This window comes from Micromonospora sp. WMMD730 (assembly GCF_049178955.1).
Lineage (GTDB): Bacteria > Actinomycetota > Actinomycetes > Mycobacteriales > Micromonosporaceae > Micromonospora > Micromonospora wenchangensis.
Map to the genome: position 1 here is coordinate 4176168 of NZ_JBMHML010000002.1, position 230686 is coordinate 4406853.

139 protein-coding genes and 4 pseudogenes (2 of these 143 only partly in view) are annotated in these 230686 nt (G+C 71.8%); 66 read left to right on the top strand and 77 right to left on the bottom strand.

Going from position 1 to position 230686, the window contains the following annotated elements:
• Nucleotides 1–232, bottom strand: partial view of an NAD(P)-dependent alcohol dehydrogenase gene (locus tag ACN265_RS18195; protein ID WP_421408659.1) — the start only. The gene continues 818 nt to the left of window position 1, outside the view; only the first 232 of its 1050 coding nucleotides appear in the window; the start codon lies at nt 230–232; the stop codon falls past the left edge of the window.
• Between the two features lie 96 nt (nt 233–328).
• On the opposite strand from ACN265_RS18195, the gene ACN265_RS18200 reads away from it, so the two are divergent.
• Nucleotides 329–925, top strand: coding sequence for a TetR family transcriptional regulator (locus tag ACN265_RS18200; protein ID WP_363658200.1), 597 nt, complete (start codon nt 329–331; stop codon nt 923–925).
• A gap of 23 nt (nt 926–948) precedes the next feature.
• Here the strand turns inward: ACN265_RS18200 and ACN265_RS18205 are convergent, their stop codons facing one another.
• Entirely contained in the window at nt 949–1593 is a 645-nt protein-coding gene (locus tag ACN265_RS18205; protein ID WP_421408660.1) for an O-methyltransferase, read from the bottom strand.
• A gap of 108 nt (nt 1594–1701) precedes the next feature.
• Here ACN265_RS18205 and ACN265_RS18210 point away from each other — a divergent pair, with 108 nt between their 5' ends.
• Nucleotides 1702–2319 carry a TetR/AcrR family transcriptional regulator gene (locus tag ACN265_RS18210; protein WP_421408661.1) on the top strand — a complete coding sequence of 206 codons (618 nt, stop codon included), beginning with the start codon at nt 1702–1704 and terminating at the stop codon, nt 2317–2319.
• Between the two features lie 466 nt (nt 2320–2785).
• Nucleotides 2786–4054 (top strand): prolyl oligopeptidase family serine peptidase, encoded by a 1269-nt coding sequence (locus tag ACN265_RS18215; protein ID WP_421408662.1) that lies wholly within the window; start codon nt 2786–2788, stop codon nt 4052–4054.
• 58 nt (nt 4055–4112) lie between these two features.
• On the opposite strand, the gene ACN265_RS18220 is transcribed toward ACN265_RS18215, so the two are convergent.
• Nucleotides 4113–5051: a LysR substrate-binding domain-containing protein gene (locus ACN265_RS18220; protein WP_421408663.1), complete on the bottom strand. Its 939-nt coding sequence runs from the start codon at nt 5049–5051 to the stop codon at nt 4113–4115.
• A 109-nt stretch (nt 5052–5160) separates the two neighbouring features.
• Here ACN265_RS18220 and ACN265_RS18225 point away from each other — a divergent pair, with 109 nt between their 5' ends.
• The gene (locus ACN265_RS18225; RefSeq protein ID WP_421408664.1) at nt 5161–6078 is read left to right on the top strand and encodes an NAD(P)H-binding protein; all 918 of its coding nucleotides are present in this window, start codon (nt 5161–5163) and stop codon (nt 6076–6078) included.
• Nucleotides 6068–6433 carry a darcynin family protein gene (locus ACN265_RS18230; protein ID WP_421408665.1) on the top strand — a complete coding sequence of 122 codons (366 nt, stop codon included), beginning with the start codon at nt 6068–6070 and terminating at the stop codon, nt 6431–6433. Before ACN265_RS18225 ends, ACN265_RS18230 begins: the two co-directional genes overlap by 11 nt.
• Before the next feature lie 84 nt (nt 6434–6517).
• On the opposite strand, the gene ACN265_RS18235 is transcribed toward ACN265_RS18230, so the two are convergent.
• The 11 genes from ACN265_RS18235 to ACN265_RS18285 all read right to left on the bottom strand — a co-directional run bounded on the left by ACN265_RS18235 (nt 6518) and on the right by ACN265_RS18285 (nt 19288).
• Nucleotides 6518–7462 carry an aldo/keto reductase gene (locus tag ACN265_RS18235; RefSeq protein WP_421408666.1) on the bottom strand — a complete coding sequence of 315 codons (945 nt, stop codon included), beginning with the start codon at nt 7460–7462 and terminating at the stop codon, nt 6518–6520.
• 79 nt (nt 7463–7541) lie between these two features.
• Nucleotides 7542–8102 (bottom strand): GNAT family N-acetyltransferase, encoded by a 561-nt coding sequence (locus ACN265_RS18240; protein ID WP_421408667.1) that lies wholly within the window; start codon nt 8100–8102, stop codon nt 7542–7544.
• Between the two features lie 11 nt (nt 8103–8113).
• Nucleotides 8114–10489 carry an ATP-binding cassette domain-containing protein gene (locus ACN265_RS18245; protein WP_421408668.1) on the bottom strand — a complete coding sequence of 792 codons (2376 nt, stop codon included), beginning with the start codon at nt 10487–10489 and terminating at the stop codon, nt 8114–8116.
• Nucleotides 10486–11430, bottom strand: a complete 945-nt coding sequence (locus ACN265_RS18250) for an ABC transporter permease (protein ID WP_377681810.1) — start codon at nt 11428–11430, stop codon at nt 10486–10488. The genes ACN265_RS18245 and ACN265_RS18250 overlap by 4 nt, the downstream gene beginning before the upstream one ends.
• Nucleotides 11427–12992, bottom strand: coding sequence for an ABC transporter substrate-binding protein (locus tag ACN265_RS18255; protein ID WP_421408669.1), 1566 nt, complete (start codon nt 12990–12992; stop codon nt 11427–11429). Before ACN265_RS18255 ends, ACN265_RS18250 begins: the two co-directional genes overlap by 4 nt.
• 58 nt (nt 12993–13050) lie before the next feature.
• On the bottom strand, nt 13051–13854 hold the full coding sequence (locus ACN265_RS18260; RefSeq protein ID WP_421408670.1) for a class I SAM-dependent methyltransferase: 804 nt from the start codon (nt 13852–13854) through the stop codon (nt 13051–13053).
• The gene (locus ACN265_RS18265; protein WP_421408671.1) at nt 13851–15092 is read right to left on the bottom strand and encodes an MFS transporter; all 1242 of its coding nucleotides are present in this window, start codon (nt 15090–15092) and stop codon (nt 13851–13853) included. Before ACN265_RS18265 ends, ACN265_RS18260 begins: the two co-directional genes overlap by 4 nt.
• Complete coding sequence (locus ACN265_RS18270) at nt 15089–16111, bottom strand: enolase C-terminal domain-like protein (RefSeq protein WP_421408672.1); 1023 nt, start codon at nt 16109–16111, stop codon at nt 15089–15091. Before ACN265_RS18270 ends, ACN265_RS18265 begins: the two co-directional genes overlap by 4 nt.
• Entirely contained in the window at nt 16108–17184 is a 1077-nt protein-coding gene (locus ACN265_RS18275; protein ID WP_421408673.1) for a PLP-dependent cysteine synthase family protein, read from the bottom strand. The genes ACN265_RS18270 and ACN265_RS18275 overlap by 4 nt, the downstream gene beginning before the upstream one ends.
• On the bottom strand, nt 17178–18017 hold the full coding sequence (locus tag ACN265_RS18280) for a Rossmann-like domain-containing protein (RefSeq protein ID WP_421408674.1): 840 nt from the start codon (nt 18015–18017) through the stop codon (nt 17178–17180). Before ACN265_RS18280 ends, ACN265_RS18275 begins: the two co-directional genes overlap by 7 nt.
• A complete protein-coding gene (locus ACN265_RS18285) occupies nt 18014–19288 on the bottom strand; it encodes an ATP-grasp domain-containing protein (protein ID WP_421408675.1) in 1275 nt (424 codons plus the stop codon). The genes ACN265_RS18280 and ACN265_RS18285 overlap by 4 nt, the downstream gene beginning before the upstream one ends.
• A 273-nt stretch (nt 19289–19561) precedes the next feature.
• Between ACN265_RS18285 and ACN265_RS18290 the strand changes: the two genes are divergently transcribed.
• Nucleotides 19562–22201, top strand: a complete 2640-nt coding sequence (locus tag ACN265_RS18290; protein ID WP_421408676.1) for an IPT/TIG domain-containing protein — start codon at nt 19562–19564, stop codon at nt 22199–22201.
• A 94-nt stretch (nt 22202–22295) separates the two neighbouring features.
• Here ACN265_RS18290 and ACN265_RS18295 read toward each other — a convergent pair whose 3' ends face one another.
• The 10 genes from ACN265_RS18295 to ACN265_RS18340 all read right to left on the bottom strand — a co-directional run bounded on the left by ACN265_RS18295 (nt 22296) and on the right by ACN265_RS18340 (nt 31931).
• Complete coding sequence (locus tag ACN265_RS18295; RefSeq protein ID WP_421408677.1) at nt 22296–23021, bottom strand: glycosyltransferase; 726 nt, start codon at nt 23019–23021, stop codon at nt 22296–22298.
• Nucleotides 23022–23026: 5 nt separating this feature from the next.
• Nucleotides 23027–23653: a class I SAM-dependent DNA methyltransferase gene (locus ACN265_RS18300; RefSeq protein ID WP_420115919.1), complete on the bottom strand. Its 627-nt coding sequence runs from the start codon at nt 23651–23653 to the stop codon at nt 23027–23029.
• Nucleotides 23650–24387: a PIG-L deacetylase family protein gene (locus ACN265_RS18305; RefSeq protein ID WP_421408678.1), complete on the bottom strand. Its 738-nt coding sequence runs from the start codon at nt 24385–24387 to the stop codon at nt 23650–23652. Before ACN265_RS18305 ends, ACN265_RS18300 begins: the two co-directional genes overlap by 4 nt.
• Nucleotides 24381–25343: an acyl-CoA dehydrogenase family protein gene (locus ACN265_RS18310; RefSeq protein ID WP_421408679.1), complete on the bottom strand. Its 963-nt coding sequence runs from the start codon at nt 25341–25343 to the stop codon at nt 24381–24383. Before ACN265_RS18310 ends, ACN265_RS18305 begins: the two co-directional genes overlap by 7 nt.
• A 263-nt stretch (nt 25344–25606) precedes the next feature.
• The gene (locus tag ACN265_RS18315; protein WP_421408680.1) at nt 25607–26470 is read right to left on the bottom strand and encodes a phytanoyl-CoA dioxygenase family protein; all 864 of its coding nucleotides are present in this window, start codon (nt 26468–26470) and stop codon (nt 25607–25609) included.
• Between the two features lie 161 nt (nt 26471–26631).
• Nucleotides 26632–27822 (bottom strand): methionine adenosyltransferase, encoded by a 1191-nt coding sequence (metK, locus tag ACN265_RS18320; RefSeq protein WP_421408681.1) that lies wholly within the window; start codon nt 27820–27822, stop codon nt 26632–26634.
• Nucleotides 27823–28053: 231 nt separating this feature from the next.
• Nucleotides 28054–29415 (bottom strand): crotonyl-CoA carboxylase/reductase, encoded by a 1362-nt coding sequence (gene ccrA, locus ACN265_RS18325; RefSeq protein ID WP_420115647.1) that lies wholly within the window; start codon nt 29413–29415, stop codon nt 28054–28056.
• A 61-nt stretch (nt 29416–29476) separates the two neighbouring features.
• Entirely contained in the window at nt 29477–29869 is a 393-nt protein-coding gene (locus ACN265_RS18330; protein WP_204925154.1) for a DUF3037 domain-containing protein, read from the bottom strand.
• Entirely contained in the window at nt 29866–30648 is a 783-nt protein-coding gene (locus ACN265_RS18335; RefSeq protein WP_421408682.1) for a HipA family kinase, read from the bottom strand. The genes ACN265_RS18330 and ACN265_RS18335 overlap by 4 nt, the downstream gene beginning before the upstream one ends.
• Before the next feature lie 41 nt (nt 30649–30689).
• Complete coding sequence (locus ACN265_RS18340; RefSeq protein WP_421408683.1) at nt 30690–31931, bottom strand: cytochrome P450 family protein; 1242 nt, start codon at nt 31929–31931, stop codon at nt 30690–30692.
• Between the two features lie 124 nt (nt 31932–32055).
• Between ACN265_RS18340 and ACN265_RS18345 the strand changes: the two genes are divergently transcribed.
• Together ACN265_RS18345 and ACN265_RS18350 are read left to right on the top strand one after the other, a co-directional pair.
• Entirely contained in the window at nt 32056–32727 is a 672-nt protein-coding gene (locus ACN265_RS18345) for a TetR/AcrR family transcriptional regulator (protein WP_421408684.1), read from the top strand.
• A gap of 147 nt (nt 32728–32874) precedes the next feature.
• On the top strand, nt 32875–34446 hold the full coding sequence (locus tag ACN265_RS18350) for an MFS transporter (protein WP_420115645.1): 1572 nt from the start codon (nt 32875–32877) through the stop codon (nt 34444–34446).
• 101 nt (nt 34447–34547) lie between these two features.
• Here the strand turns inward: ACN265_RS18350 and ACN265_RS18355 are convergent, their stop codons facing one another.
• The 15 genes and pseudogenes from ACN265_RS18355 to ACN265_RS18425 all read right to left on the bottom strand — a co-directional run bounded on the left by ACN265_RS18355 (nt 34548) and on the right by ACN265_RS18425 (nt 106446).
• On the bottom strand, nt 34548–35885 hold the full coding sequence (locus ACN265_RS18355) for an acyltransferase domain-containing protein (RefSeq protein WP_421408685.1): 1338 nt from the start codon (nt 35883–35885) through the stop codon (nt 34548–34550).
• Nucleotides 35886–35894: 9 nt separating this feature from the next.
• Nucleotides 35895–36851 carry a class I SAM-dependent methyltransferase gene (locus ACN265_RS18360; RefSeq protein ID WP_421408686.1) on the bottom strand — a complete coding sequence of 319 codons (957 nt, stop codon included), beginning with the start codon at nt 36849–36851 and terminating at the stop codon, nt 35895–35897.
• Nucleotides 36852–36882: 31 nt separating this feature from the next.
• Nucleotides 36883–37302: an aspartate 1-decarboxylase gene (gene panD / locus ACN265_RS18365; protein WP_204925161.1), complete on the bottom strand. Its 420-nt coding sequence runs from the start codon at nt 37300–37302 to the stop codon at nt 36883–36885.
• A gap of 14 nt (nt 37303–37316) precedes the next feature.
• The gene (locus ACN265_RS18370; RefSeq protein WP_357927381.1) at nt 37317–38480 is read right to left on the bottom strand and encodes a cytochrome P450; all 1164 of its coding nucleotides are present in this window, start codon (nt 38478–38480) and stop codon (nt 37317–37319) included.
• A 53-nt stretch (nt 38481–38533) separates the two neighbouring features.
• Nucleotides 38534–41770 (bottom strand): ACP S-malonyltransferase, encoded by a 3237-nt coding sequence (gene fabD / locus ACN265_RS18375; protein WP_421408687.1) that lies wholly within the window; start codon nt 41768–41770, stop codon nt 38534–38536.
• 2 nt (nt 41771–41772) lie between these two features.
• On the bottom strand, nt 41773–42774 hold the full coding sequence (locus tag ACN265_RS18380; protein ID WP_204925164.1) for a methyltransferase: 1002 nt from the start codon (nt 42772–42774) through the stop codon (nt 41773–41775).
• 20 nt (nt 42775–42794) lie between these two features.
• A complete protein-coding gene (locus ACN265_RS18385; RefSeq protein ID WP_421408688.1) occupies nt 42795–45881 on the bottom strand; it encodes a non-ribosomal peptide synthetase in 3087 nt (1028 codons plus the stop codon).
• Entirely contained in the window at nt 45878–46726 is an 849-nt protein-coding gene (locus ACN265_RS18390; RefSeq protein ID WP_421408689.1) for a hypothetical protein, read from the bottom strand. The genes ACN265_RS18385 and ACN265_RS18390 overlap by 4 nt, the downstream gene beginning before the upstream one ends.
• Before the next feature lie 208 nt (nt 46727–46934).
• Nucleotides 46935–55538: pseudogene (locus tag ACN265_RS18395) on the bottom strand (SDR family NAD(P)-dependent oxidoreductase); the annotation flags it as partial.
• Between the two features lie 38 nt (nt 55539–55576).
• A complete protein-coding gene (locus tag ACN265_RS18400) occupies nt 55577–62446 on the bottom strand; it encodes an SDR family NAD(P)-dependent oxidoreductase (RefSeq protein ID WP_421408690.1) in 6870 nt (2289 codons plus the stop codon).
• 20 nt (nt 62447–62466) lie between these two features.
• Nucleotides 62467–81510 (bottom strand): L-histidine N(alpha)-methyltransferase, encoded by a 19044-nt coding sequence (locus ACN265_RS18405; protein ID WP_421408691.1) that lies wholly within the window; start codon nt 81508–81510, stop codon nt 62467–62469.
• Nucleotides 81510–86093 carry an amino acid adenylation domain-containing protein gene (locus ACN265_RS18410; RefSeq protein WP_421408692.1) on the bottom strand — a complete coding sequence of 1528 codons (4584 nt, stop codon included), beginning with the start codon at nt 86091–86093 and terminating at the stop codon, nt 81510–81512. Before ACN265_RS18410 ends, ACN265_RS18405 begins: the two co-directional genes overlap by 1 nt.
• Complete coding sequence (locus ACN265_RS18415; RefSeq protein ID WP_421408693.1) at nt 86090–104941, bottom strand: SDR family NAD(P)-dependent oxidoreductase; 18852 nt, start codon at nt 104939–104941, stop codon at nt 86090–86092. Before ACN265_RS18415 ends, ACN265_RS18410 begins: the two co-directional genes overlap by 4 nt.
• A gap of 590 nt (nt 104942–105531) precedes the next feature.
• A complete protein-coding gene (locus tag ACN265_RS18420; protein ID WP_421408694.1) occupies nt 105532–106086 on the bottom strand; it encodes a DUF2087 domain-containing protein in 555 nt (184 codons plus the stop codon).
• A 30-nt stretch (nt 106087–106116) separates the two neighbouring features.
• Complete coding sequence (locus ACN265_RS18425) at nt 106117–106446, bottom strand: DUF6204 family protein (RefSeq protein ID WP_357927358.1); 330 nt, start codon at nt 106444–106446, stop codon at nt 106117–106119.
• Between the two features lie 322 nt (nt 106447–106768).
• Between ACN265_RS18425 and ACN265_RS18430 the strand changes: the two genes are divergently transcribed.
• Nucleotides 106769–108025, top strand: coding sequence for an MFS transporter (locus ACN265_RS18430; RefSeq protein ID WP_421408695.1), 1257 nt, complete (start codon nt 106769–106771; stop codon nt 108023–108025).
• Between the two features lie 41 nt (nt 108026–108066).
• Here the strand turns inward: ACN265_RS18430 and ACN265_RS18435 are convergent, their stop codons facing one another.
• Together ACN265_RS18435 and ACN265_RS18440 are read right to left on the bottom strand one after the other, a co-directional pair.
• The gene (locus tag ACN265_RS18435) at nt 108067–108900 is read right to left on the bottom strand and encodes a class I SAM-dependent methyltransferase (protein WP_421408696.1); all 834 of its coding nucleotides are present in this window, start codon (nt 108898–108900) and stop codon (nt 108067–108069) included.
• A 122-nt stretch (nt 108901–109022) separates the two neighbouring features.
• Complete coding sequence (locus ACN265_RS18440; protein ID WP_421408697.1) at nt 109023–110006, bottom strand: helix-turn-helix domain-containing protein; 984 nt, start codon at nt 110004–110006, stop codon at nt 109023–109025.
• Between the two features lie 224 nt (nt 110007–110230).
• Between ACN265_RS18440 and ACN265_RS18445 the strand changes: the two genes are divergently transcribed.
• The 13 genes from ACN265_RS18445 to ACN265_RS18505 all read left to right on the top strand — a co-directional run bounded on the left by ACN265_RS18445 (nt 110231) and on the right by ACN265_RS18505 (nt 129455).
• Nucleotides 110231–112087 carry a RiPP maturation radical SAM C-methyltransferase gene (locus ACN265_RS18445; protein ID WP_421408698.1) on the top strand — a complete coding sequence of 619 codons (1857 nt, stop codon included), beginning with the start codon at nt 110231–110233 and terminating at the stop codon, nt 112085–112087.
• A 49-nt stretch (nt 112088–112136) separates the two neighbouring features.
• A complete protein-coding gene (botA, locus tag ACN265_RS18450; RefSeq protein WP_204925177.1) occupies nt 112137–112277 on the top strand; it encodes a bottromycin family RiPP peptide in 141 nt (46 codons plus the stop codon).
• Nucleotides 112278–112371: 94 nt separating this feature from the next.
• Nucleotides 112372–113505: a hypothetical protein gene (locus ACN265_RS18455; RefSeq protein WP_421408699.1), complete on the top strand. Its 1134-nt coding sequence runs from the start codon at nt 112372–112374 to the stop codon at nt 113503–113505.
• Nucleotides 113438–114766: a YcaO-like family protein gene (locus ACN265_RS18460; protein WP_421408700.1), complete on the top strand. Its 1329-nt coding sequence runs from the start codon at nt 113438–113440 to the stop codon at nt 114764–114766. The genes ACN265_RS18455 and ACN265_RS18460 overlap by 68 nt, the downstream gene beginning before the upstream one ends.
• Nucleotides 114763–116664, top strand: a complete 1902-nt coding sequence (locus ACN265_RS18465; RefSeq protein WP_421408701.1) for a RiPP maturation radical SAM C-methyltransferase — start codon at nt 114763–114765, stop codon at nt 116662–116664. The genes ACN265_RS18460 and ACN265_RS18465 overlap by 4 nt, the downstream gene beginning before the upstream one ends.
• On the top strand, nt 116651–117454 hold the full coding sequence (locus tag ACN265_RS18470) for an alpha/beta fold hydrolase (protein WP_421408702.1): 804 nt from the start codon (nt 116651–116653) through the stop codon (nt 117452–117454). Before ACN265_RS18465 ends, ACN265_RS18470 begins: the two co-directional genes overlap by 14 nt.
• Nucleotides 117451–118851 carry a hypothetical protein gene (locus ACN265_RS18475; protein ID WP_421408703.1) on the top strand — a complete coding sequence of 467 codons (1401 nt, stop codon included), beginning with the start codon at nt 117451–117453 and terminating at the stop codon, nt 118849–118851. The genes ACN265_RS18470 and ACN265_RS18475 overlap by 4 nt, the downstream gene beginning before the upstream one ends.
• On the top strand, nt 118841–120034 hold the full coding sequence (locus tag ACN265_RS18480; protein WP_420117891.1) for a cytochrome P450: 1194 nt from the start codon (nt 118841–118843) through the stop codon (nt 120032–120034). The genes ACN265_RS18475 and ACN265_RS18480 overlap by 11 nt, the downstream gene beginning before the upstream one ends.
• Before the next feature lie 7 nt (nt 120035–120041).
• Nucleotides 120042–121985 (top strand): RiPP maturation radical SAM C-methyltransferase, encoded by a 1944-nt coding sequence (locus ACN265_RS18485; RefSeq protein ID WP_421408704.1) that lies wholly within the window; start codon nt 120042–120044, stop codon nt 121983–121985.
• A gap of 133 nt (nt 121986–122118) precedes the next feature.
• Complete coding sequence (locus ACN265_RS18490; RefSeq protein ID WP_204925185.1) at nt 122119–122673, top strand: DUF2087 domain-containing protein; 555 nt, start codon at nt 122119–122121, stop codon at nt 122671–122673.
• 12 nt (nt 122674–122685) lie between these two features.
• The gene (locus tag ACN265_RS18495) at nt 122686–124086 is read left to right on the top strand and encodes a leucyl aminopeptidase family protein (protein ID WP_421408705.1); all 1401 of its coding nucleotides are present in this window, start codon (nt 122686–122688) and stop codon (nt 124084–124086) included.
• Between the two features lie 154 nt (nt 124087–124240).
• Nucleotides 124241–127219, top strand: coding sequence for a PQQ-dependent sugar dehydrogenase (locus ACN265_RS18500; RefSeq protein WP_421408706.1), 2979 nt, complete (start codon nt 124241–124243; stop codon nt 127217–127219).
• A 64-nt stretch (nt 127220–127283) separates the two neighbouring features.
• The gene (locus ACN265_RS18505; RefSeq protein ID WP_421408707.1) at nt 127284–129455 is read left to right on the top strand and encodes a ThuA domain-containing protein; all 2172 of its coding nucleotides are present in this window, start codon (nt 127284–127286) and stop codon (nt 129453–129455) included.
• Nucleotides 129456–129561: 106 nt separating this feature from the next.
• Here ACN265_RS18505 and ACN265_RS18510 read toward each other — a convergent pair whose 3' ends face one another.
• The 3 genes from ACN265_RS18510 to ACN265_RS18520 form a co-directional block, all read right to left on the bottom strand.
• Entirely contained in the window at nt 129562–130119 is a 558-nt protein-coding gene (locus tag ACN265_RS18510; RefSeq protein ID WP_421408708.1) for a hypothetical protein, read from the bottom strand.
• On the bottom strand, nt 130077–131153 hold the full coding sequence (locus ACN265_RS18515; protein ID WP_421408709.1) for an MFS transporter: 1077 nt from the start codon (nt 131151–131153) through the stop codon (nt 130077–130079). The genes ACN265_RS18510 and ACN265_RS18515 overlap by 43 nt, the downstream gene beginning before the upstream one ends.
• Nucleotides 131154–131233: 80 nt before the next feature.
• Nucleotides 131234–131872 carry a class I SAM-dependent methyltransferase gene (locus tag ACN265_RS18520; RefSeq protein WP_421408710.1) on the bottom strand — a complete coding sequence of 213 codons (639 nt, stop codon included), beginning with the start codon at nt 131870–131872 and terminating at the stop codon, nt 131234–131236.
• Between the two features lie 140 nt (nt 131873–132012).
• Here ACN265_RS18520 and ACN265_RS18525 point away from each other — a divergent pair, with 140 nt between their 5' ends.
• The 6 genes from ACN265_RS18525 (at nt 132013) to ACN265_RS18550 (ending at nt 136602) form a co-directional block, all read left to right on the top strand.
• Nucleotides 132013–132609, top strand: coding sequence for a helix-turn-helix domain-containing protein (locus ACN265_RS18525; protein ID WP_420115754.1), 597 nt, complete (start codon nt 132013–132015; stop codon nt 132607–132609).
• 128 nt (nt 132610–132737) lie between these two features.
• A complete protein-coding gene (locus ACN265_RS18530) occupies nt 132738–133571 on the top strand; it encodes a CPBP family intramembrane glutamic endopeptidase (protein ID WP_421408711.1) in 834 nt (277 codons plus the stop codon).
• Nucleotides 133571–134728, top strand: a complete 1158-nt coding sequence (locus ACN265_RS18535) for a sensor histidine kinase (RefSeq protein WP_421408712.1) — start codon at nt 133571–133573, stop codon at nt 134726–134728. Before ACN265_RS18530 ends, ACN265_RS18535 begins: the two co-directional genes overlap by 1 nt.
• A complete protein-coding gene (locus ACN265_RS18540) occupies nt 134725–135384 on the top strand; it encodes a response regulator (protein WP_421408713.1) in 660 nt (219 codons plus the stop codon). Before ACN265_RS18535 ends, ACN265_RS18540 begins: the two co-directional genes overlap by 4 nt.
• Before the next feature lie 88 nt (nt 135385–135472).
• Nucleotides 135473–136201: a hypothetical protein gene (locus ACN265_RS18545; RefSeq protein ID WP_420115758.1), complete on the top strand. Its 729-nt coding sequence runs from the start codon at nt 135473–135475 to the stop codon at nt 136199–136201.
• Nucleotides 136198–136602 (top strand): GntR family transcriptional regulator, encoded by a 405-nt coding sequence (locus tag ACN265_RS18550; protein WP_204925193.1) that lies wholly within the window; start codon nt 136198–136200, stop codon nt 136600–136602. Before ACN265_RS18545 ends, ACN265_RS18550 begins: the two co-directional genes overlap by 4 nt.
• Nucleotides 136603–136665: 63 nt before the next feature.
• Here ACN265_RS18550 and ACN265_RS18555 read toward each other — a convergent pair whose 3' ends face one another.
• The 3 genes from ACN265_RS18555 to ACN265_RS18565 are packed head-to-tail and all read right to left on the bottom strand — an operon-like array spanning nt 136666 to nt 141723.
• Nucleotides 136666–137892, bottom strand: a complete 1227-nt coding sequence (locus ACN265_RS18555; RefSeq protein WP_420116190.1) for an MFS transporter — start codon at nt 137890–137892, stop codon at nt 136666–136668.
• 1 nt (nt 137893) lies between these two features.
• Entirely contained in the window at nt 137894–139255 is a 1362-nt protein-coding gene (locus ACN265_RS18560; protein ID WP_421408714.1) for a condensation domain-containing protein, read from the bottom strand.
• A 5-nt stretch (nt 139256–139260) separates the two neighbouring features.
• Nucleotides 139261–141723: a tetratricopeptide repeat protein gene (locus ACN265_RS18565; protein ID WP_421408715.1), complete on the bottom strand. Its 2463-nt coding sequence runs from the start codon at nt 141721–141723 to the stop codon at nt 139261–139263.
• 355 nt (nt 141724–142078) lie between these two features.
• Here ACN265_RS18565 and ACN265_RS18570 point away from each other — a divergent pair, with 355 nt between their 5' ends.
• The gene (locus tag ACN265_RS18570) at nt 142079–142432 is read left to right on the top strand and encodes a hypothetical protein (protein WP_421408716.1); all 354 of its coding nucleotides are present in this window, start codon (nt 142079–142081) and stop codon (nt 142430–142432) included.
• Between the two features lie 373 nt (nt 142433–142805).
• On the opposite strand, the gene ACN265_RS18575 is transcribed toward ACN265_RS18570, so the two are convergent.
• The 4 genes from ACN265_RS18575 to ACN265_RS18590 are packed head-to-tail and all read right to left on the bottom strand — an operon-like array spanning nt 142806 to nt 148224.
• Nucleotides 142806–144629: a carbamoyltransferase gene (locus tag ACN265_RS18575; protein ID WP_421408717.1), complete on the bottom strand. Its 1824-nt coding sequence runs from the start codon at nt 144627–144629 to the stop codon at nt 142806–142808.
• A 27-nt stretch (nt 144630–144656) separates the two neighbouring features.
• On the bottom strand, nt 144657–145535 hold the full coding sequence (locus ACN265_RS18580; protein ID WP_204925200.1) for an ABC transporter permease: 879 nt from the start codon (nt 145533–145535) through the stop codon (nt 144657–144659).
• Nucleotides 145532–146428, bottom strand: coding sequence for an ABC transporter ATP-binding protein (locus ACN265_RS18585; RefSeq protein ID WP_357927309.1), 897 nt, complete (start codon nt 146426–146428; stop codon nt 145532–145534). The genes ACN265_RS18580 and ACN265_RS18585 overlap by 4 nt, the downstream gene beginning before the upstream one ends.
• The gene (locus ACN265_RS18590) at nt 146425–148224 is read right to left on the bottom strand and encodes a condensation domain-containing protein (protein WP_421408718.1); all 1800 of its coding nucleotides are present in this window, start codon (nt 148222–148224) and stop codon (nt 146425–146427) included. Before ACN265_RS18590 ends, ACN265_RS18585 begins: the two co-directional genes overlap by 4 nt.
• 369 nt (nt 148225–148593) lie before the next feature.
• Here ACN265_RS18590 and ACN265_RS18595 point away from each other — a divergent pair, with 369 nt between their 5' ends.
• The 8 genes from ACN265_RS18595 (at nt 148594) to ACN265_RS18630 (ending at nt 156024) form a co-directional block, all read left to right on the top strand.
• Complete coding sequence (locus tag ACN265_RS18595) at nt 148594–149766, top strand: 3-oxoacyl-[acyl-carrier-protein] synthase III C-terminal domain-containing protein (RefSeq protein WP_421408719.1); 1173 nt, start codon at nt 148594–148596, stop codon at nt 149764–149766.
• A gap of 9 nt (nt 149767–149775) precedes the next feature.
• On the top strand, nt 149776–151164 hold the full coding sequence (locus ACN265_RS18600; protein ID WP_421408720.1) for a hypothetical protein: 1389 nt from the start codon (nt 149776–149778) through the stop codon (nt 151162–151164).
• The gene (locus ACN265_RS18605; protein ID WP_421408721.1) at nt 151161–152468 is read left to right on the top strand and encodes a diaminopimelate decarboxylase; all 1308 of its coding nucleotides are present in this window, start codon (nt 151161–151163) and stop codon (nt 152466–152468) included. Before ACN265_RS18600 ends, ACN265_RS18605 begins: the two co-directional genes overlap by 4 nt.
• 137 nt (nt 152469–152605) lie before the next feature.
• The gene (locus ACN265_RS18610; protein ID WP_204925205.1) at nt 152606–152863 is read left to right on the top strand and encodes an acyl carrier protein; all 258 of its coding nucleotides are present in this window, start codon (nt 152606–152608) and stop codon (nt 152861–152863) included.
• A gap of 12 nt (nt 152864–152875) precedes the next feature.
• Nucleotides 152876–153787, top strand: a complete 912-nt coding sequence (locus ACN265_RS18615; protein ID WP_421408722.1) for a hypothetical protein — start codon at nt 152876–152878, stop codon at nt 153785–153787.
• Nucleotides 153784–154461, top strand: a complete 678-nt coding sequence (locus ACN265_RS18620) for a hypothetical protein (RefSeq protein WP_420116201.1) — start codon at nt 153784–153786, stop codon at nt 154459–154461. Before ACN265_RS18615 ends, ACN265_RS18620 begins: the two co-directional genes overlap by 4 nt.
• Entirely contained in the window at nt 154454–155656 is a 1203-nt protein-coding gene (locus ACN265_RS18625; RefSeq protein WP_420116202.1) for an acyl-CoA dehydrogenase family protein, read from the top strand. The genes ACN265_RS18620 and ACN265_RS18625 overlap by 8 nt, the downstream gene beginning before the upstream one ends.
• On the top strand, nt 155656–156024 hold the full coding sequence (locus tag ACN265_RS18630) for a holo-ACP synthase (protein ID WP_204925209.1): 369 nt from the start codon (nt 155656–155658) through the stop codon (nt 156022–156024). Before ACN265_RS18625 ends, ACN265_RS18630 begins: the two co-directional genes overlap by 1 nt.
• Before the next feature lie 10 nt (nt 156025–156034).
• On the opposite strand, the gene ACN265_RS18635 is transcribed toward ACN265_RS18630, so the two are convergent.
• A complete protein-coding gene (locus ACN265_RS18635) occupies nt 156035–159232 on the bottom strand; it encodes a helix-turn-helix transcriptional regulator (RefSeq protein ID WP_421408723.1) in 3198 nt (1065 codons plus the stop codon).
• A 387-nt stretch (nt 159233–159619) separates the two neighbouring features.
• Here ACN265_RS18635 and ACN265_RS18640 point away from each other — a divergent pair, with 387 nt between their 5' ends.
• From ACN265_RS18640 to ACN265_RS18650, 3 genes are all read left to right on the top strand, one after another.
• Nucleotides 159620–159880 carry a hypothetical protein gene (locus ACN265_RS18640; protein ID WP_204925212.1) on the top strand — a complete coding sequence of 87 codons (261 nt, stop codon included), beginning with the start codon at nt 159620–159622 and terminating at the stop codon, nt 159878–159880.
• Nucleotides 159881–160103: 223 nt separating this feature from the next.
• Nucleotides 160104–166172 (top strand): beta-ketoacyl synthase N-terminal-like domain-containing protein, encoded by a 6069-nt coding sequence (locus ACN265_RS18645; RefSeq protein ID WP_421408724.1) that lies wholly within the window; start codon nt 160104–160106, stop codon nt 166170–166172.
• Entirely contained in the window at nt 166169–167722 is a 1554-nt protein-coding gene (locus tag ACN265_RS18650) for an acyl-CoA carboxylase subunit beta (protein WP_421408725.1), read from the top strand. Before ACN265_RS18645 ends, ACN265_RS18650 begins: the two co-directional genes overlap by 4 nt.
• A gap of 71 nt (nt 167723–167793) precedes the next feature.
• Here the strand turns inward: ACN265_RS18650 and ACN265_RS18655 are convergent, their stop codons facing one another.
• Together ACN265_RS18655 and ACN265_RS18660 are read right to left on the bottom strand one after the other, a co-directional pair.
• Nucleotides 167794–168438 (bottom strand): Dps family protein, encoded by a 645-nt coding sequence (locus ACN265_RS18655; RefSeq protein ID WP_421408726.1) that lies wholly within the window; start codon nt 168436–168438, stop codon nt 167794–167796.
• A gap of 205 nt (nt 168439–168643) precedes the next feature.
• Nucleotides 168644–169450, bottom strand: a complete 807-nt coding sequence (locus ACN265_RS18660; protein WP_421408727.1) for a rod shape-determining protein — start codon at nt 169448–169450, stop codon at nt 168644–168646.
• A gap of 583 nt (nt 169451–170033) precedes the next feature.
• On the opposite strand from ACN265_RS18660, the gene ACN265_RS18665 reads away from it, so the two are divergent.
• On the top strand, nt 170034–170786 hold the full coding sequence (locus ACN265_RS18665; RefSeq protein WP_421411525.1) for a rod shape-determining protein: 753 nt from the start codon (nt 170034–170036) through the stop codon (nt 170784–170786).
• A 71-nt stretch (nt 170787–170857) separates the two neighbouring features.
• Nucleotides 170858–171124: a potassium transporter TrkA gene (locus ACN265_RS18670; protein WP_421408728.1), complete on the top strand. Its 267-nt coding sequence runs from the start codon at nt 170858–170860 to the stop codon at nt 171122–171124.
• Nucleotides 171125–171198: 74 nt separating this feature from the next.
• Here ACN265_RS18670 and ACN265_RS18675 read toward each other — a convergent pair whose 3' ends face one another.
• The 3 genes and pseudogenes from ACN265_RS18675 to ACN265_RS18685 all read right to left on the bottom strand — a co-directional run bounded on the left by ACN265_RS18675 (nt 171199) and on the right by ACN265_RS18685 (nt 173377).
• Nucleotides 171199–171528 (bottom strand): TraR/DksA family transcriptional regulator, encoded by a 330-nt coding sequence (locus ACN265_RS18675; RefSeq protein ID WP_420116105.1) that lies wholly within the window; start codon nt 171526–171528, stop codon nt 171199–171201.
• A 176-nt stretch (nt 171529–171704) separates the two neighbouring features.
• A pseudogene (locus tag ACN265_RS18680) lies at nt 171705–172990 on the bottom strand (NAD(P)/FAD-dependent oxidoreductase).
• Between the two features lie 132 nt (nt 172991–173122).
• Nucleotides 173123–173377 carry a hypothetical protein gene (locus ACN265_RS18685; RefSeq protein WP_421408729.1) on the bottom strand — a complete coding sequence of 85 codons (255 nt, stop codon included), beginning with the start codon at nt 173375–173377 and terminating at the stop codon, nt 173123–173125.
• 217 nt (nt 173378–173594) lie between these two features.
• On the opposite strand from ACN265_RS18685, the gene ACN265_RS18690 reads away from it, so the two are divergent.
• Nucleotides 173595–174836 (top strand): PucR family transcriptional regulator, encoded by a 1242-nt coding sequence (locus tag ACN265_RS18690; RefSeq protein ID WP_307826165.1) that lies wholly within the window; start codon nt 173595–173597, stop codon nt 174834–174836.
• Between the two features lie 179 nt (nt 174837–175015).
• On the opposite strand, the gene ACN265_RS18695 is transcribed toward ACN265_RS18690, so the two are convergent.
• Both ACN265_RS18695 and ACN265_RS18700 read right to left on the bottom strand, forming a co-directional pair.
• On the bottom strand, nt 175016–175267 hold the full coding sequence (locus ACN265_RS18695; RefSeq protein ID WP_421411739.1) for a hypothetical protein: 252 nt from the start codon (nt 175265–175267) through the stop codon (nt 175016–175018).
• A 209-nt stretch (nt 175268–175476) separates the two neighbouring features.
• Nucleotides 175477–175575, bottom strand: a pseudogene (locus ACN265_RS18700) (transposase); the annotation flags it as partial.
• Between the two features lie 610 nt (nt 175576–176185).
• Between ACN265_RS18700 and ACN265_RS18705 the strand changes: the two are divergent.
• The 3 genes from ACN265_RS18705 to ACN265_RS18715 all read left to right on the top strand — a co-directional run bounded on the left by ACN265_RS18705 (nt 176186) and on the right by ACN265_RS18715 (nt 181108).
• On the top strand, nt 176186–177970 hold the full coding sequence (locus tag ACN265_RS18705) for a M3 family metallopeptidase (RefSeq protein WP_421408730.1): 1785 nt from the start codon (nt 176186–176188) through the stop codon (nt 177968–177970).
• Nucleotides 177971–178202: 232 nt separating this feature from the next.
• Nucleotides 178203–179345: a HesA/MoeB/ThiF family protein gene (locus tag ACN265_RS18710; protein WP_421408731.1), complete on the top strand. Its 1143-nt coding sequence runs from the start codon at nt 178203–178205 to the stop codon at nt 179343–179345.
• Between the two features lie 467 nt (nt 179346–179812).
• Nucleotides 179813–181108, top strand: coding sequence for an MFS transporter (locus ACN265_RS18715; protein WP_421408732.1), 1296 nt, complete (start codon nt 179813–179815; stop codon nt 181106–181108).
• Between the two features lie 133 nt (nt 181109–181241).
• Here ACN265_RS18715 and ACN265_RS18720 read toward each other — a convergent pair whose 3' ends face one another.
• Nucleotides 181242–182021, bottom strand: a complete 780-nt coding sequence (locus ACN265_RS18720; protein ID WP_421408733.1) for an isocitrate lyase/PEP mutase family protein — start codon at nt 182019–182021, stop codon at nt 181242–181244.
• A 732-nt stretch (nt 182022–182753) separates the two neighbouring features.
• On the opposite strand from ACN265_RS18720, the gene ACN265_RS18725 reads away from it, so the two are divergent.
• Genes ACN265_RS18725 through ACN265_RS18735 form a run of 3 tightly spaced genes read left to right on the top strand, consistent with a single transcriptional unit; the run spans nt 182754 to nt 187568 of the window.
• Entirely contained in the window at nt 182754–183221 is a 468-nt protein-coding gene (locus tag ACN265_RS18725; protein WP_421408734.1) for a hypothetical protein, read from the top strand.
• A 10-nt stretch (nt 183222–183231) separates the two neighbouring features.
• The gene (locus tag ACN265_RS18730) at nt 183232–183597 is read left to right on the top strand and encodes a CU044_2847 family protein (RefSeq protein WP_204925230.1); all 366 of its coding nucleotides are present in this window, start codon (nt 183232–183234) and stop codon (nt 183595–183597) included.
• Nucleotides 183594–187568 (top strand): trypsin-like peptidase domain-containing protein, encoded by a 3975-nt coding sequence (locus tag ACN265_RS18735; protein ID WP_421408735.1) that lies wholly within the window; start codon nt 183594–183596, stop codon nt 187566–187568. The genes ACN265_RS18730 and ACN265_RS18735 overlap by 4 nt, the downstream gene beginning before the upstream one ends.
• A 469-nt stretch (nt 187569–188037) precedes the next feature.
• Here the strand turns inward: ACN265_RS18735 and ACN265_RS18740 are convergent, their stop codons facing one another.
• A complete protein-coding gene (locus tag ACN265_RS18740) occupies nt 188038–188658 on the bottom strand; it encodes a peptidase inhibitor family I36 protein (RefSeq protein ID WP_421408736.1) in 621 nt (206 codons plus the stop codon).
• 451 nt (nt 188659–189109) lie between these two features.
• Complete coding sequence (locus ACN265_RS18745) at nt 189110–189970, bottom strand: SDR family oxidoreductase (protein ID WP_420116094.1); 861 nt, start codon at nt 189968–189970, stop codon at nt 189110–189112.
• Nucleotides 189971–190149: 179 nt separating this feature from the next.
• Between ACN265_RS18745 and ACN265_RS18750 the strand changes: the two genes are divergently transcribed.
• Complete coding sequence (locus ACN265_RS18750) at nt 190150–191037, top strand: helix-turn-helix transcriptional regulator (RefSeq protein WP_421408737.1); 888 nt, start codon at nt 190150–190152, stop codon at nt 191035–191037.
• Between the two features lie 133 nt (nt 191038–191170).
• Complete coding sequence (locus ACN265_RS18755; RefSeq protein ID WP_421408738.1) at nt 191171–191359, top strand: LLM class flavin-dependent oxidoreductase; 189 nt, start codon at nt 191171–191173, stop codon at nt 191357–191359.
• A gap of 550 nt (nt 191360–191909) precedes the next feature.
• On the opposite strand, the pseudogene ACN265_RS18760 reads toward ACN265_RS18755, so the two are convergent.
• Both ACN265_RS18760 and ACN265_RS18765 read right to left on the bottom strand, forming a co-directional pair.
• Nucleotides 191910–192218: pseudogene (locus ACN265_RS18760) on the bottom strand (TauD/TfdA family dioxygenase); the annotation flags it as partial.
• A 354-nt stretch (nt 192219–192572) separates the two neighbouring features.
• Nucleotides 192573–195215, bottom strand: coding sequence for an RICIN domain-containing protein (locus ACN265_RS18765; protein ID WP_421408739.1), 2643 nt, complete (start codon nt 195213–195215; stop codon nt 192573–192575).
• Nucleotides 195216–195851: 636 nt separating this feature from the next.
• Here ACN265_RS18765 and ACN265_RS18770 point away from each other — a divergent pair.
• Nucleotides 195852–196976 carry a LacI family DNA-binding transcriptional regulator gene (locus ACN265_RS18770; RefSeq protein ID WP_421408740.1) on the top strand — a complete coding sequence of 375 codons (1125 nt, stop codon included), beginning with the start codon at nt 195852–195854 and terminating at the stop codon, nt 196974–196976.
• 560 nt (nt 196977–197536) lie between these two features.
• Here ACN265_RS18770 and ACN265_RS18775 read toward each other — a convergent pair.
• The 4 genes from ACN265_RS18775 to ACN265_RS18790 all read right to left on the bottom strand — a co-directional run bounded on the left by ACN265_RS18775 (nt 197537) and on the right by ACN265_RS18790 (nt 202309).
• Nucleotides 197537–198823: a ricin-type beta-trefoil lectin domain protein gene (locus ACN265_RS18775; RefSeq protein WP_421411527.1), complete on the bottom strand. Its 1287-nt coding sequence runs from the start codon at nt 198821–198823 to the stop codon at nt 197537–197539.
• 538 nt (nt 198824–199361) lie between these two features.
• Nucleotides 199362–200042: a hypothetical protein gene (locus tag ACN265_RS18780; RefSeq protein ID WP_421408741.1), complete on the bottom strand. Its 681-nt coding sequence runs from the start codon at nt 200040–200042 to the stop codon at nt 199362–199364.
• Between the two features lie 2 nt (nt 200043–200044).
• Entirely contained in the window at nt 200045–200641 is a 597-nt protein-coding gene (locus ACN265_RS18785; protein WP_421408742.1) for a hypothetical protein, read from the bottom strand.
• A gap of 1038 nt (nt 200642–201679) precedes the next feature.
• Nucleotides 201680–202309, bottom strand: coding sequence for a TetR/AcrR family transcriptional regulator (locus ACN265_RS18790; RefSeq protein WP_421408743.1), 630 nt, complete (start codon nt 202307–202309; stop codon nt 201680–201682).
• A gap of 168 nt (nt 202310–202477) precedes the next feature.
• On the opposite strand from ACN265_RS18790, the gene ACN265_RS18795 reads away from it, so the two are divergent.
• Both ACN265_RS18795 and ACN265_RS18800 read left to right on the top strand, forming a co-directional pair.
• Nucleotides 202478–204631, top strand: coding sequence for a 2Fe-2S iron-sulfur cluster-binding protein (locus ACN265_RS18795; protein ID WP_421408744.1), 2154 nt, complete (start codon nt 202478–202480; stop codon nt 204629–204631).
• On the top strand, nt 204618–205091 hold the full coding sequence (locus tag ACN265_RS18800; RefSeq protein WP_421408745.1) for a hypothetical protein: 474 nt from the start codon (nt 204618–204620) through the stop codon (nt 205089–205091). Before ACN265_RS18795 ends, ACN265_RS18800 begins: the two co-directional genes overlap by 14 nt.
• A gap of 83 nt (nt 205092–205174) precedes the next feature.
• Here ACN265_RS18800 and ACN265_RS18805 read toward each other — a convergent pair whose 3' ends face one another.
• From ACN265_RS18805 to ACN265_RS18815, 3 genes are all read right to left on the bottom strand, one after another.
• Nucleotides 205175–205795 (bottom strand): hypothetical protein, encoded by a 621-nt coding sequence (locus tag ACN265_RS18805; protein ID WP_421408746.1) that lies wholly within the window; start codon nt 205793–205795, stop codon nt 205175–205177.
• A gap of 106 nt (nt 205796–205901) precedes the next feature.
• Nucleotides 205902–206183: a winged helix-turn-helix transcriptional regulator gene (locus ACN265_RS18810; RefSeq protein WP_204925237.1), complete on the bottom strand. Its 282-nt coding sequence runs from the start codon at nt 206181–206183 to the stop codon at nt 205902–205904.
• Nucleotides 206180–206584: a VOC family protein gene (locus ACN265_RS18815; RefSeq protein WP_145919122.1), complete on the bottom strand. Its 405-nt coding sequence runs from the start codon at nt 206582–206584 to the stop codon at nt 206180–206182. Before ACN265_RS18815 ends, ACN265_RS18810 begins: the two co-directional genes overlap by 4 nt.
• A 607-nt stretch (nt 206585–207191) precedes the next feature.
• Between ACN265_RS18815 and ACN265_RS18820 the strand changes: the two genes are divergently transcribed.
• Nucleotides 207192–208451 (top strand): hypothetical protein, encoded by a 1260-nt coding sequence (locus tag ACN265_RS18820; protein ID WP_421408747.1) that lies wholly within the window; start codon nt 207192–207194, stop codon nt 208449–208451.
• 119 nt (nt 208452–208570) lie between these two features.
• Here ACN265_RS18820 and ACN265_RS18825 read toward each other — a convergent pair whose 3' ends face one another.
• The gene (locus tag ACN265_RS18825; protein WP_421408748.1) at nt 208571–209059 is read right to left on the bottom strand and encodes a hypothetical protein; all 489 of its coding nucleotides are present in this window, start codon (nt 209057–209059) and stop codon (nt 208571–208573) included.
• 178 nt (nt 209060–209237) lie between these two features.
• On the opposite strand from ACN265_RS18825, the gene ACN265_RS18830 reads away from it, so the two are divergent.
• Nucleotides 209238–210104, top strand: coding sequence for an SDR family NAD(P)-dependent oxidoreductase (locus ACN265_RS18830; RefSeq protein WP_421408749.1), 867 nt, complete (start codon nt 209238–209240; stop codon nt 210102–210104).
• A gap of 27 nt (nt 210105–210131) precedes the next feature.
• Nucleotides 210132–210731: a TetR/AcrR family transcriptional regulator gene (locus ACN265_RS18835; RefSeq protein ID WP_421408750.1), complete on the top strand. Its 600-nt coding sequence runs from the start codon at nt 210132–210134 to the stop codon at nt 210729–210731.
• A 277-nt stretch (nt 210732–211008) separates the two neighbouring features.
• Here ACN265_RS18835 and ACN265_RS18840 read toward each other — a convergent pair whose 3' ends face one another.
• The 3 genes from ACN265_RS18840 to ACN265_RS18850 form a co-directional block, all read right to left on the bottom strand.
• Nucleotides 211009–212904, bottom strand: a complete 1896-nt coding sequence (locus ACN265_RS18840; protein ID WP_421408751.1) for an FG-GAP-like repeat-containing protein — start codon at nt 212902–212904, stop codon at nt 211009–211011.
• Between the two features lie 882 nt (nt 212905–213786).
• Nucleotides 213787–214797 carry a methyltransferase gene (locus ACN265_RS18845; RefSeq protein ID WP_421408752.1) on the bottom strand — a complete coding sequence of 337 codons (1011 nt, stop codon included), beginning with the start codon at nt 214795–214797 and terminating at the stop codon, nt 213787–213789.
• 9 nt (nt 214798–214806) lie between these two features.
• A complete protein-coding gene (locus ACN265_RS18850; RefSeq protein WP_421408753.1) occupies nt 214807–215313 on the bottom strand; it encodes a phenolic acid decarboxylase in 507 nt (168 codons plus the stop codon).
• Nucleotides 215314–215665: 352 nt separating this feature from the next.
• Here ACN265_RS18850 and ACN265_RS18855 point away from each other — a divergent pair, with 352 nt between their 5' ends.
• The 7 genes from ACN265_RS18855 (at nt 215666) to ACN265_RS18885 (ending at nt 225666) form a co-directional block, all read left to right on the top strand.
• Complete coding sequence (locus ACN265_RS18855) at nt 215666–218812, top strand: amino acid adenylation domain-containing protein (protein ID WP_421408754.1); 3147 nt, start codon at nt 215666–215668, stop codon at nt 218810–218812.
• A 184-nt stretch (nt 218813–218996) separates the two neighbouring features.
• Nucleotides 218997–219659, top strand: coding sequence for a hypothetical protein (locus tag ACN265_RS18860; RefSeq protein WP_421408755.1), 663 nt, complete (start codon nt 218997–218999; stop codon nt 219657–219659).
• 20 nt (nt 219660–219679) lie between these two features.
• Nucleotides 219680–220960: a protoporphyrinogen/coproporphyrinogen oxidase gene (locus tag ACN265_RS18865; RefSeq protein WP_421408756.1), complete on the top strand. Its 1281-nt coding sequence runs from the start codon at nt 219680–219682 to the stop codon at nt 220958–220960.
• Nucleotides 220957–221724: a HisA/HisF-related TIM barrel protein gene (locus ACN265_RS18870; RefSeq protein ID WP_421408757.1), complete on the top strand. Its 768-nt coding sequence runs from the start codon at nt 220957–220959 to the stop codon at nt 221722–221724. The genes ACN265_RS18865 and ACN265_RS18870 overlap by 4 nt, the downstream gene beginning before the upstream one ends.
• Nucleotides 221725–221754: 30 nt before the next feature.
• Nucleotides 221755–222726 carry a zinc-dependent alcohol dehydrogenase family protein gene (locus ACN265_RS18875; protein ID WP_421408758.1) on the top strand — a complete coding sequence of 324 codons (972 nt, stop codon included), beginning with the start codon at nt 221755–221757 and terminating at the stop codon, nt 222724–222726.
• Between the two features lie 205 nt (nt 222727–222931).
• The gene (locus tag ACN265_RS18880; RefSeq protein ID WP_421408759.1) at nt 222932–224164 is read left to right on the top strand and encodes a helix-turn-helix domain-containing protein; all 1233 of its coding nucleotides are present in this window, start codon (nt 222932–222934) and stop codon (nt 224162–224164) included.
• Nucleotides 224165–224730: 566 nt separating this feature from the next.
• Nucleotides 224731–225666, top strand: coding sequence for an NYN domain-containing protein (locus tag ACN265_RS18885; RefSeq protein WP_421408760.1), 936 nt, complete (start codon nt 224731–224733; stop codon nt 225664–225666).
• Between the two features lie 327 nt (nt 225667–225993).
• Here ACN265_RS18885 and ACN265_RS18890 read toward each other — a convergent pair whose 3' ends face one another.
• Both ACN265_RS18890 and ACN265_RS18895 read right to left on the bottom strand, forming a co-directional pair.
• Nucleotides 225994–226701 carry a VOC family protein gene (locus ACN265_RS18890; RefSeq protein ID WP_421408761.1) on the bottom strand — a complete coding sequence of 236 codons (708 nt, stop codon included), beginning with the start codon at nt 226699–226701 and terminating at the stop codon, nt 225994–225996.
• A 26-nt stretch (nt 226702–226727) separates the two neighbouring features.
• The gene (locus ACN265_RS18895; RefSeq protein WP_421408762.1) at nt 226728–228515 is read right to left on the bottom strand and encodes a putative bifunctional diguanylate cyclase/phosphodiesterase; all 1788 of its coding nucleotides are present in this window, start codon (nt 228513–228515) and stop codon (nt 226728–226730) included.
• A 690-nt stretch (nt 228516–229205) separates the two neighbouring features.
• On the opposite strand from ACN265_RS18895, the gene ACN265_RS18900 reads away from it, so the two are divergent.
• Together ACN265_RS18900 and ACN265_RS18905 are read left to right on the top strand one after the other, a co-directional pair.
• Nucleotides 229206–230135: an LnmK family bifunctional acyltransferase/decarboxylase gene (locus ACN265_RS18900; protein ID WP_421408763.1), complete on the top strand. Its 930-nt coding sequence runs from the start codon at nt 229206–229208 to the stop codon at nt 230133–230135.
• A 40-nt stretch (nt 230136–230175) separates the two neighbouring features.
• On the top strand, nt 230176–230686 hold the 5' end (the start) of the coding sequence (locus ACN265_RS18905) for a cytochrome P450 (protein ID WP_421408764.1). 2471 nt of this gene lie beyond the right edge of the window; the window shows 511 of its 2982 coding nt (coding positions 1–511); it begins with the start codon at nt 230176–230178; its stop codon lies off the right edge, out of view.

A 230686-nucleotide genomic window follows, 5' to 3' on the forward strand; every position in this document is an offset into this window, starting at 1 on the left:
CCGCCGCCCCGGCGGCGGTGACCGTGCCGGTGAACTCGTGACCGGGCACGATGCCGGCGGCGTTCTTGTAGTGCGGCATCATGCCGTTGAGCAGGTGCAGGTCGCTGTGGCAGACGCCGCAGTAGTCGACGCGGACCGCGACGTCGTCGCTGCGCAGGTCCCGCCGCTCGAACGTCGCCCGCCGCAGGCCGACGGTGCCGTCCACGCTCTGCCATCCGATGGTCGTCCGCACCGGGACTCCTTTCAAACAAACTGTTCGGTATTTTCTGAACCTAGCCGGTGGCCGGACTGAAAGCAACCGACTCGTCTGTTTGTTAGAGTTGGTCACATGTCCTCTGGTCCCGTGACCGCCAAAGGCGCAGCTACCAGCCGCCGCATCCTGGACGCCGCCGCCGCCGAGTTCGCCGAGCGAGGCATCGCCGGAGCCCGCATCGACCGGATCACGGCCGCGGCACGCACGAACAAGGCCCAGGTGTACGGCTACTTCGGCAACAAGGACGGCCTGTTCGACGCCGTCATCGCCGACCGCGCCGACCAGCTCATGAGCGCGGTCGCGTTCGACGCGGAGGACCTGCCCGGATCGGCGGTGGCGATGTACGACGCGAACCTGCGCGACCCCCGACTGGTCCGGCTGCTGACCTGGCTACGCCTGGAGCGGCAGCCCACCGGCAGCCTGGGCCGGGCCGTCGACCACGAGCCGAAGCTGGCGGCGATCGCCCGGGCGCAGGCCGCCGGCCGGGTGCGCCCGGGCGATCCCTTCGACCTGTTCACCCTGGTCCTGAGCATGGCGTTCTCATGGTCGGCGGCCAGCATCGGCTACGCCGCGACCGCCGACGAACCCGACGAGGACCACGAGCGGCGGCGCAGGCTCCTGGCCGCGTGCGTCCGGGACGCGATCTCACCGGGCACCGCGCCGCCGGACTGACCCCGGCCACCCCGGTCCCCTGGTCAGCGGCCCGTCCAGCAGCTGAGTTCCATGCCGTCCTCGACCGGGAAGTCGACGCTGACGTAGCCGTTGCCCGGGTCGCGGACGTAGGCGACGTAGTCGCTCATCGACTCGAACGTGGAGTCGTCGCCGACAACCAGGGCACCCGGGGCGAGCCGCGCCTCGAGCAGACGCAGGACGGGCAGGCACATCTCCTTCCAGCCGTCGAGCAGCGCCAGGCCGATCGGGCCGCCGACCGTGCCGAGGGTGGTCAGCGCGTCGCCCTCGAGCACGGTCACGACGTCGCTCAATCCGGCCTCCTCCAGGTTGGCGCGGGCCGCCTTCACCTTGGTCGCGCTGAGCTCGGTCGTCGTGACGTGCCCGACCCCGTTGTCGCGCACGGCTGCGGCGAGGTGGAGCGTCGAGATCCCGTACGCGGTGCCGAACTCGACCACCGTCTGCGGTCGGACCGCGCGGACCAGGGCGTAGAGCAGGTCACCGCCCCGGGCCGAGATCGGCATGTAGACGTCTTCGAGCAGATCGGCACGTTCCCGGGCGGTGGCCGTGGGTGCGGGCCGACCCGGCGAGCGCTCGTCGTCGCGCTCGGCCTCGGTGAACAGCCGGTCGATCAGGTCGCGGACCGCCGGGTCGTGCAGTGTCGTCGTCATGGAAGGTAGGTTAGACGCAACGTTGCGTCTAGGGAAGACGTGGGTCTTGTAGCGTCTCGGAAGACGTGGATCACGCGGGAGAGACACCTCACGGGAAAGGAGCGCCCGATGCACCGCGGCAACCGGCACGGCCGCAGCGAGGCGGCCCGCGAGGCCGTGCTCCAGGCGGCGGACGACCTCGTCGCCGAGATCGGCTACGCCAAGGTCACCATCGAGGGCATCGCCGCCCGGGCCGGCGTCGCCAAGCAGACGATCTACCGGTGGTGGCGCTCCAAGACCGACATCCTGGTCGACGCGTTCACCGCCGACAGCGCCCAGGAACTCACCCTGCCCGACACCGGCGCCTTCCGCACCGACCTGCGCGCCCACCTCGATGAGCTGGTCCGCTTCCTGGAGGTGTCCGACTCGGGCGCGGTGTTCCGGGCCCTGGCCGGTCAGGCCCAGCACGACCCCGAACTGGCCACCCGGCTACGTGCGGAGGTTCTGCCACGGCTGCGCGCCCGCGACCGCGTGCCGTTCGACCGGGCGGCCAGCCGGGGCGAACTGCCCGCCGACGCGGACGTCGACCTGCTCGTCGACCAGGTGGTCGGGCCGATCCACTTCCGGGTGCTCGTGACGGGCGAACCCGTGACACCCGCGCTGCTGGACGCGCTGGTCACCCTGGCGGCCCAGCAGCAGCCCGACGCGTCGCCCCGCCCGCGACAGCCGGGCGGGGCGGCCAACTAGATCCGGGTCGGGGCCGGCCGCCCGCCGGCCTGCCGGTGGGTGTCCTGGCCTGTCCCCCGCCCCAGGCACCGGTGGGCCACGACGACGTCGTCCAGGGCGGGAACTCCCCCGCACACGGCCGTCACGCGCATCGTCCCCAGGCGTGCCCTACGGATGCGACCCCACCGCCCTCGATCACCGGGGTCGGTCGCCCGACCTGACCTGTCGCAGCGGAGGCGGGGCTGACCGGCATCCGCGGAGCGCGCGGGCACAACCCGCGCCTCGGGCCGCCCATGCCGCTGACGGCCACCTGCACCCACAGGATCGACGCCGGGCCGGGTGCCCGGTGCGGGCCGGCAGGTGCTCGCGGACGTGCCGCTGCGGACGGAGTGAGTGGTGGAGGCGCCGCACACCGGTTGCCAGCGGATCTCCCCGACGCTAGGTTGACCCTCTATCGACAGATGTCTACGTAGTTGTCGGGGGTCGCATGTCCGCGTCGGTCACTCGCCGCACCGTCCTGGCCGGTGGCGCCGGCGCCGCCATCGGCCTCGCGCTGCCCGGCCCCGCCGCCCACGCCGCCAAGGGCCACCACCTGACCAGTGTCAGCTTCACCCTCGACGCGACGACGCTGGACGGCGGCGAACAGGTCACCTCGGTCACTCTCGACACCCGCCGGCTCGGGCCGATCGACCCCGCCGGGCTGCACCCCGACACGTTCACCGTGCATGCCAGGGCCACCAGCCCGATCCCCGTCGCTCCGGGCGACCTGATCTTCAGCGAGTACGACCTGGACCGTACGGTGACCGCAGCCCGGCTCGACCGGCACGGGAACATCGTGCTCGACCTGAGCCACGGCGAGGGTCAACTCGGCGGGGGCACCCTCGGCTACATCCTGAGCAAGGGGCGCAACGTCCGGCTGGACCTCGTCTACACCATCACCCAGAACACCCCGCTCGTGCGGCGTCACGGCCCACCCGTCACCATCACCGGCTTCGTTCAGGGGCGGCTGTCGAACCCCGAGGTGGACGCCTTCAGCCACCACGTCTCGGGGTCGGGCATGAAGTACCGGTTGTACTCCCCGGAGCGTTCACCGGGTCGGGGCCGGCGACCGCTGATCCTCTGGCTGCACGGCGCCGGCGAGGGCGCCTCCCTGCCCGACGGCTACTACGACAACGAGACCACGCTGCGCGCCAACCGGGGCGCGTTGGGCTTCGCCACCCCGCAGGCCCAACGGATCTTCGCCGGCGCGTACGTCGTGGCCCCGCAGAGCACCTCCTACTGGATGGAGGACGGTCCCCGGTTCGCCCCGCTGATCCGCGACATCGTCGACGACCTCGTCCGTCGTGAGCACGTCGACCCCGACCGGATCCACGTGGTCGGCTGCAGCAACGGCGGCTACATGTCCCTGAAGATGACAGTCGCCTACCCCGACCTGTTCGCCGCGTCGGTGCCGATCTGCGGCGTCGTCGAGCCGCTCGGTGGCGAGGGTCCGCCGCTGGTCACCGACGCGGAGCTGGCGGCGATCGACACCCCGACCTGGCTGGTCACCTCGCGTGACGACGACACCGTGCCACCGGAGACCAACACGGTCCACGCCCACGACCTCATCCCGGGCTCACTGATCACCCTGTACGACCACGTCGTCTGGAACGGCTACCGGTTCCCCGGCCACTTCTCCTGGATCTACGTGGCCCGCAACGACCCGAGCGTCGACGGCACCCACCTCTGGCAGTGGATGTCCCGCCGCCGCCGGTGATCGGCCGCGTCCGCGCCCGCCGACAGCGCGGGCACGTACGCGGCCTGATGCCCAGGTCCTATTCCTCCCGGTCGGGACGGAACACGTGACGCACGGCGGCACGCAGCCACTGGTGGGCACCGTCGACGCTGTGCCGCGGGTGCCAGGCCATGCCGATCGTCAGCGGTGGCAGCGGCAGCGGAATGTCCAACAGGCGCAGCCCCAGCGTGTGCGCCGCGTCGCTGAGCCGTGACGAAGGTTCACCCGGTAGTGCGGTCGGCACCAGGCAGACCACGTCCTCGGCTGCGGCCAGCATCATCGCGGCCAGGTGTCCGGGCAGGACGGCGCCGACCCGCCGGCTGAGCCCCTGCGCGGCCAGGGCCGTGTCCAGCGGTCCGCTGAAGCGTCCGCGACGGCTGACCGCCACGTGCTCGGCCGCCGCGAGCCGGGCGGCCGTCAGGGTTCCCTCGGTGAGTGGGTGCCCGGCCCTGACACCGGCCGCCATCCGCAGGGTGACGAGTTCTTCGACGTAGGTCTCCGGGTCGACGTGGTCGATGGCCCCGATTTCCAGGTCGATCCGTCCGTCACGAAGCGCGGGGCCCGCCTCCCACTCCTCGGCCAGTACCCGCAGCGAGACGCCCGGTGCCCGCTGTCGGGCGAACCGGAGCAGCCCGGGCGCGACTGCGGCACCGACCAGGTCCGCGGCCTGGACGGTGAAGGTGCGCCGCAGTGCCGCGGGATCGATTCCGCCGCTCGGGGCGAGCAACGCCTCCAGCCGGCGTACCACCGCGGCGGCCTCGTCGCGCAGCGCCTCGGCGCGCGGCGTGGGCACCATCCGCTGTCCGGCCCGGACCAGTAGTGGATCTCGGAGAACCCGGCGCAACCGGGCCAGGGTACGGCTCATCGCCGCGGGGGAGGTCTGCAGCCGCGCGGCGGCGCGGGTGACGCTCTGCTCGGTCAGTAGGGCGTCGAGAGCGATGGCGAGGTTGGCATCGAGGCTCGGGGGTGGGCTGCTCACCGTAGTTATTCCACTTCAGGCAATGATCGGATGCTGAAGTTCCCATTGTGGCAATGCGGTGCCCGTCCGCACGATGAGTGGGTCCTGCCGATCCGACAATCGAGGTTTCATGATCGTGATTACCGGCCCCACCGGGAACATCGGGCGGCACCTGCTGTCGCTGCTGATCGAGGCCGCTCCCACAGGCCGCGAGGAGTTGCGTGTCGTCGTCCGGGATCCGGCCCGGCTACCCGAAGACGTCCGTGAACGGGTCGAGGTGGTCGTCGGCTCGCACGGCGACGCCGCGACCGTCGAACGTGCCTTCGCCGGGGCGGACGCCGTGTTCTGGCTGGTGCCCCCGGACGCCTCCGTCACGCCCGACGAGGCCTACAGCGGCTTCACCCGCCCGGCCGCGCGTGCTTTCGCCGCCCACGGCGTCGGCCACGTCGTCGGCGTCTCGGCGCTCGGCCGTGGCACCCCGCAGGCCGCCCGGGCCGGGCTGGTCACCGCCTCCCTGGCCATGGACGACCTGATCGCCGGCTCCGGCGTCGCCTACCGTGCCCTGGCCTGCCCGTCTTTCTACGAGAACCTGCTGGAGGAGGTCGACGCGATCCGCGCCGACGGCGTCTTCACCGACACCGTCACCGCGAACCGTCCGGCCCCCATGGTCGCCGTCGCCGACATCGCCGCCGCCGCGGCCGCCCTGCTGCTGGACCGCTCCTGGACCGGCGTGGGCACCGTCCCGGTGCTCGGCCCGCACGACCTCTCCCCCGACGACCTGGCCCGCATCATGACCGAGGAACTGGGCCGTCCGGTCCGCTACCGGCGTCAGTCGCTCGACGAACTGCGCTCCACCATGCTCGGCTACGGCCTCAACGAGGCATTCGTCGAGGCCATGGTCGACATGAAACGCGCCAAGGACGAGGGCCTGGACTCGGGCGTCGACCGCTCACCGCAGGCCGGGCCGACCACCGCGTTCGCGCAGTGGTGCGCCCGCACGCTCCGGCCCGCCGTCCTCACCACGCCGGGGGCCGCCGATGTCCGCTGACCGAACCGAGCCGCCGGTCACCGCTTTCATGCTGGTCAAAACCACCCCCGAGTGGCTGGCGATGACCGTGGACGAACGCGTCCAAGCCTTCACCACCCACGTTCTCCCCGTCATCGAGGCCCGCACCCGCGGTGTCCGCTCCCGCTTCTACGACACGGAGTTCTACTCGGCGCGGGTCACCGACATCTGGGTCTGGGAGGCGGACGACCACGACGCCTACCGCCTGCTGATCGACGCCTTGCGCGAGACCCCCTTCTGGGACCGCTACTTCGAGGTCGTCGACCTGCTCGTGGGCACCGAGAACGGCTACGCCCACACCTACGGCCTGACGCCGCTGGCCACCGTCACCACCTGAGGCGCCGCCGAGCCGGTGCCGCCGTCGGGCGACGGCGGCACCGGCTCGGCGGACGACGATCCACCCGATACCCCCCGTTGCTGTTCAGCGGGCGGCCGCCAGCCGGGCCAGCTGGCCGTCGCCCAGCGGCACGTCCACCGCGCCGACGGCCTCCTCGAGCTGCGCGAGGCTGCTCACGCCGACGATGGGCCGGATGCCCTGCCGCAGCAGCCAGGCGAGCACCACCTGGTTGCGCGTCGCTCCCGTCTCGACGGTGATCTCGTCGAGCACACCGAGGACCCGGCTCGTCCCCGGGTGGTCGTACGCCTCGGGGAGGGGCTTGTCGGGGCGCACGTAACCACCGTTGATCAACGGGGTGTAGGCCCACACGTCCAGGCCCTCGGTGTGCGCGTAGTCGAGGTCGTCGGCGGCGAGAAGTTTGTGACCCTGGTCGGGCAACGCGGCACCGGGTCGGGGTTGCGCCAGCGAGTGCCGCAGTTGCAGCGCCGACCACTGGGCCACCCCCTGGTTGCGGGCCAGGGCACGGGCCTGCTCGACGCGCCACGAGGCGTGGTTGGCCGCCCCCACCCGGCGCACGGTCCCCCTGCTGACGAGCGCGCCGAAGGCGGCGACGGTCTCGGCGAGCGGCACGGTGCGGTCCTCGCCGTGTGCCCACAGCAGGTCGACCGTGTCGACGCCCAGCCGGGACAGGCTGCCGGCGACACCTGCCTCGACCGCCCCGGACGACAGTCCCTCGGCGGACTCGGGCCAGCGGTGCGCCACCAGCGGGTCGTACCGGACCTTCGTCGCGATCCGCACCCGGGCCCGCCCGTCCGGCCGGGCCCGCAGCCACGCCCCGATCACCCGCTCGCTCGCCCCGCCGAGACCGGTCGGGTCGGACCAGAACGCGTAACAGTTGGCCGTGTCGAGCCACTCCCCGCCCAGCTCCACGAACCTGTCCAGCAGCGCGAACGCGCGGTCCCGGTCCACGGTCGTGCCGTAGTTCATCGTCCCCAGCACCAGCCGGGCCGCTCCCCTGTCGCCTGCCATGGCGTCGACCTGCCACCTGGAGCGCGCTCCAGGTCAAGCCGTCCGCGACGGATCCGGTACGCCCGGGTACGACGGGCGGCTACCGGTGGCGGCCGGGCAGCGGGATCTCGAAGTGGACGGTCTGGCAGGTGGCGTCGTGGCCGTCACGCGCGTCGTGGACCGGCGTCGCCAGGCTCCGCCAGAACGGTTCGGCACCGGCGACGCGGGTGTCGGTGTGTAGGTAGAGCGCACGGTAGCGGGGTTGCCGGGTGACGAAGTCGACGGCGAGGCCGACCAGTGCCCGGGCGAGACCGCACCGTCGGTGTCCGGGCCGCACGTAGACCCGGAACAGCTGCGCGGTGGTGTCGTCGGGATAGCGCTCGGCGAGGAACCGTGGGTGGGGTGGGCTCTTGGGCGCGGCGGCGCGTACCGCGGTGGTGCCCACGACCTCGTCGCCCTTGGTCGCGACGAACAGGGCGTGCCGGTCGGGTGTGAGGTAGGTGCCGTCGAGGTCGATGACGTCGGCGTGCCATTCGGGCCGGTAGCCGAAGCCGAAGTCGCGGTAGAAGGTGTCCAGCATGACGCTGCGCGCCCCGTCGACGTGCCGGGGGCCGGCGATCTGGACCTCGTACGGGCCGATGCGCTGTCGGTGGTGCGGCATGGTTCCTCCGGTCACGGATGGGTGGGTGCGGTGTCGTCCGCCGGGTGGGTGTGCAGCAGGGCGCGGGTCAGCGGGTGCTGCGCGTGGTGGAGCAGATCCTCGGCAAGGCCGTGGTCGACGACGGTTCCGTCGTCGAGAACGACGATGTGATCGGCGAGGTGCGCGACCACGTCCCGGTCGTGGCTGATCACCACGACGGTCAGCCGGAGGCTGTGCCGCAGTTCGTCGAGGAGGGTCAGGATGCCGTGCTGGGTGAGCCGGTCGAGCCCGGCGGTCGTCTCGTCGCAGATGAGCACCCGGGGTCGGCTGGCCAGGGCCCGGGCGAGTGCGGCGCGGTGCAGTTCGCCGCCGGAGAGCCGGTCGGGGCGTCGGGTGACCGTGGGTTCGGTGAGGCCCACCCGGGCGAGCAGGTCCAGGGCGGTGCGGCGGGCCTGCTCCGGTGGGGCGTCGCGGAGGCGTCGCGCGGGGGCGGCCGTCTGGTCGAGGACGCTCCGGTGGGGGTCGAAGCTGGCGCGGGCGTCCTGGAACACGTACTGGATGGCGGCGAGTTCGTCGGGGCGGCGACGGTCCAGGTGCCCGGCGAGGGGTTGCCCGTCGAGGGTCACCAGCCCGGTGCGGGTGGGGTGCAGGCCGGCGAGGCAGCGGGCGAGGGTGGTCTTGCCGCTGCCGGAGCGGCCGACCACGGCCAGGCACCGCCCGGCGGGGACGGTCAGGGTGACGTCGTGGAGCACGTCACGTCGTCGGCCGCCGTCGCGGTGGGCGGCGCTCAGACCGGCGACGTGCAGCAGCGGACGGTCCTGCCGGGTCGCCGTCGACGGCGGGTGCGGTGGCGCGGCGAGCAGGTCCCGGGCGTGCCGGTGTCGGGGGGTGGCGAGGACGTCGGCGGCGGTGCCGTACTCGACGGCGGCTCCCCGGTGCAGCACGAGAATCTGGTCGGCGACGGCGCGCACGAGGTGCAGGTCGTGGCTGAGCAGGAGCACGGCGATGCCATCGCGGGCGAGGGTGGTGAGTTCCCGGGCGACGTCGGTGCGGGTGAGGGCGTCCTGCCCGGTGGTGGGTTCGTCGGCGATGAGCAGGACGGCGTGGGCGAGCAGGGCGTGGGCGATGACGAGGCGTTGCTGCTGACCGCCGGAGAGCTGGTGCGGGAAACGGCGTAGGAACCGGCGGTCGGTGGGCAGGCTGACCCGGTCGAGGACGGCGGTCACGGCGCGTCGGCGGGCGCTGCGGCCGGTGCCGGGCGTGTGGTGCCGGGCGATCTCGTCGAGCACGGCACCGATGCGGCGTACCGGGTGCAGTGCGGCACCGGGTTGCTGGGGGACGTAGCCGACGCTGCCGGGCGGTGGCGGGGTGCGGGTGGTGACGGGCGCGCCGGCCAGGGTGACGGTGCCGGTGTGGGCGACGTCGCCGAGCAGGGCCCGGCCGGTGGTGGTCTTGCCGCTGCCGGAGGTGCCGACGACGGCGAGGATCTTCCCGGCGGGCAGGGCGAAGGAGACGTCGTCGACCAGGCGGGTGTCGCCGCTGGTGACGGTCAGGTCCCGTACCTCAAGGAGGGTGCCGGGTGTCGGCGGGCGGGGGGCGGTCGTGGGGGGTGCGGGCCGGGGCGGGAGGTCGGTGCGGCGGCTGACCAGCATCTGATCAGTGGCCAGGTTGAGGCCGACGGCCAGACAGATGAGCAGGGCGGCGGGGACGGCGACGGCCCAGGGTTGCAGGAACAGTCCGGCGCGGTTGCGGTCCACCATGACCGCCCAGTCGGCGGCGTCGGGTGCCACGCCGATGCCCAGGAAGCTGGCGGTGGCCACCAGGTACGTCGCGCCGACGAACCGGACGCCGGCGTCGGCGAGCAGGACCCGGCGGATGCCGGTGGCGACATAGCCGGGGCCACGTCGCCACCAGGTCTCGCGGTACAGGCGCATCGCCTCCATGGCCGGCCCGTGGGCCAGCGGCAGCGCGGTTGCCCGGGTGATCCGGGTGATCTCCGGCAGCCCGATCAGCGCGACGATCCCGACCAGGGTGAGCGGTCCGGGCGGTGCGGTGGCGGCCAGCAGGATCAGCAGCAGCAGTGACGGCACGGCCAGCGCCAGGTCCAGTGGGCGCATGAGCAGTTCGTCGACCCACCGGCGGCGGGTCGACGCGGCCAGCAACCCGAGGGGCACCCCGACGAGGTACGCCAGCAGCGTCGCGGCGACGGCGACGGCGACCACGGACCGGCCGCCGAGCAGGATCTGCTGGCCGACGTCGCGGCCGACGAAGTCGGTGCCCAGCGGCCCGTCGTCGGTGAACGGGAACGTGCGGCCGGCCGGCTCACCGGAAAGGAGCGGCCCGCCCACGGCCAGGCCGAGCGGCACGCTGAGCAGCGCCGCCACGGTCAGGGTGCGCAGCCGCCTCATCGGCCCACCGGGGTACGCGGGGCGAGGCGGAACGCCACCAGGTCGGCGGCCAGGTTCACCAGCACCGTGGTGACGGCGACGAGGACGCACAGTGCCTGCACGGTGGGCACGTCGCGGCTGGACACGGCGTCGACCAGGGCGGTGCCGAGTCCGGGGATGACGAACACCGCCTCGACGACGATGACCCCGCCGAGTAGCCAGTCGGTGGTGCGGGCGAGTTGCTGCACGACCGGTGCCAGGGCGTCGGGCAGGGCGTGGCGCAGCCAGAGCCGGCCGCCGGTGATGCCGAGGCGGCGGGCGTGGCGGAGGTGCTCGGCGCGTAGCGCGTCGAGCAGGCCGGCGCGGGTGAGTCGGCTGATGGTGCAGACCGGTCGGGCGAGCAGCACGAGCAGGGGCAGTACGAGCACCGACGGCTGGGCGAGCAGGTCGGCGCCGAACGCGGTGGGTGGCAGCCAGCCGAGGCGGACGCCGAACACGGCGACGAGCAGGATCGCCAGGGCGAACTCCGGCACCGCGTACAGGGCGACCGACACCGCGGACACCGTCCGGTCCAGTGGTCCCCCCTCCCGGCGGGCCGCCAACATGCCCAGGGCGACGGCGAGCGGTACGAGCACGAGCAGGGTCACCGCCGCCAGCAGCAGGGTGACGCCTGCGCTGTCGGCGAGCCGGTCGACGATCGGCCGTCCCGAGATCAGTGACACGCCGAGGTCGCCGTGGAGCAGGTCGGTCAGCCAGTCGAGGTAGCGCTGCCAGGCCGGCCGGTCGAGGTCCAGCTGTTGCCGGACGGCCGCGATCCGGGCCGGGTCGGGCTGGTCGCCGGCGATCACCACGGCGGCGTCACCGGGCAGCGCCTCGGTGAGCACGAACACGATGGTGGTGATCCCGGCGACCTGCCCGAGGCCGAGCAGCAGCCGCCCTGCGGCGTAGCGGGGCAGGCTCACCCCAGCCAGACCTTGTCGAAGCGGGCCCAGTCGAGGGTGTTGGCCGGTGCCTGGGCGGACACGCCACCGACGCGGGGTGCGGTGGCGACGAGGAAGTCGGCGAAACCCCAGATCAGGAAGCCGCCCTCGGCGTGCAGGACGCGTTGCATGTCGCCGTACGCCTGCCGGCGGGTGGCCTCGTCGGTGCTGGAGACGGCCCGGGTGTAGAGGGCGTCGAAGTCGGGGCGGGTCCACCGGGTCGCGTTGGTGGTGGAGCTGGTCAGCAGCCGCTGGGAGATGTGCGTCTCGATGGGCATGGCGCCGGAGCGGTACGAGGCCAGCACTCCGGTGTCGAGGATGTCCTTCCAGTAGGTGTCCTTGTTGCCCAGCGCGGTGTCGATGACCAGGCCGGCCTGTCTGGCCTGGTCGGTGAAGATGCTGGCGGCCTCGACGAAGCCGCTGGCCACCGAGGCGGTGTCGAGGCGTATCCGCAGGCCCCGGGCGTCGGCCTTGTCGATCAGGAAGCGGGCCCGGTCGGGGTCGTGGGTGCGTTGGGGGATGTCGTCGGCGTAGTGCTGGTAGCCCTTGCCGAACAGGTCGTTGCCGATCTGCCCGGATCCGGCGAGGACGGTGTCGACGAGCTGTCGGCGGTCGGTGAGCAGGAACATGGCCTCGCGGAGGTCCCGGTTGTCGAACGGCGGCCGGTCGACCTTCATGGCGAACGACTGCATGGTGCTGTTCGGCATCCGGGTGACGGTCAGCCGGGTGCTGCCGGCGTGGGTGCGGGCGGTGGTGGGGGTGATGTCGTGGGCGTACTCCACCTGCCCGGCGAGCAGGGCGTTGACCCGGGCCGACTCCTCGTTGCTGATCAGGTATTCCAGCTCGTCGAGGTGGGCTGCACCCTCCCAGTAGTCGTCGTAGCGTTTGAGCAGCAGTGACCGGCCGGGCTGCCAGGAGTCGAAGGTGAACGGCCCGGATCCGACGGGCCGGGTGAATCTGTCGGTGCCCTCGGGGACGATGTACGCGCCGAACGCGGCCAGGGCGTTGGGGAACTCGGCGAAGGGGCGGGTGAGGGCCAGTTCCACGGTCCGGTCGTCGATGGCGCGGCTGCGGCGCAGGTCGAGCAGGCCGAGGCTGGCCCTGGCCCGGTAGGCCTTCTTCGGGTCGGTGATCCTGGCGTAGCTGTACAGCACGTCGGCGGCGCGGACCGGCCGCCCGTCGTGGAACGTCGCCTCCCGCAGGGTGATCCGCCAGCGGGTGAGGTCGCTGTCGGGTTCCCAGCGTTCGGCGAGGCGCGGCCGGATAGAGACGTCGGGGCCGTAGTCGGCGAGCTTGTCGAACATCGCCTTGGCCCGGGACGCCTCGTTGAACAGGTTGGCCAGGTGCGGGTCCAGCGTCTCGTTGACGCCGCCGCCAGCGAACGCCGCCCGCAGCCGGCCGCCGCGCCGGGGTCGCCCGGCGGCGGGGGTGCTCGGGTCGTCGCCCCCACCGCAGCCGGCCAGCAGGGCGGCGGAGACGGCGGCGGCACCGCCGAGCAGGCCGCGACGGGTCACCCTCGACGCGTCCGCAGACGAACTATCCATCATGAATGTCCTTTCCGATAAGGCGGTGGGTCACGCCGCAGCGCTGCGGCGAGCGGAGTCAGACCGCGTCGGCGCGTCGACGCGCGACCAGGTGCAGGCGGTCACCGGATAGCGCGGGCGACAACGCGGCGCTCGGATGCCAGGGCGGGTCGGTGCGGGGACCGGGGGCGTCGAACAGGGCCACCACGTCGAACCCGGTGGTGTCGAGCAGGTACCGCAGCTCGGCGGGGAACAGCAGCCGCCAGGCCGAGGTCTGCACCAGCGGTTGCGGGCAGGCCGGCCAGGTCCAGACCCGTTCGCGGCGCAGCAGCTGCCCACCGTGGTCGATCCACAGCCGCGTGCCGGACGTGTACGGGACGCCGCGCCAGGTCACCGTGCGGGTACGGGTGCCGTCGAGGAGTTCGGTGTTGCCGAGGAAGAACGCCCCGTTGCGCATCTCGGCCAGCAGCAGCCCACCGGGGCGCAGGTGCCGGTGGCAGCAGCGCAGGAACGCGGTCAGGTCGGCGTTGGTGTGGCAGTACAGCAGCGCACTGTCCAGACAGGTGACCACGTCGACGGGGCCGGCCAGGTCGAAGTCCCGCAGGTCGGCGTGGACGAACCGGACGCCGGGGTGGCGACGCCGCGCGTAGGTCAGCATCGGCACCGACGTGTCCAACCCGACGGCGGCGTAGCCGAGGGTGGCGAGGTGCCCGACGTCGCGGCCGGTGCCGCATCCGACGTCGAGCAGCCGGGGCGCGACGTCGGTGCGGTCGGCGAACCGGCGTACGACGTCGTCGACGAACCGGGCGGCACGGTGACCCGGGTCGGGGAACTGCTGTTCGTACAGTTCCGGGTTGTCGGTGAGGAGGTTCCCGTCGCTCATGACACCCCCACCGGGGCCGGCGGGGGCACGGGCGTGCGGGGGCCGTCGAGGCGCAGCAGGCACACCGCGCCCGCCGAGGCCACCCCGACGGTGGCGGTGAGCAGCCACGCCGCCGGCGGCACCCCGGTTGCCGTGGCGGTGCCCACCGCCGCGCCGACGGCGGCGGTGCAGCCGGCGGCGAGGACCCCGGACACCAGGTAGAACAGGCCGAAGTAGGTACCGGTCAGCCGGGGGCCGGCGAAGGCGGGGATCAACTCCAGCACGAACGGCTGGGCGATCATCACCCCCAGGGTGAGCAGCACGGCCGCGGCCAGCACCGGCACCAGCCGCAGCGCCGGCGACGACGACTCCACACGCAGCAGCGGCAGCAGGAATCCGGCCCCCATGACCGCCATCCCGACGGTGATGCTCGCCCCACGGCGCCAGTGGCCCTGCAGCCAGCCGGTCAGCGGCAGTTGCAGGGTGAGCGTCACGACGGTGGAGACGACGAACAGCACGGCGACCGCCACCGGCTGCCCGGTGACGTGCGCCGCCTGCACCGGCAGGATCAGGTACAGCTGGGTCTGCAACGCGAACATGCCGGCCAGCGCGACGCTGAAGGCCAGGAACCGGCGGTCGGCGAGGCCGGTACGCCAGTCCTGCCAGAGCGTCGCCCCGGCGGAGGTGGCCGGGGTGGCGGGCAGCCAGACCGCCTGCGCCACGGTGAGTGCGGCGAACAGCCCGGCGGCGGTCAGCGCGGCGGCCCGGAAGTCGACCAGCAGCAGCGCCGAGCCGAGCAGCGGCCCGAGCAGCGCGCCGGCACTGGCGAAGACGGTGAACAGGGCGAACGCCTCGGCCCGCCGGTCGGCGGCGGCCTGCGCCACGTAGCTGCGTACGGCCGGGTTGAACAGTGCCCCGGCCAGTCCGGACAGGATCGACGCGGCCAGCAGCACCGGCAGTGCCGTGCCGAGGGCGAACAACCCGAAGCCGACGGCGCGCAGGACACAACCGGCGATGATGACACCTCGGGCGCCCAGCCGGTCGGCGACGGAGCCACCCAGCAGGAACAGGCCCTGCTGGCTGAGGTTGCGCACGCCGAGCACGATGCCGATCACGGCGGCGGAGAGGCCGACGTCGTCGGCCAGGTAGCCGGCGAGGTAGGGCAGCAGCAGGTAGAAACCGACGTTGACCCCGAACTGGTTGACCACCAGCAGCCGGATCGGCAGCGGGAAGCTGCGCAGGGTGGACCACGTGTTCATCGGGCCGCCCGCACGCCGAGACCGGGTGCCCCGCTCACCCGCAGGACGCCGTCGTGACCGCCGATGCCGGTCCATGGATCGTCGGCGAGCAGCAGGTGCCCGTCCAGGTCGACCCAGCGGGCGTCGCCGGTGAGGTGCACCGCCGGTGCGATGCCCAGCGAGCTGGCGACCAGGCAGCCCAGCATGAGGTCCATGCCGTGGGCCCGGGCCGTGGCGGCGATCTGCCGGGCGGCGTGGATGCCGCCGCACCTGGCCAGCTTGACGTTGATGCCGGCCACCGTGCCGACGAGGGCGCCGACGTGCGCCGCCGTGGCCGCGTCCTCGTCGGCGATGACCGGCACGTCGGTGCGCGCGCTGATCCAGCCGAGCAGCTGCGGGGTGCCGGGCGCGATGGGCTGCTCGACGGCGTCGATGTCGTACGGGCGTAGCGTGTCGAGCAACCGCACGGTCTGCTCGGGGGTCCACGCGCCGTTGGGGTCGAGCAGGAGCCGTGCCTGCGGCAGTGCGGCGCGGACGGCGGCGACCCGGGCCACGTCGGCGGGGTCTCCACACTTGACCTTGACCAGTCGGAAGCCGCGTCGGGCCAGGTCCCGCGCGGTGGCCCCGGCGTGGCCGGGCGCGACGAGACCGATGGTGTGGGCCGTGGCCGCCGGGGTCGGGGCGGGACGGCCGAGCCACCGGTGCACCGGCTGTGCGGCCCTGCGGCCCAGCAGGTCGTGGACGGCGGCGTCCAGGGCCGCCAGCACACCGGTGGGTAGCTGCGTGGCGAGTGCCGGTAACTCCGCGAGCAGCACCTCGGGTTCGCCGCAGTCGCGCACCCGGTGCCGCAGCCCGGGCAGCAGCCCGAGGATGGCGGCCAGGTCCAGTCCGTAGTAGACGCTGGTCACCACCTCGCCGTGGCCGGTCACGCCGTCGTGGGACAGGTCGAGTTGGACGGCGTCACGGCCCGGCATCGTCGCCCGGGAGATCCGCAGCGGTTCCCGCAGCCGCAGCGGGTAGCTGCGCCAGTCGAGCCTCATGCCGGCACCGCCAGGCGGCGCAGCGGGTCGAGGACGGTCCGGCAGCGACTCCACCGGGTCACCTCGACGACATCCGGGTACGGGATCTCGATCGGATGGTCCGGAGCCGGGGCGAACAGCCCGTGGCGGGCGCAGTAGGCGTCGTCGAAGATCGAGTCGAGGTAGCGGTGCGGGCCGTCCGGGAAGATCGTCACCACCCGGGCACCGGGCTGCATCCGGCAGATCCACGCGGCGACCCGGGCGACGGCCCCGGTGCTCCAGCCGCCGGTGACGAACGCCGCCCGGGCCAACCGGCGGCAGGTGTCCACCGCCTCCACCGGGCCGATCCAGTGCACCTCGTCGAAGGCCGCGTAGTCGACGTTGCGGGGGAAGATGCTGCTGCCCAACCCGCGCATCAGCCGGGGCCGCGCGGGCTGTCCGAAGATCGTCGAGCCGACGGTGTCGACCCCGACCAGCCGCATCCCCGGCCAGTACCGGCGCAACGCCCGGCCCAGACCGGCACTGTGCCCACCGGTGCCGACGCTGCACACCAGCACGTCCACGGCCTCGACCTGGCCTGTCAACTCCTCGGCGAGGCTGCGGTAACCGGCGGCGTTGTCCGGGTTGTGGTACTGGTCGGGCCAGTAGGCGTCGGGGATACGGGACAGCACCTCGCGCAACCGGTCCAGGCGGGCCTGCTGCCAACCACCGACCGGGTGCGGCTGCGCCACCACCTCCACCGTCGCCCCGTGGGCCGCCAGCAGCGCGCGCATCGGCCGTTCGATCTCCCGGTCCACCACGAGGACGACCGGGTGGCCCAGGGCCTGCCCGGCGAACGCGAGACCGAGCCCCAGCGTGCCGCTGGTCGACTCCACCACGGTGCCGCCCGGCCGCAGGTCACCGCGCCGCCGGGCGGCCCGCAACATCGCCACCGCGGCCCGCGCCTTCATGCCCCCCGGGCTCAGGTACTCCACCTTGGCGTGGAACCCGCCGTGCGGGTGCGGCAGCGGGGTGTCGACGAACGCCACCGGGGAGCGTCCCAGCAGGCCCAGCAGGTGCGGCGCGTGGGCGGCGGGCACGGAGGCGGTCAGCACGGCGACCCGGTCCCGGCACGGTAGCGGTAGACCGTCGTCGCTGCGCCGTCGAGCCAGAAGAACGGGTACGGCTCGGCGGACACGCCACTCAACCCCGCGCCGAGGAAACACGGCAGGACGGCGCTGCCGGTCTGGGCGAAGGCCACCATCGGCTTGCCGGTGGTACGGGCGTGCCGCAGCAGCGGCGCGAACGTGTCGTTGCCCAGGGTCATCCCGGACACCAGCAGCGCGTCGCAGCGTTCCAGCAGCACGGCGGCGTCCGGCAGGCACGTCTCCCCCCACTCCGTGCTCCCGCCGGCCCGGTCGCACGGCAGGTAGCCGACGCCCCGGTCCCGCAACTGCGCCAGCAGGGAGTTCACCACCCCGACGACCAGGACCTGCTGCCCCGGCACCACCGGCAGCAGGTCCACCACGGCGGCGGCCCGGGCGGTCGACTTGGCAAGCGACGTCCCGGCCGGGATGGTTACCCTGTCGCAGGCGGCCTGCGGGTGCGGTCGGACCGTGGCGAGGTAGGCGTCCAGGGCCGCGACGCGCACCGCCGACGCCGGGTGGGTGAGCAGTTCGGCGACGCTGCGACCGACGCAGTCGTGGGCGACCTCGTCGGTCGGCTCGTCGGGTTCCGTCGCGCACGAACCGACGGCGGCGTCCACCCGCAGGCTCAGCACCTGGTTGCGGTAGCCACGGGCCCGCCCGGCATGCCGGGCACCCTGTCGGGTGGTGAACGCGACGGTGACCTGCGCGGTGGCCGGGTCGGGGCCGAAGCGGCCCGCTCGGACCGCGTCGATCAGGTCCGGCACCGACGTGACCGGCCCACCGGTGTCCACCGGGGTCACGCGTGGGCTCCGGCCAGCTCGTCGACGTACCGGACGCCGAGCCCGGCGACCAGTGCGTCGGCCCGGACCCGGGCGCCGGGGCCCGTGGTGTCCACCGTCATGACGTGACCGAGGTAGTTGTTGTTGCTCACCGCGTCGCCGGTGCGGTGCCCGGCGGGCTTCACCGCCCAGTCGACCACGTCGGGAGCGGCAGCCAGCGCGGTCACCCCGTCGATCCCGGCGATGGTGCCGGCGCGGGGCGGGAGCAGGAACGCGATGGCGGCGCTACGGACACCGGTGTCGGCCACCGTGACCCCCGGCTGCTCACCCACGGCCAGCCGGGCGTACACCATGGGCAGGTCGACCCCGGTCGCCCGTCGCACCAGTTCGGTGATCTGGTTGCCCGCCGGGCGGGGGTTGATCTCCACCACCCGTGGCCCGGCGGCCGTCAGTCGCAGCTCGGTGTGCGCCACCCCCCGGTCGAACCCGACCGCGGCGAGGGCGGCGACGGCCATGTCGCCGACCGCGCCGGCCGTCGCGGCGTCGAGCGCGGCGGGGAACATGTGCCCCGTCTCCACGAACCACGGCGCACCGGCGAGGCTCTTGTCCGTCACACCGAGCACCGTCGTCTCCCCGTCGACGGTGACGGTCTCGACGCTGACCTCCGGCCCGGCCAACACCTCCTCCAGCAGCACCAGCGGTGAACGCTGCTGCCCCCGGGCGTTGACCGGGAACTCGCCGAGGGCGTCGAACGCCTCGCGTAGCTGGTCCCGGTCGGCCACCAGCCGGACGAACATCCCGGCGCACAGGTCGACCGGTTTGACGACCAGCGGGAAACCCAGGGCGCGGGCGGCGGCCTCGGTGCCCGCCCAGTCCCCGGTGACGGCGAACGCCGGGCCGGGCAGGCCGGCCGCCTGCATCCGCTGCCGCGCCAGGTCCTTGCGGTAGGCGCACTCGACGGCTTCCGGCCGGGCGCCCGGCAGGCCCAGGTCCGCGGAGAGCCGGGCCACGGTGGCGAGGTAGTAGTCGCAGGACGTGACGACGCCGTCGAACCGCAGCACCTCGTGCAGCTTCCGTACGTGCGGCAGCAGCCGTTCCGGATCGTTGGTCTCGGCGGTGATCACGTGGTCGGCGTCGAGCAGCGGATGCGTCCCGGTGCCGCCGCCCTGGCGCAGGTAGTGGTGCAGGTTCCTGGTCAGGAACGTGAACCGATGTCCTGCCTCCCGGATCGCCCGGGGCAGCAGGCTGCTCATCGCACCGACCCAGCTCTCGACCAGCAACACATGACCCACCGCGCACTCCCGACGCTCGACGACTCCGGACCAGCAGACGATAATGGTTTCCATTAGTAATAGCCAGCGACACGCCCGGGGACGTTCACCTGTGGAGTCGATCAACCCTGGAGCGCCGGGAACAGCGGGCGGACGCCATCGCGCGGACGCCGGCCACCACCCACAGCCACCCAAGGCCCGAAATGCGTAACTTGCCCTATTTGTTCTCGTTCACTCGTTGACGGCTGCCGCCACATCACGCAGGCCCGTCATCCATCTGAACGGGGGAAATTGGTGAGGACCGTCCTGCGAAGAACCACGAGCGCCGCCACGGCGCTACTGGTCACCAGCCTGGCAACCCTGACCCTGGGTACGCCGGCACTGGCGGCACCGGGCGACGCGAGCGCCCGCGGCGTCGTCGTCGACCTCTCGGCCGAGGTGGCCGGGATAGCCGTGATCAGCGCCGACGCGACCGTCGGCACCGCCACCGCGCCCGCCGGCGGGGGCACCGACACCGAGACGCTGCTGGCGATCTCGGTACCGGGGGCGGTCGGTGTGACCGCCAGCGGCACCGTCGAGGAGGTCACCGCCACCCGGGCGGCCGACGGATCGTCGGCGTCCTCCAGCGTCAACGGCCTCAACCTGACCGTGCTCGGCATCGACGTGCTGGACGCCGCCGAGGCCACCGCCACCGCGGTCTGTCCGCAGGTCGGCGCGACCAGCGCGGACACCACGCTCGTCGGGCTGGAGTTGTTCGGCTCGGCGGTGACGCTGACGGCGAACACCCCCGCCGTCGTGGGCAGCGCGGCGGTGGTGGTGCCGGGGCTGCTGGACGCGAGCCTGAACGCCTCGTTGACCCGGGTCGAGACGACCACCGCCACCGACGCCACCGCGATCACGGTGCGGGCCGTGCTGACCCTGTCGGGCAGCATCCTCGGCGTCCCGACCACCATTCCCGTCGGCACCGTCATCGTGGCCGAGGCGCTCTGCGAGCGTCCGCCGGCGGCACCGACCACCGCGACGATCAGCCCCGACGAGGGCCCGCAGTCAGGCGGCCAGACCGTGACGATCACCGGCACGGGCTTCATCCCGGGTGGCACCACGGTCACCTTCGACGGGGTGCCCGCGACCGACGTCACGGTCGCGCCGGGCGGCACCTCCCTGACGGCGGTCACCCCGCCCGGCGCGGTCGGACCCGCCGAGGTCGTGGTCGGCACGGTGAACGGCACCGCCGCACCGCTGGGCTACACGTACCTCGCCGACGGCAGCGCGGCCACGATCACCGGCCTCACGCCGACCTCCGGGCCGACCGTCGGCGGCACCACGGTGACGATCACCGGCACCGGCTTCACCGGGGCGGCCGGCGTGGACTTCGACGGACTGCCCGGCACCGGGTTCACCGTCAACCCCGCAGGCACCACGATCACCGTGGTGACGCCGCCGAACCCGGCGGGGCCGGCCCTGGTCGAGCTGGTCTTCCCGGCCGGTCGGGTGACCGCGCCGACGTTCACCTACCTCGGGCCGACGATCACCTCGATCGTCCCGGACACCGGGCCGACCGCCGGCGGCACCACGGTGACCATCACCGGCACCGGCTTCACCGGAGCGACCGGAGTGACCTTCGGCGACACCCCGGGCACCAACGTCACGGTCAACCCGGGCGGCACCTCGCTGACCGTGGTCACTCCGCCCGGCCAGGTCGGACCGGTGGACGTCACCGTGCTCCTGCCGGGCGCGGACGCGACCGCGCCGGACGGATTCACCTACGTGGCCGCACCGCCGACCGTCGCGTCGATCACGCCGAACACCGGTCCCCAGTCGGGCGGACAGACGGTGACGATCACCGGCACCGGCTTCGTGCCCGGTGACACGACAGTCACCTTCGACGGGGTGCCGGCCACCAACGTCACGGTCGCCCCGGGCGGCACCTCCCTGACGGCGGTCACCCCGCCCGGCGCGGTCGGACCGGCCGTCGTGCTGGTCACCACCGGCGGCGGTACGGCGGCACCGCTGGGCTACACCTACCTCGCCGACGGCAGCGCCGCGACCGTGACCGGGCTGACCCCGACGAGCGGCCCGACCTCGGGTGGCACCACGGTCACCATCACCGGGACCGGGTTCACCGGCGCCACCGGCGTGACCTTCGACGGGGTGCCCGGCACCGGGTTCACCGTCAACCCGGCAGGCACCACGATCACCGTGGTGACCCCGCCGAACACGGCCGGGCCGGCGGACGTCCGACTGGTGTTCCCCGCGGGCACCGCCACCGCGCCGGTCTTCACGTACGTCGCACCGACGATCACCTCCATCGTGCCGGGCACCGGACCGACCACCGGCGGCACCACGGTGACCATCACCGGCACCGGTCTCACCGGCGCCACCGGCGTGAGCTTCGGCAACACACCCGGCACCAACCTGGTCGTGAACCCGGGCGGCACCTCGCTGACCGTGGTCACCCCGCCCGGCCAGGTCGGACCGGTGGACGTCACCGTCCTGCTGCCCGGTGACGACGTCACCGCACCGGACGGGTTCACCTACGAACCCGTCCCGCCGCGCATCGACACCGTCACCCCCGGACAGGGGCCGACAGGTGGCGGCACGACAGTGACGGTCGGTGGCTCCGGGTTCGTACCGGGCGGCACCACGGTCACCATCTGCGGCACCACCATCCCGGCCGACCAGGTCACCGTGTCGCCGGACGGTCGCTCGCTGACCTTCCGCACACCGCCCTGCGCGGCAGGTGACACCACGATCGTGGTGAGCACCGCAGGCGGCACCTCCAACGGATCCACCTTCCGCTACGTCGGTGGGATCCTGCCGGTGACCGGTGACGCCGTCGCCGCGCCGCTGACCGTCGGGGTGCTGCTCGCACTGCTCGGCGTCGCCCTCGTCGTGCTGACCCGCCGCCGGCACCGCGCCGGCCGCACCGGCTGACCGGACGCTCCCGGCCAGGGTCCGACCGGACCCTGGCCGGGAGTCGCCCTTTCCGGTACGCGCGCTTCGCGCGCCGCCGGGGCAGGGCGGTTCGTCACGCCACGGTGCATCCGCCGCACGGCGTCCGCTCGGGCTGCACCGTCGAGGGGGCCGTCGGCCGGTCTTCGAGGGCGTCGAGGTAGCCGGCGAAGCCGTGCGGGGCCCGACCGTGGCGGCGGGCACTGGTGCGTACCGCACAGCCGGCGTCGGTGACGACCCGCATGGCCTGCCGCCGACCGCGTTCGACGAGGTCGTGGTCCTCACCGTGGCGCAGGTCGGCGAAGCCGCCCAGCCGCTCGTACGCGGTGGCGGCGCAGCCCAGGTTCGCGCCGTGGACGTGCCGGTGGCCGGTGCCGGTCAGCCCCTGCCGGTACCGGGCCTCGTACCGGTCACGGACCTGGATGGCGCGGGGTGCCCAGTCGGTGACCCGTACCGTCCCGACCAGCAGGTCGGTGCCGGCGCGGGCGTGACGCAGCTGCCAGCCGCCCCACCGCCGGGGCACCCGGCTGTCCGCGTCGGTGGTGGCGAGCCACAACCCCTGTGGGCCGTGGCGCAGCGCGTACGCCATGCCGGCGGCCCGGGCCCGGCCGACGTTGCGGGCCCGCACCGTCAGCACGACGACGCCGGGGCGTTCGGCGACGGCGGCCGTGGCGTCGCGGCAGTCGTCGGCCACCACGATCACCTCCGAGGGCACCGGCAGGTGCCGCAGCGCGTCGAGGACGGAGGTCAGACAGCCGGGCAGCAACGTTTGCTCGTCGTGGGCGGGCACCACGACCGCCATCCGGTTCACCACAGGCCGTCGGCCTGGGCGACGGACCTGGCCGGCGGCGGCACCCGCAGGAACACGTCGAGCAGGAAGTCGGCCTCCTCGTGCCGTGCCGTCCGCGTCAGGGCGTCCACGCCGGCGAGCAGCCGGTGCACGTCGTCGCCGCTGCGGGCGTGCTCGGCCACCGGCGGCCGCCAGTGCACGGCCACCAGCGTGCCGCCGGGTTCGAGCGAGTCGACCGTACGGGCCACCAGCAGATCCAACCCGGCGTCGTCGAAGTAGTAGCCCAGCTCGGAGAGCACGATCAGGTCGAACCGGTCGTCCGCCACGGCCGGCCACTCGTCGGGGACCCGCATCCGTTGCACCCGGACGTGTGGCTGCTCCGCCAGCCGCCGGCGGGCGCTCGCCACCGGCGCGGCGGCGATGTCGACCGCCAGCAGCCGGTCGCACCGCGGGGCGAGGCGGCGGGTGAGCATCCCGGTCGAACACCCCGGCTCGAATGCCGACCGGTACCGCCGGCGCGGCAGGCAGGCCACCGTCATCTCGTGCTTACGCTGGTCGTACCAGCGGGTTTCGAAACTCCACGGGTCCTCCGCGCCGGCGTACATGTCGTCGAAGTAGCCGGCCGGGGTGCCGCCTGGGGTCATGTCAGGAACACCGTTTCGTAGGGACGTGCGAAGCGGGCGAGGACGTTCGGGGGAAGGATCGCGGCGTCGGCGGGTGCCGGCCCCAGTGGCAGCACCTGGCTACGGAAGGCGTCGATCGCGGTCAGCTTGGCCGACCTGGCCGCCCCGGTCAGGTCGACCCGGCGCGCGCGGTGCCACGGCACGTCGGGATGGTCCGGTCGGGCCCAGTGCCACGTCCACACCGGGAACTCCACCAGCGTCGCGCCCGTACGCCGGCAGGCGGTCGCCGCCGCCCGCCCCACCGCCTCGTGGTCCGGGTGTCCGTCGCCGCGCCACGTCGTGACGCACCACCGTCCCGGCACCAGCCGGCCGGTCAACGCCTCGGCGAGCGCCGGCTCGTCGACACCGCCGTCGGGATGCCCGAGATGGTCGATGGCGGTGGGGGCGACCCCGAGCAGTCCGCAGGCCGTGACCGTCTCGGCGCGCCGGATCGCGGCCAGCGCCGCCCGCGAGTGGACCGTGGATTCCGGATGCGAGGCTTCGCCGTCGGTGACGACCGCGATCTCGACGTCGCCGGCGAGCATCGCGACCAGGCCACCCACCCCGAGCACCTCGTCATCGGGGTGCGGGGCGACCACCAGTGGCGGCGCCGCCCGCACCCGGTCGTCCAGCGCCAGTACGGGCCAGCCGGCCGGTGCCGGCCACGCACGCCAGCTGCTCTCGTCGGTGCCCGCGTCGACGATCGGCCTCACCATCCGGGGTCCCCGACCGCCGCCACCAGCTCACCGAGGTGGGCCAGGTCCGCCTCCGCGTGGCTCTGCCGCAGGTACACCGTCAGGTCGGCGACCCGGCGGGCATGGTGGGCGTCCTGGCACAGCGGGCCCGCCCCCAGCGCCCGACCGACCCGGTCGACCACCGTGGTGGCGGCCGCCTCGACGGTGGCGCGAACCTGGTGGGCCAACCGGTCCGCGTCCCCGGTGGGGTTCGCGTCGATCTCGTCGGCGGCGGCGAACAGGACACTGCGGGCGGCGGTCAGGGCCGCGTCGACCGCGCCGAGGTGCGCCAGGGCGTGCGGGCCGAGACGGCGGTGCCGCGCCGCGCTGTACAGGGTGTCGGCGACCCCGACCGCCCCGCCGTACCAGCACGCCGCCACCCCCAGCCCGCCGTGCCAGAAACCCGGCCGCGCCGTGTAGCTGCCCGGCCCGCCCACCGCGACGGCGGTCACGCCGTCGAAGCTGACGGTACGGCTGTCGCTGGCGGCCATACCGACGGCCGGCCAGGTGTCGGGTAATGCGGTGACCCCGGCGGCGTCGACCTCGACGGCGAACAGCCGGATGCCGTCGTCGGTGGTCGCGGTGACCAGGGCGCGGGCGAGCAGACCCGCCCCGGAGCACCAGGGCCGGTCACCGGTCAGCCGCCACCGGTCGCCGTCCCGGGTCGCCGTGACCGACGCCGGCACGGCCGCCCAGACACCCCACGGCTCACGGCACCACCCGGGGTCGACCGGCACACCGAGTTCGGCGAGGATCGCCAGGGCGTCGGCGTGCCCCTCGCCCAGCCGGGCCAGGGGCAGGTCGGCGCGGCCGAGTTCGACGAACCGCAGGAAGCGGTCACGGGTGCGGCCGCCGCCGGGCAACGGCAGGTCGAGCAGTCCGGCGAGCACGGCCGACCGGAACGCCGTACCGGGGTCGTCGCCGCCGGGGGTCACCATGGGGTGCCCGACGCCCGGGGCGGTCTCCCGGACCGCACCGGGTGCCGCCCGGCCCGGCTCGACCCGCCGTCGACCACGGGCACCGTCTCCGGACGGTCGAGCGTCATCGGGGCACCTCCGTACGGGCGATGTGCGGCCCGTACGGGTCGCCGCCGGAAAGTGCCCCTCTCCCCCGAGGTGAAACATGGTGCGGCCGACGGGCCCGACCCGTCACGATGCTCGCGGCTGTCCGGAGCGGCGGCCATGGTCAGTGCTGTGGTGGATCAGGCCCGGGGAGCACCTCCACCAGCGCGCTCGGCGAGCAGGGTGTGCGGGTCGCGGGATTCGTACCAGCCGAGGAACGGGGGACACACGTCGTAGCCGAGCAGGCGTTGCAACTCTTCGGGGTACTCGCGGACCATCTCCATCGGCACCGCGAGGTACTGGTTCTCCTCCTGGCGCATGTTGCCGGCGATGTAGGACAGCGTCAGCCCGGTGCGCGGCTGCGTGGAGGTGTTCTGCCCACCGCCGTGGTAGAGACCGCCGAGCCAGATCAGCGCCGACCCGGCCGGCATCTCGGCCGGCACCGCCTCGTCGCGGCGCGGCGCCCGCTCGTCGTCCCAGCGGTGACTGCCCGGGATCGCCATCGTCGCGCCGTTCTCCGCGGTGAAGTCACTCATCGCGACCATCACCTGGGCCCGGGTCGTCGGTGCAGGGTAGGGCCGCAGGTGTGAGGTGTCGTCGCGGTGCAGACACTGCCCCCCCTCGTCCGGCCAGATCTGGATCACCTGGGTAGCGCTGACCTGGATGTTGGGGCTGATGCTCACCTGCTCACCGCCGAACCACACCGGCACCGGCCGCTGGATGAGCCGTCGCGCGGCACCCAGGAACAGCGGGTGCAGCGCGACGGCGGCCATGTGCCGGCTGCGGGCGAACAACGACGACATCCGCTTGGTCTTATGGCCTGAGAAGTCGTTGTCGCCGTAGCCGGACTCCTCCAGCGCGGGCCCGAGATCGTCCCAGAGCGCCTGCCGGGTCCCGGCGTCCAGGAACTCCTCGACGATGACGGCGCCGTCGTGGTCGAGCAGGGCACAGACCCGGTCGATGTCGGCGTCGGGATGGACCGTGACGATGGCGTTGTCAGTCATTTCTCTTCCTCTCGGTGCGGGAACGGCTCGACGGTCCCTGAGCCCGACGGGTGGTGTGCCGGGGTCGTGTCGGCCCGCGCCGAAGGTCGACTGTTGTCCGTCCGAGCCGGGTCGTCTCAGCGGACCAGCCCGGCGCGGAGCGCGGCGGCGGGGTCGGCACCTCAGGCCGCGATGGCCTTGAGGCTCTGGGCCCGGTCGGTGTTCTCCCAGGTCAGCTCCGGCAGCTCCCGGCCGAAGTGCCCGTAGGCCGCGGTCTGCCGGTAGATCGGACGCAACAGATCCAGATCCCGGATGATCGCAGCCGGCCGCAGGTCGAACACCTCACCCACAGCCCGCTCGATCCGCTCCACCGGCACGTTCTCCGTGCCGAACGTCTCGATGAACAGACTCACCGGGTGGGCCTTGCCGATCGCGTACGCCACCTGCGCCTCACACCGCTCCGCGAGACCGGCGGCGACCACGTTCTTCGCCACCCACCGCATCGCATACGCCGCCGAACGGTCGACCTTCGACGGATCCTTACCCGAGAACGCACCACCACCGTGCCGGGCATACCCACCGTACGTGTCCACGATGATCTTCCGACCGGTCAGACCGGCGTCACCCATCGGACCACCGATCTCGAACCGGCCGGTCGGGTTGACCAGCAGCCGGTAGTCGTCGGTGTCCAGGCCCAGGCTCTCCAACTCCGGGGCGATGACGTGATCCCGCACGTCCGGGGTCAGCAGCGAGTCCAGGGAGATGTCGGCGGCGTGCTGGCTGGACACCACAACCGTGTTCAGCCGTACCGGACGCAACCCCTCGTACTCGATGGTCACCTGCGTCTTACCGTCAGGCCGCAGGTACGGAATCGTGCCGTCCTTCCGCACCGCCGACAACCGCTGAGCCAACCGATGCGCCAACGCGATCGGCAACGGCATCAACTCGGGCGTCTCAGAACAGGCGAAACCGAACATCATGCCCTGGTCGCCGGCGCCCTGCGCGTCCAACGCGCTCTCCGACGCACCCGTCCGCAACTCGAAGGCATTGTCGACACCCTGCGCGATGTCCGGCGACTGCGCACCGATGGAGACACTGACGCCACAGGAAGCGCCGTCGAAGCCCTTCTTCGACGAGTCGTAGCCGATACCCAGGATCGTCTCGCGGACGATCGTCGGGATGTCAGCGTACGCCTTGGTCGACACTTCGCCGGCGACGTGGACCTGACCGGTGGTGATCAGGGTTTCGACCGCCACCCGACTGTGCGGATCCTGCGTCAGCAGGGCATCGAGGATCCCGTCACTGATCTGGTCGGCGATCTTGTCCGGGTGGCCTTCCGTGACCGACTCGGAGGTGAACAGGCGGCGTGCCATGGGTAGTCCTTCCGTCGATGAGGGCATGACGTCGAACCGGCCTTCCACCTCGACCGATCGTGGGGGCGGACGGCTGACCCGGTGATCCCGCTCCGCTGCGGGAACGGTCGAGCGGGCCTCCGGACGACATGTCGCTGTCGCACCCGCAGGTCGGTGCGGCACGCGGGTGCCTGTGGGCGGTCGGCTGACCGGCGTCGCCCCGCTGACGGCCGGATCAGCGGGGGCTGGTGGTCAGCGGGGGCTGGTGGTCGGCCGGTCAGCCCGCCGGAACCGGTTGATCGCGTCGAGATGCTGCTCGCGCATCGCCGTGTCGCGGACGCCGAGACCCTCGTGCGGTGCCAGCGCCAGCACGCCGACCTTGCCGAGGTGCCGGTTGCGGTACACGTCGTCGACCGCCTGTCCGGCGTCTGCCAGGGCGTACGTCTTGGACAGCGTGGGGTGGATCCGACCCTTGGCGATGAGACGGTTGACCTCCCACGCCTCGCGGTAGTTGGCGAAGTGCGATCCGACGATTCGCTTGAGCGACATCCACAGGTAACGGTTGTCGTACTCGTGGCGGTAGCCGGAGGTGGAAGCGCAGGTCACGATGGTGCCTCCCTTGCGGGTGACGTACACCGAGGCACCGAAGGTGTCCCGCCCGGGATGCTCGAACACGATGTCGGGATCCTCCCCGCCGGTCAGTTCCCGGATCCGCCGTCCGAACCGTTTCCACTCCCCGGGGTCCTGGGTGTACTCGTCCTTCCAGAACGTGAAGGCCTCGTCGGTGCGGTCGATCACCGCGTCAGCACCCATCGCCCGGCAGATGGCGGCCTTGGTCGGGCTGGACACCACACAGATCGGCTTCGCCCCTCCGGCCAACGCGAGCTGGGTGGCGAACGCGCCCACCCCGCCGGAGGCACCCCAGATGAGCACATTGTCACCCTGCTTCATCTGGGCGCCGTTGCGGGAGACCAACTGCCGGTACGCCGTCGAGGAGACCAGACCGGGAGTCCCCGCCTCCTCCCATGTCAGGTGCGCCGGCTTGGGCATCAACTGGTTCGCCTTGACCAGTGCCAACTGGGCGAGACCCCCGAAGTTGGTCTCGTAGCCCCAGATCCGCTGATCCGGGTCGAGCATGGTGTCGTTGTGTCCCTCGGGTGCCTCCAGCTCGGCCGACAGACAGTGCGCCACGACTTCGTCGCCGGGCTTCCAGGCGTAGACCCCTGGCCCGGTACGCAGCACCACTCCGGACAGGTCGGAACCGATCACGTGGTAGGGCAGGTCATGGCGGCGGGCCAGCGGTGAGCGTCGGCCATACCGGGCCAGGAAGGTGAAACTGGGCATCGGATCGAACAACGACGACCACACGGTGTTGTAGTTGATCGAGCTGGCCATGACCGCCACCAACGCCTCGCCGGGCCCGACCTCGGGGACCGCCACGTCGTCGAGGTGCACGGCCCGGCGCGGCTCGCGGGCCTCGGCGGCGACCCCTGCGAACATCTCGACCTCGTCGGCGTGCAGGGTGACCGCGCGGTAGTGCTCCGGAACGGGCAGGGCCGCGAAGTCCTCCGGTCGGGTGTCCGGGTCGAGAACGGCGCTGATGATGTCTTCCATCGGTGCTCCTCGGGTAACGCGACTGAGGAAAGGAGGTGGCTGCGGCCCGCTGCCTCGCCGTTCAGTGCACGAGCCGTCCCATCAGGCGCTTGAGTTCGGCCGCCGGGTCGGTGGTGAGCCCGCCGTGGACGGCACTGGTCTGGATCACCGTGCTGCGCGGCGCGGTCAGCCAGCCGAACCGCGCCCCCCGGGTGCCGGCTCCCGCCCGACCGGCGGCGGGATCACCGGCGCAGATCGCACGGATGGCGTCGAGGGCCGCGGCGACCATGTCGACGTCGATGTCCGGATCCAGCATCCGTAGCCGGTCGGCGTCGACATGAATGGCGGCACCGAGGAAGTCCGCGCCGGGACAGTAGAGCAACGCTCCGACGTTGACCTGCTCACCGCGGTCGACACGGGGCACGGCGCGCAACAGCGCGTAGTCGAAGCTGAGGATGGACGCCTTGGCGGTCATGCATCGACCCCCGGCCACCAGGCACCCACGCGGGTACGCCGGGCGAGGAGGTAGTCGACGTAGCGCTGTCGCAGCTCGGGCGGGTCCGCGTCCTCGGGAACGGAGTTCATGCCCAACAGGAAGCCGTCCGGGACCATGGCGACGACCTCGGTCAGCAGGTCCTCGGTCACCGCCTCGGCCAGCTCGGCGTCCAGCTTGGCCAGCGTCGCGGGACCCAACGAGGCGACCAGATCGGCCAGCACGTGCTGGGACAGGTCGTAGCGGCGCTCGGCCCAGGTGGCGACGGTCGGCCAGGAGTGGTGGAACAGCAGCGCGGCTCCGTGGTCGATGGCCCAGAGCTGGCGGTGCCAGATGATCAGGTTGGGGTTGGACCAGGTGCGGTCCACGTTGGCGGTGAGGGCGTCCAGCCAGTAGATCCTGGCCGCCTCCTCGGCCGGGGGCTGCCAGCCGACCCCGTCGAAACCGACCGAGCCGGGTAGGAAGTCCATGCCCAGGTTCACCCCGGCGCTGGCCCGCAGAAGTTCCTGGATCTCCTGATCGGGATCGCGGCGCGCCATCTCCGGGTCGATGTCGATGGTGACGAGCTCGGGGACGCGGATGCCGAGCCGGCGGCCGAGTTCGCCGACGACGATCTCGGCGACCAGGGCGGCACTGCCCTGGCCCGCGCCACGGAACTTGACGACGTACACGCCGTCGTTGTCCGCCTCCACCACCCCGGGCAGGGATCCACCCTCACGCAGGGCGGTCAGATACTGCGTTGCTACTACTGTGGGTAACACTTTTCATCCTACTGATCGTTGTCGGTCTTGGAGAACGGTGATCACACGAGCCGTACGGGCAGGCGTGACACGGCCTTGAGGAATCGCGGACCCACCTCGTCGGGGTCGCCGGTCAGGCGGACACCGGGAAAGCGCGCGAACAACTTGTTGAGCGCGATCTCGGTCTCCGCGGTGGCCAACGACGCCCCCGGGCAGAAGTGGTCGCCGGCAGCGAAGCTGAGCTGCGGATTGTCGACCCGGGTGACGTCCAGGGTGCGTGGATCGGTGAACCGCTGCGGGTCGTTGTTGGCGGCGCCCACCACGAGCTGGATCTGGCCGCCCTCGGGGATGGTCACCCCGTCGACCTCGATCGGCTCCACGGCGAAGCGTGGCAGGGCCATCTTGATCGGGCCGGCGTAGCGCATCAACTCCCGCACCGCCTGGACGGTGTTCTCCGGCTGCGACCTGACCAGTTCGAGCTGATCGGGATGGACCAGCAGGTGGAACAGGCTCAGCGAGATCGAGTGCCGGACGGTGTCGAGGCCGGCCTGCACCAGCACCAGCACCAGGGCGACCAGTTCGACCTCGTCGAGCTTCTCGGTCTCGTCGCTCGCCTTGACCAGATCGGAGATCAGGTCGTCGCCGGGTTGGGCCCGCCGCGCGCCGATCAACCTGATGACCGTGTCGACCATGCCGCGCAGCGCGGGCGGCAGCATCACCGGGTCGGGCCGGACGAAGGTGGTGAACGCCTCGGTCCACCGCAGCCACCTGTCGCGGTACTCGTCGTCGACACCGAGCAGCTCACAGATGATCGTCGTGGAGATCGGATGGGCGTACTCGGCGACGAGGTCGACCTCCCCGGCGGCATCCATCTGGTCGAGCAGGTCGTCGACCAGCCGCTCGATCCGAGGGCGCAGGGTCCTGACCCGCCGCGCCGAGAAGGCCCGGTCGATCAGCGACCGCACCCGCCGGTGGTCCTCCGGCACCATCGTCATGATCGTGGAGTCGAAGTACTTGAGTAGTTCCTCGGGCACACCCCGGCGGCGCATGCTGTCGAGATGGACGCCCTCCGGGGGATGGTTGCTGACCCGACGATCGGTGAAGAGGCTGCGGACCGCGTCGTAGCGGGTGACGACGTAGACCTCGTTACCGTCGGAGAACCGGCCCGGACACACCGGCCGGGGGGCGCTCAGCCAGCGCTCCCCGGCGTCCCGGTCGGTTACGAAGTTCACGTTGGACAGGTCGAACTCGACGTCCGTCCAGTCGAATGCTCCGGTCACCAGCATCCCCATTCGATTGCTCACGACGTTGACCCGAGTGTCGGTGCGCCGCCGACGTTCGCTGCGACACGCCCCGGGGTGGGTTATGCGGCATTCGGATACAACACTGTATCAGAATACGGTACCGTATCTGAGTCTCACGAGGAGGTTGATCATCAGCAAACGACTCACCCGCCAGCAGAGCCGGGAAATCACCCGCCAGGAGCTGCTGCAGGCGGCAGCCGAGCTGTTCGCCGAGTTCGGTGTCAACGGCACCTCGGTCGAGCAGATCGTCGAACGCGCCGGGTACACCCGGGGTGCCTTCTACGGCAACTTCGACGGCAAACAACAGTTGGTCCTGGCCCTGTTGGAGCAGCGCACCGAACGCGAACTGCAGGAGGTGCAGGCGCTGAGCAGCAAGGCCGGGTCGTTCGAGGAGACGATCGAGCACCTGCGTGGCTGGCACCGGGAACGGGACAAGAACTTCGCGAGCTGGCTGGCGCTGCGCACCGAACTGTGGCTCTACGCGAGGCGCGATCCGCAGGTGCTGTCCCTGATGGCCGACCGCGAACGACGGTCCCACGAAGCCATGGCCCAGGCGCTCGCGCGGGGCTTCGCCGCCCGGTCGGTCACGCCACCCGCGCCGGTGGAGCTGTTGGCGCTGATCGTGCACGCGTTGGACGACGGGCTGTCCATCCAGCGCGTGCTGCTGGCCGGCGACAGCCCGGCCGGAGACGTCATGGACGTCGTGGAGCTGCTGATGCGGTCGTGGACCGCGCTCGCCCGTACCGGCACGTCCGAGGCGGACGGCGCGTCCGCTGCGAACCCGACCGCCCCCTAAACCATCGCCGGTGTCCGCTACCGGCGACGAACCGCAAGAACTGGAGCACATCTCATGAGCCAGGAAGTGGAGCCGGCGCCCGCAGGGGCCATCGGATCTCCCGTCGCAGCCGCCGACGGCCCACATCCCCACCGTTGGCTGGCGCTGATGGTCCTGCTCGTCGCGACCTTCATGGACCTGCTCGACGTCAACATCGTCACCGTGGCGATCCCGAGCATCCAGGAGGATCTCGGCGCTTCGGCGGCCGCCGTACAGGCCCTGACAGTCGGCTACACGCTGTGCTTCGCCGTCGTCCTGATCACCGGAGGGCGGCTCGGCGACATCTTCGGCCGCAAGCGGATGTTCCTGACCGGGGTTGCCGGCTTCGTCCTGGCCTCCGCCCTGTGCGCCTTCGCCCCCACCTCCGAGGTCCTGGTCGGTGCCCGGGTGCTGCAGGGCATCGCCGCCGCGGTCATGGTCCCCCAGGTCCTGGCGATCATCCACGTCACCTTCCCGCCGCAGGAGATCGGCCGGGTCGTCAGCCTGTACGCCAGCATGATCGGCCTGGCCATCGTCGCCGGGCCGCTGCTGGGTGGGCTGCTCATCTCGTGGAACCCGGCCGACCTGGGCTGGCGCACCATCTTCGTGGTCAACCTTCCGATCGGCGCGGCCGCCCTGGTCGCCGGCTGGATGTGGATGCGTGAGTCGCGGTCGCCGCGCGCCAACCGGCTGGACCTCGTCGGCATGGTGCTGGTGATCGCCGGTCTGCTGCTGTTGCTGCTGCCGCTGCTGCGCGGTCGTGAGCTCGGCTGGCCCGTCTGGAGCATCGTCTCGCTGGTCGCCTCCGTGCCCGTCCTCGCGGTGTTCGTGCTCTACGAGCGCTACAAGACCGCCAAGGACGGATCGCCGCTGGTGGCCCTCTCGCTGTTCAAGATCCGGACCTTCGGCGCCGGCGTCGGCACCCAGCTGCTGTTCAGCTGCATCCCGGCCGGGTTCTTCCTCAGCTGGACGCTCTACCTTCAGGGTGGCCTCGGCTGGTCGGCGCTGCACACCGGCCTCACGGCGATTCCGTTCTCGCTGGGCGTCCCGATCGCCGGTAACCTCGCCGTCCGTAAGCTGTTCCCCCGCTACGGCCGCAACTGCCTGTTCGCCGGGGCGCTGCTGATGCTGGTCGGGCTCCTGCTGTACGCGCGGATCGCCCAACTGGCCGGCGAGACGATCACCTCGTGGCACGCCGTCGTTCCCATGCTGCTGCTCGGTTCCGGAATGGGCATGTTGCTCGCCCCGCTGACCGGCATGATCCTGACCGAGGTCGAGCCACGGGAGGCCGGGTCGGCGTCCGGTCTGATCAACGCTGCCGGTCAGCTCGGTGCCGCCCTCGGTGTGGCGATCATCGGCGGCATCTTCTTCTCGGCTCTCGCCACCAACGCGGGGACGCAGGCGGACCGGGTGCTTCCGGAGGTCCCGGCCGTCGCGTCGCAGCAGACGGCCATCCGCACCTGCGCCACCGAGGCGCTCGGTCAGGCCGACATCACCGCCGTACCGCAGAGCTGCCGCACGCTGGCCGGCGGCGACCCCGGTCAGCAGGCCGCGATCGGGAGCACCCTGGCCGACATCAAGACCCGGACGTTCATCGCGACGTTCAGCGAAGCCCTCTACTGGGCGTCCGCCGGACTTGCCGCGGTGATCTGTCTGCTCTTCCTGCTGCCCCGGCGACCGCGGCGGCTGGGGATGTCCTGAGGACCCCCGCGCCTGCGACATCCGGGCCTCTGATCGCCGGGTCCTGTCCCGTACCACGGGTCGGGCACCCAGCGGCTGGTGTCCCCCGTCGGGTCCGGCCGTCATCGTGAACCTGCCCGCGCCGGCGCGGGCCGGGGAAGCCGGACCGCGTCCAGGACCGCCTCCTGGTACGGGGTGAGCCCCGGTGCCGGCGGGGCGAGTGCCGGCCAGTGCACGTCGTGACCACACGCGTAGAGCGTGCCGAGCGACGACAGCACGGCATTGCGCTCGGCCCGCCGGCGGCCGGAGGGCAGCAGTTCGGCCGTCCGCCCCGCGCTCTCCAGCGTCTGCCTCAGGCTGCTGATCAGCACCGGGTGGGTGCTGATCTCGACGAAGACATCGTGACCGTCCTCGGCCAGCCGGGTGACGGTCGCGGCGAACCGGACCGGCTCCCGCAGGTTCCGCATCCAGTACGCCGGTCCGAGCGCGGTGCCGGGCACGGGTGCGCCCGTCACCGTCGAGTACACCGGCACCCGTGACGCCACCGGACGCAGCGGGCGCAGCGCGGCGGCCAGGTCGTCGCGGAGTTCGTCGACGTAGTGGCTGTGCGAGGCGACCGTGCCCCGCACCATCCGGCAGTAGACGTCACGCCGGTCGAGGTCCTCGATCAGCGCGGTCAGGGACCCGGTGTCCCCGGCCAGCACCGTCGAGCGGGGGCTGTTCTCCCCGGCGACGCAGATGCGCCCCCCGCTGGCGTCGGCCAGCGCGTGCGCGGCCTCCGGCGACAGTTCCGTGGTGGCCAGGGCACCCCGACCGGTGATCCGGCGCAGCAGGGAGCTGCGGCGGCAGGCGATCAGCAGGGCGTCGTCGAGGGTGAGCGCGCCGGCTGCGTACCCCGCGGAGATCTCGCCCATGCTGTGGCCGACCACCGCGGCCGGTTCCACGTGCCAGCTGCGCCACAGGGCGACGAGGGCGACCTGCAACGACACCATCGTCGGTTGCAGCACGTCGATCTCGCCGAGCCGGGACGTCGCCGGGTCGGCCCGCAACTGCTCGGTCACCGAGAAACCGGCCAGCGTACGCACCCGCTCCTCGCAGCGCAGCAGCGCCGCGCGGAAGACCGGCTCGGTGGCCAGCAACTCCAGGCCCATCCCGTCCCACTGCGCGCCCTGTCCGGCGAAGACGAACACCGGGCCCGGCCCTCGCCGCAGCGGCTGCGCCGCCGGGCGGTCCGCCCCTGCGGCCGACAGCTCGGCCAGGCCGGCCGCGAGGCTGTCGTAGGAGTCGGCGACGAGCGTGGCCCGGTGCGGCAGGCCGGCTGTCCCGGTCGCCGCGTCGTGGCAGTACCGGTCCAGCGGGGGCAGGTTCCGGCCGCCCCGGATCCGGTCGGCATGCCCGCGGATCGCGGCGAGCAGGCCGTCCCCGGTCTCGGCGGCGACGGCGAACAAGTGGGTGGTCACGTCTCCCCCTCACACCCGGACGGCGACCTGGTGCCGGTAGCTCTCCATGGGCAGGCCGCTCATCCACGGCACGACGCCCACCCGGCTGAGCGCCCTGATCGACGCCGGTGGCCGGTAGCCTGCGAACATGCCGCCGAACATCAGGATCTGACTGTGCGTGGCGATCGTCCGCACCAACGGGTTCATCCGCTGACGGTCCAGCGTCCGGCGGAAGCGGCTGCCCGGGGTCATCCGTCGGCGGACCGCGGCCCGGACCGCAGCGGAGACGTCGTGATCGGTGACCCACGTCAGCTGGGGCAGTTCCGCGGTGATCCGCCGCATCGTCTGCAGCCGCTGGCGGGTGAACACGTCGATGTGCGACAGGGCCCCGCCCGGACGCAGCACCCGTGCGACCTCGCGCAGGAACCGCTCGAGGTCGGGGTAGGTGTGGGAGCTCTCGATGTTGATCAGGACGTCCACCGAGGAGTCCTCGAACGGCAGGTCCTCGGCGTCACCCTGGACGAAGCGCAGGCTGTCGCCGCGCGCCAGGGTCGCGTTGGCCCGGGCGACCGCCCTCGGTGACAGGTCCAGGCCGGTCATCCGGGTGTCGGGAACGAGCCGGGACAGGAAGTTGAGCCCCTCCCCCGCCCCGCAGCCGACCTCCAGGAGCGTCTGCCCGGCGCACCCGTCCAGGCCGTCCGGGAGGTCGCGCAGGGCCAGGTAGTAGAGCTGCTCGCTGAAGCCGTCCGTGCCGAACTCGGCGAACCCGGGCAGCCGGGCCTCGATCTCGGCGGCCAGGTCGGGATCGCACATGCCCCAGTTCCACAGTTCGCCCCGGCCCGAGAGGGTGGCCGCCATGTCGTAGATCGAGGAGCTGGCCGACTTCATGGCGGCGGCCTGCGTCCCCGCCCGCCGGCCGTCGGTCTCGTCGAGGTTGATGTCGGCGAGACCGGTGGTGAACGAGGTCATCACGTCGGGTCGGTTCATCGCGGTCTCCGAGTTCGCCGGGTCGGTACGGTCACGCATTGACGGTGTCGCCACGCATCAGGTCGTCGACGCCGGCAGGCACCTCGGCCGGATCGGACCCGATGTTCCGGGGGCGGTTGGCACCGTCGACGAAGACCACCGTCGGCCGGTACGAGCGGGCCTGCTCGTCGGCCATCGCCGCGTAGGAGATGATGATGACCAGGTCACCGGGGCTGATCAGCCGGGCGGCGGCGCCGTTGATGCCGACCACGCCGCTGTCGGTGGGCCCTTCGATGACGTAGGTGCTGAGCCGGGCGCCGTTGTCGACGTCCACGACGTCGACCTTCTCGCCGGGCAGCAGGTTCGCGGCAGCCATCAGGGTGGAGTCGAGGGTGAGCGAGCCGACGTAGTGCAGGTCCGACTGCGTCACCGTGGCGCGGTGGATCTTTGACTTGAGCATCTCTCGGTACATCGGGTGGTCTCCGTTCACCATGTCACCGGCAGCTCGTGCACGCCGTAGATGATCATCTCCGGACTGGTGCGGACCTGGTCCGCGGGTACCGCCAGGCGCAGCCCCGGCAACCGCCGGGCCAGCGACTCGAATGCGACGCGCAGTTCGAGCCGCGCCAGTTGCTGCCCGACGCACTGGTGGATGCCGTGGCCGAACGCGAGGTGCGGCACCGGCGTCCGGGTGATGTCGAGGCGGTCCGGGTCGTCGCAGAGCGCCGGATCCCGGTTCGCCGCGGCCAGCGACAGCGACACCGCGTCGCCGGCGGTCAGCCGGTGCCCGTCGAACTCCAGGTCGGTGCCGGCCGCCCGGATCGACCCGGCGTGCACGATCGTCAGATAGCGCAACAGCTCCTCGACCGCGTTGGCGGCCAGGCCCGGGTCCGCAGCCAGCGCCGCGTACTGGCCGGGGTGCTCCAGCAGGGCGAACGTGCCCAGCCCGAGCATGTTCCTGCTGGTGTCGTAGCCGGCGACGAGAAGCACACTGCCGACGGTCGCCAGTTCCTCGTCGGTGAACTCGCCGTCGGTGACGAGCGTGCCGAGCAGATCGTCGGCGGGCTCGACCCGCTTGGCACGGACCAGGCCCGCCAACAGCCCACCGATCTCCTGCCAGCCGGCGATGGCCTCCGCCGCGCTGGAGTGGACGGTGAACAGCGCCTTGATCCCCCGCACGAACACCTCACGCTGGTCGACCGGGACGCCGAGCAGCTCGCAGATCGCCAGCGCGGCCACCGGCTCGGCGAACGCGCCGACCAGGTCGGCCGGACCGCCCGCCCCGATCATGTCGTCGAGGTACCGCTCGACGTGTTCGACCAGCCGTGGTTCCAGGGTGCGGGTGCGTCGGGCCGAGAACCAGGCGGTCAACCGACGCCGGAAGCGGGTGTGGTCCGGCGGGTCCATCGCCGTGAACATCCCCGGCGCCACCTCGGTCCGGTCCCCGGCCATCGGCAGCGGGATGGGCGAGCGCAGCAGGTCACCGCGCGAGCTCATGCCCTTGTCGGCCAGGAGCCGGCGGACCTGGTCGTAGCCGGTGACCAGCCAGCCGAGATGGCCGTCCGGGAACTCCATCCGGGCCACCGGTTGCTCCCGGCGCAGCTCGGCGAGTTCGGGCGCGGGGTCGAAGGGGCATGTGCCACGTGCCATGGGCAGACCCTCGACGACACGAACGGTCTCGGACACGACGTTCTCCTTACTCTCTAGATGCCGGCCGACCCGACGATCTCGGCGGCTTCGGTCATGAGCCGGTCGGCCAACTCGTCGACGTGCCGGTCGCGCCAGTCGGCGTGCGGGGTGCCGCGCAGCCAGTGGTTGCATGCGCCCAGCGCGGGCCCGCAGGCCACCTGGTAGTCCGCGGTCCGGGCGGGGGTGCCCTCGATCGCCCAGCGCTGTGCCTGGGCGCAGTACCAGCGGAAGACCAGGGCCATCCGGCGCTTGGGGTCGGTGGCCGGACCGCCGGAGGCGGCGAGGCGCGACGCCAGTTCCTCGAAGCCGGCACCGAAGTAGTCCCGCTCCACCCGGGACCGGACCGGTGCGGGCACCGCGTCCCAGGAGTCGTAGGTGCGCCAGAGGTCGTACAGCTTGCCGGCACGCACGTGGAAGAGCACGCCCTTGCGCATCACCCGGGCCCGGCCGCCGAGTTCGAACAGCCCGCCGTAGGGAGCGTATGCGGTGTCGTGCACGTCCAGCTCCGGCAGCAGATCCTTGGTGGAGGCGGCGAGTCCGCTCTCGGCGGTACACAGGTTGATCGAGCCGGTGAGGACGAACTCGGCACCGAGCACGAACGCCGCCGCGGCCGACTCCGGGGAGCCGATGCCACCGCCACCCCCGACCCGTACGGCGGACGCGACCCCGCCGAGCTGGGTGCGCAGGCGGCGCACCGAGGGCAGCAGTGCGGTCAGTGCGCCCTGGTCGGTGTAGTCGGCCCCGTCGCCGATCGCGCAGATGTCGTCGGCCAGGGCGATCCGTTCGCCGGCCGCGGCCTCCTCGGCAGTGAGCAGGCCCTCGTCCAGCAGCCGTCGCACCAGGGACGGCGGCGGCGGCGCGAAGAACAGGCGGGCGGTGTCCAGACGGGTCACCTTGGCCAGCAGCCTGCGCGGGGCGTGCACGTTGCCGTCCGGCAGGATCCTGGCGCCGGTCAGCCGATGGCGCACCAGCGGGGCGGTCACCTCGACGTACGTGGCCGCCTCGACGAAGCGGACGTCCTCGCGCACCAGCAGGCCGACCAGCTCCACCTCGGCGCCCGGGTCGAACGGATCGTAGGTGAGGTTGACCCCGAACGGCGCACCGCGCCCGGCGGCGGCCCGGATGCCGTCGATCGCGGCCGCGACATCCGGGACCGGCAGTCCGGCCGCCCCGAAGTAGCCCAGCAGGCCGGAGCGGGCCAGCCGGGAGACCAGCTCGACGGAGCTGACGCCGTGGTACATGCCGCCGGCGGCGTAGGCGTGCCGGACGCCGTACGCCTGCCGGAACGCCGCCGAGCCCAGCTCCGCGCGCCGCGGCGCGGTCGGGGCCGGCGCGGTGACCGCGACGGTCCGCGCCGGCTCAGGTAGCAGCGGGTCGGCCTCCTCGCGGATCCGGGCGATGAGCTTGGTCAGCACCTGCCCCGGGCCGAGTTCGCGGACGCGGAACTCACCCCGGCCCATGAGCAGCCGGATGCTGTCGGTCCAGCGCACCGGCGACACGATCTGGCGACGCAGCGTGGCGGCCACCGCACCGGTCCCGTACGGCCGGGCGTCGACGTTGCTGATCACCGGGATCTTGGGGGCGGCGAAGGTCGTCGCGTCCAGCAGGCGTCCGAACTCCTGCGCCGCGGGCGTCATGTAGCGGCTGTGGAACGGGGCGCTGACGTTGAGCGGGGCACAGCGGGCGCCCTTCTCCTTGAACAGCGCCACCGCACGGGCGACCGCGTCGGCCGGACCCGCGACGACCGTCTGGGTCGGCGCGTTGTAGTTGGCGATGTCGACGTCGGACAGTTCGTGAGCGCGGAGCACCTCCAGGACCAGGTCGGCGTCGACGGCCGAGACCGCCGCCATCGTGCCGCCCGTGACCTGCCCCATCAGCCGGCCACGTTCGGCGACCAGGCGCAGTCCGGTCTCGAAGTCGTAGACGCCCGCGGCGAACAGGGCGGCGAACTCGCCGAGGCTGTGGCCGAGCAGGTAGTCGGGCAGGCGACCGCCCTCCTGCAGGACGGCCAGCCAGGTGAGGGCTTCGACCACGTACAGCGCGGGTTGGGTGTACCGGGTGTCGCGCAGGTTGCGGTCCGGGTCCTTGAGGCACAGCTCCCGCAGGGAGTACCCCAGGACGGCGTCGGCCCGGTCGACCAGGTCCGGAAACCGGTCGAACACGTCGCGGCCCATCCCCCGGGCCTGGGCGCCCTGGCCGGGAAAGACGTAGACGTCGAAGCCGTCGCCGGGGTCGGCGGGGCCGGCGACGGGGGTCGCGTCGGTCACGGTGGTCACCTCGCTTCGTCGGGCCGGTGCGGCGACCAGGGGACGGGTGTCGAGCACCGCCCGGTACAGCACCTCGTCGCGGGCGTACGGGGAGAGCAGGGGCAGCACCCGGGAGCGGCTGCCCACCGGCAGTCGTGCCCGCACCAGGTTGGCCATCGACCCGGACGGACCCAGATCCAGGAAGAGCAGGTCATCGCGCGCCAGCAGGGGTTTGAGGGCCCGCGACAGGTTGAACGGCTCGCGCAGCACCTGCCAGAAGTGCTCCGGGTCGGGGCGGCGTACCTCGGTGCCGGTCGTCCCGGAGATCAGCGGAATCGTCGCGGGCCGCAGGGCGAGCCCGCCCACCAGTTTCGTGAACGTGTCGCGCACCCCGTCGATCAGCGGTGAGTGGAACGGGAACAGCACCGGCAGCCGCTGGCAGAGCACCCCGGAGGCGTTCAGGTGGCGTTCGATGCCGTCGAGCCGGTCGGCGGTGCCGGCCAGTACGAAGTTGTCCGGCGCGTTGATCGCGGCCAGGTAGGCACCGGCCAGCGCCGGATCGCGCGCCACGAGCCCGGCGTCGGCGAGGACCGCCAGCATGCCACCGCGCGGGCACTCCGCCTCGAACAGCTCCACCTGGTCGAGCAGCGAGCGCAGGCAGTCCGCGGGGTCCAACATGCCGGCGACGGCGGCGGCGACCACCTCACCCAGGCTGGCGCCGAGGACCGCCGCCGGCTCGAACCCGTGGGCACGCAGCATGCTGGCCAGCGCGTACTCCACCATGAAGATGGCCGGTTGGGTGAGGGCGAACCGGGTCATCGGCCGCTCCGCGCCCTGTCCGTCGCTGTGGATGCCCGCGACGACGGAGTCGCCACGGACGTCACGCACGACCGCGTCCAGGGAGTCCAGCGCGTCCCGGAAGATCGGATCGGCGCCGTAGAGCCACCGGCCCATCCCGTGGTACTGGGAGCCCTGGCCCGCGAAGAGGAAGACCGGTGTGAGCATGGTCAGGCGGGCCGCAGCGAGGTCTCGAGCAACTTGTGGCCGGTGGGCAGCGGGGTGACCGACTCGACGGTCAGACCCGCCTCGGTCAGCGCCCGACGCAGTTCCTCCTCGTCCAACCCGAGGGTGCCCTCGTCGCAGGCGACCGCCTGGAACACCGCACGCCAGCCGTCCAGGTCGGTCTCCACCAGCGGCTCCACGACCAGTAGCCGGGCACCGGGTGGGCTGCCGGCCAGGGCGGTCGCCACGGTGCGCAGGATCCGGACGCAGTTGTCGTACGTCCAGTCGTGCAGCACGTTCTTGAGCACGTACCTGTCGGCACCGGCGGGGACCTCGGTGAAGAAGTCGCTGGGGGCGAAGGTGATCCGGTCGATGACCGTCTTGTCGGTCACCCGGGCGAGGGTCGCCGGGCCGCGTGCGCAGACGCTCGGCCGGTCGACGACGGTGCCCTGCATGACGGGGTTGGCGGTGAGCAGCCCGGGCAGCAGGCCGCCGCTGCCGCCACCGACGTCGACGATCGAGGTGACCCCGCTGAAGTCGTGTACGGCGACCAGGCACGCCGCGATCGGTCCGGCCAGGTCGACCATGCCCCTGTCGAACAGGTCGGCGTCGTCCGGGTGGGTCTCCAGGTACTCGTACAGGGACTCCCCGAAGACCTCCTTGAAGCCGGATCGGCCGGTCTTCACCGTGTGCATCAGGCCCGCGAACGCGTCGTCGTACAGCTCGGCGGAGAGGATGACGAAGTGCCGCAGGGTGTACGGGTGGTCGGCGCGCAGCATCTCGTGCCCCTCAGCGAGCCGGAACTCGTCCCCGGTGTGCACGACCACGCCCGGCACCGTGAGCATCTGCAGGAGCCGGTAGAGCACCTGCGGATCGGTGTCGGTACGTCGCGCCAGCTCGGCTGCGGTCATCGCGCCGTCGCCCAGGATGTCCGGGATCTCCAGGCGGATGAAGACCGCCAGCGCGCGGGCGAACCAGCCGCTGATCGCCAGTTTCAGGATCTCCATGGATGTCCCCTTCCGGTCGCTCAGGTGAGTCCGCGCAGCCGGTCGGCCAGCACGGCGGGGGTCGGGTTCTCGAACACGTCGGTCAGGGCGAGCCGGACACCGGTCTCGTCCCTGATCCGCTGCGCCAGCGCGGCGGCGAGCAGCGAGTGACCGCCGTTGGTGAAGAAGTGCGCATCGGCGTCCAGGTCCGACCGGCCGAGCAGCTCGGCGAAGAGCGCGACCAGGGTCGTGGTGAGCCGGTCGCCGGTGGCAGGGCTCCCACCCGGTGCGGCACCGCCCGGCCCCGCCGGCTCCCGGACGGCGAGGTCCGCCAATGCCAGGTAGTCGACCTTGTCGCTGCCGGTCCGCGGGAACGCCTCCACCGCGAGGAACCGGTGCGGCACCACCGACCGCGGCAACCGCCCACGGGCGTACTCCCAGAGCTCGTCGACGGCCTCCGGCCGACCGGGGACCCGGACGAACGCGGCCAGGCTGCCGTCGGCGCCGGGATTCCCGACGACGACCACGGCGGCCGCCTCGACGTCCGGATGATCGGTGAGGACGCCCTCGATCTCGCCCAACTCGATCCGGTTGCCACGCAGCTTCACCTGCCGGTCCATCCGGCCGAACAGGTCGATCCGGCCGTCGGGCCGCCAGCGCGCCACGTCGCCGGAGCGGTAGAAGCGGCCGTACCCGGGATGCACGCCGAAACGCTCGGCGGTCAGATCGGGGCGTCCGTGGTAGCCGGCGGCGACGCCGACCCCGGCGACGCACAGCTCGCCGCGCAGACCGACCGGCAGCGGCTCCCCGTCCGGGCCCGCGACGAAGATGCGGGTGTTGGCGACCGGCGCCCCGACGTCCACCCGGGGCCCCGGGTCCGCCGGTACCCGGCCGGCGGTCGCCCAGATCGTGCTCTCGGTCGGGCCGTAGACGTTCCACAGCCGGGCACCTGCCGTGATCAGGGTGGCTGCCAGCCCCGGCAGCAGCGGCTCGCCCCCACTGAGCAGCGTCCGTCCGGAAACGAGGTCGGTGATCTGGTCGACGACCAGTCGCCAGGTGGTCGGGGTCGCCTGGAGGAAGCCGATGTCGTGCGTCCGCACCGCCGCCGCCAGCAGGCTGCCGTCGGTGCGGGCCTCGTCGGGCAGCACGACCGTGTGCCCGCCGTGCAGCAGCGGCATCATCAACTCCAGCGACGAGGTGTCGAAGCTGTACGTGCTGAGCCAGCCGGTCGGCCGTTGCGATCCGGCGACGCCGAAGCGCACCGCGTAGTCGGTGATGTGGTTGACCAGGCTCCGATGGGTGATCGGGATGCCCTTCGGCCGGCCCGTGGAACCGGACGTGTAGATCACGTAGGCCAGGGCGGACGGTCGCGCCACGGCGGCGGCGGTGGTGGTGTCGACCCGGACCGTCGGGGCGGCGCCGACGTCGGGCACCGCAACCGTCCGCCGGTCGCCGGGCGGGGCGAGCCCCGCTCCGGTCACCACCACCCGCGCTCCGGCGTCGTCGAGCTGGTAGGCGATCCGTTCCGCCGGGTGGTGCGGGTCCAGGGGGAGGTACGCCGCGCCGGCGAGCCAGGTGCCGAACACGGCGGCGGCCAGCGTCGCGCCCCGGGGCACGAGCAACGCGACGATGTCGCCGGGGCGGACGCCGGCCGCTGTCAGCCGCTCGGCGGTGTGCACGGCGGCGGACCACAGGTGTCCGTAGCTGACCAGCCGGTCGCCGTCGCGGATCGCCGGGGCGGCCGGGTCGGCGGCGGCGCGCCCGGCGAATCCGGCGAGCACCGACGTCAGCTCGACCGGGCGGTCGGTCGCGTTGGCTGCTCCGATGATCGCGTGGTCCTGCGGCGACCAGATCGACAGCGACCCGATCGGCGCGTCGAGGTCGTCGCCGACGGCGACCAGCAGCGCGTCGTAGCGGCGGACGATCAGCTCGACGTCCGCACGGTCGAGGACTCCGGTGTAGAACGCCGCGCGCACGGTCGCGCTGTCCCGGTCGGACGTCACGAAGAACTCCAGGTCGAACTGGCTGAACCCGTTCTCGACCACGACCAGTTCGGCGGCGGCGCCGGCCACGGTGAAGCGGCGCTGCCCGGCGGCGAACGGCACGTAGTTGAACACGTGCCGGAACAGCACGTTGCGCCAGCCGGAACCGTCGCGGTCGACCACGTCGAGCAGTTCGTCGGCGGGCATGTCCAGGTGGGCCATCGCCTCCATGAAGACCCGGCGGGCACGACCGGCGAGTTCCCGGAAACCGATGGTGCGTTCGGTCAGCAGGCGCAGGGTGAGCAGGTTGCTGTGGTAGCCGACCGCACCGGCCGCCTCCCGGCTGCGGGCGTTGACCGGTGATCCGATGGTCAGGTCGGGGCCGGCGCCGTGCCCGGCCAGCAGCACCGCGTACGCGGTGAGCAGGACGACCGACTCGGGGGCGCGCAGCTCGCGTTGCAACCGCCGGACCACCGCGTGCGCCTCGGGCGACAGGGTGTGGGTGACCTCGTCACCCTGGAGCGTGGTGGTCGACGGTGCCGGCTTCTCGCACCCCAGTTCCAGACCGGACGAGCGGAAACCGCTCATGGTGTCGCGCCAGAACTTCTCGCTCTGCTCGGACGGCGCGGGCTCGTGCCAGACGGGCACCTCGCCGGGGTCGGGGTCCCGGCCGGCCAGCACCGCCTCGTAGAACTCGACGAGCTGTGCCCGCAGGATGGCGGTGGACGTCACGTCGGCGACGGCGTGGTGCAGGGCAAGGCACAGGACGTCGTCCTCGGGGCCGTGCAGCAGCAGGGCGCGCAGGAGCGGGCTGCCGTCGGCGTGGAACGGGCGGGCCACGAAGGCGGTCAGTGTGCCGCGCTCGTCGGCGGGCCGGCTGACCCGCTCCGGTGTGATCCTGAGGCTGGGCAGGACCGTCCTGGTCAGAGCGGCGTCGGTGCGGTGGAAGACCGTGCGCAGCGCCTCGTACCGGCGGGGTAGGAGGTCCAGCGCGGCCGTCAGGGCAGCCGGGTCGAGACGGCCGACGACGCGGAAGGCCAACGACAGGTTGTTCGCGCCGCTGCCGGGCACGAGATCGTCGAGCAGCCAGAGGGCGGTCTCCTTGCGGGAGGCGCGGACGGGTGGGTCCGGGGCTACGGCCCTCACCGGCCGGCCCGCGATCCGGCGGCCAGGAGGCCGGCCACTGTCGCGGCGACCTCCGGGGTGCGCAGCAGGTCGCGGTGTTCCACCGCGAACCGGACCTCGTCGGCGATCCCGATGGGGGCCGCCCCGGCGGTGGCGCGCATCCGGTTGAGCCCGCTGGTCGGGGTCGCCGAGGTGATGACGGTGGCACGGGACCAGCCGGGACGGGGATCCAGCCCCGCGGCGACGCCGAGATAGGTCATGAACGATCCGACCAGTGCCACCAGCTCGGCGGCGTAGTCCTCGTCGAGGCCGGCGCGGCGTAGCGCCGTGGAGCCGACCGGCTCGAAGACCGCGTACAGTTCGGCGGCGAACTCGGCAGGTGTGCTCCCGGGGCGTGCCGCCAGCCGCTGCGCCGCGTCGGCCAGTTCGCTGACCTCCGCCGGGGTCAACACCGCCGTCATGTTGCCGACGACCCGGCCGAACTGCAGGTGGACGGTGGGCACGTCGACCAGCTCGGGATCGAAGACCACCACCTGCGGCGCGGTGGGTTGCCGGGCGGCGATCCGCTCGGCCAGGACGCCGGCGAAGACCGATCCGGCGCAGTAGCCCAGGATCGCCCGGACGGTGCGCCCACTGCGGGTGACCTCGGTCAGCCAGGGGGCTAGGTACTCGTCCTGGTCGACACCGGAGGTGGGGACGCGGACGGGGGCGACGGTCTGCCACAGGGCGCAGTCCAGGCCCAGGTGCGGCGTCAGGTCGGCGAACCCGCCTTCGTTGCGGCCCGTCACCGGGAAGTCGGTGGCCAGCACGACGTCGGCGTCCGGTGCTGCGTCGAGCACCACGTTCCACACGGCAGGGCTTGGCATCTGACAGTTCTCCTGATCAACTAAAGTCAATACCTAATTATTTGTTGACGCATCGACGGAGGCTGCTTTCCGGCGAGACTATTCCACTTTCCCTCACGCTGTCTACCCGAATGCAGAAGTCATTGGACAAGCGATACTTGGGCGCGTTTCAGCAGGCGAGGATCCCTTGGACCACGCTGGAAAAGTTGATTTCGGTATCAACCAGCGGCTATTTTTCCTCACTCAGTCGAGCGACCACCACATCGGCGAGCACCTGCGGTGTGTGGCATTCGTAGAGCACGTCCGCCGCCCATTCCAGACCGGTCAACGCGACCAGGTGGTCGCGCAGTTCCAGCGCGGTGACCGACGACAGCCCCAGGTCGAAGAACTCGTCACCGGCGTCGATCTCGGAGGCGGAGTCGTGCCCGAGTACGGCCGCCGTCAGTTTCCGCACCCCCGCCAGGACCTCGGCGTTCCACCGGTCACGGGGCAACCGCGTCAATGCCGCCCGCAGCTCGCCGGACGGAGCGGGATCCTCCGGCGCGACGGCGGCCGGTACGGAGCCGGACGGCACGCAGCCGACGGACGGCTCCACCGCGACCGCCGGCCCGGTCGGTTCGTCGTCGGCGTACTCGCCGACGAACACCCCCTCGGGCCGGATCCGGGTCACCGGGTACCGCTGCGCGATGACCGCGCACAGCCGGCCCCTGGCCAGGGCGTCCACCTCCGGTGGAAGGTCGACGACATGGTCGGCGACCGGGAGCGAGGCGTCCCGGGTGAGCGCCCACGACGGCACCCCGGGCACCGCGACCGGCTCGGCGCCGGGCAGGGCGATCACCAGATCCGGCCGCCCGGTGACGTCGACCGTCACCCGGGCGCCGTGTCGGGCCAGCGCGCCGGCGAGGGCATCGGTCAGGTCCGGGTCACCGCCGGGCGGTGGCACCAGTGCGACGGTCCCGTCCAGCACCGGCGGTGCGACGTCCGGCACCAGCCGCCACCGCAGCGGCCGCCGGACCGCATCGGGCCGCAACCGGGCCACGGCCGCGAGAACCTGCTGCGGTGTCTCGTCGCCACGCAGGCCCAGCAGGCCGAGGGCGACCTGCGGATCCCCGGACCCGAGCGCAGCCCAGAGGGCATCCGCGCCGGGGCGGCGCACGGTGACCGGGACGGACGTCGGCATCGGCTCGGGCCAGAACCGGCGCGCCTGGAACGGGTACCGCGGCAGCGGGCAGCGCCGGGGCTCACGGCCCGCGTACACGGCCGGCCAGTCGACGTGGAGGCCCTGCGTGTGGAGGGTGCCGACGGCCGCGAGGGCGGCGTGGACCGCTGGCCGGTCCCGTCGGGCCAGCGCGACCGAGGACACCGTCGCCTCCGGCAGACAGGCGTGGACGGCCGGAGCCAGCACCGTGTCCGGTCCCAGTTCCAGGAACGCGGTGCCACCCGCCCGCTGCGCCTCGTGCACCGCGTCGACGAAGCGCACGGCGCCGCGAAGCTGGTCCACCCAGTAGGCCGGCGAGATCAGCTTCTCCTCGGTCCGTACCGTGGAGACGATCGGAATCCGGGGCTGCTGGAATCCGAGTGTCTCGGCGACCGCCCGGAACCCGGCGAGCGCCGGTTCCACCCGGGCCGAGTGGAACGCGACCGCGACCCGGAGACGCCGGTGGCGGTGTCCACGGTCGGACAGCGTCCCGGCGACCTCCAGCACCGCGTCCTCGTCCCCGGAGAGCACGACCGCGTCCGGGCCGTTGACCGCGGCGATCGACACCCGGTCCCCGTACCCGGCCAGCAGCGGCAGGACCTGCGCCTCGGCGGCGCGGACGGACACCATCGCGCCGCCGGCCGGCAGGCCGGCCAGGGCCCGCCCCCGGGTCGTGACCAGCGTGGCGGCGTCACCGAGCGCGAGCATGCCCGCCACGTACGCCGCGGACAGTTCACCGATCGAGTGGCCGATCAGCAGGTCGGGTCGCAGCCCCCACGAGGTGACGAGGCGGAACTGGGCCACCTGGAGGGCGAACAGGGCGGGCTGCGTGTACTCCGTGCGGTCGATCAGGTCACCGTCGCCGAACACCACCTCGTGCAGCGGCGTGTCCAGCGTGAAGTGTGCGCTCACCTCGTCGAAGGCGCGGGCGTACTCGGGGAACGTCTCGTACAGCCCGCGGCCCATCCCCCGCAGTTGGCTGCCCTGGCCGGTGAACACCAGGACCAGCCGCTGCCGCGTGGCGGTGGCCCGCAGCACGCCCCGGCCGGTCCGCCCCGAGGCGAGCACGGCCAGCCCGGCTCGCAGCCGCGTCTCGTCCCCGCCGGTGACCATCGCCCGATGCCGGTGGGTGGCACGGGTGGTGGCCAGTGAGTACGCCACCGACGCCGGATCCGTGGCGGTGGCCGCCAGCCGGGCCGCCTGTTCCCGCAGCGCACCCTCGGACCGCGCCGACAGCAGCCACGGCACCCCGTCGAGGACCGGCCGTTCCCCGTCCGGCTCCGGCTCCGGCGGTGCCTCCTCGATCACCACGTGGGCGTTGGTGCCGCTGATGCCGAACGACGACACGCCCATGCGTCGCGGCACCTCGTGACGCGGCCAGGGCTGCGCCGCAGTCAGCAGCGCCACGTTCCCGGCTGACCAGTCCACGTGCCGGGACGGCTCGTCGACGTGCAGGCTGCGCGGCAGCAGGCCGTGCCGCAGCGCCAACACCGCCTTGATCACCCCGGCCACACCGGCTGCCGCCTGGGTGTGTCCGAGGTTGGACTTGATCGAGCCGAGCCACAGCGGCCGGGGGCGCTCGGCGCCGTACACCGCGAGCACCGCCTGCGCCTCGATCGGATCGCCGAGTGCCGTGCCCGTGCCGTGCGCCTCCACCGCGCCGACGTCGCACGGGCGCAGCCCGGCGGCGTTCAGCGCCGCCCGGATCACCCGCTCCTGGGCCGGCCCGTTCGGCGCGGTGAGCCCGTTGCTCGCCCCGTCGGAGTTGACCGCGCTACCGCGCAGCACCGCCAGCACCCGGTGGCCCTGCTCGCGGGCCCGCGACAGCCGCTCGACCAGGACCACACCGACGCCCTCGCCCAGGCCGGTCCCGTCGGCGGCCGCGGCGAACGGCTTGCACCGGCCGTCCGCGGCGAGCCCGCGCTGGCGGCTGAACTCCACGAACACCGCGGGCGTGGCCAGCACGGTCACCCCGCCGGCGAACGCGAGGTCACACTCCCCCGCCCGGATCGCCTGCGCGGCCAGGTGCAACGCCACCAGCGACGACGAGCAGGCGGTGTCCACGGTGACCGCCGGGCCCTCCAACCCGAAGGTGTACGCGATCCGTCCGGACAGCACGCCCCCACCGACGCCCGGGGCGAGGAACCCCTCAGCGGAGCCGCCCTCCAGCAACCGTCCGTAGTCCTGGTACATGGCGCCCATGAACACGCCGGTTCGGCTGCCGCGCAGGACGCCCGGGTCGATGCCGGCGTCCTCGCAGGTCTCCCAGACGGTCTCCAACAGCAGCCGCTGCTGGGGATCCATCGCCACGGCCTCCCGTGGCGACACCCCGAAGAAGGCGGCGTCGAACTCGCCGACACCCGGCAGGAAACCACCCGACCGGGCGTACGAGGTGCCGGGAGCGTCCGGGTCCGGATCGTGCAGGTCGGTGAGCGGCCAGCCGCGATCGTCGGGGAACGGCACGATCGCATCCCGTCCGGTGACCAGCAGGTCCCACAGGTCTTCCGGGCCACGGACGCCGCCGGGCAACCGGCAGCCGACGCCGACCAGCACCACCGGATCGTCCCCGGTCCCGGCGGCGGCGACGGTCCCGACGGTGACCGGTTGATCCGCGCCGGCCAGGCGTTCGTCGAGGTGCCGGGCCAGCGCGGCCGGGTTGGGATGGTCGAACGCGAGCGTGGCGGGCAGCCGCAGCCCGGTCGCGCCGGCGAGCCGGTTGCGCAGTTGGACCGCGCTGAGCGAGCCCAACCCCACCGCCTTGAACGCCCCGTCCGGGTCGATCGCGTCGGGGGAGGCGTGCCCCAGCACGGCGGCGGCGTGCGCGAGCACGAGGTCGAGCAGCATCCGGTGCCGGTCGGCCGGGGCCCTGCCAGCGAGTCGGCCCGCCAGCTCGGAGGCGACGGCACCGCCACGTGCGGCCAACCGCCGCACCGGCACCCCGGCGAGGTCCCGCAGCACCGGCGGCACGGCGTCGCCGGTGGCCCGCAGTGCGGGCAGGTCGAGTCGGACCGCAACGAGCACCGGCACGGCGGCGGTGAGGGCGGCGTCCAACGCCGCCAGCGCGGCTTCGCGGGGCAGCGGCAGGAACCCCGAGCGACGGAACCGCGACATGTCGGCCTGACCGGTCATCGCACTCTCGTCGGCCCACATGCCCCAGGCCACCGAGACGCCGGGGAGCCCGGCGGCCCGGCGGACCCGGGCCAGCGCGTCCAGGGCGGCGTTGGCCGCACCGTAGTTGGCCTGGCCGAGCCCGCCGAACACGCCCACCGCGGAGGAGAACAGGATCAGCCGGGCCTGCGGAAGCAGTTCGTGCAGGAGCCAGGCCGCGTCGACCTTCGGACGTAGCACCCGGGCGAGCCGTTCCGGCGTCAGGTCCGTCACCAGGCCGTCGTCAAGCAGACCGGCGGCATGCACCACCGTGGTGACGGCGGTCGTGCCGAGCAGTGCTGTCAGCTCCGCCCGGTCCGCGACGTCGCAGGCGACCACCGCGACCCGGGCACCGCCCGCGCTCAGCTCCGCGGCGAGGGCGGCCGCCTGCGGCGCCTGGGGGCCGCGTCGGCTCGCCAGCACCAGGTCACGGACGCCGCGCTCGTGCACCAGGTGCCGGGCGACGATGCCGCCGAGCGTGCCCGAGGCACCGGTCACCAGGACGGTGCCCAGGTCACCGGGGGGTTCACCCGTCGGTGACACCCGGACCAGTCGTAACTCCCGCGCGGCGCCGGCAGCGAGGCCCAGTTGCGGCTCGTCCGCAGCCAGCGCGGCCGGCACCGCCGCGATGGTGGCGTCGTCGCCGTCGGCGAGATCGAGCACCGCCAGGCGGTCCGGATGCTCCAGCTGCGCGCAGCGCACCAGCGCCGCCGCCGCGGCCTCGCCGGGATCGTCGAGCACCCGCCGGGTGACCATGACGAGGGTGGAGGTGGCCCCGCGCTCGTCGGCGAGCCACTCCTGCACCACGGCGAGAGCCCGCTCGGCGGCTTCGGCGGGTGGGCCGGTCGGGGCAGGCACGAGCACGAACCGGGCAGCCTCGTCACTCGGCGTAACGCGCAGCAGCCGCGCCAGGGCGGGATCACGGACCGTGTACCCGACGGCGGATCCGTCCGGCAGCGGGCGGGGTGTCCACTGCGGAAGCAGCAGGTCGCCGTGATCGGTCCGGCCGAGCGCGCCGTCCGGAAGCGGGCTGAGCAGTAGGGACCGTACCGACGCGACGGGTGTCCCCGACGGGTCGGTCAGCTCGATACGCACGGCACCGTCCCCGGTGCCCGTGAGGGTGGCGCGGACGGTGTCGGCACCTGTCGCGTGCACCCGGATCCCGGTCCACTCGAACGGCAGCGCGGGCCCATCCTGCGTCCCGGCCCCGAAGTCCCCGAGCGCCACCGGGTGCAGGCAGGCGTCCAGCAGGGCGGGATGGATGCCGAATCCACCCGGCTCGACGCCGGGCAGGGCGACCTCGGCGTACAGGTGCGCGTGGTCGCGCCACAGCGCCCGGACGCCCCGGAACAGCGGCCCGTACCGGAGCCCGGCACTGGCCAACCGGTCGTAGAGGTGCTCCACGTCGAGCTGCTCGGCGTCCGCCGGGGGCCAGGCCGTCGCCGTCGGCGGCGGCAGCTCACCGCCCGCGGTGAGCACGGCGGTGGCGTGCAGCGTCCAGCCGCCGGTGCCGACCCGACCGTACACGGTCAGCTCCCGCGCGCCGTCCGCACCGGGTTCACCGGTCTCGATCCGGAGCCGGACCTCGGCGTCCTCGGGCACCACGACGGGAACGAGCAGGGTCAGTTGCGCGATCACCGGGCAACCGGCCTCGTCGCCGGCCCGGGACACCATGTCCACCACGGCCGCGCCGGGGAGCACGACACGGCCCTGGACGGTGTGGTCGGCCAGCCACGGATGGGTGGCAACCGACAGCCGGCCGGTGAGCACGATCCGGTCGGCACCGGACACGGCGGCCCGCAGGACGGGATGCTCGACGGCGTCCAGGCCGAGCGCGCCCGGGTCTGCGCCGCCGGCCGGCAGCCAGTACCGCTCGGTCACGAAGGCGGTGGTGGGCAGCTCGACCGCCCGGGTGCCGGGCCACACCACCGACCAGTCCGGCCGGACGCCCTGCACGTGCAGCTGGGCCAACGCCCGGACCATCTGCTCCGGTCCGCCCTCGTCGCGCCGCAACGTGTGCAGGACGGCGACGTCGGCGTCGAGCGCGTCCACCGTCTCCTGGGCACCGGTCGACACCACCGGGTGCGGGCTGACCTCCAGCAGGGTGGTGCAGCCGTGGCGGGCGAGCGCGGTGACCGCCTCGTCGAAGCGGACCGGCTCGCGCAGGTTGCGGTACCAGTAGTCGGCGTCGAGCGGGTCGTCGTCGATCCACCGGCCCTCGACGCTGGAGAAGAAGGGCACGACGGGCCGGGTCGGGGTCACCGGGGCCAGGGCGTCGCGGACCTTGTCCCTCACCCGTTCCACGTGCGCGCTGTGGGAGGCGTAGTCCACGTCCACCCGGCGGGCCCGCACGTCCTCGGCCTCCAGCTCGGCGAGCAGTTCGTCGAGCGCGTCACCGTCACCGGAGACCACGACCGAGGAAGTGCCGTTGACCGCGGCCAGCGACAGCCGCCCGGTCCAGGCGCGCAGGCGCTCGCGCATCTGCCCGGCGGACAACGCCACCGACATCATGCCGCCGAGACCGGACAGCTCCGTCAGTGCCCGGCTGCGCAGTGCCACCACCCGGGCGGCGTCCGGCAGGGTCAGTGCCCCGGCGACGTATGCGGCGGCGATCTCACCCTGGCTGTGGCCGGCGACCGCGGCCGGTGTCACGCCCACCGAACGCCACACCTCGGCCAGCGCCACCATCATCGCGAACAGCACCGGCTGCACGATGTCGACCCGGTCGTAGTCCTGCTCGCCGCGCAGCACGGCGGTCAGGTCGAAGTCGACGTACGGCGCGAGAGCGGCCTCGCACTCGGCGATCTGCCTGCGGAAGACCGTGTTGCCCGCCAGCAGTCGCACCGCCATCTGCCGCCACTGCGATCCCTGACCGGGGAAGAGGAACGCCACCGGACCGGGTGCCCCGGTGACGCCCTCCACCACGTCCGGCGACGGCCGTCCTGCGGCGACGGCGGCGAGACCGGCGAGCAGTTCGTCGCGGTCGGCACCGCACACCACGGCCCGGTGTTCCCGTCCCGCCCGCGTGGTGACCAGCGACGACGCGACGTCCCAGGGGTCCAGGTCGGGTCGGGTACCCAGATGAGCGGCCAGTCCCGCGGCCTGGGCGCGCAGACCCGCCGGGGTGCAGCCGGACACGGCCCAGGCGTAGGGCCATCGCGCACCGGGATCGGCCACCGGTGCCGGGGCGGCAGCCGGGGGCTCCTCAAGGATGACGTGCGCGTTGGTGCCGCTGACACCGAAGGACGAGACGGCCGCGCGGCGCGGTTCGTCGCCGGCCGGCCACGGGACCGGCTCGGTCAGCAGCTCGACGGCACCGGCCGACCAGTCCACGTACGGCGTGGGTCGGTCCAGGTGCAGCGTGCGCGGCAGCACCCCGTGCCGCATGGCCATGACCATCTTGATGATCCCGGCGACGCCGGCCGCAGCCTGGGTGTGCCCGAGGTTGGACTTGATCGAGCCCAGCCGCAGGGGGACGGGGCGTTCCCGGCCGTAGACGGCGAGCACCGCCTGCGCCTCGACCGGGTCGCCCAGCGGGGTGCCGGTGCCGTGCGCCTCGACGACCGCCACCTGGGCCGGGGTGAGACCGGCGTCGACCAGGGCTTCCTGGATCACCCGGCGCTGGGCGGGGCCGTTCGGGGCGGTCAGTCCGTTGCTGGCCCCGTCCGAGTTGACGGCGAGGCCACGGATCGTCGCGTGGATCCACCGGCGGGCCGCCCTCGCCGCGGAGTGCCGTTCCAGCACCAGCACGCCGACGCCCTCGGACCAGGCGGTGCCGTCGGCCGCCGCCGCGAACGGCTTGCACCGCCCGTCCGGGGCGAGCCCGCGCTGCCGGCTGAACTCGACGAACGCGTCAGGCGTGGCCATCACGGTTACGCCGCCGACCAGCGCCATGTCGCATTCGCCGCGTTGCAGGGCCCGGACCGCCTGGTGCAGTGCGACAAGCGACGACGAGCATGCGGTGTCCACGGTGACGGCCGGCCCGCGCAGGCCGAGCTGGTAGGCGACCCGCCCCGACACGACGCTGCCGCCGCCCTGGGCGCCGTGGTAGTCGTGGTGCATGGCCCCGACGTACACCCCGGTACGGGTGTCGCGCAGCGTCACCGGGTCGATGCCGGCCCGTTCCACCGCCTCCCACGAGGTCTGCAGGATCAGCCGCTGCTGGGGATCGGTGTAGGCCGCCTCCTTCGGGGAGATTCCGAAGAAGGCGGCGTCGAAGGCCGCGGCGTCGTGCAGGAATCCGCCGTCGCGGACCGTGGAGGTGCCCGGGTGGTCGGGGTCGGGGTGGTAGAGGGCGTCCACGTCCCAGCCACGGTCGCGGGGGAACCCGGTGATGCCGTCGCGGCCCTCGGCGACCATGGACCACAGGTCCTCCGGTGAGTCGACACCGCCGGGGTAGTGGCAGGCCATGCCGACGATGGCGACCGGCTCGGCGGTCCTGTTCTCCGCCGCGCGCAGCCGCTGGCGGGTGACCTGCAGTTCCGCGGTGACGCGGCGCAGGTAGTCCCGGAGCTTGTCCTCGGTGGTCATCGGTCCTCCTGACCCGCAACGGGGCTGCCGAGCTCGGCGTCGATCATGGCGAACACCTCGTCGTCCGTCGCGGCGGCGAACACGTCCAGCGGGGCGGCGCCGGGGGCAGGGGTGAGGGCGGTGAGCAGGTCCCGTACCCGCTGTACCACCCGGGTACGGGACACGTCGTCGGTGGCCGCCGCCCCGGTCAGGCCGACGGCGACGCGGTCGAAGTCGGCGAAGAGGGTCGGCAGTTCATCGGCCCCGGTGGCGTCGCCGAAGCGGCCGGCGAGGTGCTCCACCAGGTCACCGGGGGTGGGGTGGTCGAAGACGAGGGTGGCCTCCAGGGCCAGTCCGAGCGCCGCGCCGAGGCGGTTGCGGAACTCCACCGAGCTCAACGAGTCGAATCCGAGTTCCTGGAAGGAGCGTTCCGGATCGACCGCGCCGGCTCCGGCGTACCCGAGCACGGCGGCGGCCTCACCGCGGACCAGGCCGGCGAGGCGGGCCCGTCGCACGGCCGGGCTCAGTTCGGCCAGGCCCGGCCCGCGCAGACCGGGATCGACCGTACCTGCCGGCGCGTCGGTCAGCAGGCCACGCAACATCGGGGGTACGACCGCTGAGGCCCGGGTGTGCAGCCGCAGCGCGACCACGTCCGGTTGCGTGCCGGCCAGGGCGGTGTCCAGCAGGTGCAGTCCGGCGTCGACCGTCAGCCGGTCGAGGCCCGCGCGGGCGAGCCGGTCCCGATCGGCGGTCATGCCGTCGTCGAGGTCCCAGGGGCCCCAGGCCACCGAGACCACCCGTCCGCCCTCAGCGACCCGGTGCCGGGCCAGCGCGTCGAGGTACGCGTTGGCTGCCGCGTAGTTGCCCTGGCCGGGTCCGCCGAGCACACCTGCCACCGAGGAGAAGAACACCGTCTCGGCGTCCGGCAGCAGCTCGGTCAGCCGGTCGGCGCCGGTGGCCTTGGCCCGCCACACGTTCTCCAGTCGGGTGGCGTCCAGCGCGGTCACCACGCCGTCGTCGAGCACCCCGGCGGCGTGCACCACCGTGCTGACCGTGCGACCGGCCAGCAGCGCGGTCAGCGCCGCGCGGTCGCCGACGTCGCAGGCGGCGGCCTCGACGCGGGCGTCCAGGCCGGAGAGTCCGGCGGGGACCAGGCCACCGCGGCTGACCAGCAGCACGTCGGTGACCCCGTGCCGGGCGACCAGGTGACGCACCACGGGGACGGCGAGGCCACCGCTGCCGCCGGTGACGAGCAGCGTGCCCCGCTCGCGCGGTGGCACCGGCCCGGTCACGGGGACGCGGACCAGCCGGGGCGTCAGTACCCGACCGTCCCCGACCGCGAGTTGCGGCTCGTCCGTGGCCAGCGCCCGCAGCAGGGCGTCCGGGGTACCCGCCCCGTCGAGCTCGACGAGGCTGAACCGGCCCGGATGCTCCGACTGCGCCGAACGCAGCAGTCCCCACGCGGCGGCCGTCGTCGGGTCCGGGTCGGTGGCGACGAAGACCAGCCGCGCGGCACCGAACCGGTCGTGTTCGAGCCAGTGCCGTGCCTGGGCGAGCACCTCCCGGGTCACCACGAGCGCGGCGTCCGCCGACGATCCGGCCCCGGCGACGGGCGCGATCACCACCTCGGGGACCTCGGACAGTTGCGCCAGGGTGTCGGCGCGGGTCACTGTCACACCGGCCGCGGTGAGCGACGCGCCGACGCCGGGGCGGTCGGGGCCCACGACGGCACACCGGCCGGGCGGGCCGGCAGGCGGAAGATCATCGAGGGGCACCCAGTCGACGCGGTACAGCGGGCTGTCCGGGGCCCCGGACGGCCGCAGGGTCACCGCGTCCACCGAGGCGAGGAGCCCGCCGGTGGCGTCGGTGAGCCGCACCGCGACGGTGCCCGCCCGGACCGGGGTGACGCAGGCGCGCGCGATGACCGCCCCGGTCGTGGCGACCCTGACCGAGGACCAGGCGAACGGCAGGTACGCCCGCTCGTCGGGGACGAATCCGCCCAGGGCCACCGTGTGCAGCGCGGCGTCGAGCAGGACCGGGTGCAGGGCGTACGGGCCGGCGTCGCCGCCGGGCACGCAGACGTCCGCGTACACCGCGTCGCCGGCCCGCCAGGCGCGCAGCAGGCCCCGGAAGGCGGGACCGTAGCCGGGCAGCCGGTCGTAGAAGCCGCCGAGGTCGACCTCCTCGGCGTCGCCGGGCAGCGGTGGCGGCTCGGTCGCGGCGGTGTCGACGGGGGCGAGCACGCCTGTCGCATGCCGGATCCAGGTCGGCTCCCCGACGGCACGGGCGTGAACCTCGAAGGCGCGCCGCCCGTCGTCGTCGGGCAGGGCCACGGTGAGCCGCACGTCGGTGTCGCCGAACGGCAGCGGCGTCTCGAGCACCAACTCGGCGACCACCGGCCGGCCGAGCCGGTCGCCGGCCCGCAGGGCCAGGTCGACGAAGAACGTGCCGGGGACCAGCGTGGTCCCGTCGACGGTGTGGTCGACCAGCCAGGCGTGATCGTCCTGGGAGACCCTGGCCAGCAGGACGTGACCGTCGGGCAGCTCCACCAGGTCGGGCAGCTCCAGCGGGGCGGGCCGGGACCGGCCCGGACCGCCGCCGGTGGCGACCCAGTGCCGGTCCCGGGCGAACGGGTAGCCGGGCAGGGAAAGCCGGCGTGGGCGGGCGGGCAGCGGCGGGGTGATCTCGGCCCCGGTCACCCACGCGGCGGCGAGTGCCGCCAGGTCGTCCCCCGCCGCCGTACCGGCCGCCCCCCGCCGGCGACCCCGATGACAGCCGTCACCGGTACGCAGCGCCGCCACGAGTTCGGCGGTGGTCGTGGCCACGACGGCGAGCCGCTCGTCGAAGTGCTCGCGCCCGGCCCACAACGTGTACGCCAGCGCGCCCGGATCCACGGCGACGGTTGCCGTGGCCAGGGCGGCCGTGAGGCCGGCGGCGGTGGTCTCCCCGTCGATCGCCGGGCAGGTCCCGAACACCTGCTCGACACGGTGGGCGAGATCGGTCAGTCGCGGAAAGTCCAGTCCCAACTCCACGAACGGCTCGTCCGGTAGCGCCGTCGGTGCACCGGCCCGGGCCAGCAACGCGCTCACCGTCGCGGCCACGTCCCCACCGGTGTTCTCCAGGTGGTGCACGAGCCGGCCGACGGTCTCGTCGAGGCGGACGGTGTCCCGGGCGGACACCACGAACAGGCGCGGCGCAGCCGGTTCCGGTACGGCAGGCGGTGCGGGCCACTCGGCGAGGACGACGTGCGCGTTGGCCCCGCCCGCACCGAACGAGCTGATCGCTGCGGCCCGGTGCCCGTGCGCACGGCCCGGCCAGGGCGCCCGCTCGCGCTGCACCCGGAACCGGGAGGTCTCCCACCGCACCGCGCTGCTCGGCGGGTCGGCGTGCAGCGAGGGCACCAGTTCCCGGTGGCGCAACTGGAGCACGACCTTGGTGAGCGCCGCGATGCCGGCGGCCGACTCCAGATGCCCGATGTTCGACTTGACCGATCCGAGCGGCCATGGTCCACGGCCGGCCCCGATCCGGTCGAACGCCTGCTCCAGCGCGGCCACCTCGATCGGGTCGCCGAGGCTGGTGCCGGTGCCGTGCGCCTCCAGGTAGCCCAGGTCGTCGGGGTCCACCGCGGCGTGTCGGATCGAGGCGGCGATCAGGGCCGCCTGGGACGCCGGGTTCGGCACGGAGAAGCCGGCGGTACGGCCGCCGTGGTTCACCGCGGTCCCCCGGATGACCGCGTGCACGTGGTCACCGTCGCGCACCGCGTCCCGCAGCGGGCGCAGCAGCACCACGCCGACCCCTTCGCCGGGCACGTAGCCGTCCCCGTCCTCGCCGAAGGCGCGGCAACGCCCGTCGCTGGACAGGAAGGAGGACTGGCTCAGCAACAGGTACTTGTTCGGGTGCACGGCCAGGTTGACGCCGCCGGCCAGGGCCGCCTCGCACTCCCCCCGGCGGATGGCTTCGACGGCCAGGTGCAACGTGGTGAGTGAGGACGAGCACATGCTGTCCAGGGCGATGCTGGGGCCGCGCAGGTCCAGGAAGTACGACACCCGGTTGGCGATCGACGCGCTGAACGACGAGGGCACCGGTTCGGGCGCCGCGTCGACGCCGTACAGCTGGTACTGGTTGTACATCACACCGGCGAACACGCCCACGGACCGGCCGCGCCAGGCCGACGGCGCATGACCGGCCTCCTCGAACGCGTGCCACGACTCCTGCAGGAACAGCCGCTCCTGCGGGTCGAGCACGGCCGCCTCCTTCGGCGAGACGTGGAAGAACCCGGCGTCGAACTCGTCGACGCCATCGAGGAATCCGCCCCACTTGCCGTACGACCTGCCGGGCGTCCGCCGGTCCTCGGAGTAGATCGCCGAGTGGTCCCACCGGTCCGCGGGCACCGTCGTGACGCAGTCGCGGCCGTCGCGCAGGTTCACCCAGAACTCGTCCAGGTCGCGGGCCATCGGGTAGCGGCCGCTGATCCCCACGACGGCCACCGCGTCGTCGCCGTCGGGGGCCGCGTCGTCGCCGTCGGGGGCCGCGTCGTCGCCGTCGGGGGCCGGTCCGGCCGTCACCGCTGCCGGGGTGTCGGCCGTGGCATCGTGCGGCGTGAACGCGGCGGCTATCCGGGTCGCGTCCCCGGTCAGGACCACGACGTGGGAGCGGCCGCTGCCCACCGCCCGTAGCAGCACGTCGACCGCGAGCGGGGCGTCCATCGCCCGCAGCCCCATCCGGCGCAGCCCGGCGGCGTCGACCGGCATGCCGCCCTCCGCCCAGGCCGGCCACCCCACCGACACGATGTCGCGGCGACTGCCGGCGAACAGGTCCAGGAAGGCGTTCGCGCACGCGTAGTCGGCCTGACCGGGATTGCCCCAGGTGCCGGCGGTGGAGGAACACAGCACCAGGAAGTCCAGGGTGAGGTGCCGGGTGGCCGCCTCGACGTGACGCGCGCCGTCGACCTTCGGGGCGAGCACCGCACGGACGTCCTCGGCCCGTTTGCCCGTCAGGAGCCCGTCGCGCAGCACCCCGGCGGCGTGCACGACCCCGTGCAGGGCACCGAAGCGGTCGACGGCGGCGCGCACCGCCCGGTGCACATCATCCGCCCTGGTCACATCCATCACGACGGTGAGCACCTCGGCGCCGAGAGCGGTCAGCTCGCCGACCACGGACGGGTCCGCACCCGTGCGTCCGCCGAGCACGAGCCGCGCCCGGACCGACCGGGCCAGGTGCCGGGCCAGGGCGAGGCCCACCCCGCCGAGACCTCCGGTGATCAGGTAGACGCCGTGCTGGCGCAGCGAGCCGCCGCCCTGCGGCTCCGGCATCGTGCAGACGACGCGGACCTGCCGCGTGGCGTCGACGTACCGCACCTCCACGTCGGGCAGTCCGGCCGCGAGTTCGGCCAGCGCGTCGGACCGGTGCGGCGAACGGACCACCGCGGCCCGGGTGCCCGGCCTCTCCCGCAGCAGGGTCCGGAACAGGCCGGTGACCGCCGCTACGGGCGCGTCGTCGTCCTCGACGTGGCAGACCAGCCGCAGGGCGTCCCGGCCGGCGTCGGACGCGGCCCTGAGGAACTCGGTCAGGGCGACCGCCTCACCGGTGAGGTCCGACGGGTCGACGGGCTGCCACACCACCCCGGTGGCGGAGGTGGGTCCGATCGCGTCCGGCCACCGGGCCCGGGTGTGCGCCCCGATGGTGACCACCCGGGCCGGAGGCGGTCCGGGCGGCAGCGGAGCCGGACGCCAGACCGACTCGAACCACACCGTCTCGGCCGGGACCGGGATCTCGGCGGCCGGTGCCGTGGGCGGCGCGGACACCGCCGCGAACCCCCGCAGATGGTCGGCCAGCAGAGCGAACGTGTTGTGTTCGAACAGCAGGGTCGGGGAGAAGTCGACACCGAACGTCTGCTCCAGGTCGGCCGCGATGCCCAGCAACGCCGAGGAGTCCATGCCGAGCTCGTAGAACCCGGCCGTCTCGTCGAAGTCCGGGCGACCGAGCCTCGCCTCGATCAGCTCCCGGACGATCCGCCCGGTGTCCGGTACGGCCGGAGGGCGCGCGTCGAGACGGGTGATGGCCGCCGTGTCGCGGATCCGCTTGGACGTCAGCCCGTGCAACCATGCCACAACGGTCCCGTCCTCGGCATGGAACTCCAGGTCGCAGGTGGTGAGGTCCCCATCCGGGCCGGCCGGACGCGGCGGGGTGGCGTGCACCAGGGTCCGGGCGCCCAGCGGGCCCCTGGCCCGGACCGATTCGATCAGCATCGGCACGTACGGGCGTGCCTCGGCACCCGGCGGGGCGGTGGCGAACCGGGTGGGCAGCAGGGTCGAGGAGTCGAGCGCGGCGGGGTGCAGGTGGAAGTACCCGGCGTAGCCGGCGGCCGGTGGGCTCAGCGACAGTTCGGCGAGCAGTTCGTCCGGTCCGACGTACAGGGTGCCGAGGGCGCGCATGAACTCGCCGTGTTCGATGCCGGTGGCGCGGGCCGTGGCGTACAGCTCGGTCATGTCGACGGTCTGCCGCGCCGTGGCCCGCAGTGCGGGCAGGTCCCGCCGCCGTCGCGGGAACGGCAGGCCCAGGTGCAGCTGACAGTCCAGCACCGGTTCGCTGTCCCCGTGGGGGCGACGCGTCCCGGTGACCGACACCCGGAAGTGACCGTCGCCGCGGGCGAAACGCACCGTCAGTTCCGTGTCGAAGTCCGGGCCGGCGGCGACCGGGTTGCGGAACAACACTCGGCGCAGCTCGACGCCGTCCGGGTCGACGCCGCGCGCCCGCACCACCCGGAAGATGATGTCGAGGAAGGACACTCCGGGCACGATCCGGGTGCCGTGGATGCGGTGGTCGCGCACCACGGGATCGCTGCTGCGGATGACGACGATGCAGGCCAGACCATCCAAGGAGTCCACCGGACCTTCTCCCCCGCGCACTAGAACTGGATCTCGAAGAACGGCGCGAGCGACTCCGGGCCGTGGTCGTTCCCGTGGCCGTTGGCCGACGTGGGCACCGGTCCGTCGAACCAGAACCGGCGTCGCCGGTACCGCGGTGGCTCCAGCGGTTCACGCACCCGGGCCTGGCTGTGCGGCGCCTGGCGCACCACCACGTGGGCGTTGGTGCCGCCGAAGCCGAACGAGCTGACCCCGGCCCGGCGCACGCCGTCGCGTCCGGTCCAGTCGCGCAGCTCGCGGACCGGGAACAGTGGTGACCTGTCGAACTCGAAGCGCCGGTTGAGCGTCGCGCAGTGCAGGGTGGGCGGCAGCTGCCCGTGGTGCACGGACAGGACCGTCTTGATCAGGCCGGCGATCCCGGCGGCGCTGAGCGTATGCCCGATGTTGGTCTTCACGCTCCCCACGCCGCAGAACCCGACCTCGTCCGTGGCGCCGCGCAATACCTCGGTCAACGCCTTCAACTCCATCGGATCGCCGATCATGGTGCCGGTGCCGTGCGCCTCGACGTAGCCGAGCAGCGCCGGGGACACGCCGGCGACGGCGAGCGCGGACTCGATGACCTCGCGCTGCGCCCGGGGGTTCGGTGTGGTGATGCCCATGGTGCGGCCGTCGTTGTTGACGGCGCTGCCCTCGATGACCGCGTACACCCGGTCGCCGTCGCGGATCGCGTCCTCGACCCGCTTGAGCAGCAGGACGCCCACGCCCTCACCGAGGACGATGCCGTCGGCGCGCTCGTCGAAGGTGTGGCACCGGCCGGTGGGTGACAGCGCCCCGGCACCGCTCATGCCGACGAACGGCACCTCGTCGAGCAGGATCTCGACGCCGCCGGCGAGTGCCGTGTCGGTTTCGCCGGCCCGCAGGCTCTGCACGGCGAGGTGCACCGCGACCAGCCCGGAGGAGCAGGCGCTGTCGACGACCATGGCCGGACCGTGCACGTCCAGGTAGTGCGAGAGATGCGCGGCGATGAAGTTCTGCGCCATGCCGCTGATCGAATGGGTGGTCGCGGCCGTGTGGTGGGCGCCGAAGTTCGCCACCCGGGCACCGGCGAAGACCCCCACCCGGCGGCCGGCCACGTCGGCGGGTGTCAGGCCCGCGTCGGCCATGCACTCGGCTCCGGCCTCCAGGAACTGCCGCACCAGCGGATCGACGTGGGCGGCGCCGGCCGGGTCGAGGCGGAAGAACTCCGGGTCGAAGTCCTCGATGGCGTCCAGGAACCCGCCCCACTTACTGACGGTTCTGCCGGGCTGCTGAACCGGGTGCCAGAAGCGGTCCACGTCCCAGCGGGACGGCGGCACCTCGGTCACCGAGTCCACCCCGCCGACCAGGTTGCGCCAGAAGGTGGCGTGGTCGGGGGCGCCGGGGAAGTGTGCGGCGATGCCCACCACGGCGATCCCCCGCACCTGCGGCGTCCTCGGGGCCGGTTGCGTCCCGCGCTCCGGTTGCGTTCCGCGCCCCGGTTGCGGCCCGTGCCCCGGTTGCGTCCCGCGCTCCGGTTGCGGCTCCGTGGGCACCGGCTCCTCCGGCGGTACGCCGGTCAGGGCGGTGCTCAGCTGGGCGATGGTGGGGTTCTCCAGCAGCACCGACGGCTCGACGACCACCTGGAGGTCGCGCTCCAGGGCGGCGAGCAGTTGGGCGATCATGATGGAGTCCACGCCGAGGTCGGCGAAATCGGCGTCGGGCGGGATCTGCGCGGCGTCCAGGCGCAACGTCGCCGCGAAGACCTCGGTGAGCCGTCGTACCCCGTGGTCGCCGGAGCGGATCCCGTGCCCCGCCGGCAGCACCTGGACGGCAGCGGCGGCCGGCGCGGACGGGGTCGCGGCCGCAGACGGGGTGACCTCCAGGAGGGAACGCGCGGCGAACCGGGAGGCGTCCACGACGCACGGCAGTACGACCGGGTCGGGTCCGGCCAGCGCCGCGTCCAGCAGCGCCAGGCCGTCCCGCGGGGCCAGCGCCAGCAGCCCTCGGGCGCGGTAGGTCGGGGTGTCCACCTCCGGCATGCCGGCCGCCTGCCAGCTCGGCCACTGCACCGACCGGAAGACCGGAACACCCGTGCCGGTGGCGGTCCGGTACTCGGCCACCCGGTCCAGCACCGAGTTGGCCAGCGCGTAGTCGCTCATCCCGACCGCCAGGGTGGGCACCTGGCCGGCGACCGACGAGTACAGCACCACGAAGCGCAGCGGGTCGTCCGCGCACGCGTCGAGCACCGCCTGCAGGCCTGTCGTCTTCGGTTCCAGCACCGCGCGCATGTCGGCGGTGCGCTTGCCGATGAACGCGGGGTCGGTCATCACCCCCAGCCCGGCACAGTGCACGAGGCCGGCGATCGGACCCCACTGCCGCCGCACCCGGTCGAGCACCTGCCCGACGCGCTCCAGCGGGGTGCTCTCGATCATCAGGTGCACCCCGGGGCGCTCCAGCGCGGTGAGGTCGCGGAGCCGGGCGGCCAGGTCCGGATCGGTGTCCGCGGCGGCGATCAGGGCCGCCCAGGTCTCCCGGGCGGGCAGTGGCGACTGCCCGAGCAGCACCAGCCGGTCCGCGCCCCGCGCGAGGAGTTCCGCAGCCAGCAGCCGGCCGAGCGCACCGGTTCCGCCAGTGATCACCACCGGTTGACCGGCCAGCGTGGCCGACCACCGGGCCGGTGCCGGAGAGGCGTCCACTGGCCGCAGCACCGGTGTGTACCGGAGGCCGTCGCGCACGCACGCCTCGGTGACCCGATCGGTCGCCGCCAGCTCCGCGGCGGCCACGTCACGCACCACCTCCGGGTCCGTGACATCGACGTCGACGGTACGGGCGGACACGGCGGGGTACTCGGCGGTGAGCATCCGGACCAGACCGGCGAACGCTGCTCCCCGCAGCGTCGGGTTCTCGACGCCGAAGGTCACCAGCCCCCGCGTCAGGTGCAGGTAGGCCAGTCCGGTGGTCCGGTTCGCCGCGACCAGCTCCCGGGCCAGCACGATGCGTGCCCAGTCGACGTGCACCTCGGCCACCGCGACCGCGGACAGGTCGACGAGGTCCACCACGACCGTTGCCCGGCCGATCGCGGTGGCGGCCCGTAGGCCGGTCTCCTCGGTGGTGTCGTCCAGCCGGACCACCCGCGCGGTCTCCCCGAACGCCGCCAGCGCGAGCGCCTCGGTCTCGGCACCGACCAGGACCACCGGTGCGTCCGGTGCCGACGCGGACGGCAGCGACGCCGGCTCCCACGCCTTGACCAGCAGCCGCCGGGAATCCTCCGACGCCGGGTCGGACCCGGTGGGAAGCCAGTGCCGTTCCCGCGCGAACGGGTACGTCGGCATCGAGGTGAGGGCAGGTCGATCGGTGCGCAGCGCGGCCCAGTCGATGGCCGCGCCGTCCTGCCACAACCGCGCGATCCGGTCGAGCCGCCCCTCGCGGGCCAGCCGCCGCAGATAGCTGACGCCCTCCGGCTCGGTGAGCCAGTCGTGGTCGCCGGCGACGGTGCCCGCCGCGAGGTCGCCGGCCAGGAACGCGGCGAGCAGGTCCCGCAACTGCGCCACGGACGTGCAGACCAAGGCCAGACGCACCGCCATCGGGACCCGGCCCACCTGCGAGGTGTGGGCCAGCGACGACAGGGCGGGCTGCTGGTCCCCCAGGAACGTCCAGGTCGCTCTGGCGTACCGGTGCAGGGCGGCCTCGTCGCGTGCCGACAGCAGGAACACCTCCGGTCCGGTGTCCGGCGGTGCCGGCGCGGGCGTGGGTGGCTCCTCCAGCACGACGTGGGCATTGACCCCGCCGAAGCCGAACGAGCTGACTCCGGCGCGCAGCGGCACGCAGGTGCCGTCGGCGTCGCGCGGCTCCCACCGGCGGGTCTGCCGGACCGGCTCGAACGGCGTGCCGGTCAGCTCGATCAGCGGGTTGAGCCGGGAGAGATGCAGCGTCGGCGGAAGCTGTCGGTGCCGCATCGCCAGCACCACCTTGATCACGCCCGCGATGCCCGCGGCGGGTTCCAGGTGCCCGATGTTGCTCTTGACCGTGCCGATGCCGCAGGTGACCGGGGGCCCGACGGCAAGCGTCCGGTGGGCCCGGACCAGGCCGTCGATCTCGACGGGGTCACCGAGTGCGGTGCCGGTGCCGTGCAGCTCGACGTAGGACACCGTCTCGATCGGCACGTCCGCGTCCCGGTACGCCTCGACCAGCAGATCCGCCTGTGCGAGGGGGTTCGGTGAGGTGAGTGACGAGGCGCGGCCACCGTGGTTGACCGCGCTGCCGCGGATGACCGCGTGCACCCGGTCGCCGTCGGCGAGGGCCCGGGACAGCGTCTTGAGGACGACGACACCGACACCCTCCCCCTTGACGTAGCCGTCGGCCCGCTCGTCGAGCGTCTTGCACCGGCCGTCGGGCGCGAGCACCCCGAGCTGGTTGCCGGCGACGACGGTCTGCGGGGACAGCACGAGGCTCACCCCACCGGCGATGGCCAGGTCGCTCTCCCCCGCGCGCAACGACCGGACGGCGCGGTGCAGGGCGACCAGCGAGCTGGAGCAGGCGGTGTCGATGCTCTCGCTCGGGCCCCGCAGGTCGAGCAGGTACGAGATGCGGTTGGCCAGCATGGTGCGGGCCAGTCCGGTGCCGGCGTGCGCGTTGACGTGCTCGCCGTTGAGCACCATCGACTCGTAGTCGGTGAACTGCACCCCGGCGAAGACGCACACCCGGCCACCCGCGAGCCGGTCCGGGCGACATCCCGCGTCCTCCAGCGCAGCCCACGTCTGCTCCAGGAACAGGCGGTGCTGCGGGTCGATGACCTGTGCCTCGGCCGGTGAGATGCGGAAGAACAGCGGGTCGAACAGGTCCACGTCGGTCAGGAAGCCACCCCAGCGGGCGGTGCCGCCGAAGCGACGGGCGACCTCCCGCCAGTCCCACCGGTCGGCGGGCGTCTCGGTGATCAGGTCCCGGCCGGCCGCGAGGTGCTGCCAGAAGGATTCCAGGTCGTCGGCGCCGGGCAGCCGCCCGGCGAGGCCGATGATCGCGACCGGCTCGTGGTCGGCCGGTGCCGAGGCGGCGGTCCCGGATACGGGTGCGGGTGCGACGACCGGCTCGGGTGCGACCGGCCCGGATACGACCGACTCGGGTACGACCGGCTCGACGGTCGGGGTCGCGGGTAGCTCGGCCGCGAGGTGCGCGGCGAGTTTCGTGATGGTGTTGGCGGCGAACAGCGTCGTGGTCGGCACGGCCACGTCGTAGCGGACGGCCAGCGCCGCGGCCAGGTTCTGCAGGCCGAAGGAGTCCAGGCCGTACTCGCCGAAGCCGGCCTCCGGGTCGAGTGTGGACGGGGCGATCCCGAGGATCTCGCCGACCAACCCGCGGACCTGCCCGACCAGCTCCGGCCCGGGAGCGACGTACGGCCCGGAAGCGACATCCGGCCCGGAAGCGACGTACGGCCCGGAAGCGACGTCCGGCCCGGGAGCGATGTCCGGTCCCGGTGCGGCGTCCGGCCCTGGGGCGGCGGGAGCGGCGAGCGGGCCGGACGACGGCACCGGGCAGCCGTCCTCACGCAGGCGCATCCCGGCCACCAGTTCCCGCATCGCGGCCGGCTCACCGGGCAGGACGGCCACCTGGTCACGGTCGAGGCGCAGCACCAGGTCGAGCACCTGCCCGCCCTCTGCCGCCTCCAGGTAGCGGAAGCCGGTGGCGGCCAGGTAGCGGCGCTCGTCCCCGGCGTCCACGTGCATGCCGCCGGCACGCCACATCGGCCAGTCCACCGATACGGTACGACCACGTCGGCGTCCGGCTCGGCGCTCCCGTTCCCGCGCGGTGGCGAGCCCGTCGAGGTACCGGGCACCGACTGCGTAGTCCAGGAGACCGTAGTCACCGAGCTGCCCGGCCAGCGACGAGTAGAGCACGAACACGTCCAGCGGTTGGTCGCGGGTAACCTCGTCGAGAACCACGGTCCCGGTGAGCCGGGCCCGCAGGTGCGCACGGAACTCGTCGAGGCTCTTGCCGGGCAGCGGGGTGCGCGACACGGTGCCGGCCAGGTGGAAGACCCCGTCGAGGGGGCCCCAGGTGGCGGTCACCTCCGCCACGACACGGGCCATGGCGGCGCGGTCGTCGACGGCCGCCTGGTGGTACGCGACGTCGCCGTGGGCACGCAGCTCCGCCAGTGCTCCGTTCCGCTCGGCGGCCGGCGAGCGGCCGGTCAGCGCGACCCGGGCGCCGCGCGACAGCAGCGTCCGGGTCAGCAGCACGCCGAGGCCGCCCAGGCCGCCGGTGATCAGGTAGACGCCACCGTCGCGCAGCGGCGAGGGCAGGACCGGCTCAGCGGGGATCTCGCTGAGCACCCGGACCGTGCGGCCGGTCGCCGACACCCGAACGGCCGGACCCGACAGCCGGTGCGCGGCGATCTCGGCGAGTAGTTCGTCGGTACCGGTGGGGCCCTCGACCCGTACGACGCTGACGTTCGTTCCCGGCAGCGCGGCCCGCAACGACACGTCGAACCCGCCCCACGCCTCGGCGTGGGGGCCCTCCGGCACCAGCACCTGGATGCGGGCCGGGGCGCGGGTGCCGTGGGCCGTCAGCTCCTTGACGATCCGGAACATCGCCTCGATCCCCAGGTCGTCGCGGCCGGGTGTGAGCAGCGGCCACTGGTGCACGATCCGGGTCGGTGGGTCGGCGAGCAGCCGGGCGTAGTCGTCCTGCTCGCCGGGCCGGATGGTGACCACCGTGCCCTCGTCGCGGTACTCGGTGCCCGCCACGACGTGCACCGCGCCCGGCACCGGCAGGTCACCCAGGACCAACACCCGGCCCGGGTGCTCCCCGGGCGCCGGGACCGGCTCGTCCCGCCAGGTCGCCGTGAAGTAGCTGATCGGCGGGGCCGTCGTGCCGTCGGTGAACCAGTGCCGTTCCCGCGCGAACGGGTACGTCGGCAGGGACCGCCGACGGGGCCGGTCCACCCACCGGCGACGCCAGTCCACCCGCGCGCCCCGTACCCAGGCGGCAGCCGTCTCGTCGTCGCCGTGGCCGTCGTACGGGTCACCGCCTGCGCCCCGCTCGACCCGCCCGGTGTGCAGACCGGTGGTGTCACCGGCGAGGAATCGACGCAGCGTGGTGACGGCGTGCTCGGCGGAGTCCGTGACGAACGCCAGCCGCTGGGCGTACGCCCCACGCCCCACCTGCAGGGTGTACGCGGTACCCGCCAGGTCGTGCGCCCACCGGTCCGGCCGGTCGGCGAAGGCACGTGCGTACGCCCGCAGCCGGTCGCCGTCCCTGGCGGACAGGACGAACACCACCGGTCCCGCCGGCGGGTGCGGCTGCGCGCTCGGGTACTCCTCGAGCACGACGTGGGCGTTGGCTCCGCCGTACCCGAAGGCGCTCACCCCGGCGCGGCGTGGCACTGCCGGCGCGGGCGGCGGCCACTCCCGCAGCCCCGTCGCCAACTCGAACGGGGTGCCCTGCAGACCCAGGTGCGGGTTCTGCCGCGGCCCGTGCGGGTCGCCGGTGATCCGGCCGTGCCGCAGCGACAGCAGGACCCGCAGCACGGCGGCGATCCCCGCCGCCGGTTCGAGATGGCCGATGGTGTTCTTCAGCGCCCCGAGGGCGCAGTGCGGCCGGGCCGACGCCTCGTGGCCCCAGTCGCGGTAGAGGTCGGCGAACGCCTCGCGCAACCCGTTGGTCTCGGCGGGGTCACCGATGACGGTGCCGGTGCCGTGCGTCTCCAGGTATCCGATCGTCTGCGGGTCGACCGCCGCCTCCCGGTGCGCCTGTCGGATCACCTCGGCCTGGGCGCGCGGGTTGGGTGCGGTCAACGAGTTGGCCCGGCCGCCGTGGTTCACCGCGCTGCCACGTAGCACCGCCAGGATGGGATTGCCGTCGGCCCGGGCCCGGCTGAGCCGGGTGAGTACCACGACGCCGACCCCCTCGCCGCGTACGTAGCCGGCCGCGTCGGCGTCGAACGCCCGACCGACACCGTCCGGGCTGAGCATCCCGGCGCGTTCCAGCGAGGCGAACGTGACCGGAGACAGCATCAGGCTGACACCGGCGACGATGACGGTGCCGCACCGTCCCAGGCGCAGCGCCTCCGCCGCCCGGTGCAGCGCGACGAGCGAACTGGAACAGGCGGTGTCCACCGGTTCACTGGGACCGTGCAGGTCGAGCTGGTAGGAGATGCGGTTGGCCAGCATCGACGGGGCGAGACCGGTCGACGAGTAGGCGTCGGTGGCGGTACCGGAACGCTGGATCAGCTCGGCGTATTCGGAGGAACCGACGCCCACGAAGAGCCCGGTGTCGGTGCCGGCCAGGTCGCCGGGGTCGATGCCGGCGTCCTCCAGCGCAGCCCACACCGTACGCATCAGCAACCGCTGCCGCGGGTCCATCCAGCGGGCCTCCCGGGGGGAGATGCCGAAGAACAGCGGGTCGAACCGGTCGACGTCGGCGATGAAACCGGCCCGGGTCACTCGGGTGTGTTCCGGGTGGCCGGCGGGATCGCCGTGGTGCTCCCGCACGTCCCACCGGTCGGCCGGCACGTCGGAGAAGAGGTCCCCGCCACGTTCCAGGTTGGCCCAGAACTCGTCCAGATCGGCGGAGCCCGGCAGCACCCCGGCCATGCCGACGATCACCACCGGATCGTCCGTCCCGGGCGGACCGGACGGATCCGGTGCCGCACCCGGGTCGTCGCGGGTGAGCCACTCGGCCAGGGCCTTGGCGGTCGGGGTGGCCAGCAGCTGGTCCGGGCCGACCGGCACCCCGAACGCGGCGGCGACGTCACCGGCCAGCCTCAGCAGCGCCAACGAGTCGAGCCCGTGATCGTGGAACGACGCATCCGGGTCGAGGTCGGTCACCGGATAGCCGCTGATTCCGCTGACCAGTCGCAGCACGGTGTCCAGCGCGGGGCGGCGCGGGCCGGTCGGCCGGCCCGGCACCGGCGTGGCGACCGTCGGCGCGGCGGAGCGGATCCAGCAGCGGACCCGCTCGAACGGGTACCCGGGCAGCGACAGCGGCTCCGGTCCGCGGCCGGGCGTCCCCCGCCAGTCGATCACCTCGCCGGCCACCCAGCGGCGTGCGACGTCGCGCGGGTCCGGGTCCGGCGCGACCGGGGGGCCGGGCTCCGCGGTGACCACCCCGGTCCAGCCCGACGACCGCCCGGCGAGGAAGGAGTCGAGCTGGTCGATCAGCTCGTCGGGCCGACGGGCGACCACGGCGAGCCGGTGTGCCATCGCCTCGCGCCCGGTCTGGAGCGTGTAGGCCAGCCGGTCGAGGTCGAGGTCCGCGGCGGCCGGCAGGGCCGCGGCAAGCTGACGCAGGGTCGATCCGCTGTGCACGGCCCCGACGTTCAGGGTGCTGTCCCGCCCGGCCAGCCGCATGATCACGGCGGGGTCCAGGCCGAGTTCGTCGAGCGGCTCGTCGACGGCGGTGACCGGCACCCCGGCGGCCGAGGCGATCTCGGACAGGCCGGGTCCGGCCGCCCCGCCGCGCAACCGGTCCAGCATCCGCTCGACGACGCGGCGCAGCGCCTGCGCGTCGCGCGCCGAGAACGGGAAGACGGCCGGCACCGGTACGACGCCGGAGGGTGATCCGGCCCGGTACTGCTCGACCAGGACGTGCGCGTTGGAGCCACCGGCGCCGAAGGCGCTGACCCCGGCACGCAGTGGCTGCGGGCCGGTCCACGGTGCCACCTCGCGCTGCACGCGGAACGGGACGCCCGCCCAGTCGACGGCCGGGTTGAGGTCCTCGGCGTGCAGTGACGGCGCGAGTTCCCCCGCCCGCATCTGCAGCAGCACCTTCGTCAGACCCGCGATGCCCGCCGCGGACTCCAGGTGACCGACGGACGACTTCACCGAGCCGATGGCGATCGATGCGGCGGGGGCGTCGCCGAACACCGGGGTCAGGCCGGCGATCTCGGCGGGATCGCCCAGCGCCGTGCCGGTGCCGTGCGCCTCCACGTACGACACGGTGGCCGGGTCGACACCGGCGGCCCGCAGGGCGCTCGTGACGACCTCGCTCTGGGCGCCCGGGCTGGGTACGGCGTACCCGCCGGTCTTGCCGCCGTGGTTGACGGCGCTGCCGAGGATGACCCCGAGGATGCGGTCACCGTCGCGTTCGGCGGCGGCCAGCGGCTTGAGCAGGACCGCGCCGACGCCCTCACCGGGGACCATGCCGTCGCCGCCGGCCGCGAAGCTGCGGCACCGCCCGATGTCGCCGGTGAACCCGCCGGCCGCGAGTTGCCGGTACTTGCGCGGATGCGGGGTGAGGTTCACGCCGCCCACCAGCGCGTAGTCCGCGTTCCCGGCGGCCAGTGCCGTACAGGCGAGATGGATGGCGGTCAGGGACGACGAGCACATGGTGTCGACGGCCAGGCTCGGGCCGTGCAGGTCGAGGACGTACGACACCCGGTTGGCGATCGACGCGTAGCCCATTCCCCCGGCCAGCCCGCGCTCGTCCTCCAGGAGCTGGTAGTGGCCGTACATGACGCCGACGTAGACGCCCACCCGGCTGCCCCGGAGCCGGCCGTGCGGATATCCGGCGTCCTCCAGGGTGTGCCAGGCGGTCTGCAGGAACAGTCTCTCCTGCGGGTCGGTCAGTTCCGCCTCACGCATCGACATCTGGAAGAACCGCGGGTCGAACTCGTCGATGTGGTCGAGGAAGCCACCCCACCGGCTGACCGGTCTGCCGTCCACCTCGGAGACCGCCGACGGATCCCAGCGGTCGGCCGGTACCTCGCGGACGCAGTCCCGGCCGGCCCGCAGGTTGGCCCAGAACGTGTCGACGTCGTCGGCGAGCGGGTACCGGCCGGCCATGCCGATCACGGCGATCCGGGTGTCCGTCGTCGGCGTCGGCCGCTCGGCGGGCTCGACCGTCGCCGCCGGCACGGACGGTGCCGACGGACCGACCACCGGCACGGGCGGGGGTTCGGCGGGCAGCAGGCCCCTGACGCTCTGCGGGTACCGCTCGACCAGGTGGTCGGCGACCTCGCGGATGGTCGGGTGCTCGAACAGCAGGGTGGCCGGCAGGTCCCCCATCCGTTCGGCGAGCAGGTCGGCGATGCGGGGCACGGTCAACGAGTCGACCCCGAAGTTCTCGTACGTCTCGTCCAGCCACAGCCGGTCGCGGGGCACCTGGAGGACCTGGACGAACGCGTCCTTGACGTACTCGCGGGCTGCCTCGACGAGCCGCTGCGCGTCGCCGGGGCGCGGCGGCGACCCGGCTGTCGCCTCGCGGTCGGGCTCGGCCAGCGGCTGCGCGGCGGCGGGGCTCGGCTGCGACACCGCCGGCACGGGTGTCGCCGCAGCCGGGCCGGTCGCCGGGGCCGGGCCGGTGGCCGCGACGACGACGTGCTGGGTGAGCGCCCGGTCGGCGGGGAGGGCCCGGCTGCGGGCGAACCCGGCCAGCTCGAGCGCGGTGCGCCAGCCAGCCCCGGACAGCAGGGGGGATCCGGGCAGGCGCAGGCCGGTGTCGCGGTGCAGCCACCAGCCGTCGAGCAGGCCGAAGGTGAGCGTCGTGGTGACGGCGTTGCTGCTGGCCTCGTTGAGCACCAGGTGTCCGCCTGGTTTGAGCAGCGCCGCGACCGCGCGCAGGGTGTGCAGCAGGTCCGGGGTGGCGTGCAGGACGTTGGCCGCCACCACGAGATCCGCCTCGCCGGGCGGGAATCCCTGCGCGGCCGGGTCGCCGGAGATGTCGAGTCGTTGGAAGCGCACCGTCGGGTAGCGCTCGGCGAACCGCTGCCGGCCGTGTTGCAGGAACGCGGGCGAGATGTCGGTGTACACGTAGGTCAGATCCCTGCCGGTGGCGGTCAGGGCGGGCAGCAGGCTCGCGGTGGTGCCACCGGTCCCGGCCCCGATCTCGACGACCGTGACCGGTCCGCCCAGCCGGCCGATCCGGTCCAGCGCCGCGGCCACCACGAGTTCGTTGGCACGGTCGACGACGGGGCTGCCCCGGTAGGCGTCCTCCACCAACGCCGTGGACCCGCCGGGGAACATCACCTCGGTGGCGCGCACGCTGCCCCTCAGCACCCCGAACAGGTCGCGCATGCAGGGCCTCAGCAGGCGGTCGATGCGGTTCAGTGCCGGCTGGCGCGCGCAGAGTGCGATCAGCTCGTTCTCCGGGTCCACCGGGGCCGACCGGTTCGTGGGGACCAGCGCGGTGCCGTCGTCGTGCAGGAAGCCGGCCGCGGTGAGCACCCGCAGCAGTTCGGCGAAGAGCCGGGACTGCCCGTCGGCGATCCGCAGCCGTCGCTGGACGTCGACGGCGGTCCACCGCTCGTTGTCGCTGCGGAACACGCCCTCGTTGCGGAACAGCTCCCACAGCCAGCCGGTCACGATTCCGTCCAGCGACGCCTGGTCGGCGTCGGTCAACAGCGGCGCGACCGGTGCCAGGGCAGCCGCCGATGGCGCCAGTTCGTCGTCGCCGGCCGGGTCTCCGGGCAGCTCGACCCCGGCGGCGGTCAGCACACCGGCGTCCGCCTTGATCACCACGACCTGCCGGTCGGTACGACCCAGCACGTCGTGCACCGCCGCCATGCCCTCCGCCGGGGTGATCGACCGGATTCCGGTCCGGGCCAGTCGCTCCCGGTACCGTTCGTCCGCGACGATGCCCACGGTGCCCCAGTAACCCCAGTTGATGACGGCCGAACGGGCGGGCAGGACGCCGTCGAGGTGCTGGGCGAACGCGTCCTCGAACGTCGATCCGGCGGCGTAGTTGGCCTGCCCGGCGCTGCCCGACAGCGCCACCGCGGAGGAGAAGAACAGCACGAAGTCGAGCCCGGCGGCGGTTCCGATGGCGTGGTGCAGGGCCACCGAGGTCCGCGTCTTGGCGTCGAGAACGGTCCGGAAGGTCTCCTCGGTCATCGTGGCGACGATCTGGTCACGCAGCACGATGGTGGCGTGCACGACCCCGTGCAACGCGCCGTGCCGGGTCCGGACAGCCGTGACCACGTCGGCGAGTGCCGCCGGGTCGGTGGCGTCGGCCCTGCGGTACGACACCAGCTCGCCGGCCGGGTCCAGGCGGCGCAGTCGTTCCCGGCGTCCGTCGTCCAGCTCGCTGCGGCCGACCAGCACCACCCTCGCCCGGTAGCCGCGTACCAGCCATTCGGTGAGCTCCAGGCCGATGCCTCCGGCGCCGCCGAGGATCAGGTAGACGCCCCCGTGGCGGATCGCCTCGCGGGGCGCAGCGGCGGTGACGGGGACCAGGCTCCGCCGGTGCAGGACACCGGCGCGCAGGGCGTACGGGCCGCCGGCGGGCACGTCGAGGACGTCGGCGGACAGGGGATCGGTCGACGAGCGGTCGACCACCGCCACCCGCCAGCGCGGGTGTTCCCGGGCCAGGGAGAGGGCCAGTCCGTGCAGGCTCGCCGCGTAGGGGTTGCCGACCGGTTCCGGGCCGGTGCTCAGGGCGTCCTCGGTGACCACGGTGAGCCGTACCGGTGCGCCCGACCGCTGTAACGCCTTGGCGACGCGGAACAGGGCCAGGACGCCGTGCTCCTGCGCGCGGTCGAGGGCGGCGAGGTCGTCGGTGCGGCCGGCGGCTGGGCCGGAGAGCACGACCACGTGGCCCGGCCGTCCGGCCGGCACGACGGAGCCGTCGGCGCCGATGTCGGTGACCGCGCCGCCGAGCCGGGCGGCGAGGACGGCGGCGAGCGGCGCGGCGGCGGGAGGACCGATCACCCAGGTGTCCGCGTCGTCCACGGTCAGGGGCTCGGCCGGAGTCGGGGACCAGCGGGGTACGTACATCAGGTCGTCCACCGCCGGCCCGGCCACGGCGGACCCGGCACGGGACGTCCGCGCCCCGGGAGCCGGGCGCAGGGCCAGGTCACGCAGTCGAACGCAGACGCCGCCGGCCCGGTCGGTCAGGGTCAGGTCGTACCGGTCCGGGCCGACGGCACGGACGTGGGCGTACACCTGGTCCGGTAGGGGCGCGAAAACCTCGGCGGCGGCGAGCGCGAACGGCACCATCGCCGGCCCGTCGGTGGGGTCCCGCAGCACCGCGAACGTGTGCAGTGCACCGTCGAGCAGGGCGGGCGGCAGCGCGCAGCCGGCGAACGGGGCGGCCTCGGTGGGCAGGCGCAGGCTGGCCAGCGCCTCCCCGGTGCCCGACACGATCCATTCGACGGCTCGCAGGGCGGGGCCGTAGACCAGGCCGGCAGCGGCGAGGTCGGCGTAGACGGCCGCTCCGTCGTGCCGGTGCGGCAGGGCCGTCCGGATCCGCTCGACCGCGACGGGCTCCGGCACGACGCCGGTCAGTGTCTCGACGCCCCCCTCGGCCACCAGGTCACCGGCGTCGTCGAGCAGGGAGAAGACCAGGCCGGTGCCGTCGCTGCGCAGCCGGGTCGCGAGGCAGCGGGTGGCATCGGCGACCACGAAGGGGCGCAGCCAGCGGACATCGCGCAGGCGGACCGGCACCGGGTGGCCGACGGTCGCGGCGGCCGCCCGGGCCATCTCCAGGACCGCCGCGGCGGGAAGCAGGCGCATGTCGCCGACGCGGTGTCCGTCGATCAGCGGATGCCCGGGTGGGAACGTGGTTCGGTAGGTCAGCCCGGTCATGCTGCCGGCCGGATCGATCGCGCCCAGCAGCGGGTGCGTGGCCGGGCCGGCCGTCGGCGGCGCCCAGGTCTGCTCGGTGATCCAGCAGCGCAGTTCCTCGAACGGGTATCCGGGCAGCGGCAGCCGCCGACCGGTGCCGCCCCAGTCGACTGTCGCGCCGGCGGTCCAGGCCGCCGCCAGGTCCGGAAGGTCCGTGCCGGCCGGAACGACGGCGCGGGAGGCGTTGCGGCCACGGACGCTACCCGTCCACACGCCGTCTCCGGTGCCCGCGCGCAGCCGGTCGACCAGTTCGTCCGCCGTCGAGGCGAGCACCACCATGCGGTCGGCCCATGCCTCGCGCCCCTGTTGCAGGGTGTACGCCACGTCGGCGAGCCGGTCGGCGGGACCGTCGGCCACGGCGTCGGCGAGCCGCCCGGCCAGCAGGCGCAGGCTTTCCGGCGTACGGGCCGACAGCGGGAAGAGCCGGGGGCGCGGCGCGACGGCCGCAGAGGGCTCGGCGAGGTGTTCCTCGACCACCAGGTGGGCGTTGGCTCCGCCCGCGCCGAACGAGCTGATGCCGGCGCGGCGTGGCCGCCCATCCGGGCGGGGCCAGGGGGCCACCTCGGTCTGCACCCGCAGCGGCGTGGAGGCGAAGTCGATGTTCGGGTTCACCGGGTCCGCGTGCAACGACGGTACGAGTTCCCCGTGCCGGATCTGCAGGAGCACCTTGCAGAGTCCGGCCATCCCGGAGGCCGACTCGAGATGGCCGATGTTGGATTTCACCGAGCCGATCGGCAGGCTGTCCCGGGGCAGGCCGGAGGCGTCCAGAGCGCGGGCCAGCGCCCGGATCTCCACCGGGTCGCCGAGGGCGGTACCGGTGCCGTGCGCCTCCAGGTAACCGAGCGAGGCTGCCGTGACCCCGGCCTCGGTCAGCGCCCGCTCCACGAGGTCGCTCTGGGCGACCGGGTTGGGCACGGTGAAACCGTTGGTCCTGCCGCCGTGGTTGACGGAGGTGCCGAGGATGACGCCGTGGATGTGGTCGCCGTCCCGGATGGCGGCCGACAGCGGTCTGAGCAGCACCACGCCCACGCCCTCGCCGGGCACGTAGCCGTCACCGTCCGCACCGAAGCTGCGGCACCGGCCGTCGCTGGAGGTGAAGCCGCCCTGGCCGAGGAACCGGTACTTGTAGGGGTGGACGTGCAGGTTGACACCCCCGGCGAAGGCCATCTCGGTCTCACCGGAGCGCAGGTCGCGGACGGCGAGGTGAATGGCGGTCAGCGAGGAGGAGCACATGGTGTCCACCCCGAGGCTGGGACCGGTCAGGCCCAGGGTGTACGAGACGCGGTTGGCGATGGACGCGTGCGACGACGCGCCGATCCGGCCGTCGGCGGCCTCGTGGAGCTGGTAGAGGCCGTACATGGCGCCGGCGTAGACCCCGACGCGGCGGCCCCGCAGGCCGGCCCGGGTGTGCCCGGCGTTCTCCATGGCGTGCCAGGCGGTCTGGAGGAACAGCCGCTCCTGGGGGTCGATGATCTCCGCCTCTCGCGGGGAGATGCCGAAGAAGAGCGGGTCGAAGCGGTCGATGCCCCGCAGGAAGCTGCCCCACCGGCTGTACCGGGCCGCCCGGTCCGCCGGGGTGGCCTGGTCGTAGTCACGCCAGTCCCAGCGGTCCGCCGGGATCTCGGTGATCAGGTCGCGGCCGGCCCGCAGGTTCGCCCAGAACTCGTCGAGGGTGTCGGATTCGGCGAACCTGGCCGCGACGCCGACGATCGCGATCGGCTCCGGCTGCGTGGATCCGGGCCCGGCGGGGTCGGGTTCCGGGGCCGCCACCACGGCCGGGACCACCGGCGGCTCCGGTGCCTGGTGTGTCGTCGGGACGAGTTCGGTCAGGCGGGTGCCGTGCTGATCGGCGAACCAGCCGGCGAGGCCGCGCAGGTCCTGGTATTCGAAGAAGAGGGTCTTCGGCAGCGATCCGAAGTGGTCCTCGAGCCGCCGGGTCAGGTCCATGATCAGCAGCGAGTCGATGCCGTACTGCTCGAACGCGGTGTCCGCGTCGATGTCCTCCGGCGGGTAGTCGAAGACCTCGGCCAGCACGCCCCGCAGGAATTCCTCGGCGACCGCGGTGACCGCAGCGGTGGCGTCGGCCGGCGTCGCCGCCGGGGCCGGTGCCGCTGCCGGCGCGTCGAGCAGCTGCCGGATGCGGTCCAGCTCCCCGTGCGCGACCAGCACGTGGTCACCGTCGTGGCCCAACGCCCTGTCCCAGGCGGCCAGGGCGGCCGCGGTCGGCAGTGGACGCAACCCGGAGCGGCGGACGATGCGGTCCTGCGTGGCGTCGTCGGCGTCCATCCGGATCCCGCCGTCGGCCCACAGCGACCACAGCACGCTGAGGCTGCGACCGGGGCGGTCGCTGTCGCGTCGCCAGGCGGTGAACGCGTCGAGGAAGCGGTTGGCGTAGGCGTAGTCGGCCTGTCCCGGGCTGCCCGCCCCGGACATCGAGGAGAAGCAGACGAAGAAGTCGAGCGGGTCCGTGGCCGTCGCCCGGTCCAGGGCGAGCGTGCCGTGGACCTTGGGCCCCAGCACCGCGGCGATCTCCTCGTCGGTCTTGCGCAGGAGGAACGAGTCACGGGTGACGCCGGCCAGGTGCAGCACCCCCCGCAACGGCCCGAACGTCTCACGGACCCGCGCGACCAGCCGCTCGGCCGCACCCGGCGCGGCCAGGTCGCAGGACAGGTAGTGCACGTCGATCCCGGCGGCACGCAGGACGCTCAGGTCGGCGTCGGCGGACCGCCCGGTCAGCACGTACCGCGCCGATGGCCCCAGGTGGGTGACCAGGTGTCGGCCGATCACACCGGCGCCGCCGGTGACCAGCACCGTCCCGTGCGGCGTCAGCGGCGTCGGGGCGGGTGCCGGGACGATCGGCTCCCACCGGGCCACCTGCCGGCCGCCGGCGGCGTACCGGACCCGGAACTCGTGTTCGGCGGCGGCCTCCCCGGCGGCGACCGCCCGCAGGTCGGCGTCGTCGGTGCTGATCACCGCGACCCGGAAGTCCGGATGCTCGTTGGCGATGCTGCGCGCCATGCCGTCCAGGGCCAGCAGGCGGGCGTCGGTGGCCGCACCGGACGGTCGGAACACGTGCAGCACCCGGACCGGCCGTCGGCTCGGCTGCGCGGCCCAGGCCCGGAAGAGCCGGATCAGGCCGGGTAGCGGGTCGTCGTCGCCGAGGCGGACCACCACCAGCGGGTCGGGGCTCGGGAAGGGGCTGTCCGAGCCGGGGTCCAGCACCACGGTGCGCCCCGCCGGGACAGCGGGGCGCACCGGGGCGTCCCGCCACCGTTGGGCCAGCAGGTGGGTGGCCACCGCGTCGGCCTGGTCCCTGACCGCGCGGGTGACGACACCGTGCAGCCGGACGGCGACGCGGCCGTCGGCGGCGGCGAGGGCGATGTCGTGTCCTGTACCGGTGGCGACGGCGTGGACGTACCCGTGCTCCGGCAGCGGCCCGAGGATCTCCACCCGGTCGATGGAGAAGGGCAGCTCGCGCGGGCGCGGGGCGGACGGGTCGGCGGCGGTCCAGAGCGCCGCCTGCAGCATCGCGTCCAGCAGGGAGGGGTGCAGGGTGAAGTCCTCGAACGGCAGGTCGGCGGCGTCCGGCACGCCGACCTCGGCCAGCGCCTCGCCGGGGGTGAAACGGATCCCGCGTAACCCGCGCAGGCTCGGTCCGTATCCGCCGCCGAGCGCGGTGAAGACCGCGTAGCAGTCGTCCGCCGAGGCGGTGCGGGGCAGGCGGGCACGCACCGCGGTCAGGTCGAGGCGGGCCGCCGTCGCGACGTCGTCGAAGCGCAGGGTCCCCGTCGAGCACAGCTCCCCGTCCCGGGTGCCGTCGACGCGGCGCAGCTCGTAGGCGACGCCGTCGGGGGCGGGCACCAGTCGCACCCGTATCCGGACCGGCTCGCTGGTGAGCACCACCGGTCGGGCCCAGATGACGTTCTCGACGCCCGTCGCGGTGCCGTGCCCGGCCCGGGTGGCGGCGTCGACGGCGAATTCGAGGGCGACGACGGCGGGCAGGATGCGCACCTGGCCCAGGGCGTGGTCGCGCAGGTAGAACTCGTCGCCGGTGAGGGTCCGCTCGGCCGGGTCGGCGGCGAGGGTGGCCGGCGGGTCGATCCAGTACCGGTGGGTGACCGGCGGCGGCTGCGGTAGTGACAGCCGGGCCGGCCGCCGGCCCGTGGGTTGTGGCCGGGCGATCGCGGCACCCGCGACCCACAGCCTGGCAGCCTCGTGCAGGTCGCCGGTCACGACCGGCTCACCGGTGGTGCGCGTGGCCGTGCCGGTGACGGTCCCCGTGCCGTCGCGGAGCCGTTCGGTCAGCTCCGCGACGCTGGTCACCACCACGGCGAGCCGTTCCGCCAGCTCCTCCCGGCCCGTCCACAGGGTGTTCTCGATCCGGTCGAGCGTCGTCTGCGGGTGCGCCTGCAACCATGCCACCAGCTCGGTCCGGTACCGGTCGAGCTGTTCGCGGCCGGCGGCCGACAGGACGATCAGCCGGGCGGCGCGGTCCTCGGTGCTGTTGCCCATCACTGCCTCTCCGCTTCCGCCACCACGACGTGTACGTTGCTGCCGCCCATGCCGAAGGAGCTGACGCCGGCGCGTGCCGGTACGCCCTCCGCCGGTTCCCAGGGCTGTGTCTCGGCCTGGAGCCGGAACGGGCTGCCGGTCAGATCGATCATCGGGTTGGGGGTGCGCAGGCCGACCAGGCCGGGCATCAGCCGGTGTCGCATGCTCAGCAGCACCTTCACCACTCCGGCGACACCCGCGGCGGCCTCGAGGTGGCCGATGTTGGCCTTCACCGAGCCGAGCCCGGTGCGCCCCGGCACGACCGGCAGTCCCCAGTCGCGGTACAGCTGCGCGAACGCCTCCCGCAGCGCGTCGACCTCGATCGGATCGCCGAGCGGTGTCCCGGTGCCGTGCGCCTCGACGTAGCCGATCGTGTCGGGTGGCACCGCCGCCGCCCGGTGCGCCGCGATCAGAACGTCGCGCTGAGCCTGCGGGTTGGGCACGGTCAGGGAGTGGGTGTGGCCGCCGTGGTTCTCGGCCGAACCGATCAGCACGGCGTGCACCGGATCACCGTCGGCCACCGCCCGGTCCAGCAGTTTGAGCGCCAGCAGCACCACGCCCTCGCCCCGGCCGTAGCCGTCCGCGCGCTCGTCGAAGGTCTTGCACCGGCCGTCGGGGCTGAGCATGCCGGCCCGGCGTAGGCCGGTGAACCCGTACGGGGACAGCAGCAGGTTCGCGCCGCCGGCCAGGGCCAGCTCGCAGTCGCCGAGGTGCAGGGCACGGGCCGCGCGGTGGATCGCCACCAGGGAGCTGGAGCAGGCGGTGTCGTAGACCGCGCTGGGGCCGCGCAGGTCGTACACGTACGAGATGCGGTTGGCGGCGATCGAGGCGACGTTGCCGATCAGGAAGTGGTCACCCATGTCCGGCGATCCGGGGGGCAGCAGGCTCAGGTAGTCGGCGCCGCTGAGACCGACGAAGACCCCGGTGCGGCTCCCGGCCAGCGCCGCGGGCCGAAGCCCGGCGTCGAGCAGCGCCTCGTCGGCGGCGTGCAGCAGGAGCCGGTGCTGCGGATCCATCTGACCCGCCTCGCGCGGCGAGATCCGGAACCGCGCCGCGTCGAAGGCGTCGACGTCCCGCACGAACGATCCGCGGAACCGTTCCGGGAACAGCCGCGCGGAGAAGCCGCGCCCCACCGGGTAGGGCTCGGTGAGGTCCCGGCCCTCGGCGAGGTGCGTCCAGAACTCGCGCAGCGACCCGGAGGCCGGTAACCGGCCGCCGACGCCGACGATCGCCACCGGCGGATAGCCGGTGCGCGGCGGCGGTGCGTCGGATCCGGCGACCCGGACCGGCGGTGCCGCCGCCGGCCGGGCGTCGGGTCCACTGTCCGTGACCGCTGCCGGGTGGGTGACGCCCAGGTGCGCCGCGAGGGAGGTGAGGACGGGGTGGGCGTAGAAGAGCGTGGGGCTGACCGGGACGCCGAAGCGGACGCGGACCGCCATCGCCAGGCGGGTGAAACCGACCGAGTCGAAGCCGGCCTCGCCGAGCGGCCGGTCCACCGGGATCTCGTCCGGGTCGACGGCGGCCACTCCCGCGGCCAGCTCCCGCAGGGTGGCCAGCAGCCGGCCGCTGTCGTCCGGCCGGGGTGCCCGTGGCGTCTGCGGGTGGCCGAGGTCACGGATCAGCTCGTCGAGCGGGGCGGTGGCGAGCCGGACGGTGTCGACCTTGGCGTTCGGGGTCATCGGCAGCCGGAGCAGCGGCACGGTCCGGGACGGGATCATGTACGCCGGCAGCCACTCCCCGATCCGCGTGACGACCGTCGCGGCAGCCTCGGGTTCGGCGACGACGAAGGCGACCAGGCGCGGCTGCTCGTCGCGCAGGACCACGCCCACCTCGGCGGTCACGCCGGTACGACGGATCGCCGCCTCGATCTCCCCGAGCTCGATGCGGTGGCCACGTAGCTTGATCTGCCGGTCGGCCCGGCCCAACAGCAGCATCTCGCCGTTGTCGGTCCACCGGCCCAGGTCCCCGGTGCGGTAGTGGCGCTGCCCGTCCCGCACGACGAAACGCTCGGCGGTCAGCTCGGGACGGCCCCGGTAGCCCCGGGCGACGCCGTCCCCGCCGATCAGCAGTTCCCCGGTGGCCCCGAACGGGACCGGGTCACCGTCCGGGCCGGCGAGGTGGAACGTCGTGTTCGCGATCGGGGTGCCGACCGTGATCGGCCGGTCGCGGCGTACCCGCAGCACCGAGGACCAGATCGTGGTCTCGGTCGGGCCGTACATGTTCCACAGTTCGCCGGCCCGGTCCAGCAGCTCCGCCGCCAGTTCGGCGTTCAGCGCCTCCCCGCCGCACAGCAGCCGGGGCACCCGGCCGCGCCAGCCGGCGGCCAGCAGCATCTGCCAGGTGGCCGGGGTCGCCTGGACGATCGTCGCGCCACTGTCGTCGAGCAGACGGGCGAGCGCGAAGCCGTCGCGGGTGACCTCCGCCGGTGCGAGGTGGACGGTGGCGCCCCGGGTGAGCGGCAGCAGCAGTTCCAGGCCGGCGATGTCGAACCCGGCCGTGGTGACGGCCAGCAGCACGTCGTCGTCGGCGCAGCCGGGCTGCCCGGCCATCGCGGTGAGGAAGTTGACCAGGTTGCCGTGGGTGACCTCGACGCCCTTGGGCTGCCCGGTGGAGCCGGAGGTGTACAGCACGTACGCGAGGTCGTCGTCGCGGCAGGCGACCACCGGGCCGGGGGCCGCGGTGGCGGTGCCGTCGAGCGGAATCCGGGTGCCCGGTGCCGTGGCGGGCAGGCGGTCGGCGTACGCGGGGTCGACCAGGACCGCGGCGAGGCCGGCGTCGGTGCAGATGTGGGCGAGGCGGGCGGGTGGGAAGTCCGGGTCGAGCGGCACGTAGGCGGCACCGACGGTGTGCGCCGCCAGCATCGCCGCGATCATCGCGGCCCGCCGGCCGGACAGCACGCCGACCAGGTCGCCACGGGTCACCCCGGCGGCACCGAGGGTTCGCGCCAGGGCGTGCACCCGCCCGGCCAGTTCGCCGAAGCCGGTCGTACCGTCGGCGTCGATCACCGCGACCCGCTCCGGGGCCGACGCCGCGCGGGCCAGCACGAGATCGGCCACGCTCACGTCGTGGGGCCGCCCGACCCGGGTGGCGTTGGCCCGCTCGACGAGGGCGTGCTCCTGCGCGGTGGTGAGGGCGAGGTCACCGATCCGCTGCCCCGGGTCGGCGGTGACGGCCTCGAGCAGCAGCCGGAAGTGCTCGGCCAGCCGCTCGGCCGTGGTGCGGTCGAACAGCTCACGGTCGTACTTGAAGTACACCAGCGCCGCCGGTCCGCGCACCACGACCTCGACGACCAGCGGGTTCTCGCCCTCCTGGGTCAGTTCGAGGGCGTCTCGGAAGACGGTCTGCCCGGCGGCCATGTCCTGGTCGCCGCCGACACCCTGCTGGAGGTAGAAGCCGATGTCGAAGGAGACCGCGGTGCCGGATTCGCGGCGCAGGTCGCCGACCACGGCGGCGAACGGGTAGTCGCTGTGCTCCTCGGCCTGCGCCATGTGGTCGTGCACGGCGGTCATCAGCTCGGCGAAGCTGCGCCGTGGGTCGCAGTCCACCCGCACCACCACCGGGTTGATCAGGTAGCCCACGGTGCGGTCGAACCGCTCGGAGATCCGACCGTCGGTCGGCACCATGACGCTGACGTCACGGTGGCCGGAGTGCCGGTGCAGCAGCACGCTGAGGGCACCCAGCAGCACGCTGAACGGGGTGAGCCCGGCCGCGCCGGCGGTGCGGCGGACGGCCGCCCAGCTGGCCTGCGGCAGGCGGAACTGCACCATCGCGCCGGTGTCCCCGGTGGCCGGCCCGGTCCGCCGCCGGTCGGTGATCGCGTCGAGGACGGGACCGCTGGATGCGCCGGCCAGTCGGTCGAGCCACCAGCGGCGGTGCGTTCCGGCGGCCGGCCCGTCGAGCAGTTCCTGCTGCCGGCGGACGAACTCGCGGTAGGTGGCGGCCGGTTCGACAGGTGGCAGGACGCCCGGGCCGGCAAGCGCGTCGTGGCAGGCGACGATGTCGCGCAGCACCAGGTGGCTGGAGATCCCGTCGGTGATCATGTGGTGGAACACCAGGAGCAGCAGGGTCCGGTCCCCGGGCGCCGCGATCAACCACATCCGGTGCAGTGGGTCGTGTTCCAGGTCGAACGGGGTGTGCACCAGACGTCGGACCCGGGCGGCGAACTCCCCGTCGGTGACGTGCCCCAGGTCGAGCCGCACCACCTCGACCGGCCGCTCGACGATCTCCTGCACCGGTGTGCCCCCGTCCAGGCGGACGGCGATCCGCAGCCCCGGCTGCCGCTGCACCGCGGCGACCAGGGCCCGGGTGAGCACCCCGGGGTCGACCCCGTCACCCAGCCACAGCCCCAGCGGGAGGTTGTACGAGGTGGTGCCGGGCCGGCTGGCGTGGATCGCCCAGAGTGCCGCCTGACCGCGGCTCAACGGGTACGGCCCGGCCGTCTCCGGTCCCGGACCGGTCAGGCCGCGCAACAGCGACTCGGCGACGTCGTCCGGCAGCTCACCGGCGGCGACGGCGGCGAGGATGTCCCGCAGTGCCGGGCTCATCGGCCGTTTCCCCACCGCAGGTCGGCCAGCGCGTCGTCGACCTTGACCGATCCGTCGCGCAGCCCGGCCAGCAGGGCGCCGATCCCGTTGCCCGGGGCGGGTGCCGGCGCGACGGCCGCGGGCAACGGCCCGTACGTCTCGTGCATCGTCCTGGCCAGGGCACGGACGGTCTGCCCGACGTTGAACAGACGGGTCGGTACGTCGACACCGTAGGTGGCCCCGAGGCGGCGGCTGAGGCGACGCAGGCCCAGCGAGTCCACGCCGACGTCGGAGAGCACCCGGTCGGGCGACAGCCGGTCCGGGTCCATGCCCAGGTGCGCGGCGAGCAGGTCGCGGACGTGGTCGCGCACCGCCGCCTCCGGGTCGCCGCCGGTGCCGGTCGCCGCCGGTACGGGGGCCACGGCGGTCGCCGGTGCCGGGTCCGGCGGCACCGCCTCCGGCACCGCGTCGGTGACCTGGGCCGGGTCGGCTGCGACGAGTCCGGTCGCCGCGGCCTGCACCCGGTCGAACCGTGGTCCGGGCGTGATCCAGTAGCTCTGCCGAGCGAAGGCGGAGGTGGGTGCGGCGATCCGCCGGACGGGCTCCCCCGGCCACAGGTCGGTCCAGTCGATCGCGACGCCGTCCACCCACAGCCGGGCGATCTTGTCGAGCTTCCCGGCCGTCATCACGGCGCGCAGGTACTGCCGTCCCTCGGGACCGTCCAGCAGCAACGCGGTGCCGGTCCCCCGGCCGTCGCCCACGCTGACGCCGTCGTCGCTCGTCCCGGCCAGCCACCCGGTCAGGCGTCGCACCAGGGCGGTGGTGTCGTCCGCGACCACGGCGAGCCGTTCGGCGAAGACCTCCCGGCCGGTCTGCAACGTGTAGGCCAGGGCTGCCGGGTCCACGTCGGTGGCGTCCCGCACCCAGCGGACCAGGTGTTCGGCGTACCCGCGCAGCCGCTCGGCGTCCCGGGCCGACAGCACGAACAGGTACGGTCCGGGCCGACCGGCACCGGGGTGGACACGGAACTCCTCCAGGACCAGGTGCGTGTTGACGCCGCCGAGCCCGAACGAGCTCAGTCCGGCGCGCAGCGGAACCTCCGCGCCGTCCGGGTCGACGGCCGGCCGCCACGGCTCGTTGCCGCGCAGCACGTGCAGTGGACTGCCGTCGAGCCGCAGGTGCGGGTTGAGCGTCTCCAGGTGTGGATTGCCGGGTAGTTCCCGGTGCCGCATGGCGAGCAGCACCTTGATGAGACCGGTCACCCCGGCGGCCGCCTCCAGGTGACCGGTGTTGCTCTTCACCGCGCCCAGCGCGACCCGATGTCCCCCGCCGTCGATCCCACGATCGGCGTAGAGCTGGCGGAAGGCGGTCTTGAGCCCCTCGATCTCGACCGGATCGCCCAGCTCGGTGCCGGTCCCGTGGGTCTCGACGTAGGTCACCGTGCGCGGGTCGGTCCCGGCCCGACGGTGCGCGGCGACGATGCAGGCGGCCTGGGCCGCCGGGTTCGGCGCGGTGAGCGAGTTGCTGCGCCCGCCGTGGTTGATCGCGCTACCGAGCAGCACACCGTGGATGACGTTGCCGTCGGCGAGGGCGGCGCTGAGTCGTTTGAGCACCACGATGCCGGCGCCCTCGGCGCGGGCGATGCCGTTGGCGCGGGCGTCGAAGGCCCGGCAGCGGCCGTCGGGGCTGAGCATGTCGGCCTGGCTCATGTCCACGAACAGCGTCGGCGACGCGATCACGTTGACGCCGCCGGCCAGCGCCACCGTGCACTCCCCGCTGCGGATCGCCTCCGCCGCGTGGTGCACGGCGACCAGCGACGACGAGCAGGCGGTGTCGATCGTCTCGGACGGGCCGTGCAGGTCCAGCAGGTACGACACCCGGTTGGACAGGATCGCGTGCGCCCGGCCGACGGTCTGGTACCCGTCGAGCGGCACCGCCAGGGCGTGCTGGAGTTCGAAGTAGTCGTAGGTGCTGCTGCCGACGAACACGCCGGTGTCGGAGCCGGCGAGGTCGCTGGGGCGGATGCCGGCGTCCTCGATCGCCGTCCAGGCCGCCTCGAGGACGAGACGATGCTGCGGGTCCATCGCGGTCGCCTCGGTGGGTGAGACACCGAAGAACTCGGCGTCGAACAGGTCCACCCGGCGCAGGAAGCCGCCCCAACGGGCGGTGGTGCGGAACTCGCCCGGCTCGGGGGTGCCGTGGATGCGCCGCCAGTCCCAGCGGTCCGGCGGAATCTCGGTGACCAGGTCGTCGCCGGCGACGAGGTGGGCCCAGAACTCGTCCAGGTCGTCGGAGCCGGGCAGCATGCCGGCCATTCCGACGATCGCCACCCCGTCCGCTGCGGTCGGCTGCGGGTCCGGGGCGGGCCCGGTCAGCACGGCCGGACCGGCGATCCGGGGGGCCACGCTGACCGCAGCGGCCGGGGTCGGCGCGGCCGGGGTCGGGGGACGGTGGTGGCGGGCCAACTCCGCCCCGTACTCGTCGAGGATCTTCGCCACCAGCTCCCTGGCGGTGGACACCCCGAAGAACGCCGCGGGGGTCGCGTCCAGGCCCCATCGCACGTTCACCTGGTGACTGAGCCTGGTGTACATGATGGAGTCGAAGCCGAACCGGTTGAGCTGGTCGTCCTCGCCCAGTTCGGCCACGCTGAGCCCGGCCACCGCACGCACCATGGCCAGCAGCTCGGTGGCCACCGTCTCCCGCCAGGGCTCCGGGGCCCAGACGGCGGGTGTCTGGCCCGTCGTCTCCACGCCGATCCCGTTCAGGGCGCTCTCGGTGCCCGACATGACCACCACCTGAATCTCCGACCGGTCGAGCACGCCGGCCAGCACCTCGATGCCCGTACCGGGCGGGAGCGGATGGAAACCTGCCGCGGCCAACCGGCCCCGGTGCCGCTCGGTGAGCATCGAGCCCGACCACGGTCCCCAGTTCAGGACCCGGACGGGGTACGGCAGCCGGGCGGCGAGCGCGTGGCCGATGGCGTCCTGGGCGGTGCAGGCGGCGGCGTAGGTGGCCTGGCCCGGATTGCCGAGGAACGACTGGAGCGAGGAGAAGATCGCGAAGAAGTCCAACCGGCGGTCACCGATCGCCTCGGCCACGGCCAGCGTGGTCCGGGTCTTCGCGATGAGCCCTTCGACGAACCAGTCCTCGTCCAGCGCGGCGAGCGACCGGTCACGTGCCACCGTGGTCGCGTGCACGACCCCGTGGACCACGCCGAGCCGGTCGAACACCGCCCGCATCCGGTCGGCGTCGCGGGCGTCCGCCTGCTGGAAATCCACAAGGGTCCCGGTCGGGTCGAGGGCGCTGATCCGGGCTGCCCGGTCGCCCGTAGGGCGGGTCCGTCCGACCAGAACCACCCGGGCGTGGTGGCTGCGGACCAGGTGTTCGGCCACGTCCAGGCCGACATCCCCGGCCCCGCCGACCAGCACGTACGTCCCGCCGTCGCGGAACACGGGACGGGTACCGACGTCGTGCAGCGGTTGGAGCACCCGCCGGTACCAGCGGCCCGAACGCAACGCGTAGTCGCCGGGCGTGGCGGCCGCGACCAGCGTCGCGTCGCCGGGGCCGACGTCGATCGCGCTGACCCGCCACCGCTCGCACTCGCGGCGGGTCGATTTCACGAGCCCGTGCGCGGCCGCCGCGACCGGGTCGACGACCGGTCCGTCCACCGCGGCAGCGGCCCGGGTGACCACGGTCAGCGTGAGGTCGCCCGCGCCACCGGGCCGGGTCTGCAGGTGCCGGATCACCCGGAACAGGTGCAGGACGGCCGGCTCGCCGCCGGTGACGACCGCGTGCACCACGGCGGGTGTGGGCAGCGAGTCCAGCGACGCGGAGGTGACCCGGTGCACGTCGGCGGCCGGGTAGTCGCCGTCGCCGAGCAACCAGACGGTCCCGGTCGCCGGCAGGTGGGTTCCCATGTCCGCGATCTGCCGCCAGCGCGGTGCATAGCTGACCGCCGGTTCACCGGGCCCGGCAACCGCCTCCGGCCGGGGGTCGGTCCAACATCGACGTCGCTCGAACGGGTAGGTGGGTAGCGGGATCAGGGTGCCGCCGGTGTCCGGCCAGTCGATGTCGGCGCCGGCCGTCCACCGGTCGGCCGCCGTGACGCCGTCGGGGTGGGCCAGCGCGGCGTGGGCGGTGCCGTCGATCGCCGCGGTCAGGGCCGCGACGAGCGTCGCCCGGTCCCCGGCGGTCACCGCCAGCCGCACGGTCATGGCGTCCCGGCCGTGCTGCAGCGTGTACGCCACGTCCGCCAGGTCGACGTCGGTGTCCACGGCGGCACGCAGCGCCAGCGCGTAGCGGTGCAGCGCCTGCGCGGTGCGGGCCGACAGTGGGAACACCCACGGGCCGGTCGACGCCGCCGGGACGGCCGGGGCTGCCGGCTCCTCCACCACGACGTGGGCGTTGACCCCGCCGTACCCGAAGGAGCTGACCCCGGCGCGGCGTCGGCCGCCCGGCGGCCGGTGCCACGGCGTCGCCTCGCGGATCAGCTGGAACGGGCCGCCGTCCAGCCGCAGGTGCGGGTTCGGTTCGCCGAGCCCGGCCACCGGCGGCAGGACGCCGTGCCGCATCGCCAGCAGGACCTTGAGCAGTCCGGCCACGCCTGCGGCGGACTCCAGATGGCCGATGTTCGCCTTGACCGCGCCGAGTGCGCAGAACGGGTCGTCGGGCAGCGGCCGGCCGTGGCGGCGTGCCAGCTCGTCGAAGGCCATCCGCAGCCCGTTGACCTCGACCGGGTCGCCCAGCTCGGTGCCGGTGCCGTGGGTCTCCAGATATCCCACGGTGGCCGGATCGACGTCCGCCTCCGTGTAGGCGCGCACGATCATCGCGGCCTGTCCGGCCGGGTTGGGCGCGGTCAGCGACCGGGCCCGACCGCCGTGGTTGACCGCCGAGCCCAGCAGCAGCCCGCGGATCAGGTGCCGACCCGCCGCGCCGGCCCGGGTGAGCACGACCAGGCCCAGCCCCTCACCCCGGACGAAACCGTCGGCCCGGGCGTCGAACGCCTGGCAGCGCCCGGACGGGCTGAGCATGCCGGTGCGGCTGAGCAGCACATGGTTGTGCGGCGACAGGATCAGGTTGACGCCTCCGGCCACCGCGACGTCACACTCCCCGGCACGCAGCGCCGCGGCGGCACGGTGGATCGCCACCAGGGAACTCGAACAGCCGGTGTTGACGGGCTCGCTCGGGCCGCGCAGATCCAGCAGGTAGGACACCCGGTTGACCAGGATGGAGTGTGCGGTCGCGGTGGCGGCGTACGCGTCGACGGGCCGGCCCGAGCTGCGGCGGATCTCGTCGTAGTCGCTGGATCCGACGCCGACGAACAGCCCGACCGGTCGACCGGCGAGGGTGCCCGGCGGCAACCCGGCGTCCTCCAGCGCGCTCCACACCCCCTCCAGCAGCAGGCGCTGCTGGGGGTCCATGCCGTCGGCCTCCTCCGGCGAGATGCCGAAGAACAGCGGGTCGAACCGGTCGACGTCGCCGATGAAGCCGCCGCGCCGGGCGTGTACGCCGTCGGGCAGGGACCGCCAGTCCCACCGGTCCGCGGGCACGTCGCCGACCAGATCGGCACCGGCCACGATGTTGTTCCAGAAGGCGTCCAGGTCGGGGCTGCCGGGCAGTCGCGCGGCCAGGCCGATCACCGCGATGTGGTCGTCGGCTCCGGTCCGCCGCGCGGGCTCCGGCCGCCTTTCGGCCCGCGCCGTCTCCGGTACGGCCTGCGGGTACCGGTCGCGCAGCAGTGCGGCGTGGTCCCGCCCCAGCCGGGCGACCAGTGCGCGCAGGGTGGCGGTCTCGTAGAACAGGGCGGGCGTGACGTCGAAGCCGAAGGTGTCGTTGAGCCGCCCGGCGAGCAGGCTGTAGCTGACCGAGTCGAACCCGTAGTCCCCGATCTCGGTGTCCAGGTCGAGATCCTCGACGGGGATTCCGGAGGCCGCCGCGGTGAGCGCCAGCAGTTCGGCGGTGAACGGGGCGTCGTCGGGTGCCGGGGCCTGTGCCGCGACCTGCCCGGGTGCCGGTGCCGGTTCGTCGACGGGTGCCGCGGCGGCGGCCACGATGACGTGCTGGAAGTTCCGGGAGGTCGTTGCCTCCCCGGGCACCGCCCGGACCCGGGCGTAGCCGGCTGCGCTGAGCACCGCGTCCCAGCCCGATACGCTCAGCAGCGGCGACCCGGGCAGTCGCAGCCGGGTGTCGGTGTGTGCCCACCAGCCGTCGAACAGTCCGTAGGTGACGGTGGCGGCCAGGGTGACCGTGGTCAGCTCGTTGAGCAGCAGTTGCCCGTCGGGGCGCAGCACGGCGCGCAGGTGCCGTGCCGCGCGGCTCACGTCCGAGGTGGCGTGCAGGACGTTCGCCCCGACCACGAGATCGAACCCGGCTGCGGGGAACCCCTGGGCGACCAGGTCGAGGTCGAGATCCAGCCGCTTGAACCGCACGAACGGGTACCGTCCGCCGAACTCGCGGCGACCGTGCGCCAGGAAGGCCACCGACAGGTCGGTGTACCAGTACTCCAGGTGCTCGCCGTGGGCGGCCAGGGCATGCAGCAGACCGGCGGTGGTGCCACCGGTGCCCGAGCCGACCTCCAGGATCCGGATCCGGTCGTCGGGGCGCAGCCGTCCCCGGCGGTGGTCGACGTGTTCCAGCAGCCGTGCGGTGAGCAGGTCGTTGTACAGGTCGCTGATCGGGTTCCCCCGGTAGATCTGTTCCATGGCGGTGGTGCCCGAGGCGGGGAACAGCAGGTCGGTGGCGAGCAGCTCGCCGCGGAGCAGCTCCGGGTAGTGGTCGAGACAGCGACGCAGCAACTCGACGAAGACCGCGGAGTCGGGGTTCGCGGCGGCCAGCTCGTCGAGGCGCGCGCCGTGGCCGCCGGCCAGAGCGTCGGTGAGCGCCGCCGGTTCGGGTCGGAGCCGACCCTCGTGGACGGTGAGCACACCGCCGTCGGCGAGCATGGTCAGCAGGGTGTGCAGCAGGCGCTCGTAGCGGGCGGCGACACCCACCCGGCGGGCGACCTCGGCCGCGTCCGGGTCGGGTCCGCGCCAGGCGTGCATCTCGTGCAGCAGGGCCAGCAGCGCGCTGCGGGCGATGGCGGTCAGCTGCCCGTCGACGGTGTGGAAGTCGTCGACGACCGTCCGTTCGGTGTCGGTCAATCCGTCGGTGGCGACCACGACCGTTGTCGTCCCTTCGCTGGCGGTCATCCGCTCCCGTAACGCGGCGGTGCCGGGCACCACCACGAGTTGGGGGGCCGGTCGGCGCAACGCCTCGGTCAGCGTGCCGAAACCGGTTTCGGCGGTGATGGAGTGGAAACCGGCGGCGGTCAACTCGGCGCGGTGCCGGTCGGTGGCGACCGAACCGACCGTCCCCCAGAAGCCCCAGTTGATGGCCCGGACCGGGTACGGCAGACGCCCGTCGAGGGCGTGCGCGTAGGCGTCCAGGAAGGTGGAGCCGGCAGCGTAGTTGCCCAGGCCGGGCTCGCCGAGGAAGGACTGGGCGGAGGAGAAGAAGAGCAGGAAGTCGAGTTCCCGCGCGCCGATGGCGTCGATCAGGGCGGCGGCGACGCCGGACTTGGCGCCCAGGCTCTCGACGAGATCGTCGTCGGTGAGGTCGCGGACCAGCCGGGAGCGCTGGACCATCGCGGCGTGCATGATCCCGTGCACCGTGCCGGCCCGTTCCAGCACCACGGCGAGCTGCCCGACGTCACGGGCGTCGGCGCGCAGGTAGCGGATCCCGTGCTCGGCCGCGAGGTCGGGTCGCTCCCGGCGGCCGACCAGCACCACCTCCGCGCCCCGGTCCGCCACGAGTTTCCGGGCGAGGGCCAGGCCGATCCCGCCGCCACCACCGACGATCAGGTAGCGGCCGCCGCGGCGCAGCAGATCGGGACCGCGCGGGGTGGGAGCCGGGCGCAGTGTCAGCCGGTGCGGGGTCGCCCCGGTGTAGGCGACCCGGGTGCCGCGTCGCACCGGGGCGAGCAGGCCGGCGGACACGTGGGCCGGGTCGACGTCGACAGCCGCGACCGACCAGCCCGGATGTTCGTTCTCCAGCACCCGGGTGAGGCCGAGGACCCCGGCCACGTAGGGGTCGGTGAGCTGCCGTCCGGGCGGGGCGGCGGCGCCGACGGTGACCACGACCCAGTGCAGCTCGGGCAGGTGCGCCCAGCGACGGGCGTAGGCGGCCAGCGCGCGTACCCCGGCCGCCTCGCCGTCGGCGACCCGCGTGGTCTCGGTGCCTACGGTGGGCGCCGACCCGGTGAGCAGGTAGATCACTGCCGGGTCGCCGGTGACGCTGCCGCCGAGTTCGACGAGCTGCGCGCCGGGATGCCTGGCGGCCAGGCCGGTCGCCAGTCTCTCGCGTCCGGGCGCGTAGAGCACCAGAACCGGCCCGTGCGTGGGCACCGGCTCGGGGTTGGCGCACACCTGCCACGACGGAACGTCGGCGTCGCACGGCACCGGTTCCCGGTGTCGTGCCGCCTCATCTGCCCCGGCAGCACGGGTCGCGTCGACGGCACCGGTCGCGTCACCGGCAGGGATCGCGTCGACGGCACGGGTCGCGTCGGTGTCCGTCCCGACCCAGCACCGCACCCGGGCGAACGGGTAGCCGGGCAGGGCGACCTTGCGTGCCCGCCGTTCGCGGTGCAGCGCCCGCCAGTCCGGGGCGGCACCGGTCACCCAGGCCGCGGCCAGGGTGTCCGGGTCGGTCGACGCGGGCGCGGTGGCCGGCGTCGTGGCGCGGCCCCGGTGGACACGCGACTCGTCACCGGTCAGGAAGGCCCGCAGCGCCGCCCGCAACTCCTCGACGTCGGTGGCCACCACGGCCAGCCGCTCGACCATCGCGTCGCGCCCCACCTGGGTGGTGTAGGCGACGTCCGCGAGCGAGGTGCCGCCGCCCAGTGCCCGGGCCACGGCGGCCAGGCTGGACTGGGCGTCCATCCGGGGCACCCGTCCGTCGCTGCGGGCGGCCACCGCCTGCATGAGCCGGCGCAGATCGTCCGCGTCCATACCCAGGTCCTCGAAGGAGGCGTCCGGGTCGGCGTCGCTGAGCCCGGCCGCGTCGGCGAGTTCCGTCAGCCGGTCCCCGGCGGGCAGTTCGGTGTACCGCTCGGCGAGCAGGCGCAGGGCCTGCGGGGTACGTGCGGACAGCAGCACCACCTGCGGCCCGGTCCCTGTTTCCGGGGCGGGTTGCGGGTACTCCTCGACGATGACGTGGGCGTTGCTGCCCCCGGCGCCGAACGCGCTGATCCCGGCCCGCCGGGGCAGGCCACCCGGGCTGTGCCACCGTTCGGTCTGCTGTTGGACGCTGAGCGGTGAGTGCTCCCAGTCGATCGCCTCGTTCGCCGGGCGCGCGTGCAGCGAGGGCACCAGGGTGCGGTGCCGCAGTTGCAGCAGCACCTTGGTGAACGCGGCGATCCCGGCGGCGGATTCCAGGTGGCCGATGCCCGACTTCACCGAGCCGAGTCGGGTGGTCCCGGTGTCGAAGACCTGGCTGAGGGCGGAGATCTCCACGGGATCGCCGAGGGCGGTGCCGGTGCCGTGCGCCTCGAGGTAGCTCACCGTGGCCGGGTCGACCCCGGCGCGGCGTAACGCCTGCCTGAGCACGTCGGCCTGTGCCGACGGGTTCGGGACGAAGAATCCGCTGGCGCGTCCGCCGTGGTTGACCGCGCTGCCCTTGATCACCGCGAGCACCCGGTCCCCGTCCGCCACGGCGTCCGCGAGGGGTTTCAGGACGACGACACCGACGCCCTCACCCGGGACGTACCCGTCGCCGCCGGCGCCGAAGGCCCGGCACCGTCCGTCCGACGAGACGAACCCGACCTGGCTCAGGTGCAGGTACTTGTACGGGTGGACGATCAGGTTCACCCCGCCGGCCAGCGCCAGCCCGCTCTCCCCGCAGCGGAGGCTCTCGCAGGCCAGGTGCAGCGCCGTCAGCGAGGACGAGCACATGGTGTCCACCGCGAGGCTGGGGCCGCGCGCGTCGAGGAAGTAGGAGACCCGGTTGGCGACCGACGACGCGAACGACGTCGGTAGCACCGGTAGTCGGTCCTCGGCGCCGAGGCCGAGCATCTGGTACTGGGTGAACATGACACCGGCGAACACGCCAACGGGTCGGCCGGCGACGGCCGTGCGGGTGATCCCGGCATCCTCCAACGCGTGCCACGCCACCTGCAGGAACAGCCGCTCCTGCGGGTCCATGCCCTCGGCCTCGCGCGGCGTGATCCGGAAGAACGCGGGGTCGAACTCGTCGATCCCGTCGAGGAATCCACCCCACTTGCTGTACGAACGCCCGGGGGCCGGCTCCGGGGCGAAGAAGCCGTCCAGCCGCCAGCGCTGCTGCGGGATCTCGGTGACGCAGTCGCGTCCGTCGAGCAGGTTCGCCCAGAACCGGTCGAGGTCGGCAGCCATCGGGTAGCGGCCCGCCACGCCGATCACGGCGATGTCCCGGTCGGACGACCCGGATCCGCGCACGGTGGCCCGGTCAGGTTCCCCGGACGTCGACGGGCGGGAGGCACGCAGGCCGTCCGTGGGTGGTGCCGCGGTCGTGACCGCCGAGGGGGTGGCGGGCTCGCGCAGGCCCAGTGCCCGACGGGCCTGGTCGGGTCGGCCGTGCAGCACGATGATCTCGGTGCCCCGGTGGTCCCGGATCGCGTCGAGGACCGCGAGACCCGTCTCGGTCGGCAGGGGCGTCTGCCCCTGGTGGCGGAACACCGCCTCGGTGGCCGGGTCGGTGCGCATGCCCCCGTCCGCCCACAGCGGCCAGGCGACGGAGGTGAGCCCGTGCTCGCGTGCGTAGGCGTCGACGAAGGCGTTCGCCGCCGCGTAGTCCGCCTGCCCGATGTTGCCCGCCACCCCGGTCACCGAGGAGAACGCGACGAAGAAGTCGAGGTCGAGGTGCCGGGTCGCCTCGTGCAACAGCACGGTGCCGCGCACCTTCGGTGCCAGCACCGCCGACAGGTCGTCCGGGGACTTCCCCGCGAGCAGGCCGTCGCGCAGGACACCCGCGGCGTGCACCACCCCGTCGAGCCGGCCGTGCCGGGCGATGATCCCGTCGACCAGCCGCCGCACGTCGGTGGCCACGGTGACGTCGGCGCGGACGAACTCGGCGGCCGGCGACTCCCGCGCCGGGTTACGCCCGGCGAGCACCACGGTGGCGCCCCGCGACGTGAGGGACGTGGCGAGCGCCCGGCCGAGGCCACCGGCCCCACCGGTGATCAGGTAGACGCCACCTGGCCGCAGCGGCTGCCCGTCGCCGGGGGTCACGTCCCGGTAGCGGCGTACGAACCGGCCGGCCTCGTGCCGTACCCAGGTCTCACCGTGATCGGCCAGTTCGGCGAGCACGGCCTGCGGGTCGGGGTCGCCCACGCACTCCACCACGGTCACCGTGAGGCGCGGTTGTTCGAGTCGGATGGTGCGGGCCATTCCCGCCACCGCCGCGGCCACCAGGGGCTGCGCCACGTGCACGACGGGCACCGGGGCGGCCAGCAACACCTGGGCGATCGCCAGCATCTCGCGGCACGCGGTCTCCACCGCCGCCGGGAGATCGTCGCCGGCCGGCGGCCCGACGTGCACGACCGCCCCGGGGGCGGTGGGGAGGCTGGCCAGCAGGGCTTGCAGGTCGGTCCGGTCACCGGGGCGGAGTTCGTACTCGCGGTCGCCGCACCGCCGGAAGGCCGGGCCGCGCCGGACGACGATCTGGTCGGGCCGCAGCGGGGCATCGCCGATGACGACCAGCGGTCCGATCGACGGCACGTCCGGCCGGACCGCGCCGCACCACTCGCCGGTCACGCACGCGGTGGTGTCCGGGGCGTCGTCGCGCGGTGCCGGTGTCGTGCCGCCCGGCGGAGCGGCCGGGACGAGGCCGGCCAGGTGCTCCGCGACCGCGTCGACGGTGGGGTATTCGAACAGCAACGTCGGATAGAGCGCGATGCCCCACCGCTGTTCGAAGGAACGGACCAGCGACAGCAGGTGCGTCGATTCCAGGCCGAGGTCGTAGAAGCCGCAGTCGGTCTCGACGTGCAGGTCCGGGTCGCCGGCAGCCTGCCGGACCATGGCGATGATCTCAGCGTGCAGCGAGCCGTCCGTTCCGGACGCGGCGGTGGTCACGGGAGGTGCCGGCGCGGCCGCCGGGGTGGTGAGCCGGGTGATCGCCTCGGTGGACCGGACCCGCTTGAAGACCAGGTCGCTGAAGCGGGCGGACAGCACGCCCGATCCGTCGTACAGATCGATGGCGGCCCTGACGATGTCGGCGGCCGGTCCCGCCGGGGCGAGCCGGACCGCGACGGTGCACCCGTCACCGAGGGGTCGGGTCGCCCGGAACTCCCCGATGTGCAGCGGGATCAGGGGCCGTGCGTCGGCGTCGGCACCGGCGAAGGCCAGCGCGTACGCCTGCATGGTGGACCCGTCGAGCAGCGCGGGGTGCAGCATGAAGTCGTCCACCGTGGCCCGTGCCGCGGTGCCGAGCGCGAGCTGCGCCACCACCGTGTCCGCCTCGACCCGCAGCGTGCCGTGGCAGCGCATGAAGGCACGGTGTTCGATTCCGACGGACCTGCCGGTCGCGTAGACCTCGCCGACGTCGCGCGGCGTGGTGGTTCCCGCCGGTGGTGCCGACCCGGTCAGGGCCGGCAGGCCCGTACGGACGGTGGCCCGGAGGTGGGTGGTGGTGTCGTCGGCCGGGACACCATCCGCGACCCGCCGGCTGGTGGCGGTGACCCGCACGACCTCGCCGTCCGGTTCCAGCGCGACCGTGACCTCCCGGTCGACGTCCCCACCAGTGGTCAGCGGGCTGACGAAGAGGACGTCGCTGAGCCCGACACCGCCCGGCTCGATGCCGCACTCGTCGAGCAGGCGGTACACGATGTCGAGGAAGGTCACCCCGGGCAGGGTGCGCACCCCGTGGACCCGGTGGTCGTCGACGATCGGATGGTTCCCGGTCACCCGCAGACGGCAGCTGACGGCCGGAAGGTCCACCCGGTGGCCTGCCGGTGGGTACGGCTCGACGCGGGGGGTCGGTTCGTGCGTGGCGGTGACGGGCGTGACGGTCAGGTCCAGTCGCGCCGGTCGAAGCGGTGTCGCGACGGGGTGGGCCGGGCCCGTCCGGGTGGCGGTGTCGCGGGGCCAGAACCGACGACGCCGGTACGTGGGCGGCGCGAGCGGAGCCCGACCGGTCCCTTCGGGTGCGCCGGGGCCGAGCACGACGTGGGCGTTGGTGCCGCCGAATCCGAACGCGCTGACCGCGACGCGGCTGCCGGCGGGCAACTGCGTCGTCGTGCGCGCCGGGAAGAACGGCGACTCGGCGAACGCGAACCGTGGATTGGGCCGCGCGCAGTGCAGGGTCGGGGCGATCAGCCCGTACCGGAGCGTCTGCACGGCCTTGATGAATCCGGCGATTCCTGCCGCGCTGAGCAGGTGGCCCATCGAACTCTTGACGCTGCCGATGCCGCAGTAGGCCCGGTCGTCGGTGTGTCGCCGGTAGACGGCGGTCAGCGCCTGCAACTCGATCGGGTCACCGATCATGGTGCCCGTGCCGTGCGCCTCGACGTACCCGATGGTGCGCGCGTCGATCCCGCCGCGGGCCAGCACCTCGGTGATCAGGGCCCGTTGGGCAGGACCGCTGGGGGTGGTGTGGCCCATCGTGCGCCCGTCGTTGTTGACGCCTGAGGATTCGATGACCGCCAGGACCCGGTCGCCGTCACGTTGCGCGTCGTCGAGCCGCTTGAGCAGCACCAGCCCGGCGCCCTCGCCCGGAACGAACCCGTCGGCGGACTCGTCGAAGGTGCGGCACCGTCCGGTCGGCGACAGCGCGCTGCCGGCGCTGAGCATGAGGTACGGCTCCTCGTCGAGCAGCAGGTCGACACCGCCGGCCAGGGCCAGCTCGGACTCGCCCAGCAGCAGGCTCTGCACCGCCAGGTGCACGCTGACCAGCGCCGAGGAGCACGCGCTGTCGACCACGAGATTCGGGCCGGTCAGGTCGAGAAAGTGCGACACGTGCGCCGCGATGTAGTTCTGGTTGATCCCGACGATGGACTCGCGGGTCAGCGGGCGCAGGTAGGTGCGGTGGTTGCCGGTCCGGCTGCCGACGAAGACGCCGACCCGGCGGCCGTGCAGTTCCTCGTCGGTGTATCCGGCGTCGCGGACACACTCGACGGCGACCTCCAGCGTCTTGCGCACCAGCGGGTCGAGTTGCCGCGCCGTCTCGTCGTCGAAGCCGAAGTAGGCCGGGTCGAACAGGGCTGCGTCGTCGAGGAAGCCGCCCCACCGGCTCTGGCTGAGCCCTGGGCCGCCACCCGGCCGATAGAGTGCCGTGACATCCCACCGGTCCGGCGGCACGTCGCCGACCATGTCCCGCCCGGCGAGCAGTGCCTGCCACAGTTGTCCCGGGTCGGCGGCACCGGGCAGCCGGCAACCCATCCCGATCACCGCGATCCGCACCGGCGCGCCGGGTGGGACGGGCGTGGGTGCGGACACCACGGCCGGAGGGGCCGCCGGGGGGCGCGTGCTGCGGGTGGTGAGGGCCCGGGCGAGCCCGGCCAGCGTCGGATGTTCCTGGAGCAGGCTGGGGTCCACGGCGTCGCGGACCGCCACCTCGAGGTCGCGGACCAGTTCGGCCATCAGCAGCGAGTCCACGCCCAGGTCGACGAGGTTCGTTTCGGGTCGCAGAAGGGAGCGTTCGGTGCGGGTCGTCCGGGCCACCACGTCGAGCAGCCAGTCGATGTCGTCCGGCCTCGGTGCGTCCCCCGGGTCGAGGACCGGTGCCGGCTGCGGCGGGGCGGCGGGGCGGGGCGCGCGGAGGAACTCGTCGGCCGGTACGCCCGCACGACGGGTCAGGCAGGGCAACAGGACCGGCTCGTCCGGTACCCGCACCGCCAGGTCGAACAGGCGTAGCGCCTCCGCCTCGTCCAGGTCGGGAATGCCGAGGTCGCTCCCGGCACTGGTGTGCCGCTCCCCCATTCCGATGCCCCGCCAGAGCGGGAACCGCAGCGACCGGACCAGGCACCGGGGTTCGTCGGCGTGCGCCTCGGCGAAGTCGTCGAGGACGCCGTTGGCGGCGGCGTAGTCGAGGTGCCCCCCGGCCAGTCGGGGAGACGAGGCGGCGATCGACGAGAACAGCACCAGCAGCCGCGGCAGCCGGCCACCGAGCGCCGCCCAGAGTGTCTCCACGGCGAGTTTCGGCCGGAGCACGTCGGCTGTCTCATCCCGGGTCCGGGTCAGGAACGACTGTGGTGCGTGCATCACCCCCGCGCAGTGGATGACCGTCGTGAGGTCGCCTGCGGTGCCCCGTACCCGGTTCATCAGTCGACGTAGCGATGTCACGTCGTCCAGCGGATGGGTGTGGACGGAGAGCGTCACGCCCCGGTCGGTGAGCGCCAGCAGTTGGGTCAGGCGGGCGCGCAGCAGCGGATCGGTCGACCCGGCGGCGGCGAGGGACACCCAACGGCTGCGGACGGGCAGCGGGGAGCGACCGATCAGGACGAGGTGTCGTGCGCCCCGATCGGCCAGGTGGGCGGCGAGGCGCAGGCCGATCGCGCCGGTGCCTCCGGTGATCAGGACGGCACCCTCGTCCAGGTTGGTCAGCGGGTCGGGGTCGGTGGGTCGGGCGAATCCGACCACGCGGCGCTGCCGGCGGGATCCGAGGTACCGGATCTCGGTCTCGCGGTCGTCGGCCGCACGCTCGGCCGCGACGGCGGTGGCCAGGTCGTTCCGGTCGCCGTCGACCCGGACGGTGCGGGAGACGACCATGGGCAGCTCTCCGGAGAGGGCACGGTAGAAGCCGGCCAGCACCGACCGGTGGGCGCCGCTGACGTGCAGGCAGCGCAGTCCGGTACGCGGAAGCCGGCCGAGCACCTCACGCAGCAGCTCGATCCGCTCGCCGACCAGCGCGCCCGGCTCGCTCCAGTCGACCAGGTCGGCGACCCCGGTCAGGCCGTCCACGGCGGGCAACGGGTCACCGGGCCGGTGTGCGACGGCGTCGTCGCCGAACAGGGCCGGTGCCAGGTCCGGGTCCGTCGTGACGACCAGGAGGCGGCCCTGCGGGGCGACCGTGGGCGGTGGCGCGTCCCGCCAGAGCGCGGTCAGGAACTCGGGCGTCGCGGTGGGCGCGGCCCAGTGCTGGTCCCGGCGGAACGGGTAGGTCGGTAAGGAGACCACGGGTGCGGCGGGCACCGGGCCTTCGACCGGGGCGTCACCGGCGGGCGGCTCGGCGTCGAGGACGGCGGCGAGTCCGTCCGCCAGCTCGCCGAGGTCAGCCGCCGTGACGGCGACCCGGCAGGGCAGCGCGGCACGCCCGGTGCGCATCGTCCGGGCGATCGAGGCCAACGGGGGCGCCTGGGGCGACCGGATCACGTTCAGCAGCGCGGCGACCGCTTCCCGCAGGGCCTGCGGGGTTCGGGCCGACACCGGCACCGTCACCCGGCCGGTGGGCGGCGCGTCGGCGGTGGGCGGTGCCTCCTCCAGGACCACGTGGGCGTTCGTACCGCCCATCCCGAACGAGCTGACCCCGGCCCGGCGGGGGCCGCCGCCGGGCGGGGGCTCCCAGGCGGCGCGGTGCACCTGGAGGCGTAGTGGCGATCCGGCCAGGTCGATCATCCGGTTGGTCCGGCGGACGTTGCGGGTGGCGGGAAGGGTCCGGTGGTGCATCGCCAGGATGACCTTGATCATTCCGGCGATGCCGGCGGCGGCCTCCAGGTGACCGATGTTGGTCTTGACGGAGCCGATCCCGCAGTGCGGTAGCTGCGGCATCGGCTGCGGGCTGCGCGCGTACAACCGGCGGAAGGCCGTCACCATGGCCGAGACCTCGATCGGGTCGCCCAGCCGGGTGCCGGTGCCGTGTGCCTCCAGGTAGCCGACGGTCGTAGGGTCGACGCCGGCCATGGTGTACGCGCTGACCAGCAGGTCGGCCTGGGCGTCCGGGTTGGGCGCGGTGAACGACTGGGCCTGGCCGCCGTGGTTGACCGCGACCTCGCGGATCACCGCGTGCACCCGGTCCCCGTCGGCCAGTGCCCGGTCGAGGGGCTTGAGCAGCAGCGCACACGCCCCCTCGCCGCGGACGTAGCCGTCGGCGGCGTCGTCGAACGTGTGGCACCGCCCCCGTGGGCTCAGTACACCGGCCCGCTGGTACGCGGCATGCCGTCCCGGGTCGCACAGCACGTTCACCCCACCGGCGAAGGCCTGGTCGCAGACGCCGGCCCGCAGCGCCGCGACGGCGTTGGCGACCGCGATCAGCGACGACGAGCAGAGCGTGTCCACCGCGACGCTCGGGCCGCGCAGACCCAGGGCGTAGGAGACACGGTTGGCCACCAGCGACGGTGAGACCGCCACACTCAGGTGCGGCTCGTCGCGCCCGGCGTGTTCGGCCAGGACGGCGGCGTAGTCGGAGTGGCACACGCCGGTGTAGACGCCGGTCCGGCTGCCCGCGAGCGTGGTGGGGTCCTGTCCGGCGTCCTCGGCCGTCGCCCAGGTCACCTCGAGCATGAGCCGTTGCTGCGGGTCCATGAGCGCGGCCTCACGGGGGCTGACGGCGAAGAACTCGTGGTCGAAGCGGCGGATGTCGTCGAGCAGCGCCGCCCGCCCCACCAGTCCGGGATGGGCGGCGGTGTCCCAGCGGTCGGTCGGGATGTCGCGGATCGCGTCCTCGTCCCGGCCGAGCAGGTCCCACAGCTCCGCGACGCTCGCCGCACCGGGGAAGCGCCCTGCCATGCCGATCACCGCGATCGGGGCGGTGCTCTGCGGCTGCGGCACGGTCGTGACGGCGGCGATCGGCTCCGGGTCGCGGTCCTCGCCGCGGATCACCCGCGCCATGGCGGCGACGGTGAATGCCTGGAACATGGCGCTGGGATCGATCCGCAGACCGTGCTCGCCCTCAGCCAGCGCCACGACCTCGGCCAGCGCGACACTGTCCAGGCCGTACCGGCGTAGGTCGTCGTCGGCGGCCAGGGTGCCGGCGGGCCGGTCCAACGCCCGTTCGAGCAGGGGCAGCAGCAGCGCGTCCAGGTTGGTCGTCTCGGGGCCGGTGTCCGCCGGCAGGGCGGCGGGACCGGTGGCGGCGACGTGGTCGCCCCAGAGGCTGCCGAACACGCTGCCACCGCGCAGCACCTTCACGGTCTCGATCCGGGCCAGCGGCCTGCCGTCCCGCTCACGTAGCAGGGTCGAGGCCAGCACCGCCCGGTGGCCGCGTTCGAGCCGAAGGTCGTCGAGCCGGTACCGCACCGCGTCCTCGGCCCCGCAGTTCGCCAGGTACACGATGTCGCGGCTGACGGTGGCGGCGGCCGTGGCCCACTCGCCGCCGGGTGCCAGCGAGTGCAGGTACCGGCGCTCGCCGTGGTCGTTGATGTGCGGGTACGACGCGAAGTAGAGCAGGCCGAGGGCGTTGACGTCCACGACCGGATTGAGTTCGTAACGCTCGGTGTGCAGGCCGGATCCACCCGGCTCCCGCCCACCGTGCGTCTGGAAGTCGTGCAGAAAGTCGAGCTGGTCGGCGGTCGGCTCGCGCACCGGCAGGCAGCCGGGCACCTGTGGCACGCCGGGGACCAGCCAGTTGCGGTCCGAACGGCGGACGAAGACGGTGAGCAACCGGACGTCGACGTGCGCCGTCCCGGTGGTGAAGCGGATGTCGGACAGGAAACGGCGGTCGTCCAGCCTGGTCAGTTGGCCGGTCATCTCGCCCTCGTCCAGCTCGGCGAACGAGGCGAAGGAGGCGCTCGCGGTGTGCCGGACCCGGACGAAGGCGGGGAGCAGTCGTGTGCCGTCGGAGTCGGCGAGCTTGGTCACCGAGGTGCCGAAGTGCTCGCCGATCAGGGACCAGTGCAGGTCGCCGCACTCGCGTAACAGCCAGTTCTCGGAGAGACCGCCGGTGGCGAGCGTCGGCAGGCCCAGGATGACGTGTCGGGCCGTCATGACGGGGTGCCGGGAAGCCGGTGGCTCGGAAGCTGTGGCCAGCCGTACGGCTGCCCGCTAGATCCGCCTCTCTCGTGAAATAGACGTCCAGAAGTGGCCAGAGCGCGGCTCAAAAGATCACCCCGTGTCATCGACTGCTCTCGGAACGTAGCCCATGGGGCACCGTCCGTCGATAGATGCACGTGATTACTTGGCAGCCCGCCCGCCACGACCCGGGGCCGTCCCGGGTCACCCCGACCCCGCCGATCCCCCAGTACAGGCCGGGGTTCGCCGCACCCGCAACAGCGGGACCGAACATCAAGCCCAGAGATCGTTAAGTACTGTTATTGCGATATAAGTCACACTAGACAACCCCGGCTGGGCATGACCACCGGGCCCGTGAAACAACCGGTCGATCCGTCCCACCAAGCGGACAGGGTGCGCTCACGTTCCGGGAAAGCCCCCGCCGTAGCAGGGCTGCGGCGGGACGGGGAGTGCCGAACGACGACCACGTCCGCTCGCCGCCCGGTGGACACCGTCATCCCACCGGGCGGCGCCGGTCCGCTCCCTCCCGGGCATCCGGGGCGGTGTGGACCGGGTGACGTCGAGCGTCACCGGGTTACCGGCTCCTCTTCGGACACGACCAGCACGTACCAGCCGGCCGACCGGTTCAGCAGTCCGGCGTCGACGAGGAGGCGCCGGAGGGTGACCGCGTCGAGCACGCCCTCGGTGCACCACGACCGCAGGCGGTCGGTCACGACCCGCTCGTCGTACCGCTCGTCGGGGGCGAAGCTCTGCCCCGCCACGTGCCGCAGCACCGTCCGCCGGGCATCGTCCTCCTCCGGCAGCCGGACGACGACGTTGCCCCGGACGAAGCCGCGCAACCCCGGATCCGGCTGATCGGCGACGGCCCGCTCCTCCTGCCGTCGGGCCGCCGTCGCCGCCGCCCCGGCAAGGGTCTCCCCCGCCAACGCGAGCCGCCCGGGGCCGTCCATCCGGAGCAACCCGGCCCGCAGGAGCTGTCCGATCGCCGGGGCCGCCTGCTGCCCCGTGAGCCCGGTGGCGGCCAGGATCTCGGTCGAGGTGGCCGCGCCGAGGGTGACGGCGGCGAAGACCTGACGTACGGCGGAGTCGGCGAGCAGCAGTGCAAGCTCTTCAGGGGTCATCGAATTCCCTCCCGGGTGCCGGCCGGCACCTCAGCGGCCCCGGCGACGGAGCATGTCGTCGAGATCGCTGGAGACGGAGTTCAGCTCCGTGCAGTCCGCACCCAACTCCCGTACGGCGGCGGCGGCCGACCGCTCCGCCTTGCCGAAGATCGCGGCCTCACCGTCGTCGGGAGCACCCGAGACCAGACACCGGAAGGTGAACGTGCGCAGTGACCGCTCGTAGGTCACCGTGCCCTCCGACGTGAAGCGGGCGGAGAAGAGGTCGTGGTCGTCGGCCCGGGCGAGCAGCGCGGCGCGTTGCCCGTCGGTGAGCGGGGCGAACTTGCCACGGACGATGACCTTGTAGGTGTTGCTGCTCATGACTGCGGATCTCCCCATCAGAGGGTGGGCCGGTCGACCGGTCGACCGGAGCCGGCCGGCAGGGACGAACGGGGCGCGGACGGTTCCGCCGGTGCCCGGCGGCGGCTCCACCGGACCAGCGGCCCGTCCGGGGACAGGCGGTCGACCGGCCGGGTTCGCGTCCCGCCGACCATGCCGGGAGTGCGGGCGCTCCGGCCCCGGATACAGCACCATATCCTAATACGGTGCTGTATCTGAAAGCCCGATGTTACCTCCTGGCAAATCGTGATCTTTCGCGATTTCGGCTGTCGCCGGCGGCCCCACGTCCCGCAAAATTGGCCAGGTGTTGATTCGGTACCTCCTCTCCCACGCCCTGTCCCTGCTGGGCAACTCCATGGCCGCGATCGCCCTGCCCTGGCTCGTGCTGGTACGCACCGGGGACCCGGCGGCAGCCGGGGTGATCGCGGCGGTGAGCGCACTGCCCATGCTGCTCGCCGCGGTGGCCGGCGGGCTGGTCATCGACCGCTTCGGTCGCCGCCGGACGTCGATCTGGGCCGACCTCGCCTCGGCGGTGGCGGTGGCCGCGCTCCCTGTCGTCGACCAGGTCACGGGGCTCACCGTCGGCTGGTTCGTGGTGCTCGGGGTCGCGGGCGCGCTGCTCGACGTGCCGGGCATGACGGCGCGCGAATCCCTGGTGCCGGACGTCGCGACGGCGGCGGGGGTCGGCCTGGAACGGCTGGCGGGCCTGCGCGAGGGGATCAACGGCGTGGTCCTGGTCGTCGGCCCGGCCGCCGCCGGCGGCCTGCTCATCCTCTTCGACCCCACCACGGTCCTCTGGGTCACCGCGGCGTGTTCGGCGGCGGCGGCCCTGACCACGTTCACCCTCCCGGCCCGGCTGGGTCGAGGTTCGGGTGAGGCGGGCGGCGGGATCCGGACCGAGTTGCTCAAGGGCTTCCGGATCCTCGGCGGCGACCGGGTGCTCGCCGCGATGACCTTCGTGGTGACGATCAGCGTCCTCGTGCTGGCCCCGCTCCAGAACCTCCTGCTCCCCGTGTACCTCGTCGGCCGCGACTCGCCCGGCGGCTTCGGTCTGATGGTGGCCTTCCTCGCCGTGGGGGGCATCGGTGGGTCGATCGTGTACTCGATCGCCGGGGCGGGCCTGTCCCGGCGTACGGTTTTCGTCGTCGCACAACTGCTCACCGCGGCGGGTACCGTGGGTCTGGCCCTGCTACCACCGGTCCCCGTGCTGCTCGCCGCCGCCGCGCTGGCCGGCTTCGGCGCAGGGCCCATGCAGGCCCTGGCCCTGGTGTTGGTCACCGAACGCATCCCGGAGCGCTACCGGGGCCGGGTCCTGGGCCTCCAGAACGCCGCCACGACCACGGCGGTTCCGGTCGGTACGCTGGTCGCCGGCCTGCTGATCAGTGGCATCGGCCTGCGCGAGACGGGTGTCCTGCTCGCCGTGGCCTGGGGGGTGGTCGCCGCCTTCGCCCTGCTGGTGCCGGCGCTGCGCCGGCTGGAACCGCCGGGCGACGCACGGCAGACGGCGGACCCTGCCGTCGACCGGGAACCGACGGTGGAGAGCGCGTCGTCGGTCGACTGACGCGCGCTGCCGGCCCCGGGCAGGGGCCGGCAGTTCGCCGGTCAGGGGAAGGCGAAGCGCGAGAGGTGTCCGACGCCACGCGAGACCGGCAGCTTCGCCAGCACCTTGGTGTCGAGCAGCAGTCGCAGCCGCAGGCCCAGAGGCAGCCGTCGGTGGTCGTCCGGGTCGGCGGTGTCGTACGCCCTGACCGACTCGACCAACCGCAGGCCCGGGACGTCCTGCGGCACCTCGCGCGGGTCGTCGATGCCCCAGCGCATCTGCGCGCCGGTCTGTCGCATCACCGGTAACGGCCCGCTCAGGCGCACGGTGGCCCGGGAGTACGAGTCGAAGGCGATCTCGCCGCCGAGTGGGAACCGGGCCACGATGGTGCGCAGCATCCGCGGGCCGTCCTCGGCGCCGAGGTACATGGCCAGCCCTTCACCGAGCACCAGCACCGGCCGGTCGGTCGGGATCTCCGTCAGCCAGCTCTCCTCGACCACCGAGGCGCCGAGGGTTCGGCAGCCCGGACGCGCGGGATAGAGCTCGTCCCGCAGGGCGATGACCTCGGGTTGGTCGATGTCGAACCACCGCACCCCGGGACCGGGGGCGAGCCGTTGCGCCCGCCCGTCGAGGCCACAGCCCAGATGCAGCACGGTGGCCTCGGGGTGGGCGTCGAGGAACCGCCGGGTCCAGCGGTCGAAGAACCGCGTGCGGAGGGCGATACCGACAGCGGTCGCCGGTTGGATCTGCAACTTCGCGAAGTCGTAGTCCAGCCTGTCGAGGATCCCGGCGGCGGTGTGGTCACCGAGCATCGGGTGCGGTGAGCGGGCGTCGACGGCCCGCGCGCAGAGGGTGGCGAGCGTCGTCTCCGCCGCTCCGGTCAGCGATACCTTCATTCCACAGCCCCAGTCGGGTGGACGCGGGTCCCATGGCACGGGTGGACGGTGCGGCGGGGGGCCGGCAGTGGCGGCGCACCCGGTGTGGATCTCCGGCCGCAGGTCGATGCTATCGATGCCGGCTACGGCAGGCAAGGCGGCGCTGACTTTCCGTCACCGCCCTCCGTCCTGTGTGGATCCGTTCGCCATATCCGACCGGCCTGGTGGGGCCCTCCGACACACCGGCGGACCAGGAGCCTGAGTTCCGCGGTGCCGGGATGGTCGCGGACACCCGGTGCGGTCAGCCACCGGTCGGCCAGGACCGGCCACGGGGCGCACGGGGGGATGACCTGGTGACGGAAGCGTCGGCGTCGGGCCAGCCAGCGGGCCACCGCCCGCGCCTCCGCCCCGGGGCAGTCGGCGCGGAGCACGTGCAGCGTCCCGTCCGGCACCGCCGCCTCCACCTCGGCCAGGAACGGGATCAGCCGCCGGGTCGGGCCCGACGCACCGCCCGCCGGGCCCGGCCCGGCGACGCTGTGCAGCGTCGGCGGGGCCGTCGCTGCGGCCGGGGCGGCGACGCCCGTGGCGTCGGGATGATCCACGGAGAGCACGAGGGTGCTGTCCCGACCCGCCAGGTGTACGCCGACCACGCCCCGTACGGCGGCCACGAACCCCGGATCGGTCACCAGCCGCCACGCGCGCACCCGGTCCGCCCCCAGGCCGCACTCGCGCCAGATGCGCGAGACCGTGGTCTGCGAGACACCCGTGGCGGCCGCCAGTGCGCGGGTGGTCCAGCGGTCGCCGGTGGGCGGCGGCAGGTCGAGGGTGGCGACCACCACCCGGTGTACGAGGTCGGCGCCGATCGTGCGCGGGGCACCCCGGCGTGGCTCGTCGGCGAGGCCGGCGAGCCGGTGGACGGCGAACCGGTTGCGCCACTTGCGGACGGTCTCCCGGCAGACCCCGAGTCGTTGGGCCACCTCGGCGGTGGTGTCCCCGGTGGCGCAGGCGAGGACGATGCGGGCGCGTAGCGCGAACGCGGATGTCCCGGCCGGAGTCCGGGCCAACTGCTCCAGCGCGATGCGCTCTTCGGTGGAAATGTGGTGGTCGTCGTCGGCGACAAAGGTCATGGAAGATCCCGCCAACGAACTTGAAACTCATCGGCTGAATCTCCGCACGTCGAACGTGGTTCTGGGGATGAATGATCACCGAAAGGGACTTGACGGACGCGCTGCGTAGTAGTGAACATGAGTCCAGAATGACACATCGATCGAGGTGGTGATCGGTCATCAAACCACGCAGAGTCTCACTTGTATCAATGCCGTGGAACAGCGCGACACGACCGTCCATTCAGGTGGGAATTCTACGTTCGGTGGCCGAGGCCGAGGGCTGGCAGGTCGACTCCCATTACGCCTACCTCGACTTCTATTCAATGGCTCCGCAGATTCTCGGGCTCTCCGACGACGACTGGGCCCAGGCGTACGAACTCATCGCCGAGCGGCTCTACCATCTGTCGGTCGGCGACTGGATCTTCAGCCGACGCGGTGCCGCGCCCGAGGAGCGGGCGGCCTACGTCGACCTGCTGCGTTCCAAGCGGGTCGACGAGACCAGCATCGGGGTGATCGACGCGCTGCGGGCGGTGGCCGACCGGCACGTCGCCGCCACGACCGAACGGCTGCTCGCCGCCGAGCCGCAGGTCATCGGGTTCACCAGCATGTTCAGCCAGAACGGTGCGACCCTGGCGGTGGCCGAACGACTCCGCGAGGCGGGCTACACCGGGACGATCGTGTTGGGCGGCAGCAACTGCGAGGGCTCGATGGGCCGCGCCCTGCTGGCCAACTTCCCGGCCCTGGACGCCGTGGTCGACGGGCCGGGCGAGGAGGCGCTCGCCGCCCTGCTCGCCCAGGTGGCGGCAGATCAGCCGGTGCGCTCGGCGGGCCGGCTGGTGGCGCGTGGGGAGGGGACCGCCCAGGTCGCCGAACTGGTCCCCGCCGACCGGTTGACCGTTCCCATGCCCAACTACGACGGATTCTTCGAGCAGTTGTCGACGGCCGGTCTCGACCGGCTGGAACCGGATGTTTCATTGCCGGTGGAATTCTCACGCGGCTGCTGGTGGGGTGCCAAGACACACTGCACCTTCTGTGGCCTGAACGGGGCCACGATGCGCTACCGCAGCAAGCACCCCGACTCGGTGGCCGGCGAACTCCGACACCTGATGGACCAGTACGGCGTGCTCGACTTCTTCGCGGTGGACAACATTCTCGACCTCGGCTATCTGGATACCGCCCTACCGGCGGTCGAAGAACTGCGGTCGGACCATTCCCTGTTCTTCGAGGTGAAGGCCAACATGGAGTGGGCGGACATCCGCCGGATGCGTCGGGCCGGGGTGCGTTCGGTGCAGCCGGGCATCGAGAGCCTGAGCACCGAGGGGCTGCGGGCACTGCGCAAGGGTGCCACCGCATTCCTGAACGTCCGGTTCCTGCTCGGCTGTGCCGAGTACGGGGTGCGGGCGGACTGGAACATTCTCACCGGTTATCCCGGGGAAGCCCCGGCGTCCATTCTGGCCCAGATCGATCTGGTCGCCTCCCTGTCACACCTGGTACCTCCGCACGTCACCCTGATCCGCTTCGACCGCTTCAGTCCCTACGTGGAGTCCCCGGCCGAGTACGGGCTCACGTTGACCAAACCGTTCCCCGGCTACCGCTTCGCCTACCCGGCGCTGTCCGAGTCGGACCTGTGGAACATCGCCTACCACTTCGAGGGTGAGTTCACCGACGACCCCCGCAACGTCGAGTTGCGCCGCCGGTTGGCCGCACGCATCCGACTCTGGCGCAGCCGTCACGGGGAGGCGTCCTTCACCTACCGGCTCGGCTTCGCCAACGTCGTGCTCGACGACCGGCGGCCCGGCCTGCCACCGCAGCGGGTCACCCTGAACGGGGACGCGGCCCGACTGTTCCGTGCGGTGATCGGGGGCACCCGGTTCCGGGATCTCCAGGCCCAGGGGTGGGACGGGCCACGCTGGGACGCCGCGCTCGCTCTGCTGCAGTCCTGGCAGCGGCGGCGCTGGGTGTTCATCGAGGGCACCAAGGTGATCGCCCTGGCGGTGCGCTGGCGACCCTCGGCCTACCGCACCCCGCCGGCCAAGGGCACGCCGAAGCGAGTCCGGACCCAGGTCCCGCTCACCCTCTCCAGCCCCGCCACGCGTCGCTGACGTGGTGGCGGTGGACCACCGTCCGTACGACGCCCAGAAGGGAGGAAACATGGGACCGGTTGTCGTGTTCGACTGCATGACCGCAGATTTCCTGAACGACGACCCCAACAACGCCGAGCTGAGCGAGCTGGAACTGCACGAGCTCGAGACGTGGGGGGCCTGGTCGGACGAGGCCGAGCCGACCACGTGAGTCGGCCGGCGTGAGCCGCCCAGCGGACGCGTCCTGACCTGACCGGCGGGACGCGACCAGTCGACGGGCGAGCGGGTCCGGGAGGAGGGTGATGATGACCGTGACAGCGGTGGTGACGTGCATGTTGCGCAGGGTCGAGTACCAGGCGTTCCCTGCGGAGCAGACGATCACCGTCCGGTGTACGGCCGTCGCCGACACGGCGGTGGCCCAAGGCTACGGCACTGCCGTCACCGAGGCCGTCGCACGGCGTAAGGCACTGTCCGAAGCCGTCGAGCGCATGCTCGCGTGTACTCCCTTCGCCCTGCTCGCCCGCCCGTCGACCAGCCGGGCCACCGCAGCCGACGCGCGGTCCGGCCCCGACGGTGCGCGTACGGTCCCACCGGGATGCCGGCTGCGCCGCTACCGGGCGCTCGACGGTGGATCGGACCTGGCGGTCCCGCTCTTCTGGTCCGCGCCGTGGGTGGCGGGCACGGAGTTGGCCGAGGGGACCCTCACCCCGCCCGTGGCGCGGCTGTCCAGCACGATCGGCTGGGCGGTGGCGCCGACGCCCGCCGCGGCGCTGCGGGGGGCGGTGCTGGAACTGACCGAACTCCTCGACCACGGCGCCTTCCTCTACCGGTCACTCGCCGTCGCCCCGGCCGGCCGCTCCGGTACGGCGGCGACTGACCGGGCCGAGGTGGAGACGATCCCCCTCTCCTTCGTCGGTGGTACCCCGGTGGTGCTGGTCGTGGCCCGGGCCGGCCGGCGGATGCCCGCGACGGGTCTGGGCGCGGCGCAGACCGTCGCCGCCGCCACCGAGCGCGCTCTGCTGGAACTGGCGCAGGCCGACACCATGTGGCGGGCCAACGAGACGGCGGTACCGGCCGAGCGGTACTTCCTGCGTCGCTTCGAACGCTGGCCCCTGCTGCTGCGGTGCGCCACCCTCGACTTCGAACCGGTCCCGGCCCCCGTCCCCGGCCGGGCTCCCGAAGCACCCGAGCGGGAGTTGGCGGCCGCCGGTGTGCGGGTCTGGGCCGACACCGGGGAGCTGGAGGTCAGCGCGCCCGAACTACCGACCACCCGGCTGCACTTCGCGCACGCCGTCTCCCGACCACAGCCGCTCCTGGGCCTCGTCCGCGCGGGCGTTCCCGTCTTCGACATGGGAGAAGTGAGGAAGATCCTTGACGACCGAGTACGCAGACAACGACCTCTTGACCGCCGTCCTGCAGGGCGGGGCACAACGCGATGACGTCCCACCGGAACGGGAGACGCCCATCGGCACCGCCCTCACCGCCGTGCGCGACTGGCTGACCGCCGAGCGGCTCACACCCGACATCCGCAGGTACGGCCCGGACACCGCACCCACCTACGAGGTACGCCTGCACGACGCCGACGGCGTGCTCTGTTCCCGCAGCTCCGGCAAGGGCCTCGGCCACCGGAGCCTGGCGAGCGCCCTGTTCGAGAGCGCCGAGCACTACCACCTGGACTGGCGGCGCGACGCGGGCGCCGGCTGGAGTGGCTTCATGTCCGGCCGGGCGGTGGCCGAGCAACCCACCGCGCGCCGTTCGGCGCTGCTGCGGCGGCTGGGTGGGATCATGCCGGACGCCTCGGTCTTCACCCGCGACTACGTTCCGGTCGCCACCGCCCTCGGGCAGGACGGCGGCAGCTCCCACCGCCAGCCGGTGTTCCTCCGTGACGGGGGCTACCAGAACTGGCCGCATCCGCAGGACGACGGGGCCTTCCGTCCGCTGTGGCACTACACCTCGAGCGCCGGCTACGCCGCCGGTACCACTCTCCACGAGGCGTTGGTCCATGCGATCAACGAGGTCATCGAGCGGGACGCGTGGTCCTGTCAACTCGCCCGCAGCTACTTCGGCATGGGTGAGCCCGGCCTGGTGGTGGTCGATCCGGCGACGCTCACGACGGAGCTGCGGGCCCTGGCCGACGACGTGGAGGAGCTGACCGGCGCGCCGATCCTCATCGTGTCGATCGCCTGCGACACCGGGGTGCCCGCCTACGTGGTCTGCGACGGCAGCGCCGACGAGGTGATCCGTCTCATCGGCAGCGGCGCCTCGCCGGTGCGCGCCTACGCCGTCCAACGCGCGTTGCTGGAGTATCTCCAGGTACGCACCATGTTCCAGCACGGGCCGGTGAACGCCGACACCGAGGCGGGGCAGATCACCTCCGCACTGGCCCGCTATCCCCGGCACCTGGCCGCCGCCCGCTTCGACGTCCGCACGTTGCCCCGACGCACCGTGCCCTTCCGTCCCGAGGACGGGTTGCCCGTCGAGGCCACGCCCGAGCAGCTGCTCCGCCATCTGGTCGATCAGCTGGCCGCGGTCGGGGTGCACGCCTACCACCGGGTGCTCACCCGACCCGGGTCCATCACCGTGGTCGACGTGGTGGCCCCGGGGCTCGAACTGCTGGACAAGGCACGTGCGGGTTACCCGGTGCTGCCGACCGGTCGGCTCGGTGCGGCGATGGCCGGGCAGGGAGGCGCGCGGCCATGAGACTCGTCCTCGTCGCGCCCCCGTGGAACAGCCTCTACCGGCCGTCCATCCAGGTCGCCTCGCTGATCGCGTTGGCCGCCAGGTCCGGGGGTGGTCCCGTGACCGCCGAGTACATCTACCTGGACTGGTTCGAGTTCGCCGTCAAGGAGCTGGACTGCGAGCCGGCACGGTTCGCCGCCGTCTACGACACCATCGGCGAGGAACTCTACGGCCTCGGCGTGGGTGACTGGATCTTCGGGCGCGGCCTGCCCGCGGCGCGCGACGAGGACGAGGAGGCCGCCCGTGCCGAGTACGCCGGGTTCCTACGCGCCCGCGGTGTTTCCGCCGAGTTGGTGGACCTCGTGCTGGCGATGCGCGCCAGCGCGCCCCGGTTCGTCGCCGACACCGCCGACCGGCTCCTGGACACCGGTGCCCAGGGGTTCGGATTCACCACCTCGTTCAGCCAACTGGTGCCCGCCCTGGCGGTCGGCCGCGCCATCAAGGACCGGGCCCCCGACCGGCTGGTCTTCCTCGGCGGTGCCAACTGCGACCGGCCGATGGGTGAGGCGGTCATGCGCGCCTACCCGTTCGTGGACCTGGTCGTGCAGGGTGAGGGGGAGGCCGCGGTCGCCGCGCTGTGCGCGGCCGAGGACCCGACCGTGCCGATCTCGGCGCCGGGGGTGGTGACCCGCGCCGGCACCCGGCTGGTGGTCAGCACGCCGGTGGTGCAGTCGGTCGACGCCGTGCCGGTGCCCCGCTACGACGACTACTTCCGCCGGCTGGCGGAGCTTCCCTGCAGCGAGCTGATCCGTCCCCACGTGGCGCTGCCGTTCCAGATGTCGCGCGGCTGCTGGTGGGGCGAGAAGATGCACTGCACGTTCTGTGGCGAGAACGGCAGCGGCATGCCGTACCGCAGCAAGCCGGGCCGGCAGCTGGTGCACACCCTGCGCGAGCTGACCGAGCGGCAGGGGGTGCTCGACACGTATGCGGTGGACACCATCCTCGCCAAGGACGACAACGGACTGGTCGAGCTGGCCGAGGCCGAGGTGGACGTGACCACCTTCTTCGAGGTCAAGGCGAACCTGGGACCCAGGGCGCTCGGGCAGCTCCGGGCGGCCGGGGTGATGACCGTGCAGCCGGGCATCGAGAGCCTCAGCACCGGGTCGCTGAAGCTGCTCCGCAAGGGTGCCACCGCCTTCCACAATCTGCGTTTCCTGGTGCTCTGCCGCGAGCTGGGTATCGAGGTCGGCTGGAACCTGCTCTCGGCGATGCCCGGGGAGCAGGCGGAGATGCTGGAGGAACAGCTTCGGCTGATCCCCTTCCTGTCGCACCTGGACCCGCCGTCCACGGTGAGCAAGGTTCGCGTCGACCGCTACAGCCCCTACTTCGAGAGGCCGGAGGAGTTCGGGATCGAGCTGCGCGGGCCCGAGGCGAAGTACCGCTTCGTCCACCCGGGCGAGGACGTGGACCGGGCGACGCTCGCCTACTCGTTCGACCACGACGAGCCGGACGCCACCGACGGCGCGCTGCTGCTGACCCTGCGCCGGCGGCTGGGCGCCCGGGTCGGGCTGTGGAAGAAACTGCACCCGCAGAGCCGCTTCACCTACCGCCTCGGCCCCACCGTCACCGCGGTCCACGACCACCGTCCGCACGTCGGACGGGGCCGGGAGGTGCTGCGGGGCTGGGAGAACGTCCTGTTCCGTGGGCTGACGCACGGGGGTCGGATCACCGGGTCGGTGGCGGCGGCCGTCGAGGCGGGTGCCACACCGGAGCAGGCCCACGAGAAGCTGACCGAGTGGTCCGTCCGCGGCTGGGTGTTCCTGGAGGCACCGCAGGGTCTGGTGCTGGCCGTACACGACAGCGGGCGCGACGAGCTGGGCCGGGCGATGGCCTTGGGAGGGCGTAGTGCAGCAGCGTGACCTGGAACGGTTCGAGACCACCTCCGCCGACGGCGCCCGGTTGCACGGCATGCGCAGGCCGGGGACGGGGACACCGGTGGTGCTGGTGCACGGGGTGGCGATGGACTGGCGGATCTGGGCCGACTCGGGGTTCCTCGACGCTCTTCCCGACGCCGACCTGCTCGCCCTCGACCTGCGGGGGCGCGGGGCCAGCGAACGCGTCGGCCTGCCGCAACGGCACGGTATCGACAGGCACGTCGAGGACGTCCGGGCGGTGATGGACCTCTTCGGGCACCCCGAGTACACGGTGTTCGGTGTCTACTTCGGCGGGCGGACGGCCCTGCGGGTCGCCGCCGACGATTCGAGGGTCACCCGGGCGTACTCCTTCTGCGCGCACGCCGAGGAGGTGGAACTCCCCGACGACGCGGTCGAGCATGAGGCGGCGGCGATCGAGGCCCCCGACGGACACCGCTACCTGACCGACCACTTCCACCGGGTCGGCGCGCCGGACTGGATGGTCGACGCGTGCCGTCGGGTCGACCTGCCGGAGCTGGCGGCGGTCACCCGCGGCCTGTGGTACGGCTCGGCCCGCGCCGTCCAGCGGCGGAACCCCGGCCAGGATCTCGTGCTCATCACCGCCGAGGGCGACCCCGAACGTGACGTCTTCACCGCGGGTGAGCGCCGCCTCGGTGCCCGGATCTGGTTGGTCGACAGCCCCACCCGGGTGCGGGCTGCCCACCGCCTCGCCGAGGTGGGAGCGCGCGTGGCGACCGAGACCGCCGGGTACGCCGCTGGTACGGGTGCCCGATGACTCCCAGCCAGGACGCGCAGTGGCGGCTGCGGGTCGGCCTGCTGCCCGCGGGCGATCCGCAGGCCGACGCGCTGCGGGCCCTCGCGACCCGGCCCCGCGCCCACCACATTCCCGCCGTCGCGCCGGTCGGGCCGGACACCGGCCGCCCCGGACCGGTACGGGATCTGGTGGTCGAGGACGGAGTCCTGGTGCACGGGCCGCCCGGTGACGGACCGGCCCGGTGGTACGCCCTGCCGGGCTTCGTGGACGCGCACGCGCACGTGTCGTCGTCCGGTGACCTGGTCGGTCTGCTCACCCACGGCGTGACGTCGTACCGCCAGATGTGGGGCGAGCCCGCGCACCGCTACGCGGCGGGCGTGCACCGGGCCCGGACCGCCGTGGTGCCCCGCGCCTGGGTCAGCACGGCCGTGGTCGACGGCCCGACCACCCGGGTGCCGGGCGGGGCGATGGTGGTGGACGACCGGCACTCGGCCGACCACGTGCTCAACGAGGCTCTCGGCTTCGGCTTCGACGGCATCAAGGTCTATGACGACGTGGAACCCGCCTGGTTCGCGGCGATCACCGCCGCAGCCGACCGGGTGGGTCTCCCGGTGGTCGGACACGCCCCCGAACGGGTGCCGATCGCCGAGGCGCAGGCCGCGATGTGGTCCACCGAACATCTCTACGGTCTGGTGCCCAACATCTTCCGGCTTCCCGGTGACCGGCGGTGGCAGGTCCTTTCCGCCGCTCTCGACCGGGTGGAGGCGGAGGGCGCCGCCCGGGTCGAGGGGTACGCCGGGCGTTTCGTCTGTCCCACCCTGGTCACGTGGCGGGCGTTGACCGGCGAGCGGCGGTGGACGCGTCCCTCGCCCACGGCCCTGGCGCTGGCCGACGCGGGTCGGACGCAGGCCTGGACCGCGGCCGCCCGCGCGGCCATCGGTCTCGACCGCGCCGCGGCAGCCGAGCGTGGGGCGCTGGTGGACCGGCTCGGTGGCCTGGTCCGTGCCGTCGCCGGGGCGGGGGCACGCGTGCTGGTCGGCACCGACTGCGGCAACCCGTTCGTGGTGGCGGGTCCGTCGTTCCACAAGGAACTGGCCGAGTTGTCCCGCGCGGGGCTCCCCTTCGCCGCGGTGCTGCAGGCGGCCACCGGGGCGGCCCACGCCGCGATGCGCCGGGGCCCGGCCGCGACCACCGAGGCTGATCTGGTGCTCTACCGGCGGCTGCCGACCACGGTGGCCGACCTGGCCCGTCCCGACGCCGTCCTGGTCGACGGCGTCCTGCTCGACGCCGGGGATCTCGACGAACTCTGGTCCCTGCGACTGACCACCGCCGGGCTGAACGCCGGGGTCTGGCCCCGGGGCGGGCTCGACCCGGTGCCCGCCCTACCACGGGAGAAGGAGAGATCTGGTGCAGGCTGACAGGTGCCCGGTCACCGGGGCCACCGCCGCGACGGCGGGGGAATCGGTCGACTTCGACTTCTTCGCCGCGCCGCAGGCGTACCGGCGCGTCGCGGCGGAACACGCCCGCGACGGCGCGTTCCACAGCTCGCACGGCGGCAGCTTCTGGGCCCTGTCCACCTACGAGGGGATCTGCGCCGCGTTCCGCGACGAGGACACCTTCAGCGTGTCCCGGGTCAGCGCCGCCGAGGGTGCCGAGGACGAGCGCTGGATCCCCCTGACGATCCAGGGTCGTGCCCACAACGAGTGGCGGCGGCACCTGGCGGCCTGGTTCACCCCGCAACGGGCCCGGGATCTGACCCCCGTGATCCGGGCGAACGCGCGGCGGCGTATCGAGGCGTTCGTCGACCGGGGCGAGGTTTCCTTCTCCGACGAGTTCGCCCGCCCGTACGTGCTGGAGAATCTGATGCTGGCGGTCGGGTGGCCGCGGGCGGACCTCGATCACCTGCTCGCCATCAACGTGGCGATGATCCGGTCCCGGGAGGCGCCGGACCCACGTCAGGCGTTCAACGCCGAGACCGCGTTCCCCGCGCTCCAGGAGTACGTGCGGCGGCACGTGGCGCGGCGTCGTGCGGAGCCGGTCGAGGCGGACCTGACCACTGCCACCTTCGATTGGGACATCGACGGTTCCCCGGTCAGCGACGCCGACCGGGAATCGCTGCTCACGGTCCTCTTCCTGGCCGGGGTCGACTCCACCGTCAACCACATGGCCAACGGCATCCAGCATCTCGCCCACCACCCGGGGGACCGGCACCGGTTCCTGCGCGAGCCGCAGATCCGGCCGGCCGCGGTGGAGGAGTTCCTGAGGGTGAACTCCTGCATGTATCCCGGTCGGCTGGCCACCCGGGAGGGTGCGGGCGGGGTCGCCTCCCGGGGCGACACGGTGCTGCTGCCGCTGGCCCTGGCGAACTACGACCCGGCGGTCTTCCCGGATCCGGAGCGGGTCGACTTCGACCGGACGCAGAATCCGCACATCGCCTTCGGTACCGGTCACCACCAGTGTCTCGGTGCCGCCTACGCCCGCGCGCAGATCCTCACCGCCTGGGAGGAGTGGCACGAGATGATCCCCGACTACCGGCTGCCCGAGCCGACGGTGGAACCACCCTTCCTCCGTAACGTCTACGACCTGCGCATCATCTGGTGATGACGTGATGAGCGACGCTGGCCGCGCGGCACTCGTCTCGATGCCCTGGAACAACGTCCACCGCCCGTCGATCCAGATCGGCACCCTGCGGGCGGTGGCCGAGGCGGAGGGCTGGGAGGTGGTCTCCGACTACGCGTACCTCAGCTTCTACGCCCTGGCCGGACGGATGCTCGGCCTGTCCCCGGACGACTGGGCGGCGGCCTACACGCGGGTCGCCGAGGGCCTCTACCACCTGTCGGTCGGCGACTGGGTGTACGCCCGGCGGGCCGCCGGTGACGCCGAGCGCGCCGCCTACTACACGCTGCTGCGGGAGCGGGGGATCACCGGGCGGGAGATCGCGTTGGTCGACGCGTTGCGCGCGGTCGCCGACCGGCACGTGGTCGAGACCGCCGAGGGGCTGCTCCGGGCGGCGCCGCAGGTCATCGGGTTCACCACGACGTTCAGCCAGAACGGCCCGACACTCGCGGTCGCGGAACGGCTACGTGCGCAGGGGTACACCGGGACCATCGTGCTCGGCGGCAGCAACTGCGAGGGGCCGATGGGCCGTACCCTGCTGGCGAAGTTCCCGGCGGTCGACGCCGTGGTGGACGGGCCGGGCGAGGACGCCTTCGTCGCGTTGCTGCGGCAGGTCGCGGCGGGTGGTCCGCTCGCGGCGGCCGGCCGACTGGTGGTGCGAGGGCAGGACGCCGCGTCCACGTCCCGGGCGTTGCCGGCCCGGCGCAGCACCGCGCAGCTCGTGGTGCCCCGGCCCAACTACGACGGCTTCTTCGAGCAGCTGCGGGAGGTCGGTCTGCATGCTCTGGAGCCCGACATCACGCTTCCGGTGGAGTTCTCCCGGGGCTGCTGGTGGGGGGCGAAGACGCACTGCACGTTCTGCGGGCTCAACGGTGCCACCATGGAGTTCCGCAGCAAGCACCCGGACTCGGTGGCCGAGGAACTGCACCACCTGATGGACCGGTACGGGGTGCTCGACTTCTTCGCCGTGGACAACATCCTCGACCTGGGCTACCTGGAGACGGCGCTGCCCCGGGTGGAGCAGATGCGCACGGACCACTCGCTCTTCTTCGAGGTGAAGGCGAACATGGACTGGGCGCAGATCCGGGCGATCCGGCGGGCCGGGGTGCGTTCGGTCCAGCCCGGGATCGAAAGCCTCAGCACCGAGGGACTGCGGGCGTTGAAGAAGGGCGCCACCGCGATGCAGAACGTCCGGTTCCTGCTGGGCTGCGCGGAGTTCGGGGTGCTGCCGGTGTGGAACATTCTCACCGGCTATCCCGGGGAGACCCCCGCGTCCCTGCTGTCCCAGCTCAACCTCGTGGCTTCGCTGACCCACCTGGAACCGCCCGACGCGGACATCCTCGCCGTGCACTTCGACCGGTTCAGCCCGTACGTGGAACGGCCCGGGTCGTTCGGGTTGACCCTGTCGCGTCCCTTCCCCGGTTACCGGTTCGCCTATCCGGGGCTCTCCGACGAGGAACTCTGGGACATCGCGTACCACTTCGAGGGTGACTTCCACGACGACGCGCGCAACGAGGAGCTGCGCCACCGGCTGGCCGCCCGGGTGCGGCTGTGGAAGGCGCACCGGCACACCGCCCGTTTCACCTACCGGCTCGGCTTCAGCTCGGTCGTCCTCGACGAGCAGCGGCCGGGCCTGCCGGCGGGTCAGACGGTCCTCACCGGTGACGAGGCCCTGCTGTTCCGTGCCCTGATCGGGGGTACCCGCTTCCGCGACCTGCAGGCCCGGCACTGGTCCGGCACACGCTGGGAGCCGACACTGGAGTTGCTGCACGCCTGGCAGCGCCGACGTTGGGTGTTCATCGAGGGGGCCAAGGTGATCGCCCTGGCGGTGCGGCACCGTCCCTCGGCGTACCGCACACCACCGGCGCAGAGCACTCCCCGCCGGGCCCGGACGCAGACACCCGTCGTGTTGGAGACGCCGACGGTCCGGGGCTGAGTCGACGGCGGTGGCACCGGCGGTTCGACCGGTGTGACGCGGTGCGACTGCTAGGTTATCGACAGTGGACAGATTCGGGAGAGGTCCGGCCGTGGTGACCGGCCCGCCCGACGACGCAGAGGTGAGGTGTCCGGTGCCCCCGGCCGACGAAGAGCCGCAGACCGACTCCGCTGACCGTCCGCCGTCCTGCGGGGACATCGTCGGCCTGCTGGCCGAGCCGGCCCGGCGGTCGGCGTTCGCCGCGCTCGTGCTCGGGGCGCGCACCGTGGGGTCGGTGTCCGAGCAGACCGGGCTCACCCCCAAGGCCACCGCGGGCGCCCTGCGCCGGCTGGTGGACGGCAGGATCGTCGCCGAGGACCGGGCCACCAACACGTACGCCCTGGTGGACGACGCCTTCCGCCGTGCGGTCCAGGCCGAGGTCCGGGTTGCCGGCCGCAGTGGCGGGGACGGCGCGGGAGCCTACTTCCGTCGTGGCCGCATCACCGCCATTCCCGCAGACGCCGAGGTGCGGGCCCGGGTGCTGGCCGTGGTGGTCGACACCTTCTCCCCCGGGGAGGTCTATCCCGAGGCCCGGGTCAACGCCCTGTGCGGCGAGTGGTTCGACGACTGGGTGGCCCTGCGTCGTGCCCTGGTGGACGAGGGGCTGCTCACGCGCAACCAGGCCGGCACCGCCTACGAGCGCGCCTGACCCGTGCCGGGCGTGAGCGTGACCCCGGTCGCCGATGCCCGGCCCGCCGACGTGGTGGCCCTGCCCTGGCACCACGGCACCCGCCCGGGGACGTTCGCCCTCCGTCGCGGGTTCACCGGCCGCGCCGGTCAGGTCGTCGCCGAACCGGGCCCGGACGGTCGGACGGTGCTGCTCAACGTCGGTCTGGGCCCCGCCGGGGCAGCGACCCCGGCGACCTTCCGCCGGGCGGCGGCCGCTGCCGTCCGGGCCGCCGGCCCGGCCCGTACCCTGCGGCTGGACCTCGCCGAGACGACGGAGGGCCCGATGTCCGCGGGTGCCCGTGCCCGCGCGGTGGCCGAGGGTGCGGTGCTGGCCGCCTACCGCTACGACCGCCACCGCCGCGGTGCTGCTCCGCCCCTGGGTGAGATCACCATCCGCACCGCGCACCCCGGTGCGGTGGCCGAGGGTGTCGCGGTCGCCGATGCCGTCTGCCTCGCGCGGGATCTGGTGAACAGCCCCGGCGGTGAACTGGGTCCGACGGAGTTCGGTCGGCGGGTCGCCGGCCTCGCCGGTGGTGCGCTGTCCTGTGTCGTGCACCGTGGCGAGGCGCTGCACACCCTGGGCATGGCGGGTCTGCTGGCGGTGGCCCGAGGTTCGGCCGAGCCGCCGTGTCTGGTGGAGCTCCGGTACGACCCTCCGACGCCCGGACGAAGCGTCACCCTGGTGGGCAAGGGGATCACCTTCGACTCGGGTGGGCTCTGCCTGAAGAGCCCACCCGAGATGCGGGCGATGAAGGCCGACATGGGCGGGGCCGCAGCCGTCGTCGGTGCGGTCTGCGCCGTGGCCGCCCTGCGTCTGCCGGTGGGGCTGCGGGCGCTGCTCCCGCTCGCCGAGAACATGCCCGGCCCGGCGGCCCTGCGTCCGGGGGACGTCGTCCGGCACGCCGACGGGACGACCACGGAGGTCCTGAACACCGACAACGAGGGCCGGGTGGTGCTGGCCGACGCTCTGCTGCTGGCCCGCGACCCTGCCCCGGACGTCCTGATCGACGTGGCGACCCTGACGGCGGCGGTGCCGCACGTGCTCGGGGCCCGCGCGGCGGCCTACTTCGCCCGGGACGATTCGCTGGCCGCCGAGGTGTCGGCCGCCGCCGCCCGGTCCGACGAGCTGTTCTGGCGTCTCCCGCTGTGGGAGTCCGAGCGGCGTCACCTCAGATCGTCGGTGGCGGACCGGGTGAACGCCGCCTTCCGTCCTGGCGACGCGATCCAGGCGGCGCTCTTCCTCCGGGAGTTCGTGGGGCCACGGCTCCCCTGGGTCCACGTCGACCTCGGGGCAGCCGCGTTCAACGACGAGGCCCCCTACGACGAGATCCCGCACGGGGGCACGGGCTTCGGCGTACGGACCCTGGTGGAGTTTCTGCGCGGTCCGCGGTAGGGGCCCCGTCCCCGGTCGGTGTTGTTCGCCCACAGGGTCGGCCCGGCACGAGGGGCGCCGGGCATCCGGTGCGACGGCGCGGGCTTTTTGCGGTTCGAGCGAAAGTCGGTCGTGATTCGACAGAAGGCATGGACAGCGGAATCGAAACAGCTTAATGTCTTCGCCATCACGCAAGTGTTTCAGCGAGGTGAACCGGCGGCGCGGTGATCCATCGACCCCCTCCCCCGCTACGGCATCCGGCGCGACGGCGCGCGCCCGCCCTGGCATTCGAACGTCAGGAAGGGACGGACAGCCAGTGTCCTCACACGATGGCGCGTTCGGCCGGCGAACGGCGTCGGTCAGCTCCGCACTGCTCCTGGTCGCCGCCGCCGGGCTGATCGCCCTCGGCAGCCCGGCCCCCGCCCAGGCCCACACCATCAACCCCACCGACTTCCAGCAGGTCACCCTGGCCAAGGGGGAGCCCGAGGTCGGCGAGCCGATGACCATCGCGGTGCTGCCCGACCGGTCGGTGCTGCACACCGCCCGCAACGGCACGCTTCGGCGCACCGACGCCGCCGGCACCACCACCGTGGTGGGCACGATCCCCGTCTACACCCACGACGAGGAGGGCCTGCAGGGCGTCGGGGTGGACCCGAACTTCACCACCAACCGGCACGTCTACCTGTACTACGCCCCGCCGCTGTCCACCCCCGCCGGGGACGCCCCGGCCACCGGCACGGACTTCTCCGCCTGGCAGGGCGTGAACCGGCTGTCCCGGTTCACCCTCAACGCCAACTGGACGCTGAACACGTCCAGCCAGGTCACCATCCTGGACGTGCCGGCCGACCGGGGCATCTGCTGTCACGTCGGCGGGGACATCGACTTCGACGCGGCCGGGAACCTGTACCTGTCGACAGGTGACGACAGCAACCCGTTCGACTCCGCCGGGTACGCGCCGATCGACGAGCGGACCAACCGCAACCCCGCGTACGACGCGCAGCGCAGCGCGGCCAACAGCAATGACCTGCGCGGCAAGATCCTGCGGATCAGGGTGAACGCGGACGGCAGCTACTCGGTCCCGGCCGGGAACATGTTCGCCCCGGGCACCGCGCGGACCCGTCCGGAGATCTACGCGATGGGGTTCCGCAACCCGTTCCGGATGAGCGTGGACAGGGCCACCGGGGTGGTCTACGTCGGCGACTACGGCCCGGACGCCGGCACCACCGGCGCGCGCGGCCCCAGTGGACAGGTCGAGTTCAACCGGGTGACCGGGCCGGGCAACTACGGCTGGCCGTACTGCACGGGCACGAACACCGCCGCCGAGACGTACGCGGAGTGGGACTTCGCCGCCGGCACCGCAGGGGCGAAGTACAACTGCGCCGGTGGGCCGACGAACAACTCGTTCCGCAACACCGGCCTGCCCACCCTGCCCGCGGCCCAGCCGGCCTGGATCCGGTACGCCGGTGACGCCGGCACCCCGCCGGAGTTCGGTGGCGGCTCCGAGTCGCCGATGGCCGGTCCGGTCTACCGCTACAGCGCGTCGAACCCGTCCACCACGAAGTTCCCGCAGTCCTTCGACGGCCAGTTCTTCGCCACCGAGTTGGGCCGGGGCTGGATCAAACCGATCCACGTCAACGCCGACGGCTCCCGAGGGGCCATCGACGCGTCGTTCCCCTGGAACGGCAAGCAGGTCATGGACTCCGCGTTCGGCCCGGACGGTGCGCTGTACGTCCTCGACTACGGCACCGGCTACTTCAACGGTGACGCCAACTCGGCGCTGTACCGGTACGACTACGTCGGCGGTGGCAACCGCGCGCCGACGGCCGTCGCCGCCGCCGACCGGACCTCCGGGGCGGCCCCGCTGACGGTGAACTTCTCGTCGGCCGGGTCGTCGGACCCGGAGGGTGGGGCGTTGACCTACTCGTGGGCGTTCGGTGACGGCACCACCTCCACGGCGGCCAACCCCGGCAAGACGTTCACCGCCAACGGCACCTACAACGTCACCCTGACCGTCCGGGACCCGCAGGGCGCGACCGGCACGGCCAGCGTGCAGATCGGCGTCGGCAACACCGCCCCGACGGTCACCATCACCGGCCCGGCGAACGGTTCGCTGTTCTCCTACGGCGACACGGTGCCGTTCAGCATCACCGTCACCGATCCCGAGGACGGCACCATCGACTGCGCCAGGGTCAGGATGACCTACGTGCTCGGCCACGACCAGCACGGTCACCAGATCACCGCGAAGAACGGCTGCTCCGGCTCGATCACCATCCCGGTCGACGGCGAGCACGACGACGCGGCGAACATCTTCGCGGTCTTCGACGCCGAGTACACCGACGCCGGCGGGCTGACCACCCACCGGCAGCACACCCTCCAGCCGCGCAAGCGCCAGGCCGAGCACTTCAAGACCTCGTCCGGGATCACCGTCTACGACAAGACCCCCGCCGAGGGCGGCAAGACCGTCGGCAGCATCGACAACGGCGACTGGATCGCGTTCGAGCCGTACCGGCTGGACAGGGCCACCTCGTTCAGCGCCCGGGTCTCCTCCAACGGTGTCGGCGGCACCCTCCAGGTGCGCACGGGTTCACCCACCGGCACCGTGCTGGGCCAGGCGACCGTCCCGGTCACCGGCGGCTGGGAGACCTTCACCACCGTCACCGGCACCCTCTCCGGCGCGCCGGCCAGCACCGGCACGCTCTACCTCACCTTCGCCGGGGGCACCGGGGCGCTGTTCGACCTCGACACGTTCACGTTCGTCACCGGCGGCACCGCCGGTACCGGGCCGATCGTCGGGCTCGGCGGCAAGTGCCTCGACGTCCGCAACGCCGCCACCGCCGACGGCACCCAGATCCAGATCTACACCTGCAACGGCACCGCCGCACAGACCTGGACGGTCACCCCGAACAGCACCGTGAAAGCGCTGGGTAAGTGCCTGGACGTCTCCGGTGGCGGTACCGCCGACGGCACGAAGATCCAACTCTGGACCTGTAACGGCACCGCGGCGCAGAACTGGTCCGCGCAGGCCGACGGCACCCTGCGCAACCCCCAGTCCGGCAAGTGCCTCGACGTGTCCGACAACAGCGCCACCGACGGCCAGGCCGTCCACCTCTGGACCTGCCTGGCCGCCGCCAACCAGAAGTGGACCCTGCCGTAACCCGCCCGCCGGGGCACCCTCGGGGTGCCCCGGCACCACCCTCCACCCCGTCCGGGAGAGTGACATGCGCAGACTCCTTCGATCCGTCCTCGGCGCGGTGACCGCCGCCGCCGCGGTGCTTGCCGTCCCGACGCCGGCCGGTGCGGCCGACGCCCCGTACGACGTGCTGGTGTTCTCCAAGACCGCCGGGTTCCGCCACGACTCGATCGCCGTCGGTATCCAGGCGATCCGGGAACTCGGCACCGCGAACGGTTTCACCGTGACCGCGACCGAGGACGCGGCCCGGTTCACCACCGCGAACCTGGCCCAGTACGAGGCGGTGGTCTTCCTCAACACCACAGGCGACGTCCTGGACGCCACCCAGCAGTCCGCCTTCGAGTCGTACGTCAACGGCGGTGGCGGGTACGTCGGCGTCCACGCCGCCGCCGACACCGAGTACGGCTGGTCGTACTACGGCAGCCTGGTAGGCGGCTACTTCGCCTCACACCCGGCCATCCAGCAGGCGAACGTCCGCGTCGAGAACCGGGCGCACCCGGCCACCGGGCACCTGCCGCAGACCTGGACCCGCACCGACGAGTGGTACAACTACCAGACCAACCCGCGCTCGGGCGCCCGGGTCCTCGCCACCCTGGACGAGTCGTCGTACTCGGGTGGGTCGATGGGCGGTGACCATCCGATCTCCTGGTGCAAGACGGTCAACTCCGGCCGATCGTTCTACACCGGCCTGGGGCACACCCAGGGGTCGTACACGGAGGCGGCGTTCCGCGGCCACCTGCTCGGCGGCATCCGGTACGCGGCCGGCCGGGCCAAGGCCGACTGCCGCCCGGAAACCGGCTACGTCACCCTCTACAACGGGTCCACCACCGGCTGGTCGCAGGCCGGGCCGGGCAGCTTCGGCAACGCCGACGCCACCCTCACCTCCGTCGGCGGCATGGGCCTGTACTGGTACAGCGCCAGGCAGTTCACCAACTACTCGCTGAAGCTGGACTGGCGGATGGCCGGCGACGACAACTCGGGCGTCTTCATCGGCTTCCCACCGTCGACCGACCCCTGGTCGGCGGTGGACAACGGGTACGAGATCCAGATCGACGCCACCGACGCGGCCGACCGCACCACCGGCGCGGTCTACACCTTCCAGTCCGCCGACCTGGCCGCCCGGGACGCGGCCCTGAACCCGCCGGGAGAGTGGAACACCTACGAGCTGCTGGTCGAGGGGGAACGGCTCCAGGTCCTCCTCAACGGTCGGAAGATCAACGACTTCACCAACACCGACCCGGCCCGCTCGCTCGCCGGCCACATCGGACTCCAGAACCACGGTACGGGCGACGACGTGTCGTTCCGCAACGTCCGGATCAAGGAGCTGGGCGGCACCCCGGGCGGTACCACCACCGTGCAGGCCGAGGCGTTCGGCTCGGCCAACGGGGTCAGCGCGTTCACCAAGGCCGGGGCCAACGGCGGGCAGACCCTCGGCTACGTCGACCCGGGTGACTGGGCCGCGTACCCGGGTCTCGACCTGACCGGGGTCACCTCGCTGCGGGCCCGGGTGGTCTCCGGTGGGGCGGGCGGCACCATCGGCATCAGGACCGGCTCGGCCACCGGCCCGCTGCTCGGCCAGGTGGCGGTGCCCAACACCGGAGGCTGGACCACGTACGCCGACGTCGGCACCACCCTGGCCGGGGTGCCCACCGGTACGCAGACCGTGTACCTGACCTTCACCGGCGCCGGGACCGGTCTGTTCGACGTGGACGACTTCACCCTGGTCCGGGGCGGCGGAACCCCCGGCACCCCGGGGACCGGTCTGTTCGACGTGGACGACTTCACCCTGGTCCGGGGCGGCGGAACCCCCGGCACCCCGGGGACCGGGCCGATCGTCGGGCTCGGCGGCAAGTGCCTCGACGTCCGCAACGCGGCGACCGCCGACGGCACCCAGGTCCAGATCTGGACCTGCAACGGCAGTGCCGCACAGACCTGGACGGTCACCCCGAACAGCACCGTCAAGACGCTGGGCAAGTGCCTGGACGTCTCCGGTGGCGGCTCCGCCGACGGCACGAAGATCCAACTCTGGACCTGCAACGGCAGCGGTGCCCAGAACTGGTCCGCGCAGGCCGACGGCACCCTGCGCAACCCCCAGTCCGGCAAGTGCCTGGACGTGTCCAACAACAGCGCCACCGACGGCCAGGCCGTCCACCTGTGGACCTGTCTGGCCGCCGCCAACCAGAAGTGGACCCTTCCGTGACCCGGTAGGCGGCCACCCGTGTCCCCGCTGCCGGTCCGGCAGCGGGGGCACGTCGGGTCTTCGGCCTGACGACGGCGGATGGCCGTCCGCCGTCGTCAGGCAGGTGTCAGCCGACGGTGACGTCGCCCGTCGACGCCGGTGCGGTCACCGGCGTGCCGGGTGCGGTCCGTCGCGGGCCCCGGGCCAGGACGTACCCGAGCAGGACCGCCATCACGGCGGTGCCCACCCACATGGCCTGCTGCCAGCCGTCCACGAAGGACTCCTGGGCGGCGCGGACCAGCGCGGGTGCCTGGGCACCGGCGGTGTCGGAGGCGGCGATGGCGGTGGCGATGCCCTCGCGGGCGGCGTCGGCGGTGTCGGCGGGGACCGTGTCGAGGTGGGTGTCGACGGCACTGCGGTAGCCGGCGGTCAGGACCGCGCCGAGCAGCGCGACGCCGATCGCGGTGCCGAACTCCCGGGTGACGTCGTTGAGGGCGGACGCGACACCCTGGCGGTCGCGGGGCAGGGCGGAGGTGATGGCCTCGGTGGAGGGGGTCTGGGTGAGGCCCATGCCGAGTCCCATGGCGAGCATGCCGGGCAGGATCGCCAGGTAGCCGCCGTCGACGGAGACGAGGGTGGCCATCAGGGCCAGACCCGCGCCGCCGAGCACGATGCCGGTGGCCATGGTGGCGCGGGCCCGGCCCGGGCGGCCACCCGTGGGGCGAGGCCGGAGGACAGCATCATCGTCGCCGCCATGGGCATGAGCGCGACGGTGGCGCGCAGGCCGGACCAGCCGAGGACGGCCTGGAAGTAGGGGAACAGGACGACGAAGATTCCCGCCTGGACGCCGAAGAGCGCCAGCAGCGCCAGCGAGCCGCTGGCGAGGCGTCGGTCGCCGAACAGTCGGACGTCGAGCAGGGGTGCCGGCCGGCGTAGTTCCCACACCACGAAGCCGATCGCGGCGACGACACCGACGAGCAGGCTCGCCGTGGTCAGCGGCGCGGTCCAGCCGTGGAGCGGGCCCTCGTGCAGGACGTAGATGAGGGCGGTCACGGCGACCACGGACGTCAGCGACCCGACGACGTCGAAGCGGTGCCGCGTCTGCTCGCGGGAGTTCGGGACGGCCCGTAGGGCCGTGACGGCGGCGGCGACGACGAGGACGACCGGCAGCAGGAACAGCCATCGCCAGTTCGCCCAGTCGACGAGCACTGCGGACAGGTACATGCCGAGGATGCCGCCGCCACCGGCGACGCCGGTCCAGATGCCGATGGCCTTGGAGCGTTCCCCGTCGGGGAAGGTGGAGGTGATGACGGCCAGCGTGACCGGCATGATCATCGCGGCGCCGACGCCGGCGAGCAGCCGGGCGGCGATCATCATCGCGGCGGAGGTGGCCAGGCCGGCCGCCGCGCTGGCGACGCCGAACAGGGCCAGGCCGGCGAGCAGGATCGGCTTGCGGCCCACCCGGTCGCCGAGCGCGCCGAGCGGGAGCAGCAGCGCGGCCAGGCTGAGGGTGTAGATGTTGATCATCCACAGGACGGTGCTCTGCGACGCGTCGAACTCGACGGCGACCTGCGGCTGGGCGACGTTGAGCCCGGAGACGGAGGCGATGACCGCCATCAGGGCGATACACACCGCGATCAGGATGGCACGGCGTCGACGCGGGTCGTGGACCGTCGCGTCGGGGCCGTTCACGTGGGACAGGCTGTCGGGCGAGGACATGCGCGGGTTTCCTTTCGAGGGCGCAGTTCGGTACGGCGCCGGGGGCGGACCTCGGTCCCGGCGTCGCGGCGAGGGTGGGGTCAGGGGCGGCGGGTGGCGCGTACGACGACGTCGTGCAGGGCGACGGTGCGTCCGCCGGGCCCGGGGATGCCCCGGTGGTGTTCCTGGGCGGTGTGGATCTCCCACTCGGCCACGTCCAGGCCGGCGGTGATGTCGGCGAGGGTGACCGTCGCCTCGGCGGGGTGGTGGTGCCCGTGGCCGCCGGGGTGCGGCGTGTGCCCGTGGCCGACGATCAGCAGGGTGCCGCCGGTCGCCACCCACCCGCCGATGCGCCGGTAGAACGCGAGGTGCGGCATCGCGGGGTGCGCGTAGTGGGTGGTGACCAGGTCGAAGCGGACGCCCGGCTCCCAGCCGGTCAGGTCCGCCTCCACCCACCGGATCGGCGTTCCGGTCAGTCCGGCGGCGCTCGCGCGGTCGGCGGCGCGGGTCAGGGCCTCGGCGGCGATGTCGACGGCGGTGACCCGCCAGCCACGGGTGGCCAGCCAGATCGCCTCCGCGCCGGCACCACACCCGGCGTCCAGCGCGGTGCCCGGTGCCAGGCCGGCGGCCTCCCGGGCGAGGTACGGGTTCGGCGGGTTGCCCGCCATGGAGCCGGGCCGGTGCCCGGCCGTGGGCTGCCAGTGCCGTTGCCAGTAGTCCTGGTCGAAGCGGTGCGTCATCGGACAGCCTCCGCGACCGTGACGATCTCCTTCGGTTCGGTCATCCGACCTGTCCTTTCCCGTCGTCGCCAGTCATGAGGCGATCCTGCGACCACCGGGGAGAACCCGCAAAGATTCTTGCCGAATGGCAAAATGGCCTGGTGGACGAGAACCTGAACCGCACCCTCGACGCGGTCGGACCCCGGCTCAAGCAGCTACGGCTGCGCCGCAACATCACCCTCACCGACCTCGCCGAGGAGACCGGCATCTCCGCCAGCACCCTGTCCCGGCTCGAAGCGGGCCTACGACGCCCCACCCTCGAACAGTTGCTCCCGCTCGCCCGCGCCCACAGCGTCACCATCGACGAACTCGTGGACGCACCGCTGACCGGTGACCCCCGGATCAACCTGCGACCCATCGCCGCCGCCGACGGCGTGACCATCCTGCCGCTGACCCGCCGGCCCGGCGGCATCCAGGCCTACAAGTTCGTCCTGCCGGCGGGCGACGACGACCGCGTGCCCGACCTGCGCACCCATGAGGGGTACGACTGGGTCTACGTCCTCAACGGCACCCTGCGCCTGGTCCTCGGCGACGACGACCTCACCCTGCAGCCCGGGGAGGCCGCCGAGTTCGACACCCGCACCCCGCACTGGTTCGGCGCGACCAGCTCCGGGCCCGTCGAGTTCCTCAGCCTCGTCGGCAGACAGGGCGAACGCGCCCACGTACGCGCCGCACCACGACCGGGCACCACCGCGTGAGCAGGCTTGTCCCCCGCGAGAGCTACCCGCAGGTGTCCACCGCACGGTGACGATTCCCGGCCCGCCGATCCCTAGCGTTCCAGGTGGCCCGCGGCACTTCGGCCGCCCACCTCGCAAAGGAACCCGTCATGCGTGTGTTGAAACAGGTCGTCGCCGTCGCGGCAGCCGCTCTCGTCGGCAGCCGGGCCGTCGCGGCGGTGCAGGACAACCCCTGGCTCACCCTGCTCCTCGGCACGGCGACCGCCGTGGCCACGCTCCTCGCGTACCGGTGGGTGGTGCGTCGTACCGAGGGACGGGAGGTCACGGAGCTGGCCCGGTCCGGTGCCGGCACCCGGATCGTCCGGGGCGCGGTCATCGGGTTCGTCATGTTCGCCGCCGTCGTCGTCACCATCGCCCTGCTGGGTGGCTACCACGTGCACGGCATGGGTTCGGTGACCGGCATGGTGGGCCTGTTCGGGTTCATGGCGGCCGCCGCCGTGACCGAGGAGTTGCTCTTCCGGGGCCTGCTGTTCCGCCTCGTCGAGGAACGCCTCGGGACCTGGCTGTCGCTGCTGGTGACCGGGGTGCTGTTCGGCCTGGTCCACCTGGCCAACCCCGACGCGAGCGTGTGGGGCGCGACCGCCGTCACGATCGAGGCGGGCTTCATGCTCGCCGCCTGCTACGCCGCCACCCGCACCCTGTGGGTGCCGATCGGGCTGCACTTCGGGTGGAACTTCGCCGCCGCGGGGATCTTCAGCGTCGTGGTCTCCGGCAACGGCGAGTCGCAGGGACTGCTGGACGCCACCATGTCGGGCCCGATGCTGCTCAGCGGTGGCGACTTCGGGCCGGAGGCCAGCCTGTTCACGGTGCTGGCAGGGCTGGCACTGACCGTGGTGTTCCTGGGGCTGGCCCACCGTCGGGGTCGCATCGTACCGCGTCGCCGGCCGGTCGACGTGCCGGCGGCAGACGTTACCGTCTCCTGATGGTCGACCTGCGGACGCTTGCGGACAGGTGGCGGCGCTGGCCGGTCACGGTCCGGGATCTCCCGCTGGCGCTGCTGCTCGCCCTCGCCTGCGCGCCGATCCCGGTGTTGCAGGACCGCAGCACGCAACTCGGTGACCTGCCCGGCCGCCCGTTCGACGCGTTGGCCGTGGTGGCGATCGCCCTGGAGTGCCTCCCGCTGGCCGTCCGCCGGCGGTGGCCCGGGATCTGCCTCGCCCTGGTGTCCCTCGGCTTCGCCGTCGACCAGGTACGCGCCTACCACACCGTCGCGGGCACCGCGCTGGCCGTCGCGTTGCTCAGCGCCGGCGTCCACCTGGAACGTCGTCGGCGCGCCACCCTGGTCGTGGGCTCCGCCGCGTACGTCGCCCTGGCGGTCACCCTGCACCGGCAGGGGTCGACGGAGGGTGTGGGTGGTTTCCTCACCTTCTACCTGGCGTTGACCCTCGCCTGGGGCGTCGGGGCCTGGCTGCGGCAGAGCCGGGCCGCCGAGGCCGAACGCCGCCAGCGGGCCGCCGAGGCCGCCCGCGCCACCGAACGCGCCCGCATCGCCGGTGAACTGCACGACATCGTGACCCACCACGTGACGGCGATGGTCGTGCAGGCCGAGGCGGCACGCTACCTGACGGCCGTCCCGGACCGCCTCGACACCACCCTCACCGCCATCACCGACACCGGCCGGAGGGCCATCGCCGACCTGCGGATCCTGCTCGACCTGCTCGACCCCGACCACCACGCCGACCCGCGCGTGCCGTCCGTCGGGGAGCTGCCCGCACTGGTCGAGCAGACCCGGCGGGCCGGGCAGCCGGTGGAGTTCACCCAGGACGGCAGCCCGGCGGAGACCACCGGCGGCGCGGAGGCCGCCGCCTACCGGGTCGTGCAGGAGGCGCTGACGAACGCCCTGAAGTACGCCCACGGCAGCCGTACCGCCGTGCACGTCCACCATGGGAAGAGGGAGATCACGGTGGAGATCAGCACCGCCGGCCCGGGTACGCGCCCCGCCGGCCCGGGTGGGAGCGGGCGCGGCCTGGCCGGGCTGCGTGACCGCGTCACCGTGCTCGGCGGCGAGTTCAGCGCGCAACGCCGGGAGGACGACGGCTTCGTCGTCCGGGCCCGCATCCCCACCGGTGACGCGTCATGACCGCGCCGATCCGGGTGCTGGTCTGCGACGACCAGGCGCTGATCCGTACCGGCTTCGCGACGATCATCGGCGCTCAACCCGACCTGGAGGTGGTGGGCGAGTGCGGGAACGGGCGCGAGGCGGTCGATCTCGCCGGGCGGCTGCGTCCGGACGTGGTGGTGATGGACGTGCGGATGCCGGTCCTCGACGGCATCGCGGCGACCCGCCTGTTGGCCGGCAGTGGGGTGACCCACCCGGTCAGGGTGCTCGTGGTGACGACGTTCAACCTCGACGAGTACGTCTACCAGGCGCTGCGCGCCGGGGCGAGCGGCTTCCTGCTCAAGGACGCCCCACCGGCGCAGCTGCTGCACGGCATCCGCACCGTCGCCGGCGGGGCGGCGCTGCTGGCACCGGAGGTGACCCGGCAACTCGTCGGCCGGTACGCGGCCCGCATCCGTCCCGCCGGGGGCACCCCGGACGACACGGGCCTGACGCCGCGCGAGTTGGAGGTGCTGCGCCTGATCGCCGACGGCCTGTCCAACAGCGAGATAGCGGCCCGGCTGGTGATCAGTCAGGAGACCGTCAAGACGTACGTCTCACGCATCCTCACCAAGCTGGACCTGCGCGACCGTGTGCAGGCGGTGGTGTACGCGTACCGGACCGGGCTGGTGACCTGAACGCCCCGGCACCGTCACGTGCACAGGGGGTGACACGGGCCATGGAAATGGTTACTCTTGTATCAGTATTTCGATACAAGGAGGGGTCATGACCACTGGTGGCCGGTATCGAATGGTCGGGATGGCCGTCGGTGTGGGGACCGCCTTCGCACTGACCCGCACCTACCTGTTTGATCTGGCTCCGATCGCCCTGGTCCTGGCGACCCTCCTCGGCGCTCTCGCCAGCGAAGCCGTCACACCACGACCGGGCCGGGGCCGTGGCACCGCCAGCCTGGTTCCCCGACGCGTCCGGGATTACGCGCCGAGACGGGAAGTCGTCGTGGTCGCGCTGCTCGGGGTCGGCATCATGCTCTTCGCCGGCTTCCCCACCCCCGAACGACCTGACCACGAAGTCAAGTACTTCGGCACCGCGGCACCGGTCAGCCTCACGAGCACACTGATCACACTTGGTGTCACCGCCGCCCTGACCCTCGTCATCGTATGGCTGATCGTCCGTGCTCCCCAGGCGGGAGCCGACGAGGCGGATGCGGCAGCGGACAACACCTGGCGTCACGCCGCCATCCGCCGCACGGTCTACACCTGCACGGCGGTGTTCGCCATCGTGTTCACCACCCTCGCCTTCTGGTACGCCGATCGCCAGTGGGATTGGCGCGCTGGTGGCTCACCTGCCTGGGGTCTCGCCCTCAGCCTCCTCGCCGGGCTCGGCCTGATCATCTTCGGCGGCTATGCGGGTGCCCTGGTGATGGCCCCGCACCGGCTCCCCGGCGCCGTGACCGGTGCCGCCAGCCACATCGGTGCCGACGGGGTAGCCGGATGACGAGCGGCCCCGCCATCCGGATCAACCCGTCCTCGGCTGTTCCCCCGTTCGAACAGGTCCGTCAGCAGATCGCCGAGCTGATCCGGTGGGGGGTGCTCGCGGAAGGGCAGCGACTCCCGACGGTCAGGCAACTCGCCGCCGATCTGGGGCTGGCCAACGGAACCGTGGCTCGCGCATACCAGGAGCTGGAGGCGGCCGGCCTGGTCGTCACCAGACGGGCGGCCGGCACCCGGGTGGCTTCCGCAGCCGTCCTACAGCCAGACGCCCGTCTCGAAGCCCTGACCCTGCGGGCCCGTGAGTTCGTCACCGCCGGTCGTCTCCTCGGTGCCGGTGATGACGAACTCACCGACGCCCTCGCTGCCGCGCTGAAAGCAACGCCATCAGCCGTAGCGGGCCCCTGAGATCGACAGCGTCCTGCCGCATCATCGGGCGATCTACCGAGATCGGATCCTCGACGCTGAGGCTCAAGCGGGCTGCCGGTCGGGGACGCGCAGCCGCAGCAGCGGCAGGCAGGACAGGAGCAGACCGCCCGCACCCACCCACAGGGCCACCCGGGCACCGGCGGCGGCCCCCAGCACGGTGCCCGCCAGCGCACCCACCGGCATCGCCCCGCCGAGCAGGAACCGCATGGTGGCGTTCATCCGGCCGAGCAGTTCCGGCGGGCACAACTGTTGGCGCAGGCTGACCTGGGCCACGTTGGAGGCTGTCGCTCCCGCCCACAGCAGCAGGTAGCCGCCGGCCGCCAGCCAGATCCCGCCGACGCTGTCGATCAGGGGGGTGAGCAGCGCGCACGGCGCGGTGGCGAGGAGGCAGAGCCAGACCGCTCGGTACTGCCCGAGCCGGCGGGTCAGCCGCCGGGCCACCACCGCGCCGAGGATGCCGCCGGCGCCGCCCGCGCTGAAGTACGCGCTGGCCGTCGCCGGGGACGCGCCCAGCTCGCTGACCAGCCGCACCGGCACCATCGTCTGCACCATCAGGGCGAACATGTTGTACGCGCCGCCGGCCAGCGCCAGCACCCGCAGCACCGGGTGGCGCAGCACGTAGGCCACACCGTCGCGGATCTGCCCGGCGAGCCGGGACCGGCCGGTGGCGGCGGGCCGCGGATCGGCCGTCCGGATCCGGGCCAGGTACGCGGCGGATCCGGCGAACCCCACCGCGATCAGCAGGACGGCGGGTCCGGTGCCGGCCAACTCGACGGCCAGCCCGGCCAGTGCGGGCCCCGCGACCTGCGCCACCGCGAGGGTGGTGCTCAGCCGGGCGTTGCCCTCGACCAGCTCGTCGGGCCGCACCACCCGGGGCAGGTAACTCTGGTGCGCGACGTCGAAGAACACGGTGAGCACCCCGACGCCGAGGACGACGACGTACAACTGGCCGAGCGCCACCCCGCCCGGTGCCGCCGGCACGGCCAGCGAGGCGACGAGCACGGCCCGCCCCAGGTCGGTGCCGATGAGCAGCCGCCGCTGCCGCACCCGGTCGACGACCGCGCCGGCGGGCAGGCCGACGACCAGGAACGCCACCGTGCCCAGGGTGCCGACCAGACCCACCTGCCAGGCGGAGGCGTGCATCGGGCCGGCCGCCACCAACGGCAGCGCCACCAGGGCCATCCGCGCACCGAACTGGCTCGCGACCGCCCCGAGCCACAGGGACCGGAAGTCGTGCTGTCGGAGCAGCCCGCCACGGCGGTACGCCACGTCAGGTGGACGGGGCCGTGGTCGGGGTGTCGGCCGCCCGCAGCCACGTCGCCCGTAGCAGGTCGGCGGCCCGGTCGGCGGCGATGTCGGGCCGCTCGGCCAGCAGGGCGAAGAACCGGACCAGAGCGGCACCGACCGGAGCGGCGGCCGGCAGCACCTCGGGGTCGTGGTGGACGGTCACCTCCGGCTGCTCGGCCGACCACGTCACCGCCAGGTGCAGCGCGTTGTGGGCGGGGAACCCGCGCCGACCTGCGGGCGGTCGTACGCTGCTGCGCAGCAGCCGGCCCGCCGGACCGATCGTGGCGTTGCCCACCGTGACGGTGGGCTCCGCCGCCACCACGTTGAGCACGAGCCGACGCCGTTCCCGCAGGGCTTCCACCCCACCGAAGTCGGTGAGCCACTGGCCGAGCAGCGGCGGCGCGGCGGCGTTGACGGCGGTGAGAGCACGGACATGGTCGGCGAGCGAGGCGGACGCAGGGTGGCCCGGTGGCACGCTCACCACCGCCTCGTGCAGCGCGCCGGGCACCTCGACGCTCTCCCGGGTCCACCGGCCGCCCCGCGCGTACAGCACCGGGACGTCCCCGTCGGCCCAGAGTCCCAGCAGGAACGACAGGGCCGCCAGGAGCAGACCAGAGCCGGTCGCGCCGGTGAGTTCCCGGCCGTACCGGATGGCCTGGGTAGTTGCGCCGTCGAGCCGCAGCGGCGAGGCGGCGCTGGCGGTGGTGTCCCGCCACGGCTTCCAGCGCCCGCCGGGGAAGGCGACGGCGGGAACGTCCCGGCTCATCGCCTCCGCCCAGAACTCCCGGGACGCCGAGCGCCGTGGGTCCGCGGCGACCTCGGCCGCGTGGGCGAAGAACGACGGCAGCGGCGACGGCGTGCGCTCCGGATGCTGGTACGCCGCAGCCACCCGGCGCACGAACCGGGTGTGCGTCGCGTGGTCGGCGAAGCCGTGGTCCACCACGAGGGCGAGCGCGTGCTCGTCCGGGGCCAGCCGCACCAGGCATGCCCCGGCCAGCGGGTCGTGGCGCAGGTCGATCGGCGCGTACACCGCCTCGCCGAGCGCCGCCCCGGCCACCTCCAGCAGCCGGTCCGCCGACACGTCGGCACAGTCCACCGTGGTCACCGGGAAGGGCTGCTCGGGTCCGTACACCAGCTCCGGGCCCGGGGCGAACCGGGCCCGCCACACGTCGTTGCCGGCGGCGACGGCCCGCATGGCGGCGGCCAGGCGCGGCACGTCCACCTCGCCCCGGACGTGCCACAGCGTCCAGGCCCGGGGCATCGGGTTGTGCCGGGGCAGGCCGGCCCCGTCGGTGTCGCTGAGCAGCAGCAGTTCGCGCTGCGCGCCGTAGGGCGGCACCCCCACCCGGCTCACCCCGTGAACGGGGGCAGTTGCGGCCACGCCGGCTGACCCGCGATCCAGGCCGCCAGCACTCCCCCGTCGTCGGGCAGCAGGCAGCGTAGGTGCAGGTCACGCAGCCGGCGCAGCGGCGTCACCCCGGTCGGCCAGTGCGCGAGCGAGCGGCGGTAGCACTCGGCGGCCAGGTCCGCCCGGCCGAGCTGCTCGTGCACCTGGCCGGCGTTGAACCAGGAGATCCGGCCGTACGGGAACTGCAGGTGCGCGGCCCGCAGGTACGCCTCAAGCGCACCACGGTGGTCGCCGGCCTGGTACCGCAGTTCGCCCGCGGTGAGCCAGGTCTTCGGGTCGATCGGGTCGATCCGCTGCGCCAGCTCGTCGACCAGGGCCAGCGCGGTGTCGCGTTCGCCGAGGTGGGTGTGGGTGCGCACGGCGGTCTCCACGGCCGGGAAGTAGTTGTCGGCGGCGATGACCCGGGTGTGTTCGTCGTGCCCGGTCAGCTCCCGGGCGATGCCGAGCCACCGGTCCATGTCCGCCCGCAGCAGGTCACGGTCGCCGGTGAGGAACGGCAGGAATCCCATGGCCCGGAACCATCTGCTGGTCATGATCGCGGCGTCGAACTGCGACACCTCGGGCAGCGCGGTGTACCGGGCCAGGTCCTCCTCACCGAGTTTGCGCCACCGGGCGATGGTGTCGGGCTCCCGGCGTCGGGCCGCGTTGACGGTGGCGTTGATGGTGGTGACCACCCGCGTGCGGGCGTACCGGACGTCGTCGCCGAGCTGGTCGTACAGGGTGCGGAAGTGCGGCTCCAGCTCGGCCGCGTGCCCCGTGGTGAGCATCTGCTCGGCGAAGATCCAGCTGGCCAGCGCGTACGCGCTCTCGGGGTCGCGTACCGGCACGTCCGGCCCGGGGAGGATCCGCTTGGCCTCGGCGTGGAAACCCAGCGCGGACAGCAGCCGGCCCAGCAACGCCCGGTCCAGCAGCGGCAGGTCCGACACGTTGGCCAGCCGGTCCCGCACCCCGGGCGGGCAGCCGTCCGGTGCCGCCAGCCACGTCGCGTAGTCGGCCGAGGCGGCATCGGAGGCGTACCCGTACACCACCGCTGTCGCCTGTAGTTCGTCGCGGAACATGGCGGCCGTGGCCCGCTGCGGGTGGATCTCCCGGAACCAGGGCTCGCGACGCTCCAGCACGGCGGCGTACGACATCAGTGGCGTGTGGATCGCGACCGGCGGGGTGTCGACCGGGTCGAGGATCGCGCTCGGATGCAGATCGAGGAACGGTCGGTAGCGCTCCAACGGAAGCGGACGCGCCCCGACCGCCGGGTCAGCCTGCGCCGCGACCGCCCACCGCACCGCGTCGGCGCAGGCCGTGCCGTCCAACGCCGGGCGTCGCGCCACGAGCACCGCCAACCGGTCCCGTTCGACGCGGCGATCCGTGGCGAGCAGGTCGGCCAGTGCCCCGACCAGCTCGCCGGTGTCCGCTGCTGGAGCCAACCCGCCGGTGGGCCCGTTGTCCGCGCCGGGCGCGGTGGGGGTCGCCAGGTCGAGCAGTCCGGCCAGCGCGGCGGTCCGCTCGGCCAGGCCGGTGCGGACGGCCACCCGGTAGTGGGTGCGGGCCGCCTCCCGGTCGCCCGCCGCCCGGGCCGCGTCCGCCGCGAGGAGCCGGGTCGCCGCGCCGGTGGGATCGAGGTCCAGGGCGGCGCCGGCGAACTCGTACGCCGGCCCGACGCCGGTGCCGTTCAGGGCGGCCCGGGTGGCGGCCCGCAGCAGCGCCAGTGCGGCGTCGCGGGCGAGGAGGTCGGTCCGGTCCGTTCCCAGGTCGTGGGCGACGGCGCGGACCGTGTCGGCGTCCGGCACCGGCTCGGCCGTGGAGCATAGCCGCGCGGCGAGGATCCGGGCCCGGGCGATCACCCCGATCCGGTCGCCGGTCAGGGCGGCGGCCAGGGACTCCGCGGTGGTGAGCGGTTCGGTGGCCGGTTGCCCGTGGGTCACAGCGGACCGGGCGTGGGCGAGGGCGGTGGTGAGGCGGACCGGAAGGCCCGCCGCCTCGGGTGGCACCGGGGGCGGTGGTTGCCGGCCGTCCCCGGCGAGCAGGAGGGCACGCCAGGCGTACACCGGGGGCGGCGCGTCGGAACCGATGCGGCGCAGCAGGGTCGCGGCGTCCTCCCGGCGGCCCAGCGCGCGCATCAGTCGGGCCGCCCACAGCAGGCCGGCGGGGTCCTCGGTCGTGAGCCGTTGCGCCACCCCGGGTGGGACGACGAGTGGGTCCGTGGCGTCGAGCAGGCCGGCGCGGCACATCGTGCGGCGCAGGTCGGCGGGGGGCGTGTGGGCGGGCAGCCAGCCGCAGGGGTCGGGCTGGTCGACGCAGAACAGTGCCGTCTCGGCGACCAGGGACGGCGGGACCGTGGGATCGGCGGTCAGGTCGATGAGCGGGCGCAGCGGCGATGCCGCCGGGTCCCGCCAGGTGAGGTCGGCCAACCCTGTCCTCCCGCCCGGTCGGTTGGTTCGGTCCTAGGGGCGGACACGCGACGATGGGACAGCCCGTGCCCGCCCGGTTGGTGACCGGCGACGTCAGTTGATGACGGCGTTGATCAGACCCACGGCGGTTCCTTCGAGGTCCTCGTAGCGCTCCATGCTCGACACCTCCTCCCGACCGGACGAGGAAGACGGGCGATGACGGCCCCTGATCCCGCCATTCTCGCCCACTAATTGAGTTGAATCAATCTGTTGGAGCGTGGTCGACGGTGGAGACCTGTCAGCGGGCTGGATCAGCTCGGGTTCCACTGCTAGTGATAGAGCGGTGACGATGGGCTGCTCTCCGGGGAGGAACCACGTGCAAGAGATCGACACACATGACACCGTCAAACGGGATCCGGTCCCCCCGCTCATGGTCCTGTTCGGCTGGCACCTGCTGGTGGTCGCCGCCTACATCGTCGTACTGAGCCGGCAATCTCACGAACGGGTGGGCCATGACGAATCACCGTGGGTGGAAATGGTGATCTTCGGGCTCACCGTCGGGGCGCCGCTACTGCTCGTCCCTCTGATCACCGGTCTGATCCTGCTCTGGCTCTTTCCGAGCTTTCCGAGCAAGAGGGGCCAGATCAGCTGGCCCGTCCTCCGCGGGACCCTCGCCGCCGCACCGCTGTTCCTCATGGTGGTGTGGACCATCCCCGCTGTGCCGCACTGACGTGGACAGGTTCGTTTCGCCTTCGACGTGTACGCCTTGTCCGCCAGTCGGGTCCTCGGGCGGCCCGAGGTCAGCCATGGGACGCGGATGGCGACCGGGACCGGGATGAACTGCGGGCCGTCGCCGATCACCACCGCCGCCACCGCCAGGCCGCTGCTGCGGTGGACGACCAGCAGGCCTCACGGCCAACCCGGCACTGACGGTCATGGTCTCGCCGTCCCCGGGTGCGGGGGCCGGGTACATGGTGAACGGCACCAGCGGGTCACCGGGCACCACGTCCCTGACGGAGATCGGCGCGCCCGGTGTGAATCTCTGTCGGCTGAAGGCGCAATGATCCCCGGGCCGGCTGGACGTAATGACACCCTGGAGCGGGCTACACCGATCTGACGCCGAGCACGGTACGCCGCTCGGCGTCGGTCAGCGCACGCTCGACCGCCGGCACCGCCTCGGGCTTGGCGTAGAGCCGATCACCGAGCACCAGGACATCCAAGCTGGATGAGGCAAAGGTGCGGAATGCCTCCGCGCCCGCCCGCGCCGTGGGCTGGCCCTTGACGTTCAGCGAGGTGTTCATCAGCACGGGTGTCCCCGTCAGCCGCTCGAACTCGTCCAGGATCCGCCAGAAGCGTGGATTGTCCGCCCGGTGCACGGCCTGCACCCGGGCGGTACCGTCGTCGTGCACCACCGCGGCGATCCGTTCCGCCATCCCCGGCCGCACCGGCACCGCCACCGTCATGTGCCGCATGTTCGTACCGGGTGGCACGACGAACCAGTCGTCGGCCCGCTCCGCCATCACCGCGGGCGCGAGCGGACGAAACTCCTCCCGGAACTTCACCGCGGCGTTGACCCGGTCCCGAGCGCCACGGTCACGCGGGTCCGCCAGGATGCTCCGGTTGCCCAGCGCTCGCGGGCCGAACTCCAGCCGGCCCTGGGCCCAGCCGACGATCCGGCCCTCCGTCAGCAGCCGGGCGACCACCGTCTCGGCAACGCCCTCCGCCACCGGCACCGACCAGTACGGCTGGTCGGCCGGGGGCCCGTCCTCGTCGACGTCCGGGCCGAGGTAGGTCATCGTCGGGTAGCGGACGCCGGACACCGCCGGACCGGACACGGCGAGCGCAGCACCGACCGCTGTTCCCTCGTCACCCGCCGCGGGTTGCACGTACACGGCATCAACCAGCCCGGAGGCGGCCAGCTTGCCGATCGCGACGCAGTTCAGCGCCACCCCGCCGGCGAACGCCACCCGCCGCAGCCCGGTGCGCCCCACCCAGTACGACAGCAGATGGGTCAGCGCCTGTTCCACCCGCTCCTGGGCCGCGCTGGCCAGGTCGATGTGCTCCTGGGTGAGTTCCTCGCCGGCCCGGCGCTGCGGGCAGGCCCGCTCGGTCAGCCAGTCGCGGGAGGTCGCGAAGGTCTCCCGGGCCCAGGGCGTCCGGTTGAGCCGCAGCAGCGGCACGTCCAGCCGGCCGTCCGGTAGGCACCGCACCGCGTCGGCCAGCACCGCGCGGTACCGCGCCGGATCGCCCATCGCGGCGAGCGCCATCACCTTGTACTCGTCGCTGTTGGGCCAGTAGCCCAGGTGCATGGTGAACAGCGCGTAGCAGAGGCCGAGGCTGGCCCGGTAGTCCAGGGCGGCAAGGCGGACCAGTTGCCCGTTGCGCCAGGTGTACACGGTGATCGCGTGCAACTCCCCCATTCCGTCGACGACCACGACCAACGCTTCGTCGAATCCGGACGGGACGGCGGCGGTGAGCGCGTGCGCCCGGTGGTGGGCCACCGGAGTCACCCGGTGCCGGGCCAGGCGGGGCATGAACCGGTGCAGCAGCTCGGTCTGCCGGGCCGGGTCGAGGATCTCCTGATAGCGACGTCGCGCGTATTCCTCCCCTTGGGCGAAGACCCGCACGTGGGAGTGGTCGAAGTTGTGCGCCACCGCGTCGACGTCGGTGAAGTCCAGTCCGGCCATGGTCAGGCAGCTCACCATCGCGTCGGCCGGAAAGGCGTGGTCGAACTTGATCCCCGAGTACCGCTCCTGCTGCACGGCCGCGACCAGCTCACCGTCGACGACCAGGGCGGCGGCAGAATCCAGGCCCTGGAACAGGCGTGCTTCCCGCTCGTCGAGGCCCGGGAAGTAGGACCGCTTCAGCTCTGCCGAGCCGTGCAGCCCGCTGTAGCCGAGCACGACCGTCCGCCGGTGATCAGTCATCTCATCTCCTCACACCCACCTGGTGGGTCAGCCGTCGGCGCGGTTGCGCCAGCGGAAGGTGCGTACCGCGACAAAGAGGCCGACCAGGCACCAGCCGCCGAGCACCAGCGCGATCCGTCCGTGTTCCCAGCTCCCGGCGACCTCGTGGGCGGCGAACGAGTCGGGCAGGAAGACCGATCGCATCCCCTGCGTCATCCACTTCAGCGGGAAGAGGGCGCCGATGCCCTGCATCCAGCTCGGCAGGGTGGCGAAGACGAAGAACACCCCGGAGACGAACTGGAGCACGGTCGCCAGTGGCGACACGACCGCCGGAGCGGTCCGGCCGTTCTTCACGATTCCGGCGACGCCGATACCGAGCAGGGTGCAGGCGATCGTGCCGAGCCCGGCCACCCAGAGGAAGGTCAACCAGGGGCCGACGGTCTTGGGCAGGGTCAGATCGTAGAAGAGCACGCCGATGACGATCAGCAGGACGGTCTGCACCGATGCGGTGAACGCCACCATCATGATCTTGCCGGCGAAGTACGCCGACTTGGGCATGGGCGTGCCGGCGAGCCGTTTCAGGCCGCCGATATCCCGTTCGAGCGGGATCACGATGGCGAGGTTCTGGAAGCTGCACCCGAACATGCCGGAGGCGATCATCCCGGCGACGAAGTACTGCTCGTAGTCCACGCCCGCCGCGACGGGCTGCCCGTGTAACGCCGAGCCGAAGATGACCAGCAGGGCGAGCGGGAAGACGAAGGTGAAGACCATCGCCGAGCGCTCGCGTACGAAGGAGAGGAATTCCAGGCGGGTACGGGCGGCCGCCACCCGGACCAGTCCCGGCAGCCGGGGGGCCGGTCCGGCCGGCGCTGCCGGGTCGGGCGGTCCGGTGGTCGGACGGGCACCTTCCTCGCTGAGGGCGGTCATGCCGGACCGCCGGTCACCGGTGGCGACGCGGAGTCCGACGACGACTGCCCGATCATCTCCAGGTAGGTGTCCTCCAGGCTGGGCCGGTGCACCACCAGCTCCGGAACGACGCCTCCGAACCGGTCGGCGAGTTCCCGCACGACCGCAGTCGGATTCTCGGTACGCAGGCTTTGTGTTCCGTCCGGGCCGGTCCACCGCACCGTGGCGGTGGCTGCGGCCCGCCCGCCGAGGGTCTGCGGTGTGGCGATCGCGACGATCCGTCCCCCGGTCATCACCGCGACCCGGTCGGCGAGGCGTTCGGCCTCATCCAGGTAGTGCGTGGTGAGCAGGATCGTGGTGCCGTCCCGGGCGAGCTGCGCCAGCAGCGACCAGAAGCGGACCCGGGCCTCCGGGTCGAAGCCGGTGGTGGGCTCGTCGAGGAAGAGCAACTCGGGGCGGCCGACGATGCCGAGCGCCACGTCGAGCCGGCGGCGTTGCCCACCGGAGAGCGCGGCGGCGCGGACCCGGGACTGGTCGGCCAGGCCCACCAGCTCGATCACCTCGTCGGGGGAACGGGGCGTCGGGTAGTAGGCGGCGACCGACCGGACCCAGTCGCGCACCGACAGGACGTTGGAGTAGGTCAGGTCGTCGGCGCGTTGCAGGACGACACCGATCCGGGCCCGCCATGCCGGCCCGCCGTCGGCGGGATCGACACCGAGCACGGACACCGTGCCGGCGTCGCGACGGCGGTGTCCCGCCAGGATCTCGACGGTGGTGGTCTTGCCGGCCCCGTTCGGCCCGAGTAGAGCGAACACCTCACCCCGGTGGACGGTGAACTCGACCCCGGCTACCGCGGGCCGCCCGTGGTACGACTTGCGCAGCCCGGACAGCACGATCGCATCCGTGGCGCTCACTGCGGCGTTCCCTGCCGTCCGTCCCCTACGTGCAGCACCTCCATGCGCTGCCATGCCGACAGGTCGGTCGGGTCCTCCGGCGCCCTCGCGCAGATCACGTACCGTCGCGGTGCCATCGCCGTGTCCCGGCCCGGCAGGCGTTCCAGGCAGGCCAGGTGAGCCTGGCGCGGCGTGACGGGGGTCCCGTCCGCCAGGTATGCCACCAGTTCCGTCCGGCCCTGGTCGTCCGGTACGGCGAACACCCGGACGCCGGCGGTGGGCAGTGCGTCGTCGAGCAGGCGTTGCGTCTGGGAGAGCTGGATCCAGCTGGAGTCGACCAGTTGCCAGTCCGCGTCGCGGGACAGCGGTGTCACCCCGGTCACCTCGTCGAGACGGTCGAGCGGCACGTCACCCGCAGCTGCCTCGACGAGCAGCCGTTCCACTCCCCGTAGCAGCAGTTCGCTGTCGACGTCGGTGATCCTGTGCCGGTCGGCGGTCAGCAGGCCCAGGATCAGCTGTCCCTGCTTGTCCAGCAGGCGGAAGGCGAGCAGCGTGCGGATCTCCCCCCAGGGCCGTGACACGACCGTCGTCTCGTGCATGGCCCGGTGGGCCTCGGCGGCGTCTGCTTCCGTCGGGTCGGCCGGGCCCGGGGGTCGTTTCTCGGGTCCCATGGCGGCGCTGGAGTCGTTGAAGGTGCAGAGCCGGGCGATGTGGATGCCCCGCTCGTCGCTGATCCGGTCCGTCAGTCGTGTCATGTCCTCCGGTCGGCCGGCCGGATAGCGGTTGGCTCGCAGTACGGCGGTGCCGGCCCGGCCGACGAGTTCGTCGAAGCCCGCGCAGTCAACCTCCACCGACACCAGGCTGTCGGTGGCCAACGGGCCGACGTAGTCGTGCAGTCGGCGCTCGTACCGGTTGCTGCACAGGGTCGGCATGACGATCAGGCGGTGGCCGGTGCGTTGTCTCAGCACCGCGCAGACGGCGGCCAGCACCGCCATCGACGTGCTCGCACCGGTGCGGGCGGCGATGTGCGGCAGGGCCAGGGCGGCGGCGCGCGACCAGAGCCAGGAGGACGACGATCCGCCCGGCCCTTCGGGTGCGGGCGGCACCGCGTACAGGTTCTGCGGGATGGTGGTGAGGGTTCTTTCCCAGTAACGCAGTGCTTCCTCGGCCCGACGTCGGCCCCGCTCGGACCGTTCGGCGGCGGCCTGGTCGAGGGGTTGGTCGCCCTGCCGGCCGACCTGTCGACGGGTGGGGTCGGCGGCGAGTTCGGTGAACTGCCTGCCCAGCATCACCATGCTGGGCAGGTCCACCACGACGTGCGAGTAGACGACGGCCGCGGCGGTGGGTACGCCGTCCACCGCGGTCACCGCGACCCGGATCGGCAACTGCACTGTCAGGTCGAACTCGTCCGCACGCAGGATCCGGATCAGCTCGTTCACCAGCACCTGTGGCTCGGCGTCGGCGTCGGCGGTGAACACCTCGACGGTCAGCTCGCCGCAGCGCAGCACACGCTGGGTCTGCCCGTCGCCGGGGAAGAGGGTGCGTAGCGCCTCGTGCCGGGTCAGCAGCGCCGCGACGGCCGCCGTCACGTCGGCCATCGAGGCACCGGGGGGCAGCTCCAACGGGCCGGCCGCGAATCGCCCGTACGGCTTCTCCTTGGCGATCCAGCCGAGCATGTTCGCTTGGCCGAGGGTGATCGGTCCGGTGCCCTCCCGGTCGCCGGTGAACCGGACGGTCAGCTCGTCGGCCCGGGTCAGGGTGACCGCAGGGGGTGCGTCGTCGGGAGGCGGTACCAGGTCGATAGGTCGAATTCCCATCGTTCTTCTCCTCCAGCAGACCGCCACTCGATGTCGTGCAACGTGGCCGACCCGCGAGACCGTCGCTACGGGCCGATCGCCGGGTGGTGCCTGACGGTCACGGTAGGTTCACCCAGCTCGATAGTCACTTCGGGGATTCCCTACCTTATGAATAGACGCTCATCAAAAGAATTCAGGGGTTTCCCCCAGTTCACCGCAGCTTTCGGGTCTGCCTATGGTCTGCGGTGTGACCGGTGCCCGCGCTGCCGGCCCGATGGGCAGTCCCCCCTGGGGAGTTTCGGTCCATGGTCCGATCCGTACCTGCGCGCCAACGGTGCACCGCCTCGTCGACGCCGCCCGGGCGGGCCGCCCCCGAACCGGGAGGAACGAGTGGCCGAGACCTACTCCCGTACGCCACGACCGACCCTCGTCCGGCCGGGCCCCGCCCCGACGGCCCGGCCGGCGGACGGCGACCGGGCCGCCGCGCCGCAGGGGGACGTCCCGCCGGCCGATGCCGTCGACCGAACGCCGGACGAGGGGCGGCGTGGGGCGATCCCCCCGCCGCCTGACCTCACCCGGGCGGCCACCCTCCTACACCGGGTCGAGGCGTTCACCCCGGTCCGCTCCTGGACGATCGAGGAGATCGGGGCGGCCTGCGGGCTCAACCGCTACCAGACGAAGGTGCTGCGCCGCATCCGCGGTCTGGCAGAGGTCCGGGCCGATCCCGACGGCGACCTGTTCGACCTGCTCGTCCCGGCTGCCTCGGCGGCGCTGCGCGGGCTGCCTGATCCGGCCGTCGTGCGCTATCTGCTCTACGCCCACACCCTGCCCGATCCCGCCCCCTCGCACGTGCTCGTCGCCGATCAGCTGCGGGAACGGCTCGGGTTGGCCGGGGCCGACGCGTTCGCGGTGACCCAGCAGTTCTGCGCCAGCGGGCTCGCCGCCATCGACATCGCCGGTGAACTGCTCCGCGCCGACGGCGACCCGGCGGCGAAGGCCCTCGTCGTCACCGGCGAGAAGGCGTTCAACAGCGTGCTGCGCTACGTACTGCAGGTATCGGTCACCGGCGAGGCGTCAACGGCCTTTCTGGTCGGCCTGGACGCGCCGGGCGGCCCCGACGGCTTTCCCCGCGCCGACGACAGTGTCCCCGGTGCGGGCAGCCGGGTGCTCTCCTACGCGGCCCGCACCGAGGGCGAGTTCGCCGACGGTTTCCGGATGTCCGCCGAGAAGTTGCGCCGCTTCGGCGACACCTACAACACCCACCTGTGGGCCGCGATGTCGGACGCCCTCAGCTACGCCGGACTGAGCCTGTCGGACATCCACCTGGTGGTCCCGCACAACGTCAACGCCTCGCTCTGGTTGCGGCTCTGCGCGGAGGTCGGCCTCGACCGGCGACGGATCTTTCTGGACAACATCCCCCGGTACGGGCACTGCAACTGCTCCGACCCTTTCCTGAACCTGGCCTCGATGCGGGAGCGGGGCCTGCTGCGCAGCGGCGAGTTGTACATGCTCACCTCGGTCGGGATCGGTTCCAGCTACGCCGCCATGGTCATCGAGTACTGAGGGGACGACGTGGACACCGGTTACCTCCGCTCGCTCAAACACCGCCTGCTCGGCGAGCCCACCGGACGACTGGTGTTGGTCTGCAACTTCGAAGCCGAACACCGCTGGGCCCGCCAGCACGTCGGACTACCGAATGCGGACTTCTCCGCCGGCACGAACCTGGTCCGGCGGATGGAGGAACTGGGGGTGCTGCTCGCCGGCGTCAACGACCTGCTCATCTGCAAGTACCCCCTGGACCCGGCGTACCGGGCCTACCTAGACCGCATCGGCCTGCCGGTACCCGAGATCGCGGTGCCGGAGAACGTCTCGGCCGACCGTTCCACCACCGAGGACGTGCTCGACTCGCCGGCGCTGCTGGCTCGCCTCGCCACGCTCGGCGCCGCCGGTGCCCGGTTGCTGCCGATGGCCACCACCGATCTGGAGGAGAAGCTGGCGGTGAGCTGTGGCCTACCCCTGGCGGTGCCGGACGCGGCGGTCTTCGAACGGGTCAACGGGAAGATCTACGGCCGGCGGCTGACCGCCGCCGCCGGGCTGCGCGCCGTCCCGGGCGACGAGTGCGAGACGTGCGACGAGTTGGCCTCCGTGCTGGACCGATACCGCGCGGCGCTGGCGGCGGGCCGACGGATCGTCGTCAAGGACGCCTACGGTGTCTCCGGCAAGGGGCTGCTGGTCCTGGACACGCCCGGTAAGGCGGACCGGCTCCTGCGGATGGTGCGCCGACGCGCCGAACGCACCGCCGACGACCGGCTGCACGTCGTCGTCGAGGAATGGCTGCCGAAACGGTACGACCTCAACTATCAGGTCACCGTGGCCCGGGACGGCTCGGTGCGGCTCGACTTCGTCAAACGGGCACTCACCGACGGCGGCGTCCACCAGGGGCACATCATGCCGGCCGGGCTCACCGACGCCCAGTATGCCGAGATCGACCATGCCGCACAGCTGGTCGGCGTCCGGCTCCGCGACGACGGATATGTCGGTGTCGTCGGGGTGGACGCCATCGTGGACCCCGACGGTGTGGTCTATCCGGTGCTGGAGATCAACGCCCGACTCAACATGTCGACCTACCAGGGCAGCCTGACCGAGCTCTGTCAGGGGCCCGGTCAGGTCGCGCTGGCCCGGCAGTATCCGCTGAGCCTCACCGCCCCCGTGTCGTTCGCCGAGATCGACCGGAGCCTCGCCGCCCTGGTCGGGTCGTCCGGTCCCGACCGGATCGTCATCACCTGCTTCGGCACCGTCAACGCCGACGCCGACCGGCCGCCACCGTTCAACGGCCGGTTGTACGCCCTGCTCGTGGCCAGGGACACCGACCGTTTGACCGCCCTGGACGATGCCGTACGCGCGTCGCTCGGCCGGCTCAGCGCCACCCGCCCCCTCTTCAGCCGGGAGGTCTCCCCGTGACCGGACGACCCGAACCGGCGGACACCGTCGGGGTCGCCGACAAGTTCGCCTCCGATCCCGCCCTGCTCGCCGAACTGGCCGAGCGGCACGGCACCCCGCTGTACGTGTACGACGGCGATCATCTGCGCCGCCGGTACGAACAGTTGCGCGCCGCCCTGGACCCGCGGATCGACATCTTCTACTCGCTGAAGGCCAACCCCAACGTCAGCGTCTGCGCGTTGTTTCGGTCGCTCGGTGCAGGACTGGAGGTTTCCTCCCTGGCCGAGCTGGTCACCGCCCGGCGGGCCGGGGTCGACCCCGACGACCTCATCTTCCTCGGGCCGGGCAAGTCCGGTGAGGAACTGCTCGCCTGCTGCGCCGGGGGCGGGATGCACGCGGTGGTCGTGGAGTCCCTCGCCGAACTGGCCGCCCTGGACGCGTTGCCGGAGGCTGCCGGCACCCGGGTGATCCTGCGGGTCAACCCGTCGTTCGAGTCGCACGGGTCGCGGCTGTCGATGGGGGGCAAGCCCCGTCAGTTCGGCATCGACGAGGAGATCCTGCACGGCGCCAAGGCCGCGATCAGCGCGCTCAGCCGGGTACGGGTCATCGGCGTCCACGCCTACCTGGGCACCCGGATCCTCGACGCGGCGACCGTCGTCCACAACACCACGGGTGTGCTGGGGGTGGCTGCGACCCTCGCCGGGGAACTCGGCATACCGCTTCAGACGGTGGACATCGGGGGCGGCTGGGGGGTGCCGTACTTCGACAATGAGAGCGACCTCGACGTGGCTGCCACCGTCGACGGGGTGAACCGGGCGGTGTCCGAGTTCCTGGACCGGTACCCGGGCACCCGGATCGTCACCGAACTCGGCCGCTACCTGGTCGGCTGGTCCGGGACGTACGTGCTGCGGGCCCGCTACGTCAAGCAGTCCCGGGGCGAGTGGTTCGTGGTCGCCGATGGCGGCACCAATCACCACATGGCGGCGGTCGGCATCGGCAGCTTCGTCAAGCGGAACTTCCCCATCGGGTCGCTGACCCGGGCGGACGCGCCGCCGGCGGACGTCTACACCGTCACCGGCCCGCTCTGCACCCCCAACGACGTGATCGCGAAGCGGGTCGCGCTGCCCGAGGTGCGTCCCGGCGACCTGCTCGGCGTCAGCCGTTCCGGCGCGTACGGTCCCAGCGCCTCACCGGTGCTCTTCCTCAGCCACGGGCACCCGGCCGAGGTGCTCGTGCTGGACGGGGTCGGCCACCTGGTGCGTAGCCGGGACACCGTCGACGACCTGCTCCGGCCGCAGCACCTGATCCCCCTGGCCGCCTCCTGAACCGCCTGCCACGTCGGCCGGTCGCGTCCCGTCGCGTTCAGACCGGCCGTACCGCCCCCGCCCGACATCGAGCAGCCGCTTCCCGGATCCGACAGTTCACCCGGCCGTGCCGGCCGGCTACCCGAGAGGACCACCCGATGGACCGCAGCAAGATCGTCTCTCAGATCGAGCAGGCGCTCAGTGACGTGTTGCAACGCCCGGTCGCCGGACTCCCCGAGGAGACGAGGCTCTTCGAGGATCTGCACGTGGACTCGACCTCCGTCCTGGAACTGCTGATGGCGCTGGAGGACGGTGTCGGTATCGAGGTCGACCCGGAGCGGCTGGAGATCGCCGATTTCAAGACCATCGGCACCGTCGCCGACTACGTGATCGTGAACCTGGACGAACGTGCCTGAGCGGGAGTGACCATGCCGCTGTCCCTCACCTCGGCCACCGCGCTGGTGCGCGGTGACCGGCTGCCGCCGGTTCCGGACGACGACCGCGACGCTATCCAGCGGGACATCCTGGGCCCGTTCGGGGTGCGGCCGGACCCGGCCCGGTTGGCCCGGGCGGCGAACGTCGGGTTCACCGAGTTGGCCGAGAACCTGGTGCGGGAGCTACCGATCAGCGGTCCGGACCTGTTGATCTTCGCCTACGGCATTCCTGATCCGTCGTCGCTGAAGCACGTCACCCCGTACGTCAACCACCTGCTCGGCGATCGCAGCCACAGCTTCGCCATCTCCGAGCAGGGTCTGCGCGCGCCGTACACGGCGCTGAAGATCGCGGATGCGTACGCCCGGTCGGGGCGTTGCGGCAGCCTCGCGCTCTTCGTGTGCGAGCAGAACAGCCTGCCGTACCACGATTCCTTCGTGGCGGACAACCGGCTGGCGAACACGGCGGCCCTGCTCCTCTTCGGCGACTGCGGTGGCGGGTACGAGTTCGTCGCGACCGGGCCTACGTCCACCACGCGCGGACTGGGGCCGCTACTGGGGTCGGTGACCGCCCGTTGCGACCCCGACTCGACGCTGGTGGTGGCAGGCCCGTGGGTCGACGCGGACATGCTGGCCGCCACGGGGGTGCCGACCCATCGGGTCGCCCCCGGCAGTTACTGCACCGGCGTCTGGTTGGAGCTGGCCCGGTCCCACCGGACCTGGGCCACCACGTACCGGACGCTGGTGCTCTGTGACACCGACCCGCGTACCGGCCGGAGCCAGACCGCCCTGCTGCGCTGGCGGTCCACCACCGGGGCAGACGCGCCCGGCGCACCGCAAACGGCGACCGGCGCACCAGCACGTCCCGCCGCCCCCACGTCCGCATCGGCCCGAGAGCAGACGCCATGACACCCACCAGGGTCCACCCCGGCGCGCCGGACACCGCGCAACCCCCTCCCCCGGCGCGGTGGTTCGCCGACGCCTTGGACGACCTGCACCAGCGGGTCTCTCCCGCCGGGTTGGTGCCGTCCCCGACCGGGCATGTGCTGGCCTCCACGGCGGCGCTACCCACCGCTCCTCCCGGTCCGCTGGCCCGGTTCGGTATCGCGGTGCTGCCCGCCGCCACCCGTGACGCGGCGTCGGCGCCGCCAAACCCGACACCCGGGCACGGCGGGAGGGTTCGACCGACGACGATCGCGCCGGCGGTGGCCGAGGAGTTCGCCGTGGGCCTGCTCGACCTGCACCGTCGGCTGCTGCACGAGGTTCTTCGGCACACCCTGCGTCATCTCGGCGCCCGGGAATCAGACGGGGTCACCCTGCTGGCCAGACAACTTGTCCAGGCGCAGCTCGCCGAGGTGGCAATCCGGCTCGCCGAGGTCGGGGCGACGCCGGGACCTCGGCGCGACGACGACGCGGCCGCCCGGTGGCGCACCCACCGCCGGCTGGTCGGAGTCGGTCGGGACCTGCTGCGGCTGCTCGGGGCCAGCGGTTTCCTCGTGGACGGGCCGGCGGGGGACCTGCACCTCACCGAGGTCGTCGGCAACGTCTATCTGCATCCAGGAAGGGGACAGGACGATGACTGAGGTCAGTCACGGCAGGCCGCCGTCCGGGTCGGATCTGCTCGACGATCGGATGCTGGAGCTCGACCGGCACTGCTGGTCGGTGTCGGGCGAGTTCCGCAAGGTCGGCGAACTACTCGACCAGGATCCGGATGCCATCGACAGCTATTTCGACCTTCCCGGCGTGCTGCTCTACCGCTTCTTCTCCATCCCCCGCCGGTACTGGCCCCAGCTGGATGTGCCGCCACAGCTCGCCCCGCTGCTCGGAACGTCGCTGGCGCAGGCCGTCGTCTGGGAACGGTTCTCCTACGCCGACCCGAACGTGCTGCTGGCCAGCCCGGGGCCGGCGCTGTCCAGCGACGCCATCCACGCCCTCGCCGATCCGGAGCAGACCGACCGGTGGTTCAGCAGGTTCGCCGCGCAGCCGGACCACACGTTCTTCGCGGTCACCGAGCCGGCCAAGGGCTCGGCCGCGACGGAGCTGACGACCACGCTGCGGCCGGCCCCCGACGGCGACGGCTGGCTGCTCACCGGCGAGAAGTACTACGTGGGCAACGGCGCCCGGGCACAGGTCGGACTGGTGTTCTGCCGCCGGGCCCCCGGCCCGTGGGGCATCGAGGCGGTGCTCCTGGACGCCTCGTCCCCCGGATTCAGCGCCGAGCTGCTGCCGTCGGTCGGTCTGCGCGGCGCCCGGATCAGCCGGATGCGCTTCGAGGACGTCCGGGTGCCCCACCGGAACCTGCTGGGTCAGCATCTGCGGCCCACCCAGCGTGGCCTGCACGGAGCCCGCCAGGTGTTCTACCGTGCCCGGCCCGGGATCGCCGCGATGGCGCTGGGCTGCGCGCAGGCGGTCTGCGACCATCTGCGCGGGCAGGGGCTGCGCGGCGACCGGTTGTCGGCGGTCGAGGACCGGATCGCCGCGATCCGCCGGCTCAACCACCGGACGGCCGCCGACATCGACGCCGGCCGGGTGGACCCACACCGGATCGCCGCGGCGAAGGCCGGCGCCGCCCGGGTCGCCGAGGACGCCACCCTGCTCGCCGCCGAACTTCTGGGGCCGGCGTCGCTGCTCGACGATCCCTGGCTGGAGAAGGTCTACCGGGACGTACGGGCCTTCGAGTTCATGGAGGGGGCTGGCAACGTACATCTGTTGTCGGTCTTCCAGGGGTTGCTCAAGGGGCGCTTCGCCGGGGGCGTCGAGGCCGAGGGCGTCGGCTGATGCGGCTCGGGATCGACCTGTTGCGGGTCGACACACTCGACCGGTTGTGCGAGCGTGCCTGGTTCACCCGGTACGCCTTCGCCGCCGTCGAGATCGAGTACGCGGCGACGCTGGCCCCCCGGCGGCGACGTGAGTTCCTCGCCGGCCGGTTCGCGGCGAAGGAGGCCGTGTTCAAGGTCCTCGGGACGGGCCTGTTCGAGGGGGTGGCACCGCACGACATCGCGGTGGGCCGGGCCTGCGGTGGTTCGCCACAGGTCACCCTGCACGGGGCGGCGGCCCGGGTGGCCGCCCGGATGGGAGTCACCGGGCTGACCGTCTCGATCACGCACACCGACGGCATGGTGGCGGCAGTGGCCGCCAGCTGGTGACCGGCGCGTCTCACTCTCCGGTCGCCCCGTACGCCGTATCCGGCAGTGCGGCGGACGACGCTGCACGGGGTGTCGGCGGGTCGAGGCGTCGGGCCAGCCGTACCCGGTTGCGGACCCCGAGCTTGGCGAACACATGGGACAGGTGCATCTCGACCGTCTTCTCGGTGACCACCAGTACAGCGGCGATCTCCCGGTTGGTCATACCCTCGCGGACCAGCTCGGCGACCTGCTGCTCCCGGCGGGTCAACCGGGCCGACGATGCGAGGTCGTTCCCAGGCCGGAACCCCGACGCGCCGCCGTGCCGGCCGCCCTGGCGAGTGACGGGACGGGCGAGGGCGCGGGCCCGCTCCGCCGCCGGGGTCAGACCGGCGGCGGCCAGTTCAGTACCGGCGGCGACGGCCACCTCGACGCCGGCAGCAGGCTCCTTGGCGATGAGCAGCCGCGCCCGGATGAGCAGCGCGAGCCCGACCAGCCCACGTGGCCAGGCCGCGGCGCGGACGGCCTGTCCGGTGGCGGCCGGGCCCCGGCCCCCGGTCAGCGGCGGGGCGGTCACGCCGACCTCGGCACCGGCACCGACGGACGCGGCGACGTCGCCGGCAACGAGTTCGGCGACCGCGCCGACGTCGCCGGCGGCCGACGCGGCCCGTACCACCAGCTCCTGGTAGGCCATGCGGGTGCTCGGGTCGACCCGGGACAGTGCGTTCAGCGCGGGTGCGGCGGTCAGCAGGTCCAGGCAGCCCTGGGGATCACCGCCGGCGAGGCGCAGTTCGGCGAGCATCAGCCGGGTGAGGACCGCCGACCAGCCGCCGGAGGTGACAACCGCCTGGGCGTCGGGCAGGTCCTCACATCCACCGGTCGCCTCGTCCGGACCACCCGACGCGCCGGTCGAACAACCCACGCCGGCACACCACCGGTCTGCGGTCGGCGAACCCGTGGTCGCCGGCGGCGCGCCGGCCGGTACTGCGTCGGCGTCCGGGTCGGACCACGGCCCGGACGCGCCCAGGGCGACCCAGCGACGCAGGATCGCCGCCCGCTGCAGCAGGTGGGGGCTGCCGGAACGGTAGGCGACGTCCGCGACGGTGGCGGCGACACCGACGGCCGCGGTGTGCCGACCGGTGTTGGACAGGATCCAGGTACGCCCCAGCAACGCGTCACACATCGTCAGTGGGTCGGGTGTCGGCCAGGCTGCGTCCCCCGGTGCCCGTGCCGTCGGGCCGGCGGTCACCCGTTCCAGGTGTCGTAGCGCCTCGGGGTAGCGCTCCAGCACCAGCTCGCTCCAGCCGATCCAGTACACCGCGTCGGCGTGGGCCGCCACCTGCGCATCGTTCATCGTGTCCAGCAGCGGCACCACCTCGGCCAGGATCGCCGCCACTGACTCGATGTCGCCTGTCAGCCCGTCGGCGGCGGCGAGCACCGCCTGGACACGGATCCGGTCCACCGATCCCGCTGGGCCCGCGTCGGCCAGATACAGCGCGGTGGCTGCGCACGCGCGGGCCGCCGACGCCGATCCGTCGGCGAGTTCCAGGAACGCCTTGTCGATCAGCAGGTTCACCCTGGCCGGCTTCGACGCCCCTGTCGTCGACGTAGCCAGGTCGGCGAGCAGGTCGCGGCCCGGTCCGGGGTCGCCGAGCGACCAACACAGCCGTACGCAGCGCACGACCATTGCAGCCCGCTCGGCAGACGGCAGCACGGCCGGCTGTTGTAGTGCGGTCAGCAGCAGGTCCCGGGCGTGCCGGGGTCGTCCGGCGGCGGCGCAGTCCGTGGCGACCTGGAGCAGGAGCGTGTGCTGGTCGGCCGGTGCACCGCCGGCGACCGAGGCGAGTCGCAGCGCTGCCTGACGCCAGCGGGCGGCCGTCTGCGGTGCATCGCGCTCGACTGCTGTCGCGGCGCGTCGCAGAGTACGGGGGGCGGTGGTGTCGTCGGGGGTGGCGACCAGCGCCAGGTGGGGTGCCAGGGCGACTTCGCCGTCCGGGGCGCCGGCCAGCGCGACGGCGGCTCTGGCGTGCGCCCCCAGCCGCCATCCGGGCTGGCTGACCTGGTACACCACCTGGTGCACCAGGGGGTGGCGGAACCGGAACCGGGTCGTCTCCGGCACGTGTCGGACGATGTCGGCGGCGGTCAACTCGTCGATCGTCCGCCGGACGACGTCCTGCGCCAGTTCGGCGACCATGCCGACCATGGGTAGATCGAAGACCTCGCCGAGCACCGCCGCTCCCGCTGCGGCGAGTCTGCTGCGGGGGGAGAGTTCGTCGAGTTCGGCGGCGATGGCGGTTTCCGCCGCCGAGTACGAGCGGCCGGCCGCCCTGGGGCCCGGTCCGGCGTCGGTGATCATGATGCCCCCCGCCGACGCCGTGTCGTCGGTCGGCGAGCGCGCGCTGTCGAGCAGTGCGCGCAGGTAGCGGGGGTTGCCGCCGCTGCGCCGGTAGAGGTCGCCGCACTCGGCGTCAGAGACACAGGTGTCCAGCAGAGCCCGCACGGCGACAGGCGACAGCGGCGCGAGCGGCAGCCGGAGCACCGGGACGCCCGCCCCGGCGGCGACGCCCCGCAGCCTCGGCGGCGTCTGCCGAGGCCGGTAGCCGAACGCCAGCAGGACCGCTGCCCGAGGCGGCGAGTGCATCAGGTGACAGAGTGCATCGATGGTGTCCCCGTCGGCGCGGTGCAGATCGTCGAGGATCACCGCCACGGGTCCGGTTGAGGCCAGTACCTCAAGCATCGACCGGATGGCGCGGAAGCGCTGGAATCGCGGCACCTCCCACGACGCTGAGGGGTGGTCACCGGTTCGGTACGGGAAGCTCGGGAAGATGTCGGCCAACACATCGACGTCGTGGGCCGGCAGCTGGGCCAGGGCGTCTGCTCGCAAGCCCCGAAGTCGGTCGTCCAGGGCGTCGATAAGGGCGCCGAACGGGAAGACCGATCCGCCTGGTGGAACCCGCCCGGTGAGTACCGGGAGTCCCCGCTGTCGACATCGCTGCGCCAACTCCGTGAGCAGTCGGGACTTGCCGATGCCGGGGTCTCCGCTGACCTCCACCAGGTGGGCGCTCGCACTGAGGCCTCCGATGGCTCGGTGCAGGCGGGCCAGTTCACCGTCCCGGCCGACCAGTGGATCGGAAGGCTGGCCCGGTCGCCTCCTGACCGTCGTTCGGCCTCGCGACCCGTCGCTTGATCCATCGACTTCCACATCGACCACAGTGGATAGATTAACTCGCACGCTCTACGATGGGTAATCGATCTAGCACAGAAAGTTCCCACTGTCCTCACTCCAGGGACCACGCCCCCGCTCGAACTCGGCAGCCAGGTCTTCGAGCTCGCCGATCCCGCAGCGTCACCGTGACCGGATGTCCTCGCGCAGCCGGGCCGCCGCCGGTACGGCTGGCAGCTGTTCGGTCAGGCCGATCAACGTCCGTCGCAGGTGGACCGACGAGACCGACCCGACGACGAATCGCCTGCCGTCGTTGCGGTCCCAGCTCGGGTCACCCCGTCCTTGCCACCCGGTGGGGATCCTCCAGCGCGGCACCATGGCCCGGGTAGCAGCCCCGACCGAAGCAGGGCAGCCAGCTGTATTGACGACGATCCGGGAGTTCGTGACGATCAACGCATGACGGTGGACACCGCGACGGCGACGGCGACCGCGCGCTACCTGCGGAACACAGCGCTTGTGCCGTTCACAGCCGGCGGACTCACCGGCTGGGGCTCGGTTGCCGCCGTGGCCGCCGAGAAGCCCTTCGGCGGTGTCGACCGGCTGCCCGACACGCGCCGCGAACCGGTACCTGCGGATCGCCACCTCCCCTACACGCAGCAGCTGAGAGGCCAGGCGGCTCGCCGTGTCTCCCGAATGCAGGAGTGCTTCTGCACGTGAGCCTCCGTGGCCTCTGGACAACCCGCTGTGGCGGGATCAACCGGGGCGCAGTGAAGCGACCCGGTACCGCGGGCGACACACGAAGCATGGGACCGGGGACGACCGGCTCACCGAACTGACCATGCCGGTGCCGCACGACCGCCGCATCGGTCGGCGGCGAGCGGCCGGCAATGGGCGCTACCCGACCTCGAGACCCTCCACCCGTGTACAGGAGATGAGTTCCATGGAAGGCATCAGCGATGTCGTGTCGGGTCATGCCCGACGCATCCCCGACCGGGTGGCCCTGCGGTTTCTGGGCACCGGCGATGTCGACGGGCGGGTCGAGGAGTGGACCTACGGGGAGTTGGAACAGCAGGTCCGTACGGTTGCTGCGGGCCTGACGCGCACGAGAGCCTCCGGTCCTGTCCTTCTGCTTCAATCGTCGGGACCGGGCTGCGCCGCAGCGTTCCTCGGTACTCTTCGGGCGGGTCGTGTCGCCGTTCCCGTACCACCGCCGGACGAGCGACGCCACCAGCCCACGCTGACCCGGCTCGAGCGGATCGCCGCGGACTGCGGTGCCACGACGGTCATCGTGACCGCCGACGTGGCGCGGCGCGACCTGGGGAGCCTCACCGGCCTCGAGCGGGTTCTGCTCGATGCGGGCGAGGAGTCTGTTCCGGAGGGGACCGTCGATGGTGGCTCAGCCGACGGCATCGCCTTCCTGCAGTACACGTCAGGGTCGACCGGCGATCCGCGCGGAGTGGTCGTGGGTTACGACCAGCTCGCGCACAATCTCTCCTGCCAGCAGGAGATGTGGGAACTGGGACCGGACGACGAGTTCGTCAGCTGGCTCCCCACCTACCACGACATGGGACTGATCGCGGGAATCCTGTTGCCGCTGTCGTTGGGCGCGACCGTGACGATGATGGCCCCCGAGGCGTTCGTGCAGCGGCCGATGCGTTGGCTGGAGGCCATCGCCCGGTACCGCGGCACCTTCAGCATCGCGCCGAACTTCGCCTACGACCTGCGTGTCAGGCGCAGTGAGGCGACCCGGGTCGCGGGGCTCGACCTCTCGTCGTGGCGGGTGGCGGCAAACGGTGCCGAGCCGGTGCACGGGCCGACCCTCGACCGGTTCGGCGAACGGTTCGACGCCGCGGGCTTCGATCCGGTGGCCCTCACTCCGGCCTACGGTCTGGCCGAAGCGACGTTGATGGTTTCGTCCGTACCGCCCGGGCGGACCGCCCGTCGGGCCGCCGACCGCCGCCGCAGCGTGTCCTGCGGCGTCCCGGCGCCCGGTGTGGAGGTCCGTGTCGTCGACCCGGTCACGGCCGAGCCGTGCGCCGACGGCGCCACCGGCGAGATCTGGGTCGGCGGTCCCAGCGTCGGTCGGGGGTACCACAACCGCCCGGAGACGACCGAGCAGATCTTCCATGCTCGTACGGCGGACGGGAGCGCTGGTCGATTCCTCCGGACCGGGGACCTGGGTTTCCTGGATGATGGTGAGCTCTTCGTGACCGGCCGGCTCAAGGATCTGGTCATCGTCGGTGGTGCGAACCACTACCCGCAGGACATCGAGCGGGTCGTCGAGGCGGCCCATCCCGGGTTGCGGGCGGGATGCAGCGCGGCGTTCGCCGTCGAGGAGGCCGCCGAGGAGCGGCTCGTCGTTGTCGCCGAGGTCGCCGGTGGGCACGACGACGATCACGAACAGATCGTGCACGCCATCCGTGACGCGGTGTCCGACGCCGAGCGGATCCCGGTGCATGCGGTGGCGCTGATCGCGCCGCGGTCGATCCTCAAGACGTCCAGCGGCAAGATCCGGCGCGCGGAGATGCGGGAGCGTTACCGGGACGGGCTCCTGCATCCGGTTCACGACTGGACCGCGAGTGAACGCACCCCGACGGCGATCCGCACCTGGCTTCGCTGGCACGTCGCGCTGCGCACCGGCCGTGATCCGCAGCAGATCGCCACGGACGTCCCGTTCCGCGCACTCGGCCTCACCTCGGTCGCCACGGTGGAGCTGACGGCCGCACTGGCGACCTTCCTGGAGCGCGAGATAACGCCGACGGCCCTGTACGAGTTCTCCACGATCGAGGCGCTCGCTGCGCACCTGACGGGTTCCCGTGCCGCTGCGACCAGCGTGCCGGTACCCGCCCGGGAGCAGGAGCCGATCGCGATCGTGGGCATCGGCTGTCGTTTCCCCGGCGCTGCCGGCCCGCAGGAGTTCTTCCGGCTGCTCGCCTCGGGTACGGAGGCCATCGGGGACATCCCACCGGACCGCTGGGACGTCGAGGCGCACTACCGCCCGGGCACTCCCCGGCCGGGCAAGATGTATGTCCGGCGTGGTGGTTTCCTTGGCGAGGTCACCGGCTTCGACCCCGAGTTCTTCGGGATGTCGGATCTTGAGGCGCGTTACCTGGACCCGCAGCAGCGTCTCCTGCTCGAACTGACCTGGGAGGCGTTCGAGGACGCGGGCGTACTCCCCCCGGACGTCGCGGGCACCACGACCGGGGTCTTCGTCGGCATCACCACGAGCGACTACGCCGATCTGATGCGCACGCAGGGGGTGCACGCCGGTCCGTACTCGGGCACGGGCAACGTGTTCAGCCTGGCCGCGAACCGTATCTCGTACACCTTCGACCTGCGCGGCCCGAGCATCGCGCTGGATACCGCCTGCTCGTCGTCGCTGGTGGCGATCCATCAGGCATGCCACAGCCTGTGGCGCGGCGAGAGCGCCCTCGCCCTGGCCGGTGGGGTCAACCTGATGCTGTCTCCGGAGACGACGGCCGCGTTGTGCCAGAGCGGTGCGTTGTCACCGGACGGACGCTGCCACACGTTCGACTCCCGGGCGAACGGTTACGTGCGCGGCGAGGGTGCCGGGCTGGTCCTGCTGAAGCCGCTGAGCCAGGCGGTCGCCGACGGCGACCGGGTGCACGCGGTGATCCGCGGCACCGCGGTCAACCAGGACGGCCGCTCCAACGGCCTGTCCGGGCCCAACCCGGAGGCGCACGTGCGGGTGATCCGGTCGGCGCTCGACGCGGCCGGTCTGCGCCCGGGTGACGTGCAGTACGTCGAGGCCCACGGCACCGGTACCGCGCTGGGCGACCCGATCGAGGCCGGTGCCATCGCGGCCGCCCACGCCCCGGCGTCGATGCGGGTGGGGTCGGTCAAGACCAACATCGGTCACCTTGAGGCCGCGGCGGGCGTCGCCGGCCTGATCAAGATAGCGCTGGCCATCGAGCACGGCGTGTTGCCGCCCAGTCTGCACTTCGCACAGCCGAACGAGCACATCGACTTCGCGAAGCTGCGCATGAGCGTGCCCGTCACAGCGGGGCGGTGGCCGCAGTCGCCCGGCGATCGGTCGGCGGGCGTCAACAGCTTCGGCGTGGGCGGTACGAACGCGCACGTCATCGTGGCCAAAGCACCGGCGCCGGTCACCGTCGCGCACAGCGGTCAGGCTCGCCTGATCGTCCTGTCGGCCCGCTCGCCGGAAGCCCTCGAAGCTCTGGCCGAGCGCACCGCGCGTAGTGCCGCAGGCAGTCCCGCATCGATCGACGACCTCGCCTACACGGCCGGGCTGCGACGCACGCACCACGAGCACCGGATGGCCGTGGTCGCGCGAACGCCTGAGGAACTGGCCGAGCGGCTCACGCCACCGCACCCGGAAGCGGTCACCGGCAGGGTCGTCGCCGACCGGCGCGTCGTGTTCGTCTTCCCCGGCCAGGGCTCTCAGCACCTCGGTATGGGGCACGGGCTCTACCGGGCCGACCCGGCGTTCCAGAAGGCGTTCGACGACTGCGCAGCCGCCCTGCAGCCACACCTGGCGTGGCCCGTACGGGACCAGTTCTTCGCTGTCACCGAGCAGGATTCGATGCTCGACCGCGACGACGTCGTCCAGCCGTTGCTGTTCGCCGTGCAGGTCGCCCTGGCCGCGAGCTGGCGTTCCCGCGGCATCGAACCGGCCGCCGTGGTCGGACACAGCATGGGTGAGGTGGCCGCGGCCTACGTGGCGGGCGCGCTCACCCTCGCCGAGGCCGCCCGGGTGACCGGCCTGCGCGCGAATGGGCTGGCCACGCTGCGTGGCCAGGGGGCGATGGCCGTCGTCGGGCTCGCCGGAGACGACCTGACCCGGGCCATCGAACCGTACGCGTCGCTCCTGTCGGTGGCGGTCTGTAACGGGCCGGAGATGTCGGTCGTCTCCGGTGACGTCGACGCCATCGAGCAGCTGATCGCGGATCTGGCCGAGCGCGACGTGTTCGGCCGCCGGGTCAGGGCCAACGGTGCCGGCCACTCGCCGGTGGTACAGCCGGTCGCGGACGAGCTGCGGACGGTCCTGGCCACCCTACGGCCCCGGCCGGTCACGGTTCCGATGTACTCGTCGGTGACCACGGCGTCGCTGGCCGGCACCGAGCTCGACGGCGCCTACTGGGCGGCGAACATCCGCGAACCGGTCCTCTACCACCAGACCGTTCAGCGGCTCTGCGCCGACGGCTACCGCCTCTTCGTCGAGATGAGCCCCAACCCGACCCTCACACTGCCGACTGAGCAGGTGATCGGACCCGAAGGCCATGCGGTCGCCTCCCTGAGGCGCGGGCGGCCTGATCCCGAGTCCCTGCTGGAGGCGCTGGGGGCGCTGCACGTGTACGGCGTACCGGTCGACCTCGGCCAGTTCTTCGACCGTCCGCGCCCGGTGGTCTCGATGCCTTCCGGACCCTGGAAGCGCACGCCGTACTGGTTCGGGCCCCTGGCAGCGCACGCTCACGCCGAGGTCGTCGGCCAGTCGCCGAAAACTACCGCCGAGGTGGTCCGCGCCGCGTTCTCGGGCGTGCTGCGAACGCGGGTCACCGGCGGTGACGACAACTTCTTCGCCCTCGGCGGGAGCTCGCTCATGGCCGCGCAGATGATGCACGAGCTGCGCGCGACGCTCGACTGTGACATCCCGGTGCGGCTGCTGTTCGACAACCCCACGGTCTCCGCGTTCGCCGCTGCGCTCGACGACCTGCGGGTGGCCGGACCGGCAGCCGTGCCACGGCCCGTGCGCGTTGATCAGGACGACTTCCCCCTGACCATCAATCAGGAGCGCTACCTGCAGGCCGAACGCGCCGGAGGAACACCGTTTCTGGTCACCCAGCATCTCGACCTGGCCGGCCCGGTCGACCCGGACGCTCTGGCCCGTGCGATCGACCGGCTCGTCGCTGTGCACGACGGGCTGCGCACGGTGTTCACGGCCGGGGACGTGGTCCGCCAGCGGCACGCGGCGGCGGGCCCGGTGGCGTTGCCTATCACCGATCTCACGGCTGCGGCCGACCCGCAGGCCGAGCTGGCGCGGGCCCTCACCGAGGCCGAACGGCCGTTCGACCCGTTCACCGGGCCGCTGTATCGGTTCGGGCTGGTGCGTCTGACCCCGGATCGGCACGTCCTGACCGTGGTGCTGCACCACCTGATCACCGACGGCTGGTCGGCCGGCGTGCTGTTCCAGGATCTGGTGCTCGGCTACGAGGACGCCTCCCGGCCCGCCGCGCCGCCGCTGCGCCTGGCCGACTACGCGCAGTGGGAGCGGTCGTTCTACTCCGGAGTCGTTCTCGACCAGCAACTGGAGTACTGGCAAAAGAAGCTGGCCACGACCAGCGTGCCCGCGCTGCGTCTGGCGCGGGACGAGCAGCGCGTTCCCGGCCGGCAGCGGGAGTTGGGGCTGCGGGAGGTGGAACTGGACGGTGAGGTGGCCGCCGGAATCGAGCAGACCGCCCGTGCGGCCGGGGCGACCACGCAGATGGTGATGCTGACGGCGTTCATGCTGGCGCTGCACCGGCAGTCCGAGCACGACGAGATCACGGTGCCGATCAACGTGACCGCCCGCGAGGCGCCCGAGTTGCAGCGGGTCGTGGGTTTTCTCTCCCAGCTGCGGCTGATCACCGTCGACCTCGGCGGCGGGCCCGACCTGCGCGAGTGCCTGCGGCGGGTTCGCGAGGCCGTGTTGACCGCCGGGGAGGAGCAGGGACTGTCGATGAGCCAGTACTTCCATCTGGCCGGGCGGGCGCAGGAGGACATCCCGTACCGGATCTCCTTCAACCACCTGCCCGAGGTCGCGCTGCCCACCACGGTCGGGGCGGCCACGGTGACGCCGCTGGCCCGGCAGAGCGGCTACGTGTTACCACGCGATCTGGTGGTGGTTGTCCGGACGATGAACGGGCGGCTGCGCCTGTCCTTCGGGTACGACCGTGGCGTCATCGTCGAGGAGGGGCTGACCCAGTTGATGGCCGACACCCGGCAGATCGCGACCGCGATGACGAGGGACCTGGACGGGGCGGCCCGATGACCGCCGACGAGATGCGTGCCCGGATCGCGGAGCTGGACTCCCGGCTGGCCGATGCGCGAGACGGCGGGTCACCACGTGCCGTCGCCCGGCAGCGGGAGGCCGGCAAACTGACCGTGCGCGAGCGGATCGGTCTGCTGTTCGACCCCGGTAGCTTCGCCGAGATCGACGCCCTCGTGCGCAGCCGCCCGGACCCCGACTCGACGCGGGCCCGGCCGTACGGCGACGGCATGGTCATCGGGCACGGTCTGATCGAGGGACGGCCCGCTTTCACGTACGCGCACGACTTCACCGTGCAGGGCGGCAGCATGGGTGAGGCCAGCGGCGGAAAAGTACTCAAGGTCATGGATCTCGCTCTCCAGAGCGGCTGCCCGATCATCGGCCTCAACGACTCGGGTGGGGCACGCATCCAGGAGGGTGTGGCCGCCGTCGGCTTCTATGCCGAGCTGGTGCGGCGCAACGTGGCCGCGTCCGGCGTCGTGCCCCAGCTGTCGCTGATCCTGGGCCCGTGCGCCGGCGGGGCCGCGTACTCGCCGGCGATCACCGACTTCGTCATCATGGCCGAGCGGACCGCACACATGTTCGTCACCGGCCCCGACGCCGTGCGCGCGGCGCTCGGTGAGGACACCGACATGGACACACTGGGCGGTGGTCGGGTCAACGCCACCATCTCCGGTAACGCCCACCACCTGGCCGCCGACGAGGTCGACGCCATCGCCTTCGCGCGGCGGCTGCTCGGCTACCTGCCCAGCAACCACACCGAGCTGCCACCCGAAGGTCCGGCCTGCGACACCAGCGCCGACGTACCGGCCCTCGCGGAGCTGATCCCGGGCTCCTCCCGGAAACCTCTGAACGTGGCCGCGGTCATCGAGAACCTCGTCGACCCCGGCTCGTTCCTGGAGATCCAGCCCCGCTACGCCCGCAACATGCTCTGTGGCTTCGCCCGCATCGGCGGGCTGTCCATCGGGATCGTGGCGAACCAGCCGACCCACAAGGCGGGTGTCATCGACGGGCGCGCCGCCGAGAAAGCCGCCCGCTTCATCCGCTGCTGCGACGCGTTCAACGTTCCCATCGTGACCCTGGTCGACGTCCCGGGCTTCATGCCGGGCACCACCGAGGAGCATGCCGGGATGATCCGACGCGGCGCGAAACTGGCCTATGCGTTCGCCGAAGCCACCGTCCCGCGAATCACCCTGGTGCTGCGCAAGGCGTACGGCGGCGGATACGGTGTCATGGGCTCCAAACATCTCGGCGCCGACATGAACTTCGCCTGGCCAACCGCCGAGATCGCGGTGATGGGCGCCCATGCCGCGGTTGACATCCTGCACCGCGCGGAACTCGCCACCGCGGCTGAGCCGGAACAGGCCCGGGCCAAGCTGATGGAGGACTACCAGGCCAGGTACGGCTCGCCGTACCTGGCCGCCGAGCGCGGCTTCATCGACGCCGTCATCCCGCCGGCGGACTCCCGCAGGCAGATTGCGGCCGCGTTGCGCCTGCTCAGTCGGAGGCCGCTCGCAGCGCGGACCGCGAAGCACGGCAACATTCCGCTCTAGGGTCTCTCCACGGGGTTACTCGACGCCGGGCCGATGGCGCTGACCGGATCAGTCACCTCTCCGCTTTCTCGTCATCGGCCTCCTGCCCGGGGGCCACCGCGCCACGGTGCCGGTGTTCGCCGAGCCTCCTGAACGCGCGTGGCGGTGCCGTTCCGGCCACGCTCGGCGGCCGCCTGCTCGTCGTGGGCCTCCCGAGTGACCGGAGTGCCGGTTTCGGGCTCCAGGTGCGCCCGGACGAACCAGTGGAACTGCTCGAGGTATCTGGCCTGGGTGATCAGCATGTCCTGGGTGACGGGGTCGGCCTTCTCCGTCTCGTAGATGGCGGCCCGGTGTGCCTCGATCACTGCGCCGTAGACGATGTTCAAGGCGGCGAGGTGGGTGTGGGTGTCCGCCCGGCCGATCGCGTAGTCGTCCCAGTCGCGCTGCTTGACCAGCGCCCCTGCGGTGCCCACGGGTGATCCGCCGAGAGCGGCGATGCGCTCGGCGACGTCGTCGACCATGACTCGTACGGAGTCGACCTGCGGGTCGAGCATGGTGTGGACCGCGATGAAGTGGGGTCCGACGACGTTCCAGTGGACGTGTTTGAGGGTCAGCGCGAGGTCGTTGAGCGCGTTGAGCCGGTCCTGCAACAGGAAGATCACCTCGGCGGCGGTGTCCGGCTTGAGTCCGGGGACGGTGTAGGCGGGAGCGCTCGGCTGGTAGGTGCTCGGCGACATCTCTTCTCCTTTTCGGGATCGGTATGGCGAGGCGCGGTGACGTCGAGACGGCAGTTCGGGGTCAGCGCGGGGAGGGTCTGCTTCTCGGGCACCGTTCGTGTCGATCGGGCGTCTACCGGCGGCGTACAGGTGCCTTCGGACATGCGTCGTGGCGGCACGTGTCGGCGATGCTGCGCCGGGCGGTGTCCTTCAGCGCTGCCGAGGGTCAGGTCCGGGCGGGATGGCGCAGCAATGACATGGCGGCCAGCCCGGCGCCGTTGAGCGCCGCGGTGCGGGGGGACGCGGCGCGGTGCACCGGCAGGCGGAGCGCGGTGGACAACGCCGCGGACAGGCCGGGATGTGTGGCGCCGTCGCCCACGAGCAGCAGCCCGCGGGTGAGGGCAGGGGCCAGTTGCGTCCGCGCTGTCTCGCCCCGCAGGGCCTCGAGGTGGTGCGCGACGACGTCGCTCACCAGGTCGACGGTGGCGCCGCGGGCGAGGTCGCGAGTGCCGATGTCGGCGCGACGGGCCGCGACGACCCGCCCGTGGTCCAGCAGGGCGACCTCGGTCAGTTGGGCTCCGACGTCGGTGACCAGCAGGCTGCCGGCGGCTGCTCCCGAACCGATCGCGGCGGCGCGCACGGTGTCGATGAACACCAGGTGGGAGGGGGCGAGGACCGCCTCGACGACGCGGCGCACCACGGTCTGGTCGTGTTCGCCGGCCAGGACCGGGCGGCAGGCCGCGACGACACCGCCGGGAGGTACCGGTTCGTTGAAGCGGCGGATCACCTGGGACAGCAGGATCTCGCAGCGGTCGGCGTCGATGATGCGGCCGCGCCGGATCAGAGAACCGGCGGAGAGGAACGCGTCCCCACACGGCGCGCTGATGGTGCCGCGGTGCGCCGCCCAGACGCCGATGGAGCTGCTGCCGAGGTCGATCGCGACCGCGGTCGGCGGGGCCGAGCGACACATGCCGGCGGCGCGCTGGTCGGACGAGAGGACGTTCGCGGACACGGTCACACCGATCACTTCCATTGATACGAGCGTTTACCGGCTCCCATCGTCGCCGCTGAACAGGGCAGTGACAGCGGTCGGGTCCGGCGAAACTTCGTCGCGCTCGTTGCCGACGCCCGGCAACCCGGCCCGCGGTCACCGACCGCTCGGTAGGCAGGATGCCCGTGACCTCGGTCGACGGCTCGCGTGCTGTCGTGGCCCTTCCTGGTCCGGGCGGCTATGGTGGCCGGCATGGGTGACGGGCGCAGCTTCGGGGGCGTCGGCCGGCGAGCTTCGCTGCCGACGTTGCTCGTATGGGCTGTGCTGGTGTTGGTCGTGTCCGCCGCCCGGGACATCGGGTTGTGCATCGTCTTCCGGCTGACCCGTCGTGCGGTCCCGGGCTGTGTACCGGCGTGGTCGGCGGACCGGGCCCCGCCGACGTGGACGCTCACCGCCTGAAGCCGCCCGTTGCGCGGCGTCGGACACGACGCCGCCCCTTGGCTGGGAGCACCATGCCACCCCTCGTTCATGACTGTCGCTCCGGCACGCCTGTTGACCTGCCGACGACGTCGTTTCCCTTCGTTGACCCTCGACACCTGGTCCCCGCCGTACCCGGGTGGACGACATGCTGACCGCCGGTGCCTACGCCCGTCCGGGCGTACAGTCCTGCCTTGCCCTTGACCTCGGAACGTCCACCGTACGGATGTGGACGCCGCAGGCGGGAACGGTGATCACTGAACCGACGGTGCTGTGCCGCCCCGGTACCGACCGGCACGTGGCCGGACGGGCCGCGCTGACCGCTCAGGCCCGCGGTGTGACCGTCACGTGGCCGGTGCGCAACGGTGTGGTGCGCGACTTCTTCGCCTGTGTGCACCTGCTGCGGCTGCTGACCGCCGATATCCGCCTACCGTCCGACACCGCCTATCCCGTACTGGTCGGTGTGCCGGCGACCGCGACGCTGCGCCAGCGCAACGTGCTTGTCGCCGCGGTCCGCCGTGCCGTCGGCGGACGGGTCAGCGCGGTGGAGGAGCCACTCGCGGCGGCTCTGGCCTGCCGTCCTGACCCGGGCGGTGACGTGGTCGTGGTGGACATCGGATCCGGACGTACCGAAGTGGCTCGTATCGGTGACCGCAGCATCGTCGCGGCCGAGCGTGTCGAGGACGCCGGGTCCGTCGACCGGATCCCGGCGATCGCCGACTGTGTGCGCCGTCTCGACCGTCCGCGGGGTGGTCAGCGGCGGCTGCTGCTCACCGGTGGGGGTGCGACCACCCCCGGAACCGCGGCGAGGTTGGCCGCGCTGACCGGCCGCTGCGTCACGATGCCCGCCGAGCCGCCGCTGGCCACGCTCACCGGCCTGCGCCGGCTACTCACGGGCTGACGTGGGCCTGTCCCGCATCCGTATCCACTTCCCGGCCGCGGTTTGCGGTCGTCTTCTTCCGGAGTTCTGTCATGGACGTCGAATTCACACCGCTGCCGGGCATCGGAGAGTGCCACACGTTCACCACCGTCACCGGTCATCGGGTCGGGGTTGTCACCCACTACGCCGGCGGTCGACGCGAGCTGATCCATGGCGTCGGCGGCGATCCCGATGCCACCTGCAGCCTGGCTCTCTCGCGGGGCGAGGCGATCGCGTTGGCGGGATTGCTGGGCATCCTGGACGTCATCGACGTGGATGTCACCGGCGCTCGGCAGCCCCGTCACCCGGCTGCCGGGTGACGGGGGTGGGTGCTGCCACGGTCAGCGGGCCGCGCCGGCCTCGTCGCCGGCGCGGCCGCTGCCGCGGCATTCGGTCAGCCCTTGTGTTTCTGCTGACAGGGGACGCAGAACCGGGCGTGCGGCAGCACTTCGAGCCGTTCGGCGGGGATAGGGCCGTCGCATTTCTCGCAGCGGCCGTAGCTGCCCTCGGCGATGCGGCGCAGCGCGCCGGTGATCTGTTCGAGGTTGTGCCGGGTGGCCGCCACCAGTGCCGCGCGGTTGTGTGCTTCGCCGGGGTCGCCGGTGTCGGCGGAGATCTCCGTCAGTTCCCTGAGCCGGGTCGTCTGGGCGGCGAAGTCCTCGCTCAGCGATGCGCGCAGGCCGGCGAGCCAGCCCTGATCGGATACTTCGGTGTCGACGCTCATGTGCCGCTCCTTGCTCGGGATGCCGGAAGTGCTTCGGGAAACCGAAGGGCGGAGGCTCGAACGGCTCCGCCCTGGCGATCGGTGGGTGTCGTGAACTACCCCGCTCGCCGGTGGGTCGCGGCCCGACGGCTGCGGGCTGCGTCCGGTCCGGAGGTTCGGCAGTGCTGACGTGCCCGCTAACGCAGCGGGTCGAACGGCGTCAGCTCCGCGGGCACCTCACCCTTGAGCACCGCTTGGGCCACCAACTGGCCGGTGATCGGCCCCAGGACGATGCCCCACATGCCGTGGCCACCGGCGACGAACACCCGCGGCGCGGCGGTCGCGCCGATCAACGGCAGGCCGTCAGGAGTGCACGGCCGGGAACCGACCCACTCGTCGCGGCGGTCGTCGAGGTTCACCCCGTTGAGCAACGGCCGCACCGCGTCGACGACGGCGGTGATGCGTCGCGGGTCCAGTTCGTCTGTGGGTCGCGGAACTCCATCATTCCGGCCACCCGCAGCCGGCTGCCCAGCGGAGTGCAGGCGACCCGCTGCGCCGGGAAGTACAGCGGGCCGGCGGGCATCCGTTCGACGGGCACGCTGAAGCTGTAGCCGCGCCCGGCCTGCACCGGGCGGCGTACCCCGAAGCGTGCGGCCAGCTCACCGAAGGCCGATCCGGTGGCGATGACCACAGCGTCATGGCGGTGCTGCTGCCCGGATGGGCCGGTGACGCGGACGTTGGTGGTTGCCGGCTGCAGACCGGTCACCTCGCTGCTGTCGAGGATGCGGCCGCCGCGGGCCCGGACCGCGTCGGCCAGCGACGGGATGAACTCGGGAGGGTTCAGGTACCGCTGCCCGAAAATCTGGACGGCGGCGCCGACCCGGTCGCTCAGAACGGGCTCCATCGAGCGGAGCACCTGTCCGGTCACCGGGCGGAAGGTGACGTCCTGACCGGCGTCGCCCATCTGTTCCAACTCGTCGAGCAGTCCACGGCTGTCACGCTCGCGGGTGAAGCAGGCCAGGAAGGGGTCCGCCGGCGTCGTCACGGCGCTCACACCGCCGGCCGCGAGGGCATCGAAGGCGTCCAGGCAGCGCTCGTTGAGCGGGACGTAGGCGGCCATGCCCCGCCGCCACCGCCGGGCGGTGCTGTGGAACACGAACGACAGCAGGAAGCGCCACAGGTCACGGTCGGCCCGCAGCGGCAGGTACACCGGGGATCGGGCGCTAAGGACCGCGCGCAGACCGTAACGCAGCACCGCAGGTTCCGGCAGTGGGGCGGTCAGCCCCGGGGTCAGCCAGCCGGCGTTGCCCCACGACGCGCCGGCGCCGGCGTGGTGACGCTCGTAGACCGTCACCTGTGCGCCGGCTTCCTGCAGGAACCAGGCCGTGGACAAGCCGATCATGCCCGCTCCGATCACCGCGACGTCACGCGGTGAGCCATGCACGAACGCGGGAGTGCCTGTCACGCCGAGCTCGTCAGACATACCGCTCCTCTGCTGCGCTGGGCGGCTGGACAGCCGTTCGGTGGGTTGGCCACGTTGTCGGGGCCTGCTTTCCGGCCATGGTCGCTTGGTCACCGCGAACCGGGCCAGGGTCGTGGCCGGTCAGCTGAACCGTCATACCTTGCCGACGCTCGGCAACCAGTAGGCGTTCAGTACCGCAGGACCGCTGCCGTCGGTGCCGTGGCCGGGATGCGGTGGCGGGGTGCCGCGTACACGGTGCCGCGGGGTGGTCACCGCGGCGGAGTCCCGGTGGTCCACCGCTCCGCCGTCCTCGCGCAGCGGGATGATCCGCGGGGTGCCGGCTGGTGGATCCGTGGGTACGAACCGGGTCTCGACCGGGCCCTGCTCCGCCGCGCCGCAGATCGCCATGCATCGGTGCCCGTGCGACCGGTCCCCGCAGTTCCCGGTACCTCGCCGCCCGGGCGGCCTCACCAGTGCCCGGGGTGCGAAGGTGACCTTGTCCACGGCATGCTCCGGGTGATGGCCAGCCAGCCCCGCGCCGACCGGTACGGACCTCGAATCGGCGTCTACCGCCGCCGGGATGGGCGATGCTGGGTCAGACGCAACGGTGAACGGGAGCGGCCACGTGAGTGACAACGGCACACGGCGCATTCAGCGGCCGGCGGCGACCGAACCCGACGGGCAGTGGCTCGCCGAGGTCGCCGCCAGCGCCAGTCGTGACGCCGGCAACGTGCCCGTGGCGTTGCTGGGCGACTACCTGCCGCTGCTCGCCGATGCCGCCATCACCGGCCGCAGACCCAAGCGCGCCGAACTCGACGCCGTCGAGACGCTCGGCCGGAAAGCCGCCGAGCAGGGCATCTCCGCCGGCCGGGTGGTGCAGCTCTACCTCTCTGCCGCCCGACGGCTGTGGCAGGACCTTCCGGACGTCGTACGCAGCCGTGACCGTGAGGCCGTGCGTGCGGCGGCGGCCGCCGTGCTGCACGTCATCGACGACGCCGTCGCGACCCTGGCTGAGGGTTATGCGGTCGCCCGTCGCGACCTGGTCCGCCATGAGGAGACGCTGCGTCGCGAACTCATCGACGACCTGCTGCGCGGTGACTCCGACCTCGGCGGTCTGGTCGACCGGGCCGAACCGTTCGGCCTCGACCTCGCCCGCGTCCACCAGGTCGCCCTGGCCGCGCCGAGCCGGCGGCTGCCGGACACCGACACGGCGATAACGGCGCTGGAGGCGGTCATCTTCGACCGGCTCGGCGACCGTGACGTTCTTGTCGCGACCAAGGACGGGCTCCTGGTCGTCCTCGCTCCCGCCGACACCACCGGTTCCGACGGGGTGCCTGCCGGCCGCGACACCGACGACAATCTCGGCCGGCTCATGCATGACCAGTTGCGCCGGTTGCCCCGCGGACAACCCTGGCGTATCGCCGTCGGCCGGCCCCACCCGGGCCTCTACGGCATCGCCCGCTCCTACGAGGAAGCCCGCGAGGCCCTGACCATGGCTGGCCGGCTCCGCATGCCCACCCCCGTGGTCGACGCCCGGGACCTGCTCATCTACCGCGTCCTACTACGTGACCAACCCGCCATCGTCGAACTCGTGCACGCCGTGCTGCACCCGCTGACCCGGGCCCGGGGCGGCGCCGAACCGCTGGTAGCCACCCTGCAGGCGTACTTCGACACCGGCGGCGTCGCCACCGAGACCGCCAAACACATCCACGTCTCGGTAAGGGCGGTCACCTACCGCCTCGAGCGCATCCACGCCCTCACCGGTTACAACCCGGCCGACCCTGCCCAACGGTTCACCCTGCAGGCCGCGGTGCTCGGCGCCCGCGCCCTCAACTGGCCCGAACAGCCACTGCCGGCAGCCGGTTGACCTGCTCCTCACGCGCTGGATCTCGGGCCCTGACCTGTTCGGCTGGTGAATACGGCAGCCGACCCGACGGGGCCGCCCCGGGCGCGGTGCCAGGCGACACCAAAGCCGCAGGGTCTCCGGTTCGCGTTCTACGGCCGGGGCGTAATCGAAGCCGAGTTCCTCGATATCAGCGAGTTCCGTCAGTCGGCGGCAGGCGGTGAGTCAGGCCAGGGTGCGTTCGGTGCCCCAGCGTCGGGGGTGGAGGGCGAAGCCGCGTTGGCCGGCGGGTTTCGGACGATCTCCAGGGTGGTGTACGGGGTGTCGCGGGCCCGGTCGACCAGCCTTGCGGTGACGCCCTGGTCGGCGTGGACATGCCGGATCGGGGTGAGCATGTAGGCGCTGAGCGGGGCGGTCTTCGCGCCGTCGCGGTCCTGCCAGCTCGCGGCGAGCACGGTGACGGTGACCAGCAGGTCGAGGGTGCCGGTGACGATGAACCCTTTGCGGCCGTTGATCTTCCTCCCGGCGTCGTAGCCCCGGGTGCCCCAGCCGACGGTGTCGGCGCCCTACACACTCGGGAGTCGATGATCCCCGCCGACGGCTGCGGCGTACGGCCTTGCTGCATCCCTGCTGTGAACCGCAGCGCGGTCAGGAGTTCCTCGGTTCCGCCGGCCTCTTCCCACCAGGCGAAATACCAGTACACCGCCTGCCACGGCGGCAGATCCGCCGGCAGGTACCGCCACGGACAGCCCGACCGCACCACCTACCGGACGGCGTCGACGATCACCCGCCGTGGGCGCTTCTCCCGCCACCCGTCCGTGTTCGGCTCCGGCAACAGCGGCCCACCGGGCGTCAGTCAGGTCGCAGGGGCAGCCACGGCGCGCAGCCACCGCGCCGCCCTGCCGCTGGATGTCAGCCGAAGCGCCGCCCACAACAGACCTTCTCAAAAATGCTTGAGCGCCTACCAGCAGTTGATCCCGTGGCGTTTCGCTGGCGTGAATAGGATCTGCTTAGGGCGCAGATCCAAGCTGACGAGAATCCCATCAATGTCCGGAAAGCCAGTTCAGTCGGGAACAACGAAGACTCTCTTTGGGAAGCTGTCATCATCAGGTGGCACGGTATCCGTCATATCCGACTGAGCCACGAATAGCCCAGGTCGCATCAGCGTCGCCAGAGCGTCAACCCCCCGCAAGGCGCACGTTATGACTGCCGACAAGACGTTGACGTGGGAAAATAGGGGAACTGACATCGATATGCCAGGACGCGTCATCAACGTCGAACAGAGTTCTTGACAGTCAATCGACGCAAGGCTATGGTCAGATCACTCACGGTAATGCGTGGATCTGATTCCTGACAGATGGAGGGCGAATCGGTTGGGAGTTCAGGAAGATCTTCCAAGATGGAACCCGACGCACATTTTCGCCGCGGCAGACTCCCCAGATGTCGAGCACGCTCTGACTGAGGTGAAAAATAGGTCTCGGCGACTTTCCCGAGACTATCGTGACCAGATATCAATCCTGGACCTCGATCACCTCGTACTCGGAATCAGGGAGTACGAGAGTTGCGTCAGCCTCCTCCAGCGGGTTTCCTCCTACGCCGAACTCTGCTACGGCTTGCACGACCAGCAGGCGGAGACACTCGCACTGCTGACAAGATGTGACGAAGCTTGGGCAGAACTTGCCACAGAACTCAGCTTCTTCGAGCAGGAAATCGCCGCCCTGAACAAACCCGACAACGCAGCGTTTCGCGAGTATGAGCATTTCGTCCGCAAGGTGAGGGCGACCTCACTTCAGCAACCTTCAGGGCCGGCCGGGGAGGTGTTGACCAGACTCGCACCGACAGGAATCGACGGCTGGCAGCGGCTGGCCCAGCAACTCCTCGGTCGGCTTCGGGTCGAGATCGATGGTGCCACCCAGGGCATCGGCGCTCTCCTCCCCACGCTCTACGACCCAGACCGCACGGTTCGCGCCTCGACTCATGCCGCCATAACCCAGGCCCTGCAGGGCGAGCTCGACCTTCGGGCCACAGCCCTGAGTATGATCGCCGCCGATGGCGAGGCGCGGGCAAATCTCGGTGCACCGGACTGGCTGACATCCCGTTACGCGCTGGACCAGGTGGACGCCGCCGAGGTCGATACGCTGTTGGCGGTGGCCGACGAATGCCTCCCCGTCATGCACGACTATTACGCCCTCAAACGCGATGTGCTGGGTCAGGGCGAACTCACGGACTACGACCGGTACGCGCCAATCTTCCCGAACGTGGACCCCGGACCATTTTCGTGGTCGGAGGCAACGACACTCGTGATCGATTCCTTCGCGAGCATCGACGCCATCCTCGGAGCTGCGGCACGATCGATTCTGGCGGAGAACTGCATAGATGCCGAGCCGCGCCCGACGAAACAGAGAAAAGCTTCGACGCGGGCTATTCCCGGCTCCCCTGCGTGCATATCGCTGAACTACACGGGAAGGCTGCGCGACGTTTTCACCCTTGCCCATGAGATGGGACATGCACTACACCTGAGATTCGCGGCCGAGCAGCCCTTCTTCGCCGCCACACCGCCGCCGGTGACGGGCGAGACCGTTGCTCTTTTCTGCGAGGCGGTTGTTGCACATGAGCTGATGTCTCGCAACGACCGGGTTGAACTTCAGGCGATCTATCTGGCACGGTGGCTCGAGGACCAACTCGTGGCGATAGGCCGACACTCGGCTCTGCACGCCTTCGAGGTCGGAATCCGCTCCTCGGTAAGGGGCTGCGGATTCCTCACCCCAGATCACATCAACCAGGTCTGGCTGGACACGCAACGTCAGGTTTATGGCCCTGCAGTTACCTTCACTGCAGGCTACGCAATCTGGTGGAGCTACCTCAGCGAACTCTTCATTCAGCCCGGGTCGAACTACAGCTACATCTACGGTCAATTATCGGCGCTGACGCTGCTCGAAGGCTTCAAGCGGGATCCGGAAAGCTTCGGTCCGCGTTTCCTCGACCTGCTTCGGGCGGGCGACAGCAAGCCACCCGCGGACCTGCTGGCCGCGACCGGCGTGCAGACGAAACACCCAGGCTGCCTGCGGCAGAGCGTGGAAGCTCTGCGCACACGGCTTACCCAGCTACACACCCTGGTGGCGGAAGCCGCCACGATACCTCCGCCCCCGGCTCTGTGAGGGGCGGAAGACCCAGCTATCACCAGAAGGGAGGGATCACCATGAACGTCGCCATGACGACCCGCAAGGCCAGCATCGCCGGTGGCACCGCCGAGGGCTGATGCGCCTCGTGACAGGCATCGTCCTGTCCAGTGACAGATCCCGTCGGTGGAAGCGCAATCTCCATCGGCGGGATCTGTTCGGTCGGCCACCGACGGCCGACTGTCATCACAACATCGGAAGGTGGTCGATCATGCAGGACGATGTCAAGCCCGAACTGAAACACATGTCGCCGGTCTTCGGATCGGGTGAGACGATCTATATCGGAGGATTCGGGGAAGTAACCGAGATCAGGGACCCTACGGGTGCGATCCGTGCACTGTTGGCCCTGCTCGACGGAACCCGGACGGTCACAGAGGTGCACCGCGACCTTGCCGCGGCGTTCCCCGAGGTGACGCGCGAAGAAGTTGTCTCGGCCGTAGAGCAGTTCGACGGTGCCGGCTTCCTGCTCAATGGAGCGGTCACGCCGGACGGCATCCTCGACGACTACGAATTGCGTCGATGGGAACGCAACATCAACTTCTTTGGTTCGTTCGCCCGAATGAGCGACAACAAGTACGCCCAACAACGCAAGCTGCGTGACTGCCGTGTCACCCTCCTTGGGCTCGGCGGCCTCGGATCCCATCTTCTACTCGACATGGCTGCGATGGGAATCGGGTTCGTGCGGGCCGTGGAGTTCGACCGGGTTGAGATCTCCAACCTGAACAGGCAGATCCTCTACCGGGACAGCGATGTCGGCCAGGAGAAGCTGGGGCTGGCGGTCGAACGGGTACGGCAATTCAACCCACGCATGACGATCGAGCCCGTGAGCCTGCGCGTCACCTCCACCGAGGACGTGCTCAGGGTCGCCGATGGAGCCGACGTGCTCATATCGGTGGCCGACCGCCCCAAGATGGAAATCGTCAACTGGGTGAACGAAGCGTGCGTGATGCGCGGCATACCGATGCTCACGGGGGGTTTGGAAACTCAACGCGCCATCTACTTCACCATCGTCCCGGGTCAGACCGGTTGCGTGGAGTGCTGGCGTCAACAGGTTTTCGCAACGGATGACGTATCCCGGGATCTGCTCGAAGAAAAGCGTCAACGACAGATCGGTGGCGACAACGCCGCCTTCTGCCCATTGGTGACGATGACCACCGGCTTCCTGATCGGGGAACTCACGCGTCTGGTCACGGGCGTAGCCCCGCCGGTGGCCGCAGGACGACTCATGGAGCTCCAGTTCACCGACTACTCCATGACCGAGAGCGAGCGCTGGGTACGCATGGAAGAATGCACCGTCTGTGGTTCAGATCGTCAGGTGGGTTCGACAGCCGCCCAACTCACCAGCGCTCACTGATCTGCAACCGGCCGTTGCAGGTGTCGTTCGTGGAGGCCGGACAGGCGGGATGCGGCCACCGCGTGATCGAGTGTCCGTCGTGGACGTGTATCGATCCGGCGGTGGCCGCTGCCCCAGGTCAGCGATCACGATGCATTGCTGCCTCCCGGTGCAACATCCACCGCTGCGCCGTCAGAAGCCAGAGGTGCGACACCCGGGACTGACTGCATGCGATCACCACGATCTGATTCAGGAGCATCCGGTGCCGCCCGACCTCCCTCGCTCGCAACCGGGCGACCGCTCAAACCCGGTCACGACTCTGACTATTCAAGATCGGCAAGCGCACGCCGGCCGCGCGCTTCGCGCGTCTACCACCGGTTTCACAAAGGTCTGCAGCTTCCCGGCACGGCCGCCCACAGGTCACTTCCACCGCATGTACTATGAGCCCGGCCAATCTCACCGACCCTGCGCCATCGAGGGGAGACATCATGGGTGGACGCTATTACCTGCTGCTCATAGCGTCCGTGACGTCCTCCTTGGGCAACTGGGTTTATCGACTGGCTCTTCCCCTGCTCGTGCTGCATCTCACCGGCTCGGCGTTGAGCACCAGCCTGCTCTATGCGATCGAGTATCTCCCCTTTTTGCTGCTGTCTCTGCCGGGTGGGGTTTTCGCTGACCGTTGGGACCGCCGGCGACTCTTGATAGCGGGCGACGCCACGGCGGGGGTGATAGCTCTCGGCCTCGCTCTGCTGGTCGTGATGGACATGCAGGTGATTTGGCCGATCTATCTGGTTGCTTTCGCACTCTCGTGCGTTGAGCCGATCTATCATCCCGCCTTTCAGAGCTTCCTACCGCAGATCGTTCCTCCGAACCGCCTCGGACAGGCCAACGGATGGCTGCAGTCTGGTGAGAACGTCACCACCATGATCGGGCCCGTGGTCGCCGGCGGCCTGATCGCGCTGACCGGGTTCGAAGTGACCATCCTGGTAAACGCCCTCTCCTTCTTTGTGTCCGCCCTCGCAATCTTGGCAATTCGGGCCACCGATGCTGTGACCCGGGTCGCCAGGACAGCCAGAGCGTCTCTCACAAACGAAATCAGGGAGGCGTTGGCCTACATATTCCGCAAGAACAAAGTGCTGATGGCCGGCTCACTGATGTTCACCGGGACCAACTTCGCCATCTGGTTAATCCAGGCGAACTTCATCTTCTACCTGGTGAGTTACCGGAAGCTCTCCCCCGACGTCATTGGCATCGTCCTGGCCGCTCAGGGGGTCGGCGCGGTTCTTGGTGCGGCCGTCGCGGGAAGGTTGATCAGGCAGATCGCCCCTGCTCGGGTGCTGATCGGCACGACGGCCCTCGCCGGCCTCGTGACGCTCTTCCTCATTCCGTTGCACAGCCCCGTGGCCATCGCCATCGTCTGGGGCCTGCTCTATGCACTCGGATCCATCAACCCGGTCGCCTGGTTCACGCTTCGACAGAAGATCGTACCCAACGAACTCCTGGGACGGGTGGTGGCAACAACCCGGATGCTGGCCTTCGCCTCCATCCCCGTTTCAGCGATGGTGGCCGGCGTTATCGAGACGAGCTTTCACAACTTCTATCTGGTGATCGCCATCGGTGCGCTGCTCAGGCTGTTGGTTGCCGGTCTTGCCTACCTGTCACCCCTGGGGGCGTCGGTGCGGCGACTCGACCGCACCACGCCCGTCGAGGGTTCCGCCAAGGAGCAGGAATCGGTGCCGGCCCCCCGCATGGTCCGGGCAGAGTCGGTGCAGGACGCCGAGTAACGCAGTGATCGGGCGTTGGCGCAGCGCGCGGGGCCACTGCACCGGCGACATGCGCGTCCTCGGCCGCGACAGCGGGCCCAAGAAGAGCACGACAACCCTGGCGAGAACCCCGCCGGAGTGGCGTTCGCGTCGTCTACCCGAAGTGACCTTCCGTCTCGTCGCTCTCCGGCCAGCCGCGGCGCACGTCGGGTTCCGCGTTGACCTCTGCGTAGGAGGGAAGGTCCGTGCCGACGGTGAGGCCGTCGCGGACGGCCAGAGCCGTCTGCACGGATGCGGCAAGAGCGGCGCGGAACAGCAGGGAGCCGGTGCTGATCCGTCGTACGCCGAGCTCGGTCAGGGTGGCGACGGTGTGTCGTCCGGGCAGGAACAGGACGTTGACCGGTACGTCGACCGCCGCCACGACGGCGGCGATGTCGGCCGACTCCGCTACCCCGGGGACGAACACTGCATCGGCACCGGCGTCGGCGTAGAGCCGTATCCGGCGCAGGGTCTCAGCCAGGTCGCCGGAACGCTGCCAGTAGGTGTCGGTGCGGGCGTTGACGAACAGACCCGGCACTTCCCGCTTCACCGACCTGATCAGTGCCGCGTGCGCCGTGGCCGGGCCCATCGCGTCCTCCATGTTCACGCCGACGGCACCGGCTGCCGCCACCGCAGCCGCGGTGGCGACCGAGCCGGTCTCGATGTCGACGGTGATGTGGGCCGGGAGCGTCGCCAGGCTGCGCGTGAGGCGCAGCGTCTGGTCGTCGGTGGCGTTGACACCGTCGCGCACGCCGTTGGCAGCAGCAATGCCGAGGCTGGTTGTGCCGAGCGCCGGGAAGCCAGCGTCGACAAGGCAGCGAGCCGAGGCGACATCCCATACGTTCGGTAGGACGAGGGGCGCAGCAGTGCGGTGCAGCGCGGCGAAGTCCCTCACGCACGGGCTCCTTCGATGAAAGCGAGCACGCCTCCAACCGAGGCGGCGTGGCATAAGGACGCTGAGCGCCAGGTCCCTGGCGAGGCTCACCTGCTCCAGTCGCCAGCGTTGATCCTGGCATACGTTATGGCCGCCGTCATGAGCACCTGCCGTTCGACCTGAGGTTCCCCCGGTCTTCAACTGCCCGTCGGAGTCGAGGTCGTGGCCTTCTGCGACGGCGCGTTCCGAGTGCCCACCGACGCCGTCCGGCTGCTCACGATCAGCGGCACCGCGCCCGGCGCCCTGCGGCGGACAACCGGCCGGGATGCCTGGATGCGGTAGGCCCCTCGCTCAGTCTGCTGGACGGTCGGACGGCGTCCGGCACGTCGACCTGGAGACGGTCGAGGGCCGTTACGGCGTGACCGTAGGGCTCCACCAGGGCGACCACTGCCGCTACGAGGTCGTCGCCCGGCTTCGGTCCGGCGGTCTGAGCCCCCTGCCGGGCAGCCGCCGGCCGTGCCCAGAGCGTCTGATTGTCGACAGTGGCGAATCGCGAGCTGAGCGCACTTTGATCTCAGAGCCATGCCACTGTTGCGCGCGTCGCCTCGCTTGGGAGTCATCATGGTGTGGAGTCGAAAGTCGTTTCGGGCGTCGTGGAGTTTGGCCGCCGCGGCCCTGCTTGTCACCGCCGGTGGTTGTTCCGCTGTGGACGATGTCCCCGCCGACCCGTCCTCGGAGCCCACCATCGTCTCCGTGCAGGCCGCCTATCCTGGCGACAAGCAGGGCGCCCGAGCTTTGATGGCAGAGCTCGCCGCGCACGGCGATCCCGCGCTGGTCGCCTCCCTGCGCCCGACGACCGCGGACTATCAGGCGCTGTTCGAGCCGGCCTTCGCCGAGCGGGCGCAGCGCTTCTACGAGAAGGGCCTCTGGGCCTCGATGCCGCCCACGGCGGCGCCGTTCGCCAAGCCGGACCAGACGGAGGTACGGGTCTGGGGTGCGACCACCGAGGAACTGCGGGCCTGGGGGAAGGACGCCCAGGCCAACTTCCCGGGCGGGTACGAGGAGATCAAGGACCAGCTGCGGCCTGGACTGACGATCTACTCCATCGACATGGTGGTTCCCGGCGAGGAGCACGGGATGGCGTACAACGGTCTGACGTACGTCAACGGTCATTGGGCTTTCTTCCCCAAGCCCTGGCGTGTACTTGAGTCCGAGAAGTGAAGGGGTGTCGATGACTGAGCTTGCTCGGATACCGCTCGCCGGGGGCGGCGTCGTCCTGGTCGAGTCGGCCGAGGTGGACACCGCCGGTGGCCCGGTGAAGGCCGGTCGCGTCGGCGACCGGGTGCACGAGATGTCCGCGACCCTGCAGGACCTGTTGGAGCCGGTGGTCGACGCCGCCCAGGTCCTGCTCGACCAGCTCAGCCGGGCCAAGCCGGCCGAACTGGAGGTCGAGTTCGGAATCGCGCTGTCCGCCCAGGCCGGCGCGGTGATCACCAAGACAGCGATGAGCGGCAATCTCAAGGTCAAGATGAAGTGGCGGCGGGACGGGCCGGAGGTCCCGGTGCAGGAGGAATCGGGCAGCGTGGACATCGCGTGACCGATGCCGTCGACCTGCGGTGGTCCAGCAGCGTGGCCCAGATCCTCGACGCGCGGGACTCCGCGGCCGGGGCGGGCTTCCTGATCGCCGAGGACGTCCTGGTCAGCTGCGCGCACGTGGTGCTGGCGGCAGGAGCCCGGATCGGCGACCCGGTGCGGCTGCGCTTCCCGCAGGCGGCGGGCACCCCGATGGTGAGCGGCCGGGTGCTGGCCGACGGCTGGCAGCCGCCGGACGGCGACGACATCGCCCTCGTACGGCTGGATTCGGTCCCTGGGGGTCTGCGACCGCTCCCCCTGGCCGGGTCCGGCGGCCGGCGGGGGAACCGGGTGCGGTCCTTCGGTTTCCCGGCCCAGGCCGGTCCCGGCGGCCACTTCGGGTACGGGCGGGCCGGTGACCTGCTGCAACCGGCGCTGCTGCAACTCACCGCAGCCAACGACCTGACCCAGGGGTTCAGCGGCAGTCCAGTGTGGGACGACAGCGCCGACGCGGTGATCGGCATGGTGTCTGCGGTGACCCGCCCGGACGCGCTCGACCGGGGCACCGGCATCGGGTATGCGACGTCCGTCGCGGCCCTGCGGTCGGCCTGGCCCGCGCTGGTGGTGTCCGATTCCTGCCCGTACCGGGGACTGGACCCGTTCGGGCCGGAACATGCCGGGGTCTTCCACGGCCGGGCCGGCGCCGTCGACCGGGTCGTGGTCGCGCTGGCCGACCGGCCACCGCTGCTGTTGCTGCTCGGCCCGTCCGGCGCCGGGAAGTCGTCGCTCGTCCAGGCGGGTGTCCTCCCGGCGCTCGCAGGGGGACGGCTGCCGGGCAGCGCAACGTGGTCGACGATCGTGGTCAGGCCGGACGATGCGGGTTTCCCGCTCGGGGAACACGAGTTGCTGGTGATCGACCAGTTCGAGGACCTGCTCATCACGCCCGCGGCGGGGCCGGTCCTCGATGGTCTGGTCGCCGCCGCCGGGCGGCCGGGACGCACCGTGCTGCTGGTCATGCGGGACGACTTCTACCCCCGGCTGGCCGCCGAAGCGCCCGCCCTGCTCGAGCTCGTCGGCCCGGGAATCATCAACATCCCGGCCACGCTCACTCGCGCCGAACTGCACGACATCATCGAAGCACCGGCCGCCGCGGGCGGCGCGCGGCTGCAGGACGGCCTGCCGGAACGGATCATCGACGACGTCCTCGCCGCCGATCCCCGGGCGGCCACGGCAGTCCTGCCGCTGCTGGAGGTGGCGCTGAAGCAGCTGTGGGAGAGCCAGGAGGACGGGGTTCTGACGCACCGCGCGTACGAGAGGTTCGGGGGCCTGCGCGGCAGCATCACGACCTGGTGCGACCAGACCGTCACCGGTCTCCCGCAGGTCGCCAGCCGGGACGTCCTGACGGCGCTCGTCCGCCCGGCCGACGCCGCGCACCACATCCCCGCCGTGCGCCGCCGACGCCGGTTGTCCGAGCTGCGGGAGCTGGCGGGCGACGCCGACGACGTGCTGGCGGTCCTCACCGCCCAGCGGCTGGTGGTGACCAGTGCCCCGGCACCCGGTGCCGAACCGGTCGCCGAGCTGGCGCACGACGCCCTGATCCGTGACTGGGCCACGCTGCGCAGCTGGGTGCGCAACGACGAGCAATTCCAGCAGTGGCTGCAGCGCGTCGAGGAGAAGCAGCACCGCTGGTCCGACCGGCGCGAGCCCGCCGAACTGCTCCGCGGGCGGGACCTCGGCGAAGGACGGGACTGGTCGGCCAACCGGCGACTGCCCCAGGACCTGACCGTCTTCCTCGCCGCCAGCGAGCGGGCCGCCAGGCGGGCGACCCGGGTACGCCGGACCCTGCTGGCCGGCCTGTGCGTGCTGACCCTCGTCGCCACGGTCGCCGCAGTCGCCGCGCTCCGCTACGCCAGAAACGCGAACGAGCAGCATGCCATCGCCCTGTCCCGGCAGCTCGCGGCGCAGAGTGGCAGCATCGACGGCACGCAGCCGGTGACCGCCCGCCGACTCGCGGTCGCCGCCTGGAAGCAGGCACCCACCGCCGAGGCCGGGGACGCCCTGGCCGCGCGCCTCACCGAGGGGCAGTCCGGCTTCGTCGGTCACTCCGGCGCAGTCCACGCCGTGTCGTTCTCGCCGGATGGCCGGCAACTGGCGTCCGGCGGCGAAGACGGCACCGTCCGGTTCTGGCAGGCGGCAACCGGCAGGGTCTGGCAGACGGCCGCCGAGGGGCCCGCTGCCGCGCCACCGGCCGGGCACACCGGGGCGGTCACCGCCGTGGCGTACGACCCGGCCGGGACGGTGCTGGCGTCGGCCGCGGCGGACGGCACCATCCGGCTGTGGGACACCACGACGGCGCAGCCCACCGGCGGACCGCTCACCGGTCACACCGACCGGGTCAGCTCGGTGGCGTTCGCCCCCGACGGCACCCGTCTGGCGTCGGCCGGGTGGGACGGAACCGTCCAGCTCTGGAACCGCGGTACCGGCGAGCAGATCGCCTCGGTCGCGCATTCCACCCGGGTGCAGGCGGTGGCGTTCAGCCCGGACGGCAAGTGGCTCGCATCCGCCGCCGACGACGAGACGGTGGTTCTCCGCGACCCGCATACCGGCCGGGCCGTCGGCTCCCCGATCACGACCCGGAGTTCGATCCGTGCCCTGGCCTTCGACCCCACCGGGACGAAACTCGTGACGGGGGGTGACCGAGGCGACGTCACCCTGTGGGACGTCGGCAGACGGCGGCCCGCCGACCTGCCCGCCGGCTCCGAGCCGGTGCTCACCGTGGCGGTCAGCCCGGGCGGCACCCGGGTGGCGGCCGCCGGCATCGACCGGACGGCCCGTCTCTGGAACCCGGCCACACGGGTTCCGGTGGGTCCGCCGATCACCGGCCACGGCGCAACGGTGTGGTCGGTGTCGTTCAACGCCGACGGTCGCGTCCTCGCCACCGGAGGTGCCGACGGCCGGATCCGGCTGTGGGACTCGACCACCGGCGCGCCGACCACCGCGCCACGGCCACTCGACGGCGGGCGAACGCTACCCGTCGCCACGGCCGGGACGTCGACCCTGACGGCCACCGTCGACGGCGAGAACAACCTCCGCCTCTGGGAGGCGACGACCGATCAGCCCTACGGGGTACCGCTGCCAGGTTCCGTCGGAGCGGTGTCACACGTCGCCACCGACCCTGACCGGCGGGTCGTCGCGGCCGGGGCAGGCAATCGCATACGGGTGTGGGATCCGCGCTCGGGTGGGCAGATCGCCGGTCCGATGAGCACCGACAGCGACTACATCGCGAGTCTGACGATCAGCCCCGACGGCACCCGCGTGGCCGCCTCCGGCAGTGACGACCGGGTCCGGATCTGGGACATCGCCACCGGGCGGCTGACCCAGCTCATCCGTACCGGCGGCGACTTCTTCGTCCACGAGGCGATCTTCGCCCCCGACGGTTCCCTGGTCACCGTGGGCAGCGAAACCGGTGTCCGGTTCTACGACGCGGACACCGGAACGCTGATCCACGACTACCGCACCACCTACCGGTACCCGGTCAGCGCACTGGCACTGGATCCCGCAGGCACCCGGTTCGCGACGGGCAGCCGCGACGGACCGGTCGAGATCCGGGACACCGGCACCGGTGCCCTGCTCACCCGGTTGCAGACCAACGACGCGAAGGAGGCGACGGCCCTGGCGTTCATCGCCGACGGGTCGGTCCTCGCCGTGAGCGACGGAGCGTTCCGCGAACCCGGCACGATCCGCTTCTGGGAGATCGCCACCGCACGCCTGCTCGCCTCCCGCACCGGCCACCCGTCCCGGATCGCGGGCCTGGCGGTGAGCACCGACGGCGTCCTGGTGGAGTCGGTGGACGAGGTCTTCCAGACCCGGGACTGGTACGTGCCGGCGCCCCGGGTCGCGTACGCGGAGTTGTGCGCCCGGCACGGCTCACCCACCGGGGCGGAATGGAAGCGGTACGCCCCCGACGAACCCGGCCCTCCGTCGTGCGAGCCATGAGATCCCCGAACCGGTCGTCGCAAAGAAAGTGTCGACATCCAGCGACTCATCGAGGCCATCGGCTGAAGTGCCCCCTGTCGGCCGGACACCCACCTGACTGTCACTGACCACCCGGTCATGTCGACATGGCGACGTAGCGGCAACCGGAGCGAGTCGGGTCCTAGAGTGCGGTTCTCGAGCTGGCAGCAGACCTGGATTCAGGGGAGCGACGCTGCCCACGGCCTGATCGTCATGACCTGGAACGTGGGAACTGTTTCGACCCGACGGCACGGGCCACAGCGGCGGCCCTGGGGTCCGTGGTGCTCCGGGGCCGCCGCTGGTTGACGAGCACGGTCTCCGACTGCTCGTTGACGGTGCTTGGTGCGGGCCTTCGGCGTGCTCGTTCCGGTTGGTGGCAAGCCGTGGCGGTGACCTCGTGGCGGGCCGGATCGGTGGGGCCCTTTGCCCTTCACCGTCGGCTGTCAGACGATCAGGAGAATTTGATCGAGCCAGCCCGGTTGTTCCAGCCGTCGCCGATGGTCGCGAGGTTGGAGGCTTCATCGATCCAGACTGACTGGGCACCGGTGAAGTTGATCCCGTCGAAGAATTTGACGTCGCACTGGTTGTAGGTGCGCACCGATTTGATCCGGTTGTTCCAGTTGCCCCCGCTTGTCGTCCGCAGGTCATCCCACTGCAACTCGGCGTCGTACTCAGGGGTGCAGTTACTGTTCTGAGCCCAGGTCAGCAGCGCGCCGCTGAAGCCCGTACCGTCGTAGGTGCGGGCGATGACAACGCTGGCCTGCGTAGCCCCCACCGCGCGCAGCGCTTGCGTTTCGGTATCGGCGCAGCGCAGTAGGCGGGTGTCCACGTTGACCGCGCAGTTGCGCGGCTGTTCCTTGGCGACGGCCGGCGAGCCGGGTGCTCCGAGCAGGCCCAGCACACCAAGCACGGCACCGGTCGCGACGATCATTCTTGCGTCCACCGTCTTCTCCTTCGGGTCGGCTGCGGCGGTAACCAGCACGGCACCCACCTCGTCACATTGATTGACGTCGATGACGTTACCGGAACCGCCTGAGAGGTGATGTCCGGAGCGCCGCAGCTCGGGAACCACACGTTTCCCTCGGCGGAACCAGACAGGGGCAGACCAGTGTCAGTGACCCAACGCATCCGGCTTCTTGATCATGGCCTGGCGGCCCGCACGGAGGAAGGCAGCAGGGCGGGATCCCCGGCAAGGCAGGAGTCGACCAAGATCTGTGACCCGCCCGGCCGCTTGCTGCTCTGCGACGGGGCACGTCCCGACTCGATGCACGGCATCACCCAGGCCCGCACCGCCGGCGTGGGTGACCTTCTCCCGAACGCACCCCTGCGCGTTCAGAACCTCGCCGACACCATCGAGCGGCTACAGGCGCGGCGCGGGCTGCACCGGATGGACGACTTCCTGCGCCTGATGCACAGCCATCAACATGATCAATCGCAGAACGTGTGCCAGAGCCAAGTTCAGCCGGCGTTGACAGTTCATGGTTGCTCTTCTCCCCGTCAGGCGTCGTGGGCGGGAAGGCGGTTCAGGCGCTGGGGTGATCAGTGGCAGCCGCGGTGTCGCGGGCGGCATCGAGATTCGCTCGCAGGGCTTCAACCTTCGCTGTGGCGTACGCGTGGGAATCCGATCCCAGCACCAGGCGCAGGGGCCCTCCCCCGTCGACGACCTTCTCGATCATCCGCTCGGCGGCTTTGACGGGGTCGCCGAGCTGGTTGCCCTGCAGATCGAGGTGACTCTGCACCATCTCGCGGATGGCCGGGTAGGCGTCCGAGGGCGCCGCGGGCAGTGCCAGTGCGTCGGTGGTCAGGAAATCGGTGCGGAGATAGCCCGGTTCGACGATGGTGACCTCGACGTTGAAGTCCGCGACCTCGGCCGCCAACGCCTCGCTGATCCCTTCCACGGCGAACTTGCCGGCGCAGTACAGCGCCCAGCCCGGCACGGCGGTGAGACCCAGAACGGATGACACGGTGACGACATGGCCGCTGCGCTGGCCTCGCATGACCGGCAAGGCGGCGCGCAGGACGTTCCAGACTCCGACGACCTGCACGTCGAGCATGTTGCGGACGTCGACCGGGCTGGCCTCCTCAACGGCACCGAGGTAGCCGTAGCCGGCATTGTTGACGACCACGTCGAGGCCGCCGAAGCGAGAGACGGTCTCCTCGACCGCGCGTCCGACGGCGTCGGAGTCACGGAGGTCGACGTTGAGGGCGAGCAGCTTCGAGGTGTCCACGCGGCCGTCGAGCGCAGTCGTCAGGCGCTCGACGGTACGGGTGGTGGCGGCGAGGTTGTCACCGCGCTGTAGTACCTGAACAGCCAGTTCCAGGCCGAGGCCGTGCGACGTACCGGTCACGAACCAGGTGGCCGGGCGATCGGTGGGGATGCTCATGGGGGTCCTTCCGGGAGGTGTCGTCTCGCCGAGCCGTTCGGCGAAATCGGTATGAGTTCGACTGTGTCCGTTGTGCGGCCGTCGTGGGCGGTCATCTCGAGCCCTTCGAGACCTGGGAACGCGCTGCCTAGGACTCCTAGGTCCACCCGGCCCGCCGGCCCGCGAGGCAGAATTGGCCCATGCCCGCCATCAATCGCGAGCTCGCCGACTTCCTGCGACGGGCGCGCAGCCAACAGGACCCGCAGCGAGCCGGACTACCGACAGACGCCCGCGTGCGCCGCGTGCCCGGCCTGCGCCGCGAAGAGGTGGCGCTGCTCGCCGGGGTCTCGACGGATTACTACGCCCGCCTCGAACAGGGACGTCGCATCGTGCCTTCGCCGGCGGTGATCGATGCGCTCGCACGCGCGCTCAACCTCGATCCGGCCGGCCGGAGCCACCTCGAGAACCTCATCGGCGTCGGCTCGACCGAATCGCCGCGCGGTCGCACAAGGGGAGCCGTGTCGGGGGTGCAACGAATTCGGCCCGGCGTGCAGCAGCTCCTGGACAACCTCGACACGGTGCCGGTACTCGTCCTCGGCCGCGGCAGCCACGTGCTGGCTGCGAACCGGCTGGCTCGGGCGCTGTTCGCCGACTTCGAGCGGATGCCAGCACGCGAGCGGAACTACGCCCGCTGGATACTCCTCGACCCCGGAGCCCGGGAACTGTTCGTCGACTGGGACCAGCAGGCAAGAGCCGCCGTGGAGAGCCTGCGCCTCGAGTTCGGCGCCCGTCCGAACGACCGAACGCAAACCGAGCTCATCGACGAGCTACGCACTCAGAGTCACGAGTTCGACCAATGGTGGAACGAGCACCGGGTCTACCAGCGCACTTACGGGACCAAGCGACTTCGCCACCCGGTCGTCGGCGACCTGTCGATCGACTACGAAACACTCACTTTGCCCGGCGACAAAGAGACCACCGTGTTCCTCTACAGCACCGAACCCAATTCACCCTCCCAACGCGCCTTGAACCTGCTCGCGAGCTGGTCGCTGAGCCCTCCATCAATCCGACACGCCCCGCCGGCCTGAAACACCATCGGGACCTGTTCGGAGATGGAACGCGCCCGATCTCACCCGGACGGCCGACACCCTCGCTACCACCGCTACCGGCTCGCCGAACACCACGCCCCAGCGTCGATCGCCGGCCCGGCCCCCCGACATCATGATCGCGCGACGACTCACCACGGAGACGACCAGCCTGCGCATCGGCAGCGGCGGCGTGCTGCTGCCGTACTACAGTCCGTTCAAGGTGGCCGAGACGTTCCGCGTCGTGCGGGCCCTGGCGCCGGGCCGGATCGATCTGGGCATCGGGCGCGGCGCCGGGCCTCGTCTCGAGACGCCGTGCGGTTGAGCAGGCGTTGCATCCGATTCGGTGCGGTACCGCCGGCAGCCTCGGCGAGGGTCCAGCCGTTCTTGCCGGCCAGGGGCGACAGCAACCCGACCAGGTAGGCCAGCGCCTGCCGGCATGGCTCTGGCCAGCCCGAACCAGTGCGAGAACCGCGCCAGCAGATCATCCAGACCTGTCCGCCAACCCACGATCTCATCGATCAACACAGGCACGGGAGCTTGCCCGCTCTGCGACTGACCACAACAGGCAGAAAGTGCACTCACCCAGCCCGCCCGAGATCAGCATCGACATCCGCAGCTACCCGGCCGGTGCCGGGAAGGCGTCAATCACGGGGATGAACTGCGGAAACGTCAGATCAGGCAGGTGCGGCTGGAGCACTGGGAGCCGGGCATACGCTCACCGGCTCAGTCGACGATGGTCGCCGTGCGCGGCTCGCGGCCCAGCGCAGGGTCGAGGTAGCGGCCGTAGCCGTAGTCGCCGAGCAGGGTGGCGCGGTGCGCGCGACGGCGCACGTCCAAGGGCACGCCGGCGGCGCTGTGGACACGCGCCAGTTGTCCCAGACGATGACGTCGTCCTCGCTCCACTTGTGGAAATAGGCGTAGCGCTCGTCCACGAGGTGGTCCGCCAACTGGTGCAGCAGGGCATCGCTTTGCGTCGTGTCCATGCCGAGTAAGAGGTTGATCTTGGTCGAGTCGCCTGGTCCAACGGGGTCGCGTGAGTCCATCTGTTCGCGGTCGGGCCCCAGCTTCAGCGGGACGGCGTCCGGGCCGGTCCATCGCGCGCCGGCCCCGTCCATCGCGCCAGAGCATCCACGGAGCACCCCGTGAGACGCCGCGTGGACAATCAATCGCCAGCCGGCCATCGGGTCACGGTCGGCCCCGAACCAGGTTACGCAGAACCACTCACATGGACATGGTCCGCTCCGGGTCTCCGATCAGCCGACGGCGCACACCGAACGTCCTACAACGACGGTGGGCGAGCCACGCCTCAGTGCATGGACGGCACCAAGAGTCCATGCACTCAGCCGCGACGCCCCGGGCCTGGCTCACGTACGGGTAGCGAGCGGACCAGGCTGGCGTCTGTCCGGATCGGTAGGTCGTGTCCCACCGCGATCGGATCGTGGCCGACTCGGGCGCACAAACCGTGCCCCCGAGTCGGCGCGACAATCGGCAGTCCGCTACCGGCGGCCGAACTTGACACTCACCTCTGCCACTGGTCAGGCGGGTACGAACTGCCACTGCTGGTTGGTCCCGCCGTTGGCGGTCCACTGCACGACCTGCGCTCCCTCGCTGGTCGAGGCACCGTAGACGTCGGCTGCCAGTCCGTTGCCACGGCTGACGATGGTGTAGTAGCCGTCACCGGTGGGCCGCAGGTACCACATCTGGTTGGTGCCGCCGTTGGCCGACCACTGCTGCAGTTGCAGGCCCTGCGTGGTGCTGCCGCCGTTGACGTCGAGCACCTTTCCGGAGGCGGTGTAGCGCAGGGTGAAGGCGTCCTGTGTGGTGCTGATCGTCCAGGTGGGGGTGCCGCTCTGCTGGACGGTCTTGGCGCCGTCGGCGGTGGAGTTGCCGGCGATGGCCAGGGGCTTGCCGCTGTTGCGGTTGACGATGCGGTAGGTGCCGGGTGCGGGTCCGGTCCCGCTGCCTCCGCTGAGGTTGAAGTACTCGACCGCGTCGGTGAAGACGGGGCTGCCGGACTTCGTGGTCGACAGCTGCAGGTACACGCGGCTCCCGGTGGCGGGGGTGGTGAAGGACACCGGCTGGGTGACCCGCGAGCCGAGCGGGACGGTCAGGGTCGTGCTGCCGGACGCGACGACCGCGCCGGTCGGGCTGTCGAGCCGCGCCGTCCAGGTGAAGCCCACCGAGCTGTCGACGAAGTCGTCGTTGAACACGGTGATGTTGCGGGTGACCGTGGCGTTGCGGGCGTAGCTGGGTACCGCCTGCGGCAACGGAAAGGTGCCGTTCGAGTCCGAACTGCCGGAGGCCGACCAGTACGGGAGGTCGACTGCAGCCACCGGGTTGAACGCCGCCTGCACGCGCTGGATCTGCGGGTTGCTCCAGGGGTCGGGCAGGTTGTCGGCGCCGTAGATGGGGTGACCACCCTCCTCCGGGGTGAAGTCGGTGCTCCGCACGCCGGGCACGACGCTGGCCCAGGCGGACAGCAGCGTGTACGGGCGCAGGTCGGTGGCGCCCTTGCCGCGCTTGGCCAGGGTTGCCGTGGCGAACCACGCGAAGCCCTGCTTGTTGTTGCATGCCGGCCAGATGTACTCGCCCTCGCCGTCGGGCCGCCCGTTCACGGTGATCAGGCCCTCCCCGTACCTGCCGAAGCCGTCGACGTAGTGCGGGATCACCGCGAAGTTGGCGTACGTCATCCCGGGATACAGGCTGACATTCCCGCCGACGCCCACCTCGGCAATGATCGGCCGGGTGCCGTCGGCGCCGTTCATCGCCGCGTACAGCTCCTTCTCGAACTGTTCGGAATCCTGGCCGCTCTGGTTCGGCTCGTTGTTCTGACTCCAGCGGATGATCGCGGGGTGGTTGCGGTCGCGCAGGACCAGCGCACGGGCGTGGTTGACCATGTTGTCGTGCCCGACGGACTCCTTCCACTCCTGCGAGGATTGGGAGCCGCGAATCGCGACCTCGTCGATGATCATCAGGCCCATCTCGTCGGCGACATCCAACATGTACGGGCTCCCGGGCTCCTGGTGGATGCGCACCACGTTGTAGTTCAGCCGCTGGTAGTTGTCCACCGCCTGCGGCCAGCCGCCGTTGCCGGACGACGGGGGCAGGAAGCCGGGCAGGGTGTGGTAGGCATCGCCCTTGCCGCCGTTGTTGATCCGGTCATAGTCGGCACCCTGGAGGTTGTCGCCGCGGAAGTTCACGCGCACGCCGTTGAGGTAGTAGTAGTCACCGTTCTGGGTGGCCTCCCGGAACCCGAACCGGTACTCGGCGTCGCTCGTCCGGCCGTCGTCGGTGACGGCATGCACCGTCAGCCCGTGCAGCTGCGCCCGGTACCCCGACCGGTACGGCACGTTGGGCCACCAGTACGAGGTGCTGTCGAGGTTCCACGCGACCGGCCCGACGGTCACGGTCACGGTCGAGCGGGCCGCCACGGTGATCGTACGGCTGGGCAGTTCCGGGTAGCTGAAGGCCGTCCCGTTCTTGGACGCCAGTGACCCGGTCAACGTCACCGACCGGGGACTGCCCGACGTGTTGCGCACCGTCACGTCGTAGGTCAGCGTCTTGTTCGCCACCGACGTACGCACGAATGTGTCGCTGACGTACACCGCCGGGTACACCCGCAGGAATGCGGACCCGAAGATCCCCTGCGGTACCGCCTCGGACCACGTGGCGGCGTCGGGCACCAGGTACCGGCCGTTGGATGCCTTCAACGCGCCGCGGCCCTTCACGTTCACCGTGATCGTGTGGGTGGTGCCGGGCGCCGCGTAGGCGCTGATGTCGAAGTTCGACGGGGTGAACGCCGTCGTCTGGGTGGCGACCACGCGGCCGTCGACCGACAGTGTCGCCTGGTGGTTGACGGCGCCGAACTCGATCCAGGCCGACTGCGGCTGCCCCGAGTCCGGCACGGTGATGCTGCGCGAGTACACCGCCTCGTTCACGGTGGTGAAGCCCTGTTTGTACCAGCCGCCACCGGGCACCGCGATCGTGGTCGCCGCCCGGCCCGCGGGCGTGAAGCCCCAGGTTCCGCTCAGGTCGACCGAGGCGATCGCGGCGTTCCCGGCCGCCACACCGTCAACACCGGCGGCGGCCACGGCCCCCATCGCGCCCGGCGCGGCCAGGGCCGACCGGGGGGTCGCCAGGGGCAGGCCGCCCAGCGTCAGGGTCAGGCCGAGCGCCACGGTCGCGGCAAGCCCTCTGGCCGACGCCGACAATCGGACACCCCAATGGGCGTTCGTACGATGCACGGCAACCTCCTGTGACTCATCCGTCAGCTCCGTAACGTCGGTTCAGGGCGCAGCCTCAAGGCCGATACTCGAACCGATTCGACGAATCTGCCGGCGTCGCCGACCACCCCGGAAGGGTGACTACGGCCCGGATACATAGATATGTATTAATGGACCTATCGAGCGTGAAGTCAAGGTTTCAGGACGGTTACTTCCTTCTCCTGGCACCTCGCAGGCTTCAAGCGGCCGCCGATGAGCACGCCCCTTCCGGAGCGCTAGGGCATCGCGCTCAGGCATTCCGTGCCGCCGGCTCACCGACGTGGCGCCGACGGATTAACGAATCGATTCGACTATGCGGTTGCCCGGCTGCGTGACACGTCGAAGGCATGGACAGCACTGCGGTCCTCGGCGAGGTCGGCAGGCGGCCCGGCCCGGCCCGGCCTGTTCGGTTCGAAACTGGGGTTAGGGTGTTGGCAAGGAACGTGCTTCGCCAGCATTACAGGCGGGTCACGGGATCTTGATGGCGATTGTATGACTGCGTAGACATGACAGCGCAATCATACATAACGATGGCTGGCGATGGGAGGTGCCATGACGCGACTGGCGAGGCCGGGTGGAAGCCCTCCAACGCCGCGCAGCGTGGACGTCGCGCGGCTGGCCGGCGTCTCCCAGAAGACGGTGTCCAGGGTCCTCAACGACGAGCCGTACGTCTCGGCCGACGTGCGCCGGCGGGTCCTGGACGCCGCCGAGGAGCTCGGCTACCGGCGCAACCAGGCGGCCCGGGCGTTGGCCTCCGGTCGGACCCGGTCGATCGGCGTGGTGACGCTCGGCAGCGCCTTGTACGGGCCGACGTCGTGGCTCATGGGCATCGAGCGGGCGGTCCGGAAGGTGGGCTACACGCTGCGGGTGGCCACCACGATCGAGGGCGACCCGGGCGGCATCGCGAGCGCCCTGGCATCGCTGCTGGACCAGGGCGTGGACGGCGTCGTCATCTCCGAGCCGATCGACGAGGGCGTCGGCATCATCAGCGTGGACGTACCGGTCCTGGTCCTCGGCGCGCCGCCCACCTTCGCCGCGCCGCAGGTGGTGACCGCCAGGGTCGGCGCGGGCCGGCTCGCGCGGGCCGCGACCGAGCACCTGCTGGAGTTGGGGCACGCGACCGTCCATCACCTGGCCGGCCCGCAGCGGTGGCATTCGGCACGGGACCGTCTCGCCGGCTGGCGCGAGGCGCTGCGAGCCCACGGCGCGGACGAGCCGCCGGTCGTCGAGGGCGACTGGTCGGCCGCGTCCGGCTACGCAGCGGGCCGGGAACTGGCCGGCGACGGCACCGTGACCGCGGTGTTCGCCGCGAACGACGACATGGCGATCGGTCTCATCCGCGCGCAGCTCGAGGCCGGGCGCCGGGTGCCCGAGGACATCAGCGTCGTCGGGTTCGACGACATCCCGGTCGCCGCCTACGTCACTCCCCCGCTCACCACCCTGCGCCAGCCGTTCGACGAGGTCACACGGCAGGGTCTCGCGCTGCTGGTACGCGTCATCGAGAAGCCGGACGTCGCGCTTCCACCGGCGGCCGACCAACCGGTCGAGCTCGTCGTCCGCGCCTCGACGGCACCACCACCGCCTCGATCGATCCCGGGACGTGGCCGCCGAGCGGTCCCCCACGCCCACGGTGGCCCGGACGGTCAGCCCGCCGGCAGCGAAGCCCTCTCCACCTAGCCCTGATCAGCATCGATCTGGCCACCTACGGGGGCACGTCACCCGAGGCCCGCACCGGCCGTCGCTGACGAGCGGCGGTAGCACCCGCGCGGACGCGTACCTCTCTCGATACCCCGCCTGTCCCAGCACTCCGTTGCCCGGCGCGCCGGTCCCCGTGAGCGGGCAGTCCGCGCCGATGTCGAGCCGGACGATGTCCAGTCCAACTTCTTCCGGGACAAGCGGATCGATACTCGCCTGTTTCCAGTGTGTTCTGGCCCAGCCGCCTGCACGTTCGCGATGGGGCCAGCTGGCGTGCCCGATCTGCCGACACCGCGCCCCGGAGCACGGCGGCAGGCCGACCATGCCGTAGGCGCGTCCACGCACCGAGGAGCGGCAGTATGGTTCGGCCCGGGGGCAGCCGCTCGCCTCGCCCAGGCAAGCTGCCGGTACCGCGTCCGGATCCATCGATGACTGCAGGGCGAAGAGAAGTTGTCATCCCGGCCCGGCGGGGTGGCGGCCGAAGGAACTGGCCGCCGCCCCGCCTCACCGCCGTGCCATGGTGGTACGGGGTTGTCGGACTGTCAGCTACGGGTGGCCCATTGCTGGTTGCCGCCTCCATTGCACGCCCACAGGTTGAGTTGCGTCCCGTTGGCGGTGCCGTTGCCGACGGCGTCCAGGCAGAGTCCCGACTGGACGGAGGTGATGGTTCCGTTGCTGTTCAGGTTCCACTGCTGGTTCGCGCCGCCGTGACAGTCCCAGATGTGCACGACGGTGCCGTTGCTGGTGCCTGACCCGCTGGCGTCCAGACACTTGTTGCCGTAGACGGTCAGGGTGCGGTTGGCGGTGTGGGTCCAGCGCTGGTTGTTGTTGCCGTGGCAGTCCCACAGTTGCACCCGGGCGCCGTTGCTCGTGCTGGAGTTGGCGACGTCGACGCAACGGCTCGACTGGCCGCCGGCGATCATCACGTTCGCCTCGCCGGGCGGCGGCGTGGTCGGCGGGGTGGTGGTCGGCGGCGGGGTCGACCCGAACTGGGTGAAGAACCGCCACACCTCAGGCTTGACCCAGCTTCTTGCGCCGCTCTCACAGCCGGCACATCCGTCCACCGGGCCCTGCTGGTGTCCGCCGTCGAACGGGGCCCAGACCACTGGATAGCCGGCCCGACACGAGTAGGTGGTGATGATGTGGGTCAGGCTGCCCCGCGCGGGCTCGGGTGCGTTCTGCGCAGCGCAACCGTTGTTTCTGAGCCACCTGTCGCGTAGTGACCGGCCGCTCTGGATGTTGTCGTTGATGCCATGAATTCCCAGGTACGCCACGGGCTGGGTCCCGCCACTGCAGCCACTGATTTCTCCGGGGGCGGCGATGGCCGCGACCGCGCGGAACACCGTCGGCCGGGAACACGCCAACGAGTAGCTCATCGCGCCGCCGTAGCTGAACCCGACCGAGAAGCGTTGCGTGGTGTCGACGCAGAGCGCGTTGTCGATCACGCGGATCATGTCGTCGGTGAAGGTGACGTCCTCGCCATTGGTGTTGGCCCAGCCGTTGTTGATGCCCTGGGGGGCGACGAAGATCGTGGTGTTGTTCGACTGCGACAGCATGCCGTAGTAGGCCCAGGCGTAACCGTCGGTTCCGCCTGAGGCGACGGCACTGGCGGTGCCACCCAACCAGTGGAACCCGAAGGCCAGCCGGTGCGGGTAGGTGTTGTTGTAGCTGTCGGGAAGCCGAAGGATGAAGCTGCGGCTCTTGCCGCCGCTGGAGATGGTGTGGGTGCCGCTGTTCAGCCCTGGGGCCTTGCCGCAGCCGGCAGTGGCGGCCGCGGCGGCCGGTGTCGCGTTCGTGACGACGTACGCGCCGACCGTGGCCACGACCATGGCGGCCAGGATCGCCCCTATCCAGGGGGCCGAGCGTTTGCGAGGTGACACAGAGTCGTCTCCTTACGGGGGAAGCTGCCGTCCGGCTCGGGTGTCAGGCCAGCGACCGCTACTTGAGCCACAGCCGGCTGGACGTGCAGGCGTCACCGAAGCGTCGACGTCAGCGCAGGACTGCGGTCGAAGCGGCGGCCGCAGACGTCGACCGGCCCGGTGTCATCTCGACCCTCCGGACGGGGCGCGGGCAGGCATATATCGACGCCTATATTCGTATGACGTACGACGTCCGTCAAGTCCCTGCTGCTGTGGGCCATCGACCAGCAACGCATCGCCTACGGCCAGACCGTCACCATCGGCCCAGCCAAGACCGCCGCCAGCGGCCGCACCATCGCCCTGGACCACACCACCGCCACCTCACGCCCACCGCCCCGCGCCCATACCCTTCCCCGCGCCACAGGGGACTACGCTGAGCGCGCATCAAGTTCAGGAGTGAGACGCCTACCGCAGACAGCCACAGTCCTCACAGCATGGATCACGATCCTCAGCGCTTCTCGTAGTCGGTGCCGGCCCATCGATACGTTACGTTGGTAATCTTTCCCTCAGCACAGCTCGGTTCGCAATCGTTATGACTCTGAACGATCTCATATATGCCATCCCGGTCGTCATCTCGGAGCACCGCAGAATAGAATCGAGCCCGATAATCACCCGCAGGCGGCAACGATCCGAAGGTGACGAAAGAATCACTGCTCGGCTGCAGAATGATGACTCCGTCATAGCGACCAGGGTTGTAGTTGACGAAAATTTTGCCCGTGACATCCTGGGCCGGGGTAGCAATTTTGAGTTCTGGCCACTCGGCCGAGTAGTGCCACTTCACCTCGCCAGCAGAATTTATGACGACCAGGTTGACCTCGAACCCCTCGACACCATCTGCCGGCATGGTCACAAACAGGACACTTCTACCCCACTTCGGGTGAACGAAGTTGGTTTGATCAGTAACGCGGCACAGCTGCTTGCAAATTCCCTGCCGCGTCATTTCCACCGCATCCGGGCCTGCCGCAGATTTACTCTTGCTGGTTGACCCGGACCCGGAGGCACCAATTCCCAGGGCAACCCAACCACCACCGACGAAGGCGACCAATACGCCGAAGGCGAGCACCACAACAATCCAAAGCGCACGTCTGTCCCGCACACGACCCTCCAGCTCATCGTCGCCCCGCTCCATCCTCAGCGCAACTCTCGCTCAAGCGCCCGAAGTTCGGGGGAACGTTCCCCGGGTTGCGAAAGGAAGCGCTTCAGCCTAGTGCTGTTGTCGTGCAGGCACGTCTCGACTTCGGCTCGGCGTCCAGGCCCAAGGAATTCGAGCCGATCTTTATCGTTTTTGAATCTCTCGTTCCATACGGTCACGCCCGATCCCAGCGGCACCGCCGGAAGGGCGAGGACTGCGGAACCTATTGGGACCCGCTCCAGCGTCAACCCGACTTCGATGAAGACCGCAAGACGGTAGAATGACCAACTGATGCCTGTCGGATCTTCCGGGACACGCAGTTTCAACGCAAATCGATCCGCCTCGTTGGGCTTGATCTCTTGATTGATATCCGTTTTAAACTCGACTCCCGGATCCGCGCGCTGCGGCAGTTCGAGGTCATAAGTGGCAGAGAGCGGCAGGTTCCCTTCGGTCGCACACTCCTTGATTAGAAGCGACTCCTGAACGACGAGTACCAGATTGCGCGTCACCACGAGCTGATCGCCGACGTTCTGGACCGTTATTTCGACGGAGGGCGGAGTATCCACGATGGCCTCGTCGCGCACGACGAGCTTCACAGCACGGAGGTTACCCGACGGTTTATCTTTGATCCAATCCGGAATGATGACGGCACCTAAGGTGCCGGCTGCACCGAGCAGGGCAGGTATCGCCGCTCCGACAACCGCCACGCGCATAGCCGGTGAACGCCGCGCCCACCACTTACGGAGCCCGCCGCCCGCACTTCGGTTCGGCCGGCCAGAAGGACGGGATCCACGATTCTTCGCCCGACGTCCTGTCGACTTTGTCAACATTACTCCCGTATATCATTCATCATCGAACTGGCAACCCGACCGACCGGAGTTTTCTAGCATGACCACCCGCTCAGATTTGTCCATGATCCGACCTTGGGATCTGCGGGTAGAATCACTGCGCCTTCGACGAGACTGGCTATCCCGACCGGGAAGGAAACGCCTGGTCGACCCGAAATCCGTGTTCCCCTACTAGCCAGCAGCCCCCATCGTCGTCAGCAGAACGGCGGCCGGGGTGATGACGCTTGGTAGTCGGCTGCCCGGTGGACAGCGGCACTCGCCGTGGGGGTGCTGGTCGCAGGGCTGGGCATGTTCCTGGCGGTCCAGGATCTCGACAAGGCGGACAAGTGGAGCAGCGTCCTCGGGTTGCGCATCGGCCTGCCGGTCTGCGGACACTCGCCGTTTTCCTCGACGGACTCGGTCGAAGCGATGAGGCGGCAGAATTGCGCAGGCAGCTCGACGAGGCAATCAGTAGGCCGTACCGCTCAGGGTCAGTTTCCCAGCTCACCAATCCGCCGAGCTGCGCCAGTGCTGCCTCGATGTGCTGCCCGGCCGCGGTCCGGGGGGCTCGCACGGTTGCCACGACCTGCAACACGTCCTGCAACCCGCCAGCGCGGAACGACAGCCGCAGCTTCCTGCTGCGCCCGATGCAGGCCCGCCGCCATGGTCTGCAAGTCGGCACCAGCGGTCTCGGCTAGCGAGATCACGCCACTCTCCGGCCCGAGTTCACAAAGAACCGTGGCAGCGTAAAGACGAGTGCCGGTGGGACACAACGGCTCACCCCAGCCTGTTGCACACCGCTGGCAGTCATTCCCCGTGCCGATCGCCGCGCAGGTAGCGGGTGACCATGTTTGCCAGCTCACGCTCGAATCGTTCGACCGGGATCGACCGGGGATCGGCCATCAGCTTGTGCGTGTTGATCTCTACGGTGAGCACGATGAGTTCGGCGGCCGTGTCGAGGTCGGTCACGCGGACGTCCGGGTGCCGGGCGAGTAGGTCGCGGATCTGGGCGACGCGTTGCTTGCCGTGCCGGTCGACGGTGTCGAGCAGCTCCTGCGACAGCGGCGCCTCCTCCATCATGATGCGTAGCAGCTGTGGATCCTCGCTGTGGTTGTCGATCGCGTCGCGGACCAGGGCCCGGACTGTCGCCGCGAGGGTGCCCGGGGACAGGTCGAGTTCGTCGGCCTGGGTCCAGGTGCCGCGGTCGATGTGCCGCACCAGCAGCGCGGCGAGGATCGCGTCTTTGTTCGGGAAGTACTGGTACAGCGATCCGATGGAGATCCGGGCCCGTTCGGCGATGCGGTTCGTGGTGCCGGCGGCGTAGCCGTACTCGCTGAAAATGTGAGCAGCGGCGGCCAGGATGCGCTCCCGGGTGAGCTCGGCCCGCACCTGGCGGGGCTCACGACGAGGCTGGAGACGACGGTCGGCTGACGGCATCCGATGGTCCTTCCGGGCACGGAAAGCGAGTAGGCAAAGAGCTGAGCTATTGCTCATAATATTGCTCTGAGCTGCTGAAACAACGTCTCATCGATGCGGTGCGCCGACAACCGACGACACCTTCGCCGGCTACGTGGTTCACCCCGCGCCCGACTGAGAGGAACCGTCGTGCTGCATCTACTCACGACCGTGGACGAGGTCGAGGCGCTTGTCGGCCGCCCGCCGTCCATGGTCATGCTCAAGGAGGTCGACGCCCTCGACGCGGGCTGCCGCAGCGTCCTGGCCCGCAGTCCGGTCGCGGCGTTCGGCTACCGCGGCACCGACGGCACGAGCCGGACGACGTTCGTCGGTGGCGTCGCCGGGTTCGCCCGCGTCCACTCGCCCACGCGGATCTCGTTCGCCCTTCCCGAGGCCGACGCCGCCCCCGGGCCGGCGTCGATGTTCTTCCTGCTGCCTGGCGTCGGTGAGGTCCTGCGCGTCAACGGCACGGTCATCTCCCAGCAGGGAGCACGGACCACGGTGGCGATCAGGCAGGCGTGGGTGCACTGCGCGCAGGCCGTTCTCCGTTCCGGCCTGTGGCAAGCACCCGCGAAGGCCGCGCCGGCGCCGGAGATCGCCGTCGACGAGCCGTTGGGGGCGCCCGGTGTGGCCGACTTCCTGGCCGCAGCGCCGTTCCTCGCGCTGTCGAGCTGGGACACCGAGGGTGGCAGCGACACCAGTCCCCGAGGCGACCGGGGGACGGTGGTCCGGGTACTCGACGGTCGGACGCTCGTGCTCCCGGACCGTAGGGGCAACAAGCGTGCCGACACGCTGCACAACCTGTTGCAGGACGAGCGGCTCGCCTTCGCCGCGCTCGTTCCCGGCCGCAGCGGGGTGCTGCACGTACGCGGGCGCGGCGTGGTAACCGACGACCCGGCACTGCTACGGACCCTCGCGCTGCGCGGGCTGCCACCACATGCGGCGCTCGTCATCGATGTCGAGCACGCCGAGGTGGTCGGCAACGACGCGGTGGCCCGGGCCCGGCTGTGGCATCCCGGCACGCACCTCGACCGCGGGGCCGCGCCGGATCTCACCATGATCGCGTTGGAGCATCTCGCCGCGAACTCGGCGGGCGTGTCGGGCGGGCCGCCTGCGGCGCTGCTCAGGGTCATCGGCGCGATCCCGGGGCTGTCGCGGTTGCTGCGGGTGGTGATGCGCCGCGCCTACCGCTCCGGGCTGCGGAAGGAGGGCTACGCCGACATCGCGGACGGGCGACAGACCGCCGGCGACCGGGCCGGGAGTCCGCTGCGGGAGGTGCGCGTCGTGGAGATGCGGCGGGAGACGCCGACCACCGTCACGCTCGTCCTCGAAGACGCCGCCGGGCGGCCCGGCGGTTTCGCGTTCCGGCCCGGCCAGTACTTCACGCTCGTCGTCGATGTCGACGGCCGCCCGGTCCGACGGGCCTATTCGGCCTCGTCCGCGCCGGGGACGCCGCGGCTGGAGGTCACCGTCAAGCATGTCGAGGGGGGTCGGCTCTCTGGCCACGTGCACCGGGTGCTGCGCGTCGGGGACCACCTAGGCCTGCACGGCCCGTCCGGGACGTTCCACATCGGGGCCGAGCCGCCGACCGAGATGCTGTTCGTCGCCGCCGGCAGCGGTGTGACGCCGATGATGAGCATGATCCGTACGCGGCTCGCCGACCGGTCCGGCCGCGACCGGATCGCGCTGCTCTACAGCAGCCGGGACGCAGGCGAGGTCATCTTCGCCGCCGACCTCGACCGGCTGGCTGCGGAGCATCCCGACCGGTTGTCCGTCACCCCCGTCCTGACCAGTCGGGACGGCCGCCTCGACGCGGACCGCCTGGTGGACTGGTTCACCGGCCGTTCGCCGGCCGCCGACGCCCACTACTACGTCTGCGGCCCCGAGGCGCTCATGGGCACCGTACGGAAGGTGCTCGCGGGCCTCGGCGTGCCGGACGCGCGGGTGCACCACGAGACGTACACCTCGGGTGCCGGCACCACGATCGTGACGACCACGCCGCAGCCGATGACCGTGGAGGCGGCCGGGCAGCCCGTCGGTTCGGGGACTGTCGAGCCCGGTCAGAGTCTGCTCGACGCGGGTCTCGCCGCCGGGATCGACCTGCCGTTCTCCTGCACCGTCGGCACCTGCGGCGAGTGCGTCGTGCGGCTTCGCCGTGGCGACGTCGTGGTGAGCGGGCCGAACTGTCTCACCCCGCAGCAGCGGGCCGCCGGTTACACCCTGACGTGTGTCGCCCAGCCCTTGTCCGAGGTGGCCATCGACCTCGCCGACCAGGGGCGTTCCACGACGGGTGGCCGAGGCTGATCTGGACGCCGGGTGGCGGATCGTCGGGTTGCAGGTTGACGGCGTGGTGGTCACGCCCGGGCTGGGGGAAACGTGGTGTGCGGCAACGCCGATCGCCGTCCGGGCCGAGGGCGGTCGAGCGGTAGTCGGCGCGGGGGTGGGTTCGCTCCGGCAAATGGCGATCACATCGAGTGCGGCCTACCCTGAAGCGGTGATGAAGCGAATGGTGACCGCAACGCTACTGACCGTATCGGCAGCCGTGCTTGGTGCCGCACCCCCCGCCGCAGCCAGCGGGTCCGCCGTCGAGACCCGGCAGTTCAGCGGAGAGGGCTCCAGCAGCATGGGCCTGGCCTACTACTACGCCTACCAACAGGCCCTAATCAAAGCGGACGACGCCGGATTCGGCGACTGCGTGCTGATCGACAGCTACACCTGGCCCGGCGGGTTCGACGTCTGGGTGCTGCTGGAGTGCACCCGCTGACCGGCAGCCTGCCGTGAGCGCCGCGCAGTCTCCACGGCATCGGCGACCTGCCCGGCGCTCGTCCCTTCCGTGGCGTCGCCGGATTACTCGGTGCGGATTACGCAGGCGAGAAACACGCCCCAGGCGGCGATCAGCACCGGGACCACCGAGTTCCACCAGTTCGGTGTCAACCAGGGGAAGGAGCCCACGACGAATACGGCTGCGGCAACGATGCCGACAGCTCGCCCGGCCAGTGCGGCGCGTGTCGACCAGCCGAGCGTCACCGCAGCGACGGCGAAACCCAGGAACGCCACATGCAGGGCGCCGAACGTCGAGCTGACGAGTAGGGCTACGACCTCGGCTGACAGGTCGATCTCAAACACCGGGTAGACCAGACGCCCCACCGCGAGCAGTACGACGACGAGCGCGACGAGAGCGACCGTGAGAGCGGTCCTTCCCACGTCGATCCGCGCCGACGGGCCGGCCAGGCCCGCGCTGACGAGACCGCGCGCTCCGGCTCCCCAGCAGATGACTGCGAGGAACAGCAGTTCGTTGCTCCACATCAGTAGCGGGTGGCCGCGTGCGACCCACGCTGTCATCGCGACCGCTTCGGCGGGCGGGTCAGGGAGAAGCGACAACAGCAGGAGTGCGCCGGCGGTGAGGAGTGCCCCCACGATCATCAGCCAGCGGTGCGCCCGTACGTCGACCGCTTGACGCGGCGTCATGTCTCGTACCATCGGACCGTCTGCGGTAGCGGTCTTCTCTCTCCCGTGCCCTGCATACTCTGCCTCCCGTGGACGACCAGCCATGATCCCGGACGGCGGTGCCGTATCAGGAGTCGCGCCTGCCCCAGTTGCCGAGTGCGACGATCGCCTCGCGTAAGGCGAACCCGCGATCGGTCAGCGCGTAGGCCCGGGTGTTGTGGTGAAGGGGCAGGCGGATCAGCACGCCGGCCGCTTCGAGCTCGCGCAGGCGTATCGCGAGCATGTTGGTCGGTACGCCGAGGTCACGCTGCAGATCGCCGTAGCGTTGTGGCCCGTCGAGCAGCCGTTCCACAATGAGCAGGGCCCACCGTGCTCCGACGATGTCGAGGGCCGCGGCGAGGTCACTCACGCGGTCGGGTCGGCGTCCGCCTTCATCCAGAACGGTGAGTAGTGGTAGCCGTCGGGGTCGTCGAACTGGCGCTGGTACATGAAGGGGTAGTCGTCGGTGTCACCGATCCGCCCGCCGGCGGCGCCGGCGCGGTCGACGAGTTCGTCGACCGCCTCCCGGCTGCCCAGGTCGAACGAGACCGTGACCTTCGAGGGCGTCTGAGGTCCGCCGATCAACTCTTCGACTCCGCCGACGCTCGCGTACATCTCGCGGCTGCCGAGCATGACGTACTGCTCGGGGGCGATCGCGAAGCACGACACGTTGTGGTCGGACATCTCGGCGTTGAGGGTCCAGCCGAGGGCGGTGTAGAAGGCGGTTGCGCGCTCGACGCTCTCGACCGGGCAGGTGATGAAGAGGCTCATGCGGGCCATACTTGCAAAATACAAGTGACTGGTCAAGCGGCGTGCCTCCGCCGTCCAGCGACGGAACCGGGGGTGGTGCCCTCCCACCTGCCGGGCCTCGGATCGACGCCGGACGCCGGGGCTGAACCCTGCCGGCTACCTGGCAGGTGAGGAAACCCGGGAGGTAGGGCAGACGTCATGGGTTCCCGCTGCCGGTGACGGGCCTGGCCGGGTAGGGCTTCCCCTCTGCTGCTGGGGTCAGGCCCGGTGGGTGGTCATGGAGTCGGACGGGCCGGTCGTCGCCGCCGGTCCCGGGCCGGCCCGGGAAAACCACCTCTGACCTGACCGCACGGGCCTATTCTCGACCCGTAGGCACCGGAACCGGAGGATCGTCGCGGAGGTCCGGTCTGCCGACCCGGCACCCGTGACGGCCACGTCCTCCCGGCTGCCGGGGGCCGGCCCTGCCGGTGGTGCTCGGGCGACACAACGGGTCACGTCGCTGGCGGTGGAGCATGACGCCCTGCCCGGGACGGTATCGGGAACTCACGACGACGGGAGCACGATGACCAGTTGCCCCATCGGATCACCCGGACGGCGTGGTCGTGTCCGACGCGGATTCCCGCTCGTCGTGCTGCTGGTGGGGTTGTTGATCCCCGTCGCCCCCGCGTGGGGTGCCGATGGTGGTCCGACCGGCACCGTCGAGACGGCCGCCGACGGCGACGTGGTCGGCACCCCCACGCCGCTGCGTAACGTGCCATCGGTGATCGCCGACGTGGCCGACGGTCAACTCGTCGTCTACCGCATGCCCGGAATCCGGGGCGGCCAGATCAGCGCCACCGCCATGCTGTTCCTGCCCACGCAGGCACCACCGGCCGGTGGGTGGCCACTCGTGGTGTGGGGGCACGGCACCGTCGGGTGGGCTCCGGAGTGCGCGCCGAGCGTGCAACTGCAGGAGCACGGCCGGTGGGCCGACGGGCCGAACGCGGCCCTGCTGGCGTCCATCCTGAAGATGAACATCGCCGTGGTTGCCCCGGACTACGAGGGACTCGGCCCGGTGGCCGAGGGTGTCCCGGAGGGGCACGGCTACTACGAGCTGTCCAGCGAGGGAAACTCGATGGTCTTCGCCGCGGTGGCCGCGCAGCGGCTCCTCGGTGACCGACTGTCGGGTCAGTGGGTGCCGGCGGGCTGGTCGGAAGGTGGCTTCGCCGCCCTGGCCGCCGCGTACTACTCCGACCGGGCCACCATGGCCGACCCCGACCTTGAGTACCGCGGCACCATCGCCCTTGCCCCGGTACCGGACGTGCCCGCCATGAACCGGGTCCTGTGGAACGACATCGAGGCGGCTGCGCGATCGGGGCTCCCGCCAACGGAGCACCAGATCGAGCAACTCGTCTTCGCCAACGCGGAGACCATCTACTTCACCAGGACCGAACGGTACGCGGGCTACGACATCGATCCCGCCACGCTCTACGGCCCCAACATGCTGAGGTTCTACCGCGACAACTGGCGTACCTGCCTGGACGATCTCAACGCCCTGGTCAAACGGGACATCCAGCACTACCTGAACGCGTCGCCGGCACACCGGCTGACCACCTACCCCGGTGTTCGCGGCGACACCCCGAACTCGCTGCCCGAGAACAAGCGGTTCTACGCGGAGAACCAGGGCAGGCTGGAGAACTCGACGCTGCCGGGGGCGATTCTCTGGCTGTACGGCACCGACGACATCACCAGCCCGGCCACGGTCACCTACGGCACAGTCAACAAGATGCTGATCAACGGCAACGACATCAATCTCGCCGTCCTCGAAGGTGCCGGCCACTACGACGTGTCCGCTGCCGGCCAACCCCTGATCGAGGCCCGGCTGAGGCAACTGTTCGACATCCCGTAGCGCCGCCTCGCCGTTGAGGCGTACGCCGGTGGGTTGAGGTGAGCCGCCCGGCCGCGCGGGCCGTAGGGCGCGGCCGGGCCTGTGCCACGGCTGGCCCGGGGGCGGTGCGACCTGCACGTTCAGGCGGCGCGCCACCGGTTGCGGCTGTCCGTCGCTGACGGCCCGCACCGCATCAGCTTCCCGGTGGAGGTTCGACCCAACGCGCCCCGCGGTGTGCAGAACGCTCCGGGATGCACGCCCTTCTGCACGGAGGGGGCCGTGGTCTTGACCGGGGTCGGCTTGGGTTTCGGTTTCGGGGCGGTGGTGCGTGGGGGGCTGGTGGTTTTCCGGACGGTGGGGGTGCGGGTCGGCTTCGGCGCGGCGCTGGTGGTGGCCGTTGTCGGGGCGGGTGTGTCGGCGGTGGGGCTGACGCTGGTGAGCACCCCGCCCGCCTTCTGCGCCTGCACGGGGGTGGTCGCGGTCGCAGCGGAGGTGGTCGCGGCGGGAGCCGAGCGGGGTTTTGAGTCGTCGCTGAATGCGCCGGCGATCCCGCTGCCGCAGCAGCACAGGCCGAGAAGCCCGGCGAGGGTGACGCCGATGGTCTGCCTGGTGGTGAGTCGCTTCGTCACCTGGCCGAGTGTGCTGGCAGCGGTGAGGCCGGTGGATGGGCCGTTCAGGTGGGCGTCTGTCCGGAAGGCGACTGGGGCTCGATCGCACCTCTGGGCCTTGGTGGTCCCGTCCCACCGGATTTAGCGACAACCTGTCGCAATCTTGACGACAGTGTGTCGTATAAGGGAGAGTGCGGGTATGCAGAAGCTGATCGTGGTCACCGGCGCGTCCACCGGCATGGGCGCCGCAACCGCCCGCGAACTGGCCCGCCGGGGGTTCCACGTCCTGGCCGGCGTACGACGCGACGCCGACGCCGACGCCGACGCCGACGCCATCCGCACGACCGGCATCGAACCGGTCATCCTCGACATCACCGACGCCGAGCAGGTGGCGGCCCTCGCCGTCCGGGTCGGCGACGATCCGCGCACGGTGCACGCGCTGGTCAACAACGCGGGAATCCAGGTGAACGCGCCGGTCGAAGCACTGCCGATGGCGCAGTGGCGGCGGGTGTTTGAGGTCAACCTGTTCGGCCACGTCGCCGTCACCCAGGCACTCCTGCCCGCGCTCCTGCACGGCGGAGGTCGCGTGATCAACATCAGCTCGATCGGCGGCAAGGCCGCCATGCCCACCTACGGGGCGTACGCCGGCGCGAAGTTCGCCCTGGAGGCGGTGAGCGACGCGCTGCGGCGGGAGGTCGCGCCGCTGGGCGTACCCGTGGTCGTGGTCGAGCCCGGCGGTGTCCGCACGGAGATGGCCGCCCGTGGGGTCGCCACGGCCAACCACCTGGCGGCCGCGATGACGCCGGAGCAGGACGCCCGGTACGGCAGCATGGTCCAGGCCATCAACACGTTGATGCAGACAGGCACGGCATCGGGTGTGACCGCCGACGCCGCCGCCCGGGTCATCGCGAAAGCCGTGACGGCCCGCAGGCCGCGCACCCGCTACACCATCGGCCGGGATGCCGCTCTGGTCATCGGCCTGACCCGGCTGCTTCCCGACCGGATGCTCGACCGTGTCATCGCCGCCAACCTGCGCCGTCACTACCCGAAGGCAGTCACCGGATGACCAGGTGCGGTAGGGAAGGATGACCGGATGCCGCGGATCCGGGGAGCCAGCATCGAGGAACACCACGAGCTGGTCTGGGCCGATCTCGCCGAGGCGATGCGGCAGCTACTGCGCGAACGCGACTACGACTCGATCACCATGGGCCACATCGCGGCCCGCGCCGGGCTCGCCCGCAACACCCTCTACAACTATGGCCGCGACCGCAGTGCGCTGGTCCTGGCCCTGACCCAGCGGGTGGGTCAACCCACGGTGCAGCAGGTGGCCACGATCGCCGCACGGTCCACCGAACCGGCTGCGCAGCGGATGCGGGAGATCATCGAGACGGTCCTGGCCGCGTTCCAGGACCAGGTCCTGCAACTGATGTTCCGGCCCGGATCCGGCCTGCCGTTCGCCGACCTACCGAAGGGCCCGGACAGCCCGTTCCACGCGATAGTCGTCGAGGTCGAGAACGTGGTCCGCGACGGCATCGAACGCGGCGAGTTCCGCGACGTCGGCGACGTGCACCTCGTGGTGGAACTGCTCAGCGGCGTCATGCGCGCCGGCGCGGAACGTATCGGCCGGGACCCGGGCAGCTACTCCCCCACGGTCCACGCCACCCGGGAACTCATCCTCGCTTCGCTCGGCTGAGGTCGACCGGCTGACCACCCGGTCGCCGCGCTGCTGATCGCCGGGTACGCCGCGCAGGACACCCTCCGGGAAGGTGCGGGCCTGCACCGTGGCCGCTTTCCCGACCGGTGGGCCGCGAAGCGCGCTCCACCGTGTGTCGCCACGAGCAGATGGGCAGCGTGCGGGATGAATCGTCCCGCCAGGAAGCCTGGTCTGGCGGGACGATTCAGGGCACGCCCCGGTACAGCCTCCCGTGGCGACGCGAGGGGCCGTACCGGGGCTGGCCCGGGGTCAGTGTCTACCAGTTGCCGAGGACGAGGCGGCCGGCGACGTTGTTGAGGTTGAACGCCCCGCTGCTGTACCAGATACGGGCGGCGTAGTTGCCGTTGCGCCAGACGTAGTAGGAGAACGTGCCGTCGGACTTCTGGTAGGCCATGACGATGTCGTCCTTACCGTCGCCGTCCACGTCACCGGCAGCCATCCGGTCACCGACGACGCTGAGCCGGAAGGCACCCGAGTCGTAGTCGGTGGTGCGGTTGAACGAGTCACCGTCGGACAGCCAACGGTACGTCCGCATGGTGCCGTCACCCTGGTCGTAGGCCATCGCCGGCTCGGCCTTACGGTCACCGTTGAAATCACCGAGCACGAGACGACCGCCGACGTTGACCAAGTTGAAGGGCCCGCTGCTGTACCAGACGCTGGCGGCGTAGTTGCCGTTGCGCCAGACGTAGTAGGAGAACGTGCCGTCGGACTTCTGGTAGGCCATGACGATGTCGTCCTTGCCGTCACCGTCCACGTCACCGGCAGCCATCCGGTCACCGACGACGCTGAGCCGGAAGGCACCCGAGTCGTAGTCGGTGGTGCGGTTGAACGAGTCACCGTCGGACAGCCAACGGTAGATCCGCATGGTGCCGTCACCCTGGTCGTAGGCCATCGCCGGCTCGGCCTTACGGTCACCGTTGAAATCGCCCAACACGAGACGACCGGCGACGTTACTCAAGTTGAACGGCCCGCTGTCGTACCAGATTCGGGCTGCCGAGTTGCCGTTGCGCCAGACGTAGAACGAGAACGTGCCGTCGGACTTCTGGTAGGCCATGACGACGTCGTCCTTGCCATCACCATCCACATCACCGGAAGCCATCCGGTCACCGACCGCGCTGAGCCGGAAAGCACCCGAGTCGTAGTCCGTGGTGCGGTTGAACGAGTCACCATCGGACAGCCAACGGTACATCCGCATCGTGCCGTCACCCTGGTCGTAGGCGACCGTCGGGGCGGCGCGACCGGTCGGCGTCGTCGGGGGCGGCGTCGAGGATGCCGCGATCTTCGTGTACCGCCGCGCCACATAGCTGGTGGCCCGGTGGCTGTCGATGGTCCCCGCGTCGATCGCCGCCGTCCTGATCTTCACCGGCGTCGACCCGAAGCTGTAGTAGCTGAAGTGCCGTCGGTCGGTCTTCCAGCTCTTGAACAGGACGACGTGCGTCGAGGCGATGTTGAGGATGTCGCCCGGCTGGAGATTCGCCTTGCTGATCTGGTTGGAGAACTGGGGCAGCGTCCGCGTGCTCGGGTCGGCATTCAGATGCCAGGCCATGCCCACCAGCCCTGAGCAGTCACGCCGGTATTTGCGGGTGTGGGTCGGGTCCCAGGAGAACCCCCGCTGGTTGTACGTGCCGGGCTGGTTGTCCACCCAGCCCTGAGCCCGCTGCATGATCTCGGTACGCGTGATCGGCCCACCGATCGCGGAAGCCAACGTGGACATCGCGCCACCGGCGGAACCCTGAGCAGCCGCGGGATCCTCGGTCTCCTCGACCGGATCATCGTCGGGCAGCTCGTCGCCGGGGTCGTTCAGCTGGCATCCGTCCAGTTCGGCCGCGATGGCGGCCGGCACCGACTCGTCGCAGACCCCGCCCGAACCGACGTTGAGCGCTTTCCACTGCTGCGCCCCATCCTCGAAGCGAAACAACACGAAAGAGGCGTCGTACTCGCCGACCGCCGGCACGACCGCCGTGGCCCAGGGCAGGGCGCAACTCACGCCCTCCAGTACGGCGGGATTCCCGGCCGCCTCGTCGGTGAGGGGGTCGGCCCGCAGGGCGGCCAGCAGGCCGGCCGGTGTCGGACAGGCCGGAGCCGCTGCCCTGGCCTGGGCCGGGAGCCCACCCGGAGCGGCGAGCACACCCGCCATCATCAGTACTGCCACGAGCCTTCGCCCGCCGGATCTACGCACAGTCTTCCTCCCCGTTGGTCGCTAGTGCACGTCCGCACGTCACATGTTCGAGGGGCAGCCCAGGTTGCAGTCACGCTCGGTGAATCCAGGTCCCTGTCGACCTGCACACGCCGCAAGCGAGCCGCCCGCACACGGCAGACGTCGATGATTGAACGCCCACGTCACCCCGACGTCTCGGGGTTTATGTACCGACATCGGCCAGATGCCGCAGCGATGGCGTCCGGAATGGAGGCTACAACGCCTGAGAATTCCTGTGTGTCCGCGATCCGACGGGTAACGCCGGGTGAGGCGAAATGTCGATGCCCGGCTCGGGCCTGCCTACTGGCGGTGTATACGGGTTGGCGAGCCGCGCACGATGGGCACGCGGCCCACCCCGGCCTAACCGGCTCTCCATGAGCACGACGATGGCTGGCAAGCTCGACGGCATCGGCAGCAGCCTTCACGCTTCCGGCGGGGTCGCCCTTCTGACCGAACCGATTGCCATTCCGCGCTCACCGCGCTTCCCCAGCCGGCGCGCCCGCCACAAACCCACGTCAGTGCGCGCGGAAGCCGTTCTCCAGATCGATAACGAGGCCCTGACGGAATCGAACCGTCGACCTACGCCGATCGATCGCCGCCCTCGCACGCATGTCAACGCTTACGTCACCCGTCACCCGTCACCCGTCACGCCGGCCCAGCGTCGCTGCGTGCGGGATCGCCCAGCACGACCTGACCAGCACCACCGCCCTGCGCGGCTGGGCCGCCGACCGGCCGGCGCTCGATGGTCCGCCCGGATGCGGCTGTCCGGGCGGGCCGGGCTGTTCGGCGCACGGGGGATCGGACGGTTCGGGCCAGGGGCCGTCGTGTCTCGGTCGCTCAGCGCAGCCGGCCCTCGATGATCGACAGCCAGCCCGGCTCCGGTTTGGCGTTGACCCGGGTCAGCCGGAGGCCGGCTGCCTCAAACAGGGCGGTGAACTGCGCCCTGGTTCGCTCGCGGCCGGTGAACGAGGCCAGGATGACCAGGTCGATGCTCTTGCCCGGATGGGCGGCGTCACCGTCGGGCAGGACGGTGTCCAGTGCCACCACCCGGCCGTCGGGGTTCATGGCCCGCCGGCAGTTGCGCAGGATGCGCACACACCGCTCGTCGTCCCAGTCGTGCAGGATGTACTGCAACGCGTAGACGTCCCCGCCGGCCGGCACCTTGTCGAAGAAGTCGCCGGGGACGGCCGTCCAGCGGTGGTCGGCGCCCAACGCGGCGAGTTCGTGTCGGGCGACCACATGCCCCTGGTCGAACAGCACGCCCCGCCAGCCGGGGTGTCTCCTGAGCACCTCCAGCAGCAGGCGTCCCCGGCCGCCGCCGACGTCGACCAGCACCCCGGTGTCGGCGAAGTCGTAGGTGGTGGCGAAGCCGCGGCTCTCCAGCTGTGAGTACTGCGCCATCCCCGGGTCGAACTCTGCGGCGGCCTCGGGGTTCGCGGCGAGGTAGTCGAACAGTGGCCGTCCGAAGATCTGTTCCACGGCGGGCACGCCGGTGCTAACGACGCTGCCGAGTCGCCCGACCGGTTGCCAGAAGGTGGGGTTGGTGACGAATACCATGGCTTCCCGCACGGAGGTGGGGCAGTCGCTGCGCAACGCCTCGCCGAGCGGGGTGAGGTGGAACCGGCCGGCCGCGTCCTCGTGGAACACGCCGCGGGTGGCCAGGAGTCTCAGCACCCTGCGTAGCCCGTCGGCCTGGGTGGCGGTCCGGGTGGCCAGGTGTTCGACCGTGCGGGGGCCGTCGGTGAGGTGGTCGGCGACACCGGTCTGGGCGGCCACCCGCAGGGCCCCGGAGAACACGTATCTCAGGCCCTCGTCGAGCAGGAAGGCCGCTGACTTCTCCGCGTCCATTTCTGCCCCTCACGGATTGCGGCGGTCGGCGTACCCGGCGGGAAGCTGGTGGGGAGGGCGGTCGATGACGGTGTCGTCGTCGGTGCCGCAGGATTCGACGAAGGTGATGTCGGCGAACTCGGCGACGACGTGTACGGGGTACGTCGGTCCGTCGTCGCGGTACTGACGCATGCGTTCCAGGTGGTCGTTCTGGAAGAGCACCGTACGTTCCGGGTGTTCGTGTACCCAGCTGGGGAAGAAGATGACGCCGCGCAGTCGCCGCCGCTGCGGCATGATGGTGACGCACACCGACGTGCCGGTGGGCTCGGTCCACGACACTGCGTAGACGTCGGGTGCGAGGGCCGCCAGGTCGACCTCCTGGTCCTTGACCCACCGGCCGCCGACCATCCCGGAGTGGATCCGGTAGTCGATGGTGGTGGCGTTCTTCACGTACATCTCGTACTGCCATCCGTTGGCGTAGGTGTAGATGAGGTGTCGGCCGACGATTCCCGCCACCTCGACCGGTGTCCGGGTCACTGGTTCCTCCCCTGCGTCGGGCAGGTCGACGACGGCCACGACAGGTGAGGTGTCGGGGCGGGAGGTCGGGCTGCCGGGTGGTCGTGCCGTAACCGGCGGGCGGCGATGCCGGTCCGGCCGTGGCTGCGACGGTACGTGTCGGCTGCGGTGGCAGGGACCAATTCCCGTTGGAAGCAAATCCTGCCCGGTATCGGGGTCCAACCGGGTGTGCCGGCCGGGAGCCGGTCCGTTCCTACCGTGGCCTCTGCCGGTGCTGCCCGGGCCCGAACGCTCGGGCCCACGCCGCGGTTCTGCGCGGCGTGCCGCCCGGCTGACGGGTACACCGACTTCTCCAACGACCGGATGGTGACGGATGTCCACTGACGAGGAAGCTCCCAGCGGGACGATGGCGGGTGCGACGAGCCCCGGTGACGCTCCGGCGGGCGGCCCTGTCGACAGTGACCGGCATCCGCGTCGGCACGCGGTCGACGACGTCTCGGCCACTCGTGCGGCGGCTACGACGGTCGACGGACTGTTCGACCGGACCGCCCGACGGACGCCGGCTGCGGAGGCGGTGCGGGCGGGGGGCGTCAGGTGGACGTACGAGCGGCTCCGGGTGACCGCCGACCGGATCGGTGCCGCGTTGACGTCCCTGGGGGTGACCCGGGGAACCCTGGTCGGGCTGGTCGGCCACCGTTCGCCGGAGGCCTGTGCGACGATGCTTGGCGTTCTCAAGGCGGGTGCCGCCTATCTCCCGCTCGACGACCAGCTGCCACCGGCGCGGCTGGCGCGCATGGTCGAGATCGCCCGGCCGGTCGTGGCCGTCCGGCTGCCCGGCAGCCGGGACGTCGTGGACGACATGGTGCGCTGCGTCGATTACCAGGTGCTCGCGGCGCACCGACCCGTGACCCCGACGCGCCCGGCTCACACCGGTGCCGATCCCGCGTATCTGATGTTCACCTCGGGTACCGCCGGACGGCCGAAGGCGGTAATCGTTCCGCATCGCGCCGTGCTGCGCACGGCGGTGGACAATCTGTTCCTGGAGTTGGGCCCGGGCGAGCGGATGATGCACGGCGCGACGATCTCGTTCGACGCGGCGACGTTGGAGCTGTGGCTGCCCCTGCTCAACGGTGCCAGCGTCCTGATCGTCGACAACGAAACCCTGTTGTCGGCGGCGGGGTTCCAGCGGTGGCTGGGCGAGAACGAGCCGACGGCTGTCTTCCTGACCACCGGGCTGCTGCATCAGCTCGCGCACGAGCGGCCCGGGATCTTCGCCAGCGTGCCGCATCTGCTCACCGGGGGTGAGGCGCTGAATCCGCGGCTGGTGCGGCAGATTCTGCGACACGGCCCTCCGGGCCGGTTCGTCAACGGTTACGGCCCGACCGAGGCCACCGTCTTCGCCACCACCCACATCATCGCCGCGGTCGCCGAGGACGCCCCGGACGTTCCCATCGGGCTGCCGATCGGTAACACCTCCTGCCTGGTTCTCTCCGCCGAGGGCAGGCCGGTACCGCCGGGTGTCGAGGGCGAGTTGCACATCGGCGGCGACGGTCTGGCCCTCGGCTACCTGGGCGACGACGAGCAGACCGCCCGCTCGTTCGTGACGGTGCTCGTCGACGGCGTCGCGCAGCGGCTCTACCGCACGGGGGATCTCGTCTGCCGTGACGACGACGGTGTGCTGCACTTCCGGGGCCGTCGGGACGATCAGGTGAAGGTCCGCGGCAACCGGCTGGAACTCGACGAGATCAGGCATGTCCTGAACGCGCACGAGGCTGTGATCGACAGCGCGGTGGTCACGGTCGAGGACGCGGTCAGTCGGCACGTCGTGGCGTACTACACGTGCACCGATCCCGCCCCGGACAGGGCAGGGCTCCGCCGTCACCTGGCCCGTGACCTGCCGAGGTATGCCATCCCGTCGGCGTTGCACCGGCTGCCCGTGTTGCCGCTGACCCCGACCGGCAAGGTCGACCTCGACCGGCTGCGGCACCTGGCCACCGTGGGTGCTCCTCCCAGCGGGGAGACCGGGCGTGCGGACGGCGAGGACGTCGCGGCGCGGGTGGTGCACGCCTGGTCGCTGATCCTGCCGCAGGGTGATCCGGCGTCCGACGAGGACTTCTTCGGCCAGGGCGGGGACTCGCTGCGTGCCGCTCAACTGGTCAATCGGATCGTGACGACCCTGGGGATCGATCTGGCGCAGAGCCGGCCGTTGCTGCACCGGCTGCTCGCCGACCCGGGACTCGCCTCGTTCACCGCTGCCGTGTCCGATGCCGTGAACGGCACGCTGGATGTCGAGGACCCCGCCGACGACCGGTGGCGGCACGACCTGTACCTGCACCCGACGGTGCGGCAGCGCGACCTGGGGGGCGTGGCTGCGTCCCGGCGTCCGCCGAGCCGGATCCTGCTGACCGGCGCCACCGGGTTCTTCGGCTCGTACCTGCTGCGTGGCATTCTGCGGCACACCGGTGCGGACGTCGTCTGCCTGGCCCGGGCGGACGACGACGACCACGCCCTCGCGCGGGTCCGCGACGCTCAGCGACGGTACGGGCACCTTGGCGCGTTGCCCCCGGGGCGGGTCACCGCGGTCGCGGGCGATCTGCGTCGACGTCACCTCGGCTGGTCCGACGGGCGGTGGCGGGAGCTCACCGGCACCGTGGACGCCATTCACCACAGCGCGGCGCACGTCAACTTCGTGTACCCGTACGAGGAGCTGCGCCCGACGAATGTCGACGGCGTGCGCAACCTCGTGGAGTTCGCGATGAGCGGTGGGGGTGTCCCGTTGCACTACGTGTCCACCATCGCCGTGCTGGCCGGGTTCGGCTCCGCCGGTGCCCGCCGGGTCGGTGAGGACGAGCCCTTGGAGCATTTCGGTCGGCTGTCGATGGGCTACCCGGAGAGCAAGTGGGTCGCCGAACAGCTGCTGCGGCGGGCCGCGGTCGAAGGGCTACCTGTCGTCGTGCACCGCCCGTACGAGATCACCGGTGACAGCGGTACCGGGACCTGGAACACGGAGGCGGCCATCTGCGCCCTGTTCAAGGCGATCGTGGAGATGGGCAGCGCGCCGGAGATCGACCTGCCGCTCGACTTCGTGCCCGCCGACTACCTGGCGGCGGCGATCGCCTTCCTGACCGGCGGTGTGGATTCGGTGGGCCGGACGTACCACCTGACCAATCCCCGGCCGGGACGGTTGTCGGACATGATCGACCGGATGCGGGCCCGGGGGCACCGCATCACCGTCACCCGCTACGACCAGTGGGTCAAGGAACTGGTCGGCTTCGTCGACGCGCAGCCCCGACATCCCATTGCGGCCTTCGTGCCGATCTTCACCCTGCCGGCCGCGGGCCTCGACCTCACCGTGAAGGAGCTGTACACGCGCAGCGTGTTTCCGGAGCTCGACCGGTCACACGCCGACCGGGACCTCGCCGACCTGCCGTTGGCCTGTCCCCCGACCGATTCCGCCATGCTCGACCGTTACCTCGACTACTTCGCGCGGGTGGGGTTCATCCCCGACCCGCCGGGGTGACCGGTCGGCGACGCGAGCACCGCTCGTGGGAGTTGACCGCCATCGCCGGATCCGCGCTCCCGCGCGGGGAATCCGGTACTCGGCCCCGCTCCCCTACATCCCGCCGGGTTGTCTGATGCCGGGCAGCCCGATCGGCTCTGGCGGCTGTCGACCGCCACCATGTCCCGAGGAGAAGGTGATTCAGATGGACCGCGAAGTTGTCGGGCCCACCGCCGGGTCCCTGCGTGAGGAGATCGTCCGGCTACGCAAGTCCGACCCGCCCAACGAACTGCTCGCGATCGCCGCCGCCGACTCGCTCACGACCGCGCAGATCCAACGGGAGATCTGCGCGGAACTGCGCGCGCACCGGGCCGAACTCGGCGCGTACGCGGCGATGATGGGCCGGTTCGCCCGGCCGCCGGCCGGGAACACCTTCCTGGCCTTCTACTCGATGGTGATCGCGGCGGGGCCGAAGCTGCACCGCTGTGCCGACCTGCTGGGTGTGAGCGAGCAGGACCGTTCCCGCCGGTACACCACGCCCCTGGAGAACACGTTCAACGGATACGTGTCCTGGCTGGCGCTGCACGGCACCCAGGCGGAGATCTGCATGGCGTTGCTGTCGGACATGGACTCGTACTTCGGTGTGTGTGACGCCATCGTCGCCAGTGCGGAGCGCGACGGGATCGCACTGCCCCCGGAGGTTGTCGAGTACTACCGGCCCGGGGACATCAGCGACTTCTACGCCGTGACCCAGTCGACGCTGCAGGACGCGTTGGACCGGGGTGACGATCCGGCGTGCGCCGTCGCGGCCGGACGGTTCATGGACGAGTACCTGCGGTTCTTCTGGGCCGAGGTGGCGGCGGCCTGACCGCTGGAAGGGGCAGGCTCATGCGGATCGTCGTGGTCGGTGGCGGGCTGGCTGGTCTGACCACCGCATGGCTGTTGGAGCACGACCACGAGACCATCCTGTTGGAGGCGCAGGCCGAGTTGGGGGGTCACGTCAGGTCGGCGACGACCCTCCACCACGGTGTGGAGTGCGCTGTCGACCTGGGTGCGCAGGACTTCTCTGCCGCCCTGTTTCCCCGCCACGCGCGGCTGATCCAACTCATGGGGCTGGCGGCGGAGGTCGTGGAGGTACCCACGACCGTCACGATCCAGGTGCCGGACATGCCCGTCCCGCTGCTGGTGACGCCGGACGGCACCCGCAGCGGGATCCTCGGTGCCGCCGGGGAGGCACTTGCCCTGCTGACGCGGGCGGCGGTCGACTGGGACACCGAGGGTGTCTCCTGGGAGAGGAGCTACGCCGATCTCGTCGAGCCGATTCCCGTCAGTGACGGGCTGAAGAGAACGGTCCTGTACGCGCCCGTCGCCGCGCTGTACGGATGCAGCGTCGACGACGCCCGGCAGGTGTCCGGGCGGGCTGCCACCGCCGTGCTCGCGCGGAGCGCCGCTCCCGCTGTGGGTGGGTCCGTCGGCTGGCAGAACCTGGTCGGTGGTCTGGCGCGGCTCGTCCGGGCGATCGCGGTGGACCTGCTGGCCACGACCATCCGCACCGGGTCGGAGATCACCAGGATGGAGTCCGGTGACCGGCGGTGGACGCTGAGCACCGCAGGCGGACAGGTCTACCAGGCCGACCAGGTGGTGCTTGCGGTGCCACCGCCGCGCTGCCTCCGGCTCATCCGGCAGTTCCCCCACGCCGATCGGCTCAGCAGTGCTCTCGCCGGCTTCCGGTACCTGCCCTCGACGACCGGCCTGCACCTCGATCCGGCTTATCTGCCGGCACGGGCGGACCAGTGGTCCACCTCCAACCTGACCGTCTACCGGGAACACGCCGACTCCACGGCCTGGTACGGGCCGATCACCGGGGCCCGGGTCTTCCGAAGTCAGCTCACCCACCGGCCCCGGTTGCCCGAGCGCCTGGTGGCCACCGCGGACTTCGAACAGCTCTATCCGGATGCCGTGGCGGTCCGCGGCCGCCGGGTGCTGGCCGATCACCAGGGCCGCGACGGCATCTGGTTCGCCGGGCACCATCTCGCCGACATCGACTCCCAGGAGACAGCAGTGAACAGTGCCATCGACATCGCCGCCCGGCTCGCTCCCGCCAGTCACCGACTACGGATGCTGACCGAGGAGGTCGGCCTCGACCAGCAGCGGGGACGGCAGGCATGACCGGGATGCGCTGGTCCAGCGACGACCACCCGTACGTCGTTCCGTGCCTCGACATCCGCGGTGGCAGGGCGAACCCGTCGGCGTGGCACGACGGACGGGCCTGCGACGACCCGGTCGAGATCCTCGACCGGTACCGCTCTCAGGGGGCGGAGAAGATCTTCCTCGACATCCAGGACGGTTGGCGGGACGACAGCCGGTTCCTGCCGCTGCTGCGGGAGCTGTGCAGGGGTGGCGGCTCGCTGCTGGTGTCCGTCGACAACGGTAGGGCCCGCGACGACCACGACGTCGAGGCGGTGCTCGGAGCCGGGGCTGCGGCGGTGGCGCTGAGCACCGCCACCGTGGACTCACCTGATCTCGTGTCGAGGGCGATACGACGTCACGGTTCGGCCAGCGTCCTGGCGGTGATGAACTGCCGCCGCGCCGGCGATGGTTGGCAGGTGCACGTGGACGGGGGTCGGCGGGCCACCGGTATCGACGCCCTGTCCTGGGTGGCGGCCTGGTCAGCCGCCGGAGTTGGCGCGATCCTGGCGAACTGCCTGGAGCGGGAGGGCGCCACCGAGCAGGGGTACGACATTCGCTTCACCAGGGCGGTGGTTGATGCCGCGGGTGTTCCGGTCATCGCGTCGGGGGGCTGCGGCGAACCCTCGCACATGGTGTCCGCCCGGTCCCGGGCCGGTGCCGCCTACACGCTCGCCAACACCATCTTCCACCGCGGCATCCACAGCGTGTCCGACGCCATCCGGCACTGCGACGGTCACCGCTGAGGATCGGCCCGGACCGAACAGGGGGCTCGGATGTACGCGATTCAGTTCAGCCGTCACGGCGAGCCGGCGGCCGTGCTCCGGCAGGTCGAGCTTCCCCGGCCGCAACCGGGGCCGGGGGAGGTCCGGGTCCGGTTGACCCACCGGCCGGTCAATCCGTCGGACCTGCTCTACATCAGCGGGGCTTACGGTCGACGTCCTGTGCTTCCTGCCGTTCCCGGCTTCGAGGGCGTCGGTCGCGTCGACGCCACGGGCGCCGACGTCGGTCTCGCCGCCGGCACCAGGGTTGCCGTCTCGGCGTTCGGCACCTGGCAGGAAAGCGTGGTGGTGCCCGCCGCCGACGTCCTGGTGCTTCCCGACGGCATCGACGACGATGTCGGCGCACAGCTGATGATCAATCCGTTCACCGCCCGTCTGCTGCTGCACCGCGTCGCGCTCCCGCCCGGGGCGTGGCTTGTCCAGACCGCCGGACTGTCCGCGGTGGGACGGATGATCGCGCAACTCGCGCACGCACAGGGGGTCAATACCGTCAGCACCCATCGGGGCAGCGGCCCGGTGAACGTCGAGGGTCATCCGTCGACCGATCACCTTGTCGACACCAGCCGTGCGGATCTGCTTTCCGTGGTGGGCACACTGACGCATGGCGTCGGCGTCTCTGCGGCGCTGGACGCTGTCGGTGGGGAAACGGGAACCGACGCGCTGCGGTGTCTTAGTACGGGCGGTCTTATGGTCAGTTTCGGACTGCTGGGCGGTCAACCGGTCGCCGCGTCACCGGCTCACCTCATCTTCCGGGGTCTTACCGTCGAGGGATTCTGGCTGCCTCATTACCTGAGCGGAATGCCGCCGGACGAGATTGCCCGGATAGGACGGCACATCATTGCCGATGCTCTCGACGGGACACTGCCGTCTTCCGTCACACGCCGGTATGCCCTGACCGAGGTCGTCGCGGCCGTCGCCCATGCCCGGCGCGCCGGGCTCACCGGCAAGATCCTCCTCACGGGCTGAGCGGACCGCGCGGTGGGGTGGTTTCTTTGCGACTTGCAGACCGCGGGTATTCGACCGGGCGCGCCTGATCCGGAGCGCCCCGCAACGCGATGGAAATTCCAGCCTGTTGACCACCAATGGCCGAAGTTTGTGCGTTTTTTCGGCAACGGCAGTCAGCCCCCTGAACTATCCGGGAGTCGCTCTATACGGCTGATAACGTAGCGTGATGGGGCCGAGAAACGTGCCCGGTAGGCAGCCGCCATCCGTGGGCGACCGGATAGCTTCGGCACGACGCAGACGCGGTATGTCCCGACGGGTGTTAGCCGACCTGATCGGTCGCAGTGAAGAGTGGCTACGGCAGATCGAGAACGGCAAGCGTCGCCTGGACAGCATCGAATACGCGATACGCATCAGCGACGTTCTCGACATCGGCGACCTGTTGACGGAGCTCGGTCTTGCCGAGGCGCACGCGTCACGGACATCGCGGCCGGCGAGCGCGGTGGCGCGGACCCGGGCGGCGATCCTCAGTGCGGTGGGCACCGATCTTCTCGGTGACGAGGCGCAGCGCCGCCCGCAGGTCGTCTCCCTGGAGCGGGAGGTCGAGGAGGCCTGGCGGATCTGGACTGGTCACGCGAACCGCTACCAGCGGACCTTCCTGCTGCTGCCCCAACTGATCCAGGACGCGTCCGCGCGGCTGCGTACCGAGGTCACCGCCGATCCGATCGCTGCCGCGCTGTCGGTGCATTATCTGGCGCGCACGATCCTGTCCCGGGTGAACGAGGAGCAGCTCGCCTGGATCATGGCCGACCGGGCGTTGGTGGCCGCCGGGCGGGTCGGCGGGGAATCGCTGTTGGCTGCGGCCTGGCACGGGGCGTCGAGCTACCTGCGGCAGGGGTGTTACGAGGAGGCGCAGCGGCTGGCTCTCGCTGCGGCGGCCCACGAACCGCCCGGCGACGCCCGGGCGGACAATCTGCTGTCGCTGCGTGGAGCGCTGCTCCTGGTGGCTGCGGAGGCTGCCGCGGCGGATCTCGATGTCGAGCGTTGCTTCCAGTTGTTGCAGGACGCCCGCCGCATCGCCCGGAACGTTCCGGACGATTTGCAGCCCCACATGATCCCGTTCGGGATGACCGAGGTGGGCATCAGCGCCGTGCAGTCCGAGATCCGTCTCGGTCGCATCGCCGAGGCGATGCGGCTGGCCGCAGAGGTGGACATCCCCGATGACTATCCGCCCGATCGCCAGGCGCGGTTCTTCATTCCACTGGCTTTTCTCCACGCCCGCCGCAACGAGGATGCCGCTGCGGCCTTCGCCCTGGGCAAGATCGCCGGCATCTCACCGGAGGACATCCGCTACGACCACCTGTGCGGTCAGGCGTTGCACCGCCTGCTGCGCCGCAACAATCTGACCATCCGCCGCGAGCTGAGTCGCCTTGCCGCACTGAGCGAGTTCCGTCCCGGGTGAGGGGGGTGCGGTCGCTGACGTCGGCGTCGGTGCGGGCCTGTCGCCAGGCGGGAGGCGGGGCGCGATCAAAGCCTAGCGGTCGTCGGACAGATCGGACGTATAGGGTCGCGGTGCAGTCATGAGGGCGTGGTCAGGTGTCGGATGCGGCAGCGAAGCCCTCGTCAGCGAACGCCGCGACCAACTGGTCGTACGGACCACACACTCGAGCGTGGTCCGGTCCCGCGTCCCGGTAGCCCTTACCGCTCCTCTGTTCGGCTTCTCCTCACGGCGACCGTCGAAAACGTCGGCCCGCACACCGCTTACAGGCCCTAACCGCGCCTGTCGTGTCCGGACGATTCTGTCCGCGCTGATCCGGCGGCTACCCCACGCGGTCCGCGTCATCGTCGGCTTGGTCCTGTCCTTGATCAAGGCGTGGTGCTACACCCCGACCCCGGGACGGCGCGATGTCAAGATCGCGGACGCCATTGCCTGCGAGCGGGCGCAGCTGCGCCGCCGGGGTGCGGCCTCGATAGTTGCGGCATGGGGGTGGCATCCTGTTGATCGTGAGGCCTAAATGCTCCCTGTACGTGGACGTCGGTTACCTGCTCAGCGCTGCAGCGGTCCGGGTGACGGGGACGTCGCTGCGGAACGGGATTCAGGTCGATTACGAGTCGCTGATCGACGCGCTGGTCCAGCAGTCCGAGGCGCTGTCGGAGCTGCCGATGTTGCGTGTGCACTGGTACGACTCTGCGAGAGACGGTGTACCCGACGGCTCGCAGCAGTTCATCGGTGAACTGCCCAACGTCAAGCTGCGGCTCGGCCGGTTCGGCGTGGACGGCCAACAGAAGGGTGTCGACCTGCGCATTGGGCTCGACCTGGTGATGCATGCGCGCAACGCGGTTGCGGACGTCTTCGTCCTCGTTTCGGGCGACGATGATCTGACCGAGGCCGTGGAGGAGGCTCAGGTGCACGGGGTGCAGGTCATCCTGCTCGCCGTCCCCAACGGGCAGGACCGGCCCCATGGCATCAGCCGGCATCTGATCCGGGCGGCCGACGGGCTCAAGATCATATTTCCCGACGCCATCGACCATGCCGTGACGAAGGTGGAGACACCCTCGGCGGTGCCGTCACCGATGGCGGTGCCGCTGGGCGGGCACCCGCGTGCCAAGGCCCCGTTGGCGGGCTTCACCGCGCAGGAACGCTCACGAGCACCCCGCCTGTCGTCCGTGCCTGCGTCCAGCGGGGTCCTGGCCATCAGGACGGACACGACGATTCACGAGGATCCTGCCGACCTTGCCGAACAGATCGGCTCGGTCGTCACCAACGTCCTGACGACGTTCCGCAGTTCCGCCACGCCGGAGGCCCTGGCGGAACTCACCGCCGGGAAACCATCGATCCCACGCGACATCGACAAAGCCTTACTGACCGACCTGTCGGAACGGCTCGGTGAAGTCGATCTGGGTGAAGCCGTGCGACACCAGCTTCGGGCACGGTTTTGGGAGCAGTATGACCAGGCCTGGTAGCGCTTTGTTAGGTTCTGTGGCGCTTGTTGCGGCGTAGGGTTTCACGGGTCGGTGGCAGGGTGAGGCAGGCGCCGGTTCAGGTCCTGAGGAGCCTCCGGCAAACCGGGGGAACCTCATCCTCGTCGCCGGCTCAACCCTGACCGTCCTCGTCGTGCTGGGGGGTGGGCTGCGGCGGCGGGCGGCCCGTCGTTGACCAGACCCCCGCTCCCGCGATCGCGGCACATCCTCCGAGGGGATGCCTGAACGCGTGGCAGGCCGGGTCCCGCCGTGCCCCGGTGCCGGTCTCGGGACGCCAGGGTGACGGCGACCTGCGGGAGAACGTGGCAGTCAGCTACCGGTGTGGGCCGGTCGAATGACGGTGAAGACGGCTCCCGCCGGGTCGGCGAGCGCGCAGACCCGACCGGTCACCACGTCGCGCGGCGGCACCAGCAGTCGGCCGCCACCCCGCTGGGCCCGCTCGGCGACGTCGTCCGGATCCGCCACTGCCAGATAGACCATCCAGCCGGCGGGCAGCAGGGTATCCAGCGGCGGAGGCGTGGCGAGCCGGCCGGCCACCGGCGCGACGTCGCCGACGAGCAGGGCGTACGAGTCGTCGGGGGCGCCGGGTGGCACGCTGGGCCGCAGGCCCAGGGCGGCGGTGTGGAACCGGTCCGCTCCGGCCGGGTCGGTCGTCATGTACTCGTACCAGCAGGGCCGACCGAGGCCCGGGGCCACCGGGGTCGGTGCCGTGCGTAGCCGGAAGCTCCCGCCCAGCGGATCGTGCACCTCGTCGCCGGTCAGCCGGGCGCCGGCTGCGCCGGCGGCGGCCCGGACGATGGCCTCGTCAGCGGCGCCGAAGACAGTCCACCAGCGGGCCGGGGCAGGACCGACCCGCAGATCGGCGGCGGGAACCCCGTCGGCGGAAGCGGTGCAGCCGTCGGCGGTGGCCTGGTACGTCCAGCCCAACAGATCCTGGTAGAAGCTACGGGCAGCGTCGAGATCGCTCGTGACGAGTTCGGCGCCGGTGGGGAACGGCCTTGTCCGGGGTGCGTTCACCTGAGTCTCCAAACCGGGGCGGTTGATCAGGGTTCAGGATGCCCCACGGCTGTCCCGGCCGCCCCGCCGCCCTGCCGCGAGTCGAACGTTCGACCGAGTAGTTCGTCCAATGGGGCCGGTCGGCCCAGGTGGTAGCCCTGGCCGGCGTCCACGCCCAGCATCCGCAGCGCCGGCACCAGCTCGGCGCGCTCCACGGACTCGGCGACGGTTCGCATGCCCAGGCCGTGCGCGGCGCGGACGACCGCGTCGATGAGCACGGGATCGGCGCCGCCGTGATCCGCCTGGCGGACGAAGTCGCCCGCGATCTTGACCGTACTGAAGGGCAGGTGCTTGAGATAGGCGAACGAGCCGAACCCGGCGCCGAAGTCGTCCAGGCTCAGCCGGCAACCGGCGTCGCGCAAGGTGCTGGCGAGGTGCCGCACCGCGGCGACATTGGTGATCGCCGCAGTCTCGGTGATCTCCAGACCGAGCCGGCTCGCGTCGATGCCGGCCGCGCGCAGGGTGCGCACCACCCAGTCACCGAAGCCCGGCGATTCCAGGGATCGGGCCGAGATGTTGATGTCGAAGCACATTCCCGCCTTCATGGCCTTGGGGTGGGCCAGCGCCTCCGTGGCGGTGGACACCACCCACCGGTCGAGCTCACCGATGAGGTCGTCACGTTCCACCGTCGGTAGGAACTCCGCCGGTGACAGGCTGGGCTCGCCGCCGTCCCGCAGCCGGATGAGCAGCTCGCGGCTGACCACTTCCCCGGTCGACAGGTCGATGATCGGCTGGGCGTCCAACCGCATCCGGTTCTCGTCGAGGGCCTTGCGGACCCGGGTCACCACGTTGACGCGCTGCACGGCGTGCCGGTACTGCTCCGGAAGGTAGAGCCTGGCCCGGTTGCGGCCGGCGTTCTTCGCCTCGTACAGGGCGAGGTCGGCGTGGGCGAGCACGGTGTCGCGGGTGTCGCCCGGTTCCAGCGAGGCGGCACCGATGCTCAGGGTCACCCGCAGCCCGGTGCCGGCCAACGGCACGGGCGTGCGGACACTGGCGTCGCAGAGCCGCTCGGCGACGGCGAGGGCGTCCTCGGCGTACGCCCCCGGCAGGACGACCGCGAACTCGTCGCCGCCCAGGCGGCCCAGCACCGTGCCGTCGGGCAGCTCATACAGCAGCCGCCGGGCCAGGACGCGCAGCACGTCGTCGCCGACCGCGTGCCCGTGTACGTCGTTGATGTCCTTGAAGTTGTCGATGTCGATCAGCAGCAACGCCGCGGACCGCTCCCGCAGCTCGGCGATCAGGTCGTCGAGGCGGGCCAGCAGGGCACGGCGGTTCGGCAGATCGGTCAGCGGGTCGCGTTCGGCCAGCTTGGTCAGCTCGTCCTGCACTCGCCGCATCGCGGTGATGTCGTGGGCGGTGCCCAGGACGCGCGCCGGCGCCCCAGCGGCGTCGGGGAAGACCTCGCCGTAGCACTCGAAGACGCGCAGTGTCGCGCCGTCGGCGAGGTACATCCGATGTGTGTAGGAGAACGAGCCGCCGTCACGTAGGGCCTTCTCCAACGTCCGTTCGATCATCGCGACGTCGTCCGGGTACAACATCTGCCGGTAGGAGTCGTAGTCGAGGTGCGCATCAGCGGGCAGACCGAACATCTGCAGCAGCACGTCGCTCCAGACGACCTCACCGGTCAGTACGTTCCACTCCCAGGTGCCCACCTTGGCGAGTTGCTCGAGGTGGGCCAGCCGCCACCGGTAGTTGCGCCCACGGTCGCGTTCCTGCCGTTCGGCGCTGACGTCACGCAGCTCGTACAGGCGCAGCGGTTGCCCCTCGTGTTCCATGCCGTGACATCGCACCCGTAACCACCGGGTGGCCCCGTCGGCACCTTGCACCGGGTGGTCCACTGCGGGCCCGTCGGGCCCGATCTGCCCCAGCGGCAACTCTGCCAGCCCGACACCCAACCGGTGACCGGCTGGGTTGCACCAGAGAAAGCGGCCGTCCGGGGCCATTATCGCCAAGGCGGTGGAGGCGGTGTCCGCCGCGAGTCCCGGCAGCGTGCTCACCTGGGGCCACCACTTCCCTTCGCCGAGCAGGGCGCAGCACGGCCACGGCTGACAGACGGTCATCCTATCGCGACGGGCAGTCTAGCGGCCGTCCGGACGGTCCGCTCAGGGCGTCGGCGGCGGGAGCCGCGGGACCGGTCGCGATGCTGGTCGATCGAGCTCGTCACCGGCTCTGAACCCGCGTGGACCGGCGGCACCGCCCTACCCGTTGATCGTGCCTCGTTCGTCGCGGCACGGTGCCGCACGTCCGGGTCACGCGTATCCGAGCGTTTCCTGCGGGTGCGGTGCCAGCTTTTTTGGCTGCAAATAGCTGCCGCATTTTGCGGCCCACGTGGTGTCGCGGGCAGTGGTTTCGGGCCGCCTATCGTCGGCAGCGTGATGCCCCGTTGAGGGGTCGCGGCGCGGTGGTTTCCGCGCGGTCGGTGCTGTTTCGACAACCGGCAACGTAGTGCGCCTCGGCGAAGGGTGATGGTGACCGTGACTGTGCTCGCTGCGGTGGTTCAGGCGCGTACCGAGGTGGTGTGGCCCAGCATGTGTGGGCACAACTCGCTGTTCGTCGGCCGGATCGGCGACTGGACCTGGGACGCCGTCGGGGCGGCGTGCGGCATCGACGTGATGAACACCCATGATTCGCAGGGCCGGCCGGCCTATCTGTCGTTCTGCTACTTCCGGATCCGCGGTGGTCGACGTTTCCACCTGCGGACGCCGACGTTCGGGGACCGGCTTCACGTGGACACGGCCCTGTACCGGACGAGGGGCCAGTCAGTGCTGGCGCTGCACCGTATCGACCGGTCTGCGCGCCGGCACGGTGACGGTTTCGACCTGCACGAGTTCGTGACGGCCGGTGACGCGGACCGCCTGTACGTGCAGACGCTCAACAGGTGGGTGGCCCGCAGCCGGGAGGATTCGAACCAGGCGTTGCTCCGGGCACTGCCGTCGGACTTTGCGCTCGACAGCTTGCCGGAGATTCCGCCGTCGCACTGTCCCCTTCCCACGATGCGTCGGGCACGGATGGCGTACACCCTGCGCCCAGCCGCAGCGGTGCCATCCGGGGAGGGCCTGCGGTTGGATTATCAGATCGACCCGTCGCGTGACCTCAACGGTGTCGGTTTGCTGTATTTCGCCTCCTACTTCTCGATCGTGGACTGGGCGTTGTTGCGGTGGTGGCGGCAGCAACGCCGCACCGACGAGACGTTCCTCGGCAGGGTCGTCGTCGACCAGCAGATGTGTTATCTGGCGAATGTGGACGCGAGCGTGACGATCAGCGCCGACGTCCGGGCGTGGCGGCCGATGACGGGACCCCGCCCCCATTCGGAGTTCGTGGAGGTCGTGCTGCGTGACGGGCAGCGGAGGCTCGTCGTCAGCACGCTGGAAATTCTCACCGACGACAGCAGGTGAGCCCAGGTTCCGCCGGAACCCAACCGAGGGAGCAGTGTCGATGGCCGAGGATGTGCCCAGGGCCGGGACCGTCGGGCGCGCGCAGGCGCTGGCCGCGCTGGAGGCGCTGTGGTCCGACGCCGGGCGTCGTGATCCTTTTCCGCACGTACGGACCCTGCTGGCCCACGCCCCGGTCGTGCCGATCGGTCCGCGCCGCGCCGTCGTGCTCGGCTACCCCGAATGCGAGCAGGTCCTCAGGAACCCGGACGTGTTCCGGGTGTGCGACACGGTGTGGGCGGACCAGTCGTGGCCCACCTGGCGCGACCACCCCTCGGTCTCCTCCATATACAACGGGCTCAACCACCAGGAGGCGCCGGACAACCAGCCGGCCCGCCGGCTGCTGGTGCAGCTGTTCGGGCCGAAACAGCTGACCCGGCACCGCCCGCAGATGGAACAGCTCTGCCAACGGTACGTACGCAGGCTCGTCGGGGCCGCACGCGACGGACGGGTGGACGTCACCGACGACCTGCTGCACCTGCCGATGGCGCTGCTCGCCGCCCTGCTCGGCTTTC

What these genes read in the sequence shown, in the direction of transcription:
- ACN265_RS18200 (WP_363658200.1), top strand. Translation starts at nt 329, where the DNA reads ATGTCCTCTGGTCCCGTGACCGCCAAAGGCGCAGCTACCAGCCGCCGC.
- ACN265_RS18205 (WP_421408660.1), bottom strand. Translation starts at nt 1,593, where the DNA reads ATGACGACGACACTGCACGACCCGGCGGTCCGCGACCTGATCGACCGG.
- ACN265_RS18210 (WP_421408661.1), top strand. Translation starts at nt 1,702, where the DNA reads ATGCACCGCGGCAACCGGCACGGCCGCAGCGAGGCGGCCCGCGAGGCC.
- ACN265_RS18215 (WP_421408662.1), top strand. Translation starts at nt 2,786, where the DNA reads ATGTCCGCGTCGGTCACTCGCCGCACCGTCCTGGCCGGTGGCGCCGGC.
- ACN265_RS18225 (WP_421408664.1), top strand. Translation starts at nt 5,161, where the DNA reads ATGATCGTGATTACCGGCCCCACCGGGAACATCGGGCGGCACCTGCTG.
- ACN265_RS18230 (WP_421408665.1), top strand. Translation starts at nt 6,068, where the DNA reads ATGTCCGCTGACCGAACCGAGCCGCCGGTCACCGCTTTCATGCTGGTC.
- ACN265_RS18235 (WP_421408666.1), bottom strand. Translation starts at nt 7,462, where the DNA reads ATGGCAGGCGACAGGGGAGCGGCCCGGCTGGTGCTGGGGACGATGAAC.
- ACN265_RS18240 (WP_421408667.1), bottom strand. Translation starts at nt 8,102, where the DNA reads ATGCCGCACCACCGACAGCGCATCGGCCCGTACGAGGTCCAGATCGCC.
- ACN265_RS18245 (WP_421408668.1), bottom strand. Translation starts at nt 10,489, where the DNA reads ATGAGGCGGCTGCGCACCCTGACCGTGGCGGCGCTGCTCAGCGTGCCG.
- ACN265_RS18255 (WP_421408669.1), bottom strand. Translation starts at nt 12,992, where the DNA reads ATGGATAGTTCGTCTGCGGACGCGTCGAGGGTGACCCGTCGCGGCCTG.
- ACN265_RS18260 (WP_421408670.1), bottom strand. Translation starts at nt 13,854, where the DNA reads ATGAGCGACGGGAACCTCCTCACCGACAACCCGGAACTGTACGAACAG.
- ACN265_RS18265 (WP_421408671.1), bottom strand. Translation starts at nt 15,092, where the DNA reads ATGAACACGTGGTCCACCCTGCGCAGCTTCCCGCTGCCGATCCGGCTG.
- ACN265_RS18270 (WP_421408672.1), bottom strand. Translation starts at nt 16,111, where the DNA reads ATGAGGCTCGACTGGCGCAGCTACCCGCTGCGGCTGCGGGAACCGCTG.
- ACN265_RS18295 (WP_421408677.1), bottom strand. Translation starts at nt 23,021, where the DNA reads ATGGCGGTCGTGGTGCCCGCCCACGACGAGCAAACGTTGCTGCCCGGC.
- ACN265_RS18300 (WP_420115919.1), bottom strand. Translation starts at nt 23,653, where the DNA reads ATGACCCCAGGCGGCACCCCGGCCGGCTACTTCGACGACATGTACGCC.
- ACN265_RS18305 (WP_421408678.1), bottom strand. Translation starts at nt 24,387, where the DNA reads ATGGTGAGGCCGATCGTCGACGCGGGCACCGACGAGAGCAGCTGGCGT.
- ACN265_RS18310 (WP_421408679.1), bottom strand. Translation starts at nt 25,343, where the DNA reads ATGGTGACCCCCGGCGGCGACGACCCCGGTACGGCGTTCCGGTCGGCC.
- ACN265_RS18315 (WP_421408680.1), bottom strand. Translation starts at nt 26,470, where the DNA reads ATGACTGACAACGCCATCGTCACGGTCCATCCCGACGCCGACATCGAC.
- metK (WP_421408681.1), bottom strand. Translation starts at nt 27,822, where the DNA reads ATGGCACGCCGCCTGTTCACCTCCGAGTCGGTCACGGAAGGCCACCCG.
- ccrA (WP_420115647.1), bottom strand. Translation starts at nt 29,415, where the DNA reads ATGGAAGACATCATCAGCGCCGTTCTCGACCCGGACACCCGACCGGAG.
- ACN265_RS18330 (WP_204925154.1), bottom strand. Translation starts at nt 29,869, where the DNA reads ATGACCGCCAAGGCGTCCATCCTCAGCTTCGACTACGCGCTGTTGCGC.
- ACN265_RS18350 (WP_420115645.1), top strand. Translation starts at nt 32,875, where the DNA reads ATGGTCCTGCTCGTCGCGACCTTCATGGACCTGCTCGACGTCAACATC.
- ACN265_RS18360 (WP_421408686.1), bottom strand. Translation starts at nt 36,851, where the DNA reads ATGAACCGACCCGACGTGATGACCTCGTTCACCACCGGTCTCGCCGAC.
- panD (WP_204925161.1), bottom strand. Translation starts at nt 37,302, where the DNA reads ATGTACCGAGAGATGCTCAAGTCAAAGATCCACCGCGCCACGGTGACG.
- ACN265_RS18370 (WP_357927381.1), bottom strand. Translation starts at nt 38,480, where the DNA reads ATGGCACGTGGCACATGCCCCTTCGACCCCGCGCCCGAACTCGCCGAG.
- fabD (WP_421408687.1), bottom strand. Translation starts at nt 41,770, where the DNA reads ATGCTCACACCGGTCTTCCTCTTCGCGGGCCAGGGCTCCCAGTACCAC.
- ACN265_RS18380 (WP_204925164.1), bottom strand. Translation starts at nt 42,774, where the DNA reads ATGGAGATCCTGAAACTGGCGATCAGCGGCTGGTTCGCCCGCGCGCTG.
- ACN265_RS18390 (WP_421408689.1), bottom strand. Translation starts at nt 46,726, where the DNA reads ATGCCAAGCCCTGCCGTGTGGAACGTGGTGCTCGACGCAGCACCGGAC.
- ACN265_RS18405 (WP_421408691.1), bottom strand. Translation starts at nt 81,510, where the DNA reads ATGGGCAACAGCACCGAGGACCGCGCCGCCCGGCTGATCGTCCTGTCG.
- ACN265_RS18410 (WP_421408692.1), bottom strand. Translation starts at nt 86,093, where the DNA reads ATGAGCCCGGCACTGCGGGACATCCTCGCCGCCGTCGCCGCCGGTGAG.
- ACN265_RS18415 (WP_421408693.1), bottom strand. Translation starts at nt 104,941, where the DNA reads ATGACGGCCCGACACGTCATCCTGGGCCTGCCGACGCTCGCCACCGGC.
- ACN265_RS18420 (WP_421408694.1), bottom strand. Translation starts at nt 106,086, where the DNA reads ATGACCCCTGAAGAGCTTGCACTGCTGCTCGCCGACTCCGCCGTACGT.
- ACN265_RS18425 (WP_357927358.1), bottom strand. Translation starts at nt 106,446, where the DNA reads ATGAGCAGCAACACCTACAAGGTCATCGTCCGTGGCAAGTTCGCCCCG.
- ACN265_RS18435 (WP_421408696.1), bottom strand. Translation starts at nt 108,900, where the DNA reads ATGAAGGTATCGCTGACCGGAGCGGCGGAGACGACGCTCGCCACCCTC.
- ACN265_RS18440 (WP_421408697.1), bottom strand. Translation starts at nt 110,006, where the DNA reads ATGACCTTTGTCGCCGACGACGACCACCACATTTCCACCGAAGAGCGC.
- botA (WP_204925177.1), top strand. Translation starts at nt 112,137, where the DNA reads ATGGGACCGGTTGTCGTGTTCGACTGCATGACCGCAGATTTCCTGAAC.
- ACN265_RS18455 (WP_421408699.1), top strand. Translation starts at nt 112,372, where the DNA reads ATGACCGTGACAGCGGTGGTGACGTGCATGTTGCGCAGGGTCGAGTAC.
- ACN265_RS18465 (WP_421408701.1), top strand. Translation starts at nt 114,763, where the DNA reads ATGAGACTCGTCCTCGTCGCGCCCCCGTGGAACAGCCTCTACCGGCCG.
- ACN265_RS18475 (WP_421408703.1), top strand. Translation starts at nt 117,451, where the DNA reads ATGACTCCCAGCCAGGACGCGCAGTGGCGGCTGCGGGTCGGCCTGCTG.
- ACN265_RS18485 (WP_421408704.1), top strand. Translation starts at nt 120,042, where the DNA reads ATGAGCGACGCTGGCCGCGCGGCACTCGTCTCGATGCCCTGGAACAAC.
- ACN265_RS18500 (WP_421408706.1), top strand. Translation starts at nt 124,241, where the DNA reads ATGTCTTCGCCATCACGCAAGTGTTTCAGCGAGGTGAACCGGCGGCGC.
- ACN265_RS18505 (WP_421408707.1), top strand. Translation starts at nt 127,284, where the DNA reads ATGCGCAGACTCCTTCGATCCGTCCTCGGCGCGGTGACCGCCGCCGCC.
- ACN265_RS18510 (WP_421408708.1), bottom strand. Translation starts at nt 130,119, where the DNA reads ATGGCCACCGGCATCGTGCTCGGCGGCGCGGGTCTGGCCCTGATGGCC.
- ACN265_RS18515 (WP_421408709.1), bottom strand. Translation starts at nt 131,153, where the DNA reads ATGTCCTCGCCCGACAGCCTGTCCCACGTGAACGGCCCCGACGCGACG.
- ACN265_RS18520 (WP_421408710.1), bottom strand. Translation starts at nt 131,872, where the DNA reads ATGACGCACCGCTTCGACCAGGACTACTGGCAACGGCACTGGCAGCCC.
- ACN265_RS18530 (WP_421408711.1), top strand. Translation starts at nt 132,738, where the DNA reads ATGCGTGTGTTGAAACAGGTCGTCGCCGTCGCGGCAGCCGCTCTCGTC.
- ACN265_RS18535 (WP_421408712.1), top strand. Translation starts at nt 133,571, where the DNA reads ATGGTCGACCTGCGGACGCTTGCGGACAGGTGGCGGCGCTGGCCGGTC.
- ACN265_RS18540 (WP_421408713.1), top strand. Translation starts at nt 134,725, where the DNA reads ATGACCGCGCCGATCCGGGTGCTGGTCTGCGACGACCAGGCGCTGATC.
- ACN265_RS18545 (WP_420115758.1), top strand. Translation starts at nt 135,473, where the DNA reads ATGACCACTGGTGGCCGGTATCGAATGGTCGGGATGGCCGTCGGTGTG.
- ACN265_RS18550 (WP_204925193.1), top strand. Translation starts at nt 136,198, where the DNA reads ATGACGAGCGGCCCCGCCATCCGGATCAACCCGTCCTCGGCTGTTCCC.
- ACN265_RS18575 (WP_421408717.1), bottom strand. Translation starts at nt 144,629, where the DNA reads ATGACTGATCACCGGCGGACGGTCGTGCTCGGCTACAGCGGGCTGCAC.
- ACN265_RS18580 (WP_204925200.1), bottom strand. Translation starts at nt 145,535, where the DNA reads ATGACCGCCCTCAGCGAGGAAGGTGCCCGTCCGACCACCGGACCGCCC.
- ACN265_RS18590 (WP_421408718.1), bottom strand. Translation starts at nt 148,224, where the DNA reads ATGGGAATTCGACCTATCGACCTGGTACCGCCTCCCGACGACGCACCC.
- ACN265_RS18610 (WP_204925205.1), top strand. Translation starts at nt 152,606, where the DNA reads ATGGACCGCAGCAAGATCGTCTCTCAGATCGAGCAGGCGCTCAGTGAC.
- ACN265_RS18615 (WP_421408722.1), top strand. Translation starts at nt 152,876, where the DNA reads ATGCCGCTGTCCCTCACCTCGGCCACCGCGCTGGTGCGCGGTGACCGG.
- ACN265_RS18620 (WP_420116201.1), top strand. Translation starts at nt 153,784, where the DNA reads ATGACACCCACCAGGGTCCACCCCGGCGCGCCGGACACCGCGCAACCC.
- ACN265_RS18625 (WP_420116202.1), top strand. Translation starts at nt 154,454, where the DNA reads ATGACTGAGGTCAGTCACGGCAGGCCGCCGTCCGGGTCGGATCTGCTC.
- ACN265_RS18630 (WP_204925209.1), top strand. Translation starts at nt 155,656, where the DNA reads ATGCGGCTCGGGATCGACCTGTTGCGGGTCGACACACTCGACCGGTTG.
- ACN265_RS18640 (WP_204925212.1), top strand. Translation starts at nt 159,620, where the DNA reads ATGACGGTGGACACCGCGACGGCGACGGCGACCGCGCGCTACCTGCGG.
- ACN265_RS18645 (WP_421408724.1), top strand. Translation starts at nt 160,104, where the DNA reads ATGGAAGGCATCAGCGATGTCGTGTCGGGTCATGCCCGACGCATCCCC.
- ACN265_RS18650 (WP_421408725.1), top strand. Translation starts at nt 166,169, where the DNA reads ATGACCGCCGACGAGATGCGTGCCCGGATCGCGGAGCTGGACTCCCGG.
- ACN265_RS18655 (WP_421408726.1), bottom strand. Translation starts at nt 168,438, where the DNA reads ATGTCGCCGAGCACCTACCAGCCGAGCGCTCCCGCCTACACCGTCCCC.
- ACN265_RS18660 (WP_421408727.1), bottom strand. Translation starts at nt 169,450, where the DNA reads ATGGAAGTGATCGGTGTGACCGTGTCCGCGAACGTCCTCTCGTCCGAC.
- ACN265_RS18665 (WP_421411525.1), top strand. Translation starts at nt 170,034, where the DNA reads ATGCTGACCGCCGGTGCCTACGCCCGTCCGGGCGTACAGTCCTGCCTT.
- ACN265_RS18670 (WP_421408728.1), top strand. Translation starts at nt 170,858, where the DNA reads ATGGACGTCGAATTCACACCGCTGCCGGGCATCGGAGAGTGCCACACG.
- ACN265_RS18675 (WP_420116105.1), bottom strand. Translation starts at nt 171,528, where the DNA reads ATGAGCGTCGACACCGAAGTATCCGATCAGGGCTGGCTCGCCGGCCTG.
- ACN265_RS18685 (WP_421408729.1), bottom strand. Translation starts at nt 173,377, where the DNA reads ATGGCGATCTGCGGCGCGGCGGAGCAGGGCCCGGTCGAGACCCGGTTC.
- ACN265_RS18710 (WP_421408731.1), top strand. Translation starts at nt 178,203, where the DNA reads ATGCAGGACGATGTCAAGCCCGAACTGAAACACATGTCGCCGGTCTTC.
- ACN265_RS18715 (WP_421408732.1), top strand. Translation starts at nt 179,813, where the DNA reads ATGGGTGGACGCTATTACCTGCTGCTCATAGCGTCCGTGACGTCCTCC.
- ACN265_RS18730 (WP_204925230.1), top strand. Translation starts at nt 183,232, where the DNA reads ATGACTGAGCTTGCTCGGATACCGCTCGCCGGGGGCGGCGTCGTCCTG.
- ACN265_RS18745 (WP_420116094.1), bottom strand. Translation starts at nt 189,970, where the DNA reads ATGAGCATCCCCACCGATCGCCCGGCCACCTGGTTCGTGACCGGTACG.
- ACN265_RS18750 (WP_421408737.1), top strand. Translation starts at nt 190,150, where the DNA reads ATGCCCGCCATCAATCGCGAGCTCGCCGACTTCCTGCGACGGGCGCGC.
- ACN265_RS18755 (WP_421408738.1), top strand. Translation starts at nt 191,171, where the DNA reads ATGATCGCGCGACGACTCACCACGGAGACGACCAGCCTGCGCATCGGC.
- ACN265_RS18770 (WP_421408740.1), top strand. Translation starts at nt 195,852, where the DNA reads ATGACGCGACTGGCGAGGCCGGGTGGAAGCCCTCCAACGCCGCGCAGC.
- ACN265_RS18775 (WP_421411527.1), bottom strand. Translation starts at nt 198,823, where the DNA reads ATGGTCGTGGCCACGGTCGGCGCGTACGTCGTCACGAACGCGACACCG.
- ACN265_RS18780 (WP_421408741.1), bottom strand. Translation starts at nt 200,042, where the DNA reads ATGGAGCGGGGCGACGATGAGCTGGAGGGTCGTGTGCGGGACAGACGT.
- ACN265_RS18790 (WP_421408743.1), bottom strand. Translation starts at nt 202,309, where the DNA reads ATGCCGTCAGCCGACCGTCGTCTCCAGCCTCGTCGTGAGCCCCGCCAG.
- ACN265_RS18805 (WP_421408746.1), bottom strand. Translation starts at nt 205,795, where the DNA reads ATGACGCCGCGTCAAGCGGTCGACGTACGGGCGCACCGCTGGCTGATG.
- ACN265_RS18815 (WP_145919122.1), bottom strand. Translation starts at nt 206,584, where the DNA reads ATGAGCCTCTTCATCACCTGCCCGGTCGAGAGCGTCGAGCGCGCAACC.
- ACN265_RS18830 (WP_421408749.1), top strand. Translation starts at nt 209,238, where the DNA reads ATGCAGAAGCTGATCGTGGTCACCGGCGCGTCCACCGGCATGGGCGCC.
- ACN265_RS18835 (WP_421408750.1), top strand. Translation starts at nt 210,132, where the DNA reads ATGCCGCGGATCCGGGGAGCCAGCATCGAGGAACACCACGAGCTGGTC.
- ACN265_RS18845 (WP_421408752.1), bottom strand. Translation starts at nt 214,797, where the DNA reads ATGGACGCGGAGAAGTCAGCGGCCTTCCTGCTCGACGAGGGCCTGAGA.
- ACN265_RS18855 (WP_421408754.1), top strand. Translation starts at nt 215,666, where the DNA reads ATGTCCACTGACGAGGAAGCTCCCAGCGGGACGATGGCGGGTGCGACG.
- ACN265_RS18860 (WP_421408755.1), top strand. Translation starts at nt 218,997, where the DNA reads ATGGACCGCGAAGTTGTCGGGCCCACCGCCGGGTCCCTGCGTGAGGAG.
- ACN265_RS18865 (WP_421408756.1), top strand. Translation starts at nt 219,680, where the DNA reads ATGCGGATCGTCGTGGTCGGTGGCGGGCTGGCTGGTCTGACCACCGCA.
- ACN265_RS18870 (WP_421408757.1), top strand. Translation starts at nt 220,957, where the DNA reads ATGACCGGGATGCGCTGGTCCAGCGACGACCACCCGTACGTCGTTCCG.
- ACN265_RS18875 (WP_421408758.1), top strand. Translation starts at nt 221,755, where the DNA reads ATGTACGCGATTCAGTTCAGCCGTCACGGCGAGCCGGCGGCCGTGCTC.
- ACN265_RS18880 (WP_421408759.1), top strand. Translation starts at nt 222,932, where the DNA reads ATGGGGCCGAGAAACGTGCCCGGTAGGCAGCCGCCATCCGTGGGCGAC.
- ACN265_RS18895 (WP_421408762.1), bottom strand. Translation starts at nt 228,515, where the DNA reads ATGGAACACGAGGGGCAACCGCTGCGCCTGTACGAGCTGCGTGACGTC.
- ACN265_RS18900 (WP_421408763.1), top strand. Translation starts at nt 229,206, where the DNA reads ATGGTGACCGTGACTGTGCTCGCTGCGGTGGTTCAGGCGCGTACCGAG.